Origin of the sequence: Dyella tabacisoli (genome assembly GCF_003350925.1) — a bacterium.
Classification (GTDB): Bacteria; Pseudomonadota; Gammaproteobacteria; order Xanthomonadales; family Rhodanobacteraceae; genus Dyella_C; species Dyella_C tabacisoli.
The window spans coordinates 345,691-576,376 of the sequence record NZ_KZ857173.1; the positions used below are offsets into that span (position 1 = coordinate 345,691).

Below are 230,686 nucleotides of genomic sequence, written 5' to 3' on the forward strand. Positions count from 1 at the left end.
TGGATCGCGACATTGCCCGGCAGCGCATTGCGTGCCTGGTCTACGGCATATTGCAGATCCTCGTAGTCTTCGCCGAAATGGCGATCAAGAAACGGCTGCAGAAAACGGCTTTCCAAACCAGGCGCCGGCCGCGGCCGGGTCAGCGAAAGCGCGGTATACAGCCGCATCGAGCGTGACTCGTCGCCGCAGTGGAGCCGGTACAGCGCGTTGAGCAAGCCGTGAGGTTTGCCTAACCCGAGCGGCGCGGCGATGCGTAAAGTCGACCCCAGTTGCGCCACGATGGCCAGCGCGCACAGTTCGGTATCTGTATGACGATGGATGGTCGGCATGGGGGAATCATGACATGAGTTTGGGTTGGCATTCGCCCTCTTTTCATCTCTCTCTATTCCCGCAGCGGCGAGGGGTCGAACGCTGCCCTACACTCGGCCCATGTCATCCCCATCGCCGTCCACCACCACACCGCAACGCCAGTTGGCCGAACAGGCATTAAGCCGCGCCGCCGGCGCGCCATTGCTTAACGGCAATGCCGTGGAGCTGTTGATCGACGGTGCGGCGCACTTCGAGGCCTGGCTGACGGCGATTCGCGGCGCCACCCAACGCGTGCTGCTGGAGAACTACATTATTCGCGATGACGCCGCGGGTCGTGCGTTTCGCGAGGCCTTGGTCGAACGGGCGCTGGCAGGCGTGTTCGTTGCCGTGGTCGGTGATTGGATGGGATGTCTTGGGCAGTCGCGCTCCAGTTTCTGGACCCCGCTTCGCGCTGCCGGCGGCCAGGTGCGGATTTTCAACCCACCCCAATTAGGTCGGCCATTTGGCTGGATCAGTCGCGACCATCGCAAGTTGCTGGTGGTGGATGGCCGGCTGGGCTTTCTGTCGGGCGTATGCATCAGTGCGAAGTGGCTGGGTGACCCGAGCCGCAAACTGGCGCCATGGCGCGATACCGGGGTGGCTCTGCGTGGCCCGGCCGTTATCGAACTTGAGCACGCCTTTGCCCAAAGCTGGGGCAGCATCGGCGAGCCATTGCCGACATTCCATGTCGAGCCTATGGCTGAAAACGCCGGCGCCGTGGCGCTGCGGGTCATCGCCACGCAACCGGCCACCGCCAGTATGTATCGACTCGATCAGATGATCGCCGCGATGGCGCGCAAGTCGTTATGGCTGACCGACGCTTATTTCGTTGGTGTGGCGCCTTATGTGCAAGCGTTGGCGGCAGCCTCTCGCGATGGCGTGGATGTGCGCTTGCTGGTACCTGGCAGTAGTGACATTCCGTTGGTTGCAGGCATGTCGCGCTCCGGCTATCGCCCGTTGCTCAAGGCAGGCATCCGAGTGTTCGAATGGAACGGCTCGATGCTGCATGCCAAGACGGCGGTGGCCGATGGGCAATGGGCGCGGGTGGGTTCGTCCAACCTCAATATCGCCAGTTGGTTGAACAACCGCGAAATCGACGTAGCGATAGAAGATAATGCTTTCGCCGCGAAGCTCGCCGCGCAGTACGAACAGGACTTAGGCTCGGCCACCGAAATTGTGCTGGCGCCACGGCGCCGCCGACGCGGTGAACAAGTGCGTAGCAGTCAGGGACACTCACCGCAGCCGCGCGACAAGGGCGGCAGTTCCAGCCGTGCCGCTGCCGGTGCCTTGCGCATCGCCAATACAGTGGGCGCTGCCTTGACCGATCGCCGGGTACTTGGCGACACTTCAGCCGGTCCGATGCTGATGGGTACCCTGGCGCTAACCATCGTGGCGGTGCTGGCCATAGGGTGGCCTGCCCTGATCGGCTGGCCGATCGGTATCCTCAGTGCCTGGTTCGCGCTCAATCTAGGTGTTCGGACCTGGCAATTACGTCATCGCCGCGCGAAGAACGATCCACCTGAATAAAGTAGGTTAGAGAAATCAGTCACTTGGTCGTTTCACCTGAGAAACGAGCTATGTATTACGCGGCAAGCGAATGTAATTCAACAAGATGTAATCTTTGCGAATCATGCTAGGCTCGCGCGTTCATGCGCACCCCCGACGACTCCACGCCTGATACTCGCGGCCCCGACGCTGGCGGCGCCCCGCCGCGACACGTCCTCACACCCAGCACCCTCAACCGGCTGGTGCGCGATCTGCTGGAAGATGCGCTGCCGTTGATATGGATCGAGGGTGAGCTTTCCAATGTGGCGCGGCCGGCTTCAGGGCATATCTATTTCACCTTGAAGGACAGTGGTGCGCAGGTGCGTTGCGCCATGTTCCGACCCAAGAGCGGCTGGCTGAAATTCAAGCCGAGCGACGGCATGCAAGTGCTGGTGCGCGCGCGCGTCGGACTGTACGAGCCACGCGGCGAATTCCAACTGGTCGCCGAGCATATGGAGCCGGCCGGCGAAGGCGCGCTGCAGCGCGAATTCGAGCAATTGAAAATGCGGCTGGATGCCGAAGGCCTGTTCGCGCCCGAACGCAAACGTGCAATGCCGCGCTATGCACGGCGCATCGGCGTGATTACCTCGGCTACCGGCGCGGCGATTCGCGACGTGCTAAGCGTATTCGCACGGCGCTGGCCGCTGGCCGATGTTGAAATACTGCCAGTGCCGGTACAGGGCCGCGAAGCACCACCGGCCATCGTCAACATGCTGCGCAAGGCGTCCGCCAGTGGACGCTATGACGTACTGCTGCTGACCCGTGGCGGTGGTTCGCTGGAAGATCTGTGGGCGTTCAATGACGAACAAGTGGCACGCGCCATCCATGCCAGCGCCATACCGGTGGTCTCGGCGGTAGGGCATGAGATCGATTTCAGCATTGCCGACTTTGTCGCTGACCTGCGTGCGCCGACCCCCTCGGCCGCGGCTGAATTATTGGTGCCTGACGCTCACACCAGCGCACAGCATCTGCGTCAATTGCGTCAACGACTCACTACGTTGCAACAGCGCCGCATGCAGGCCTATAGCCAGCGCGCCGACCACTTGCTGGCTCGATTGCAAGCGCAACGCCCGCAGGCACGTCTGGCGCGCGACCACGAACGCTTGTTGCATTTGCAACGCCGCCTCAGTGGCGTGCTGCGCGAACAAGGCCAATACCGTGCGAGCCGGCTCGAGCGACTGCATGCCCGTCTACTTGCCTGTCATCCGCGCCATCAACTGCCCATGCTGACACGCCGACTGGCCGAGCAGGACTCACGCCTGCGCCGCGCCATCGCGCAGATTCTCGATCGTCGCCAAGTGGGCCTGCGCCATGCCGCACGTGCCTTACACGCCGTCAGCCCGCTGGCCACACTCGAGCGCGGTTATGCCATCGTGTTCGATGCCAACGGCCAGGTGCTGCGTTCGGCACGCGATGTTCCTGTGGGTACGGCGCTGCGTGCTCGCCTCGCCGATGGCGAACTGCCGCTGATCGTGACTGAGCCCCCTGTGCGCAAAAAGCCTACTAAGCGCTGACGCCGTAAGGTCGGTGCGTTGTTACATGAGGTGTTCCGCACGATGTTTGAGCAAGCCCAGCACCACCGTATGAAAATCATCCAAGGTGTGCCGCGCCCACAGATTGCCGTAGGCATTGACGTTCGTGCTGATGCGGTAAGTGGTGGATAAAGTGAGCTCGGTGCGGCCTGGCGCCAATTCACGTAGCTGGTATTCGCCGCGCAATACGTCGAAGTAGCGGTCGCCGATCACCACATGGGTATCCAACCGGCGCAGGGCCTCGCGCGCAGGCGTTACATCCACGTCATAGGCCAAGCGCTGCCCCGGCTCCCATGCGGTGACGTGTTCGCGAAAGTGCACGCCGTCATCCCAGTACAGATCACGCACACTGCCCACGCCGCTGCCGTTGAGCAAGGCCGCACGAGGCTTGGGCAAACCAATAGCGTGCGAAAAACTCCACTGCAATTCGGTGTCGCGGATATCGGGCACATTGAGCAATGTCGCCCAGACGTGCTCTGGACTGGCCTCGACGACGATGCGGTCTTGCACCGTGTGCAACTCCACCGGCGTTTCCATATGCAGCTCGAACTGGCCCAGCAGCAAAGGCAGCACGATGAAGCAGCCCACGATGCCGCGTTGGGCATGCCGGCGGCGGCGCAGCCATGTGACCAGCAAACCCGCCAGCACACCGCCGAGGCTGGATAGCGCCAGCGTCGCCGGCAATAGCATAATCAGGCAGATCAGTGCCTCCCATTGCACTGCCGTCAGCACAGCATAGGTCAAGGCGACGGTCAGCCACGGCGCCAAAAACCAGTACTTCATACGAGCCTGCTGTGCCGGCGCACTAAGCGCCACGCAGATCGCGCCCATGACCAGAGGCAGGCTGAAAATACCGGCCACGGAAACAAAATCGAACGGCAGCCAACCCAGACGCGATGCGCCATCCATGACAAATCCATAGAGCGAACCGCCCAGCACGCCTCCTAGCGCCGCCGCCCACATCCGCCGCCGCGGGGTGAGCCGCCATGCTGTAACTACCCTATCCATCCGATAACTCCATGTTGCATACGCATCGCCCGCCGAGCGAAATCATCGGCGCATTCCAACCTAAAGCAGTGAGCCTAAAGCAATGAGAATGATGCCAATGCGCAAGCGCTTAAGAAGCGTGCAGCTTAACCGCGCGCCTGCTCGATGGCGACCAGATACTGGCACCCAACTTTCCGGGCAAATCATGGATACTCAAACACTTCCGCGGTAAGCACTTCGATTGAGTGAGCCATGACTACCTTGGTTTTCGTCCACGGCTGGAGCGTTACCAACACTTCCACCTACGGCGCCTTGCCACAGCGGCTACAGCAACAAGCGACGGCCAATGGCACGCCACTGAATCTGGCCGATATCTGGTTATCGGAATACGTCAGCTTCGACGACACCGTGACCATGGGCGACTTGGTGCGCGCCTTCGATCATGCCTTGCGTGATCTGCATCTGATCGGCAGCAGCTTTGCCTGCGTCACCCATTCCACCGGTGGCCCGGTAGTCCGCGAGTGGTTGCGCGCACGGCGCGAACGCCCAGGGGCTTACAGCACGATCCGACTCTCGCACTTGGTGATGTTGGCGCCGGCAAATTTTGGATCTGCACTGGCTCAACTCGGCCTTGGCATGCTGGGCGAGCTGAAGTCGAGCTGGAATGGCGTGGAGCCTGGCCGACGGATTCTCGATTGGCTGGAACTGGGCAGCGCCGAATCGCTGTCGCTCAATCTGGACCATATCCACGGCAGCGATCTGGCCGCGAACAACCAGTATCTGTTCGTGCTCACCGGCGATCGGCCCGATCGATCGCTGTACGACCATATCAATAGCTATACCGGCGAGGATGGCTCCGATGGTGTGGTACGCATCGCCGCCGCCAACCTCAACGCGCACCATGCGGTATTGGCCAGCCAGACCTCAGGCCCAACATCTGACGCACTGGCACTTAACCTGACGCGTGCGCCGCGCACTGCCTTCAAGCTGATTGCGGGTGCGTCGCACTCGGGCAGCACGCAAGGCATCATGGCAGCCGCGCCAGCCGCCACTGTCGAAGCCATTCTGCGCTGCCTGCGTGTAAGCGATCTGGAAACCTATGCCCGGCTATGCGATGCATTCGAGGCGGAAAACGCCATGCGCGATGCCGACAAAGTAGAACTGGAACCGGTCGGCCCCTTCTCGCCACGGGTACATATTCACGACGCTCGCAGCCTATTGATCGTCCGACTCACCGATGAAGCGGGCGAAGCACTCGGCGGTAGCCGCTTTTTGCTGGATGCGGGTTTACCGCCAAACCCTGACTGGATGCCGCAGGGCTGCTTGCTGGATCGCCAAGCTAACTCGCGCGCTCCCCATGTGTTATCGCTATTTCTCAATTACGCCTTGCTCGCCGGCGATGCCCGCGTAGCCGACCCTCGCAACAGCCGCAAGACATTGCGCGCGGCAATGAGCAACCACCGCCCCTACGGTGCCGACATTCAGCCCGCCGATCTCAATGGATTGGTTCACCACGCCCTCGCCCACACGACCGCTAGCGATGATTTGTTCGACGCGCTTGCGCCCCACCAGACCACGGTGCTGGACGTGGTCTTGCCGCGCAAAGTGCATGAGGGCGTATTCCGATTGACGCAGACATTGACGCCGGAGGATTTCAGCCACCCAGTCGCCGGCGCCGTGATTCCTTAGCGCCTGTTCAACGGCTTACCCGCAGCAACCATATGGCTTAACCTCGCGGCCTATGAATGCCGCTGCCAACAAGATCGCAACGCTGATGTGGCCCCGATGAGCGAGCTGCTGCATACCCTCGCCAATGCCTGCCAGCACAGCGAGGAGATCAAGAAAAGCCGATTTCTGGCCCAGGCCATGCCGGTGGACACCCCAGAACAGGCACTCGCCGTCGTGCGTCAGGTCAGCGACCCGGCGGCCACGCATAATTGCTGGGCTTACAAGATTGGCCAGGATTACCGCTTCAATGACGATGGCGAGCCTGGTGGCACGGCTGGCCGCCCGATCTTGCAGGCAATCGAAGGCCAGGGTATCGACCGCGCCGTAGTCGTGGTCACTCGATGGTTCGGCGGGGTGAAACTAGGCGCCGGCGGCCTGGTACGCGCTTACGGCGGTACCGCCGCCGAGTGTCTGCGCCGTGCCGCACGCATCCCCATCGTGAGCATGGCACGCCTTGGCCTGCACTGCGATTTCGCCGAGTTGGCCCTGCTCAAAGCACGCTTACGCGAGCTGGATGCGCAGATCGAACACGAAGTCTTCGCTGCGGACGGCGTTGAATTACAGTTGTATTTGCCAAACAGCCGGGTTGTTGAGGCACAAGAGCGCATCACCGACATCAGCCGTGGCCGCAGTCATGCGCGGCGGCTGGATTGAATCGAACAGCAACCCACCCCACGTATCGAACGCGCCACCAGTATCTATTGCCCTCAACAGCGAGCCCTCATGAGCGATACCGCCACCGATAAGCAAGCCCCTGCCCGTCGCGTCGGCGCGCTGCGCCAACTGTGGCCCTTTGTACGACCGCATCGTGCCTTGGCCATCGGCTGGCTGATTTTTCTCGGTCTGTCATCGGCAGCCACGCTGGCGCTACCGATGGCGGTGCGCCACATGATTGACCAGGGCTTTGGAAACTCCAGCGCAGCAGCCATCAACACGACCTTTCTTGGCTTGTTCGGCGTGGCCCTGGTACTCGCCTTCGCCACGGCTGCCCGCTATTTCTGCATCACCTTGCTCGGTGAACGCGCGCTGGCCTCGCTGCGCTCCAAGCTGTATTCACACGTGATTCGACTGGACGTAGGCTTCTTTGAACGCAGCCGCGTCGGTGAGCTGATCTCACGGCTGGGCACCGACACCGAGGTGATTCAGGCACTGATCGGCTCGGGTATTTCGGTCGCGTTGCGCAGTGTGGTGATGCTGCTCGGTGCAGCGGCCATGATGGTTTGGACCAGTCCGCGCCTGGCCGGCCTCACTGCACTGGTGATTCCGGCGGCGATGCTGCCGATTCTGGTCTTTGGCCGGCGGGTGCAAAAGCTGTCGCGCGCCAGCCAGGATCGTCTCGCCGATGCGGCAGCGATCGCCAACGAAACATTGAACGCCGCGCCAGCGGTCAAAGCCTATGCCCGCGAGGACATTGAAAGCACCCGCTACGGCAGTGCGATCACTCGCGCATTGGCCACGGCACGCAAGCGCATCGGCATGCGGGCGATTTTGACGGCGGCAGTGATCGTGCTGTTCTTTGGCGCCATTACCTTAGTGCTATGGGCCGGTGCACGCGATGTATTGGCCGGCACGCTCAATGCCGGCGTGCTGGGCCAGTTTGTGCTGTACGCGATTTTCGCCGCCGGCTCGGTGGCGGGGCTATCGGAAGTATGGGGTGATGTGCTGCGCGCGGCCGGTGCGATGGAGCGCATCAGCGAGCTATTTGCCGAGCACGCCGATATCGCCAGCCCGGCACAGCCGACGACACTGGCCAGGCCGATCAGCGGCGCACTGCGCTTTGAAAACGTGACCTTCCATTACCCGACACGGCCCGACGCACCGGCGCTGTACGACTTCGACCTGGCGATCCGGCCCGGTGAAACCGTGGCCCTGGTGGGCCCTTCCGGCGCGGGCAAAAGCACGGTGCTTGCCTTGCTGCTGCGCTTTTACGACCCACAGCACGGCAGCATTCGTCTGGACGGCGTCGATCTACGAGCGTTGGCCTTGCCCGAACTGCGTGGCGCTATTGCGCTGGTACCGCAGGAAACAGTCATCTTCGGCGGCAGTGCGGCGGACAACATCCGCTTCGGTCGCCAGGATGCGGATAACGACGAAGTACACGAGGCCGCTCGCGCCGCCGAAGCACACGAATTCATCAGCGCATTAGGCGAAGGTTACGACGCCGAGCTAGGCGAGCGCGGGGTACGTCTGTCCGGCGGACAACGCCAGCGCATCGCCATCGCCCGCGCCATTCTGCGCGACGCGCCGCTGCTCTTGCTCGACGAGGCCACCTCGGCACTCGACGCACAATCGGAAGCTTCGATTCAACAGGCACTGGAGCGACTGGAAAAAGGCCGCACCACCCTGGTCATCGCCCATCGCCTCGCCACCGTGCAGCGTGCCGATCGCATTGTGGTGCTAGATGGCGGTCGCATCGTCGCCCAGGGTACCCACGAAAGCCTGCTGGCCGAAGGCGGGTTATATGCGGAACTGGCGCGTTTGCAATTCGTTGCCTGAGTTCATCCGTGGCCTGACCTCATACGCTAAGGCGTTGCCGTAACCAATGGCCGGCAACGCCAAGCGCACGACGTGAAGACCACACCACATCGATAACACCTTGTTGCGGCCAACCCGGCAGTGACAACTCGGTGAGCTTGCCGGGCGCATAGCGTTCCACCATCCAGCGCGGCAACGCGGCCCAGCCAAAACCAAGCTCAGCCATCTCCATCAGCAGAAGAAAGCTCGGCGCGGACCAGTAGCGACCCTTCGTAGCTACCGACGCTTCATCCAGATACGTGTTGAGACGGAGCTCGCGCACATTTGCCAGGTCATCAGGCATCGGCGGCGTGAGCTTTGCCAACGGATGATCGGCCGCCACGAATAATGCCGTCTGCGATGGATGCTGCGCCGTCGCACGAACAATGTCGGACGGATACGCCGGTTGTGCCGCGACCAGACCAAGCTGGGCGCGCCCCTCTTGCACCAGGGCCAGTGCATCGGCGCCCTCACCCAGCAGGCATTCGAATTCAAGCTCGGGATAACGCTGATCGAGTTCGCTCAGTATCGACTCGTAGTCGGGTGATTGGTAACGGTCAGTGAGTACCACGGTCAAACGCGGCTCCAGGCCCGCCGCGAGTTGTCCGGCGGTGCGCATAAAACGCTCTTCGGCCTGCAGCATCAACGATGCCTGAGCCAGCAGCAGTTGCCCTTCAGGTGTGAGCTTGGGGCGACGCGTGCGGCGATCGAAAAGCTTCACACCAAGATCGATCTCCAGATTCGCGATGGCTTCACTAATCGTCGACTGGCTCTTCCCCAGCGCTCGCGCAGCCGCACTGAAGGAGCCACCGTGGGCGGCTTCGGTAAATGCCCTCACAGAATCGGCTCGCAGAGTATCGGGGGAAGGCTTCATAACGGCCTGATTCATCACATCCGTAATATCGGTATTTCCGATGATAACTAATTTCTATCATCGGCGTATATCGCGGAAAATCTGCTCATCCCGCGACTTAGGAGTCACCATGAGCCTGCCCCAGAAAACCGTACGCGAACGCGTGTTACACGCCGTTTCGTTTGAACTCATCGCCATCTTGATCGGCGTGCCATTACTGAGCTGGTTGTTGAACATATCGCTGGGCAAGATGGGCGTGCTTACCGTCACCATCTCGCTGGTCGCCATGTTCTGGAACATGGTCTACAACAGCTTGTTCGACCGCCTGCAGCGAGCACTGGCGTTCACCCGCACGCTGGCCATCCGCGTACTGCACGCGCTCGGCTTCGAGCTGGGGCTGATCGTCTTTACCCTGCCGCTAGCGGCTTGGTGGCTGGAGATTGGTCTATGGCAAGCGCTGCTATTGGAAGCCGGCGTGCTGCTGTTTTTCCTGCCCTATACGCTGGGCTTTAACTTGGCCTACGACGCATTGCGCAAGCGCTGGTACGAACAACGCCAGCCGCTCGCTGCCGGGATGCGTTAGACCCTGGTTTAGCTGCGGAGGATAGTTGGCCTAGCGGATCAATCGACCGTCTCGCCCGACAAAGGAGTAGCCCTCATCGAAGGCCTGGCCTCGAACTCGTCAAACCAGGTGGCGAGCCGAGGCCGCTTTGCACGGAAGCTCGGTAGCTCGCGAAACTCAAGCCAGCCAAGAACAGTCCCCAGTGCGATATGGCCGATATGCATCGGCGAGGCGACATCCAGCTCTCGTTCCAGCCAGTCGTAACTCGCGATCAATTTCTCGATGTAGCCGTCTCGCAACGGTGCGTAGCGCAGTGCTTCCGGCCGGCGAATCGTTTCCCAGCGAACGTTGATGCCGGCATCGGCTAGCCCTTGGGCTACCGCCTGCACGCGCAACGCCTGCCAGCGGGCTTCGCCTTCCGTGGGGATCAACTTGCGCCCGCCATGCAAGGTGTCGAAATAAGCGCAGATGACATCGGAATCGAAAATCGACGACAGTCCAGGCCGAACGAGAACCGGGACCTTGCCGAGTGGGTTCTCGGCAAAGACCTGCTTATTACGCTGTGTGGGACTGGTTTCGTGATGCACGACTTCAATCTGTTCGGCGATGCCGACTTCGTACGCGAACACCAAGGCTTTGCGGGCGTATGGCGAGTGAGTTTGGTAGAGAAGCTTCATATGGGCCCGAGTAGCGTGGGAAATGGGGTTTGAGTAAGAGTTATCTGCCTATCGACAGGTATCGTGCAATACGTGCGCTACGACCGTAGTGATCCGCTTAGCGGTGGGGAGATGAAGAAATTCGTTTGGGCCGTGGGCGTTCGATTGCGGACCCAGCACGCCCGTAACCACGAATTGCGCCTGCGGAAAGCGCTCGCCCAGCATGGCCAGGAACGGAATACCGCCGCCCCCGCCGATAAGCGCGCTCGATGATCCGAAAGCTCGTCTGGATGCCTCACCCAAGCTTGTTTCCAGCCAGGGTGCGACGGGTGGTGCATGCCAGCCCTTGGACGCGAAATCGATATGAAACGACACCTCGCATCCGTATGGCGGGTTCACCTCAAGCATCGCTTGCAGACGCTGGCCGGCGGCTTCGGGATCGAGTGTCGGCGGCAAACGTAGGCTGAGCTTCAGCGCGGTGACTGGATGCATCACGGCCGCCGCGTTCGCCACGCTAGGCAGGCCATCGATGCCGGTGATCGCAAGCTGTGGTCGCCATGATCGGTTCAGAGCAAGCTCGGTCAAATCGCTGGTGACCGGCCTCATGCCTTGTGGAAATGGAAACTCATGCAGGCCTGCCCCTAATGCGGTGGCGGCTGTTGAAGCCTGGGCACGCCGCTCAGCGGGAATATCCACCTGAAATTCCGGCACGATGATGTCGCCGCTGTCGGGATCTTCCAGGCGCGAAAGAAGCTGTCGCGCGATCCGAAAACTCGACGGAACCATGCCCGAGGCATCACCGGAGTGCACGCCTTCTCTAAGAACACGCACGGTCAAAACGCCGGCGACCTGGCCGCGAAGAGAGGTCGTCATCCATAGTTGGTCATAGTTTCCGCAGCCAGCGTCCAGAGCGATGATGAGGGCTGGATTACCTATTCTCGGTGCGAGATGTTCGATGTAAAAGGGCAGATCGGTACTGCTCGATTCCTCGCAGGCCTCAATCAAGATCATGCAGCGCGGATGATCCAGGCGCTGCTCGCGTAGCGCCAAGATGGCAGTGATCGCACTGAAGATCGCATAGCCATCATCCGCGCCGCCACGGCCATAAAGCCGGTCGCCCTCAATGACAGGAAACCAAGCGCCCCTGCCCTGCGCCCAACCGGTCATCGGAGGCTGCTTGTCGAGATGCCCGTAGATGAGTACCGGCGCACCCATGTCACCGGGCACATCGATGAAAACCAGTGGCGTGCGCCGTGGCAACCGGATGGTGTCCACCGTGGCTTCCGGCACGGCATTGAGTTTTTCGCGCGCCCACCCGGTCAGCAAATCCACCGCCCGATCCATATGCCCGTTGGCGGCCCAGTCGGGATCGAATGCCGGGGATTCGCAGGGAATCGCCATATATTGAAGAAGCGCTGGCATCACGTCGGCCTCCCAGGTGCGCTCGATGAAATCGTGCAGCTTGGTGTCGTGCAACCTGGTGTCGTTTAGCCTGATGTCGTGCAACCTGGTTTCGTTTAGCTTGGGGAAATCCATACTCACCTCGATATGAGGTGAAAATGTTAGATGCGCAGTAATGATCTTTAGCCGCGATCTCCGCCTGATCTGCGCGTTTTTTCGGTGCGCGGCGCAACTTACGATGTACGACTTAGAAAGGATGGCTTATGGAACTCGATCGATTCGACCGCCAACTGCTGAACCTCGTGCAAGAGGACGCCGCACAAACGGCAGAGCGTCTGGCCGAACGAGTCAATCTATCGCCATCAGCCATTCAACGCCGTTTGCGGCGCATGCGCGAGGAAGGGGTGATCGTGCGCGAGTCCGCGATCATCGACCCCAAGCAGGTCGGGCGGCCTACCTTTTTCATTGTTTCGCTGCAGGTCGAGCGAGAGCGTCCCGAGCTATTGGCGCAACTGCGAAAGTGGCTCGCCGCGCAGGACCATGTCCAGCAGGTGTTCTACGTAACCGGCGAGGCCGACTTCGTCCTGGTCATCACCGCCCCTGACACTGAAACCTATGACGCGTTGATGTCCCGCATGGTTGGCGAGAACCCGAACGTGCGACGGTTTACTACCAATGTGGCGCTGACCGTGGTCAAACGAGGGCTGACCATACCCGTGCCATTGGACGTCGATGCATGACTCGATACCGGCGCTTATTTTGATGCTTATTTTCTGCGGAGATTTCGGATCTTTGCGGCCAGACCGCACGATGCTCCGGCAGACTGACGGACATGACTGAAACCTTGTACACCTCTCCGGCGTCGGAAACTGCCTATCTATGGGAAAACTACCGGCCGACAGGATTGATCGAGCTTCCCGCCCTGGCTCGCCTGACCAAGGTCGGCCGGGTCTTTGTGAAAGCGGAAGGAGAGCGCCCACTCGGCAACTTCAAGGCCCTTGGCGGCATGGTCGCTGGGCTGCGAGCACTCGCTCGCGCCGCCGGCGTGGCAACGCTGCAGGACTTGAATCAGGTCGATCGGGAATCATTGCCGCGGCTGATCTGCGCGAGTGACGGCAACCATGGGCTTGCCGTCGCCGCTGCCGCAAAGCGGGCGGGAACAAGCGCCACCATTTATCTGCCGATAGGCGTGAGCCAAGTCCGCGCCAAGCGGATCGAAGCTTTTGGTGGCGACGTTGTATGGATTCCTGGAACGTACGACGACGCGGTTCATAGTGCTGCAGCCGCGGTGGCGCGTGGCGAAGGGCTTCTCATCGCCGATACAAGCACTAACCCGAACGACGTTGTCGTGCAGGATGTAATGGCTGGATACGCACTTATCACTCATGAGCTTATCGCTCAATTTCGCGATGACGTGAAGGAGCGCCCAAGCCATGTATTCGTTCAGGCCGGGGTCGGTGGCTTGGCGGCGGCGATGGCTGCCGGCCTGTGGGATCTTATGCAAGAACCCAAGCGACTCTTGATCGTTGAACCGGAGTCGGCCGCATGCGTCGCGCAAGCCTTGGCCGCAGGGCACCCTGTACGCATCGTGGGCGCTCTACAAACATCGGCTGAGATGCTGTCGTGCGGCTTGGCCTCGGCTCCAGCGCTGGAAATTCTGCAACAACACGATGCACGGTCCGTAGTGATCGACGAGAGCCAACTGCAAATGGCCGCAGGTGTGCTGCGAGAGGTTGGCGGTCCTGCAACGACGCCATCTGGAGCGGCAGGGCTCGCCGGCCTCTTGCATGTCGCCGCACACACCGAACTCCGCGTGCAGCATCGGCTCGACACGAACAGCAAGGTGCTTTTAGTGGTAACCGAGGGCCTAGTTACCGATAGTCGCTAATCACGCATCGCCGTGACCAGCGTACGCACTTGCTCGACATCGCTACGCCACTCGCCTCCCTCCATATCGCTCAAGGCGGGCCGTCGATGGCGCATACCCGAAGGCCATTGATGTTTGGCCGATGCGTGAAATTCGTGCGCACCGGTCGCTATTGCCAGTTGCGCGATATTCCGCGCGCTGACACCCGCGCCCGGCATGATCGCGATCCGTCCCGCAGCCTGCACGATCAAGTCGCGAATCAACGGCGCGCCCGCAAGCGCGGTAACTTGCGCCCCAGAGGTCAATACACGCTCGCAACCGAGTTCGATCGCATCTTCCAGTGCTTGAGCAGGATCACGACTGAGGTCGAAGGCGCGATGAAAAGTAATGCTCATATGGCCTGCTGCAGCGATCAAGCTGCGGCAGCGGGCCTTATCCAGGTTGCCATCGGCGTCCAACACACCGAGCACGACGCCATCGCAACCTAACGTGGCGCAAGCCTCGATGTCGCGCAGCATAAGTTCGCATTCCAGGTCGCTATAAAGAAAATCACCGGCACGCGGCCTGACCAGCACATACAGCGGAATATTCAAGTGTTCGCGCGCCATAGCGATCAGTGCCGACGATGGCGTCAGGCCACCTAGCTCCAAGGCGGTGCAGAGTTCGACTCGCCCCGCCCCCCCTGCTTGCGCCGCAAGCGCCGAGGCGACCGAGTTCGCCGCTACCTCGAGCAAACGGACTACAGCCGGATCCAGATCGGGCGAGTGGAGCTCACTCATCTCAATACACGCTCTTGGCCGGCAACAAACCATCCTGGCGTTGCGCATCGCAAACCGCGTAGGAAAAACCAGGCTGGATGGCCCAAGCGCCTACTTCGCCATGTCGGTTCATGGCGAGAAAGCCGACCTGTAAGTCTTTCGCGGCATGCGGACGTCGTTTGACGATACGCATCACCGCCTCATGGCAGGCTTCTTGTGGCGAACGCCCCTGGCGCATCAGCTCCACCACCAGAAAACTGCCGGCGTTGCGGATCACTTCTTCGCCCACACCAGTCGACGTGGCCGCACCGACCTCGCCATCGACATATAAGCCGGCACCGATGATCGGGCTGTCACCGACGCGACCGTGCAGCTTCCACGCCATGCCGCTGGTCGTACAAGCGCCGGCGAGACGTCCATGCGTATCGAGCGCCAGCATGCCGATCGTGTCATGGTTATCGCTGCCGCCGGGGAGCGCAGCCTTGCCATAGTCATGCACTTCACTATTGATCGATGGTTTGTAATTAGCCGTTTTCAGCCACTCGTGCCAGGCCTGCTCGGACTCCGGCGTGAGCAGATCCTCTTTCTTGAAACCTTGCTCCAACGCAAATTGCAACGCGCCGTCACCCACCAGCAATACATGTGGCGTGCGCTCCATCACCTTTCGCGCTACCGAGATCGGGTGCGCGATATGCTCCAGCGCCGCGACTGCACCGCAGTTGCCGTCGGCATCCATGATGCTGGCATCGAGCGTGAGCCGCCCGTCGCGATCCGGATAACCGCTTCGACCCACACTGTGATTTTTTAGATCGGCCTCGGGTACTTGCACACCCGTCTCCACCGCATCCAGGGCATGGCCGCCTTTATCGAGCACGGCCCAGGCAGCGTGATTGGCCGCCACGCCGAAATCCCAGGTCGAAATGACTTTCGCTGATGGAGCCTTGGCGTGCAGCCCGGTATGGGCCCTGGCGTTGTCCGCTAGTGCCAATGCGGACGCTCCCAACAAGGAGGCTTTGAGGAAATCTCTGCGATCAACCATTCACTCTCTCCATCAACCAAAAGCCCCGCGTCATTCGACGCGGGGCTTCTTTGTAGCATTCATCGGGCACTTGCAGATCAAACAATCTCTTAGATCGGTTCGACATCCGCTGCCTGCGCGCCTTTGGGGCCGTTCGTGACATTGAACTTCACCTGTTGGCCCTCCTGCAAGCTACGAAAGCCCTTGGCCGCGATCGCCGAAAAATGAACGAAGACGTCAGCCCCACCACCGTCTTGCTCGATGAAACCAAAGCCCTTGGCGTCATTGAACCACTTGACCTTACCGGTATTCATTGCATGAACCTCTGAAACATGGATTGGATGCGCCAGGCTGACGCACTGAACCACACCCCCTCCGGTCAGCCACCCCTGGCACCCCGAAAGTATCAACATGTTTGATAGGCAGACGCAATATGCGGATCCGTATGGATATCGTAAAACGAGGTGGCTTGCTCAGCTTTTGAGGAGTGCCGCAAGAATGGCCGGCACCTCGGCGGTTGCTGCCGCGAGATGGGCGAAAATTTCCTCGATACTGATTTCCGCCTCGTCGCCGCAACCGGCGGCGAAGTTCGCCACCAGCGCCAGGCAGGCGTAATCGATTTCAAGCTCACGGGCGAGGGTTGCTTCGGGCATGCCGGTCATGCCGACCAGATCGCAACCGTCGCGTTTCATGCGAGCAATCTCGGCGCGGGTCTCTAATCGCGGCCCTTGAGTCGCTCCATAGCAACCGCCATCAATCACTGCGCGGCCGGCTTGCCCCGCCGCCGTAATCAAGGCACGGCGCAGCGACTCGGTATACGGCTCGCTGAAGTCGATGTGCTTCACTTCGGCACCGTCCACATCGCAGTAACTGGTGTAGCGACCATGGGTGTAGTCAATAATCTGATCGGGCACTACCAGCACCCGCGGCCCCATATCGGTCCGGATGCCACCCACCGCATTCACGCCGATCACTCGTCGTGCGCCCAGCGAGTGCAAAGCCCATAGGTTCGCGCGATAGTTCACGCGGTGCGGCGGCAGGCTGTGGCTTTCGCCATGGCGTGCCAGAAACGCTACGCGACGGCCGGCGAAATCACCGACGACGACGTCTCCCGAGGCCGGACCGTAGGGCGTATCCAGCGCATGACGCTCGGTATGTTCCAGCCCTGGAAATTTGTAGAGGCCACTACCGCCAATCACAGCCAGATCAATAGTCACGATGTATGTCCTGCGTTGCCAAAGGAGATCAGGTACGCAACGCGGCGAGACGCGCGGCATACCCTTGTAGATGTCGCGCCAACGCATCGCGCGTGCGTTCGTCGTTCAAACGCCCGTCGACGATCTTGGTATGCGCCTGGAACACCAGCACCTCGCCTTGCGGCTCGGTCTGCGCCCCGGCACGTCGCAGCACGAGGCGTAATTGGTCTTGCGCGCGTACCGTGCCGGTAATGCCGGGACTCGCACCCATGATACAAACGAGCTTGCCGGCCAGCGGTGCCGTACTGCGGCTTTTGCCGCTACGCGAAGCCCAGTCGATCGCGTTCTTCAATACACCGCTGATGCCGCCGTTGTATTCCGGGCAGGCCAGCAATAGTCCGTCGGCATCGGCGATCGCCTGCTTGAATGCCGCTACCGGCTCGGGGTCGCCCAACTCTTCCACGTCCTGATCGAATAGCGGCAAACCGTGCAGGCGATGAATCGCGATCTCCATCTCGGCAGGCGCCAATTCCTGCGCGGCGTGCAGCAATGCGCTATTGAACGAAGCCGCGCGCAGGCTGCCCGAAATGCCGAGGATTTTCATGCGTACGGTTCCTTGCGCGATAACAAGCAGCGATTATTTCAATGCATAGATCGCCGGCAGGTTGCGCCCCTGCTCGTGGTAATCCATGCCGTAGCCGAACACATAGCGATCGGGCAGCTCCACGCCGTTGAAGTCCGAAGCGATGCCCTCGACGAGACGGTCATGGCGCTTGGTGCACAACGTAGCTACCAGCACCCGCCGCGCACCACGGCTCAAGCAATCGTCACGCACCGCCTTGAGGGTGTGGCCCTCATCAAGAATATCGTCGACTAATAAGACGGTGCGTCCTTCGAGCGACACCCCTGGCTCACGCAGCCAATGCAGCTCGCTGCCTTTGGTCTCACCGCGGTAGCGAGTGGCATGCACATAGTCAAATTCAAGGTCGGTGCGAATCGCCAACGCCAGTTGACCGGCGAAGATCAACGCGCCCTGCATGACGGTAAGAAACACCGCGCACTCGCCATCCAATACCGCATCGATCTCTCGCCCGAGATGGGCGATCGTCGACTCCAGTTCGGCATGGCTATACAACAGCTCGGCGTCAGCCAATGCAGCCGTAAGCGTTGGAGCATGTTTAGTCATACCAATCCCTCATCAATGTCTAATGCAGTGACCCGTGCGATAAATCGATCGCGCTGCGGGTTATCGGTAAGCCCTTCCCAGGTTGCCCCGATCGCGCCGCGTAAAGCAGCCAAACGCTCGGGCGCGCCGACGGAGTGATGCTTCACAGCAGCAATGGCTTCTTCGACGACATCCGGAAAGCAAGCCAGCACCAGATCGCAACCAGCCGCCAGATGGGCTTTTACACGACCATCGACACTACCGGCGGTACCCGCCGCAGCCATGCTGATGTCGTCGCTTATCACCGCGCCGCGAAAACCCAACTCGCCGCGCAAAATCTGCTCGATCCACACTTTTGAATAGCCGGCCGGTTGCGCATCGACCTCGGGATAAACCACGTGCGCCATCATCACCGCTTCGACGCTTGCTTCAATGCACTCGGCAAAGGGATGCAGATCGTTGCGGCGAATCTCATCCAACGGGCGTGGGTCAATCGCGTGCGCCTTATGCGTATCGGCTGCCACAGTGCCATGCCCGGGAAAGTGTTTGAGTACCCCAGCCATGCCGCCCAGATGCATGCCGCGCACGTAAGCTTGTGCCAATTCGGCCGCAGCGGCGGGATTGGCGTGGAACGCGCGCGAACCAATCGCGGCATTGCCACGGGCTAGATCCACCACTGGCGCGAAACTGAAATCCACTCCGATCGCACGCATTTCGCTCGCCATCACCCAGGCGTGCTCTTCGGCCAAACGCACCGCCTCGGCGGGGTCGCGATCGTAGACGGCGCCGATCTTGGCCAGCGCCGGCAGGCGGGTAAAGCCATCGCGAAAGCGCTGCACCAAGCCGCCTTCTTGATCGACAGCGATTAATATGTGCTCACCGGCCGTGTCGCGAATCGCCTCGATCAGGGTGGTCACTTGCTCGCGTGAGGCGAAGTTACGGCTGAACAGCAGCACGCCCGCGACGCCGGGGGCGACCAGCCACCGACGCTCGACATCGGCAAGCTCAAGGCCGGCAAGCCCGATCATTAACATGACTGATCCAATCGAGTCTGATCCAATAGGGCTTGATCCCATTCGGTTTGACCTGCGTCAGGCCTGACCACCGCATCGACAGCATCCCGCTCAGCCAATGTCCAGCGGACATACGGATGGTCGCTCAAATTGACGTTGTAATAACGTGGCAAAGTACTTACCTCGCGTCCTAGCCAGGCCGGTCGTGGATAGCTCATATCGGGTGCATCTAGCTCAATCTCGGCGACGATCAACCCTTGATTGTCGCCGAGAAATTCGTCGATCTCGAATAGCGCACCGTCGACCACGACATGATGGCGAATCTTTTCCAACGCCCCTTTGCACAAGCTCGACAACATAGCCTCGGCATCGGCCAGCGGCACGGGATACTCGTACTCATCGCGTTGAATGCCCAGCGTGGCCGACTTGATATTGAGCCAGGCCTGTTCGCCCGCCCGACGTACCCGTACAGAGGCGCTGGCGGTGCCATCACGCACGGCTTGGGCGCCGACCAGATAACCCTGGACCATACGCTCGCTATGTTGCACCTGCGACCGCCAGGCATCGCTTTGCAATAGGAATTTACGTTCGATCTCGATGCCCATGAGTAGTACTTATCCTCCGATCACCGTTTCAGTCACGCTCGAACAACGCGATGGATTCCACATGTGCCGTATGTGGAAACATATCCATGACCCCTGCCGTTACCAGGCGGAAACCATGGCGCTGAACCAGGATGCCGGCATCGCGTGCCAATGAACCCGGATGGCATGACACATAGACGATACGCCGAGTGCCTTTGCGCGGCAGGTATTCCAACACCTTATCGGCACCGGCACGCGGAGGATCAAGTAATAGCTTGTCCCAGGATTGCTGTGCCCACGACGCGGCACGCTGGTCTTCAAACAAGTTGGCGACCTGGAAACTGGCATTGGCAATGCCATTACGCGCGGCATTCTGTGCTGCGCGTTCGACCAGGCCATGCTCGCCCTCCACGCCCATGACCTCAGCGACGCGACGGGCGATAGGCAAAGTGAAATTACCCAGGCCGCAAAACAGATCCAGTACCCGATCGGTCGGCTGCGGATCGAGCAATGCCATGGTGCGCTCCATCATCCGCTGGTTCATGCCGGCGTTGACCTGCACAAAGTCGAGCGGAAGAAATTCCAGCTCGACATCGCTGATGGCGGCATCGGCGCTGGCAATACGAAACGCCAGTCGCGGCTGCTCAGGCCACAGCGGGTGCACACTGCTGATACCGCCCGGTTGCAAGTAGATCGCAAAATTGTGTTGCTGGCCAAAAGCAATCAACGCGGCCTGATCGGCAGCGCTCAACGGCTGCAAGTGGCGAAACACCAACGCCATGGTGTCATCGCCGGCGGCAAACTCGATTTGCGCAATATCCCCTGCCGCGTCCATACCGCTGATCAACTGTGCCAGCAGTCCGATCTTCGGCCCTAATGCCGGATGCACAATTTCGCACTGCTCGATGTCGGCGACGAAGCGCGGGTTGTCTTCTTCGCGAAAACCGACCAACACGCGCCCTTTTTTCACCACGTTGCGTACCGACAACCGACCTTTGCGGCGATAACCCCACGGCTCATCGGTAAGCGGCGGCAACCATGACTCCGGACTGACCTTGCCGATCCGGGCGAAGTTTTCCTCAAGCACGCTTTGCTTGGCGGCAATTTGCGCTTCGGCATCGAGATGCTGCAGCGAGCAGCCGCCGCATTGGCCGTAGTGCCGGCAACGCGGCTCGACCCGATGCGGTGAACGCACCAGCAACTCGACGACATCCGCTTCGTCATAGTTGCGATGGCGCCGGCGTATGCTTAATAGCGCTTGTTCGCCGGGCAACACGCCACTGACGAATACGGCTTTGCCGTCGATATGAGTAACGCCACGACCGTCATGGGTGAGGCCGGTAATAGAGGCTTCGAATGTTTTCATCGCAAAAACTGTACGCGCCTGCATCGGCAGATCCGGACGCGATCAAAGCCGTGAAAGGCAGCACGTTGAAAGAAAAGGAGACGTGACAGCAGGTTTACTTCTGCGTCCAGGCGCCCGAGGGGTTCTGATAATACCAGCCTGCGCGGGCATGCTCGATCCAGCCCTTGGCGAAGGTGGCGCGAATCTGCGCTTCCCATTCGGGGTGATTATTGGCATTGGCCACTTCACGATACAGCGCACTGCGATCACGGTTCTCGTCGGCTACCGTGGCGGTCACTTCGGCGCGCTGATTGAGCGGCACTTTAGCCGCGTCACGCACCGCGACCAGACCATCGCGCGTAAAACCGGTCGCGCCACTGTCCATGAGCGCGCTCAAACCACCTTGCATGCGCTCTCTCATACGCTGACGGATCGTTTCTGTCGTGCTGGTCTGAATGCGGATATCCGGCGTATCGGCCGCATAAGCTGCCGGAATCAACAAATCGAGCAGCATCGCCGAGGGGCGGCCACTCTTCTTTGGCGCTGCGGGCGGATTGCTCTTGGAGTTGTCGGCCGGCAAGGCTGCCCCGGCATTGTTGAGCACTGTACCAATGAACTGATCGGCGGCCTTTGCAGCCGCCGCCTCAGGAAAGTAGACATTGATGGTGACGCAACCCACTAGCGCAACGAACAGCGTAGTCAGCAACCCATAGACGAGCTTGCGCATGATCGACTCCAGTGAGCGGTCTAAATAATAGATGGTAAGTACGTGATAAGCGTAGCAGCGGATCTTAGTCCATCGCAGATTCTATTCAGCGCGGACTCCATTCAACGAATTTCCGGCGTCGCCCCTTCGATAGCTGCTTTCAAGCGGTGTAGCAGGGTCGGCCAGTCGACTTGGGTTTGATGGCCGATCACTTGCAGACGCGGTATACCGCTGCCTTCGACGATAGTGTAGCCGTCGCCCTCGCTGTCCAATCCACCCATGTGGCAAACCGTGCCTTGCAAGGTGCAGTTAAGGCCGATGCGTTTATAGCCGAATGTTTTGAACAGCTTCAGTACCGCACCTTGCAAGCCGGCCGCGATGCCGCCACCGCCCATCGAGGTCAAATTGTTCACCGCACGCTGACTGATCCGGCCACCGCCATTGGCCAGTAGTTGCGCTTTGAATGCGACCGGGTTCCAGTCGACCAGACGAAGCTGATCGACCGAACCGTCCAGGCGACCGGTGATGCTGCCGAAGTCGAACACGCTGGTCATGGCACCCAGATCGAGCTGACGCAGGCTTATGTCGCTGGTCCATACCGGGCTGGGCCCGAACGGTTGCTGCAAGGAAAGCCGGGTGATATCGACAAAGCCGTCAAACACATTGACGGACAGACCGCCCGCCAGTTCAAAACGATCATCCACCCAGCGCAAGGCCGGGATCGCGCCACCAAGCGTGCCGGGGAATTCTGGCCAGCCCACCGTGCGGCTGAAAGCCGCCATGTCGATGCCAGTCAAGGTCAACGACGTCGCCAAACGCTGCCCCTTGAGCGCGGCGGGTCGCCACTCCAGGTCGGCTACGCGCAATTTGCCATTAAGCACAGGGATTTCCAGCGCATGTTGCAGGCTCAAGTCGCCGCCACGGCTTTGCCAGTGCGATTGCACCGCCCCATTGGGAATGCGATAGACCTGCAGCGCCCGCCACCCCAACGTGGTCGCGGGCCGCTCGCCTTGTGCCGCCCAGTCCAAACCGCCGCGCAGGCCGCTTACGGCGAGTCGGCCATCGCTATCGGCCGCATCCAGGCCCTCGGTATCAAAACTAAAGCTATGCAGCCCGTCCGCGGCCATGTCGAGGTTGCCATTGAGCTGCCCGGTAATGCGCATACCACGCATACCCAGGGTGGTCAGCCAGGCTTGACCGTAGCGCTGATAGGCCGCGGGGAAATGCGCCTGCACCCGATCGAGTTTGAGTTTCTGTAGCTGACCCTTGGCGTCGAACGCCATGGCGCCGTCCAGTTGCAGGGCATCGGCGTCACTCACGCGCAAGCGGCTCAACTCGAAAACACCCCGGTGACCACTGGCATCGAGCCCGAGTTGCACGGGGTGCTCCGGTAGCTTGGCGTAGATCGGACCCAGCAGCAGTTCACCACCACGCAAATTGGCATCCAAATGGATCCGCGCCGGACCGCCGGTGGTATCAATGTTGAGACGGCCATTGCCGTTCACGCTTTGCCCGGCCAAGGTACCGGCAGGCGTATCAAAACCTGCGCCGTCAAGAGAAAACTCGCCTGAGGTCTGAATGCCGTTGTCTTGCAGATCCAGCGCCAGGACCGCATCAAGCCGACCACCGGTGACACGGCCGGACCACATCGTGCCGAGCAGGCCTTGCAACCAGCCGGCAGGCAGGCCCTTCAAACTGATCTGGGCATGGCTGGGCTGATCCAGCGGCAAGGCGGTAGTGAGCTGGGTTTTGCCCTGGTTGAGATCAACCTGCAAGGTGTTGGCAGATTCGTCCACAATCAGGCTCAATTTGGCATTGCTCAAGGCGCCACCCGGCGCCCCGGCAAGCTGCACCGTGCCATCGAATAGCCAGCGCATGCGTGGATCGCGCTGTAGCGCCCCCTGCATGTTCAGGCCAATCCGACGCCAGCCCATGGCGGTCACGTCGGCCTTGGCCGCGCGCAGACTGAGGGTGAGGCCGCCTTTACCGTCCTCGCCGATCTGTGCCTGAACATCTTGCAACCGCACTCCTGGCACACTGACCAATTTGGCGTTCAGCAAGACGTCCGCCTGTGCGGGCACGGCTAGGCCGACCCCGAACAGGAAGCAAAAACTGAGCAATAGGTGGCTTGATGTGAAACGCATGTCGCGCCATTCTGCCAAAAACCGATGAACGACATGGACACGTCATGATCGATACCCCTACCAAGCCCGTTTTGACCCGGCCTGCGGATCTCGGTTTGCCGCGCATTCTGGTCGCCGACGACGATCCAGCCAGCCGTCTTTTCCTCGCCGATGCGTTGCGCAAGCTGGGTATGGACGTCGAGGCCTGCGCGGACGGCACCGAGGCCATTGAGTACGGTCGCCGCGAATCGTTCGATATGCTTCTGCTGGACTGCCGCATGCCAGGTGCCGGCGCCGAGCAGGTGCTCACCGCGTTACGCAACGATGCTCAGGCCGGCTCTACCGATAGCATCGCCGTGGCAACCAGTGCAGAGCTCGATACCGCAACACGCCAGCGCTTGCTTGCCCACGGCTTCAGCGATGCCCTGCTTAAGCCCTGCGAGCTTGTCGATCTGCACCGCATCATCGCTCTGGCCAAGTCCGGCATGGTCGAACCTCCGCTACTCGATGACAAGCAGGCTTTGGCCAGCACCGGCGACACACAAATCATGCAGGCGTTGCGCGGCCTTCTGCACGACGAACTGGCAACGCTTCATCAAGAGCTGGACCAGCTCAGCAACGAACCAGAGCATTTAGCCGAGCGTCTACATCGACTGCGTTCGTCATGCGGCTTCTGTGGGGCCACCGCACTGGCAAGCGAAACCATCCAGCTACAACGCCATTTAAAAATGGACCAAGGCGATGCGCAGGTCTTCATGACGCGCTTCCGTACGGCACTGCTTGCCACGATAAAAGCTTTAAAAAAAGGGCATGACATTTAAGACCAGGGAAACATGTCGCTAGCTAGGGCGAGACTTCCCCTGCTCTTTGCGCCCGCTGGATGACATGGCGGCTGCCAGTACACGCCATGCACGCAACTCGGCACCGCCAAGATGAAAACGAATGACTTCACGCATGATGTTGCGCAAGGCGGCAAGGCCAGCGCCATCGGGCATATGGTCTTGCGCCAATGCCAGCAGGTCACTACCGCGTGCCGCATGCGGTGTACTGGCAGCACATGGCACAGGCCCCTGCTCTACTTGGTATCGGTAAAACTGGGTCGACACCAAGTGCTCGCCAGTCTCGGCTGCAAACTCCAACTGCAGACCGTAACCGAGTATCTCAAGCAAATCGCGCTCGAATCGCCGCAGCGTCCAGCCGAGGGACTCCCCCGATGCCAGCCTTGGCAAGGTCTGCGCATAGACGGCGAACAGCTCTGGATGCGGATCCTGACGCTCGGTAAGGCGCACCACCAGCTCATTGAGATAGAGCCCGGCCAACCCCGCATCACCGACGAGCCGTGGCGGCATCGCGATGGTCTCGGCGCTTTGCAATGTAGCCAGCTCACCGCGTAATAGCAGGTCCAACGCTAACGGTTGAAACGGCTCAAGTTGCGATCGCTGCAACCGCGACCGCTCTCGCCGCACGCCACGCGCTACCACGCCTAGCCGGCCATGTTCGCGTGTCAGACATTCCAGCAGCAGCGAAGTCTCGCGATAAGGCCGCGAATGCAGCACATAGGCAGGTTGCTGTTCGAGGCGCATGGTTTATGAGGAGCTTAGCGTCAATAGAGGGGAACGTCGCTTTAGCCGCTCGTTCCCTGCCAGGCGCTCAATCCGTATAGCCAAACTTCTTCAGCATCGACTCGTCATCGACCCAGCCTTCGCGGACTTTCACCCACAGGCGCAAGAACACTTTACGTTCGAACATGCGCTCCATATTGCGCCTGGCCGAGCTGCCGATGGCCTTGAGCTGAGCACCACCGTTGCCGATCACGATCGCTTTCTGGCCATCGCGCTCGACCCAGATCACCGCGTGAATTTCAGCGATGCCGTCATCGCGATCGGTAAATTGCTCGATCTCGACCGTCGTGGCGTAAGGCAATTCCTGATCCAGCCTCAGCATCAATTGCTCGCGCACCATCTCGGCCGCGAGGAATCGCTCGCTGCGATCGGTAACTTCGTCTTCGCCATAGACCGGGGGCTGTACCGGCAGGCGCTTGAGAATGCCCTGCTCCAGCTCCTTCAGGCCCTTTTGCTTGAGCGCGCTGACGTAGTAGATCTCGTCGAAACTATGCTTGGCCACAAGATCGGCGACAAACGGCAACATCACCGTTTTGTCCTTGGTCAGGTCAACCTTGTTGATGACCAGCAAGCGCGGTGTCTTTTGCTCGACCAAGGCGTCGTAAAGCGCCTCGTCCTCATCTGTCCAGCGACCGGACTCGATCACCTGCACGGCCAGATCCACCTCGCTGATCGCCGAACGCGCAGCACGATTGAGGCTGCGATTCATCGCCCGCTTGGCACCACGATGCAGGCCTGGCGTATCGACGTACAAAATCTGTCCCGCCTCGCTGGTGGCGATACCGAGAATGCGGTGCCTGGTGGTCTGTGGCCGCGGGCTGACAATGGACAGGCGAAAACCGATCAATGCATTGAGCAAGGTCGACTTGCCTACATTGGGCCGGCCGGCCAGCGCGACCAGGCCACAGCGGAAATCCTCGTGCGGCAATGGCAGCGAGCCGATGCCCTCCAGGCCGATTTCGTCGTTGTCGTTCATAGTTTCAATTCCTGCAATTGACGCAACACGATTTCGGCGGCGTCTTGTTCGGCGGCGCGGCGACTGCCGCCGTGGCCTTCAGCGTTGATCGGGGTAGGTTCGACGATCTCACACGAGACATCGAAGGTCTTAGCGTGATCCTCGCCACGGCTATCTTTCAGTTCGTAGAGTGGCAGCGCCAATCCACGTGCCTGCAACCATTCTTGTAAACGGGTTTTAGCGTCTTTGGACGAGCGCGGTATCGCGGCAATGCGTTGCTCGAACAGGTTTCGTACCGTCTCACGGCAGGCCGCAAAGCCACCATCCATATAGACGGCGGCAACCACCGCCTCGAAAGCGTCAGCCAGAATCGAATCGCGACGGAAACCACCGCTTTTCAATTCGCCGGGACCTAGTTTCAGTTCGTCGCCCAGCTCAAGCTCGCGCGCGATCACGGCCAATGCCTGGCCGTTGACCAACTGCGCTCGTAGCCGCGACAGCTCGCCTTCGCTGGCGTTGGGATGTACCTCATACAACAACTCGGCGACGACTACGCCAAGCAAGGCATCGCCAAGGAATTCCAGCCGCTCGTTATTGGGCTTACCGGCACTACGGTGCGTCAGTGCCAGCTGCGCCAGTGATGCATCACGAAAGCGGTATGTCAGTCTCGTCAAACTCTCGGCCTACGCTTATTGACTCAAGTTGCCCTGCAAGGTCACGCTCTTTTCGAAGTGCAACATGAAGTCGATGTTGTAAAGGAATGGCACGCGCTTGTCGTAGGACACACTGAGCTGAGCCGCATTATTTGCGCGTTTGATAGTGATGTCTTTGGGCTGGACAGCACCCTCTGCATACTGAAAATTCAACTTAATCATCAATTCTCGGCGGATATCGTCCAGCGACTTGCCTTCGACACCATTGCTTGCCACCTGAGTCATCGACTTGCTCACGCCCATGAACTCGATATACGGCGGCAGCAATTTCATCGCCATGTAGCCAAAAAAGCCGGCGATTGCCAGCACAAACAAAAAGCCGATCAACGTCATACCCGACTGCTTTGTTTTCATAGTCCCCTCGCTATGCATTTGATCGGCGTCTCCGCCCACTGTTATATGTTGCAACGATCGCCTTATCGTGTCGCTCAGCCCGCCTACACGTGTCTGGAGCGTACTCTGCCTAGCGATCGCCGGTACTGCCAGCCACTCGATCACGAATCGCAACATCCGCGACCGAGGGCCTATTTTTAATGAATGATTCTGCCCATGCGATCGAACGCAACCCCGGAGCCGTTCAAGCTCAACCAGATCAGGAACGCCTTGCCAGCAAGATTCTCTTCCGGCATGCAGCCCCACCAGCGACTGTCGGTACTGTTGTAGCGGTTATCTCCCATCACCAGATAGCAGCCCGCTGGCACCTCCGAGGGCACTCGCTGATTCGGAATCGGCGGCGGGGTGGTGTAAGCCGGCATCCGCGCAGTCAGATGATTCACCGCGCCTAAATGCTCGTTCCACACCGTCGCGCCCATCTCCAGCATCAGACGCGATTCGTCGCGTTTCGGATTGCCCACGTAGGGACCCACCTCATCGGCATTGACTGGTTCGCCATTGATAAGCAATTGGTCACCGTGCATCTCTACGCGATCGCCCGGCAAGCCGATGATTCGCTTGATCCAGTTCTGGCTCGGCACCGGCGCGTGGGGGTCGGCACAACTCTGATCGCCACTACGCACTTGCTTGCCGCCATCCGTGCAGATATAGCCCGGAAAGCGAAACACGACCACGTCACCGCGCTTGGGTTCGCCCAGCCCCACGAGTTTGTTGTTGAACGCGGGCATACGCAGACCGTAGGTAAACTTGTTCACCAGGATGAAATCGCCCACGTCCAAGGTCGGCATCATCGAACCCGATGGAATGCGAAACGGCTCCGCTACAAAGGAGCGCAACAGCAATACCGCCAGCATCACCGGAAATAGTGAACGAGCCCAATCCACCGCCACCGGCTCGCGCACTTCTTGCCCGGCCGCCACGGCCTTGGTCATGCGTGCCTTGTAAAAAAACAGGCGATCCAGCGCCCAGACCACGCCGAATACCACGGTGAGGCCGAGCAATATCGCCGAAAAATCGAAATCCATACCTGCTCCTTTGGCACGGGAAATGGAAAACCGGGAGTCGGGTTGGGTTGAGCCTAAGTAGGGCAGCTCAGTCCAACCCCATTCTCTATTTGTCCGTTACCCTGCTATTTGTCTACTTTCAACACAGCCAGGAAGGCCTCTTGTGGAATCTCCACGCGACCGACCTGCTTCATGCGCTTTTTGCCTTCTTTTTGCTTTTCTAGCAATTTCTTTTTACGGCTGATATCGCCGCCATAGCATTTGGCCAGCACGTTCTTACGCAATGCCTTTACGGTGGAGCGGGCGATAACTTGCGCGCCGATCGCAGCCTGGATGGCCACGTCGAACTGCTGACGCGGGATCAGATCCTTCATGCGCTCGACCAAGTCGCGACCGCGGCGGTCGGCATGGCTGCGATGCACGATCAGGCTCAATGCATCGACGCGGTCACCGTTGATAAGCACATCTGTACGCACGAACGGACCCGCCTCGAAACGTTCGAAGTGATAGTCCATCGAAGCGTAACCGCGCGAAACCGATTTCAGTCGGTCAAAGAAATCCAGCACGACTTCGGCCAGCGGCATCTCGTAACTGATTTGCACCTGGGTTGCCAGGTACTGAATCGAACGCTGCACGCCACGCTTCTCTTCACATAAAGTGATGATGTTGCCGATGTAATCGGGCGGCGTGAGGATGTTGGCGACAATAATCGGCTCACGGATCTCCTGCACGTGCGGCGAAGGCGGCAATTTGGCCGGGTTATCCATCATCAAGATCGTACCGTCGGTCTTCAAGACTTCGTAGACCACGGTCGGCGCGGTGGTGATGAGATCGAGATCGTACTCACGCTCCAACCGTTCCTGCACGATTTCCATATGCAGCATGCCGAGGAAGCCGCAGCGAAAGCCAAACCCCATCGCCTCGGAGCTTTCGGGCTCGAAGAACAGCGCCGCGTCGTTCAAGCGCAGCTTGTCCAGCGCCTCACGCAATGCCGGGTAATCATCCGCCGAGACGGGAAACAAGCCGGCGAACACGCGCGGCTGCATATGCTGGAAACCAGGCAGTGGCTTGTCGGCGGGCTTGTTGGCCTGGGTCAAGGTATCGCCGACCGGGGCGCCATGAACATCCTTGATCGACGCATTGATCCAGCCCACTTCACCTGGGCCAAGGCGGTCGAGCTTCTTGCGCTTAGGTGTGAATACACCAACTTCACTTACTTCATGCGCCCGTCCGGTCGACATCACCAGCAGCTTGTCGCCTGGCTTGATCTCGCCCTGCATGATTCGTACTAATGAAACCACGCCCAGGTAATTATCGAACCAGGAATCGATAATCAAGGCTTGCAAGCGGTCCGTATCACGCGGCTTCGGTGGTGGAATGCGCGCGATAATCGCTTCCAGCACCTCGATCACGTTCAGTCCGGTCTTGGCGCTGACCGAAACGGCATCCGTGGCATCAATGCCGATCACCGCCTCGATCTCACCCTTGACCTTTTCCGGGTCGGCGGTGGGTAAGTCGATCTTGTTGAGCACAGGTACGACTTCCAGGCCTTGCTCGACCGCGGTGTAGCAGTTGGCGACCGACTGGGCCTCTACGCCTTGAGCCGCATCCACCACCAGCAATGCGCCCTCGCAGGCGGCCAGCGAGCGGCTGACTTCGTAGGAAAAATCGACATGGCCGGGCGTGTCGATGAAATTCAATTGATAGGTTTTACCGTCACGCGCCGTATAGGGCAGCGATACCGATTGGGCCTTGATGGTGATGCCACGCTCGCGCTCGATCGGATTGTTGTCCAGTACCTGCGCCTCCATCTCGCGTTCAGTCAAGCCGCCACAGATCTGGATAATACGATCGGCCAACGTGGACTTGCCGTGATCGATATGGGCAATGATGGAGAAGTTACGGATCAGTTCCATGGACTACGCTGGCTGCGTTCACCGCCGTGCGGGGTGCGCAGGCAGCGTATCACCGGGATGGCGATACGAACTGAACATTATCGCATGGAAAGGCAGAAACTCGGGGATGCCGTCATCTGTGCTGCTGGTGGCCCACTCTCGAATGAGAGCGGATCACCAGCAACGTGACCCATTCAGTCGTTTTGCTTGCCGTCAGGCGCCGTCAGGCCAATAAAACTGCTCTGCTCGCCCCGCCGCACCAGCAATAGCACCGTGTCACCGGCCTTCAGATCCTTGGTTTCTTCGCGAAACGCGGCGGCACTGCCTACGGGCCTCTGGTTCACCATCTGGATCACATCGCCCGAGCGCAGACCGGCTTTTGCAGCTACCTCGCCGGTGATATTGGCAATGCCCACGCCCTCGCCGGGCTTCAGGCCCGCCTGCTGACGCGTATCGCTGTCGAGGTCTTGCACAGTTAGCCCCAAGGCGCTGGAACCGCTGCGGGCCGCCGGTTGGTTACTCCCAGCCTCGGCGAGTACGACATTCTTGTCTCGCGGCATCTCGCTGATCGTGACGCTGACATCTTGCTTCTTGCCATTTCGCAGAATCTGTACGGTCGCCTTGCTGCCCGGCGGAGTCATACCCACCAATGGCGGCAGATCGGCTGATTGATTAATGCTTTGGCCGTTGTAGGCAAGGATGATGTCACCACGCTTGATACCGGCCTTTTCTGCGGCACTGCCCTGACCTACCTCGGCCACGATGGTGCCATTGCTGTCACCTAACTTGAGCGCCTTGACCGCATCGTCGGTAAGTGGCTGCAGCCCTACTCCCAGCATGCCGCGCGAAACATAGCCCTTATCCTTGATCTGCTTGACTACGTTCATCGCCACATCGATCGGAATCGAGAAGGCCACGCCGAGATAGCCGCCGGTATTGGAGTAAATCTGCGAATTGACGCCGACCACCCTGCCCTGCAAATCGAACAAGGGACCACCGGAGTTACCGCGATTGATCGGCACGTCGGTCTGGATAAACGAGGTGTATGGCTGGTCCTGACTACCCAGGTTGCGCCCAATCGCACTGACGATGCCCTGGGTCACGGTGTAATCAAAGCCAAACGGTGAGCCGATCGCCAGTACCCATTGACCTGGCTTCAGCCCCCGTGAATCGCCAATGCTCACCGCCGGCAAATTGCCACCGGCATCCACCTTGAGCAGGGCGATGTCGTATTGCGGATCGCTACCGACCACTTTGGCAGTAAGCGTGCGCCGATCCTGCAGGCGTACGGTCACCGTATCGGCACCATCGACAACATGGGTATTGGTGAGAATGTAACCATCGCTGGAAACGATAAAGCCCGAGCCGAGCGAGGTCCGGGCCTGCTCTTCGGGCGAAGGCATCATGGGCATACCGAAGAAGCGCCGGAACATCTCCATCTGTGCATCGTCATCGGGTGCGCCCTGCATCGGCCCGGACGGTGCTGCACGCCCCTTTTTAACAGTGCGCTTGCCTGTGTACTTGGCCTCGACATGCACCACCGTCGGCGCATTTCTTTGCACGATACCGGTGAAATCCGGCAAGCCGGACATAGCCTGAGCATTCTGCGCCTGCACGCCGCCGGCAGCAGCCAGGCTGACAAGTGCGCAACAAGCCAAGGTCTGCAGCATGGGTCGACTCATGATTTTTCCTCCTCGGGTTATCGGACACACCGCACCCTGCCCACCATAAACATCGGGCGCGATGAAGTTATCAACGGGGGCCAAGGATCGAATCCCAGGCATGTTATTCAGGTGAACATTATTCAGATGAACAGGACTGTGCGGCAGGAGTACCGTAACTTTTCGCACACAACGTGTACTCCTACCCTTACGCCACAGCATCGGTGCCAAAGATCAGGTCACTGCAGCGCAGGTCATCGAGCGGCTGCTGGTACCTGCCGCGATGCATTTGGCGCCGTTTGTTGATCGGGATGGATCAACAGCAGATAGCTGCCGTCACCGTTGTTGATGGTGCGGGGCCGCTGCCCGAACTTTGGCGACAACTGGTATGGCGTCAAATGGTTAGGCGAAAAAAGCTGCGTCCCATCGTTACCGTCCAGGGTGGCCGAAGCCTGTTGACTGAGCTGGGAGGGCAAGGCCGTATAGTTACTTAGCCACGGCGGTGCCGTGGCAGGGCTATCAGCTTGAGCAGCAGCCCCTGTGGCGGTAGTCATGCCCTGCGTTGAAGCTGCCACCCGCGGCATCGCATGGCCGGCATCCGGCCCTACCGGCTGGGTGACCATCAAAGCGGCTACCGCCACGCTGGCAGCAATCGCACCGCCGGCCGACCAGCGCAGCCAATGCCGACGCTCCGCTGGCTGCGCAGCAGCAGCCTCTTGCTCGATCGCCAACATGACCCGCGCGGCAAACCCGGGCTTAGCCAGCGGTGGTAATTCGTGACGCAACCCATCACGGGCCACGTGATAACGCGACCAGGCTTGCTGGAGGGGTTCGTCGTGGTCCAACCGGCGCAACAGAAAACGCAGTTGCTCGGCGGATAACTCGCCGTCCATACCGACGGAAAGGTTTTCGCGATGGGATTCAGTCATGGTGTCCGGTCCTCGCGGTCCGACAACATCGGCCGCAGCTTCTCATCAATGGCCTCGCGTGCGCGGAAAATACGTGAGCGTACCGTGCCTATGGGGCAAGACATCGCTTCGGCTATTTCCTCGTAACTGAGTCCGTCCACTTCGCGCAGCGTAATGGCCGTTCGCAGTTCCTCAGGCAGGGCTTGGACAGTGGCAAATACAGTTTGTTCAATCTGCTGACGCATCAGTTCGCGCTCAGGTGTGGCGCTTTCATACATGCGATCGGCACCTGGTACGAAAACAGCGTCTTCGACATCGATATCGCCCGTTGGCGGGCGGCGCCCCATGGCCACCAAGTGGTTCTTGGCCGTGTTTACCGCGATCTTGTACATCCAGGTATAGAACGCGCTGTCGCCGCGAAACGAGCCAATCGCCCGCCAGGCACGTACAAAGGCCTCCTGCGCGATGTCTTCACATTCGGCATAGCTGTTCACATAGCGCGAGATCAGCGCAATGATCTTGTGCTGGTATTTCCGCACCAATAGATCAAAAGCCCGTTTATCCCCGTTTTGGACGCGCTCGACCAGCGCGCGATCCAGTTCGTTCTCGCCCATCCGGGCCGTCTCCTTCGTAACTTCTATCACTCGCTTGGATGCCGCTGGATGGGAACGATGTGCTCAGACAAGCATCTCGTCTCCAAGTTCAGCATGATGATAGCCAGCATTGACCCGGCCAAGGCTGCCTGGCGCCCTTCGGTACAGGCAACGATCGCCAGGCGGCCGCCGCCGACGGCCCTGGCCTTGGAGATATGCGGGTATTCAAAGCCCACACAAGCCAGGTTCAAGGTGCCGCCGTGGTGAGCAACCGCTGACGTTCAAACAATAGCTTCTCGAAGCTTGGCGGCGGCAGTGGTCGGCAGAATAGGTATCCCTGCAGCTCATCGCAGTGATTGGCCTGCAGAAAACGCAGATGTTGCTCGATCTCCACCCCTTCGGCCACTACCCCACGCTTGAGGCGGTGCGCCATCTCAATCGTGGTACGCACAATGGCCTCGTCGTCGGGGTCTACACCGATATTACGCACAAAGCTTTGATCTATCTTGATGCGATCGGCAGGCAGCTTGCGCAGGTAATCCAGCGAGGCCGCGCCGGTGCCGAAGTCGTCAATGGCGATGCGGCAACCCAGCCGGCGCAGTCCTTGCAGATTCTCGATCAGGTTGGGCGCGGCCTTGATGCTGATACTTTCGGTGACTTCCATTTCCAGCAAATTGGCATCCAGCCCGGTCTCGTCCAATACACCGGACACTATCTCCAGCAAGTTGGACTGCATTAGCTGCACCGCCGACAAATTCACGCCCAGACGCAACCGCAAGCCAAATTGCTGCTCCCAGGCCTGCGCTTGCCGGCAGGCGGTGCGCAATACCCATTCACCGATCGAGACGATCAGGCCGGTCTCCTCTGCCAAGGGGATGAAAAAGCCTGGGCCAATGAAGCCGAGCTCGGGATGCTCCCAGCGCACCAGCGCCTCCATGCCCACGATGTCTTCACTGATCGCATCCACCTGCGGCTGATAGAACACCCGTAGCTCACCATTGTGCTCGGCGTGGCGTAGGCGGGATTTAAGCGCAAGATTTTGCTGCTGGGCTTGTTCAGTACTGACCTCATAGATCTGAAAATTGTTGCGTCCCAGGCTCTTGGCCGCATACATCGCCTCGTCGGCGTGCTTGAGCAGAGTTTCGGCATCGGCCGCGTCATCGGGAAAGAAGCTGACGCCAATAGAGGCGGTGACCTGTAATTCGGTGCCATCGTCGATGCGTAGTGGAGCCTCCATCACTTGAACAATCTTTTCGGCAATGCGCAGCACATCTTCGCTTTTCACGATATGTCGCAGAATCACTACAAACTCGTCACCGGCATAACGGGCCACGGTGTCGGAGGCACGCACGCTTGTGCGCAAGCGCTGCGTCGTCGTCACCAGCACCTGGTCACCAATCGTGTGACCGAGCGTATCGTTGATGGTCTTGAAGCGATCCAGATCCACGAACAACATGGCGAAACACTCGCCGGTGCGATTGGCCTCGCGGATGACCATGTCCAGACGGTCATTGAACAATAAACGGTTAGGCAAGCCGGTAAGTGCGTCCAGCAATCCTTCCGCGCGCCCTTGCTCCCGTGTGCGGCGCAGTTCCAACGCGTGAGCAAAACGGGCAGCGGCGCAGCGCAAGACCGGCTCGATGATCTTCAGCTCACCGAACGGCTGACGCGTGCCAGCCAATAATGCACCGAGCACGTTGTGCCGCTCGTCCAAAAGAGGCAACCCGGCGAAACCGCTCAAGCTGAGTTGTTCCAGCAGCGGGTCCATCGTAGCCAATCGACCGGCATCGCTCTGGTGCAACATGGCCTGCCCTGCCAACACCAACCGCAACGAACTTTGCAGACTTGGACCCGGCCAGGCCAGTTCGTCGCCACGCCAAAGTTGCACGAGTTGCGCTGGCGCACCGCTATCCTCCGGCCTGGCAAACCAGACGGCGAGGTAGTCCAGGCTCAATTCCTCGTACAACAAACGAGCGGCGCTCGCGAGACCTTCGTCGTCGTTGCTGGAACTAAACGTGCGCGCAACCAAGTGCAACGCCACCTCGGCACGCATGTAAGCTTGATCGCTGCGGAATACCAACGCCACCACATCGCGGCCGCTATGCCGCACCCGTCTTGCGCTCACTTCCCCGCTGTCGAAACCGCGTACGGAACGTCGTCGACAAACATGCCAGTGACGCGTGTCGTCCACCAGGTTTTGAGTGGCCACCCCGTCTTCGAAAGACAACACTTCATGTAATGGCAGCTCAAGCAAGCCCGCTGCCGGCAGACCGCTGTGCCGAATCAGGGCAGGACTCAACTCAAGCACTCTGTCGCGAATCGGATCGGCGATCAGCCATTCGTTATCGACATCCTCGAATGCGTAGCGATAATCCCAGGCCTCCAGCTCCGATGGCACGCCCTTAGCGGCCAAAGGCTCGGTGCGTTGCAACCACCGCCAGCGCGCCACCAATTCGCTATCGATCTGGGATGCGTAAAGCCAATCGAGCACACCGGCCGGTAGCTGCGATGGCTTCAATGCTGCGTCCGCAGTCAATACGGCAATCAGGGGCGCATCGGCACACGCCGGCACATGTCGCAAAGATTCAACACAGGCAAGCGCATCACGACCATCGCCAGCAAACACCACCACGATGAGTGAAATCGGCGGCCGCCCTTCCAGCAAGGTGCTGGCGTGTGCCGCATCTCTGGCCAAATGAACCGTGAGCTGCCCTTCACGATCCAGCGTGTCAAAAAGTGCACGGCGTAGCTCGCGCTGCGCAGCCACTACGAGGATGCCGGCAGGTATCGTCATCGGGGAGTCAGAGCAGCCAGCGGCCGTCGCGTAAACGCGGCCGCAGCTCCGGCTTGATGGCACAGCTCACACGCGCAATTACATCGTTCAGGCTATCGACCAGTGCCGTCGGCGCATCAAGCAAGACAACCCGACGCACATGCCCCTTCTGCACGCGAGCCAACTGGCGCAGCAAGCTGAGATCCGTCGCCGGCAAAGGTAGCTGCACACCGCGCAGCAGATAAACGCCGAAGTGAATGCTTTGTTGCACTAGACGCAAAACCTGACTCAATCGCTGGCTGCCCGGCACCCGCGCATGCGCATCGCGCAGGCTGTCCAGCCCGATCTCAGGCTGCCAAAGGTAGACCGATTGCCCGGTATGCCTTACCAGCACCCTGAGCTGATCGATCAAGACCTCGGTATCGCCTCCTTCGAGCGCAACCAGGCTGCCGGGGGCAGCAAGAATACGTTCGAAAATTTCGGTACCCGTCTGGGTCGGAGCCGTGGTCAAGGTCATGTTCATTGCATCGTAAAGTACGCACTCTTTGAGGAATCGCAATAGCGACGAGCAAGCCTCGTGCTATTTGCCAGCCAATTCCATGCGTTAGTGCACAGGGTGGGGAGCGGCCCAATTACGCTGCCCTTTCACATAAGTCCCATCCCCAATCGCCTTGCTCAGCGCTTTTACGGAATTTTCATGACTGAGCCGCCCACCCCTGCCGTCTCGCAATCATCGCTACGGGAAGGTATGGTGCAACGATTCTCAGCCACGCTTTATATCCCTATGTTCGAAGGATTGCGCTTCAATCACTGGAAAACGAGCCTGGACGACAGCGGTGTTGTCACCTTGTCCCTCGATCGGGCTCAAAGCAGCGTGAACGCCATATCGCGCGCCGTACTCGACGAACTGGGCCAAATCATCGAACGGCTGGCGATCGAAAAGCCGGCCGGCGTACTGATTCATTCCGCCAAACCCTTTGGTTTCGCGGTCGGTGCCGATATCAAGGAATTTGTCGAGTACGCGAAACACGGCACGGTACTGGAAAATATCGAGAACGGTCAGGGTGTATACGAGGCACTGGCGCGCCTGCCCTGCCCCACTGTCGCGGCCATACACGGCGCCTGCATGGGTGGCGGTACCGAGCTGATCCTGGCCTGCCGCCAGCGCATCGCCGCAGACGACGATAAAACCCGCATCGGCCTACCTGAGGTCATGCTGGGCATACACCCAGGCTGGGGCGGTACCGCACGCTTGCCAAGGCTTATCGGCGCGACGGAAGCCCTGCCGGTGATGCTCACCGGTAAAGCGCTGTCGGCCAAGCGCGCGCTGGCCCTGGGTCTCGTCGATCGGCTGGCGCCTGCCGACGAATTGCTGGCCGAAGCCCGCAGCTTGCTGCGCCGCCCGCAATCGCGCCCATTCGCGCTACGCGCAAAGGCCTGGGCGACCAACATCTGGCCGGTGCGTCAATTGTTAGCCCCGATGGTACTCAAGCAGACCGCCGCCAAGGTACGCAAGGAGCACTACCCCGCCCCTTTCGCCATGATCGAAGTATGGCGACGCGGTAATTCCAGCATGCAGCAGAGACTGAAACTGGAAGCCCGCTCAGTCGCCAAACTGGCCGAAACCAGCACAGCGCAAAACCTGATCCGGGTGTTTTTTCTGCAAGAACGCCTGAAGGCTCAGGGTAGCGGTGTCGAACACGATATTGAGCGCGTACACGTCGTCGGTGCCGGCGTCATGGGCGGCGACATCGCAGCGTGGGCAGCCTTCAAAGGCTTTCAGGTGACCTTGCAAGACCGGGAGATGAAGTACATCCAACCCGCACTCGACCGTGCGCGGCAGTTGTACGAAAAGAAACTCAAAGCGCCAGCCAAGGTCGAGGCAGCTCTCGCCCGCCTGCGTGCCGATGTCGAGGGCAAAGGCGTAAGCACCGCAGATCTGGCGATTGAGGCGATCTACGAGAACGCCGAAGCCAAGCAAGCACTCTACGCAACCATCGAACCGCAGTTTCAGGCCGCTGAAATTCTTGCCAGCAATACCTCAAGCATTCCACTCGATGAGCTACGCCAGGGCCTGAAAGCACCTCAGCGCTTTCTTGGACTGCATTTTTTCAACCCAGTGGCGCAGATGCCGCTAGTCGAAGTGGTGCGGCACGACCAGTTAGACCCATCCATCGAAAAACGGGCGCTGGCGTTCTGCAAGGCGATCGGCAAGCTACCGGTGGCCGTCAAAGGCACGCCGGGCTTTCTGGTCAATCGCATCTTGATGCCCTATCTGCTCGAAGCCATGCGCCTGCACAGCGAGGGGGTGCCTGGCCCTGTGCTGGACAAGGAAGCAAAGAAGTTCGGCATGCCGATGGGGCCTATCGAACTGGCTGACACCGTCGGATTGGACGTTTGCGCATCCGTCGGTAAGGAGCTGGCTCCCTTTCTCGGGCTAGAGTTGCCGACGGGGCTGGAGGACAAGCTGCAAAGCGGCAAGCGCGGCAAGAAAGACGGCCAGGGCCTATACGTATGGCAGGAGGGCAAACCCATCAAGCCCGAAGTAGATCCTGATTACGTGACACCCCCTGACCTGCAAGACCGCATGATTCTGCCGATGGTAAACGAGGCCGTGGCCTGCCTCACCGAAGGCGTGGTTGATGATGCCGACTTGCTCGATGCCGGCGTCATCTTCGGTACCGGCTTCGCCCCCTTCCGTGGCGGCCCCATCCAGTATTTGCGGGCCGAAGGTGTTAGCGTCCTCAAGAGCAAATTAGAAACGTTGGCACAACGCTACGGAGAGCGTTTCTCGCCCAAGAGCGGCTGGGATCATCCCGCGCTGACGCAGAGCGAGCTCGACCTTCCTGCCCATCAGGCGGCACCATCGGACAACGATTGAAATCACCCTCCATGAAGACCAAAAGCCCGGCTTTAGGCCGGGCTTTTTCGTTATTGCCTTAACGGGTCGGACATCACCACATCAAATCGTCAGGCACTCCGTCATCACCGACCCCAGTCGCGCCCGGCTCGACCAGCAACGCCAACTGCTGTGCATCCAGGTCACGCACCTGTTCAGCCACTTCTCGACTGACCAGCAGATAGCGCCCCGCCTGCTGCACCACACCCAATTCGCCGGCATTAAGAGCCGCCAATTGAGCGGCATCGACATGCATACGGCGAATTTTCCCGCCGTACTCGAAGTGGCGAACCTGATCGGCATCGGCCTTGTTCAACACGTTCCCGCTGAGCAATTGCTGGATTTTCTGCTTACGCTCACGCTTGATCCGTGCCAGCTCGGCGGCTTCCTGTTCGGCGCGCTTGCGCTCGCCGGCTTCGGTCTGGGCACGAATCGCATAGGCCCTGGCCAGATCAATTTCGTCCTGACTCTTGCCTGGCACGTGCCCCTTATGAGGCGGTCGGGCGCCCTGCGGTTTGTTGCCGCCGCCTTGAGGCTTGCTGCCCTTATACGGCGGCTTGCCACCCTGCTGCGGTGACGGACGCTTTTGCTCGGTAACCTGTTTGACGATGCCGCTCTTTAGCAGCTGATCGCGCAGGGATTCGGCCATGATCGGAACTCGTTGGTAGTTGCGTTGAACGGATACGCGTAGAACACAGGGAGTGAAGTATGGGGAATGAAGTACAGGGTCAATAATGCGGCGGCGGCGGCTCGCTATGCGGATCGTCGCCATGCGATACGCGCATGGACGAAAGCTCGTTGCGCAAATCGCGAATCAACCGTTCCAGCATCGCGATACGCTGCGATTGCTCCGCATCGGCGCTCGCCAGCGCATTCACCGTATCGTCGATAAAGGTGAGCCGCACTTCCAGCTCGGTCAGACGTTGGTCCAATGACAGATCATTCACTATCAGGCTCTCAGACTGCGGCCGCGACCGATGCCGTAATACGCCAAGCCAGCCTCCTCGACCTGAACCGGATCGTACAGATTGCGGCCATCGAAGATCGCGGGACTGGCCAGCGCTGCGCGAATGCGATTGAAATCAGGGCTGCGAAAAGCTTTCCACTCGGTAACGATAGCCAGTACATCGGCCTTTTCCAGCGCTTGGTAAGCGCTGTCGCACAACTGCAAATTCGGCTGCTCGCCGTAAATGCGCCGAGTTTCCTCGCTCGCCTGTGGATCGAAAGCCCGTACCTTTGCCCCAGCCTTCCACAAGGCCTCCATCAGATGGCGGCTGGACGCCTCGCGCATATCGTCGGTATTGGGCTTAAACGCCAACCCCCACAGCGCGATGGTCTTGCCGGCAAGTTGGCCCTCGAAGTGACGCGAAATGAGCTCAAACAGCTTGCTCTTCTGATCGCGGTTCACTGCCTCGACGGCATTAAGCAAACGTGCGTCGTAACCCACATCGCGCGCGGTGTGTTCCAACGCCTGCACATCCTTGGGGAAGCATGAACCGCCGTAACCGGCACCCGGATAGATGAAGTGATAGCCAATGCGCGGATCCGAACCGATACCTTGCCGCACCAGCTCTACGTCGGCGCCCACTCGCTCGGCGATATTGGCGATTTCATTCATGAAACTGATCTTGGTCGCCAGCATCGCATTTGCTGCATATTTGGTCAGCTCAGCCGAACGCTCATCCATGACCACCGTGCGCTCGTGGTTGCGATTGAACGGCGCATATAACTTGCGCAGCACGCCTACCGCACGCTCGCTGGAGCTGCCGATGATGATGCGGTCGGGGCGCAGGCAATCCTCTACCGCGTCGCCCTCTTTCAGAAACTCAGGATTGGACACCACGTCGAATTCGACGGGCACGCCACGCACTATCAGTTCAGCCGCTACCGCCTTGCTCACCCGGTCAGCCGTACCCACCGGTACCGTGGACTTATTCACCACTACCGCGTAGCGGTTTAAGTGTTGACCGATGGTCCTGGCGACACCGAGCACATACTGTAAATCTGCGCTGCCATCCTCATCGGGCGGTGTGCCGACGGCAATGAAAATCACTTGTCCATGAGCGATGGCCGGCAGCGGATCGGTGGTGAAATCCAGTTGGCCGCTGGCATGGTTGCGCTTGACGATCGCCTCCAGGCCGGGTTCGTAGATCGGAATTTCACCTCGTTTCAGGCGCTCGATCTTGCCCACGTCGATATCGACGCAGACCACGTGATTGCCCATCTCAGCCATGCACGCACCGGTAACCAGCCCTACATAGCCGGTGCCAAAAACGGTGATATTCATCATCGAGGGGGAAATCTCATGAACAAGAATCGAAGATTTTAGCAGGCGATGCCGCAAAGCATCGCGCCTGTCTGTGTCGCTAATAAAACAAACGGGGCGCGAATCGCTTCGCGCCCCGTTGCTATACCGTAAAACCAGCCTGTTTTAAGTCAGTCTGGCTTATTTGCCGGCGCCAGGAGCAGCCTGATCGCCAGCCGGCGTCGGGCCGGTCTTGACCAAGGTCACGTCAAAAATGATCGTGGCATTCGGCGGGAAACCGTTCTGCGGCTGTGCGCCGTAGGCGATGTTCGACGGAATCACCAGCTTGTAGTGACCACCGGTCTGCATCAACTGCAGGCCTTCACGGAAACCCGGGATCACGCCAGCGAGCGGGATCGAAGCCGGACCACCACCTTCGTGTTTCGACGAATTGTCGAACTCTTCGCCATTGACGAAGCTACCGACGTAGTTGATCTGCACGGTGTCGTTCGGACCCGGACGTGCGCCCGAACCCTGACTGAGTACCTGGTACTGCAGACCCGAAGCGGTGGTCTTCACGCCCGACACGGACTTGTTCTTGGCCAGGAAGGCATCGCCTTCGCTCTTGTTCTTGCTGGAGACCTGGGTGTACTCAGCCTTGGCCTTGGCCTGCAACTGGGTCACGAAAGCTTCTTTGGTGGACTTGTACTCGGCCTCGCTCATGGTCGGCTTTTGACCGGAGAGCGCGGACTGCACTGCCTTACCGACAATGGCCGGATCCACTTCATCGCGCACGATCGGCGGCAACGAGCTGGCCAAGTCCCAACCAACAACGTAGCTGGCCTTGTTCTTATCAACCGTACCTGCCGCGGCGGTCTTAGCAGCCTGAGCGTGTACGCCAGCGGTCATACCCAGCGCAACAGCCAATGCGGCCGCCGTCAGCGTGGGACGCAGAAAATGCTTCATGTGAAACTCCCTCATATTGAATGTCCCGGTGCCACCGGACGGGCCTCCCCGATGGAGGCAGCACGCGCATTGTGCGGCGCCTTTCCTGTCTTAGCAACGAGCAAGCGTTACGACCACTAACTCATAGCAAAGGTTCGTGACGAAATCGAGAATCGTTGATTTTTACGATTTCCCCGCTAAATCAATGCGGGCTGTCCGGGTGCTCGACCTTTTCCAAGGTGTCTCGTAATGCTGCTTGAAGCCGTGCATGCACCTGCACCAGCACCCGCCACAGCAGCCATGTCAGCACTAATCCGATCAATACCAGCACCACCGCGACCTCTCGCGGCGGCAGGATGGTCGAGGCCAGCGCAGCCACCAGCAAGCCCAAAACCGCCATCGCCGCCAACGGAATAATCCGTGCCAGCACCCCGCGAATGCGAACGTTATGTGAACCACCGATTCGCTCGGGGATACTCAACTCGGCCAATAACATGCCCAGAGCAGCCGCTTTGCGATAAGCCGCCACGATCATCGGCAGCGAAAACAACGCAGCCAGCGACCAGGCCAAACTACGCGAAATCAGTGGGTGCCCATCCAGCACATCCCAGCGGAAGAAACCACGGCGATAGACGTAAGCCATGATAAGAAAGACCGCGACCACCAACATCATGTTGACGATGACGTGCCAGACCAGGCGGCGAATCATCTTCATGATGACTGCGCCCTGCCCCTTGAAACTGATACTGCCCATCCACTCCGTATAGGCCGTAAGCGTGCCGGTAAGCCCACTCGGCAAGCGGCGCGCCAACACACCAGCGAGCGGATCGGCGGACCGGATCAAATACGGGGTCAGGAAAGTGGTGATGGCCGACACCGCTACCGCTACGGGATAAAGAAAGCTGCTGGTTACTTTCAAGCTCAGGCCAAGCGAGGCGATCACGAAAGAGAATTCGCCGATCTGGGCCAGGCCCATCCCTGCGCGTAGCGAGGTACGCCCGTCATTACCGGCGACAAAGATGCCAAAGCTGCATGTCACCACCTTGCCCAACACGACTGCGATCGTCACTACCGTGATCGGCCAGGCGTATTGAATCAGTACGCTCGGGTCGATCAGCATGCCGATGGACACAAAAAATACGGCGCTGAACATGTCGCGGAGCGGCCCAATAATCCGCTCGATACGCTTGACGCTGGCCGACTCGCCGACGATCGCACCAATCATGAATGCGCCCAAGGCCATGCTGTAACCCATGTCGGTAACCAGCAGGCAAAAACCGAAACACAGCCCAAGCACAGCCACCAACAGCACATCGTCACGACTGACTCGGGCGATGTAGTCGACGACCCGCGGCACCAGCAATAGCCCGACCACCATCGACACCGCCATAAACAGCGTGAGCCGGCCAATCACCGTCATCGCTTCGCCAGCCTCAAGATCACCGGTGCTGGCGATGCCGGTCAGCAACGCCATCAGCACAATTGCCAGCACATCTTCGATAATCAGGATGCCGAACATGACCTGCGCAAAACGCTCTCGCTTGAGGTTCAAATCACTCAAGGCCTTGAGAATGATGGTGGTCGAAGAGATCGACAGCATCGCGCCAAGGAACAACGCATCCATGGCGCTCCAGCCAAAGAAACGGCCGATCTCGTAGCCGATCCACAGCATCAGCACGATTTCACATACGGCGGCCACCAACGCTGCCCCACCCACTTCGCGCAATTTCTTCAGGCTGAACTCCAGGCCCAGCGCGAACAACAGCAAAATCATGCCCAGTTCGGACAAGGTACGGATAGTCAGCTCGTTATGAATGAACACTACCGGCAGCGTGTACGGCCCCACCAGCACGCCGGCGATGATGTAGCCCAGGACCACCGGCTGTCGCAAACGCTGAAAAATCACCGTGGTCAGACCTGCAACCAGCATCACCGTGGCAAGGTCCTGGATAAATTGCAGCTCGTGCATAAGGCATTCCAACGTGGGTGCAATGCAAGACTAACAGTCACTTATGCGCGTAAGCAGACATTCAGATCGTCAACAGCCCGCGCACTGCACCACCTTTGTGAAAAATTTTTGTCACGAATGCTTGACGAAATAACGATCCCCTCTTATTCTTTCGGACTTCCAGCAGGCGGGGCCATAGCTCAGCTGGGAGAGCGCCTGCATGGCATGCAGGAGGTCGGCGGTTCGATCCCGCCTGGCTCCACCATTAAAATACGTCCCCATCGTCTAGAGGCCTAGGACATTACCCTTTCACGGTAGCGACCGGGGTTCGAATCCCCGTGGGGACGCCAAATTCAACTGCCGAGGCAACAAGGCAAGCGTATTTGGAATGATTCGATAGCAATAGCTGGAAAAAAATGTGGAGCGGTAGTTCAGTCGGTTAGAATGCTGGCCTGTCACGCCGGAGGTCGCGGGTTCGAGTCCCGTCCGCTCCGCCACTAACGGAAAGCCCGCCTAGCGCGGGTTTTTTGTTGTCCGCGATTTGTCATCGCGATTTCGCATGCAGGCGCGTTTTACGCCAAGGTATCGGGCTCACGCTCCAATGTACCGATGGAATGCCCCTGCTCGGCCAGATACTCCAGCCAGCGCGAAAGAAAACCGTTCATGCGCAGGCGATGCTGAAACACGGTATGCGCGGGTGGAAACGGCCCCAGCACCTGCCATAAATGCCGCCCAGGGTGGCAATGCAAGGCCTCGGCAACATGCGCATCGGTGTACATGCGCAACTGCGCCGAGGGTGACGGCTGCCCCGTCTGCGCATCGACAAAGTCGTAGGTGAGCTCAAGCTCCAGTGTGTACGGATGACGCTCCTGTACCTGGAGACGCACATTGAGGCCATCGTCCACCACGGAACGGTAGCGCCCCGGCGCCAACGTCTGCGGCGCGAATAGCTTCGCCAGCCGGTGATAATTCTCCGCATACAAGCCCATCAGAAAACCGAAGCGACTGGGCAGTAAGGCGTTACGGTTGTCCAGTACGGCGCTCATAGATGGCACAGATTCCTCGTGGCAGTGAAAACGTGGCAATCAGAACATGGTCCGCTCGATGCCGAAGCGGTCAAAGATCTTGCTGGCGATTTCCTCGATCGATACATGCGTCGTGTTGAGACATGGAATGCTCTCGCGACGCATCAGTTTCTCGGCCTGTTCCAGCTCCCAACGGCATTGCTGCAGGGTCGCATAGCGACTGTTAGCCCGTCGCTGCTCGCGAATCTGCGCCAACCGCTGCGGGTCAATAGTGAGGCCGAACAGGCGGTCTTTGTAAGGCCGCAGACGCGCCGGCAGCTCCAGCTTATCGAGATCATCGTCCGTCAGCGGGTAATTGGCGGCGCTGACCCCGTAATGCAAGGCCATATACAGGCAAGTCGGCGTTTTGCCCGAGCGCGACACACCGACGAGGATCAGGTCTGCCTTGGCGTAGTCCACATCGATGCCGTCATCGTGGGATAGCGCGTAATTAGTCGCGTTGATGCGCGCCTCATACTTTTCGAAATCGACCAGGCCGTGCGAGCGGTTCACTGCACCGGAGTGCTTAGTGCCCAGCTCGTCCTCCAAAGGGCCGATAAAGGGCGCGAATACATCGAGCATCAAAGCCCCACTGCCTGCAACAATCTCGCATAACGAGCGATCGGCCATGGTATTGACCACGATCGGACGGTCCCCGCTCTGCGCAAAACGCGTCTTGATCCGCAACGCGGCGGCCTCGGCCTTCTTCGCGTCATCGATAAAGGGTAACCGATGCTTATCGAACTGGACCCCTTCAAACTGGGCCAAAATGCTGTTGCCTATCGTCTCCGCCGTAATACCAGTGGAATCAGAGATAAAAAAAACGGTTCGCTGCATGGGGTTATCCGAAAAGGCAGTGGCGGCTTGTGCGGCACCTTAGCGCAAGCGCATAAGCCTGTCTTTGCTTGACTCTGGCCTGACTGGTATGCAGTTGGCGTGGCCGTTATCTGCAATGGTCTTCTTGTGCCGCGCACCATAGGCAGCGGACAATACCAGTCCTTTGCGGCTCGGTTTGCTTGGCCGCCACTCATCCGCCCACCCCCTATAGAGCTCTTGAGGAGACCCCCTTGAACGAACTGGTGCTTTGGCTCGACACGCTGCGCATGACTGACCTGGGTAAGGTAGGCGGTAAGAATGCGTCGCTTGGCGAGATGATTGGCAATCTGGCAAAGCTTGGCGTGTCGGTGCCTGGCGGCTTCGCCACCACCGCTGACGCGTTTGCGCAGTACCTGGACAAAAGTGGCGTAGCCAAGCGCATTCAGGCCCGCCTTGCCGATCTCAACGTAGACGATGTCGAAGCGCTGATTGCGGCCGGTAAGGAAATCCGTGAATGGGTTACCGAAACCCCGCTGCCAAGCGAACTCGATAACGCCATCCGCGACGCCTACATCAAACTGTGCAAAGACGCCGGCGCCGAGAACATCGCCGTCGCCGTGCGCTCCTCCGCCACCGCCGAAGACCTGCCTGACGCTTCTTTCGCCGGCCAGCAGGAAACCTTTCTCAACGTGGTCGGCATCGACGACGTGCTGCATAAGGTGAAGGAGGTCTTCGCCTCGCTATACAACGATCGCGCCATCGCTTATCGCGTGCACCAGGGCTTCAAGCACGAAGACGTATTCCTGTCCGCCGGCGTGCAATTGATGGTGCGCTCCGACGTGGGCGCCTCCGGCGTATTGTTTACGCTGGACACCGAGTCGGGTTTCCGCGATGTCGTGTTCGTCACCGGCAGCTATGGCCTTGGCGAGATGGTCGTGCAAGGCGCGGTCAATCCTGATGAGTTCTACGTCTTCAAGCCCACTCTCAAGCAAGGAAAGCCTGCGGTGCTGCGCCGCCAGCTTGGCGCCAAGCAACTGCGCATGACCTACTCCAGCGCACCGGGCGAACGTGTAAAAGTCGAGGACACGCCGGTCGACATGCGCAACCGCTTCTGTGTCACCGATGCGGACGTAGAAGAGCTTTCGCGCCAGGCGCTCATTATCGAGCAGCACTACGGTCGCCCGATGGACATCGAGTGGGCGAAGGACGGCAACACCGGCAAGCTCTACATCGTGCAGGCCCGTCCAGAAACTGTGAAGTCGCGTGCGCACACGACACAGCTTGAGCGCTTCCATCTTCTTGAGCGCGGCAAGGTGCTGGCCGAAGGTCGTGCCATCGGCCAGAAGATCGGCTCCGGCAAGGCACGCGTCGTGCGCAGCATGGCCGATATGAGCAAGGTGCAGCCCGGCGACGTATTGATCGCCGATATGACCGATCCCGACTGGGAGCCGGTAATGAAGCGCGCGGCGGCCATCGTTACCAACCGAGGCGGCCGTACTTGCCATGCCGCGATCATTGCACGCGAATTGGGCGTTCCCGCCGTCGTCGGCACCGGTAACGCGCTGAGCTTGATTCCCGATGGCGCCGAAATCACCGTGTCGTGCGCCGAAGGCGACACCGGCACCATTTACGAAGGTCAGCTCAAATTCGATCGCGTTACCGCGGACCTCGGCGACATGCCCGAAGCGCCGCTGAAAATCATGATGAACGTGGCCAACCCGGAGCGCGCATTCGATTTCGGCATGCTGCCCAATGCCGGTATCGGCTTGGCTCGCCTGGAAATGATTATCGCCAGCCACATCGGCGTCCATCCCAAGGCATTGCTGGAATATGGCAAACAAGATGCCGAGACCAAGGCCAAGATCGACGAGCGCATGGCCGGCTACGCCGACCCCGTGAGCTTCTACGTCGATCGCCTGGCCGAAGGCGTCGCCACTATCGCCGCCTCGGTCTACCCGAAAACGGTCATCGTGCGCCTGTCTGACTTTAAGTCGAACGAGTACGCCAACTTGATCGGCGGAGCTCGCTATGAGCCGCACGAAGAAAACCCGATGATCGGCTATCGCGGCGCAAGCCGTTATGTCGATTCGGGTTTCGCCGAAGCCTTCGCACTGGAATGCAAGGCGGTGAAGAAAGTGCGCGAAAGCATGGGCCTGGATAACGTGTGGGTGATGATCCCGTTCGTACGCACGCTAGGCGAAGGCCGCAAAGTGATCGAGGTGCTGGCCAAGAATGGCCTCGTACAAGGCGCCAGTGCGCAAGGCGAGCAAGCACTGAAGATCATCATGATGTGCGAAGTACCGTCCAATGCACTGCTTGCCGCCGAGTTCCTGGAAATCTTCGACGGTTTCTCGATTGGCTCCAACGATCTTACCCAGCTCACCCTGGGCCTGGATCGCGACTCAAGCATCGTCGCCAATTTGTTCGATGAGCGTGATCCCGCCGTGAAAAAGCTGCTGGCCATGGCGATTCAGACCGCTCGCGAAAAAGGCAAATACGTCGGCATCTGCGGCCAAGGCCCCTCCGATCATCCCGATCTGGCCGAATGGCTGATGGATCAAGGTATCGAATCGGTTTCTCTCAACCCCGATACCGTAGTCGATACCTGGCTGCGACTTGCCAAGAAAAAAGCCGGCTGAGTCATCCGGCTAGCAGGACCCCATGGGGCGGTGGCAACACCGCCCCATTTGTTTTTGTGCAACACCGAACAGGCTCTAAGCCCTGCACGCTATGCCATCGAAAACTATCACCGAGTACGCCTGTCGCTCAATCAACCAGCCCTGCGCGCGACTTTGGTCCGGTAAAAGTACCGGCAGCGCAGTATTTATTGCTCGGTGACAACCGCGACGACACCATGGCTCGCGCTATCTGGGCTTTTTCTCGCGCCGAGAAATCACCGGCCGCGCACGACACGTCGCACTCCTTCTATCCCGAGAAGCACTATTTGCCACGTGCGGATCGGTTTGGCGCGGCGCTGGATCCAAGGTAGCTCTATACCCGGCCAAACGATTCACGGCTAAACAGTTGTCAGGATCGTCTCGGCCGCGTATTATTTCCGGCTCGCGCGGACCACCGTGTGTACCCCTTTGGAGAGGTGGCAGAGTGGTCGAATGTACCTGACTCGAAATCAGGCGTACGTGTAAGCGTACCGTGGGTTCGAATCCCACCCTCTCCGCCAAATACAAAGCCCTGCAGTCATGCGGGGCTTTTGTATTTCTGGCATCCTGCGCGCACACGCTTTTCTGGCATCCCATGATCGAGTTTGGACACGGAACCCACGTCGGCTTGCGCCGTACGCGCAATGAAGACACTTACTACGCCGACGCAACGCTCGGCCTGTTTCTGGTCGCCGATGGCATGGGTGGGCATCAACATGGAGAAGTCGCCTCCGCTCTCGTGCGCGATGCAATGGCAGACCTGGTCATTCGCGGCCATAGCCTGGTCGAAGCGGTACGCGGTGCCGACGAACGACTGATTCAACAAGCCCGCCTGCAGCAGACTCGCGTTGGCAACCATGCGCTACCGATGGGTACGACGATTGCCGCCTTGCGGCTCGATGCGAACAGCTACGAAGTGGCCTGGGTGGGCGACAGCCGGGTGTACCTGTGGCAGAACGGGCTGCGGCAAATCAGCCACGACCATTCGTTGGTGCAAGAGCTGGTCAGCGCGGGCACGCTGGACCCCACTCAGGCCGCATACCATCCCCAACGCAATGTCATTACCCAGGCATTGGGTATTACGGCAACGGCGCAGTTGCATATCGGCATGGCCCGTGGCCGCCTGCAGCCCGGCATGTGCTTTCTGCTATGCAGCGACGGACTCACTGAGGAAGTGAGCGACAACGCCATTTCCCGCATCGTTGAACGTCATGACTTAGCCGCACAAGAGTGCGTCGATCATCTGCTGCTCGCCGCACTTGATGGCGGCGGCAGCGATAACATCACGGCGATTCTCGCGCGCGTCGATTAAGCCCCTTCCCTGCAAATTAAAGTGGGGCGCTTAGTTTTGACGACGCCACACGCTGCTGCCAGCAGCGCTTTTGTCCAGCGCATCCAGGCGCCGCTCATGAGCGGCCAACTCATCGCCATCGGCGTAACGCACTAGCGGGCGGCGATCCAGTACCAGCGGTATGGCAATCGTCGTCGCATTTTGTTCAATGGCACCCTCGAAACCCAGATCCAACACGACCTGACCCGAAGTCATCGATAAATAGACTTCGGCAAGCAACTGGGCGTCGATCAAACCGCCGTGTAAATCGCGCGCCGAATTGTCTACGCCCAAGCGCTTACACAGCGCATCCAGACTGTTGCGCTGCCCTGGATAACGCTCGCGCGCCATCACCAACGTATCGAGTACAGGGCAACGATCGCTGATACGGCCGTAATGCTCGCCAGCGCGAGCCAGCTCGGCATCGAGGAAGCCGACGTCGAACTTGGCGTTATGAATGATGAGTTCCGCGCCATCGATAAAGGCGAGAAACTCTTCCACGACATCGACGAAATGCGGCTTGTCGAGCAAAAACTCGTCTTCGATACCGGTGACCTGTTTGGCACCTTCATCGATTGCGCGATCGGGATTGAGATACGTCTGATAGTGACGTCCGCTCGGCCGGCGCTCGATCATCTCGACACAGGCGATCTCGATCAGGCGATGTCCCTGACGAACTTCCAAGCCAGTGGTTTCGGTATCAAGAACGATCTGCCTCACGCCGCACCTCTCAGAGCCTGGTCCCGGTAGCGTTCAGCCTGTTCGCGAGCCGCCTGGTCGACACGCTCGTTCTCGGCATGGCCGTTATGGCCCCGCACCCAATGCCATTTCACTTGATGTCCGGCAACCGCAGCGGCCAGGCGCTGCCATAGATCCTGATTCTTCACCGGCTTTTTATCCGCAGTGAGCCATCCATTGAGGCGCCACTTAGGCACCCATTGCTCAATGCCCTGCATCACGTATTTCGAGTCGGTCGTCAGCGCGACCTTGCACGGTCGTGTTAACGCTTCCAGCGCAGCAATGGCTGCCATGAGCTCCATACGGTTGTTCGTGCTATCCGGTTCGCCACCAGCAAGCATCCGTTCACTGTCCTTAGCCCGCAACAACGCCGCCCAACCACCCGGCCCCGGGTTGCCCAGGCAAGCACCATCGGTAAAAGCTTCTACATCAATCATCGTTACTCACATTCATCGGACCTGACTCATTTGATCTAATCATTCACCAACCGTGCTACGACGCGTACCCGGAGCCAGCCCCGCATGTACGCGTGTCGACACCGCCTTGGGCCGCAAACGTATCGGCATGGCCATACGGCGACGCTTACGCGCTATCAGTACATAGCCGCCGCCCAACACATGCTCGCCTTGCAAAGTGGTCTCGGCACTCGGCCAGCAGCGCCCAACCCGCTGCACTCTCTCAATATCCAACTCGGCACGACGCAACCAACGCTCGACCTTCAGCGGGGACTTTGGTGAGGATGCTTGACCGCGCCCGTGCCAGTAGACCCATGGCATCCAACCGCTTAACGGATGAATGCCCGTAATGACGAGCATGCCGCCCGGCGCCAAAACGCGAATGGCTTCCTGCAGCAAGGATTGCGCGGTAGGCGCCACCTCAAGTGCGTGGCGCAGCAGTACCAGATCGAAGGCATCGTCAATAAAAGGCAGCAGCTCGTCTGCGCGAGCGTACAGATCACCCTCGTAATGTTCCGCCGCGAGCCTCAACTGTGCCCAGCAACCGAGTAAGGGCAGCACGGGTGGCGTATCGCGCTTTACAGCGGTAAGCCATAGCGCATGGGTGCCGGCACAACGGAGCAAATCGGAAGAAAGTGCGGCCGTCTCCTCGGCCAAGAGGCCGCGCAGCGATGCACTTGCATAGATGTCATTGTCGCGCTGAGACATGCGTCGACGGCCTGTCGGTACCAGCGACACAGTGTACTGGCAGCCAGTGGCAATCGCGCCACAGAAGCTATCGCTCGCGTGGGCAAATGTTAAAAGTGATAGAGGTCTCCGATTTATCTCTGCCTGAATGGCAAGTTCGCCAATTAACATCGCCCTAACGAGCACGTGACATGACGGCTTTATAGTCGAGCGCCTTGCGCAAGCCGGATGCCTGCGCCAGTCGATACGAAACCGCAGCGGAGCCTTCCTTGCACGTCGTACCGTTACCGGCGCTCGCCGACAATTACATCTGGATGCTGTACGACGACGCCGGCCAAGCGATCGTGGTCGATCCCAGCGAAGACGCGCCCGTCGAGGCCGCGCTCACCCAGCACAAGCTAACGCTGCGGGCGATCCTGCTGACCCATCACCATAACGATCACATTGATGGCGCAACGGCTTTGCGCGCACGCCATCACGTACCCGTATTCGCACCCAACGACGAGCGCATCGCGCAGGCCACTCAGCACGTCGGTGAAGGCGATCAAATTACACTCGATGCGCCGGCCGCACATTTTCGTGTCATGGCCATACCGGGTCACACACGCAGTCATATCGCCTATGTCGGTGAAGGCCTCCTGCTCTGCGGCGACACCCTGTTCAGCCTGGGCTGCGGACGACTCTTTGAAGGCACGCCGGCTCAAATGCTGAGCGCGCTGGATCGCCTTTCCGTGCTACCGCCAGACACGCAGGTGTGTTGTGGCCATGAATACACCGCTGCCAATGGCCGCTTTGCCCGAACGATTGAACCGCATAATCGAGACTTGGCTACTCGCCTGCAACAGGTAGCCGCGTTACGCGCGCAAAACCGCCCCAGTCTGCCGGTATCTATCGCTGACGAGCGGGCCAGCAACCCTTTTCTACGCATCGACCACGACGCCGTCATCGCCTGGTGCAGGCAACACGGCGCTACCGATGACCGCGTCAGCCGCTTTGCGGCCCTGCGCGCAGCCAAGGATGTATTCCGCGAATGAAAAGCCGATATCTACGCCCCCTGCCCCTGGCTTTGTCGATGCTATTGGCTGCGTGTGCCAGCACCCCAACTCAATCGCCCCATGCACCGACCGTGCAGCCGCCGCAGTCCACCATCACGGACATTGATCACAGCGTGGGTGGCCCCGCAAAGCCGGAGCCTGCATCGGACGTCTGGGAACAACTGCGTAGCAGTTTCGCTATGAACGACTGCGATGCCGATCCAGCCATTATCGAATCGGCGCAACGCTACACCGCAAATCCAGAACGCTTCGAAACGCAGGTTCGCGAAATCTTGCCGCACCTGGCTTATGTTCAACAGATTGCGGCCAAACACGGCGTGGCCGGTGAGTTTGTGCTGCTGCCCTGGGTCGAGAGTCATTACCGCCCGATTCCGGGCAGCAAGAACAACCCTGCCGGCATGTGGCAAATCATGCCAGTCACTGCCAATGCCATGGGCATGCGCGTTGACAAGCGCTATGACGGCCGTCTGGATATGCCTGCCGCTACCGATGCCGTGATGACGTTGTTGCGTCGTTATCACGATGATCTGCAAGATTGGCGTCTGGCCGACTTTGCCTATAACGCCGGTGAGTTCGGCATACGCAAGATGGTCGAGCAACACGGTATGCCGGCCAACGAACCCGCCATACCGCGCCTGCCGGTAAAACGCATCACTCGGGAGCACCTGATCAAGCTCTTGGCAATGGCTTGCGTGGTGCGCGAACCCGATCGCTTTCACGTGACCCTGCCCTCACTGCCTTCGGAGCAGCGCCTGGTCTCGGTCGACGTCGGTCGGTCCATGCCGATCGCCCAAGCCGCCAATCACGCAGGCATGTCCGTCGATGAAATAAAAAACCTCAATGCCGGGTTCCGCAATGGCTTTGTCGATACACAAGCGGCGGCATACCTCTTGCTGCCCAACAGCAAGGCAGAGAAATTTCGCCTGGCCTCATCGCAACCATCGAGCAACAACGCTGACGAGCAGCAAACCTCGCTATTAGCCTTGTCCTCACCAGCTACGAATCAGGACGACTCGTCTTCACCGTCGACAGCCGCACACCAGGGCAAGAGCAAGAACAAAAGCAAGACTCACACCGTCAAGTCCGGTGAAAGCCTGTGGAATATCGCTCATCAGTATTCGGTAGACATCAAGCAACTGGAGCGCTGGAACAACCTTCGCAGCCAAAAGCTCAAGCTTGGGCAAGTATTGAAGGTGAGTGAATCGAGCTGAGCTGGTTTTGCGGCTGCTAAACTCGCATGGCTGCGCCGTTCAGGCGCGTTTCTGCCTTCGGAGGACGCATGGGATTCCTGCACGGTAAGCGCGCCCTTATTGTCGGCATTGCCAGCCAGCGCTCGATCGCCTGGGGCATCGCCAACGCCATGCATCGTGAAGGCGCGCAACTTGCCTTCACCTATCAGAACGATCGCCTCAAAGATCGGGTCGAGGAAGCCGCGAACAGCTTCGGCTCAAACATCGTGCTGCCATGTGATGTCGCCGAAGATGCGCAGATCGATACGATGTTTGCCGAGCTAGGTAAACACTGGGATGGCTTCGACATCCTCGTGCATTCGGTCGGTTTCGCGCCGCGCGAGGCGCTTCAGGGCCAATACCTGGATAACCTGACACGTGAGAGTTTCAGCATCGCTCACGACATCTCCAGCTACAGCCTGGCTGCACTGGCCAAAGCCGGACGGCCGCTGATGGCAGGCCGTGGCGGCGCCATCCTGACCCTCACCTATATCGGTGCAGAGCGTGCGTTGAGCAACTACAACGTGATGGGCCTGGCCAAAGCCAGCCTCGAAGCCAACGTACGTTATCTGGCCTTCAATCTTGGACCGGAGGGCACCCGCGTGAATGCGATCTCGGCCGGCCCGATCAAGACTTTGGCCGCTGCCGGTATTGCGAATTTTCGCAATATGCTCGATCACGTCGATGAAAATGCACCGCTGCGCCGCAGTGTCACCATTGACGAAGTCGGCAATGTGGGCGCCTTCCTCTGTTCTGATCTCGCCTCGGGGATCACCGGTGAAATCACCTATGTCGATGCCGGCTATAACATCCTCGGAATGACCGGTATCTGAGGCTTGAAAGAATCCCAAAAAAAAGCGGCCATTGACCGCTTTTTAATGTTGATCCAAGACCGGCTTACAAACGATCTTTTGCAATCTTGATCGTAGTATTGGCCTTCAGCGAGTTGATGTACTCATGTGTCGCCAGGGTGCCATAGGCCTGCGCCATGTCACTACGCAGCCTGTCTCGCTCGGCAGGCGTGATCTTCGACAAATCACCGTCCTGCACTTTGTCCACAGCCAATAGTGCGTAATTGCCATCGCGCGTCGCCACCACAGCGTACTGCGACTTGGCTGCCGCCGGGTGCGGCAGCAGGAAAGCCTTCTCAAGCAATTCCGCCGGCAATGCCTGCTGAATACGAGTCGCCTCGTTCACGCTTTGGACATTGGCGCCCATCGAAGCGACGACGGCTTTCATGTCCTCGCCTTTGACCAGCTTGGCCAGTAGATCATCGGCTCGCTGCTTTGCGGCGACAGCTACGCGGTCGTCGAGAATCTTCTGGCGAATCGAGTCCCGCACCTGAGCCAGCGGACGCGCTGCGGTAGGCACGTGCTTGTCGACGTGAATCACCACTGCATGATTGGAGCCAAGATCGATCAGGCTCGAATTATTGCCCTGCGCCAGCACCTCATCGGAGAACGCAGCCGCAGCTACTTTGGGGTTGGCCGCAATACCTTCCCCGCCCTGGCGGGAAAACAGCTCTGTCGACTTGATCGGCAGTTTCAATTCTTGCGCGGCGGATTCGAGCGAAGACGGATTCTGATAAGTCTTGTCAGCCAGCTTGCCGGCGACATCGTTGTACACGCGGTCATGCTCGGTAGCGGCAACCTCTTTGGCGATCTGCTCGCGTACTTCCTCAAAGGGCTTAGCCTGGCCGCTGCGCACGTCACGCAACCAGAGGATGTGATAACCCTCGTCAGGCGACAGCACGGGCTTGGATACCTGCCCCTTCTGCAACGCGAAAAGCGCCTCATCGAAAGCCTGATTGGCCACGCCCTTTTCCAGCCAACCCAGGTCACCGCCCTGACGCTTGGAACCCAGGTCGTCCGAGTCCTGTTCGGCCAGCTTGGCGAAGTTACCCTCATTCGCCTCGGCTGCGACCTTCTCGGCCTTAGTCAAGGCCGCCTTCTGCTGCTCCGGCGTAGCGTTCTTCGGCACATTGATAAGAATATGCGAAACCAGCCGCTGCTCGGGTTGCGCAAAACGCTGCTTCTCCGCCTCGTAGCGTTTCTTCAACTCGTCGTCGGCGGGCTGCGTGTCAACTTTCAGGTCGGCGCCATTCACCTCAAGATACTTCACCGCGACCTGCTCGGGACTCATGAAGTCGGCTTGGTGTTCTTTATAGAACGCATCGATCTGCGCGTCGGTAACATTGCTATCGGTAAGCGCCGGGCGCGGCAACATGGCAAAGCGCAGATCACGGCGCTGCAAGCGCAAATTAAGAAAACGATCCATGTCTGCATCGGTAACGATGGTGCTGCCGATCAATGCTTCTGGCAGCAACTGAATCGCCAGTTCGGAGCGCACGTCATTCTCAAACATCGCCGGCGTCTTGCCTTGCGTGGCAAGGGCCGCACGATACGTGTTCAAGTCGAACTGCCCACTGACCTGGAAACCAGGAATCGAGGCGATGGTGTCGCGAATAGCCAGATCGGACACCTTCATGCCCAAATCATCATTGGCCTTGAGCAGCAATTGCTGGTCGATCATCGAGTCGAGCACGCGTTGCTTCATTTCAGGGCGCTCGTAAATACTCGTATCTGCCTGCTGCTCACCGGCTTGCTGGCGTAGCTGGTTCAAACGAGCTTGAAACTGTTGCTGAGTGATCTCGTGCTTACCGACCTTGGCTACAAAAGTGTCGGTTTGCGCCATGAAATACGACTCAATGCCGAAAAAAGAAACGGCAAAGACGCAAATGCCAAGAACGACGATGGACGGCCATCCGTGTAGCTTGTTACGCAATGCCTGCAACATGGGTGTGTTCTCGCGATCGTTATCCGGCGCTCAACGCGCCAACCGAAAATAACAAGGGCGCCACACGGGCGCCCTTGCGAACTGTGGCGGAGCGGACGGGACTCGAACCCGCGACCTCCGGCGTGACAGGCCAGCATTCTAACCGACTGAACTACCGCTCCGCATTTTTTGGTGGATGCTGTAGGGATCGAACCTACGACCCTCGCCTTGTAAGGGCGACGCTCTACCGCTGAGCTAAGCATCCAAACTAAGCGTAAGCCGCTTAGTTTAGGGCATCCTTCAAGGTCTTGCCAGCCTTAAAGGCCGGAACCTTCGAAGCCTTGATCTTGATCACTTCATTGGTACGCGGATTACGACCGGTACGAGCGGCGCGCTTGCGCACAGTGAAGGTACCGAAACCAACGACCGACACATCCTCACCCTTCTTCAGGGACTTCTGCACGGTCTCGAAGAAAGCTTCGAGCGCACGACCGGCATCGGCTTTCGTGAGTTCGGCTTTTTCGGCGATGGCATTGATCAGATCGGTTTTATTCATTGAGACACTCCCTTAAACGGTTATGCGGCCCGCGCAGTCAGTTGGGACAAGACAGCGCCGCCATGGATGATGGTTACCAGTAGCACCGCCTCGCGACCCCGCATCGCTGCGCTTCTAAAAGCGGCGCTAGGATTGCGGTGCCGCCTTTATACCAGTGCCCCCGAGGGTCCGCAATACAAGCTGCACCAAGGCTTTCAGGCCCATGCAGGTTAACCTGCTCACTTGCATTAAGTAGCGTGAGCCGTTACGCAAAATGTTCACGCGCACTAAACACTCCCGACGAAACAGGAGGCATTTGCGCATGCCTCCTGCTCATTCATTCGAGTTACCTGCCGACTCAGTGCGGCCTTACATGTGCCTCAGGCGACTCCTCTGCCGGCGTGTCAACGCTAGCGACAGCTTCGCTGTCCTTCGCCTGCAATGGCTGTAACGGACGCTCCAGGGCGATACCGAGCACTTCGTCGATCCAGCGCACCGGATGAATCTCCAGCGAGTCGGTGATGTTCTTCGGAATATCCGCCAGATCTTTCTTGTTTTCGTCGGGGATAATCACCGTCGTGATACCGCCACGGTGAGCAGCCAGCAGCTTTTCCTTGAGTCCGCCGATCGGCAACACACGCCCCCGCAAAGTGATCTCGCCAGTCATCGCCACTTCGGAGCGCACCGGCACCTTAGTGAGTGCGGAGACCAAGGCGGTACACATCGCAATGCCTGCACTGGGGCCGTCTTTCGGCGTAGCGCCTTCGGGCACATGAATATGCAGATCGAGCTTTTCGTGAAAAGCGGGGTCGATGCCCAGGTGTTCGGCACGTGCGCGAACTACCGACAGGGCAGCCTGGATAGACTCTTTCATCACGTCGCCAAGCTGCCCGGTATTGACCAAGCGCCCCTTACCGGCAACCACTGAAGCCTCGATGCTGAGCAATTCGCCGCCCACCTGAGTCCAAGCCAGGCCAGTCACCAGGCCCACCTCGTTTTGCAGCTCTTTGCGGCCAAAATCGAAGCGACGCACCCCCAGATAATGCTCAAGGTTGTCGGAATCGACCATGACGCGACCAGATGCGGATTTTGACTTGGCGGACGCCGACTTCGATTTAGCCGTCTTTACGTCTGAAGCGCCAGCCTTGCTCTTGACCTTCTTCACCGCACCCAGCATCAACTCCTTGACTACCTTGCGACAGATCTTGGAAATTTCGCGCTCCAGATTACGCACGCCCGATTCGCGCGAGTAATAACGCACGATATCGCGTACGGCCTCTTCTGCCACGCTCAGCTCTTCCGGCTTCAGGCCGTTGGCTTTCAACTGCTTGGGCAACAGGTAGCGCAATGCGATCGCCAGTTTCTCGTCCTCGGTGTAACCGGGGATACGGATCACCTCCATACGATCCAGCAACGGCCCGGGGATGTTCAACGAGTTAGCCGTGGCCACCCACATAACCTCGGAAAGATCCAGGTCGACCTCAAGGTAATGATCGTTGAATGCATGGTTCTGCTCTGGATCGAGCACTTCAAGCAGCGCAGAAGACGGATCGCCACGGAAATCCATCGACATCTTGTCGATCTCATCCAGCACGAATAGCGGATTCTTGGTGCCGATCTTGTTTATGTTCTGCACGATGCGGCCAGGCATCGAACCAATGTAGGTCCGTCGATGGCCACGAATCTCCGCCTCGTCCCGCACACCGCCAAGGCTCATGCGAACGAATTTACGATTGGTCGCCTTGGCGATCGACTGCCCGAGCGAGGTCTTACCCACACCCGGCGGACCGACCAGACACAGGATGGGCCCCTTCATAACGCTCACGCGCTGCTGCACAGCAAGGTACTCAAGAATACGGTCCTTGACCTTTTCTAGACCGAAGTGATCCGCATCGAGCACCTCTTGCGCCAACTGCAGATCCTTACGCACCTTGCTGCGCTTTTTCCACGGCACGCCGATCAGCCAATCCAGATAGTTGCGCACGACAGTGGCCTCAGCCGACATCGGCGACATCTGGCGAAGCTTGCCAAACTCCTGCCGAGCCTTGGTCAGCACGGCTTTAGGCATGCCGGATGACTCGATTTTCTTTTGCAGCTCTTCGATTTCGTTCGGGCCATCCTCGCTCTCGCCGAGCTCCTTCTGGATCGCCTTCATCTGCTCGTTGAGGTAGTACTCGCGCTGGCTTTTTTCCATCTGCGACTTCACCCGGCCGCGGATACGCTTTTCTACCTGCTGCAAATCCATTTCGCCATCGACCAAACCAATAAGCAGCTCAAGGCGCTGCCCGACATCGGCGGTCTCCAGCACCTTCTGCTTATCGGCCATCCGCACCGAAAGATGCGCGGCGATGGAATCGGCCAGGCGCGACGGGTCATCGATGCCGGACAAGGTCGCCAATACTTCGGGCGGCAATTTGCGGCTCTGCTTGACCAACTGCTCGAACAACGAAATCAAGGTGCGCGAGACCACATCCAGCTCGCGCTCTTTCGTGTTGTATACCGATTCGATGACGTGCGAGTTGGCGGTGAGCATGCCGCCGTCTTCGTGATAATTCTCGATGGTGACGCGCGACTGACCTTCGACCAGCACCTTGACCGTGCCGTCCGGCAGCTTAAGTAGCTGCAGCACGCTTGCAAGCGTGCCGATCTGATGCAGATCTTTGATCTCAGGGTCGTCGATGTCCGGACTCTTCTGTGCCACCAGCAGAATCTGCCGCTCGCCTTCCATGGCACGCTCAAGCGCACGCATCGACTTATCACGGCCCACGAACAGCGGAATAACCATGTGGGGATAGACCACCACGTCACGCAAGGGCAACACAGGCAAAGCATCCAGCGTGGCGCCGGTAGCTACGGGAAGGGAGGCAATTTTTGCCATGAAGAATTTCCCTCAAGGGAGTGAATCGGGTACGCCTCGACACTGCGCCGGAGGCATTGATACGTCAAGTGGAGGCAACCACACCCGCACACAAGTGCAAGCAGCGGTCATGAAAAAAAACGGCCCCGACGCTTACGCCGGGGCCATCTTAATTCGGCAAAACTTTAACCGGAGTTCAGGCAGCGTCACCACCGTCGGCCGCGATACGCTGCTGTTGCAGGTTGCCGCGGTAGATCAGATAGGGCTCAGCCTGGCCGTCGATCACGGCATCGTCCACAACCACCTTGCTGACATGCTCCAGTGACGGCAGCTCGTACATAGTTTCAAGCAATACTTGTTCAAGAATCGTGCGCAGGCCGCGTGCACCGGTCTTGCGCTTAAGCGCTTTACGGGCAATGGCTTGCAGCGCCTCGGGGCGGAATTCCAGCTCCACTCCCTCCATCTCGAACAGCTTCTTGAACTGCTTGGTGACCGCGTTCTTCGGCTCAGTAAGAATCTTCACCAAAGCCGGCTCATCCAGCTCATCCAGCGTCGCCACCACCGGCAGGCGGCCGACAAACTCCGGAATCAACCCATAACGCACTAAATCGGACGGCTCGACATCGGCCAGTACCTTACCGAGGTTCTCGGTGCGCTCCTTACTGCGCACCTCAGCCGAGAAGCCGATGCTGGTGTTCTCGGAACGCTGCTGAATGACCTTTTCCAGCCCGGCAAACGCGCCGCCGCACATGAACAAGATGTTCTTGGTGTCCACTTGCAGGAATTCCTGCTGCGGATGCTTACGCCCGCCCTGCGGCGGCACCGAAGCCAACGTGCCCTCAATCAGCTTGAGCAGTGCCTGCTGCACACCCTCGCCAGAGACGTCGCGAGTGATCGACGGGTTTTCGCTCTTGCGGGAAATCTTGTCGATTTCGTCGATGTAGACAATGCCTGACTGCGCCTTGTCGACGTCGTAATCGCACTTCTGCAGCAGCTTCTGAATAATGTTTTCGACATCCTCGCCCACATAACCAGCTTCGGTGAGCGTGGTGGCATCGGCGATGGTGAACGGCACATTGAGCAGGCGCGCCAGCGTTTCGGCCAGCAAAGTCTTGCCTGTACCGGTCGGGCCGATCAGCAGAATGTTGGACTTGCCCAGCTCGATGTCGTCGCTTTTCTGCCGCGACTCGATGCGCTTGTAGTGGTTGTACACCGCCACCGCCAACGCTTTTTTGGCACGGGTCTGGCCGACCACGTACTGGTCGAGCGTTTCCATGATTTCTTTGGGCTTGGGTAGCTGGGTACGCCCGGAGGCGGCCTTTTCCTCAAGCTCTTCACGGATGATGTCGTTGCAAAGCTCTACGCACTCATCGCAGATGAACACGGACGGACCCGCGATCAGCTTGCGCACTTCATGCTGGCTCTTGCCGCAGAAAGAGCAGTAGAGAATCTTGCCGCTGTCGTTGGAACGGCCCTGCCGCTCGTCGCTCATGCTTTCGATCCTGCTGGTAAATCCATTGCGAGGCGAGAATAGCACAGGGTTTCGCGTCTGCATTCAAACGCGAAACCCATGGCTTTACTAGCCGAGAGAGCCCGTATCAGGCCGATTTGACCGTCTCGACGGCGCGGCGATCCAGTACTGAATCGATCAGACCGTACTCACGGGCGGCTTCAGCGCTCATGAAACGGTCACGCTCCATGTCCCGTTCGATCTTATCCAGCGGCTGGCCGGTATGGTCCACGTAAATCTGGTTCAACCGGCGACGCAGGTAAAGGATCTCCTGCGCCTGGATCTCGATATCGGTCGCCTGGCCGCGCGCACCGCCCGAAGGCTGATGAATCATGACGCGCGAGTTGGGCAGCGAGTAACGCTTGCCCTTGGCGCCCGCCATCAGCAGCAACGATGCTGCACTGCAAGCTTGACCAATGCACATCGTGCTGACGTCGGGCTTGATGAACTGCATGGTGTCGTAGATGGCCATTCCGGCGGTAACCGCACCGCCCGGGCTGTTGATATACAGATTGATGTCCTTATCCGGGTTCTCGGACTCCAGGAACAGCATCTGTGCCACCAATACGTTGGCGACCTGATCGTTCACCTCACCGACCAGAAAAATCACCCGCTCCTTCAGTAGGCGCGAGTAAATGTCATATGACCGCTCGCCGCGAGCAGTCTGCTCGACGACGATAGGCACCAAGTTGAGGTTCTGGATTTGATCCATGGCCATGCTTGCGGCTCTCCGGTTGATGGGCCTGACGTACGACCTGATGGGATCAGTTCTTGTGAACCTGGCTCAGGCGCTGATGGGGCGCATCACTTCGTCGAAACCCAGGTTTTGCGTCGTGGTTTTGGCATGCTCTGCCACCCACTCTGCCACCTGGTCTTCCATGACGCGATTTTGCAGCCCGGACATCAGTTGGGGGTCACTGTTATAGAGTTCAATGACCTTCTCTGGCTCTTCATAGGTCGAGGCAATCGCAGCCAACTGCTCGGCAATACGCTTGCGGTCGATCGTCAACGACTGCTTGCGGGCAATTTCGCCCATGAGCAAACCAGCGATAACGCGCTTACGAGCCATCGGGGTAGCCGCCTCGATCAACTGCGGCGGGGGTTGCTGTCCGCGCGGCACATTGCTGGCAGCAAGATTTTGCGCCTCGGACTGCACCATCAGGTTCGGCACATCCAACTCTAGATTGGACTCGGCCAGCTTTTCAGCCACTTCGGACTTCAGGCGAGCCATCAGGGTAGCCTTCAGCTCGCGCTCCAGATTGGAGCGGACTTCTTTGCGGAAATTCTCCAGATTGCCGTCGGCAACGCCGAACAACTGAACAAATTCAGCATCAACCGTCGGCAGCTTCGGCTCCTGCACCTTGATGATCTTGAAACTGACTTTGGCGGTTTGCCCGGCCAGCTTTTCATTGCGGAAGTCTGTCGGAAACGCGATATCCGCCTCGTAGGCATCATCGGCCTTGTGACCAGTCAGCGCTTCGTCCAGGGCCTTGAACAGGTTCCCCGAACCCAAGACGCTGCCGGCGCGCTCCATACCCTCGGCAGGGAAGCGGTAATCGCCGGCCGTAGCGGTGTATTCGAACATGACGAAGTCATTCTCGGCCGAAGCACGCTCAACGGCGTCGAAGCTGCGACGCTGCTGACGCAGGGTTTCGATCATCTTGTCGATATCGGCATCGGTCACTTCCGCCACCGGACGAGTGATCTCGAGCGCGGCAACGTCCACTTCCGGAAACTCCGGGAGCACTTCGAAAGTGGCCGTATAGGCGATCTCGCCGTTTTCCGGGCGACCCGTGGTATCGATTGACGGGTTAGCGATCGGACGCAGTTGCTCCTGCTCTACCGCTTCGCGCAATGTGCTGCCGATCAGGTCGGACAACACCTCACCACGCACTTGAGCACCGAAGCGCTGCTGGATCACCGTGACCGGCACCTTGCCCGGACGAAAGCCCTTAAGACGAACGGTACGACCCATCTCTGCGATCCGCGCGCTGACCTGCGACTCGAATCGCTCTGCGGGAAATTTCACCGTGAGCTTGCGCTCAAGCTTGCCGACGTTCTCAACCGAAACCTGCATGACGTCTCCTGGAATACCTGATAGCGCGTCCGTCACAGACGCCATGGCAGCCCCTGCCGCCGGTAAAACAAAAACAAAGGAATCAACATGGTGCGAAAGGGGGGACTCGAACCCCCACGGGATTAACCGCCAGAACCTAAATCTGGTGCGTCTACCAATTCCGCCACTCTCGCATCAACCAACAACCAAGAAGTCGCCGCAACCACCGGATTCCAAAGAAATTATTACGCAGAACCCGCACTGCAATCTCTTTTTGAATCCCGCCCTGAGGCGCCCCACCCTAAGTCGATGATTCCTTTGCACGAAAGCCGGCTATTTTACGGTTGCGCGAGGGGGCAATACAAGCGAGATACCGCATCCATGGCATGGAAATGAATGAATCCCCCTCTCCGCTTCAGCTCAAGCCTGTGCAAAGCACACAGACAAACGGCCTGCATTGCTGCAAGCCGTTTGTCTGTATTGGTGGGCCGTGTAGGATTCGAACCTACGACCAATTGATTAAGAGTCAACTGCTCTACCAACTGAGCTAACGGCCCTGGAACTAACTTTGGACTTACTGGATGAACTGGGGTGGAAGATGGGACTCGAACCCACGACCCTCGGAATCACAATCCGATGCTCTAACCAGCTGAGCTACATCCACCGTAAATCTTGAATTGGCGCGCCCGACAGGAATCGAACCTGCAACCGTCGGCTTAGAAGGCCGATGCTCTATCCGATTGAGCTACAGGCGCAGCGCACTACGTGCAGAGCACCTGCTTGGTCGGGGCAGAGGGATTCGAACCCACGACATCCAGCTCCCAAAGCTGGCGCTCTACCAGGCTGAGCTATACCCCGAATCTCGAAACCTTCGTCTGCTTACGCGAGCCGAAGCCTTGAAATGCTACGGGGGACGCATCGCCTAGTCAATCCGTATCGAAGCACACCGAACTTCACAACCACCGTTCAGCTTCGCAGGACGATGAACTGCCTTGCGGCACAAGCCGTGATGCGAACAGCACGACTTGCAAGTGTAGTGGCGCGCCCGGAGAGATTCGAACTCCCGACCACCAAGTTCGTAGCCTGGTACTCTATCCAACTGAGCTACGGGCGCGCAGAAAAACGATTTGCCTTGTTGCCAACCGCCGAAGCGGAAGGTGTCGAAGCAGAAGCGGGATTATTCAGATTCGAAGCTAAAACGTCAACACTTTTTTCAGAAAAATTTCATTTCGATGGACCGAAACTTATCTGAAGCATGTCGACTCAAGCTGTGCCCGACCTGATTTAGACATCCAAACGCCTCATCCAAACCAATCAAGGGCGCCCATGAGAGCGCCCTTACTTAGGTGAAGCCTTAGCGATCAATCACGCGACTCTGCGTCGCAGGATCGCCCACTTTGGCCGACCCCGCATCACCACGCGGTGGCGGTGGCGGTGGCGGCGAACCGGCCGGCGGAGTCTTCGACCAATCGGCAGGCGGCCCCGGTTCGCGCCCCGCCATGATGTCGTCGATCTGATGCGCATCGATGGTTTCGTACTGCAACAGCGTCTCAGCCATCACATGCAATTTATCGATATTGTCGGTGAGCAACTGCTTGGTACGCGCATATGCACGATCAAGAATATCGCGCACCTCCTCGTCGATCTTGCGCGCGGTCTCATTAGAGACATTCTTGTGTTGCGTGACCGAGCGGCCAAGGAATACCTCATCCTCGTCCTCGCCATAGGTCATCGGACCAAGCTTGTCGGACAAGCCCCATTTGGTCGCCATATTGCGCGCCATCTTGGTGGCACGCTCGATATCGTTCGAGGCACCGGTGGTGACTTTGTCTTCGCCGAAGATCAGCGCCTCGGCAACACGGCCACCGTATAGCGAGCACAACTGCGACTCGATCGCCACTCGGTTCATGCTGTATTTGTCACCCTCAGGCAAATACATGGTGACGCCCAGCGCACGACCGCGAGGAATGATCGTGACCTTGTATACCGGGTCATGCTCAGGCACCAGTCGACCGACGATGGCGTGACCGGCCTCGTGGTAAGCGGTGAGCTTTTTCTCATCTTCGCTCATCGCCATCGAGCGACGCTCGGTACCCATCAGAATCTTGTCTCGCGCTTTATCGAGGTGGCCCATACGCACTTCGCGGGCGTTCTCTCGCGCTGCAAACAAGGCAGCCTCGTTGACCAGATTGGCCAGATCGGCACCGGAAAAGCCGGGCGTGCCGCGCGCGATGGTCATCGCATTCACGTCGGCCGCCGTCGGCACCTTGCGCAGGTGCACCTTGAGAATTTGTTCACGCCCTTTCACATCCGGCAGACCGACCACGACCTGGCGATCGAAGCGGCCTGGACGCAACAAGGCAGGATCGAGCACGTCCGGGCGGTTGGTGGCGGCAATGACGATCACGCCCTCGGTGCCCTCAAAGCCATCCATCTCGACCAGCAACTGATTGAGGGTTTGCTCGCGCTCGTCGTGCCCACCGCCAAGGCCGGCACCGCGATGACGGCCTACCGCGTCGATCTCATCGATAAAGATGATGCACGGCGCATGCTTTTTGGCCTGCTCGAACATGTCGCGCACACGACTGGCGCCCACGCCGACAAACATTTCGACGAAGTCCGAGCCGGAGATAGCGAAGAACGGAACCTTGGCCTCGCCCGCAATCGCCCTGGCAAGCAAGGTCTTGCCGGTACCCGGCGGGCCGACCATCAACACGCCGCGCGGAATCTTGCCGCCAAGCTTTTGAAACTTGCCCGGGTCGCGCAGGAACTCCACCAGCTCGCTGACCTCTTCTTTGGCCTCGTCGCAGCCAGCGACATCGGTGAAATTGACCTTGATCTGGTCTTCGCCCTGCAACTTGGCTCGCGAACGGCCAAAGCTCATCGCCCCGCGACCACCCGCGCCGGCCTGCATTTGGCGCATAAACCAAATGAATACACCGACGATAAGAATGATCGGCAACCAATTGAGCAGCAACCCAAGCAATGAGAAGCCGTTATTGGACGGCTCCTGGCGTACTTCGACGCCCTTGTCCTGCATCTGCTTGACCACTGCGTTGGTGGACCAGCCCAGCCCAGGAGCAACGGTGCGGTAAGTACTGCCGTCCTTCAACTTGCCGCTGATCGATGCGGGCTGATCGGCGCTGATCGTGGCATTGGCCACGTTGCCGCTATCCACGCTCTGCACGAAGCTGCTGTAGGGCAGGTCCGATGAAGAAGCGCCATGCGGGTTGAAGCTCTGAAATACGGTGAGTAGAACCACCGCGATAATCAGCCAGAGCAGTAGGTTTTTAGCCATTTCATTCATGCACGGTTCTCGCCCGGTTGCCCGCCGGAAGTCTTTCGACCCACGGCCAGCGCGTATACCTCACGCGAACGAGCGCGCGAGGCCTTTGGTTTACGCATGGTTACGCGCGTGAACTCCACACGCAAGCTGCGCAGATAATCGTCAAAGCCGGCGCCCTGGAACAGCTTGATCAGGAACGACCCGCCCGGCTTAAGCCAGTGCCGGCTAAAATCCAGCGCCAGTTCAGCCAAATCCATTGCCCGGATCTGGTCGGCTAGCGCTACACCACTCATATTGGGGGCCATATCAGATAGCACAAGATCGAGCTGCTGTCCGCCCAAGCGAGATTCCAGCTCACGCAATACCGATTCCTCGCGAAAATCGCCCTGGATGAAGTCCACCCCGCCAATGCCCTGCATCGGCAGGATATCCAGCGCGATCAAGGTACCTTTATCGCCCAGCCGCTGGCTTACCAATTGCGACCAGCCGCCAGGTGCGGCGCCCAGATCCACGATTCGCATGCCTGGCTTGAGCAGGCGGTCACGCTCGATCAACTCCTCCAGCTTAAAGACTGCACGCGAGCGGAAGCCTTCAGCTTGCGCCTTTTTTACATAAACATCGTCGAAATGCTCCCGCAGCCAGCGGGAACTGCTTTTGCTGCGAGTCATGATCGGCAACTGTCACAGATACGGGGAGTGGTCAGCATGATACCCTTTACGGTCCATTCGCCGCGAATCCGAGACTGAACGCATGGCCCTCTCCCCCTCGCAGCGCCGCTACTTGCGCAGCCTTGCCCACGATCTGAAGCCAGTCATCCTGCTCGGCGCCAAAGGCGCTACCGATGCCGTGGTTAAGGAATTGGACCTGGCGCTGTCTCATCACGAGTTAGTCAAAGTGAAGCTATCTGGCGGCGACAAAGATGAACGCCAGGTGCAAATCGATTTCCTCGCTAACGGCACCCAGGCCGAGAGCGTGCAGCAGATCGGTCACATTGTGGTGCTGTTCCGCCGTAATGAAGACGAGCCCAAGCTGGCGTTGCCACGTTAAAGCCCGTCCAAAAGGCTAGTCAAAAAGCTTATTCAAAGCCTCCACCGAGTTTCCGATGGATCTTTCGCTCGACCGACCTGACGACTACCTCTTTGTACGCCGTGTCAGCGCACGCGGCGTCACCGTGGTCGATCGCGAATTTGAACGCAGCTTTCTGCTTGCACCCGACGGTGTCATCGAAAACTGGCCGGTCGATACGGCAAAAACACTCGACGCTGAACATGTAGAGGCGATTCTTGCGCTTAAGCCCGAGCTGGTACTGCTGGGTACCGGCGACCGCCAATGTTTTCCGGCGGCGATCTTCCTGGCCGGTTTTCTGCGCAAAAACGTCGGCATCGAGGTGATGGACAACGCCGCCGCCGCTCGCACTTACAACCTGCTCGCCGCCGAAGGGCGACGAGTGATAGCGGCGTTCATTCTCCCGACGGCTTGACCGCCCCAGCTTGCTTAATATCAGCGAGACGGCAAATAACCCAACGGATCGACGGGATTGCCGTCCTTACGGATCTGGAACTGCAATTCGTCGCGTGAAGCGCCCGTCGAGCCCATTTCGGCGATCTGCTGCCCCGCGCTAACGCGCTGCCCCTCTTTGACCAGACGCTTACGGTTGTGACCGTAGGCAGAGAGGAAGCTGTCGTTGTGCTTGATGATGACCAGTTCGCCATAGCCGACCAAGCCGTTACCGCTATAGACCACCACACCATCGGCGGCCGCGCGGATCGGATCGCCTGATTTGCCGTAAACCTCGATCCCCGGAATAGCGTCACCGCTTTGGAAACGCTTGCCCAAACCGCCGTCGGCCGGCCAGCGCCAACTCACACCGCCGGAGGCACGGGTTGCGCCAGCGGGTACCGCCGCCGATACCGCGGGGACAACAGGCGGCGGCAACGAGGCCGGACTTAGTGTAGACACGCCAGCCACCGGCACAACGGTGGTACTGCTTGCCGCGCTTGCCGGTGAAGTCGCCGCCGTACTTGCAGCACCAACCGCCGTCGAAGCCGGCTTGCTTGCCACCGTCTCTGTCGTGTTCTCGAACATGGGTGCCGCTGCCTTGGCTGGCGTCGATGGATGCGCCGAGGCGGCTGGTGCGGCCGTGGTTACCGGTCGCGGGGTTGCGGCGGCAGCAACGGCGTGCGTGCTCCCCGCCGACCCGCCCGGCGGCGATAGCCGCAAAACCTGACCCGGCCAGATCGTGTAAGGCGCGGCAATGCCGTTCCAATGCGCCAGATCGCGGAAATCCACGCTGTTGCGAAAGGCGATGGAATAGAGGGTATCGCCACGAGCCACCTGGTAGCTGCCACCGGGCGCTGATGGTGCAGGTGTGACTGTGCTGCCGTGGCCACCGGCCGGCTGGACGACCACCGATCGGTGCACACCGCTGCAAGCGGTCAGCGTGAGAGCAATGGCAGTGGCCGCAAAACAGCGAATAAGTCCGTTCATGTTCGCCAGCATACCGAGGTCTAACGAGGTTTTCATGCGAGGGTGTCCCTATTGAACCTCTGTAGGAGCCCATCCTGTGGGCAAAAATCATGGAGCGCATCGCGCCCCACCCACGATGTTTAGCGCAACCAGAACCACCACACGAGCAGTAACGCCAGCACCCCTAAAGCGGCCCAGCCGATCCACTCGATATGTTTGTGCAGAATACGTTCCGCCCGCTCACCGAAAAGTCGAATCAGCAACGCCAGCAGCCATACCCGTTTACCCCGGCCGACAGCAATGCAGACCAGAAAGGGAATGATCGGTACACCGACAATACCCGCCGCCCAGGTAACGAATTTCATCGGCACGACTGGCTGCAAGGCCGCCAATGCCAACACGAACAGCAGCCCCAACCAATGCTGATTCATCTGCAAGCGCAGGTTTTCCACCCCCTGCTCGATCGGCGCCAACAGATGTAGCGACTCAAGCACGGGATGCAATGCCTGAAACGCCCAGTGACCGAGCGCGTAGCCGACCAGTGAGCCAAGCAGTGAAAACAACAGGCTGATATTGGCGTAGAAGAAAGCTTTTTGACGCTTGCCCAGCATCATCGGCGCCAGCATCACTTCCGGCATGATCGGAAAAATGAAGGCTTCGACGAAACTCAAACCGCTGAGGTAATAAACCGCTTTAGGGTGGCGTGCCCAGGTCAATGCGCGCGCGTACATCGCTCCAAATAGGCGCATCAACAGAATCCTTGATAGTGGCGGCCTTGATAGTGGCGGTCTTGATTGAGGCGGCGCATCAACCGATGCCGCCAAGCAGCGGGACGAAACTGACTGCGCCAAGTTCTTCTTGTATGAAATCGCCCTGCCCGTCACCACGCATGCGTATCAGCATTTGATGGCTCGGCGAACCGACCGGCGCGACCAGCACACCGGTTGGGCTCAATTGATCGAGCAATTGCGTGGGAATGGTGTCACCTGCGGCGGTGAGGATGATCGCGTCGAACGGAGCTTCGTCGGGCCAACCGAGTTTGCCGTCATCGTGGCGCGAACGGATATTGCTCAAGCCAAGCTGACGAAAGCGTCGGCGTGCCTGACGCAGCAGTTCTTCGATCCGTTCCACAGTAAATAGCTGCGGCACCAAGGCGGCCAGCACCACTGCCTGGTAACCCGAGCCGGTGCCAATCTCCAGCACTTTTTGCGGCAGGCCAAACTCGATCAGCGCCTCGGTCATGCGCGCCACCACCCATGGCTGTGAAATGGTCTGACCGTGACCGATGGGTAATGCGGTGTTTTCGTAAGCGCGGGAATGCAACGCCTGATCGATGAAATGATGTCGTGGCAACTGACGAATCACTTCAAGCACGCGCGGGTCGCGAATGCCTTCGTCTTTCAGCTTGGCGGCCAAGCGATCGCGTGCGCGCTGCGAGGTCATACCCTCACCCTTGAGCACTGAAGGCGGTAGCGGATGCACATTCATCTCAAGCCACCTTACCGTCGACCGACGCATCGCCCGTCATGCCTTCGGTCAACGCATTCATCCAACTGCTGACTTTGTCCAGCGCCTGAAAGCGGGTCAAATCGACATGAATCGGCGTAACCGACACGTAGCCGCGTTGCACCGCGTTGAAGTCCGTGCCGGGCCCGGCATCATCGACGTCGCCCGCCGGGCCGATCCACCAGATCGGCTTACCGCGCGGGTCAGTCTGCTGTATGCACGGCGCGGAGCGATGCCGCTTGCCCAGTCGAGTGACTTCAAATCCGCGAATCTCTTCCCACGGCAGGTCCGGCACGTTGACGTTGAGAATGGTGTCCGCCGGCAGTGAATCGACCAACATGCGCTGCATCAGCAGCAGCACAGCCTTGGCCGCCGATTCGTAATGCTCGCCCTGATGATTGCGGCTGACCAATGACACCGCAATCGCCGGCAGGCCAAGAAAGCGCCCTTCCATCGCGGCTGACACGGTGCCCGAATAGATAACGTCATCGCCAAGGTTGGCTGAGTTATTAATGCCCGAAACCACCATGTCCGGCTCGTAATCGAGCATGCCGGCCAAGGCCAAATGCACACAGTCGGTAGGTGTCCCGGCCACGCGGTAATAGCCGTTATCCATCCGCAGCACGCGGATCGGCGCATCCAATGTGAGGGAATTACTGGCACCGGAGCGGTCGCGATCAGGCGCCACCACAGTTACCTGACTGACCGCACCAAGGCGTTCAGCAAGTACGCGGATGCCCGGTGCATCCACGCCATCGTCATTACTAACCAAAACTCGCATCGTGATCCGTGCCAGAACTTGCGGGGCGAACGCGGCCAAACCGCGCGATTGACCTGATGAGTCTACCGGAACCGCCATGCTGGAATCACTCCCGCAACGCGACAGCCCTGTCTCCAGCCCCCGTGAAATGCGGATCGGCCATCGAGACGCTAGCTGCTGAGATAAGTCGGTGTGTACCAGATACGCCAACAGACAGCGTCCTTGGTTAGGATGGCGGCATGAAACATCGCAAGCCCGACCCGATCAGCGACGACGATGCCCGCCTGTTCCGCGAGGCCATCGGCGATGTGCGCGTATTGGACCCCGTCGCCGCTCCACCCGCCGCAGCAAAGCCCGAACCCTATCCGCTCATGCTGGAAGCCGACGAGGCCGCGGTGCCGGGCGAATTGCTCGCCATGGCATTCGACCCGGGCGAGCTGGAGATTGGCGAGGAATTGAGCTACCTGCGTGACGGTTACCCGCCTAAGTTGCTACGGCAGCTCAAGCGTGGTCAGTTCAGTGTGCAGGACGATATCGACCTGCATCAAATGAACGCTGCCGCCGCACAGGCCACCATCGTCGATTTCCTCGCCGAAGCACATCACAACGGCTTGCGCTGTGTCCGCATCGTGCATGGCAAAGGCTTACGCTCGAAGGCCGCTGGGCCGGTATTGAAAGTACTTACTGATCGGATGCTGCGTCGTCGCGACGATGTGATCGCCTTCGCATCGGCACGACCGATGCAGGGGGGTACCGGCGCCGTAGTGGTCTTGCTGAAGGCTTGATCGCCCCTCCCCGACCACCAGCCAGGGAGGGTCGAATCATCAGGCTTGTGCCAGCTCGCGTACGACAACGGTAGCGTAAGCGCCCGCAGGCAATTCAAAGGCCAGCTCCAATACGGGATGCTCCAATGCATCGTCGTCTAACCAGCGCCAACGTAAGGCTTGCGGCAACAAACGCAGCGGGCGGCGCTCCTGTTCCATTCGGGCCTTGACCAACCCATCGGCCAGATCGAGATCCAGCGCGGCAATCTCACGTTCCAAAGCGCCCGCTTCAGCCTGAGTCGGCGGCTCGCCCTGCCCCCATAACGGACCGGAGGGGTGGATATCGCCACTGGCCAAGCGCTCGGCCAGCTTGTCATCGAACGGCTCCGGCCCAAACCAGGAGCGCGATCCGGCCAGGGACCAGATTTCGCCGTCCAGCGCGCTGTCCCAGGCGCCGCGCTCCACCCGCGCGGCTAATACGCCATTAAAAATGTGCGAACGGGCAGCAGACAGCAGAAACGAACGCTTGTCCCGATCCATCCGCCGCCCGGCGAACATAGCTCGTGCTTGCGCCACATTGCCGCCTTCGCGGCCGAAACGCTGCTCGCCGAAATAATTCGGCACCCCACGAGTGGCTATCTGTTGCAGCACCTGCTCGGCGGCGGCGCGATCGCCTTGCACATTGCGCAACACCAGCACGAAACGGTTGCCACGCAGCGCACCGCGCTTAAGCTTTCGCTTATGCCGGGTCGCTGCCAACACTTTGACCTCGGCATGCGGAAAGGCCGACCAATCCGGGTCCGGTTTACCGGCAAGCTGCACAGAGAAGCTCTGTCGCGTCACCGCATGACGATCCTTCAGCCCGGCATAACCTACATTCAATGGCGGGATCTCGGCGTAGCGTGCCAACTCCTTCGCTACCCAATCAGTATTCGCGCCGCGCTTTTCCACCCACAGCAGCGCATGCTCACCTTCGCCATCGGCGTCATAGCCGAGTATTTCCTCGACCTGAAAATCGTCCGGGGTGCTGCGTAGTTGCGCGATTAACGGTGGCGCGCCATACGCGTAGGGAAGTTCGGTCATACGGGAATACCTGAGCGTGAAGAGTCGTCGTTACAACAGGTGAGCGTTGCCGCCCATACATAGGCTTGATGAGATCAGGCCAGCACCAGCAGCACGCAGGCTTGCGCAGCAATACCTTCGCCGCGTCCGGTAAAGCCTAAATGTTCGGTGGTGGTGGCCTTGACGCTGACGCGATCGATATCGCAGCCGAGCACTTCGGCCAAACATTCGCGCATGGCTTGCGCGTGCGGCCCTACCTTGGGCGCCTCGCAAATCACCGTGACATCGGCATTGCCCAGCGCGTAGCCACGTTCGCGCATCAATTGAGCCGCATGATGCAGAAACAGGCGGCTCTCGGCATCTCGCCAACGCTCCTGGGTCGGTGGAAAGTGACGGCCGATATCGCCTAACGCCAGCGCGCCGAAAATCGCGTCGCATAAGGCATGAATGACGACATCGCCATCCGAATGCGCCACTACGCCACGGTTATGCGGTACGCGCACGCCGCCCAGCATGACGAAATCGCCGTCGCCAAACGTATGTACATCAAAGCCCTGACCGATACGCATCATGCGCTTAGTTCCTCTTAATGCAGTTCTTATGCTGTCTTAACCAGCAAAAACTCGGCCAGCGCAAAGTCTGCAGCGGTGGTCACTTTGATATTGTCCTCGGCGCCCTCGACCAGCAGTGGGGCATGCCCAGCATGCTCCATCGCCATCGCCTCGTCGCTTACTATCAGCTTGGCCTGTGCCACAGCTTGCAGTGCAGAGGAAAGTTCGGCACGCCGGAACAACTGCGGGGTAAATGCACGCCAACGCTGATCGCGTGGCTCTGTCATCAAGCTTCGGCTCGCGGTGTCGGCACGTTTAAGCGTGTCGCGCAAGGGTGCCCCGAGCAAGGCGCCGCCAGCAGGGATGCCCCTTTCGATCAAGGTGTCGATATCGCTCTGGCGTACGCAAGGGCGTGCCGCGTCGTGCACCAAAACGAAATCGTCATCGCGGACTTCCACCGGCAGCGCATTTAAACCGGCAAGCACCGAATCGCAACGTTCGCTGCCGCCCACTGTGGTAAGCACTGGTTTACCGCCAAGCGCGGTAATGCCCGGCCAATGCGTGTCATCCGCCGCAAGAATCACCAGCAAGCCAGCAATGCGCGGATGCGCGGCCAGCCTCGCCAGCGTGTGCTCGATCAGCATGTGACCGGCCAATGGAAGATATTGTTTCGGGCAATCTCCGCCAACGCGTAGACCACGCCCGGCAGCAGGTACGACACACCACAGCATCGGCATGTTCAACGTCCGCTGGTCGATGCGGCCGAGGCGGGAGTCGCACCCGCTGCAGCCTTACCCGGCTTTTCGACCACCTGATAAAAGGTCTCGCCGGGCTTGATAAGACCTAGCTCCGCACGTGCGCGTGCCTCGACGGCTTGCTCGCCGTTCTTGAGATCAGTCACATCCGCACCCAGCGCCTGGTTGCGCTGGAGCAGATGATCGTTGTCGTCGCCTTGCTTTTTCACCGCCGCACGCAGTACCTCAACCTCGTGCACGCCACCGTTGCCGGTCCACAGTTTCAACTGCAGACCGATCAGGACGAGCAAAAGAATCAAGGCGATCCAGCGCAGCATGTGTCTCTCAGCCCGGCAGGCGCGTCAAGCTTGGAAAGGCATCGCGTCCGGCATAGCGGGCAGCGGCACCTAGCTGCTCCTCGATACGTAATAGCTGGTTGTACTTCGCCACGCGATCGGTGCGGCAGAGTGAACCGGTCTTGATCTGCGTCGCCGTGGTAGCTACTGCGATGTCGGAAATGGTGGTGTCCTCGGTCTCGCCGGAGCGATGCGATACGACGGCCGCGTACTTGGCCGCATCGGCCATGGCAATCGCTTCGAGTGTTTCCGACAGCGTGCCGATCTGGTTCACCTTGATAAGAATCGCGTTGGCGATGTGCTTCTCGATGCCTTCACGGAAGATCGCCGGATTGGTCACAAACAAGTCATCACCGACCAGTTGCACTTGCTTGCCGATCTTGTCGGTCAGCAACTTCCAGCCGTCCCAATCGCCTTCGGCCATGCCGTCTTCGATGGTGACGATCGGATACTGCTTGGCCCAACTGGCAAGCAAGTCGACGAACTGCGCCGGGCTATAAACCTTGCCCTCGCCTTCCAGATCGTAATGGCCGTTCTTGAAGAACTCCGAGCTGGCCACGTCAAGGCCGAGCAGAATCTCGCTGCCGATCTTGTAGCCGGTCTGGTTCACCGCTTCGAGAATGGTGTCCAGCGCTTCGATATTCGAACGCAGGTTAGGCGCGAAGCCGCCCTCGTCACCGACGGCGGTGCTCAAGCCCTTGCCTTTGAGCACACTCTTCAGCGCATGAAAGATTTCGGTACCGGCGCGCAATGCTTCGGCGAAGCTCGGCAAACCGACCGGCAGCACCATGAACTCCTGCACGTCGACATTGTTATCGGCGTGTGCGCCGCCGTTGATGATATTCATCATCGGCACCGGCAAGGCGCCCGGCTTTCCTGCGCTGAGGTACTTCCACAACGGCTCGCGGCGCGAGGCCGCCACCGCATGTGCCGCTGCCATCGAAACGCCAAGCAACGCGTTCGCACCCAGACGCCCTTTGTTCGGCGTGCCGTCCAGCGCGATCAGTTTGCTGTCGAGCCCCTTTTGATCGGCGGCATCGAAACCCTTGAGCGCATCGGCGATGGCGCCATTGACGTTAGCCACCGCGTTCTTCACGCCCTTACCCAGATAACGCGACTTGTCGCCATCGCGCAGCTCAACGGCTTCACGCGAACCGGTGGAAGCACCGCTGGGCACGGCTGCACGGCCAAAGCCGCCATCAGCCAAAGTCACTTCGGCTTCCAGTGTAGGGTTGCCGCGCGAGTCGAGGATTTCACGGGCGTGGATGCGGGTGATGTCAGTGCTCATGGGTATCCGTTGTAAGTGTGTAAGCCAATCGTTTCACTGTAGCGGCGACTGCAGCGCGACAGCCAAGGTCCAGCTATCTGAAAAAGCGCTGCGACTGGAAGCCGCCCCACAGAATCTTTCGCGCACTGCGCGCGCCCCTTAAAAATTCAAGCTGCAAAATCACGACTGCTCAAGAAAACCGTGCCGCTTGGTCACCTGGTCCAACTCCAGCAAGGTTTCCAGTAACGCTTCCATCTTGTCCAACGGCCACGCATTCGGGCCATCGCTAAGCGCCTTATCGGGATCGGGGTGCGTTTCGGCAAACAGACCGGCTACACCGACAGCAACCGCTGCGCGTGCCAATACCGGCACAAACTCGCGCTGGCCACCGGAGCTGGCACCCTGCCCGCCCGGCAACTGCACCGAATGCGTCGCGTCGAACACCACCGGACAACCGGTTTCGCGCATCACGCTGAGCGAGCGCATATCCGAGACCAGGTTGTTGTAACCGAAGCTCGCGCCGCGCTCGCAGACCATGATGTCGTTGTTGCCGACCTCTTTGGCCTTGGCGACAACATGCTTCATATCCCACGGCGCAAGAAACTGGCCTTTCTTGATGTTTACCGGCTTGCCGGCGCGAGCCACGTTCTGGATGAAATCAGTCTGCCGGCACAAGAACGCCGGCGTTTGCAGTACGTCGACCACGGCGGCCACCTCGTTCATCGGCGTGTACTCATGTACGTCGGTGAGCAGCGGCACGCCGAGCTGGCGTTTGACTTCGGCAAGAATGCGCAGACCTTCTTCCAGACCCGGCCCGCGAAAGCTGGCGCTGGAGGAACGGTTAGCTTTGTCGAAACTGGATTTGAAGATGAAATGGATACCAAGCCTGCTGGTGATCTCTTTCAGCTTGCCGGCGGTATCGATCTGCAACTGCTCGGATTCGACGACACAGGGGCCGGCGATCAAAAACAACGGTTGGTTCAACCCAACGTCAAAACCACAGAGCTTCATGCAACCGACTCCTTCGCCAGTCGTTCACCTTCGCGCACCGTTTTGTACTCGCGCGCGGCATGCACGAAGCCGATAAACAGCGGATGGCCGTCACGCGGCGTGGAGGTGAATTCCGGGTGCGCCTGGCAGCCAAGAAACCACGGATGCTGCTGCGCCGGCAATTCGACAATTTCCACCAGCAGGTCGTCCATCGACTTACCGGAAACCACCAGGCCCAGATCTTCGAACGACTGGCGATAGCGGTTATTGAACTCGTAGCGATGGCGATGGCGCTCGCGCACTACCTCTTGCCCATACAGCTCGCGTGCCAGCGAGCCCGCCTTGAGACGGCACTCTTGCGAACCCAGGCGCATGGTGCCGCCAAGATCCGAACGCTCGTTGCGCTGCTCCAATTCGCCGGTGGCGGTCGTCCACTCGGTAATCAAGCCGATAACTGGATTGGCGGTATTGCGATCGTTTTCGCTGGAATCGGCGTCGGACAGACCCGCCACGTTACGGGCGAAATCCACCACGGCCGCATGCATGCCATAGCAGATACCGAAATACGGCACGCCATGCTCGCGTGCGTATTTCGCCGCCAGCACCTTGCCTTCGAAGCCGCGTTTGCCGAAGCCGCCAGGCACCAGAATCGCGTCAACCGCGCCGAGTGCATGGCCGGCGCCATCGGCTTCGATCTGTTCGGAGTCGAGCCACTGCAGGTTGACCCGTGTCTGCTCCTTGATGCCGCCATGGCGCAGCGCCTCGCCCAACGACTTGTAGGCGTCTTTGTGTTCAACATATTTGCCGACGATGGCAACCGTGATTTCGTCCTTGGGATGCTCCACCGCATCGACCGTGCGCTGCCAGGCCGACAGATCGGCCGGACCGGCATCGAGGCCCAGCCGCTTGACCACGATGTCATCCAGCCCCTGCTTGTGCAGCCACAGCGGCTGTTTGTAGATGACGTCGACATCATTGGCACTGATGACCGCATGCTCCGGCACATTGGTGAATAGTGCGATCTTGCGGCGCTCGCCTTCGGGCAGTGTCTGCTCGCAGCGGCACAGCAGCACATCGGGCTGGATACCGATCGAGCGCAGCTCTTTCACCGAATGCTGGGTCGGCTTGGTTTTGATCTCGCCGGCAGCCTTGATGTATGGCACCAAGGTAAGGTGCATGAACAGGCACTTCTCAGGGCCGTGCTCGATACGAAGCTGGCGGATCGCCTCCAGGAACGGCAGCGACTCGATATCGCCCACCGTACCGCCGATCTCGACCAAGGCCACGTCGAAACCACGGGTGGCCTCGTGGATGCAGTGCTTGATCTCGTCGGTAATATGCGGAATCACCTGCACGGTAGCGCCGAGATAATCGCCACGGCGCTCTTTGCGGATCACCGATTCGTAGATCTTGCCGGTGGTGATGGAGTTTTTGCCGGTAAGGCGGGTATGAACGAAGCGCTCGTAATGACCCAGGTCGAGGTCGGTCTCGGCGCCGTCGTCGGTCACATAGACCTCGCCGTGCTGGAAGGGGCTCATGGTGCCTGGATCCACATTGATGTAGGGATCCAGCTTCATCATGGTGACCGAAAGACCGCGTGCTTCGAGAATAGAAGCAAGCGACGCCGCAGCGATGCCCTTACCAAGAGAGGACACCACACCGCCGGTGACGAAAATCAGGGGGGTCATGGGATGCAGCCGTGCTGGAAATTAGGCATTTTAGCGGCAGTTGGTCCAGATCGCGAGACTATCGGGAAAAATTCCTTGGCCGAGTTCATTTCCATGGCCTGCGACGACCTTGCAAACGGCCTAACTCCACGGTTCTCAACTGCTAGCATGCCCCTATGAACAGCCCGATTCCCGCCCGTCTCGCTGCCTTGCGTCAGGCCATGCGGCAGCATAATGTCAGCGCCTGCCTGGTCCCCAGCGCCGACCCGCACCTCTCTGAGTATCTGCCGGAGCATTGGCAGGCACGGGTCTGGCTGTCCGGCTTCGATGGTTCAGCCGGCACCCTGATCGTTACGGCCAGGCATGCCGGCTTGTGGACCGATTCGCGCTATTTCACCCAGGCCGAGCAGCAATTGGCCGGCAGCGGCATCGCCCTGATGAAACAACGGGCGACCTATGCGCCCGAGCACCTGGACTGGCTTGAACAACACAGCCACGACGGTGATGTGCTGGCTATCGCTGGCGACAGTCTGGCGCTGGCAAGCCAAAAGAGGATCGAACAACGCCTTGCCGCCGTCGGCGTGCGCCTGCGTACCGACCTGGATTTGCCGGGCCTGACCTGGGCCGACCGCCCGGCCATCCCACACGCCCCCGTGGTCGAACACCCGCTCACCTACGCATGTACGTCGCGCGCAGACAAATTGGCTCGCCTCCGCGCCGCGATGCGCAAGCTCGGCGCCACGCATCATTTGCTGTCCAGTCTCGATGACATCGCCTGGCTGACCAACCTGCGCGGCAGCGATGTCGAATGCAACCCGGTCTTTCTGGCCCATTTGTTGATTGAGGCCGAGGGTCGCGCCACGCTCTTTGTCGACCGCGGCAAGCTGAACGACACCCTCGTCGCGGCGCTGGCCAATGACGACATAGCCATAGCCAACTATGCGGCCATAGCCGATGCGCTGACCGAACTGCGTACCGACCACCGACTATTGCTCGACAGCAGCCGCGTAGTCAGTGCCATCGCCGCAGCCATTGCGCCTGTAGTGACGCGCATCGATACGGCCAACCCCAGCACCCTGTTCAAAGCATGCAAGAGCGCAGATGAGCTCAGCCATATACGCGAGGTAATGCGTCGCGATGGCGCTGCGCTGGTGCGCGCCTTTCGGCGGCTGGAAGACCGCCTTGCCGCCGGCATGACGCAGACCGAGCTGGATGTAGACACATTGCTGCGCGAAGAGCGCTCGGCGCAGCCTAACTTCGTCGGCGAAAGTTTCGCCACCATCGCCGGCTATCAAGCCAACAGTGCGTTGCCGCACTACCGCGCCACCGCACAAGCCCACAGCAGCTTGCAGCGCCAGGGCCTGTTATTGGTGGATTCCGGCGGGCAATACCTGGGCGGCACCACGGATATCACCCGCGTACTTGCGCTCGGCCCCACCACCACCGAGCAGCGCCGCGATGCCACCCTGGTCATGAAGGGCTTGATCGCGCTTTCACGCGCCCGCTTTCCGAAAGGCGCCAGTGGCCCGCAATTGGATGCTTTAGCACGCGCGCCGTTATGGGCTAGCGGGATGGACTACGGTCACGGCACCGGCCACGGCGTGGGCTACTTTCTCAATGTGCATGAGGGTCCGCATGGGATTCGCCCACCAGTGAGCGGCGCGGCGCTGGTCGCACTGGAGCCGGGCATGGTCAGCTCGATCGAACCAGGCCTATACAAACCTGCCCGGCATGGCATCCGTCACGAAAATCTCGTGGTGGTGATCGAGGCCGAGCACAGCGAATTCGGCGAGTTCTATGCGTTCGAAACTCTTACGCTGTGCCCGTTCGACCGCCGCGTACTGGAGCCGAGCCTGCTCAATCCAGAGGAACGTGCCTGGCTAGACGACTACCACGCACGCGTGCGCGCCGCATTGAGCCCGTTGCTTGAGGAAGCCGATCACGCCTGGCTGGAATGGCATTGCTCGCCGCTGGGCGATTGACCCCCAGTTTCCCGGCCAGAAAGCGACCCAGCCGGCTGAATATCCGCTGGCCACGCTTGGCTACCTGAAGGCACGACTCACTCGCCATCGACGACCACCTCAACCCGGCGATTAGGTGCCAGGCAGGCAATCAACGCAGTACGTTCACTGTCCGCACAGTCGACTTTAGGGTTGGCCTTGCCGCGACCTTCGGCCAACACCTGTTCCTGCGATACGCCTTGCCGCACGAGATATTTCATTACCGTATAGGCGCGCTGCTCTGACAGCGTCGCATTGTGATCCTCGCTGCCGAGCCGGTCCGCATAACCCAGAATATGAACATTGGTAATGCTGTCACCGGCGGCGACGATGCGGCGCGCCAGAAAATCCAGATCATCCCGCCCCTTCGGTGTGATGTCGGTCAAAGCCGACTTATCGAAAGCAAACAAGGCATCGGTGTAGAAGGTGTAGGTTTGCTCGGTCTTTCCCGCTGCCACCATGCTCGGTTTCAGCAAGCCGGCGCAGGTCTCGGGCTTCCAGTAAAAGCTGCGTGCCTGTTTCTTTTCGTCGAACAGAATTTTGTACTGGCATACCGCCGCCTCCTTGGCTCCATCCTGGCGCAGGTTGAACAAATAATCCCATTCGCGCACCCCGAACACACCTTCGTGGAACTGCGGCGCACCGATCAGTTGCTGCACCTGCGCCTTGCTCATACCCGCTTCGATCTGACGCAAATTATTAAGATTGGGAAAGCTGCCGCCCTCGGGCCGCGCGTCTTTTGCGTCGGGAAAAACGATAGCCTGGGCGGTGTTGCCGTCCGTCGCCACATTGCGACTAATCGTTGATGTACCGCAGCCGCTCAAGGCCAATATAGCGATACCTAAAACTGCCGGATTCATCCATTTCATCATTGCCATGCGCATGATCTAAGCCTTATTCAATGTGTTCTCGCGCCCATCGGCTGGGTATCTGCAGCCGCACTGCGCAGCCGCAGATACAGACCGATTACCAGACCATCGCCGCACCCACACCCACACCCGTGTCGCCGCGAGTGTTCGACGTAGCGTTGAGTTTGTAGACCCAGCGCCCGCTCTCGGAGATGGTCGAAACGCCGATAGCGATACCGGTTTCGCCATGAAAGCTACCCACCGCCACCGCGGCAGCACTCTGATTAGGCTGGTAAGCCTGCGGCAGGCTGGACATCGCCATGGCCGAAGCGACACCGGCATTGGCCCGGTTGCCGATCGTGTTGAGGTTGCTGTTGATGGTGTTGAAGCGCTGATCGGTATAGCTCTTGGACCAATCCTTCACCGCATTGAGCTGCCCCACATTGACCGCATCGGAGGTGGCCGTACCCGGTGCCACGTTGTGAATCGTGGTCGGGCCACCGCCATTGCCCAACGTTACGCTGCTGTTGTTGACCGTGCCGTCCGCGTTGGTGTCGTACCTCACACTGCCTGTCTGCGAGGCTTTCAACTGGCTCACGTTCACGGCATCCGTGTTTTGCGAGCCGGCGGCGACATTCGTGATCTGCCGCTCGTTACCGACTGAGCCCACCGATACCGTGCTGGCACGATCCGCGACCGAGGCTTGACCGATCGCCACGGAGTTATCCGCGCTCGCTGTCGAGTTGTTACCCACCGCGGTACTGTTGCTACCCGACGCAATCGAACCGGCGCCGCCGGCCGCCGAGTCGGGGCCCGCCGCATCCGGCCCGAGACTGCGTGCGCCCTTGCTGTTGGACTTGAACTCGGTCGGGCCGGCCGTGTTTATCAGATTAGTCACCTGCTGATCGGTGTAGCTGTTCGCCTGCGTGATCGCGTTATTCACGCCGGCCTGCAACTGACTGACATTGACCGCGTCGGCCGGTGCCGAACCATCCGCCACATTAGTGATCTTGCGGGCATTGCCGGCCGAGCCCACCGAAACCTCGCCCACCGAGCTGCTGCTATTGGCTGCTTTGTAGGCGCCGGTATAGGCCGTTTCAGCCCCCGCCGACGTGGTCGAATTGGCACCCAGCGCTACCGAGTTGCCGTTAGCCGCAGCGGCGGCATTACCGATCGCCACGCTGTTGGCACCACTCGAAACCGCCTGCGGGCCTACCGCCACACTATTGCTACCTGTCGCCGACGAATCGGCCAGCGTCGAATTGGCGTGGAAATATTTGATGCCAGCGCCATTGTTGATGTTGTTGACCGTGTTACCCAGATTGGTCAGCGCCGTATTGGTAGCAAACAGTTGTGAACCATTGACACCATCGGTGCTGGTCGCGCTCAACACGCCCGATGCCACATTCTGCAATTGACGTTCCGCACCAGCCGCACCGATCGACACGACCGACGTTGCCGCGGTCGCTGCCGCCGTACCGCCAGCGATCGCATAGTTACCGGTATGCACCGCGGCGGTCACCGAGCCGGAACCCAACGCCACATCGCCTGCATTGCTGGCTACAGCACTGTCACCGAAGGCAAGCGCGCCGGCCGCCTTCGCCTGCGATGCATTGCCCAACGCTACCGAGCCCTGGCCCGTCGCAACACTGGTATTGCCCAGCGCCACGGCACCCTGCCCGTTCGCGGTGTTGTTGGCGCCCATCGCCACGGCACCGGTACCGATTGCCGTATTCGGGTCGCCGATCGCTACCGCGCCATCGCCCGTCGCCGTGTTGCCCGAGCCGATCGAAACCGACTTGCCGCCATTCGCTGTCGCGTTGTGGCCGATAGCTACGGCATCGTCAGTAGATGCGGTAGCCGCATCACCTACAGCCACCGAGCTATTTCCCGAAGCCGTCGCACTCTTGCCATAGGCCGAAGCGCTAGTCGCCGAAGCCACCGCCAGCGCCCCTGAGGCCGTCGCATCCGTGCCGGTTGCCGAGGCATCGGCCAGGCTCGAATTGGCGTGGAAGTATTTGATACCCGCGCCGTTATTGATGTTATTGACCGTCGTACCCAAGCTGTTAACTGCGCTATTGGTTGCAAACAACTGACTGCCATTCACCGCATCGGTGCTGGCGGCGCTGACGCGGCCCGCTGCGACATGGGTAATGGTGCGCTCGTTGCCCGCACTGCCCACGCTGACGGTCGAAGTCGGCGCGCTGCCGGCATAGCTGTAGCTCGTGCCGTTGATGGTATCGCCAGCGGTAGCTACGGCTGCCGCAGTAATCGAACCCGCACCCAAAGCTACATCGTTGGCGTTGCTGGCCGTTGCCGCCGTACCGATCGCCACGCTGTCGACGCCAACCGGGCTGCTGTCAGTGCCGGTGCTGTTGGCGTGAAAATACTTGGTGCCCTTGGCATCGATATTGTTGACGGTGTTGGTCACGTTAGTGACGTTGGTGTTGGTGGTATTGAGCTGCGAACCGTTCACCGCATCCGTGCTGGTAGCGCTCAAGGTACCCGCCGCTACATTGGTGATCTTGTTCGGGCCGCTCCCCTTGTGGTTGGCATTCCACGCACCCGCACCGCCGTTAGCCGCCGGATCCCAATTCAACGCATCAATCGAGCCCACCTGATTGTTCAAGTTGGTGATGCTGGTCGAGTTGGCCGTTACTTGCTGGTTGGTGGCAAACAACTGCGAGCCATTGACCGCATCGGTGCTGGTGCCACTCAACTGACCCGCCGCCACGTTCTGGATCTGACGGCCGCCCACGCTCAACGCTGCCGTCGGCGTCGCACCGGCGAACGTGTAAGCGGTGCCGCCAATCGTTGCGCCACTGACTACGGTCGTTGCCGTCGTGGTGCTGTTTGAACCCAATGCCACGTCGTTCGCGTTCGTCGCTACCGCACTCTGGCCGATCGCCACGCTGTCTGCGCCGGTCGCGGTCGAATCCGCGCCAGTCGAATTGGCATGGAAATACTTGGTGCCGGTGGCATAGATGTTGTTTACCTGGTTGCCCAGGTTAGTGATCGACGTCGTGTTGCCAGCGATCGCCGCCGTGTTGTTGGTGACGTTGGTGTTGGTGGTATTGAGCTGCGAACCGTTCACCGCATCCGTGCTGGTAGCGCTCAAGGTACCCGCCGCTACATTGGTGATCTTGTTCGGGCCGCTGCCCTTGTGGTTCGCGTTCCACGCACCCGCGCCGCTATTAGCTGCCGGATCCCAATTCAACGCATCAATCGAGCCCACCTGATTGTTCAAGTTGGTGATGCTGGTTGAGTTGGCCGTCACTTGCTGATTGGTGGCAAACAACTGCGAACCGTTGACCGCATCGGTGCTGGTACCACTCAACTGACCCGCCGCCACGTTCTGGATCTGACGGCCGCCCACGCTCAACGCTGCCGTCGGCGTCGCACCGGCGAACGTGTAAGCGGTACCGCCAATCGTTGCGCCGCTGACGGCGGTCGTTGCTGTCGTGGCGCTGTTCGAACCCAGTGCTACGTCGTTGGCGTTCGTCGCCACCGCACTCTGGCCGATCGCCACGCTGTTCGCACCGGTCGCCGTGCTGTCCGTGCCAGTGGAGTTGGCATGGAAGTATTTGGTGCCAGTCGCATAGACATTGTTCACCTGGTTGCCCAGGTTGGTGATCGACGTGGTATTGCCCGCGATTGCAGTTGTGTTGTTGGTAATCGCCGTCGTGTTGCTCGTGACCTGCTGGTTGGTCGCATACAACTGCGAGCCGTTCACCGCATCGGTGCTGGTGCCGCTCAACTGACCGGCTGCCACGTTCTGGATCTGACGCCCACCCACGCTCAACGCTGCTGTTGGAGTCGCACCGGCGAACGTGTAAGCGGTACCGCCAATTGTCGCGCCGCCGACAGCGGTCGTGGCGGTCGTTGCGCTGTTCGCACCTAGTGCAACATCGTTGGCGTTCGTCGCCACCGCGCTCTGGCCGATCGCCACGCTATTCGCACCGGTGGCGGTTGAATCCGCACCGGTCGAATTGGCATGAAAATATTTGATGCCGGCACCGTTGTTGATGTTGTTGACTGTGGTACCCAGGCTGGTGACCGCACTGTTGGTCGCAAACAACTGGCTGCCGTTCACCGCGTCGGTGCTGATCGCGCTCAAGCGCCCTGCCGCTACGTTGGTGATCGTGCGCTCATTGCCCGCATTACCCACGCTCACTGTCGACGTCGGTGCGGTGCCGGCAAAGTTGTACGTCGCGCCATTAATGCTGGCGCTGGCCGTGCCTACCGCTGTTGCCGTAGTCGAGCCTGCGCCCAAGGCTACGTCGTTCGCGTTGCCAGCGGTGGCGCCCTGACCGAGTGCGACCGCATTGGCCTGCGAGGCTGAGCTCATCGCACCCAGGGCGATAGCACTCGCCCCCGTGGCTTGAGCGCCGGTATTGATATTGCCGCCGATAGCGATCGCATCGGCGCCGCTTGCGAGCGTCTTCTTGCCGATCGCGACCGCGTCGTCGACCGCCGCCGTCACCGCACTCGCGCCAATGGCGATGCCGTTGGCGCCATTGGCCGCAGCCCCATCGCCCGCGGCGAAGCTGCTTACGCCCAGCGCACGAGTGTTGGCGCCCACCGCGGTAGCATTGGCCGCGGTGGCCTGCGCGCTATCGCCCGCCGCGAACGAACTGGTCGCAGTGGCTTGGGTATTGGCGCCGATAGCCACGCTGTTGACGCCGTTGGTCTTCGATGAATCGCCGATGGCGACACTGCTGGTACCGGTGGTTTGCGTATTGATACCGAGCGCGATGCTGTTCGCATCGTTGCTCACGCTGTTGTTGCCCATGGCCATCGACGATGCGCCGTTGGCCACCGATTTCGGTCCCACCGCCACGGATTCGGCACCTATTGCCTGGCTGTCTGCCGCCGCCGAATTGGCATGAAAATACTTCACGCCACCGCCACCGGAGATGTTGCTGATCGCCTGATTGGTCGCGAACAACTGCGAGCCGTTAATCGCGTCTGTGCTGGTGCCGCTGACCCGGCCCGCCGCCACGTTGGTAACCTGCCGTTCGCTGCCCGCCGCACCGACACTCACCACGCTACTGGGCGCGGTGCCGGCATAGTTGTACGTGGTGCCATTGATGGTGCCCGAGGCCGTCGGATTGGCCGCCGCCACGGTGCTGGCATTACCAAGCGCCACCGAGCCGTCCAGGCCGGTACCGATGGTCACGCCACTGCCTAATACGAAGGCGTTGTTCGCCTTGATGGTGTTGTTATTGCCGAACGAATACGAACCCGCTCCGGTCACCGTGCTCGGATCGCCGAAGGCACCGGAGTTGGCGCCGCTGACTACGTTGCCGCTGCCTACGGAAATACTGCTGGCACCGGTCGCCTGGGCCGCATTGCCGATGGCGATGCTGTTTGCCGTCGCCGGCGTACCGCTGACACCCGCTACGGCATTGGCGCCCTGTGCGATCGAGTTGTTGCCGTAAGCTTTCGCCGCCGGACCTACTGCCACGCTATCGGTACCGCCGGCCGACGAATCGGCCAACGCAGAGTTGGTGTGGAAGTACTTGATGCCACCGCCGTTATTGATGTTGTTGACGGTGTTGCCCAGGTTGGTCACGTTGGTGTTGGTCGCAAACAACTGCGAGCCGTTCACCGCGTCGGTACTGGTTGCGGTGAGCGCGCCGGCTGTGACGTTAGTCAGCGTGCGCGTGCCGCCGCCGGCATTGGCGAAACTCACCGCAGTGCCACCGGTATTCGCACCCACCGTGATCGGATTGGTATTGCTCGAGCTGATCCCGCCCGCCTGCTGCACCAGGCCTGCCGTGCCGTTATTGAGATTGTTGATCGACGTCGTGTTACCGGCGATTGCCGTGGTGTTGCCGGCTATTGCGGTCGTATTGTTGGTGACGTTGGTGTTGGTCGCGTTGAGCTGCGAGCCGTTCACTGCGTCCGTGCTGGTAGCACTCAAGGTGCCCGCTGCCACATTGGTGATCTTGTTCGGGCCGCTGCCCTTGTGGTTCGCGTTCCACGCACCCGCGCCGCCGTTAGCGGCCGGGTCCCAGTTCAGCGCATCGATCGAAGCAACCTGGTTATTCAAGTTGGTGATGCTGGTCGAGTTGGTCGTTACTTGCTGGTTGGTGGCAAACAACTGCGAGCCGTTGACCGCATCGGTACTGGTTCCGCTCAATTGACCCGCCGCCACGTTCTGGATCTGACGTCCGCCCACGCTCAACGCTGCCGTCGGCGTCGCACCGGCGAACGTGTAAGCGGTGCCGCCAATCGTTGCACCGCTGACCGCGGTCGTTGCCGTCGTGGTGCTGTTCGAGCCCAATGCTACGTCGTTGGCGTTCGTCGCTACCGCACTCTGGCCGATCGCCACGCTGTTCGCACCGGTCGCCGAGCTGTCCGTGCCAGTGGAGTTGGCATGGAAGTACTTGGTGCCGGTCGCGTAGACATTATTCACCTGGTTGCCCAGGTTGGTAATCGCGGTGGTGTTGCCGGCGATATTGGTGGTGTTGGTCGCGACCTGCTGGTTGGTCGCATACAACTGCGAACCGTTCACCGCATCGGTGCTGGCTGCACTCAACGTACCCGCAGTCAGGTTGGTGATCTTCACGCCACCTGCCGGCGCACCGGCACCACCCGTGGCACCCAGGGTGATGGTGTTGCCACCGACAGCATCGTATTTCACCGCGATCGCAGCCGTATTCACGGCATCGGTATTCAATGCCGTGAGCGCCGCGCCCACATTGCTGTTGGCGGTCGTGCCCGTGTTCGCACCAGTCGCGCTGATGGTGTTGATGGCATAAGACGGCGCGGTATACACGCCGGTCACTGCATTCAGCGTAGCGCCACCGCCTAGCGAAGTCGCCGCATTCTGGCCGACCTGGTTGAGTTGGCTGACGTTGACCGCATCCGTGGCGTCACGGCCTGCGGCGACACCGGTGATCTGGCGACCGACGCCATTGTTGGCGATATTCAACTCGCCGCCCGAGTTGCTGCTGCCGACGGCATAACCGGTATAGCCGCTCAACGCACCGCGCGTTGCGGCGGAATAGCTGCCCAAGGCGATGCTGTCAGCCGTGCTGGCATTGGCCTGGCGGCCAAGCGCAATGCCCTGCGCCGCGGAGGACGCCGAGCCGTCGCCGAAGGCCAGGCCATAGCCTCCGGCCGCAGTGGTGCTGGCGGCCGAACCGAACGCGATCGACGAGGTGCCAAGAGCAGACGTACCGTTGCCGATGCCGATCGCATCGGTGCCGGAAACCGTCGAACTGGCCGCGAATGACCCGACGTTGCTGATCGAGATCGCACCGATACCGCTGGCATTGGCGATGTTACCGATCGCCACCGAACCGCCATTCGCGCCACTGGATTTCGCACCATTACCGATGGCGACGCTGCTGTTGGTGCTGGCGATCGCACCGGTGCCCTGGGCGATCGAGTTACCACCGGTGGCTTTGGCGCCATTGCCCAAGGCGATGTCGTTGGCCGTCACCGGCGTGCCATTCACACCAGCTACCGCATTCAGACCTTGCGCGATCGAATTGTTGCCATAGGCGTTGGCGACCGGACCTACCGCGACGCTGTCCGTGCCGGCCGCGTTGCTATCGGCCTTGGCCGAATTGGTGTGGAAATACTTGATGCCCGCGCCGTTATTGATGTTGTTGACGGTGTTGGTGACGTTGGTGACATTCGTGTTCGTGGCGAATAGCTGCGAACCATTGACCGCATCCGTGCTGGCTGCGCTCAACGTGCCGGCGGTCAGATTGGTGATTTTCACGCCGCCCGCTGGTGCGCCGGCACCGCCCGTGGCACCCAGGGTGATGGTGTTGCCGCCCGCCGCGTCGTATTTCACTGCGATATTGGCGGTGTTATTGATGTTGTTATTGAGCGCGCCCAGCGCACCGGCTACGGTGGTCTGCGCCGTCGGAGCAGTTACTGCACCGGTGGTGCTAACACCGTTGATCGGCTGGCTGAAGCCCGTGATGTTGCCGGTCGCGGCGCTATAGCTGGCGCCGCCGCCCAGCGTGCCGGCCGTCGAGGCGCCGAGGTTGTTGACGCCGGTAACCACCGAGTTCAACTGTGAACCATTGATCGCATCGGTGCTGGCGGCCGAGATCACACCCGCCGCCACGTTCTGCAACTGACGCTCCTTGCCGGCGGCACCTATCGATACCACGCCGTTCGCTGCGCTGGCAGGTCCGGCCGCCGTGGCTCCGTACAACGCGGTAGTCCCCGCATGAGGTGCCGCCGTAACGCTGCCGGCGCCCAAAGCCACGCTATTGGCATTACTGGCCGTGGCGCCGGCACCTTGCGCAATGGAATTGCCGCCAGTCGCCTGGGCGCCATTGCCCAGCGCGATATCGTTAGCCGTGGCCGGAGTGCCATTCACGCCAGCCACGGCATTCAAGCCTTGTGCGATGGAATTATTGCCGTAGGCATTTGCCGTCGTCCCCAGCGCCATGGCGTTGGTAGCCGAAGCCTTGGCACTCGCACCCAAGGCCATGCCGGCGTCGATGACCGCCGTCGCGTTATCGACTGTTGCCCCGACACCGAGCGCGATTGCGCGCGTCGTATTGTTCGTGGTGTTAGCCAACGCGCCAATCGCCACACCGCTGCCTTGCTGGGTAAAGCCACTTTGATCTGCATTTGCCCCGGTGCCGAGCGCGAAGCTCTGCCCGTAGCTGGTCGCTCCGGTACCGATCGCGATGGAGTTGATATCCGCCGCGCCGCCGGCGGTCCTCGCGCCGTTACCGATCGCGATGGAAGAGACGCCTACGGTTGTGGCCTTGGTACCCAACGCGATGCTATTGGAGGAACCAGCGACGGCGGTATCGCCAAACGCCAGAGAGCCGGCTGCATTTGCCTGGCTGGTATTGCCCATCGCCACCGAACCCTGCCCGGTAGCTACATTGGTGTTACCGATCGCGGCAGCACCCTGGCCATTGGCCGTATTGTTCGCACCCAAGGCCACCGCACCGACGCCAGTCGCCACGTTGGGGTCACCGATAGCCACTGCGCCGTCACCGTTGGCGGTATTGCCAACGCCGATCGACACGGCTTTGCCGCCCGTGGCAGTGGCTGTCTGACCGATCGCCACCGCGCCTGCCGCATTGGCGGTCGCGCCCGTACCTTGGGCAATCGAGTTGCCGCCAGTCGCCTGCGCACCATTGCCCAGCGCGATATCGTTGGCCGTGGCCGGTGTGCCGTTGACGCCCGCCACCGCACTGGCCCCTAGCGCGATCGAACCATTGCCATACGCGCTGGCTTTGAATCCACCGGCAAACGAGGAGTCGCCAGTCGCCAGCGAGTCGGTCCCATAAGCCGAGGCTCGCAGACCTGCCGATGCACCGAAACCGGTAGCGGTGCCACCCGAGCCCGTTACCGTGGCAAATGCGCCCCAGATGGTCGCAGCCAAATTATTGTTGGCATTGGCCGAGCAGCCGCCCACCATTGAATAGGTACCGCTGCCGTCCTTCGCATCCGTTTCAGCGGCCCGAGCAATGCCGTCGAGGCCTGCCATGGATGCGGCCGAACTCGCACCCGTCGTGCAACTGGTGAAGTTTCCTGTGGGATTCCAGGCCACGGTATTGGCGGTGCTGACGGATGGAATGAGCACACCTGCCGCCATCAATGCGATGGCATAAGCCAATGCGGTCAGTTTCGGAAACGTACGTGACGATGCTGCATGATGGGTGCTGTCACCTTGGTTGCTGGCAAGCTCTGAAGCCACTACCAGTTGCCCTAGCGCCTTGTTCCACACCTTACTGAAGATCTTATTCATGTTCGCTACCTCTCATCACCTGGACATGGAGCAGGGGATGGAGAGAAATTCAGGCACGCACCTACCGATCCGCCCCCAAAAGGGGGCGGCTGGCGTTGCTCAGTAGCGATATGCATCCGGTGCAGTGGCTGTGCGCCACACGCTTCAAGCTAGGTGGTCCCTGCTCGGTCTCTATGCCCGTGCTTTACATTTAAATCCCCAGCAGACGACAGCTCAGGGGGAGGCGTCGCCTGCCGTTGGCGTCAATTCGCCAACACACCCCACTCCCTTGGTGTGTGGAAAAACTTCAACGTGTGCCATCTCGGTGGTTCTGCGACTAGAAGCCCGCATTAGTGAGATGCACATCACGTTTTGTTGGGTGAATTGTGTGCGACCGCCCAGCCGAGGGGCATCAGACGATTCCTAAAAATCAGCGCGCCGTTATCTGAGCGCGCAAGGCGAATCGCCCCGGCTCTTAGCAGAGCCGGGGTCGGGAAACCCTTACAAATCAGGAAATAAAGCCTGGTAAATCAGGCCTGGTAAATCGGGCCCGGCAAATCGGGCGTAGGAAACCAGACCTAGGAAACCAGGCCGTAGTTGCGCGCGTATTCGTAGAGCTGGCTGTTGCTCTTGAGGCCCAGCTTGCGCATGGCGTCGTTTTTTTGCTGACTGACCGTCTTGACGCTGCGATGCAGTTGTTCGGCAATCTGGGTGACCGAGTGGCCGCTGGCGTAAAGACGCACCACTTCGGCCTCGCGTTTGGACAAACCACCGCCATCGGCCAGGGCCACATGCGTGTCGGCGTCACCATGAGAGGCGCGTAGATCCGCTATTTCGGCGCGCATCTGCTCGCTCAAATGAGTACGGCCGCTGAGCACGGTTTGAATAGCCTGCAGCAGCTCCCTGGTCATCGATGCCTTGTCCACGACACCGCGTGCGCCCGCGGCAAGCATGCCGCTAATCAGGCTCGGGTTATGCACCATGGTCAAAATGATGATCGGCAGCTCGGGATAGTCGCGACGCAGCCGCTTGAGCAGTGGCAGGCCATCGCTGGAGCCTTGCTCGTCCGGCATCGAGAAATCGGTAATGAGCAAATCGCAGGGCTGCGCGGCGAGCAACGCCAATAAGTCGCGACCGTTGTGCGCTTCGCCGACAAACTCATAGGTGTTACCAAAACTCGCAAATAGAGCTTTGATCCCCATCAAGATCACCGGATGGTCATCGGCAACAATGATCCGCATCGGTTTTAGGTGTCCCCGTTGTCTCACTGATCTGATCGCTAGCGCATCCAGCACTCACGTCCAGAATCGCCCTGCTCCATGACATAAGTTTGTGATTTGCCTGGATGGCTCAACCCTACACCGAAGCCATCGGTCGGGCGCAAGCATACCATTGGGGTTGCTGACGCCTGGCGTAACCGCTGAACGCGGCCGTACTGGACCAGCTTACTTTCCGATGGCTTTGGCAAATCGGGCTTTTGCAAATCGGCCCACAGTCCTGCGTCGTCAACCGGCCGTATATCGACATACACTCTCTCGCCCTTCATGGTCTGGCCTGCGATCAGATCCAGCCCCGCACCACTCCAAAAGCTATTGAACAGGCTCTATGGCCATTAATGTGATGATCGGAACCCTGCTGGCGCGAATCGACCTTGGAGCGCTGCCGACCTCGCTGGCCGTGATTACCCTGGCGGCCCTGCTTACCGTAACGGCCTCGCTTGCGCTGCTGGTGCTATGGCTGGCCTATCGGGAACGGAGCAAAGCAACCCGCGCCAGCCTGCATCTGCTCGCCCAGGAGGCCACGCTTCGCGCTTGGCTCGATGCCTTGCCCATGCCGATCATCATCAAGGATCAGGATGGCGCCTACCTACGGGTAAACCACGCCTGTCAACGCGAATTGGGCATAGGCGCCGCGACAGCCATCGGCAAGACCAGCCTGGAACTACCCGACCATCGGCTGTCCGGCCCCGATGGCGCGCCGCTCACCCATCAGCAGTTGCACGAATTCAGCCTCGAAGCGGTACGTGCCGATCGCGAGTACCGCACCGAACTGGCCTATCTGGATGACGAGGGTCAGCCGAAGTTCGGGCTCTGGATTGACCGCCCGGTCCATCGCGCGGATGGCAGCGTCAGCGGTTCGATAAGCAGCCTGCTCGATATCACCACTTATCGCGAAATCGCCCAGCATGCCCGCGCCAGCGAACAGAACCTGCGCGAGGTCACGCAACACATTCCGGTAGTGATTTTTATTGTTAATCGAGGCTTGGATCGGCTGCGCCGGCTGACCTTTCTTGCCGGCGACTTGCGCGCACTGTTCGGCCTGGACCAGCGCGATCTTGTAGAAACCGACAATGTCTTGCATGACTGGCCGTTCCAGGACCGGATCCATCCCGAAGACAGGGATCAACTCAAGCAAGTGATTCGTGGCGCCAGGCAGCGCCCGCAAGCCCAGTCGCTGGATTTTCGCGCCTACGGTGAAGAGGGATTGCGCTGGATTCACCTTGCCATGGCGCCGCAGGCCTTGGCCGACGGTAGTGTGCAATGGACCGGTTATTTCATCGACACCACCCGCATCAACACACATAACGATGCCTTGCGCGCCGCCCGCGATGCCGCCGAACGAGCGTCCAAGGCGAAGGCTGACTTCCTCGCCACGATGAGTCACGAAATCCGCACACCGATGAATGGCGTCATCGGCATGCTCGAATTGTTGAGCCACACCGAGCTGAACGATGAGCAGCACGAACTGCTGCATGCGGTTGAAGATTCCGCCGGCGTGCTGTTGCAAGTACTCAACGATGTCCTGGATTTTTCCAAGATCGAAGCGGGCGATCTACGCCTGGACAACGAGCCGTTCAATGCCCGTACGCTGATCGACAACGTCGTCAGCATGATGGCGGCGCATATGCATAAGAAAGGGCTGCGCATTCAGGTCGCCGTCGACGCCGCACTTGCTGACCGTTTGAATGGCGATAGCGTGAGGATTCGGCAGATTCTGCTGAACCTGCTCAACAACGCGGGCAAGTTCACCGAACACGGTGGCGTCACCGTAAAACTGCGCGTACTCGGAGACAACGGCACCCATCAGCGACTGCGGCTGAGCGTGACCGACACCGGCATCGGCATCGCCGAGGATAAGCAAGCGCGATTATTCACTCCCTTCGTCCAGGCGGAATCCTGGACCACCCGGCGCCACGGCGGCACCGGCCTGGGCTTGGCGATTTGCCGCCATCTGGTTCAATTGATGGGTGGCTCGATCGAGCTGACCAGCCAGCTTGGCGTGGGTACCACCGTTACAGTCGAGTTGCGGCTGCCGGTCGATCGTCGCGAAGTGGACGCCCCGCCCGGCCTGGCCGGGCGCCATGTCATCGTGCGCCTGAGTTCGACCGAAACCGCGATGGCGCTGACCGCTTACTTGACCGCGCTGGGCCTGACGACCGAACAGATCCCGCCATCGCAAACCCTGCGCACAGGCATCTCCGCCAACATCTTGTTTCTCGATGAGGACGACGATGTCAGCCAGTCCCAGGTCGCGGCCCAGGCCGTGCTAGTAAGCGAGCGCGCGGGAACGCCGACCTCGACCGAATCAGCCGGTGGAAACGGTCGTTTGATACTTAACGCCAATCCGTTGAAGTGGCAGGCAGTGATGCGCACCTGCATGCTCGCACTGGAGCCGCTGCATCAACCGGTGCGCCAGGTCATGCCCAATTATCCAGACGCAGACGTACTGGAAGGGGATCACCTTCGGCACCTGCCTACCCATGGCCGCATTTTGATCGCCGAAGATCATCACATCAGCCAGCAACTGATACGTCGCCAATTGATGCTGCTCGGCTGGTCCTGCGACGTCGTCGGTACCGGCAAGGCGGCCTACGAGGCACTGCAGAAAGACGACTACGCCATGTTGATAACCGATTGCCAGATGCCCGTGATGAACGGCTATGAGCTGGCTATCGCCTGGCGGCAATACGAGGACGAAGACGGCAAACAGACACGTATGCCCATTCTCGCGATGACGGCCAATGCCTTGAGCGGCGAGATGGAGCGCTGCCGCGAAGCAGGCATGGATGACTACATCAGCAAGCCCGTGCAATTACGAGTGCTTGAGGAAAAGCTTGCGCTATGGATGCCCCGGCCCTCAGCCGGCGACGCCCTGCCCGACCTTGCCGATACTGCCGCAACGGACTTCTGGTCGCCCGAATCGGACCTGCTCGGCCTGCGTGACGACATGCTGCCGGTACTGATTGAGAGCACACAGACCGACCTGGATCATCTACAGCAGGCCGTGTCTGCCGATGACACGCACGAGGCCATACAGCGACTGCACCGCATACTGGGCGCACTGCAGTTGTTCAGTGACGACCCGATGCTCAACGAGGGGCGGCAGTGGCTGGGCCGATTGCACGGCGAGCAGGGCAAAGCGTATTTGCAACAGTTACCGCCCTATATTGAGGCCTTGCATCGGCTGCTAGACACGCTCAAACCCTAGCACGTGACGAGACGTTCACACGGTTTTGCTACAACAGTAGCCAGCAAGAGGGCCTGACAGGGCTGCTCACAAGTGCTTGTTTCACCGTTTCACTCATACGCGGCTGGCAATGCCAGCCGCACTGCAGCAAAATTGGCAAGCTATCCAACAGCTCCACATGTGTTGATCCCCGGACCAAGGTCAATGACTTGCGGCTGTCCATGAAGCGACCAGGGGCGTTTCATCTCAGAGAAAGAAGACGCAAGTCTGAAGGAGTTGATGATGCAACTGTCACGGAGCACGATGCTCACACGGTGGTCGATCATCGTGCTGTGGGCCGCAGGCATGATGCCGTTGGCGGCGCAAGCGACCGATTGGAACTACCGTGTACGGCCTAACGACAATATCTGGGATCTTTCCAGTCGTTACCTGAAACCCAGCATCCCCTGGCAAAAGCTGCAGGAATACAACCAGGTTGCCGACCCGCTCCACCTGCCGCCTGGCATGAGCCTGCATATCCCGATCGACTGGCTGCGCGTGCAACCGGCACATGCCAGTGTCGTGGCCGTGATGGGCGACGCGCATGCCCTGCTGCCGGGCCAGCCCCAAGCGATTGCCGTGAAGCCGGCGATGTCGTTCGGTTATGGCGCCCATTTGACGACAGGCCCGGATGCCAGTCTTACGCTGGAGTTTGCCGATCGTTCGCGCGTGCTGATGCACGGTGACAGCGAACTCGATCTGGACCAGATGAGCGCCTACGGCCAGACCGGCATGGTCGACACCCGGCTGCGTTTGCAACATGGCCGCGTATCCAACGATGTCACTCCACTCAGCGGCCCCGCCGCACATTTCAGCGTGGAGACACCCGGTACGATTTCCAGCGTGCGCGGCACCCATTTCCGTATCGCCGCCGATGCCGGCACCAAGCAATCACAGGCCGAGGTGTTGACGGGCCGGGTCGATGTGGCCGGTGGCAAGGGACACCTGTTGGTGAATAAAGGCCATGGCGTTGCAGTTGCGGACGGCAGCCGCCCCGGCAAGGATCACCTGCTGCTACCCGCGCCGAACTTGCATTGCCCAGAGCAGCCCTTGCGCCAGCAACCCTATGCTTTTGCATGGCCAGCGCAGCAAGGCGCGCAACACTACCGCGCACAGTTGGCACCCACTGCGCGCTTTGAAGTACTCATCCAAGACCGGCGAATCGACGAGCCCAAGATCTTCTTGCCCGATCTGCCGGACGGTGACTACGCCTTGCGCATACACGGTATCGACGAAGATCAGCTTGAAGGTCTGGATGCCGTCTGCACGATCCGCATCGACGGTCATCCGCAACCACCGCTGGTGCTGGAGCCGCAATCAGACAGCAAGGTCCGCGATACACGGCCATCGTTCCGCTGGACCGAAAGCCAGGAGATCGCCTCGTACGCCTGGCAATTGGCCTCCGATGCAGATTTCTCTCAACTGCTGAGCGACCAGCCGCAGATCAAGAGCGGCAACGTACGCGCGCCACAAAACCTGGCTTATGGCCACTACTACTGGCGCATCGCCAGCCGGGATAACAGCGGCAAGCTGGGTCCGTATAGCGCACCGCTGCCATTCGAGCTGATCGCCGAACCGCCCGCCCCGGCCCTTGATGCACCCAAGCATTCGAGCCACGAACTCAGCCTCGGCTGGCAGCCGGGGGCTCCCGGTCAGCACTACCGCGTACAGTTGGCACGCACAGCCGATTTCGCCAAACCTGCGGTAGATCAAACCGTGGACGAGCCCAAACTGCAGATTCCCAGGCCCGGCTCAGGCAAATGGCTGGTACGCGTGCAGACCATCGACACCGACGGCTACGCCGGCCCGTGGAGTTCGACTCAAACCGTCAAATTGCCATGTGCCGCCTGTCGCATAGCTGCGGCCGGTGGCGGTACCGTGCTGCTCTGGCTATTGCTGTGATCGTGCAATGACGTATTTGCGCCGACGACCCGATTCACTAAAGCATCGACATGGCCGTCGATGCTTGCTCGTCGGCACAGGACGTGAAGCGGCTGACATCAACTGATGCCATTCGATGTCTTTCCTCTACTGACGCGCTGCCTGATCTGGCTGGTAGGCATCGGCATGCTCACGATGCTGCTCGCCAGTGGTATCAGCACGCCGGTAGACAATGCCCTGTACGACCGCAATCTGCGCCATTGGCAATACCTGCCTAGCGATGACGTAGTGATCGTAGCGATCGACGCCAAGAGCCTGACTGAGCTGGGTCGCTGGCCATGGCCGCGTTCGCTGCACGCGCGTTTGATCGACCGCCTCACCGCTGCCGGGGCGCGCGGCGTGGGTATGGACGTAACCATCGCCGAACCCGACGCCACGCATCCCGAGAACGATCAGGCGCTGGCTCAGGCGATCAAGCGCAACGGTCATGTCGTGATGCCGCTCTTTGCCGAGCCCACCGCACTGGGCGGGCCGCTGGAAGAGATGATGCCGGTGCCCGCCATCACCCAAGCGGCTGCCGCATTGGGTCATGTCGATGTAGCCGCGGATGCCGATGGCCTGGTCCGCAGCGCTTATCTGAAAGCGGGCCTGGGCCGACCCTACTGGCCTTCATTTGCGCTGGCGCTGTATCAGCTTGGCTCCCCGGAGCTATCGGACAGATTGCCGGGGTTGCGCAACGACAGACCTAGCGAGTCGCCCTATCTGTGGATGCGCGACAACTATGTGCTGCTGCGCTATGCCGGCCCCGGAGGCCGTTTTGGCCGGGTTTCCTACACCGATGTGCTGAACGACCGCGTGCCGGCAGCGCTGTTGAAAGGGCGCTGGGTGCTGATCGGCGCCACCTCCGAAGGCCTCGGCGACGCCATCAACACACCGGCATCTCGCAACACGCCGTTGATGCCGGGGGTCGAGTATCAGGCGAACGTCCTCGAATCGCTGCTGCGCGGCTTCGCCATCACCCCACTGAGTTTTGCCAGCCAACTGCTGTTAGGTGGCCTCATGCTGGCCCTGCCCCTGCTGCTGCATGGCGTCCGTGGGCTGCGACGCCCCTGGCTGGCCGCGCTGATCTGCGGATGGCTCGTGCTGCTGCTGAGTTTGCTGCTGCTGCGCGGCCCTGCACGCTGGTGGCCGCCCAGTGCCTGCCTGCTGTTGCTTATCGTCGGCTATGGCATCCTCGGCCTGTTCGCGTCGTGGCGGCGACTATCCGCCGATGCGCTTGACCCTTCCCTCGTGCACCGCCATGCTGCGGCGCCTCGTACCACTGATATCCCCAGAGCATGAGCAGTCGTTACAACGCCGCCGATATCGAAGTCCTGTCCGGCCTGGACCCCGTCAAACGCCGTCCAGGCATGTATACCGACACCACCCGCCCGAACCATCTGGCGCAAGAGGTGGTGGACAACTCGGTAGACGAAGCTCTGGCCGGCCACGCCAAGAGCATCGAGGTGATCGTGCATAGCGACGGCTCGGTCGAAGTCAGCGACGACGGCCGCGGCATGCCGGTAGATATTCACCCCGAGGAAGGCATCCCCGGTGTCGAACTGATTCTGACCCGGCTGCATGCCGGCGGTAAGTTCAACGGCAAGAACTACAACTTCTCCGGCGGTTTGCACGGCGTCGGCGTGTCGGTAGTGAATGCGCTGTCCACCCGCGTCGAAGTCACTATTCGCCGCGATGGCAACGAATACCGCATGGTGTTTGCCAACGGCGACCGCATCAGCGAACTCGAAGTGATCGGCAGCGTGCCGAAGAAACGCACCGGCACCACCGTGCACTTCTGGTCCGACCCAAAATACTTCGATTCACCGAAAATCTCGCTATCCAAACTGAAGCATCTGTTGCGCGCCAAGGCCGTACTCTGCGCCGGCCTCAATGTGAAGCTCACCGATGAAGCCAGCGGCGAAGTTTGCGAGTGGTTTTACGAAGACGGCCTGCGCGACTACTTGCGCGGCGAACTGGATGGCGCCGAAGCGCTACCGAACGACTTGTTCGTGTATCACATGGCACGCGACGTCGAAGGCTTGGAAGTCGCCCTGGCCTGGCTGCCTGAAGGTGACCTGGTACAAGAAAGCTACGTCAACCTGATCCCTACGGCGCAGGGCGGCACCCATGTCAACGGTTTACGCACCGGCCTGACCACCGCGATCCGCGAATTTTGCGACATCCGCAATCTGCTGCCGCGCGGCGTGAAGCTGGCGCCGGAAGACGTCTGGGAGCGGCTCGCCTTTGTGCTCTCGGCCAAGTTGCAAGATCCACAGTTCGCCGGCCAGACCAAAGAGCGATTGTCTTCGCGCAATGCCGCCGGCATGGTCGAGAACGTTATCCATGACGCTTTCAGCCTGTGGCTGAATCAACATGTCGATCTTGGCGAGCGCATCGCCCAACTGGCGATCGAGCGCGCCAGCGCGCGGCTCAAGGCCGCCAAGCAAGTCATCCGTAAAAAGATCACCCAGGGCCCGGCCCTGCCCGGCAAGCTCGCCGACTGCACCGCCACGGACCTGACCCGCACCGAACTGTTCCTGGTCGAGGGCGACTCCGCCGGTGGCAGCGCCAAGCAAGCGCGCGACAAAGAGTTTCAGGCGATCCTGCCGCTGCGCGGCAAGATCCTCAACACCTGGGAGGTTGAATCGACCTCGGTGCTGGCTTCGGAAGAAGTACATAACCTCGCCATCGCGATCGGCTGCGATCCAGGCAAGGACGACCTCAGCAGCCTGCGCTACGGCAAGGTGATTATCCTTGCCGACGCCGACTCCGACGGCCTGCATATCGCCACCTTGCTCTGCGCGCTGTTCCTGCGCCACTTTCCCTCTCTCGTGCGCGAAGGCCACGTATTCGTCGCCATGCCACCGCTATTCCGCGTCGATGTAGGCAAGCAAGTGTTCTACTGCCTCGACGAAAACGAAAAAGCAGCGATGCTGCAGCGGATCGAACGCGAGAAAATGAAAGGCCAGATCAGCACCACTCGCTTTAAAGGCCTGGGCGAGATGAACCCGCCGCAGCTACGCGAATCGACCATCCATCCCGATACGCGCCGGCTGGTTCAACTCACCGTCGACGATGGCGACAGCACCGCCAAGCTGATGGATATGCTGTTGGCGAAGAAGCGCGCCAGCGATCGCAAAGCCTGGCTGGAAGAAAAAGGCGATCTGGCCACGCTAGAGGTCTAAACGTACCCGGAGTACTCATGGCTCTGACCGCACCACTTAACCTGCAACGCTGGATCGACGAACACCGTCATTTGCTCAAGCCCCCGGTGGGCAACAAATGCATCGTCGACGGCGATTTCATCGTGATGATTGTCGGTGGCCCCAACGCCCGCACCGACTACCATTTCGACGAAGGCCCCGAGTATTTCTACCAACTCGAAGGCGAAATGGTGCTGAAGGTGCAAGACGATGGTCAGGCTCGCGATATTCCGATCCGCGCCGGCGAAATGTTTTACTTGCCGCCACGCGTACCGCACTCGCCGCAGCGCATGCCCGAGTCGATCGGCCTGGTGATCGAGCGCCGCCGCCTGCCGCATGAAAAGGATGGGCTGCTGTGGTTCTGCGAGCACTGCAACCATAAGCTGTACGAGGAATACTTTATCCTCGACAGCATCGAGCGTGATTTTCCGCCCGTGTTCGAACGTTTTTACCGCTCGCGCGAAGCGCGCACCTGCACCGCTTGCGGGCATTTGAATCCCGCGCCCGAGCGATATACCGCGCTTACGCAAACACCCTGAGAACCTCTTTAAATTACGCGCTACGCATCAGCCACTTGCCTGCCATTCGCCGCAATGAGTCGTCGGTGTGCGGGTCGTCGGCCAACTGGCGAATCGGCTTCCATGCCAAAGCCAGCGACTCTTCGCTGATCGCAAACGCCTCACTGCCGGTAGCGCGTACCACATAACGCACATCGTAATGCCAGTGACCAGGCTCATTGCCACGCTCGGGAATCCAGTGCCGATCCAGATCGAACACCTTCTGCTCGACCTGCAGATCCGTAAGACCCGATTCCTCCTCAGCCTCGCGCAACGCGACCTGCGCGAGATCGGCATCGCCATCGGCATGTCCGCCCAATTGCAGCCAACGCTGCAATTTACGGTGATGCGTCAGTAGCACGCGCTCACCATCGGCGCTGACCAACCAGGCCGAACCGGTGAAATGCGCGGCGAGATGCGTGCGCTCGAACGCGCGCGGCGTCTCATCCAGAAAACGAAAAAACGCCGCAGTATCAGCCTCGTTCGGCCAGCGCACCGCGTAATGATGAAGCTCTGCATGCAAGGTCATGGGTCTTGGAATCGGATTAGACATAGAGCACAGCTCTGGCGGCGTCATTATCTTTTTGTATTTGCCATGTCGCAAATCACAGCAGGCGTTATTTTCCAAAAATGCACGCAGAACGAGTGCGTCGAAACTTCCTTCAGACCGCGCCGGCAGCCCGTATTACCCGCAGTGCAGCTTGTACGGCCGCGCTCCGCTGGGATAAGGTGCGTCGTTACGTCTAGAAGCACCGGCCACACCGGGCATGGCGTGCGTTACTGTCTTCACTTGCAAGTGCGACATTTCGGGGGTAAGGGACCAACATGTTGAAGAACTTGTTTGCAACACATTCGATTGATGCCATGCCACAACCTGGCGGCGGGGAGCCGGCTCAGGGTCCGCATGGCGAAGCGACTCTCAAACGCGCATTGAGCGCTCGCCACCTGGTATTGCTCGGTGTCGGCGCGATCATCGGCGCCGGCATTTTCGTTATCACCGGACAAGCCGCCGCGCAGCATGCGGGTCCGGCCATCGTGCTCAGCTTCGTGCTGGCCGGCATTGCCTGCGCACTGGCCGCACTGTGTTACGCCGAATTCGCCGCGATGATTCCGGTGTCCGGCAGCGCGTACTCGTACTCCTACGCGACCCTGGGCGAATACGTCGCCTGGTTCGTCGGCTGGAGTCTGGTGCTGGAATATTTGTTTACCGTAGCCACCGTGGCGGCTGGCTGGTCCGGCTATTTCAACAAACTGCTTTTGTTGATAAGCGGATGGATCGGTCACGATGTCTCGCTACCGGCGGCATTGGCGGCAGCGCCTTTCGAAGTCGTTGAAGGCCACATCCGCGCTACCGGCATGCTCATCAATCTACCGGCGGTGGCGATCATCGCGGCCATCACCGGCTTGTGCTATGTCGGCATTACGCAATCGGCCTTCGTCAACTCGATCATCGTGGCGATCAAGGTCACGGTGATTTTGTTGTTCATCGCATTCGCGGCGAAATACGTCAACCCGGATAATTGGCACCCCTTCATCCCGGTCAACGAAGGCGGCTCCAAATACGGCTGGGGCGGCGTAGGCCGCGCGGCGGCCATCGTGTTCTTCTCGTATATCGGCTTCGATGCGGTATCCACTGCAGCGGCAGAGGCCAAGAATCCGCAGCGCGATATGCCTATCGGCATCATGGGCTCGCTGATCTTCTGCACGATTCTGTACATCATCGTGGCCGCTATTCTTACCGGCATCGCCGACTTCCGTTTGCTCAACACCCCTGAGCCGGTCGCGACGGCACTGGACAGCTACCCGCAACTCCGCTGGCTGCAGGCCATCGTGGTGGTCGGTGCGGTTACCGGCTTGAGTTCGGTGATTCTGGTGATGATGATGGGCCAGCCGCGCATCTTCTATTCGATGGCGCGTGACGGTCTGATTCCTGCCGTGTTCGGCAGGATCCACAAAAAGTTCCGCACCCCGCACGTCGGCACCGTCGTCGTCGGCGTCCTGGCGGCCGTGCTCGGTGGCATGTTCAACATCGGCGTGCTGGGCGAAATGGTCGCTATGGGTACCCTGCTCGCCTTCGCCACGGTCTGCATCGGCGTACTGGTCTTGCGCTATACCCGCCCTGAGTTGCCGCGTGCATTCCGCGTGCGCCTGCCGTGGCTGGTCTGCCCGCTGGGTGCGCTGGCCTGCATGGCGCTGTTCCTGATGTCCTTCATCGAGCATTGGCGCTGGATGCTGGCCTGGATCGCGATCGGCCAGGTGATCTATTTCGGCTACGGCTATACGCATAGCAAGTTGCGCAAGCAAACCACCTAACCATCGTCGCTGTCAGGGCCGGCCTTGTGCCGGCCCTGACGCTCCGGTTGTACGGCGACGCTCCATCGCCCTGTCGACGCAATACCCAGGTTTAAACATGCTTAAGCAGCTCTTTGCCCGCAAGACCGATTTCAGCGACGCCGACGACAGCCACGGCCCCGCCCTGCGTCGCACGCTCGGCCCATGGGGCGTCACTGCCCTGGGGATCGGCGCGGTGATCGGCACCGGCATCTTCGTGGTCACCGGCCAGGCCGCGGCGGAACACGCCGGCCCCGCGGTGCTTATCTCGTTCATGCTGGCGGCCATCTGCAGCGGCTTCACGGCACTGTGCTATGCCGAGTTCGCTACCTTGATACCGATCTCCGGCAGCTCGTACTCCTACGCTTATGCCACTTTGGGCGAAGTAGTCGCCTGGTTTATCGGCTGGAACATGGTGCTGGAATACGGCATCTCCGCCTCGGCAGTGGCGGCGAGCTGGACCGGCTACTTCACCAGCCTGCTAGATCACGTAGGCATCCACCTACCGGCCTCCTTAACTGCCGCGCCACTGGCTTATACCGATGGTCACCTTGTAACTACCGGGCATTTGATGAACCTGCCGGCGGTCGCCATCGTGATGGCACTGACCTGGTTGTGCTACGTCGGTATCCGCGAGTCGGCCGGTATCAACGTATTGATGGTGATACTCAAAGTCGGCCTGATCGTGGTGGTAGTGGTTGCCGGCTATCGTTATATAGACCCGGCTAACTGGCACCCCTTCGTGCCGCCGTCGGACGGCCCCGGCAAGTACGGCTGGTCTGGTGTCATGCGCGGTGCCGCCATGGTGTTCTTTGCCTATATCGGCTTTGAAGCCACGTCTACCGCAGCACAAGAATGCAAGAACCCGCAGAAGGACTTGCCATTCGGCACGCTGGTTTCACTGGTGATCTGCACGGTGCTGTACCTGGCTATGGCCGCCGTATTGACCGGCCTGATTCCCTATACCGAGCTAGGCACCAACGAGCCTGTCGTGACAGCGATAAGAGCGCATCCCGAACTGGGTTGGCTGCGACTGGTCGTGGAGGTCGGCGCGCTGATCGGCCTGTCTTCGGTGATCCTAGTGATGATCATCGCTCAGCCACGCATTTTTATGATTATGTCGCGCGATGGCTTGCTGCCGCCCGTGTTCAATCGCATCCATCCGCGCTACCGCACGCCACATCTCAATACTTTAATTACCGGTGCCGGCATCGGTGTACTCGCAGCGATTTTCCCGCTCGACTTGCTCGCCGACCTCACTTCCATGGGCACCCTGATCGCCTTCGTAGCCGTCTGCGCCGGCGTGCTGATTCTGCGCTACACCGCGCCGGAGCTGCCGCGACTGTTTCGCGTACCGGCCGCCTGGTTTGTCTGCAGCGCAGGCGTACTCAGTTGTCTTGCCCTGCTATCGACCATGGCCTGGTTCAATTGGGCGCTGATGATCGGCTGGACGGTCGTGGGCCTGTTTATCTATTTCGGCTACGGTCGGCGGCATAGCCGGTTACGACTCCGACAGGCGCCCCCGACGGCACGCTCTTAATCAGCTTCGCCGAAAAGCACGAAACAGCGCCTAACTTCGTCGAAAATCGATATGTGACTTTTGGCTTCATTTCGCCTTAAACCAAAGTCGAAGACTCATGATATTGTTATAACTACATGATTTATAACAATTTTAACAAATAATTATTTTAAAATTTCGCCGCTGTCATGGTCCCCGCCGACCCAACCAGAGTATGATCTTCAGTCCGTGGGTAGATCACTTGGCAGTGGGCCCCGGATTGCCGCCCGGCGCGTCAGACCACCGTTCCTCAGTCTGACGCGCCTGGGCAGCATCTTTTCCCGCCTCTTCTTTGCACTCCCTCCTCTCGCGCATATCGACATCACTCGGCATCGGATCGCCGACGAAAGCGTGCCTCTTATCGCGACAGCTTTGCTCTTGCTATCGGAGATGCGCCGCGACTCAAAGGCTTCCGGCAAAAAATTTTCCGCGCCATCAGCAACCAGGCCACGCCCACAAAAAAGGCCGGCACAAGGCCGACCTTCGCAACACTGCATAACGTTATAAGTGCGCCGACTTAAGCTTTCTTTGCCGCGTGCGACACACACCAGCCCTTCGCGTTTACCGACTTACCCGGAAACAACTGGCAAGGGCCATAGCCGCTTGGACCGCCGGTGTAAAACTGACAATTGCTGCAGACGTCGCCGGCTTTACGCTTGGCACCGCCCCTGCCGGCATCCTCGACATAACCAAGCGCCTTGGCGGTCGGGTCGGATTCGGCCACATGCGGCAGATCAGCGGCGCGCGCAAAACGCGGCAGCCCACCGATAGCGACAACCGCGGCCGTCGTGCCGACCGCTACCTTGAGAAAGCGGCGACGCGATTCAATATTTTCGTCATGCGACATTGGCAAAACCTCCGTCATGGATCTGCTCACCGCACCCTGCGGCGAACCTGGCCGCATGGTACGCCCGCTGCGCCAGCCCCGGCGAGAATGGCTCGCATTCCATAGACATACTGTTCAGCCCGGATTTTACGGCGTGTTATAGTCGCCCATCATTTGGACGTCCATTTGCACATGTGCAACCCATCATGAATCAGATTATTCCCCCAACAATTCCCCCCGCGCTGTTCGCCGAACGTGCCGATGCCATTGCACAAGCCGCCGCTGAGCTGGCGGCGTCCGGCTGGACACCGGCAACCAGCAGCAATTTCTCGATGCGGCTGGATGCCGAGCATGCGGCGATTACCATTTCCGGCCGCGACAAAGGCCATCTGGGCCGCGACGACATCATGCTGGTAGACATGCAGGGCCATGCAGTGGGCACATCGGCCCGCCCTAGTGCCGAGACCGAGCTGCATACGCAGATCTATCGCCGCTGGCCGGCAATGAATGTGGTGCTGCACACTCACTCACGTACACAAAGCGTCGCCTCTCGCCTGTTCGCCAAAGAAGGCGCCGTTCGGCTGCAAGGCTGGGAGCTGCAGAAAGCCATCGCCGGGCAAACCACCCATGACAGCGAATTGCTGATACCGGTATTTCCCAACACCCAGCACATGCCCGAGCTGGTCGCCCAGGTGGATGCATGGCTGGATGCCGGCAAACCCTTGCATGCTTATCTGATCGATGGTCACGGCATCTATACCTGGGGCCGCGACATGGCCGAAACCCGCCGACATCTGGAAGCCCTGGAATTTCTGCTGGGCTGCGAATTGGACCTGAGGAGATTATCCGCATGAGCCGTCTACGTATTTACAAAGACACTCACCCCGAAGCGCCATTATCGGTACATACCGCGCATGCCGACATCGCCAGCGAGCTGGGCAAGGCAGGCATCCGTTTCGAGCAATGGGAAGCCAGCCAACCGGTGGCGCCAGGCGCCAGCCAGGACGAAGTCATCGCGGCCTATCGGGCTGACATCGACCGGCTGATGGCCGCGGAGGGCTACCAGACTGTCGACGTCATCAGCCTGAAGCCCGATCATCCCGATCGCGCCACGCTGCGTCAGAAATTCCTCAATGAGCACGTTCACAGCGAAGACGAGGTGCGCTTCTTCGTGGCCGGTGCCGGCCAGTTCACCCTGCACATCGAAGGCAAGGTCTACGAAGTGCTGTGCGAGCAAGGTGACCTGATTGGCGTACCCGATGGCACCCGTCACTGGTTCGACATGAGCGAGGCCCCCTATTTCGTGGCGATTCGGCTGTTTACCAACAAAGAAGGCTGGGTGGCGCAATTCACCGGCGAGGACATCGCCCAGCATTTTCCGCGCATGACGCCACGGCTGTCGGCGCCGCTCGACGCCTGACTTGCGCCATTTGGCGCGGCGGGTAAGCTTGCCGTATTCGTCTCACGGCAAAACCCATGACTGTCATCCGCGCCATCGTCACCGATATCGAGGGCACCACCAGCTCGATCAGTTTCGTCAAAGACGTGCTGTTTCCATACGCGCGCAAGCGCTTGCCCGCCTATGTCGAGACCCATGCCGATCAACCCGATATGCAGCATTGGTTGCACGAAGCGGCAAAAGAGGCGGGTATTGTCGAAGCCAGCCGGCAAGAAATCATTGAACTACTGCTGCGCTGGATCGACGAAGACCGCAAATCCACCGCGCTCAAGGCCTTGCAGGGCATGATCTGGAAGGTCGGCTATGAAAACGGCGACTACCGCGCGCATATGTACCCCGAAGTCGCCGCTCGCCTGCACGCCTGGCGAGCGGACGGCCTGCATCTTTATGTGTACTCCTCCGGCTCGGTGCCCGCGCAGAAGCTGTTCTTCCATTACAGCGAAGCGGGCGATCTGAGCCCCATGTTTGCCGGCTATTTCGATACCGAAACTGGCCCCAAGCGCGAACGCCGGTCATATGAGCAGATTGCCGAGGCCATCGGCGAACAGCCTGGGCATATCCTGTTCCTGTCCGACATCGTGGAAGAACTCGATGCCGCACGAGCGGCCGGCTTCCGTACCGGCTGGCTGTTACGCCCGCCATTGGCGATCCCGGCACAACCGACGCACCCGGCCTATGCCGACTTCGACGCCATCGAACTCTGACTCGGGCAAGCCCACGCATGCGTACCGCACTGACCGCCCTACTCGCCTTTGCCGCCGGTATCTTGCTGATGCTGGTGCTGTCGCACTACGCGCCGCCTGGCGAGCTTGCCGGGACAGGTCCCACCGGCACGAAAATCACCGCGCGCTCGAATCCGGCCAGCGCTGCATCCGTGGCCGATGCGGCTCATGGCGATGTCGACGGCGATGCCATGGGCAGCGACTGGCCACTGCAAGGGCTGTCACCCGAGCAGGTGATCTACGCTCAACCGCAGCTATTGCACCATGCCATCGAGCAACTTAGCCCGCGCGTGCTCAATAAGCCCAACCTCTATGTGGTGGCCTTCGCCGGCGACGGTGGCGAGGATGTGTTTCACAACGAAGCCGAATACACGTCGAAGTTGTTTGCCGGCCGCTTCGGTGCCACTGCGCATACCTTGGTGCTGGAAAATCACCCGACCACCCTCAGCACGCGCCCGCTGGCGACCTGGAGCAACCTGGAAAACGCACTCGACAGCCTGAGCAGCGTGATGAAGCCGGATGAAGACATCTTGATGCTTTATCTCACCACCCACGGCGACGAAGAACACAACCTGTTGATCGATATGGATCCCCTGCCCCTCGATCAGATAGGTGCCGCGGACCTTGCCGAGATTTTTAAGAAACACCCTTTCCGATGGAAAGTCGTGGTGGTCAACGCCTGCTATTCCGGCGGTTTTGTACCCACATTGCGCGGCCCGAACACCTTGGTGATGACGGCCGCGCGCACTGATCGCAGCTCATTTGGTTGCGGCAGTGACTCGGACATTACCTATTTCGGCAAAGCCTGGCTGACCTATGCGCTGAACCGCACCCCGGACTTTATCGAGGCCTTCAAACAAGCCAGCGGTCAAATCGCACAGTGGGAACAAAAAGATCAGCTCGTCCCCTCCGAGCCACAAATTGACGTCGGCACCGGCATTGCCGAGCAGCTAGCGCAATGGCGCAAAAGCATCACACCCGGACCAGCGGTGCCGTTTACGCCGGCAAAGCCGATGCAACATCCAGGCGCAAATACCCCTTAAGCGCCTTGCGCACGGTTTTTGCAGCGGACGTACGCTGCTGGGGAGAGAGGCAAACGCCCCACGCCTTCAGGGGCGCTCAGCGTGCCGTTCTGCCAGCACTGCGGCAACATCCGCCAGTCCTAAACCACGAGCCCGCAGCAGCACCGTAAGGTGAAAAACCAGATCGGCAGCCTCGCCAAGCAGCTCCGCATCCTCTTGAGTTACCGCAGCCAGCGCTGTTTCCACACCTTCCTCACCCACCTTTTGCGCCATGCGACGGATACCGCCGTCGAACAGGCTGGTGGTGTAGCTGCCGGCGGGTCGCTCGCTATAGCGGTGTGCAACTAAGGCATCGAGCTCGGCCAGAAAACCCAACGGCGGACGCACCGTTGCGCTCTCGCCAAAGCAACTCGATGTACCTCGATGACAGGTCGGTCCGTGCGGCTCGGCTTGAATCAGCAAGGTGTCGGCATCGCAATCCATGCGAACGGATTTCAGCACGAGCGTGTGGCCTGAACTTTCGCCCTTGGTCCACAAGCGCTGTTTGCTGCGGCTGTAAAACGTGACATGACCGCTGCTCTGCGTTTGCGTCAGCGCTTGGGCGTTCATATAGCCAAGCATCAGCACTTCGCCGCTTAGCCAATGCTGCACGATCGCCGGCAACAAGCCATCGCCTTTCGCCCAATCCAGATCTAATTTGGTCTGGTCTAATTTGGTCAGATCAGACTCGGCGAGCTGTGGGGGGGGGGTATGTACGTCGCTCATCGCTGAAGTCCTGACCTGGTCTTATCCGCTGTGTACACACTCATAAACGCACCTCGATACCTTGCTTGCGTAGATAGCTCTTGAGCGCCGGAATCGCGATGGCGCCGGAATGGAACACGCTGGCGGCCAGCGCGCCGTCCACATCGGCGTCGGCAAAGGCATCGCGAAAATGCTCCGGTAATCCAGCGCCGCCAGAGGCGATCAACGGAACCTGACAGACCGCGCGGGCCACTTCGAGCTGCTCCAGATCGTACCCTTGGCGCACGCCATCGCTCCCCATGCAATTGAGCACGATCTCGCCGGCGCCGCGCTGCTGTACTTCGCACATCCAATCGAGCGTGCTGCGCGCCAGTGCCTGAGTACGCGAAGGGTCACCGGTGTACTGACGCACCCGCCATATCCCATCGTCGTCACGCAGGCTATCGATGCCGACGACCACGCATTGCACACCAAACGCGGCCGCCAGTTCATCGATCAATCCGGGCCGCTCAAGCGCTGGCGAATTCACTGAAATCTTGTCGGCACCGGCATGTAACACGCTACGCGCCTGCTCTACATTGCGAATACCACCGGCAACACAAAACGGGATATCGATAACGCGCGCCACGCGTTCCACCCAGGCACGATCCACGCTGCGTTCCTGCGGACTGGCGGTGATGTCGTAGAACACCAGCTCATCGGCGCCTTCATCGCGATAGCGCATCGCCAGGTCGACGATTTCGCCCATCACCACGTGATCGCGAAAACGCACGCCCTTGACCACCTTGCCGTCACGGACGTCTAAACAAGGGATGATGCGTCGGCTCAACATATCAATGCATCCTGCAAGGTGAAACGACCTTCCAGCAGCGCACGCCCAAGAATCACCGCTCGAGCGCCGGCCTCCCGCGCAGCACGAATATCGTCCAGCGAACGCACCCCACCGGACGCCTGCACTGCCATGTGCGGAACCGTGGCAGACAAATGGCGATAAAGATCGAGATTGAACCCGGCCAGCATGCCATCGCGGTCGATGTCGGTGCACAGCAAATGGCCTGCGCCTCGACTGGCATACCAAGGCGCCAGCTCGTCCAGGGTGCGCGCTTCCAGCTCGGTCCAGCCGGCGCTGGGCAAAGCCCAGCGACCATCGATACGACGAGTATCGAGTGCGATAGTCAAACGCTCTGTTCCGTACGTCGCCAGCCATCCCGCTACCAGCTCAGGCTCACGAATAGCCACACTACCCAGCACCACTCGGCTTACGCCGGCATTGAACAAGCGCTGCACATCATCCTCGCCACGCACACCGCCACCTGCCTGAATCTGCATGCCGCTTGAGGCGATCGACTCGATCACCGCAAGGTTGTCGAGACTACCCGAGCGAGCGCCATCCAGATCAACCAGATGCAGCCAACGCGCACCGGCATCGGCATAGCTTTGCGCCAACTCGCGCGGGTCGGTCGCATAAATCGTTTGCTGCGCGTAATCGCCTTGCTTCAACCGCACTACGCGGCCATTGCGCAGGTCAATCGCGGGGATCACCACAAATGTCATCGCTGAAGATGTCATAGCACTAGAAAATTCTTGAGGAGTTTGGCGCCGACTTCGGCCGAACGCTCGGGGTGAAACTGCATGCCATAAAAATTATCGTGCGCGATCACGGCAGAGAACTCGCCACCATAGTCGGCCGTGACCAGGGTGTAGTCACCCACAGGCACCGCATAGCTGTGCACAAAGTAGGCCCAATCCTTTTCGCTCAACCCGCTCAGCAATGGATGAGGTTTCCGCACGCGCAGTTGGTTCCAGCCCATATGCGGCACGCGCATGCCCGGCGCTTCGACAAAGCGTTGCACATGGGCGGGAATCAGCCCGAGGCAATCGACTTCAGCTTCTTCCGAACGCCTGCATAGCAACTGCATACCCAGACAGACACCGAGTACCGGCTGCGTCAACGAGCGCATCAGCTCGACCAGACCCAGTTCGTGCAAACGCGCCATACCGGGGCCGGCAGCACCGACACCGGGCAAGATCACTTTGTCGGCCGCACGAATCAGTGCGGCATCCGCCGTCAGTTCGGCATCCACCCCAAGCCGTTGCAGTGCATAGCGCACCGAGCCGATATTGGTGCCGCCGGCATCCACTAAGACCACGGCCATTACAGCGCGCCCTTCGTACTGGGAAGCTCGCTCCCTTCGCGACGGAACGCCTGGCGCAATGTACGCGCGACCACTTTGAAACAGGCCTCCACCATGTGATGCGCATTCTCTCCGCGCACGGCCAAATGCAGATTGGCGCCCAAGGTCTCGCATAACGAACGGAAAAAATGCGGCACCAGCTCGGTGGGTACTTCACCTACGCGCTCGCGCGGAAAGCTGCCCTCGAACACGAAGTACGGCCGACCGGACAAATCCAATGCAGCACTGGCTTGCGCCTCGTCCATCGGCAAGGTGAATCCATAGCGACCAATGCCACGTTTGTCGCCCAGCGCTTGTTTCAATGCCTGACCGAGAGCCAGTGCGCAGTCTTCGATCGTGTGGTGCTCGTCGATATGAGTGTCGCCGTCGCAGTTCAACTCCAAGGCAAAACCGCCGTGCTTGCCGATCTGTTCCAGCATATGGTCGAAGAAACCGATGCCGGTATGCGCTTTGGGCTCGGCGATTCGATCCAGATCCACGTTGACGGTGATACGGGTTTCCTTGGTGTTGCGCACGATGGTCGCAGTACGTGGCGCATCGAGCATACGGTGCGCGATCTCGCTCCAGCCGATGCCTGGCAGCCCTACACCCGGCAAACCTACGCGAAAGCCGCGCACGCCCATATTGGCGGCAAACTGCAAGTCGGTATCGCGGTCGCCGACCATCGCCGATGCCGTGCGGCTCCAACCATCGTCGGCAAGATAGTGGCGCAGCATGCCCACGCCAGGTTTGCGCGTATCCAGGCCATCCTGCGGAAAACTGCGGTCGATCAACACCTCGTGAAAACGAACACCCTGCGACGCAAAAATACGCATGAGCAAGGCATGCGGACCGGCGAAATGCGCCTCTGGAAAACGGTCCGTACCGAGACCGTCCTGATTGGTCACCATCACCAGTTCATAGCCGCTGCTGACAAAGCGCTGCAATGCGGCGACGACATCGGGTAGCAACGCCAGCTTTTCATAGCTGTCGATCTGTTCGTCCGCCGGCTCTTCGATCAGGCAACCGTCGCGATCGACAAAAAGTATCTTGCGACTCATATCGCATCTCCTTGTAGAGCCTGCTCGTGTAAAACCGGCTCTTGCAATACCTGCAATACGCGCGCGTTTTCCTCCGCCGTGCCCATGGTGATGCGCAACGCATCGCCGAGATTGGGATAACGCTGCACATTGCGCACGACGATGCCGGCCGCAAGCAGACGCTGGTACACCGCCGCAGCCTGCTCAAAACGAACGGCGAGAAAATTCGCCTGCGAAGGCAATACTTCGCGCACACCGGGTAGGTCGCGCAATGCCTCGGTCATCCGCATGCGCTGCTCGCGCACGATGCGCACATGTTCGTGAGCACGGTCTTTACCAACAGGCGATAACGCCTCTAGCGCCGCCGCCACGCATGGCAGAGGCAGCGGATACGGTGGAATGATTCGCCGCAACAAAGCGATCACCTCGGCATTCGCCAGCAGGCAGCCAATGCGTGCACCGGCCAAGGCCCACGCCTTGGACAAGGTACGCAGCACAGCGAGGTGCTCATAACGCTCGATCAGATCCGATACGCTGCCGTCCTCGCCCGCATCGACAAATTCGATATAGGCCTCGTCCACTACCAGCAGGGCCTTGCCGGTCAGGGCTGCAGCCAATCGCTCGATGCTTGCCCGTGGTATCGGCCGTCCACTCGGATTGTTCGGTGTGCAAACGAAAACCAGCTTGACGGACGGGGTCAGTGCCGCCAGCACAGCATCCACATCAAGTGTGAAATCGGCCGTCAACGCCACTTCGACCACGGCGGCGTTCTGGATCCGCGCACAGACCGCATACATGCCAAAGGTCGGCGGCTGAATCAGGATCGCGTCCTCGCCGGCGCGGCAAAACGCGCGGACTAAAAGATCGATGGCTTCGTCGCTGCCGCGACCGATCAATAGCTGCTCGTGACGCACGCCATAAAGACTTGCCAATGCCTCGACCAAGGCCGCCGGCTGCGGCTCGGGATAGCGATTACAACCCTGCCCTGCTTCGCCTGACGGTGCCCAGGCCGATTCATTCGCATTGAGAAAAACCTGCCCACCGCTGGCCTCCATCCGTGCGGAGGAATACGGCTGCATGGCGCGGATCTCCGGCCGTGCAAGATCAAGCACACTCATGTCAGCCGCTCCGATACAGTCCGATCTAATACAGATTGATTCAATACCATTTGATCCAATGCTTCCAAGCGCAAGGTCACCGCGCGGCGATGCGCCTCCAACTGCTCCGCAGCAGCCAAGATAGCGGCGCATGGGCCAATCGCGCGCAAACCTTCTGCGCTCAGCTCTTGCACCGTGATCTGCTTTTGAAAACTGGCCACCGACACACCGCTATAGCTGCGGGCGTAGCCGTAAGTCGGCAGCACATGATTGCTGCCGCTGCAGTAGTCCCCCACCGACTCAGGCGTCCAGGCACCCAAAAAAATCGAGCCGGCACTGTCAATGCCGTCAAGCAATGCGCGCGGTTCGGCCACCTGCAGAATCAAGTGCTCGGGCGCATAGCGGTTACTCACCTCGACCGCCTGTTCCAGCGAATCGACCGCGATCAATCGGCTCTGCGCCAACGCCTGCAACGCGATCGCACAACGGGGCAATTCGGCGCACTGGCGTTCGACTTCGCCGGCGACCCGATCGAGCATGGCGTACGAAGGGCTGAGCAAGATCACCTGCGAATCCGGCCCGTGCTCGGCCTGGGAGAGCAGATCGGCGGCGACGAAGACCGGATTCGCCGCCTCATCGGCGATCACCAATACCTCGGATGGGCCTGCCGGCATATCAATCGCGGCGCCCTCGGGGTCGGCCGACACTTGTAGCTTGGCCTCGGTGACCCAGGCGTTGCCGGGGCCGAACAATTTGTCGCACTTGGGCACCGAAGCCGTGCCATAGGCCATCGCCGCGATCGCCTGCGCGCCACCAAGCTTGAACACCTTATGCACGCCGGTGATGCGCGCGACATACAGCACGGCTTCATCGCAGCGGCCATCGGCACGCGCCGGCGAACACAACACCACCTCACGACAACCAGCGATAAGCGCCGGCACGCCGAGCATCAGCGCAGTCGACGGTAACGGCGCACTGCCTGCCGGCACGTATAAGCCGACTCGCGCAACAGCGCGCAGTACACGCTCCACTCTTACGCCACCGGCCGTTTCGACGGCGACCGGCTGCGGCGCCGTCGCGCGGTGAAATATCTCGATACGCGCGGCTGCTTCATGGATCGCGGCCTTCAGAGCCGGATCGAGCGCCGCCTCGGCAGCCGCAAATTCAGCCTCGGTAACCTCGATGGCTTCCAGTACGCAACGATCATATTTCGCACTGAACTCGAACAAGGCTTCATCACCACGCTCGCGTACGGTGGCAATAATCTGCTCGACGCTTTGACGCAACGCATCGGCACGCAATTGTGCGGGCCGTGCCAGCGCCGTGCGTCGCGCCTGCTCATCCAATACATTCCAATCCAGCCGCTTCATACCAACCCGCCTTTCATCTCATGCCATCTGCTTTAAACCAGCCTGCCTTAAGCCGACCTGCTTTTACGCGAGCCCGCTCTAAGCCAGCATTTTCTCCACCGGCAACACAAACATTTCGCGCGCACCGGCCTTCTTGATCTCTTCCAATTGCCGCCAGCTCACTTCACCTGCGCACAGCGCCTGCAACATGAGTTGATCGGGCTGACCCGCTACCGATAGCAAGGTCGGCTGCGGGCCGCCGGGCAACAAGCGGGTTACCGCCTCCAAGGTGCTACGCGAGGTTTGCAACAGCAGCAGGCGTGACTCGCGCACCTGAATCACCCCGTCCAGCCGCTTCAACAGCAGCTCGATCATGTCGCCGCGTTCATCGGTCGGCAGCACCTGCGGACCGGCCAGCACCGCTTCGCTCTCCAACAGCACCTCAGCCTCGCGGAGCTGATTGGCCACCAGGGTGCCACCGCTCTGGACCAGGTCGCAGATCGCATCGGCCGTACCCAGCCGTGGCGCGATCTCGACCGAACCAGCCAGCGTCACCACCCCGGCTTCGATACCGTGTCCACGTAGCCACTGTCCGAGCAAGCCGGGATATGACGTAGCGATACGGGTTCCAGCCAATTGCTTCGGCTGCTGGTAGTCCAGCTCCTGCGGCACGGCGATAGACAACCGGCAGCGGCCAAATCCAAGCGGTCGCCATTCGCTCAGCGGCGCCGCGTCCAGACCCGCCGTAAGCTGGTACTCGTTCAGCACATTGCGGCCGACGATGCCCAGATCGCATACGCCTTGAGCAATCAGCCCTGGAATGTCGTCATCGCGCACCAGCAGTAAATCGACCGGCTCGCCCTCACCGAAGCAAAACAACTTGTCACGACTCTGCCGAAAACTGAGGCCGCAACGGTTCAGCAATTCCAGCGCCGGCTCGGTGAGTCGGCCGGACTTCTGCATGGCAATACGCAAACGATCGCGGGGCTTCATGCCAACACCTTCTTCGCTTTGGTTTTCTTGCTGCGCGAGGCATGCGCAGCCGCAGCCAGATAGCCGCCACTGCCCTGATTGAGATAACGCGCGACGCGGCCGATGGTGGTGATGCTCACCGCCGTGCGCTCGTGAATCTCGCGATAAGACACACCATCGAGCAGATACGGCACCACCCGCCAGCGGTCTATCAGCACTTCTAGCTCAGCGGGAGTGCACAAATCGTGCAAGAAGGCCGCCATCTCATCGGCATTTTTCAGCGACAGCAACGCCTCGCAAAGGCTTAGCTCGGCGGACTCGGTGGGGGTCTCGGGGTCTAGCGATCGACGCTTCATAATGTGTTAACGCATTAATACAGTGGATCGCATCATACGCAGGTCATCGCGCCGCAGCAAGCGGCAATCCGCGCCCTCTCAGGCCATGTTTAGCGGCCGGCTACCGGCCCGGCCGCTTGCCGCGCGCGTGGATCGCCCCGGATGAACAGGCTCGATTCACGTCGTTATGCGCGCCACGCGGCTATCAAAGGCGTTGGCTACTTGATGCTGGCTCGCGAAGCCGTCGAGGTAACGCGCAGCATTTGGCACGCAGCCCAACCCAGCCATAGCAGGATCAGCACAATCAGCAGCTTCTGCACCAGCCCACGTGGCAGGCGGTGGTCCAGTATCTGTAGCCACAACGCCGCTGTCGCCAGCCAGGCCAGCACGACACCCAGGGGACCTCCCTGATGCAAGCGCGGATCACGCCGCCAACGCGCCGACAACAGCAACATACCGAAGCTAAGGCAGAGGAAGGTCGTCTGCGCGGCCAGCCCATGAATCAACCTGGCGAGATTCTCATGCGGGGTCCCCGCAAAAGATACGGTTGCCGCCACCGGCGACAGCGACACCCCGGCCACCACGAACAACACCGCGGCGAGCGCGCTGCGCTTTTCGATTGAAGTGACCTGATACCCCGCCCACGCAAAACCGATCAATACAGGGGTCATCAGGTAATACACCGAACGGACATATACGCCGCCAGGCCCGTCGAGATAAGCACTCAACGGGATCGCGATCGGATCGAGGTCATATCGTATGAACTGTGCGGCACCACAGACCAAGGCGAAGGCGATAACTGCCAATACCTGCAGCCACGCTATCGATCGAACCGTCTGAGCAGGGTGATTCATCAGCATCGATCTAGACCTACTTCACGTTAGCGACCGGCATCAGTGTGCCGGAAAAACGTGAAGGCTTGTCGCAAGAACAGACCCCCTCCCAGCCTCCCCCTACGAGTAGGGGGAGGGGCAAAAGTGCAGCGCTCGCTGTTTTTGACAGGGCGACGCACTGGGGTGGCTTTCTCCGTTGGTTACAGCATCAAGAGAAAGTGACTCGGACCCCGGCAGGGGCTCGAAAGCGCGCTACAGGCGAACCAGCCCCTCTTACAAAACCCGATCCCGCACCAACTCACAAACCCTACGCACATCACCGTCCATCGCACGATCACGCGACATAAAACCAATATGCTCCCGCAACACCGCATGCGCCGTCCGCACCGAAGCACCGGCATGGAAATCACCCACATGTGCGAGCGCGGCCATAAGCTGCTTCACCTCATCGGCAAACTGCGCATAGTGCGGGTGATCCTCACGCGGTGCATTGGCGATCTTGCCGGCCAGCGCCCGCCAATCGCCACGTGCGGCAAGCCGGCGTGCGGTATTGAGCATGGCCTGGCGGAAATCCAGCGCCTGCGCCGCGGTGTAAAGCTCCAGCGCAAGCACGTGGCTCAGGTCTTCCATCATTTCCAGCACATGACGCGCTTCGTTCGCACCCATCGACACATGGTCTTCGGCATTCGCGCTGGTCGGCACCGAATAGACGCTGGCCGGGTGAGCACGGGTGGCGAGGTCGTTGACCAGGGCCGCGGCGGTGTACTGCACAATCATGAAACCGGAGTCAGTGCCATCCTCATTGCCGGTGAGGAAACCCGGCAAGCCGTCATTGGTCGCCGGATCGACCAGCTTGTTCAAACGACGCTCAGAGATCGAAGCCAGCACCGGGATCGCAGCCTTGACGTAGCTCATCGCCAGGGCCAACGGCATGCCATGGAAATGACCCGCCGAAATCACCTGCTCTTCAATAAATTGCGCGCCCTCGGCATTCGGGAAAATCAGCGGATTATCAGTAACTGCATTCAACTCGATATCGAACACTCGGCACGCTTGCGCCCAGGCATCACGTACCGCGCCATGCACTTGCGGCATGCAGCGCAGGCAATACGCATCCTGCGGCTGATGCTTCTTGCCGCCACGGAATGGCAGAAAACGCGCATAAAACGCTTCGCGGCCGTGACGCTGATTGGCCGGCACCCAATCCCAGCCGATGTCGAAGGTCAGCGCCTGATCTTCCGGCGTGGCCCAGGCTTCGGCCGTCCATGACTTGAAACGCGGGACCAGGTGGTAAGGAATGTCGACAAGAGTGCTGTCCACGAGTAACTCGCGCACATGCGCCGCTGTTTCGACCTGCCCAGGATGGGGACGCAACGCATGCACTTCAGGGCGTAATGCACCACTGCGGCCAGCGAACGCATCGAGTGTCATCGAGGCGGCGAGATCGGCCGTATCCAGCAAATGCTCAAGCATATCCAGCGCTAATACACCGGTGGCCAGCATTTGCGCCGTACCGTTGTTGAGCGCAAGGCCTTCTTTGAAAGACAAGCGGATCGGCGCAAGACCCGCCCGCTGCAACGCTTCGCCACCGGGCAAACGCTCGCCCTTATAAAACGCTTCGCCGCCACCGAGCAGCACGATAGCCAGATGCGAGAGCGGCGCCAGATCGCCGCTGGCGCCGACCGAGCCTTTCTCCGGCACCACCGGCACCACGCCGCTGTTGAGCATGGCGGTGAGTGCCTGCAAAGTCTCGACCCGGATACCGGAATGGCCGCGCATCAAGGTATTGATGCGGATGACCAACATCGCTCGCACCACTTCGGCGGAGAACGGCTTGCCTACGCATACCGCGTGCGTGGTAATCAGATTGTGCTGCAACTCCTCCAGCAGCGAACCTTCCGACTTGACGTTGTTGCCGCCCGGCAGCTCATCGCGCAGGCGGTGCGCGCCCAGCAATTTGTCGGCGTTGCTGCCGAAGCCGGTGGTGACGCCATACGTCGGCTCGCCGCAACTCACCTTCTCGGCCAGAAAATCGGCAGCGCGCTGTACGTGCGTTAGCTGCGCCTGATCCAGCTCCACGCTAGCACCCAACCGAGCTACGGCAACGAGCTGCTCACGCGTAAGGCTATTGCCATCCAAAAGCACCTTAGACATACATTACCTCTTCAAGATTGGCAGGTCAGTTCAATGCTGGAAACCGTCCCCATGCAGTCACCGATGACTTCACGGTGCGTGTCTGGCTGGGTGTCGAAGCGATAACCCGCCGGACAGAGCTTTTCAGCCCGGCGGGTCAATTCATGCATTACTAATCGATCAGGATCGCCACTGCGACAAGCGGAAAAGTCGATGCGATAGCGCTCACCATCAAGCTTGCTGGACGTCACGTGGACGAAAGAAGCACAGCCACTGGTCAGTGCCAACACGGCGGTTGCAACGACATAACCCACGCTACGCATGAGTTATCCGATCAACCCATGGCCTGCTGCTGCTCAAGCTCCACCCGCAAGGCCTTGATAAGCTCGCTACGCGCGACTTCAAACTGATCTTCGCGGCGCAGATCCTTCACTGTGACCATGCCCTTGGCGATTTCGTTTTCGCCCAGCACGATCACAAAGCGGATGCCGGCGCGGTCGGCGTACTTGAATTGCTTGCCCAGCTTGCTGCCTTCGAGCACGACCTCAGTGGCAATACCTGCGCCACGCAACTCATTGGCCAACTCCAGATAGGCCGGGATATGTGCCGAGTCCATCTGCGTCACCAGCACATCCACCGTGCTATTTGCCGTGCTCACCAAACCCGCGTCGCGGAGCTGCCAGTACAAGCGCGTCAGACCGATTGAAATACCTACGCCGGGCAAATGCGATTTGGTGTACTGACCCGCGAGATTTTCGTAGCGACCGCCCGAGCAGATCGAGCCGATCTGCGGGTGATCGTTGAGGGTAGTCTCGTAGACCGTACCCGTGTAGTAGTCGAGACCGCGGGCGATCGACAAGTTCAGCGCGTAATACGCCTCCGGCACACCAAAGGCATGGATCAAGCCCAAGACCTCTTTCAATTCGGCCCGACCCTGCTCCATCGACTCCGGGCCTGCGCCCAGCGCATCGAGCTTGTCATAGGCGTCTTGCAGCGAGGTGGAGCGCACCTGCACGAAACCGAGAATCTTCTCGACCACGTCGACACTCAGGCCAAAGGCGGCGCCGGTAAGCACCTCGCGCACACTGTCCGCGCCGCGCTTATCGAGCTTATCCACTTCGCGCAGCACCAGGGTCTGCTGCTCGCCGTCGACCACACCGAGGCTTTCGAAGAACCCGCGCAACAGCTTGCGGTTGTTGAGCTGGATCGTGAAGGCACCGATATTCAGCTCGCGGAACACGCTATAGATCACCGCCGGCACTTCGGCGTCGTAGCGCACCGACAGGCTGTCTTTGCCGATCACGTCGATATCGCACTGGTAGAACTCGCGGAAACGACCGCGCTGGGCGCGCTCGCCGCGATAGACACGCTGCATCTGATAACGGCGGAACGGGAACGAGAGATCATGCTCATGCTCGGCGACATAGCGCGCCAGCGGCACCGTGAGATCGAAGCGCAGCGCCAGGTCAGGCTTCTCACCCTGCTCCAGCGAGCCGGTGGACTGCACGAAATACACCTGCCGCTCGGTCTCGCCGCCGGTCTTGGTCAGCAACACATCGGAAAATTCGATTACCGGCGTCTCCACCGGCAGAAACCCGAAGCGCTCGTAATTACGACGAATCACGTCGAGCATGCGCTGAAACGCGATCTGGTCCAGGGGTAGCAATTCGAGTACACCGGGCATGGTGCGGGCCGGGGTGAGCGCCATGAAATCCTCTCAAACGGATGGGGATGAGCGTCGCGCGACAAGCCGCGGACAGCAGCCGCATAGGTTAACAGAAGGCCAGACCGGCCTTGGAGCGTTCACAGAACAAGAATTCATCGCCAGCAGTTGCCAAGGCCGCCAACCGCCATTAAGATACGCGGCTCCCACGGGGTGTAGCTCAGCCTGGTAGAGCGCTACGTTCGGGACGTAGAAGTCGCAGGTTCGAATCCTGTCTCCCCGACCAAAATTCGATGAAAAAGCCGGCCACGCGCCGGCTTTTTTGTATCCGCCAGATTTGTATCCGCTAGAAATACGCGCCAGAGACGCGCTAGAGCGCCAGCATGGTCAGCCGGTCAAGCTCTTCTTCGTCGAAGCCCGCCTCGATACGCGCAGGCCGATTGAACGGACCGCGCAGGGTGCGCCCCATATAGTCGCGCAGCAGGTCGAGAAAGGTTTCGCGCGGATCGAGACCATCACGCTCGCAGCACCAGCGAAACCATCGCGTACCGGCGGCTACGTGAGCCACTTCTTCGCGCAGAATCACTTCGAGTATGGCGATGGTGCCTTCGTCGCCGACGCAACGCAGGCGCTCGATCATCCCCGGCGTGACATCCAGGCCTCGCGCCTCCAGCACTCGCGGCACCAGCGCCATGCGCGCAGTGTCGTAGAGCGCGGTTTTCTCGGCCATCTCCCACAAACCGTTATGCGCGTCGAAGTCACCGTAGACATGGCCCAATTCGGCGAGACGCCCGGTCAGCAAGGCGAAATGCCGTGCCTCGTCATGCGCACAGCCGGCCCAGTCGCGGTAATAGGCGCCGGGCTTGTCGCGGAAACGATAAACCGCATCCCAGGCCAGGTTGATCGCGTTGAACTCGATATGCGCTACCGCATGCACCAAGCCCGCCCGGCCCTCTGCCGAGCCAAGACCACGATGCGGCACCTGCCGCTGTGGCACCAGATGCGGGCGCTCCGGCCGACCGGGCGAACCGATGGGTTCGGGTGGCGGTGAATTCGGGTCGGGCTGAAGCTCACCGGCTTGCAAGGCTTGCCAGGTGGCATGCGTCAAACGCAGCTTTTCGGCCGGGTCGGTGGCATCCAGGCAGCGTTTAGCCGCGGCGTGAAGGTCTTGCGTGCTCAAACGTCCTCTCCTGTTTGCAGGGAGGACGCCCAACCATCCCCTGCGTACAGGGGATGGAACGGATCAAACAGTACGCCGGGCTGCTTTGGCATCGTCGGAGCGCAGCATTTCAATCTGCTGCAAATAGGTTTGATCCAGGCCCGTGACGTACTCGCCGGAGAAGCACGAGGTATCGAAGTGCTTAAGCTCGTCGTTGCCATCCTGCACAGCCCAGATCAGATCCTGCAGATCCTGGTAAATCAGCCAATCGGCGCCGAGTATTTTTTCCACTTCGGCAATGCTGTGGCCAGAAGCGACCAGCTCGGAGGCGGCAGGCATGTCGATGCCGTAGACGTTCGGATAGCGCACCGGCGGCGCGGCAGAAGCGAAGTACACGTTTTTGGCACCGGCATCGCGCGCCATCTGGATGATTTGCCGCGAAGTGGTGCCGCGCACGATCGAGTCGTCGACCAGCAATACGTTTTTGTTGCGGAATTCCAGATCGATCGCGTTGAGTTTGCGACGCACCGATTTCACCCGCTCGCCCTGCCCCGGCATGATGAAGGTGCGGCCGATGTAATGATTCTTGACGAAGCCTTCGCGGAACGGTACACCCAATGCCTCGGCCAACGCGCTTGCGGCGGTACGCGAAGTGTCGGGAATAGGCATCACCGCATCGATGCCGTGGTCGGGCCGCTCGCGCAGAATTTTCTCGGCCAGCTTATAGCCCATGCGCAGACGGGCCTTGTAGACCGAAACGTTTTCGATCATCGAGTCGGGCCGGGCCAGGTACACGTATTCGAAAATGCACGGTGCATGCACGGCACTTTCGGCACACATCCGGGTGTGCAGTTGGCCGTCCATCGTGATGTATACCGCCTCACCCGGCGCGACATCGCGCAGGCGCTTGAAGCCGAGTACATCCAACGCCACCGACTCGGACGCCACCGCATACTCGCGCCCCTCGGCGGAAACGCGCTCGCCGAGCACCAGCGGACGGATGCCATTCGGGTCGCGGAAGGCCAGCAGGCCATAGCCGAGCAGCAAAGACAGGCAGGCATAACCACCACGCGCGCGCGCATGCACGCCGGCGACGGCTTTGAAGATGTGGTCCGGGGTCAGCGCCATCCGGTCCTGAATCTGCAGCTCGTGCGCCAGCACGTTGAGCAACACTTCGGAGTCGGAATCGGTATTGATGTGGCGGCGATCGTCCTCGAACATCTCGCGGCGCAGCATCTCGGTGTTGACCAGATTGCCGTTATGCGCAAACGCGATGCCATAAGGCGAGTTCACGTAGAACGGCTGCGCTTCGGCGGAGCCTTCCGAGCCGGCGGTGGGATAACGGCAATGACCGATGCCGATACGTCCGCGCAACCCGCTCATCGCGCTTTGCCCGAACACATCGCGCACGAGGCCGTTGCCTTTGTGCAAGCGCAGCCGGGCGCCTTCGACGGTAGCGATGCCGGCAGCGTCCTGGCCGCGATGCTGCAACACGGTCAAGCCGTCATAAAGCGCCGATGCCACCTCAGTGGTACCGACAATGCCGATGATTCCGCACATGGTTATAGCCTGTATTAAAAACGGAGGTATTAAAACTGACGTAGAGGAAACTGTTTAGCTGTGCTTTTGATGGTTTGCCGGGTCGTCTACATTGGCCCTGTCCACTGCCGGAGCGCTATGCGCCCGTGCAGGCTCTGCCATCGGCAGCATTCCAGGCAAAGTTGCCGGCAAGGCCGCCGGAAACGTAGGCAAAACGGGCATCGCAGGCATATCGGGCATATGATCGAGCAAGGCCGGCGGCGACTGCAGGTAATGACGCACGCTCTCGGGCATGCTGTCTCCCAACCACGCCACCACGCCTTTGAACTGCGGCAACAACGCCGATTCGCGCCACCACGGGTCGCGCGTCAATGGGGTAAGGCCAACCAGAAACACCACCAGCGTGACCAGCAACACGCCACGCGCAAAACCAAATACCGTGCCGAACAAACGATCGGTACCGGATAAACCCGTACCTGCGATCAATCGCTTGACCAGAAATCGCAACATCGCACCGGCCAGCAAGACGGTCAGAAAACAAATGCCGTAGCCGACGAAGATCCGCGCCGACGGCAGCGAGATGCTATGCGCGAAGTACATGGAGACGCTCGGCCCGAAAGTCCAGGCCACCCAGAACGACGCCGACCAGATCACCAGCGCGAGCAGCTCGGAAATAAGCCCCCGCCAAAGCCCGATCAATACCGACAGGCCGAGTATGCCGATGATGATGTAATCGGCCCAGTTCATGTATTCATCGACTCATTGGGCTCGGTTTGAAATCCAAGGTGTGCCGGATCAAGGAGCAGCGACAACGTTGCCATCAATACTGAGCTTGGTCTTGATCTGCTCACGAATGCGCACGGCGTCGTCGCGCTGCGTCTGTGGGCCGGCACGCACCCGCCAAAGCTGCTTGCCGTTGGCGTTAACCGTATCCACATAACCGTCGAAACCATTGGCGCGCAGCTTGTCGCGCAAGGCATTGGCATCGGCCTGGCTACCCATGGCCGCCACTTGCACGGCCCAGCCGCCGGCACGGGCCGCCGCCGGCGCTTTCGCCGCCGCGACCGGCGCGGCATCTTGCGTCGGTGTCGTCGCGCCGGCCTCCAGCCGGGCCGGTGCGCCAGGGATCGCCTGGGTGATCTTCAGGCGTGCCGCCTCGGCGGCCGCGCGTGATTCAAACGGACCGGCGGTCACCAGAGTAAGTTGCTTGCCCGCCTGATTGATCGACCGGCTCGCTACCGGATAGCCCAGACCTTGCACGCGCTGCATCAAGTTCTGCGCACTGGTGGTAGAGGCGTAGGCGCTCAGATTGAGATTGAAATGGCCGCGCGCCGCCGTGGCCGCTGGCAGCGCGGGAGCCGGGGGCGGGCTTGCCGGCGTGCTTGGCGGCGTAGTGGCGACCGGTGTCACTCCGGGGCGTTCGGTCCTGACCGCTCGCTCAGCGGGCTTGGTCTGCGCCGGAATCAACGGCTGCATCGCGCTCGGCTGGGCGGCAGCCGGCTGCGTTACCGTGGTCGGCGCCGGTTTTTGACTGGCGCCGGGGTCAGTCTCCACATCGCGCGGACGGTTAGACGCAATATTGACGGTGGCGAGTTTATCGCCGCCGGCTGCAGGACGGACGCTGGCCGCGGCGGCCGGCGCTGGCGCACCCGCAGGTGTCGGCGAGACGCCAGGGGTCAGGCTCATGGTCTTGGTTTGCAGGTCGCTATCGGGCGCCGGCGGTATCGCCAGACTCACCGTTTGATCCCCACCGGTAGCCGGTGGCTTGCTGGAGAAGAACATCGGCACAAACAGGACCGCCAGCGCAATCAGGACGGCGGCTCCCAGCAGACGTGTTTTCAAGACTGACTCCAATAGCGACAAGCGCGGCACGAACCGGCGCGATTATACCCGGACATACCCCGTCGCCGAGCCTTACTGATGGATCCGATCTTAGTGTCTGTTCAACCAGCACGTTCAGCCAGCACGGCGGCCGCGACGAAAAACGAGCCGAACGCAAGTACACGCTCGCCCGGCCGGGCGATTGTCCGCGCGGCACGCAAGGCGGCAGCCACATCGGGATACACATCAAAACGAGCCTGCGGCAGCACTTGCGCAAGCTGCTCGGCCAGCGCCGCCGCCGTAAGCCCACGCGGCGTATCGTGCTCCAGCCCGGCCAAATGCCAATGCCCGATCCGATCGCCCAGAGCAGCGACTATTCCGCCCACGTCCTTATCCGCCAAGGCGCCATAGACGGCGTGGACGCGAGCGGCGGGCTGCGCATCCAGCCATTCAGCCAGGGCACGCGCAGCCTGGGGGTTATGTCCCACATCGACGATCAAGGCTGGATCGCCCCCCAGTAACTGCAGACGGGCCGGTACGCGGGCCGCAAGCAGTCCGGCCGTGACGGATGCGGAAAAGTCCTGCGCCGGAATCAGCGCATCCATCCCGCATAACGCATGCAAAGCAGCAATCGCCGCCGCCGCGTTGGCGTGCTGCACCGGCGCGGCCAGCGCAGGGTTTGGCAGGCTCAACAGCAAGCCATCCCGATGCCGCCAATGCCAGCTATCCGATTGACGCTCGACCAGAAAATCCACCCCGGCGCGCTGGATGCGTGCCTTCGCCGCCGTCAACGCATCCAGCAATCCATGTGGAGGATCCAGCTCACCCACGATCACCGGCCGGCCGGCACGCGCAATGCCCGCTTTTTCGCGGCCGATCTGGTCGCGATCGGCCCCCAGCCAATCCATATGGTCGAGATCGACGGTAGTGACGACGGCCACATCGGCGTCAATGATATTCACCGCGTCCAATCGGCCGCCCAGGCCCACTTCCAGCACCGCCACATCCAATTCGGCGCGAGCAAAAAGATCCAGCGCGGCCAGCGTGCCAAACTCAAAATAAGTCAGCGGAATCTCGCCGCGCGCCACTTCGATGCGCTCGAAACTGGCGATCAATGCGGCATCGTCGGCATCGTGTCCATCGATTCGCACCCGCTCGTTGTAGCGCAGCAAGTGAGGCGAGGTGTAGCAGCCAACGCGCAAGTCGGCGGCTTGCAGCATCGCCTCCAGCAAGGCCACGGTAGAGCCCTTGCCATTAGTGCCTCCCACGGTAATCACCCGCCGAGCCAGCGCGGGCGCTCCCATGCGCTGCCATACCGCGCGCACGCGATCGAGGCCCAATTCAATGCTACGTACATTGACCTGTTCTTGATAAACCAACCATGCGGCAAGCGTTCGCGTCATCGGATGACCTCAAAAGCAAAAACAATTAGCTACGGCGCAAGAGCTTGTCCAATCGCACTCCGCTCACCGCGATCAAGCCCAGCAGCACAAAGGCGATACCAAGCGCCTCCATCCTCGTGGGCTGTTCGTGCAGGATCGCCCAGGCCAACAGCACACCCACTATCGGTACCCCCAGGCTGGACAAGCTCGCCACGGCCGTGGGCAGTTGCCGTAGCACCACCAGCCATAAACCCCAGGCCACGCTGGATGCCATCACCACGCTATACACCAGCCCCGTGATGAAGGCCGGACTCCAGTCGATCGGACGTTGCGGCACCAGCATAGTGACGGCGCACAGCCCCAGCGCGCCAAACAGCATCTGCCATGCCGTGAGATTGAGCGGTGTCGGTGCATGGCGCTGAAACATCCGCTTGCTCAACACCGTGCCCATGGCCCAGGCGCTACCGGCGCCTATCGCCAACAACGTACTCCGCACACTGCCCAAACCTCGCCACGGCTCGATAATGCAAAGCAGGCCAATAGCTGCAAGCCCCAGCCCGAACCAGTGCCGGGAGCTGGGTTTCTCGCGCAGGATCACCCAGGCCAGCAGCACTGCCCAGAACGGCATCGTGTAAGCGAGCAAGGCGACATGGCCAGCGCCACCGTCGACCAGCGCCCATTGCCCCAGCCCCTGAAAAGCGGCGGTCTGACACAGGCCAATCAGCACAGTCGGCAACAAAGGCGGTGGCCGCAGCGATTGCCCCGACACCAGTAGAACGACGAACAACAACAGCGCGCCAAGCATGTAGCGATATGCGGCGAACTCAAATGGCCCCGCATGCTGCAACACCTGCTTCATCACGATCCAGCTATAAGCCCAGATCAGAATGACCGCAAACAGAGCAAGCACGGCACCGCGCTGCGAATTCGAAGAATGGGACATGGCGACGGCTTGGCGAATGAACCGTGCAGTCTAATGGCGCGCGTCAATCGGTAACACTACGCCGTCATACGGCAGCAGCGCCTTTATACGGCTGACTCGTCGGCCACCAAGGCACGCAAGATCGGACACTGCTCGGGCGAACCGTGCCCCGGACAAGACTCGATCATTTGCGCCAAGCCATCACGCACACGCGTCAGCTCGGCAATGCGCTCCTCGATCACCGCCAACCGCTGCTGCGCTCGCTGCTTTACCGCTTTCACGCCACGATGGCGATCAGCCGACAAAGCGAGCAGATCGCGAATCTCCTCCAAGGTGAAACCGAGATCCTTGGCACGGCGGATAAACCGCAATTGGCGCACCGCGCCCTCGTCGTAACTACGGTAGCCCGAGGCACGCCGCAATGGCTCGGGCAGCAAGCCCTCGCGCTCGTAGTAACGGATAGTGTCAATCGCCACACCGACGCGCTTGGCGACGGCACCGATGGTCAGAGAAGCTTGGGCTGTGTTCATGCATGCAAGCATAAACCTTAGACCTTGATCTAGAGTCAAGTACCACGATCACTTATGGGCAATGAATCGGTGTCGGGATTGCTTAACCCTGTCAGTAACACCCATACGAATATCGACATCGATGTCGATGGCCCGATGACGCTTGGCAATACGAATCTCATGGTCGATGCGGCGCTGGCTGGCATCGGCATCGCCTGGGTCCCGAACTATCACATCGCAGAACATCTGGCCTCGGGCCGTCTAGTTCACCGGCAGCCCGTCCATGCCTGGCGCGTACCTCTACTATCCGGCCAATCGGCCCCCTCCGACCGCACTTCGACTCTTTACGCAGACCGTTCGCGAGTGGGCGAACCGTCAATCGATATCGCGACGAAGATGGCGCTCATCCTTAGGACGTGTCCTGATATTTCCGCGACCGGTCCAGGCCGATACAGACATAAAATACGATGCGATAAGTCACGAAAAACTTAGATGTCTTCTCAACTTCAAGAGCACCGCTTCATGCATCTCAGGCTTCCACTAATCACCCTTGCCGCCTGTCTCTTCACTGGAGCCCTCGCCGCTCGCGACCTGCACGTATCACCTGTGATAGGTGAGGATCTGGAAAACGTAACGAGCTACTACGACAACGGCGGCCATTTACTGAAAGCCTTGGCATATCGTGATGCATACGGCAATTACCGCATTCTGGCCTTCGGTGGCAACGTTCACGGACCCAAGCGTGACAGTGAAAGTTATGTCTCTCTACATGCCTATGGCTTTCTACAGGATCATGGGGGTTATCTGGCCCGATGGGAGATCAAAGATGCCAATGGAGGCCCCCTCTGCGGCTTAAAGATGTTGACGCCGCTGGTCGACATTATCGACGCAGGGGATGGTCAATCACTCGTCATGGTTCCGTATTGGATCGATTGCGATGGATTAGATCCGACTGAGGTGAAGCTAATCATGGTCTATAAGGATCGTAAGTACGCGATCCGCGGCAACTTGCCGAATCAGGAAGGTGACGAGATAACCCGTACACCGGGAGAGACCTTCAAGGAGCTTCCGGCGGTGGTGCAAAAAACGGCGCTGGCTTATTGGGAAAGAGTGGAGGCTGCAGCGAAGAAGGCTGCCGACCGAAGCAATCCGAACGTGGCGAATTGATGGCTTAAGGTGTTGTCGCTATCGAACTACAGCGATTGTCGATATCCAGTCGAATAAATCAGGGGCTCCTTAAGGAAACGCAGCAGTCGATGGTGTCAGATACCCTTGGACGCTAGATCGGTCACGCGCCACAGAAATACGTAAGGGACGAGTGACTGGCACTCATCCCTTTATTTACTCCCGATTATTCCGCTACTGGCCTCTGGACCTGCCATTGGCATTTGATGCGCGACTGTTCCAGCCAAGGCGTGACGCCCTTTCGACCGCATTCGAATCCAGATCAGGATTCCGAAGAAGCATGACATCCATCATTGGAAATCTCCTTATAAAAGCCATCCTAGGCCTGTTCCACTAACGGTAGCTTTCCAGACTACAGTTATGCCGGCCACGAAACAGCCTGTAGTGATTTGTAACCTAGCTCGCCAGGCCATGCCTTCGTCAAGTGACCGTGCGCCGGATGTGAACCAAGAACACATCTGATCGCAACGTACTCGACAAAATGGAAGATGCGGCAAGCTAAGTATGGCTTTAAGCCAATGCATCCTCCGCTGCCACGAAACCGCCCGTCTGATGCTGCCAAAGCCGCGCATACAGACCGCCATGTGCAATCAGCTCGCCATGGGTGCCGCTTTCGACGATAAGACCTTTATCCATCACCACGAGCCGATCCATCCGCGCGATGGTGGAGAGTCGATGGGCAATGGCGATTACGGTCTTGCCGCGCATCAACACTTCCAAACTTTCTTGAATCGCCGCCTCAGCCTCCGAGTCGAGTGCCGAAGTAGCCTCATCGAGAATCAGGATCGGCGCATCTTTCAGCAGCACCCTGGCGATTGCCACGCGCTGACGCTGGCCGCCGCTCAACTTCACGCCACGCTCGCCGACAAGGGCCTCATAGCCGTGACGGCCTTCGCCATCGACCAGCGCTGGAATGAATTCGTCGGCGCGCGCTTTGCGCACAGCGTCGAGAATCTGCGCATCGGTGGCGTCAGGGCGGCCATACAGCAAATTGTCGCGAATCGAGCGATGCAGCAGTGACGTGTCTTGAGTCACCACACCAATCTGCGAACGCAGGCTCTCCTGCGTCACCGTGGCGATGTCCTGGCCGTCGATAAGAATGCGGCCGTCTTCCAGGTCGTATAGCCGCAGCAGTACATTGACCAGGGTGGATTTGCCGGCGCCGGAGGGGCCGACCACGCCGATTTTCTCGCCCGGCCGTACACTCAGTTCCAGCCCGCTAATCACCCCGGTTTCTTTGCCGTAGTGGAAATGGATGTCGTCAAAATGCACCGCACCGCGGCTCACCACCAACGGCTTGGCGTCGGCACGATCCTGTACTGCGCGCGGTTGCGCAATGGTCTGTAAACCATCTTGCACCGTGCCGACATTTTCAAAAATGCCGTTGACCACCCACATGATCCAGCCAGACATATTGTTGATACGAATCACCAAGCCGGTGGAGAGCGCAATCGCACCCACAGTCACCTTGCCCTGACTCCACAACCAGATCGCCAGCGCCGAGGTGCCAACGATCAGAAAGCCATTCAGCACGGTAATGCTGCTATCCATCAGCGTGGTAAGCCGGGTCATCCGGCGCAGCTTTTCCATCTGCTCACCCATCGCCTCGGCAACATAGGCTTCTTCGCGATGTGTATGCGCGAATAGTTTCAGCGTGAGGATGTTGCTGTAGCCATCGACAATGCGGCCCATCAGCTTGGAACGCGCCTCCGATGCGCGCCACGAGCGCTCCTTGGTACGCGGCACGAAGTAGCTCAAGGTGCCGATATAGGCAAACAGCCATAACACCAGCGGCAGCGCCAGCCAGAAGTCGGCTTTGGCGAACATCACGATGGCGCTGCCGGTATAGATGGCGACGTACCAGATGGCATCGACAATCTGCACTGCCGACTCGCGCAGCGAGGCACTGGTCTGCATGATGCGGTTGGCGATGCGCCCGGCATAATCGTTCTGGAAAAACCCCAGGCTCTGGCGAATCACATAGCGATGGTTCTGCCAACGAATACGGCTGGTCAGGCTCGGCACAATGGCTTGATTGACGATCAAATCGTGCAGACCGATCAGCACCGGCCGCGCGATCAAGGCGACAAAGCCCATCCATAGCAGCTCATTGCCGTGTTGCTTGAAGAAATCCGCCCCCGGCACCCCTTTCGCCATATCGACAATGCTGCCGATAAAACCAAACAGCGAGACCTCCACCATGGCCACGCCAAAACCCACCACGATGGCGCCGGCAAACACTGGCCAGACCTGGCGCAGGTAGAACCAATAGAACCGCCATACCGATGACGGCGGCATCTCGTCGACAGGCTCTTTGAAGGCGTCGATCAGTGATTCGAACCAGCGAAAGATCATCGGCTATGCCCAGCGACATGAAGAGGCGCATTGTAGGCGAGGTTGAGAGTCCCGATACCTGCTGCTGAACCAATGACCGCATACAGCCATACTTTCGATTGACCCCGTACACGGGTGCCCGGATCATTCCCGCATGACTATTCTGCTGCGCTACGCTCTGATTCTGCTATTGGCCACGGGCAGCACCTCGCTGCTTGCGCGCCCCCTTGCCGCCCAGGATGTGCAGGGCCCGCTGTTACCGGCCGCTTCCGCTCAACAGCCTCTCACTATCGATCAACTGAACAGCGCGCTGGAAAGCATCAAGCAATCCCTTGCCAGCAAGAACCCGCCAGACGACAGCGGACTCGCCGCACTACGCACCAAGGCACTCAGCATCCAGCAGCAAGCCGATCAGCTTGGCAGCAACCTTGCGCCACAGAATGAAAGCCTCAACGAGAAACTCGCCGTACTCGGCCCGGCTCCAGACAAAACCGCACCGCCCGAAGCACCCGAGGTCATCGCGCAGCGCAAACAGCTCAACAAGGCCAGCGCCGACCTCGATGCGCAGGTAAAGCAGACGAAAACCCTTAGCGTGGAAGCCACGCAATTAGTCAACCAGATCGCCGGCATGCGGCGCGATCTATTCGAAGCCCAACTAAGCCAGCGTACCGCTTCGCCACTCAGTGAAAGCTTCTGGACGCAGCTCACCCAGGACCTCTCCGACGATAAAGCCGCACTCACCCTGCTCGGCACAGACAGCAGCAACGCAGCCAAACAGGCCTGGCAGCCGCCCAATCGCACGCCCTTTATCGTCTGCCTGATCGTCACCCTTTTGTTATTAGCCGGCGGCAAGTTGATTGAACGCGGCGGATTGCAACTGACCAGCCGCCATGTACATGCCGGCCGCTTGCGCCGCAGTGCCATGGCGATGCTGGTAGCGCTGGTTACCGCGCTCGTCTTCGGCTTTGCGGCACACATGCTGTACCTCGCCTTCGACTGGAACGAAACGCTGGGTGCCGACCTGAATGCCATGGCACGGTCACTGGTAAGGCAAACCTTCTTCGCTGCTTATATGGCGGGTCTTGGACGTGCCTTGCTCTGTGCGACCAGGCCCTCATGGCGGCTGCCGCCGTTATCCGACGATGCGGCACGACGACTGCGTCCGTTTCCGTGGCTGCTGGCCGGTTGTGTCCTGTTGATCGGCATCGTCGAGCAGATCAACAACAATATCGGCGCCAGCCTGACCGCCATCATGGCCGTTACAGGCCTGCTCTCATTGCTGATAAGCGGCTTGATTGCCGCCATGCTGTTTCGCCTCGGCCGCGCACGGCGCGCTTTGCTGGCAGCAGGCGAAGTGCCGGCCAAACGGCCGCTTTGGGTCGGCCTGCTGATTGCCGGGGCCTTTATCGGCGTCGGCTTGTCATGGCTTTGTGTAGCCACCGGCTACATCGCATTGGCGTTCTATATCGCCAAACAAATGATGCGTGTGGGCTTGATTGTCGCCACGCTATATCTGCTGATGAATCTGGTTCACGACGTGTTCGAGACCCTGTTCTCGCCACGCGGATATACCGGAAAACGTATTCAGGACACCTTTGGCGTTACGGCGAACCGACTGGAGCAAACCTCCACCGTGCTATCCGGCGTCTGCCGCGCGATCTTGTTTCTGCTGGCGGTCGCACTCGCCATAACCACGCCCTACAACGCCGGCCCCGAGGAGTTGGTCAATCGCACCAGCCAGTTATTCGCCGATCGGGCGTTCGGCGCGCTGAAGATCGTGCCGGGCGACATCTTAACCGCGCTCCTGGTCTGCCTTATTGGGCTGCAAGTCGTACATATCATCAAATACTGGCTAAGCCATCAGCTATTGCCCAAGACCTCGCTTGACCATGGCTTGCAGAACTCCATCGTCACCCTGCTCGGCTATGTCGGCGGGGTATTGGTATTTGTGCTGGTCTTGGTCGCGTTGCAGGTCAATGTGCAAAGCATTGCCTGGATCGCCAGTGCGCTATCGGTAGGTATCGGCTTTGGCTTGCAGGCCATCGTGCAAAACTTTGTCTCCGGGCTGATTCTGTTGGCCGAGCGTCCGGTGAAGGTCGGCGACTGGGTCAGTCTGAGCGGTGTCGAAGGCGATATTCGCCGCATCAACGTGCGCGCCACCGAAATCCAGATGAGCGATCGTTCCACGGTCATCGTGCCGAACTCGCAGTTGATTACCCAGAACGTGCGCAACGTGACCCTGGCCAGTGCGCAGGGCCGGGTGCAGGTCAAACTGCCGATGCCGCTGAGCACCGATGCCGGCAAGGTACGCCAGATCATTCTGGACGTTTTCAGCAAACACCCCGCCACCCTCGATACGCCAACGGCCTACGTGCAACTGGAAAACATCGATGCTGCCGCGATGACCTTCAACTGCGTGGCCTACGTGAAGAGCCCGCGCGACTCCAGCAACGTCAAAAGCGACTTGTTATTCGAACTGATCGAACGGCTGCGCGCGGCGAAAATACCCATGAGCAGTCCGCAGAACATGGTGGTGCGTACGCTGCGCGATACACCTGACGATGGTTGAGCAAGGTCGCGGCGGCTCATCACACGCCGTACACTGACCCCGACCTGCCGGAGTCGCCCCATGGGTTTTTGCCACCGCCTGCCCGCCGCCCCGCTGGATGGCTTAATCGAAGCCATTTGGGATTGGGACATGGCACCGCTCGCGCATCATTACGAGCGCGTACTGCCATCCTTGGGCGCCGGCTTAATCATCAATCTGCATGAGGACGAGACGCGCGTTTATAGCGACGACGCCGCCCGTACCTGCAGCAAGATGAGTGGCGCGGTTATCGGCGGGCCCGGCCTACATAGCCAGATCATCGACACCGCCGAGCAGATCCGCGTGATGGGCGTGGTGTTTCGCCCTGGCGGAGCCCATGCGTTATGCGGTGAAGATCATCGCGTATTGGTCGCCGGCGATATCAACCTCGACGATATGTTCGGCAGCCGCGCACATGCCTTGCGCCAGCGGCTGTTGCATACGCCGCAGCCGGCACAGCGGCTCGACTTGCTGGAGCAGTGGCTGCACCGCCAACTGCACATGCCTGCGCTGAATCCGATCGTCAGCCATGCTCTCGCGGTGCTGCGCCGAGAGCCGCAATGGATGCGCATTGCCCCCCTGGTCCTGGAAACCGGGCTATCCGAATACCGTTTCGGCCGACTGTTCCGCCAGCAGGTTGGCATGGGGCCGAAGCAGTTCGCACGGCTGACCCGCTTTCGCGCCGTAGTGGATCAGGTACAGCGACAACAGCAAGTGGACTGGAGCCGCGTTGCCGCGGACGGCGGTTACAGCGATCAAGCCCATTTGACCCACGAATTTCGCGCCTTTGCCGGAATGACACCTACTGTGTTCGTGGCCTCGCATGGGGCTTACGCCAATCACATACCACTTGATTAATCCGACGCAGCGGATCTGAAGCACTTCGGAAATCTACAAGACGGGAGCTTGGGAACCGCTAGGCTTGCCATGTCTCGCCACCCTGGTTCGCCTAAGGAGTTTCGATCATGAGCAAATCCAACGTATCCGGTAGCACCATCATTCCCTGCCTGCGCTATCGCGATGCGCATGCCGCCATCGCATGGCTATGCAAGGCCTTCGGCTTTGAGAAACATTCGGTCTATAACGACGAGCAAGGTGCGGTAATGCACGCCCAACTGACTTACGGCAATGGCATGCTCATGCTCGGCCAAGTGCGTGACAACGACTTCGGCAAGCACATCGTGCAACCGGACCAGCTCGAACAGCGCGAGACCCAATGCCCCTGTGTGACCGTGCGCGACTGCAAGGCGCACTACGAGCAGGCCAAGGCCAACGGCGCGAACATCGTCGACGACTATGCCGAAAAAGAATATGGCGGTGCGGGGTATAGCTGCCGCGATCTGGAAGGCCATTTGTGGTATTTCGGCAGTTACGACCCATGGCAGGTCGAATGAAATTCAGCGCTCGTCGCGACACCTCACCATAACGCCTCACCAAAACGCCTGTTTTCGTCTGGAGTGCCTGCGATGATCGTGGAATATATCCGTTACAAACTGCCGGCCGGTGCTGGTGCCACCTTTGAAAGCGACTACGCGCGCGCCGCGCAAAGTCTGGCGGCCAGTCCCTATTGCCATGGCTATGAACTGAGCCGCTGCAGCGAAGAGCCGGACGTCTACGTGCTGCGCATCCGCTGGAGTTCGGCCGAAGATCATATGCAGGGCTTTCGCCGCAGCCCGGAATTCGGCCCTTTTCTCGCCGCCATTCGCAGCTACGTGCCGCAGATTGAAGAAATGCGCCATTACGAGCTTACGGCTGTGGTCGGCGGCAAGACTGATTGAAACAACACCCATCAGAAACGCGCAAATAAAGCGCAAAACAAAGAGCCGGCATAAGCCGGCTCTTTGTCATATCAGGTAACCCGATCACCTAAAGCGAATTACGGCGTGCACGTTTTGCCGTGGTCGCCGTGATAGCCCTTGGCCTTGGCATCGGCCTCACTCATGTACTCGCCTTTCTTGGTGGTGCCGTACCACTTGTCGCCCTGGCAGTGATAAACCTTGCTGCTGGCATTGACCCACACTTTGCCCGCGCCGCCGCCCGGTGCAACCGCACCTGGTGTGTAGGCTCCCGTCTTGGCTGCCGCTGCCGGTGTGGCAGCAGGCGCTGCCGTTTTCGGCACCATGGCTGCCGGTGCTGCTGCCGGCGCCGCCGGAGTCGGCGTAGCTGCCGCCGGTGTCGCAGCCGGAGCTGCGGCCGGAGCTGCAGTAGCGGCGCTGTACCACTCTTTCACGCCCTTATGCCCGGCGCAGGCGCCCTTCTTGCCGTCGTGCGTGGTGTAACTACCGTCTTTGCATTGGCCGGTGGAACCAGCCGGCGCGGCCGCCTCTTGTGCGAATGCTGCAGGGCCTGCCAATAGACAGGCAGCCATCACTGCGATCAAACCGAATGATTTCATCTCAACTTCCTCCAGCGCGAATTCGTTTGCCGTATGGAAACTGACGCCCAACGGGACGCCACCTCCGCCTCATCGCCGCAATCAACTGCAGCATCCCCTCAAGCACGACAGCCGCTGTGCCTGCGGCGGGACTATGCCTCAAAAATGTTAAGCCGCAACGTAGGTCCTCGCGCCTCGTTTATCTTTCAGGGGGTCTGTCGCAAATTCATGCGGCAGACCCTCGTCAGCATCGATTTACTCGGCGACCACCGCAGGCCGCAGCTTTGCGTCAGGCCGCGCTACTGCATACATCTCCCAGGCGATCTGCTTGAGCAAGGCAATACGATCATCGCCTTTCTCGTATAGATCCATATGCGTCTTGCCTGGCACGAAACGGAAATCGGACTTCGCATGCAACCCATCCAACACGGCCTGCAGTTTGTGCGCGGCACCGTCGAGATAGAAGGTATCGGCGGTGCCGATGATGAGATGAATCTTGCCGTCCAGGTCCGGTTTCAATTCCGGCCAATGGGTCTGCAACCGATGCGCGATGTCGTAGTGATCGCGCCAATAGGCAACGACATCGGCATCGACCGCACCGGTATCGCGATTGAACATCGGCTGCGGCCGACCATCCATGCCGCGCGGCGAAAACACCCAATCGAATGAACTGAGCTGTCCGCCATACGCACCGATTACACGTTCAAGTTTGGCGAACTGTTCAAACGTGGCCAGCACCTTGCCTTTGTCGCGCACCAGCGGATAAGCCGAGCCATCGCCCTTGCGATAGACGTTGGCCTGCGCCGCATACAGATCAGGGCCGGTGAAGTCGTGAAAGTCGCTGGGATCGGGCGAAGTGGACCAGGTGCCGCCGAACAACTTGGGATAACGCGTCTGCAGCCACAGCGTGGCCCAACCGCCCGATGAGTGGCCGTTAAGAAAACGCCCGCCTGTTTGGCCGTCCATACGGTATTTCGCTTCGAGCGCCGGGATCAATTCTTCCGTCAGTGCCAGCCCCCAGGGGCCATTGTTCACCGAGTCAGCGAACTCATGCGTACCGGTGGCGCTGGATTGATCGAGAAACACCCAGATCATCGGCGGCATCTCGCCCTTGGCCATCGCGCTGTAAATGTTTGCCATGCGCCCAATGAAATGGTCATTGCTGCCGCCAAAACCATGGGTGAAATACACCGTGGGATAACGCGCGGCGGCCTTGGCATCGTAGCCCGGCGGCAACAACACACGACCGTGCATATGGATAGGCCGCCCCCAGAAGGTGGACAACGCAGGGCTGACGCTATCGATCACTTCGGCATGCTTACGCATTTCCAGCACGGCCTTGCGCTCCGGCTCGGACGCCGATGCGGGCAACACCCACGGATCGCGTGCCGGTACAACGTGGGTCAGCGCTAACGTTGGCGGCGTGGTCGCCGGCAAATGTACGGTCACCACTTCGCTGACTAGATCGCCCGCACTACGACCGGTGTAGTTGTAACTGTGACCGACATCGAGCACGGCCTGCACCATATAGTCGCCCGGCGGAAGCTGGGAGAACCCGGCAGGAAAGGCCATGTCGTCAGCATCCAGAGCCACACCCTTCCCCGGCTCCAGATGGTGCACTTCACGCGCGGCTATCGACGTCTGGACTGCCTGGAACGGATTGGCATCGACCTCTTCGACCTTGCCGTTCTTTGCCACGGCCTTGGCGGTCTTCGCGTCGATAGCGAAGAGCAATAAGCGGCCCGATACCGGTTGAGTGGAGGCGGCGCCAAGACCCACTTGAAACACGCTATGCGCCAACGGCGCATCGGTACGCGCGTAAGCGCTACCGGCAGCCAGGCTCCAACACAGCAGCATGACGATACTACGGCGGAACAAGTGCATGACATGATCCTTAGATGGTGAGGTTGAACCTGGCGGCAGGAGTTCACCCATGCGGGCGCCTGCCGCGTGCGCAGAAAACGATTCAATCGGCCTTGTCGTTCGTCAGCGGCGTCAATCGCAGATCCTGGAAATCAAAACTGAAGTCGGTCAACGGCGAAATCGGCTGCATGCGTACTTCGCGTACCGCGCCATCGGCGTCCAGGGCATAGCTGACGAAGGCGTCCGCATTGAGCGCGCGGTCGTCCCAGCGCACGATGAAGGTGTCGTGCTGCCACGACTCCATCGTGCCGATCAGTTGAGCGGTTTTGCTGAAGCGCAAACGCAGCTTGCCGGCCTCGTTGCTGACGATGACATCGCCGTACCACGGGTCACGATAGGTGCCGGCATATTTGCTCAGCGGCAACGATGGCTTGCTGTTTTTATCGCGCGCGTCGGCATGCTTCTTCCAACTGTCATCCGCCTTTGCCTCGGACTTCTTTACCGCCCGGTCGTAAACCGCCACCCAATCCGTCATTTCCTTGGCTGTCATTTCCTTGGCTGTCATTTCCTTGGCTGTCATTTCCTTGGCCGTCATCTGCTTGGCGGCGACCTCCTTGGCGAGATAGGCATCGAGTACGCGATAGGTCACCGCGTTGAAAGCCGCACCGGATTCCTGATTGGTCAATACCACCACGCCCAGCTTCAGCTCCGGCACCAGCGTCACCCGCGAAACCATGCCGGGCCAGCCGCCGGTATGCCAAACCAGCCGCTGTCCACGGTAGTCGGTCAAGAACCAACCCTCACCGTAACCGGCAAAGTTCGGCTTGATCGCCGCCAGCTCGGGCAGCGGTGGCTCGCCGATCTTCATCGGCGTCAGCATCGACCACATCTGCTTTTGGCTGTCCTGCTTGAATAAGCGACGCTCCTTGCCATCGCCATCCGCCGGCAAGGCACCACCGGCCAGTTGCACATTCATCCACTTGGCCAGATCGTGCACGTTGGCATAGATGCCGCCGGCACCCGGATTATTCGACCAGGCCATCGGCGGCACCGGCTTGAGATCTTTAAAGTCGAACTTTGCGTGACCGGTTGCCGTATCCATGCCCGGCTTGAGATAGCTCATGTCGATCAAGGCCTGGTCCATGCCGACCGGCTTGAAGATCTGCTCGCGGATGAAGTCCGCATAGCTCTGCCCCGAAACCTGCTCAATCACCAGGGTCGCCACGGCGAACAAGATGTTGTCGTAGGCGTAGGCGCTGCGAAAACTGGTTGCCAGCGGTACATGGCGCAGACGCTCCACGACTTGTTTAGTCGTGTACGACGTCGGCGGCCAATAGAGCAGATCGCCCGCCCCCAACCCCAGCCCGCTGCGATGCGCAAGCAAGTCGCGGATACGCATCTCGCTAGTCACATAGGGGTCGGACATCTGGAACCAGGGCAGATGATCGATCACCCGGTCGTCCATATTCAGCTTGCCCTGCTCGGCCAGCATTTGCAGGGCGGCGGCCGTAAATGCCTTGGTGTTGGATGCGATCGCAAACAGCGTGTGCGCATCTACCGGCTCGGGCTTGCCTTGCTCACGCAGGCCAAAACCCTGCTCCATGACGATCTGACCGTCTTTGACGATGGCCACGGCGATACCGGGTACGTCGAAGGTATGCCGGGCGCTGTCCACATAGGCGGGAAAATCCTGCAACGATTCCGGCAACGCCGGTTGCGTGCGGGCCGCGGCGACCGCTGTCGGCACGGCTGGCGCTTGCGCCCAGGCCCCCGTCGCGAATACGAACAAAACACAATAACCCGCTAAGCGCAGGGACCGGGCTCGCTGGGACATCGTCGGCTCCATCAGTGTCAAGACGGCCAACTATCGCGGCAAAGCCCGCATGAAGCCAGCCCTGGAAGTCACCCCTTAGTGCCTGTTCAAAGGCTCGACTTATCCCTTGCCAGCCCCGACCATACGGCCTCCTCAAACAGAACACCTCGGAGTGCGCGGGCGAATGGAACTAACCACCGAATGGACGAGCATGGATGCGCTGGCCTTATGGGCAAGCACTCACGCGTTGATGTTGTGGGCAAGCTGGCTGGTTTTCGCCCTGCTCTGCGGTGACTTGCTGTGGCGTTGCATCCGGCAACAACGCCAACAAACCTTGCCTGGTCAACAGACGCCTATCGCCCTGCTGCCGAAGACCTGCTTCGCGCTGGCGCTGATCCCGCTGTTGTCGTTTGCTTGCGTGGCCTACGCCGTGCAAACGCAAAGCGCGCTGACCCACTTCGATACCGCGTTTGCCGAGCAACTGCGTCAGCACTTGCCCGTGCCGCTGCTTCGCGGCATCGCCGAACTGACTCAACTAGGTAATTTCATTCCGCTGGCGATCGCCGGCGGCGTGACCTGCGTACTGATGTTGTTCCGGCGCCAATGGCGGCTAGCCATCACCTGGGCTGCCGCCCTGCTCGGCAATGTCGCGATCTACAGCAGCCTTAAAGGCTACTTTCAGCGCCCGCGGCCATTGGATGGGCACGGCTTTATCAGCGAACCGACCTGGAGCTTTCCCAGCGGCCACGCTTCCGGCTCCATGGTGTTCTACGGTGCCCTCACCTATGTGCTGATGTGCCTGCTTCCGGCACGCTGGCATCGCGCCATCATCGCCGCGGCGATAGCCTTTATCACCGTCATCGGCATCAGCCGCATCATGCTGCAAGTGCATTACTTCAGTGACGTGATGGCCGGCTATGCGATTGGCCTGACCTGGTTGCTGGTGTGTGTCGGCAGCTCCGAATACGCCCGCTCGCGCTCAGCGATTCACCGCTGAGCGCATTCCCAGAACCAGACTCAGCGGTGCGCATCCAGCCATGGCGCCAGTGAGATCGACCAGAGGTGGTCGTTACCGTTGTCCCAGCTCTCCATGCGCGCACGATCCAGTTCGGCCTGCTCGTGCGTGCGTGGATACGTCACCTTGCCCGTACGCGCACTGCTGAAGTACAGGCTGCGATGGTCCGGCCCAAGATGCGCGCCCCACGGGCCGCCTCGATTGACCTGATTACCCAGATCGATCGGGGTGCTCCAGTGATCGCCTTCGCGGAACGCGATGTAAAGATGATCCGGCCCTTGTTTGTCCGCATAGTTCGCGTCGAACACGATGAATGATTCGTCCGGGGCAATCGCCGGATCCAGCTCGTGCGAATCGGGCGTACCTAGCTTGAGTGCCACGGGCGCGAGATAGCTACCGTGGCGATAGGCCGAGCGATACAAGTGGAACTCGGCGGTAGCACCGGGACGCGTGTCAGGCCGCTGAAAATACACACTGCCGTCGGCGGCAATACTAGGCGAGTAGGTGCGCGTGCTGCTGTTGACCGTATCGGGCAGCCGCACCGGCACGCCCCAGCCATCGCCCTTGCGATCGACTCGCCACAGGTGACCGCCCCAGCCGGCTGAAATCGTACCGTCCGGCCGCACGGCATCCAGGGCTTTGCCATCGGGCGTATCAGGGCGATTGGAGGTGAAGACAAGAAACGATCCATCGGGCGACATGGCCGGATCATGGTCCAGCCATTGACCGGAGAACGGTGCGATCTGCGGCGTAGACCAAGCGCCGTTGACCTTATGCGACACCAGAATCATCTGGTTCTGCCCGGTGCTTCGGTCGAAGTACACGGTGTTGCCGTCGGGTGCGAACGCTGCTGAATCCACGCCGGCCTGACCGGAGATAACCCCCGGCGCAAAAATCTCCGGTGCAGCGGGTGACTCCGAAGTTTCGCCGGCATGAATCGTTGTGCCGCACAGCAACATCCCAACCAATAACGCACAGGTCACAGCTTTCATGCAGTCAGCCTTTAACGAAAGGGTTGTAGAGCGTGTCTGAAGTCTCTTATGGATACGCTAATGCCAGCCAAGCAGCGCGTGCCTGAAGTCATTGCGGCGCGTAGCATGACGACCATCGCTCCTAGTGAATCGCCCCATGTCTGCATCTACACCAAACGGCGACTTGTTCGCCCCTGCAACGCCCTCCACGACGCGTATCCGCGCCGGCATCGGTGGCTGGACTTTCGCCCCATGGCGCAAAAACTTTTATCCCGATGGCCTGCCGCAACGGCGCGAACTGGAATACGCCAGCCGGCAATTGCGCGCGATTGAAATCAACGGCACCTATTACGGCGCGCAAAAGCCGGACACCTATGCGCGCTGGGCTGGTGAAACGCCAGCAGGCTTCGTGTTCTCGCTAAAGGCCCCGCGCTATATCAGCGAGGGCAAGCCACTGCGAGATACCGGCAAAGGTATTTATGGCTTTGTGCATGGCGGGCTTGCCGAAATGGGTGACCGGCTCGGCCCCATTTTGTGGCAGTTGCCGCCGTCACGGCCGTTCGACGCCGATGATCTGGCCGCGTTTATGGATCTGCTTCCACGTCAATTGAATGGCACCACCTTGCGTCATGTGTTGGAGGTTCGCCATCCGGGCTTTCTCACCGAGCGCTATGTAACGTTGGCGCGCGCCCATGCGATACCGACGGTATTTACCGACTCGCCGGACTATCCCTCGCTGGCCGATCAAACCGGGGATTTCACCTATGCCCGATTGATGCGCAGCGAAGCGAATGTCGATACCGGCTACAGCGCCGCGGCGCTGGACGATTGGGCCGCCCGCGCGCAGCGCTGGGCGGCTGGCAAGGATGTCGCCGAGTTGCCGCATGTAACCGCAGCGCCAGCCATCGGCCAGGCGCGTGATGTCTTTGTGTTTTTCATCAGCAGCGCCAAGCATCGCAATCCTGCGGCGGCGATGGCACTGCAGTCACGGATTGATACGGCGGCTTAGCCGACCCGGTAGTAATCCACCTCGCGATAACGCCGCGCATACAGGCCAAAGGCCAGCGCGGCCAGCAGGGCAAACCCGGCAAAAAAGAACATCTGAAACGCGTTGACGCTGAGCCCGGTCGTAGCGATGGAACCCGTCACTACCGGGTTGCGTACCGCCGCATTGGCCAATAACACCCATAGATTGCCGATCGTCGTAGTGAGGTTCCAGAAACTCATCACCACGCCTTTCATCGAAGCCGGTGCCTGGCTATAGGCAAACTCCAACCCCGTTGCCGACACCAAGACCTCACCGAAAGTCAGCAAGGCATAGGGCAAGATCTGCCATGCGATCGACAGCGCATCGCCACCGTCCATTACCACTTGATAGCCGCCCACCACGATCCACGCCAGACCGCTGAACGCAATGCCCGCCGTCATCCGGCGCAATGCGCTGGGCTCAAAACCGAAGCGGCGCAAGGCTGGATAAAGCACCAGGTTATTGAACGGAATAAGCAACATCACCAGCAGCGGGTTCAGCGCCTGCATTTGCGCGGGATGCAGCCAGTCGGGCGCGATCATTTCGTTGCCCTGCAAGATCCAGGTCGAGGTCTTCTGATCGAACAGCGAGAAGAAAGGCGTGGTCAAGGCGAAGATCACCAGCACCCGCAGTACATTGCGCGCACCATCGACGGCCGTATCGGGGTGTATGCCTCGCGCCCGCTCCATCTGCAGCCAGGCGCCGCCGCCGATACCACCGACCAGAGCGACCAGCGCCAGACACGCCGCGATCACAAAACCGAACGTGGGCGCCATGGCGAACGCCGCCAACGCCGACAGCCCGCCGGTAACGGCCAGCCACAAACCGGGTCGCATCTGCCCTGCTTGCCTGGTCATTAAAGCGGTTCGCAATACCCGTGAAAACGCATGGGCATCGGCCGGCGCCGGCGCAATAAACACGTATTGCTTACGTCCGAGCCAAAGCACAAAGGTAGCGATAAACATCAACACACCAGGTATGCCGAATGCGACCGCCGCACCAAAATCGCGCAGCAAGATCGGCATTAAGAGTGAGGCGAAGAACGAACCGAAATTGATGATCCAATAAAACGCGTCGAAGACGAGCTTGGCCAGATGCTTGTTACTCTGGTCGAACTGGTCGCCGACAAAAGAAGCCACCAGCGGCTTGATGCCACCGGCCCCCAGCGCGATCAAGCCAAGGCCGATAAAAAAGCCGATGCGATGATGTTCGAACAGCGCCAGGCAGGCGTGACCAAGGCAGTAAATCAGGCTCATCCACAACACGGTGTTGTACTTGCCGAAAAAGCGATCCGCGAGCCAGCCGCCGAGCAGCGGGAAAAAATACACGCCGATCACAAAGGTATGAAATACATCCTTCGCCTCCAGCACCCGCTCTGCCTCAGGCATGTTCAGCAGCAAGGTGGAGATCAGGAAGGGCGTCAGAATGTTGCGCATCCCATAAAACGAGAAGCGCTCGCAACCTTCATTGCCAATGATGTAAGGAAGCTGCCTCGGTAATCGGCCCGCTGTATGCGGATCGGGCCCGGCGGTTTTATCCATGGCGGTATTCATGCGCGCTCCTGCGAGAGTTCCGGTAAAGAACCCCGCAGTGTGCGTAATTTCTTGCGATACGGAAACCCCAAACCTGGCATCCATTCGCAATGAGACAGGCTAAGCTCTCCGCCTTAACCGCCTAGGGATACCGTATGCGCGCCATCCGCCCCGTCCTATTGCTTATTGTGTTGATCGGCGCCGGATGGCTATGGCGCCATCACGGGACCGAACCGATGCCTCGCACGGCCGGCTCCAGTCCATCCTCAACCGCATCGCTCAGCCAGCCGGTTTCAGCCGCTGCCGCCGACAAGAGCCTACCCGGCTTTTTACCGCCCGAGGCTCGCGACACGCTGGCGCTGATCGCTCGCGGCGGTCCGTTTGCTCATCGCCAGGATGGCGGCGTATTCGGCAACCGCGAAGGCCGCTTGCCGCAACAGCCCAACGGCTATTACCACGAATACACGGTGGAAACGCCAAGCCTCGACTATCGCGGCGCGCGGCGCATCATCACCGGCGGCACGCCACCGACGGTCTACTACTATACGGACGATCACTACCGCAGCTTCCACAGTTTTCAGGTGCCACGATGAGTACCAACGATCTCCATATCGACCTCGGCGACCCGGCGCGTGGCGGCGTGTTTTTTGTCACTGCCGAAGACCTCGACGCGCTCGCGGCGGCGGCATCAAAACACTGGCTGCATATCAGCCGCATCCAGTTACAGGGTTGCCGCGATAAGACCGAGCTACTCAAGCGCCTGGCCAAAGAGCTGCCGCTACCGGCCGACTTCGGCCATAACTGGGATGCGCTCGCCGACTGCATGCGCGACCTCGCCTGGCTCAACGCCCCCGGCTATCTGCTGCTGTTCGAGCATGCCGAAGATCTGCGCGACGCCAGCGAGGACGATTTCGATACCTTGCTGGACATTCTCGACGAGGCCGCCGAGAGCTGGCTCGATGCCAAGCAACCTTATTTCGTCTTCTTCGCACTGCCGGAAAGTGCGTTTGAAGACAACGAAAATGGATAAGCACGGATATTTATGCAAGAACTCGATTTTGAACTCGATCGCGACCATGTCGAACTCAACCAACTGCTGAAATTGAGTGGCCTATGCGATAGCGGCGGCGCCGGCAAAGCGATTGTCGCCAGCGGCGCGGTGTCGGTGGACGGGCAGCGTGAGCTACGCAAGACCTGCAAGATTCACGCGGGACAAACGGTAACCCTTGGCGATGTGATTATTCGGGTGGTTGCGGTTTAGAGGCGGGGAGCGGGGAGCGGGGAACGGGGAACGGGGAACGGGGAACGGGGAACGGCAACAGCGTCGCAGTGCCTGGCCCCGGCTCACCCTCTGCCGATGTAACCCCAGTGCATACACCGGCGAAGCAGGAGTAGCGGTCCATCCCTATTCGTGACCATGCCAGCACCGGAGTATTCACTATGTCGCGTCGAACTTTATTCTCGCTCAGCTCGCTAACCGTCACGCTGGCGCTTGCGGTCTTGAGCGCTTGTAGCGCACCGGCCATAGGCCGCGATGTTGTCGCCTTGCCTGATCCGAAAGTCGATGCGGCGGCCCCCGCGAGCCACACCGATCAAGTAGCGGTGCTTGCCGGCGGCTGTTTCTGGGGCGTGGATGCGGTGTTCAAGCACGTCAAGGGGGTGAAGCAGGTCTGGTCGGGCTATGCCGGCGGCAATGCCGGCACCGCCACCTACAGCCAGGTAAGCGACGGCGATACCGGCCATGCCGAATCGGTGAAGATTTTGTACGACCCCGCGCAGATCAGCTACGGCCAGCTACTGAGAGTGTTCTTTTCAGTGGCGACGGATCCGACTCAGCTCAATCGGCAAGGGCCCGATACGGGCACGCAATATCGCTCGGCGATTTTCTATGGCAGCGACGAGCAGCAACGAATCGCTACCGCCTACATCGCCCAACTGACCGCCGCGAAAGCCTTTGATGCACCGATCGTTACTCAAGTCGTGCCACTCAAAGGCTTCTATACCGCCGAGGCATATCACCAGGACTACTTTCGGCTTAACCCGAACAACCCTTACATCATCATCAACGATGCGCCGAAGGTGGCCCACCTCAAGCAGGTATTTCCTGAGCTCTATCGTTCAGCGGAAACCGTGGTGAGTGTGCAGTTGCACTAAGGAGCTAACCAAAGCGCTTACTCCGGTGGCACCAGCCGCAGTCTGGTGGCGCCCGGCCGGGCATTCGGCGTGAGCAGCATGCGCTCGATCTCGCTGGCGGCCAGCGGGCGGGCGTAAAGATAGCCCTGCCCTTCACCGCAGCCGGCGCGCAGCAAGAAGTCATGCTGCGCCTTGGTTTCGATACCTTCGGCGATCGTGCCGATGCCTAAGCTCTTGGCGATCGCCAGCATCGCTTCGACAATCGCCACGTCGTTGCCTTCCCCAGGTAATCCAGAAACGAAAGAGCGATCGATCTTGAAGTAATCGACCGCGGATAATTTCAGATACGCCAGCGAGGAATAACCCGTACCGAAATCGTCGATGGCCACGCCGATACCCAAGGCATGCAACGCATGCATGGTGCGCTCGGTGTCTTCTCCCAGGCGAAGAATCGCGCTTTCGGTGATCTCGATCAGCAGTTGCTTCGCAGGAAGCCCGTTCGTTTGCACGGCTTGCTTCACATCATCCACGAAGGATGGGTGGCCAAACGTACTGGCGGATACATTCATCGCGACGCGCAGCGGTGGCAGCCTGGCCAGATCCCAGCGCCGGATCTGCTCACGCACGTTCTGCATGGTCCAGCTATCGATCCGGCGAATCAGCCCCAGGCTTTCCGCCAACGGAATAAACTCGTCGGGCAGCAACTCCCCACGCGTGGGGTGGCGCCAGCGCAGCAAGGCTTCAACCGCTACGACGCGCCCGCTGCGCAGCTCGATGCTCGGTTGATAAACAAGGTAAAACTCATCTCTGGCAAGTGCCTGCCGCAGATCGGCGCCGAGCAGCAAGCGCTTGCGCGCATCGGCGTGCATCATCGGCGTATAGAAGCGAAATGTATTGCGCTCCTCGGTCTTTGCCGCATACATCGCGGCATCGGCATTGGCGATCAGGGCAATCGGATCATTGCCATCCAACGGATAGCCCGCAATACCGATACTTGCGCTGAGGGTGATTTCGTAATCACTCAGGCGCAACGGCTCGGCCACGCTGGCGAGCAGGCGATTAGCGAAGTAACCGGCCTCCTCCCGCGTACGCAACCCACTGAGCAGTACGGTGAACTCGTCGCCGCCAATGCGGCCGGCAACGTCGTTTTCGCGTAACTCACGGCTGATTCGTTCGGCCACTTCGACCAGCAGGCGGTCACCGATCGCATGGCTATAGCTGTCGTTGACGACTTTGAAGGCATCCAGATCGACAAACAATACGGCCACCGCGCCATGCGCCTTGGCCGCAGCCTCGATCGCGCGAGTGCATTGGCGCTGGAATTCTGCGCGATTGCTGAGCCCGGTCAATGCATCGTGTGTCGCCAGATATTCGAGTCGCTGCCGGTCCGTCTTGGTGGCAGTGATGTCGGTAAACACCGCCACGTAATACAGCACTTCGCCTTCGCTGTTACGAATGGCGCTGATACTCAGCCACTCAGGATAGGTACTGCCATCGATGCGCCGGCTTTGCACTTCGCCGAACCAATTGCCGCCTTCCGCGATGGCGCTCCATACCGACTCCGGCAAGGGCCTGCCGTCAGGCAATCGGCGCATATCGTCAATACGCTGATACTGCAGTGCCTGCAGGGTGTAGCCGGTAAGCCGCGTATAGGCCGCATTGACCGTAATCGCCTTGCGCTCGGCATCGGCGATAACCACGCCTTCGGCGACGCTGGCCAGGGCTTCGGCCGCGATGCGGCGCTCCTGCTCTATGACGATGCGTTCGGAAATATCGCGGATAATCGCCTGCCGCACCGATTGCGCGCCCCAGGTCGCCAAGCTGCTATGCGTCTCGACCGGCTTGGTCTGCCCATGCAGGCCCTGCAAGGTACTGACCACCGAGGTACCCACCAGCCGTGCACTTCCGCGCGCAAACAGGTCGGCAAAACTTTGGCCGACCAGCTCATGGGATTCGCGACCAGTCCACGTGGCTGCGGTTCGGTTGGCATCGAGAATGCGCCCGCTGTTCTCGTCCACCATCACGATCGCATCGGCGGCGCTGTCGAACAACAGACGATAGCGCTCCTCCGTGCCGCGAATGCTGGTCAGAATGCGCCGGGCCATGCGAAGCCACAGCAAAGAGGCCAGGCACGCGGTAGCCAGCACACCGCCGAACAATACGCGGCCAAGCCACGCCGCACCTTGGGCAATCTGTACCGAAAAACTGTTGGCTCGTGGCTCGATAAAATTATTGAGCGCCTGAATGCGCTCTCGCCAATGGATACTCTCCTGCGTGGAGACCTGGCCATGGGCATGGGCATATTGGAGTTTGGTAGCGATGGCATCCAACTCGACCAGCGCATCGTCGACCGAGCGCCACGCACTCATCGCTTCACCCATATAAGGGGCATCGGGAAAGTACTGCAGCATGAAGATCATGCCGGGGATCGCCGATGGGATCACATCGCCACGACGAAACGCCTGGGTCACTTCACCTTTGTCGAAATGGCCGCCGGCGATGGCGTCGCGCGCCCAGCGATCCGATTGAAGCACGGTGTAGTTGCGTCTGAAACTAGCCAGATGACTGGCATCACCGTCAAAAGCATACGCATCCAGATCAATCACGGCCTGCTTTTGCGCTTTGGACCAAACGCTCTCGCCGTTGAGAAAACCGGCGAGAGCAACCTGAAGCTGCAAGGCGCCCCAGGTCAAGGCAAGGATTAATCCAATCACTGCCGCAAGCGCGTAAGCCAGCGGCATCAGGCGCCGTGATAGCGGTCGTTGCAAGGCGGCACGAACAATACGCATCGCGATCTCATTCCGTCGTCATTGCTGCCCGAATGAGCCGATGCCTATCGCCCCCCTTTCGGTGAGGCCCTTCAGGCAGCAGCTTCTTCGCCCAATGCCCACGAGGCACGGCGAGCATCCAGACACCGATCGAGAGTGATCTGCATGCTGATGTAACTACGCCGCACACACTCGCCCAGATAAGCCACTTCAGCCGTACTTGGAGCCGTTCCCAGTAATGTACAGACTATTTCCAATGCCTCCCAGGGGTGAGTATCGTCGTAGGCCGCGTGAAGTTGAAGCCAACGCAGGCTGGCGGTCCTGTTCGATACCGGAAAGCTTTCCTTGTAGGTAACGCTGTCGTAGATCAATTGCGACCATTCGCCGGTGGCTCCTTCCACGGCGTAATTAGTAGCGATAATGCCTGCGGCCAGTGGTGCGTTACCGCTAACTTCCTCACACCAATTGGCCAAAGTCCCGGTTCCCAGCGGCGCGGGCCCGTGCAATACCTCGTCGCGGGTCACCCCGGCGCCTTCCGCCCAATGCAGCCAATAATCGGCATGGTTCTGTTCGACCCGGATATTACGTACCAACCAGCGTCGGGCCATATTATCCCCAGGGCTGCGGCCATAGCGGGTTTTCAGCAGATTGTGTGCCATATAGGCCGGGAAACGCTCTATTACAGGCCACACTCCGGCCATGAAATGTCGCGTTGAAGTGGCATCGAGTGTGCCTTCACTCATCACTGACCACAGTTCGTGCCCTACAACCCCCTGCTTGGCGTCCTCACATTCGGCGACCATGTTCTGCGCCCATTGCGGGTAGCTGGTCAGTTCAGTGAGTGCACCAGTGCGTTCAAATCGAGCGTTCATGCGAGTCTCCTTCAGAGTCATATTCAGCACGCAAGAATGCGTGCCGCTTCGGTATCCCGGCCATGGGGACATCCCACGACCGGTCGTACTCCGGTATCACAAGTGGTACCGGAAAACACCTTGACTCGTACCCGACGGTGAAAGCTGAGCGATCTTCGCGCCATATGAACAGCGCGCGCACGAGCCTGCCGTAACCTATCTAAGGATCACCGGCAGGCTCTTACCATTTGCCCATCAAAGCATAGGCAATTTGAGCCCCTGTTCTTTAGCGCACTGTGCGGCAAGCTCATAGCCCGCATCGGCATGGCGCATGACGCCGGTGCCCGGATCGTTCCACAGCACTCGTGCAAGACGCTTGTCAGCGGCCTCGGTGCCATCGCAAACGATCACCACGCCCGAATGTTGCGAGTAGCCCATGCCCACGCCGCCACCGTGGTGCAGGCTGACCCAGGTCGCACCACCGGCGGTGTTGAGCATGGCGTTCAACAGCGGCCAGTCGCTCACCGCATCGCTGCCGTCTTTCATCGCTTCGGTTTCACGGTTGGGGCTGGCCACCGAGCCCGAATCGAGATGGTCGCGACCGATCACCACCGGCGCTTTCAATTCGCCATTGCGCACCATTTCGTTAAAGGCCAGGCCCAGCTTGTGACGCTGCCCCAGGCCAACCCAGCAAATGCGTGCCGGCAGGCCCTGGAAGCTGATCCGCTCGCGCGCCATATCCAGCCAGTTATGCAGATGCGCATCGTCGGGAATCAGCTCTTTGACCTTGGCATCGGTCTTGTAGATATCCTCGGGATCGCCCGATAGCGCGACCCAGCGGAACGGCCCCACGCCACGGCAAAACAACGGGCGGACGAACGCCGGCACAAAGCCGGGAAACGCGAACGCTTCGGCGCAGCCTTCGTCTTTGGCCATCTGACGGATGTTGTTGCCGTAATCGAAAGTAACAACGCCTTGTTTGTGGAACGCCAGCATGGCCTCCACATGGATACGCATGGATTGCTTGGCCGCTTTGGCGGTACCGACCGGATCGCTCTTGCGACGCTCGAACCACTGCGGCACCGTCCAGCCCTGCGGCAGATAACCGTTGACCGGGTCGTGCGCACTGGTCTGGTCGGTCACCGCATCGGGCCGCACGCCACGGCGCACCAGCTCCGGCAGCAGGTCGGCGGCATTGCCGAGCAAGGCGATCGATACGGCGCGGCCTTCGGCGGTGTACTTGGCGATGCGCGCGAGCGCGTCGTCCAGATCCGTGGCTTGCTCATCGACGTAACGGGTCTTGAGGCGGAAATCGATGCTGCTCTGCTGGCATTCGATATTCAGCGAGCAAGCGCCGGCAAGGCTGGCGGCCAATGGCTGCGCACCGCCCATGCCGCCCAGGCCCGACGTAAGAATCCATTTACCCTTGAGGCTGCCACCGAAATGCTGGCGGCCCATTTCGACAAAGGTCTCATAAGTGCCCTGCACGATGCCTTGCGAACCGATATAGATCCATGAGCCGGCCGTCATCTGGCCGTACATCATCAAACCCTTCTTATCCAATTCGTTGAAGTGCTCCCAGTTCGCCCAGGCCGGCACCAGATTGGAATTGGCGATCAGTACACGCGGCGCATCGGCATGCGTAGGAAACACACCGACCGGCTTGCCCGACTGCACCAGCAAAGTCTCGTCATCATTCAACTCACGCAATGCACGCAGGATCGCGTCGAAGCACTCCCAGTTGCGTGCCGCGCGACCGATGCCGCCATATACCACCAACTCAGCGGGATTTTCCGCCACGTCCGGATCGAGATTGTTTTGCAACATGCGAAACGGCGCTTCGCTAAGCCAGCTCTTACAGGTCAACTCACTGCCGCGCGGGGCGCGGATGGTACGGGTGGTATCAATGCGTGTCGGTGCGTTCATGCGACTAACCTGAACAAGGGAGGGCGAACCCCGATTATAGACGTCTGTGACCACGCGGCGGCTTAAGTATTGATGTCCGAAAACGACGAGTTTGCTGCCGACGACAGTGCTAGCCTGCGCCCATGTCGATCTCGCCAGCCCCTGCCCTGCCAACCGTCCATGTCTGTGAACAGGCCCGGCTAAGCCGCGATGCGCGCTTTGACGGTCTGTTCTTCACCGCGGTCACCAGTACCGGCATCTATTGTCGACCGGTGTGCCCCGCACCCAGTCCGAAACCGCAAAACGTGCGCTACTACCCGAGCGCGGCGGCAGCCGAAACCGCCGGCTTTAGACCCTGCCTGCGCTGCCGGCCGGAGTTGTCGCCAGGTAACGACAACTGGCGCCATGGCGATCACGTGGTGAGCCGTGCGCTGAAGCTTATCGAACACGGTTCGCTCGGCGAGCTGTCGTTGGAACAACTGGCCGAGCGTGTCGGCGTTGGCGCCCGTCAACTTCGCCGCTTGTTTGTCGAGCGCCTCGGCGCACCGCCGATCAGCGTCCACACCACGCACCGGCTGCTGTTTGCAAAGCAACTGTTGACCGAGACCGCGTTGCCGGTGACCGAGGTCGCGCTGGCGTCGGGCTTTGGCAGCCTGCGGCGCTTCAATGCGGCCTTCTTGCAGGCCAACCGAATTCCACCGCGCGAGTTGCGTCGTCATCCGCGCGCGACCGTGGACGATGCGCTGGTATTGCGCATGGGCTATCGCCCACCCTACGATTTTGAAGCGCTGTTGTCGTTCTTGCGTACCCGCGCTTTACCGGGCGTAGAGCAAGTTGACGAACACAGTTATGCGCGAGTATTCGGCCCTGCCGATGCGCCAGGCTGGCTGCGCCTGAGCGCCTGGCCTGGCGCAGAACACGCGCTGCAACTGCAATTGCACTGTCCACGCCCGGAGCAGTTGCTTGGCATCGTCGGCAAGCTGCGGCGCATGTTCGATCTGGACGCCGATCCGCAGATGATCGGCGACACGTTGCGCGACGATCGCGTGTTGAAGCCTCTACTGCAACGCCGACCGGGCCTGCGCCTGCCGGGCGGCTGGGACGGCTTTGAAATCGCGGTACGCGCCATTCTCGGCCAGCAGATCAGTGTCGCAGCGGCGCGTACGCTGGCAACGCGTATCGTGCAGCGCTATGGCACCCCGCTGACAACACCTGCCGTTGCCGGATTAGAGCGCCTGTTTCCCGGACCTGAAGCGCTTGCCGACGCCGACCTGGGCGCACTCGGCCTGACCACCGCTCGCGCCAATACCGTGCGCGGAGTTGCCCAGGCTTTGCTTGATGGACGCGTCGATTTTCGCAGCGAACAACCACTGGACGAGTTTGTCGCGCGCTGGATAGGCTTGGCCGGTATCGGCGAATGGACTGCGCATTACATGGCCATGCGCGCACTCAGCCACCCTGATGCCTTTCCCGCCGCCGACCTGATTCTGCGTCGCGTCGCCGCGGGCGACGGCCCGGAACTGAGCACCAAGGCGCTTACCGCGAAAGCCGAGGCCTGGCGTCCATGGCGGGCCTACACGGTGATGCATCTGTGGCGCAGTGCCAGTGATGCAGCCCCGCTGCCGCGCAGCCGCCCCACGAAAACGACAACATGAATACATCGGCATGAATACATCAGCTCACAAAAGCGCGATCCATCGCGTCGAGATCGATGACGACCGCATCTATTTCTGCGATATGCCGGCCCCGATCGGTCGGCTGCGCCTGGTTGCCGATCGGCATGGCCTGCGCGAGGTCTGGTTTGAAAAAAACCGCTATCCCAAAGCAGCTTCGAGTACCTGGATACAAGCGCGCGAACCACTGGAGTTCGCGCGGCGCCAGCTTGAAGAATACTTTGCCGGTGAACGGCAAGTCTTCGACCTGCCGTTGCACCCACTGGGCACCCCGTTCCAAACCCAGGTATGGCAGGAGTTAGGCCGCATCCCCTACGGCGTAACCATCAGCTACGCCGAACTGGCCCGGCGCATCAGTCAGCCACTGGCCGTGCGCGCGGTGGGTGCGGCGAACGGGCGCAACCCTCTGCCGATCGTGCTGCCTTGCCACCGGGTTATCGGCAGCAATGGCAGCCTGACCGGTTTCGGCGGCGGCTTGCCGACAAAACAATGGTTGCTGTCGATGGAAGACCGCATAGCGCGTGGCGATCTATTTGCGGCGCAGTAACTGACACCTTATTGCAGACGCCTTATTGTTCTTGAACCGGCGGCGGATTGGCTGGCTGCGGCAGGGGTGGGGCAACCCGTGGGGCTACCGCATTCTTGTAGCGATCAAGCAAATCCTGCTGCCCCGCCCGATAACGCTGCTCGCGCGCACGGTCGGCATCGTCAAACTGCTGCCTCAGCAAAGGGTTTTTTGCGCTCGGCGCAAGCGCCGTATTCTGCGAGTGCTGCTGCAACTGATTTTCCAGGTGGTTCTTCTGTAGCTGGTCGTTCAACTGCTGCTGCTTTACGGCTTGCTTATAACGCTCACTGGCATCGTTTGCCGCCGTGTTTGCCGCCGTGGACTGCGACGGCTGGGTGGCCGGCTTCTGCTGCCAGGCCCAGGCGCTACCCACACTACCGAGCGCCATCGCGCCTGCCAGCGTCAAAACGATAAAGCGGGTTGCTTTTATAGATGCCGGACTTATCCGTACCCATCTCATGGAAATCAAACGTGAAATAGTCATGTGACTAGGCGATCATGGCCGATTGTCTGGTTATCGTACGAGCCTGCATATGAAATTCTCGTTTCGCCTGTTGTTTTGCGTGCTGGCGGCATTCAGCGCCGGTTGCGCCACCCAGCACAGCAGCCCCCCGGCGCCAATCACTGTCATCGCCCCAGCGCCGACGCCGTTGCTGCTGATCTCCATCGATGGCTACCGCGCGGACTACATCGAACGCGGCCTCAGCCCCACCCTGGCGATGCTGGCAAAAAACGGCGTGCAGGCAGCTTCGATGCAGCCCTCGTTTCCGTCGCTGACCTTCCCGAACCACTACAGCATCGTTACCGGCTTACGCCCGGACCATCATGGCATTGTCAATAACACCATGATCGACGCCGAGCTCGGCAAGTTTTCACTGAGTAACCGCGCGGCCGTGAGCGATGGCCATTGGTGGTCCGAAGGCACGCCGCTGTGGGAAACCGTGAGCCGGCACGGCCTGAAAAGCGCCACCATGTTCTGGCCGGGTTCCGAAGCCGATATTCACGGCATGCATCCCGATTACTGGAAACCCTACGACGGCAAGGTGACTGCGGCACAACGAGTGGATCAAGTGTTGGCCTGGCTCGACCTGCCGGCCGGTGAGCGCCCTACTTTTCTGACTTTGTACTTCGACGCCGTCGATCACGCCGGCCACGATTTCGCCCCTGATACACCGCAGGTCGATCAGGCGCTGCGCGAAACCGACGCCGCACTCGCCCTGCTCGTGCAAGGCCTCCAACAACGCCAACTGTTCGACCGCATCAATATGATCGTACTGGCCGACCACGGCATGGCATCGGTCCCGGCAAAGAACAGCATCCGGCTCGACAAACTCGTCCCGCTCAACCAAGTTGAATCCGTCAGCATGGGTGTACTCGCCGGCTTCAATCCGAAATCGAACGATGCGCTTTCACTGCAGCATTTCGCCAAGATCACCGCGAAACTGGAAAAGCCGCAAAAGCACATGCAGTGCTGGGACAAATCACGGGTACCGGCCCGGCTGGTCTATGGCAGCAACCCGCGCGTGCCGCAGTTGCTGTGCCTTGCAGACGTCGGCTGGCGTATCAGCACCACCGACTACCTGGCCACGCACAAAGGCAAGCTAAGCCTGGGTGAACATGGTTACGACAATGCCGACCCGAGGATGCAAGCCGTGTTCATAGCGCACGGCCCGGCGTTTCTCGAAGGCATCCACGTCGATGCGTTTCCGAATGTAGACGTCTATCCATTGATGACCCACCTGCTGGGCTTACCGGCCGCCAGCAACGATGGCGATTACGAGGCCGTGAAGGGCATGCTCAAATAGCCGCCTGTTCATGGATGTGCATCCAGCCACGGCGCCAGGGATATATGCCAGATATTGTAGTTGCCGTTATCCCAGGCGTTCTGGCGCACCGCATCGGCCTGCGCCTGCGCAAAGCCGCGCGGAAACCGCACCGGCATGGTGCGCTCGCTGCTGAAATAAAGCGTACGGTGATCCGGCCCTAGCCGGGCCTCGGCATCGGACCCCATGCTGTTGACGGTTGCACCTAGCCAGATAGGCGCATGCCACTGGCCGTGATCGCGAAAAGCGATAAACAGATCCATGCTGCGCTCGGGCATACGAGCCGAGCTGAATACGATAAAAGATTCATCCGGCGCCACCGCTGGATCGACATCGCCTATACGCCCATCGCTGAAAGGTAACGGTTGTCCGGCCTCCCAGGTGCCCTCTCGGTACTGCGAACGGAACAGGCGGAATTTGCCGGTCTCCGCTTGTGGATGCATGTAATACACGCTGCCGTCCGCGACGATGCTTGGCGCAAAAGTCGCCGTACTGCTGTTGACCGTGTCCGGCAAACGCTCCGGCGTACTCCACCCCGTGCCCTGGCGGCGTACCAGCCACAAGTTGCCGCCGTTTTGCTTGCCGCCCTGGTACGTACCTTCGATCGGTACACCACCTGCATGCGCCGGGCGATTCGACACAAACACCATATAAGAGCCATCAGGCGCCATGGTCGGCTCAAGGTCGTTCCACGCGCCTGAAAACGCCGCTACCACCGGCTGTGACCAGGTATCGCCGCTACGCCGTGAAACCAGAATGATCGACTGCGCGCCGCTGCTGCGGCTGAAGTAAACCGTGTTGCCATCAGGCATGAATGCAGGCGCCGAATCATGCGCCGGACCTGAGATCACACCCGGCGCGAATATTTCCGGTACGGGTTCATTCGCCACCTCGGCAAAAGCCGTGGATGAACCGATCAGCATCGTGACCAGGCACAGCAAGCGAAATCCAAGCGAGGGATACATCATTTCGTGGCTCCATGCGTTGCTTGCCGCGCCTCAAGCCAAGGCAGCAATGAAATGCGCCATATATGCCGAGTCCCGTTGTCCCAATTTTGCATGCTCGCCACAAAGGTATCGGCCTGCGCGGGACTGCGTGGATAGCTCACCGGCGCGCTACGCGAGCTGCTGAAATAGAGCGTATGCCCATCGATACCCAGGCGCGACTCGATATTGCCGCCCGCGCCATTGACCGCATCGCCCAGATCCAGCGGCGCGCTCCAGCCATCGCCTTGACGAAACACGATCTGTAGGCGGTTGCGATCCTTCTTCAATGGATGACGCTGGCTGAACACCATGAAGGACTGATCCGGTGCTATCGCCGGGTCCACCTCTTCACTATCGGCATCACCTGGCGATAGCGCTTGCGCGGCCAGATAACGGCCATGCGCATAAGTCGAATGCCAAATATGAAAATTGCCGCTGACTGGATCCGGCTGCATGAAATACAGACTGCCGTCTGCGGCGACGCTGGGCGAAAACACGCCGGTGTTGCCATTGATGATCGCCGGCAGATGCTGTGGCGCACCCCAGCCATCGCCGTGCCGATCCACCCGCCACAAATTGCCGCCAGCGCCCGGCCAGGTCTTGCCGTTGAATACGCCATCCAACGGCTGCCCCCCGGCGGTTGCAGGACGGCTTGAGGCGAACAGCAGAAACGAACCATCCGGTGCCATCGCCGGCTCAAGATCGCCCCATTGACCAGAGAACGATGCCACCTGCGGTGCGGACCAGGCCTCGCCTTGGCGATGCGAGACCATGATGGTCGACGCCTGCGCCGTGGCACTGGTGAAATACACGTCGCGGCCATCCGGGCTGAAGGCTGGCGCGAATACGTTGGTGCCGGCCGAAATCACTCCGGGTGCAAAGACCTCCGGTGTGATCCCGGAGGGTGACGCGGCATTCGCAGCAAGCGCCAGAACAGCCAACAGACAGCCTGCAATCGGTCGTGACATTACGTCATTCCTGTGAGTGGTGTGCCGGCGGTCATACCGGCCTGATGACAATGACAACGTTGCGCCAACGTTGGGCATCACTTCGTTCAGCCCAACCTACGTGCCGGCGCGAATGCGTTGGGTGCAGAGACTTCCGACGTAATCCCGGAGGGTGACGCGGCATTCGCAGCACGTAGGTTGGGGTGAGCAAAGCGAACCCAAACATTTGCGCCTAACATTTGCGCCTAACATTGCGCCCAACGTTGGGCATCACTTCGTTCAGCCCAACCTACTCGGAGCGCTTACTCAAGTATCAACAACCAGCCTTTACCGGGTTCGAGCGGAATCGCGTCACCGGGTCGAAACGTCGCGGCCGGTTGGAAATTTTCTACCGCCGGCGCTGTCAGCTTCAGCTTGCCTGGCTGCAAGCCCAGTGCCTTCCAATCGATCTTCAAGCTCACCGTGGTTTGCTGCGGCGCCCATGAGGCCAGGGCGATCATGGTTTTGCCCTTGCGCACATAGCTGGTAGCGAGCACGTCGTCGCGCCCGGTCTGCACGGGTGCGTCGTGTACCCACCAGCCGATCATGTCCGCCTGCTCGATACCGAAGCTGTCCCACAACTTCCATAGCGGACGAGGATCGCTACCGGCGGACCAACCCAGCCGGCTGGTCATGCCGAACAACATGCCGCGCCATGGATTGCCGTCGTGCTGCAGCATCTCGCCCATCAGGCCATAGGGGATACCGGACATTTCGGTAAGCCAGTAGCTAGGCGAAGTTTTCTCGTAATCGAACTCCTCGCCAAACCACAGCCGGTCGATATAAGGGAACAACTCCATATACAACAAGGCGCTGTTGATATGGCCGTCGCGCGGGTTGTATTGACTGGCCGAATGCAGGTCGATCAACGGCTGTTCGCGATGTCGCTGCAACACTTTGCGCACGCGTTTCATGGTGGTGCGGTCGTAAGCCACATCGTCCAGATACAGGCCATCGATGCCGACGTTGCGGGCAAGCCAATCCAAGCCTTCGATGTAGTAGTTATGCCAACGACTCTGGCCGGCGTTGATGATCGCCGCATCGCGATTTTCCGGTACGTGCCAGGCTGCGATGTAGTCGCCGTTGAGATGCTCTTGCAACCAGGAGAAGCCACCGCCCTTGCCTGCGCTGATAACCTCATGACCAAGGCTTTCAAGCATCGGCAGCTCGGGCGCGCGATCGGATACTTCGCGAATCGTGTCGTAGATCTTCACCTTCATGCCGCGTTGATGCGCCGCGTCGATGTAGGCGCGCATCTTGTCGGCTTCCAGGAACGGGTAGTTGATCCATGGATTGATCGGCGTGGCGTGATGAATATTCACCACATCCGCACCATCGCGCTTGATCTCATCGAGATCACTGTACTTGTGGAAATAGCGAGCGGCGAAATGCTCCGCCGGCTTGATCGTCTTGAATGGCGTTACCCGCATCACGATGTCGTAGCGCAAAGTCTGCCCGGCCGCCATCGTGCGCCCGCCGCTGAACGCAGTGACCATATAACGTGCGCCATCGCGCTTGAGCCTGACTCCGCCCTGCCCGCCGTTGTCCCACGAGGTGGGCATCAACAAGGGCTTCTGATGATAGAAATTGGTATTGAGCGGACGCTGGTAATGCTCGTCGCGCAGATGAAACTCCAGGCCGGCATTGGTCGTACCGATCCAGGCACCGTCCTGATTGTTTTCGACGTTCCAGATCCAACTGAAATCGACCGGTGCGCGATCGCCTTGCCGCCCGAGGCCAAGTTGATACTGCGCCACCTCGCCGCGTAGCGGAATCTCCAACCGAATATCGCTCAACGTGATCGGCTTGTCCGCGGTCAAGGCAATCGCGTAACTCAACGTGCCATCCGCCTCCAGGCTGGCTTGTACCTCGCCCTGCAAGGGGCCTGCGTTACCGTTGATCTGCCAATGCACCCTGCCCGGCCCGTCCTGTTGCACAGCAGGCCGATGCGCAGCGCTCAATGCATGCACGCCGGCGGCGTCCTGCACCAATAACCGCATCGGTGCCGCCAGCATCGCCTGTGGCTGTTTGGCGAAGCCGGTCATGCGCTGATCGAAATGGCTGTCGATCTGTGCCGGCAATCCGCTGGCATCCAGCTTTACGTCGCGGCCCAAAATGCCCAGCGTCGAACCTTTCACGCTGACCGCAGTGAATGGTTTCACCAGCGTATCGTCTTGCGCCAGGGTCGAGTTCATCCAGCGCAGGCGGCTGAGCTTGAAGGGCTGATCGTCGCCATGCGCGACGGCGGCAGCCGCGCCCACCGTAATCGCCAGTGGCACACGCTGCGCAGGTACGCCATCGGCGCTGATCGTCAATTCGCCGCGATATACACCGGGCTTCGCATCGGTGGGAATGTCCAGGCCCATCCACAATGGCTGCACTCGCCCTTGCGCCACATTCACGCGGGTGCTGAATGGCTGGCCTGCGTAGTCGATGCCACCGAGGTTGAAACAGGTCAGCGCCCTGGCCGGAATGATGGCGTCAGCGGGGCCCTGCAAGTCGGCAAAGCTGACCTGCACATTAGCCACCATAGCCTGCGGCGCCCATAGACCGACCTGAAAGCTCAGGTACTCGCCGCGTAGTGCTTCGTCGCTGAATTCACCACCCGCACCCCGCTGCGCCCAACGCTCGGGAATGGTATCGAGCATGCGTATGGGATTGGCGCGCGTTTCTGGAAACAGCAGCAACGTTGCGGCAGCGTTCGACGCCAGTAGCGCCTGCAACTCAACCGGTGTCGCGGTGCGCTCCATGGCGGTATAGGCGTCGAAATCATCGACGGCTTCGTAGCCAAGTACGCTCGCCTGCGGCAGCCGTTTCCACGCTTGGGCATCTTTGCCGACCTTACGCACCCATGCGGAATCAGCACTGTCTTTGGGCGCCGGATAAGTCACGGTGGGATAGTTGCTGCGACCGTTGCTGAGATACGATTGGTAGTAAATCGCATAGACGCCAGCCTGCGCCGCCTGAAATACCAGTTCGCCGCTGGCGCGATCGATGCTGCCGCGCAGCACATTAGCAATCACCTTGCCGTCCGGCCCGGTCACGATCACCGCGACTTGTTCGGGATGAGCATCGCGACGACGCCAAGGCAAGATAACGTGCACGGCGTCGGCAGCCTTCTCCACCCGTGCTGTATAGCGGTGATTGCCATAGCTTTGCGCGTCCCAGCGCAATACAGGTTGCTCGGCCTGTGTTGCCATGGCCATGGTTGCACCGCTCAGTGCAGCCATCGCGAACATGCACCGCGTCATATGGCCTTGAAGGCGCCGTTTGCTCACTCTATTCCCCTCTGCCTTGATGCCATTCGCAACTTATGAATCTCAAGGTTTAACGCGGCATATGCCAATCAGCAAGAGCAAGAAGTCATGCACTGCGATCACTGCGCAAGACGCGAACCGCTTCAGTGTCGCCAGCGGCATCGCGACCGGTGATCCATCCAAAGGCAGCGATGCCGACGATGATCGCCAGCGCGCCCAGTGCTGCGTAGCCGTGCGGCCAGGCCTCGTGCAGAAAGAGCGCACCGAGCATCGTGGCGAAAAGCAGCTCGGCCGCCTGCATCGCTTCCACGGCGGCCAATGCACCGGGCTCGCGCCGCACCATATCGGTGGCGCGGAAAAACAGCACCGTGGCAATCGTCCCCGATGACAGCGCCACACCACCGGCCAGCAGCATTTCGCGCGGCCCCGGCGGCCCGACGGTAAACCATGCGATCACGGCGAACAGCAGCCACAGCGGCCAGCTACACAAAGTCATGCCAAAGACCCGCTGCACCGCATTCAACTGTGTTTCGCCATGCTCCAGATGCAAGAGCAACATACGATTGCCCAGTGGATAAGCAAACGCCGACAAAACCACGGCCGCTATCGCCAGCCAGTCGCCAAGACCAAGCCGCCCTTGCGCATGCCCCAACTGCATCGCAAATACACCCCCGACAATCAAAACGCCGATGGCCAGGCTGCGCCAGGCAAGCCGGCGACGCTCATCGCGATAAATCAACGGCGCCAGCAACGGCCCAGCCAGCACGGTGGTTTGGAAACTGCCGGCGACCAGCCATGACGGCCCACTGCTCGCCGCCCAGGTCAACGGCACGCCAAACAATACAAAACCTACGCTGCTCCATAGCCACCATGTTCGTGGGTACTGACGCAGCTCCTTGGGCAGTTGCCCGAGCCCGCCCTGCCAGGGCAAGACCAGCGCCAACATCGGCAAAGTGAACAAGTAACGCAGAATGACCGCCCATGCCCAATGCCCGCCGCCTGCCACCAGACTGCGGTTAAGCACGTAGGTCAAGGTAAAAAACAAGGCAGCGCAAAGCGCCAACCCCACAGCGGCGAGAGCGTTCGAGCGCATCGGCATCCGGCAGGCAAAGATGAAGAAGTGCAGTGTGGCAAATCGAAGCGCCCTTGCGTACGGCGCGGCGATAACCCGACTAGACCGGCATCCGAAATTGCACCTCAAGCCCGCCGCCCTCGGCATTCTTCGCGCCCATGTCGCCTCCATGGACCTGCGCCACGCGTTGCGCGATCGCCAGACCCAGACCATGGCCATCGGCACGCGCCGCATTGCTGCCGCGAAAGAATGGCCGAAACAACAGAGTCAACTCGTCAGGCGGAACACCGGGACCATGGTCGCGTATCGACACCGTGGCCTGGCCGTGTGCCGCCTGCAACCGGACTTCGACGACACCATGCTCGGGACTGAACTTGATCGCATTCGCAATCAGATTATCCAACGCACGCTCAAGCAACATGGCATTGCCGGTTACGGTCACGGAGGCCACGTCGGACATCTGCATTTGGATGCCTCGTGCGCCGGCTTCGACTTGGGCTGCGTGCAAACGCTCGGCCACCAGTTCGCCGAGGTTAAGCCGCTCGCGTTCGATACCGGGCAAGCCGCCCTCAAGGCGCGATAAGGCGAGCATCTCCGCCGTCAATCGATCCAGCCGGCCGATTTCACGCTCGGCATGTTGAAAATGCGCCGCCGCTTCGCTGGCATGCGTGCTGTGCTGGGCAAGATCAAGAATCAACTGCAGCCGTGCCAGTGGCGAGCGCAGCTCGTGCGAAAGATCCTGCAATACACCGCGGTCGTGGGTAATCAGCGTCTCGGTACGTTCCGCCATCGCATTGAAGTCGCGCGCAAGCTGACCAAGTTCGTCGTGCTTGGCGCTCCATCGCCGGCTGACCCGCGCGGAGAACTCACCGGCGGTCATTCGCTGTGTCGCATCGCGCAAGGCTTTGACAGGGCGAGCCACGCTGCGCGCGATCCACCAACCGGCGGCACCGATCAACAGCAACGAGAGCCCCAATTGCACGGCCAGCAGAACCTGCTGCCGGGCATGCGGCGGCAGTCTTGCACGCGCACTGCTTGAGGCGACCAATTGACGGTGGCCATCGCTGCCGCTCACTTGCTGTACGACCACTTCGTAGCCCGGCCAGGGCTTAAGTACGATATCGCGCTGCTCGCCAAGCCATACCGGCAGCGATCGCCGAATCGATGGCAATAGACGAATCTCGCGCAGCGCCCGGCCATCCTCATACAGGGTCGCCTCGATGCCGTCTTGGCGCTGTTGTCGCGCCCAGTCATCAAGCGCGATTGCACCACCACTTTCATAGGCTTGATTCGCCGCTTGCGCCAACTCGGTCCAGTTCACTTCCTGAATCGTGGAATATTCAATAAAGCGACGGGTCAGGAAACCGCCCAGTAGCAGCACCAACAGATTGACCGTGCAGAAGCCGATCAGCAGACGCCAAAACAACGGACTCTTGAAGGAGTTCATGGCCGCGAACCCGCGCCGGTTACCAGCACATAACCGGAACCACGCACCGAATCGATGCGCGGCGCTTGCGCCGAAGCCTGAGTCAATTTCTGCCGTAACCGGCTCACATGCACGTCGATGCTGCGATCGAAACGCTCCAACTCGCGCCCCAGCGCCGCACGCGTCAGCGTGGCCTTGTCGATCACTTCACCGCTGCGTTGGGCAAGCGTAAGCAGCAATAGAAATTCGGCACCCGTGAGTATCAACTCCTGCTCGTTGACATAGGCACGGCGCTCGCCCGGCAATAGCCGTAGATTGCCCACGCTCAACGCAGCCGCGCCTTCCACCGTATGCCGCCGTAACTGGGCGCGCACGCGCGCCAGCAATTCACGCGGCAAACAGGGCTTGGATAGATAATCATCGGCACCCAGTTCCAGCCCGACCACACGATCCACCGGCTCGCCCCGCGCGGACAGCATAATCACCGGCAAGCGGTACTGCAGGCGCAGTTCGCGCAGCGTATCGAGCCCATTGCGGCCCGGCATCATCACATCGAGTATCAGCAGATCGGGGCGCAAGGCCGGGTCGCGTAATTGCTCCAAGGCCCCCGCGCTGTCGTGTACCGCCTCTACCTGCATACCTTCGCGACGCAGGTATTCGGCCAGTAAGGCGCATAGCTCGCGGTCATCGTCGACGATCAGGATTCGGGACATAGCTGGGTTTTGGACAACAAGGGGAGCCGAGTTGGCGCAAACCTAAGCCACATAGGCCCATGCATGGCTCGTCTTTACGCATCTTTACCTACGCGCAATGATCTTATACGCGTTAATGTCATCCAATGTGGTGCAAGTTGATCCCACCCCACAGGAGCACTTCACATGCGCAAGATCATCCCGCTTTCCATTCTTCTGACCACCGCCCTTGCCTGCTCGGCGCTGGCGTTCGCCGCACCCGATGGCGAGCATTTCGGCGGCCAGGGGCACGGTCATGGCCATGGCGGCGAGGGTTTCCGCGAGTTGCAGAAACTCAACCTCAGCGACGCTCAACGCGCCAGCATCAAAGACATCGTCAAGCAGGGCTTCGCCCAACTCAAGCCGCAAATGCAGGCCGTGCGACAGCAGCGCAGCGCGTTCGAGGCATTGACCCCGGATTCGCCGAACTATCAATCGGCCGCAGCCAGCCTGGCGCAGGCCGAGGGGCAACTGACCGTTGCTCGCCTGACCCAGCGCGCGGCGCTGAAAGCGCAGATCTACGCGGTGCTGAACAGCTCGCAGAAATCGCAGTTGGCCACACTCAAGGCTGCGCATGAAGCACGCAAGCAGCAGTGGCAGCAATTCAAGACGCAGAACCCGCTGCCTTCGACCAACCAGCCGGCGCAGTAATACGGCAGCCCTCCCCCTGCTCATGCGGGGGGAGGGGTTTTACCTCGACTTCAAGCTTTATGCGCAAGCTCTGGGGTCGGCACCGCATCCACCCATACTTTCGGCGCATAGCCGCTTGGCTTACTGCCTACCGCCACACCGCCGTGGATACGTGTCTGCTGCTTATCGGCGTACATGTAATACGGAAACGGCGTTGCAGGTGCGCTGGCGGCATCGAGCTTGACGCGCAGCTCATACGGCAACTCGAAATCCAGCGCGGCAAGGTTGTCATCCAACTGGGCCAGCTTGGTCGCACCGATGATGACCGAGCCAATACCCGGCTGGGTTGCCACCCAATTCAAAGCCACTTGCGCCATCGGCCGACCGATCTCCATGGCGACCGAGTCCAGCGCGGCAACGATCCGCCAGTTGCGCTCGGTAAAGCGATCAAAACCGGGCGCGCCGCTTATTTTGGCGAGACGCCCATCGCCCGTGCCACCCGCTTCGCTGGGTCGATATTTACCAGACAGCAGCCCCATGCCCATAGGGCTCCAGGCGGTAATACCCATGCCCAGCTCGGTCGCCAACGGCACGAACTCATGCTCGATATGCCGCTCGATCAGCGAGTATTCCAACTGCAGGTTGACCAGTGGCGTCAACGCATGCGCCTCGGCCCAGGTCTGTGCGCGCGCCGCATACCATGCCGGCACATCGGACAAGCCGGCATAACGGATTTTGCCGGCGCGCACCAAGTCATCCAGCGTGCGCACGACTTCTTCGGCCGGGGTGATGCGATCCCAGGTATGCAACAGATAAAGGTCGATGTAGTCGGTGCGCAAACGGCGTAACGACCCCTCTACCGCACGCATGATGTTCTTGCGGCCATTGCCGCCCGCGTTCGGGTTGCCGGGTTGGGCGTTGTAGCTGAACTTGGTCGATACCACCACGCGATCGCGCACACCGCTGTCGGCGATGAACTTGCCCAGCAGGCTCTCGCTGCTGCCTTCGGTGTACAGGTCGGCAGTGTCGATGAAATTGCCGCCGGCTTCGAGATAGCGATCGAACATGCTGCGGGCGGTGTCTTCCGCCGCGCCCCAGCCCCAATCGTCACCAAAAGTCATGGTACCGAGGGCGAGGCGGCTGATGCGCAGGCCGGAACGGCCAAGGGTGTAGTACTGATGCAAAGACATGCTGGGCTCCTGTCGAATGTCGATATGCGGCGCGTGCCAATTACTGAGCGAGGTATCCGCCGTCCATCACCAGACCTTGTCCACTGAAGAAACTGGCTTTGTCCGACGCGAGAAACAGCACGGCCTCAGCCACTTCTTCACTGGTGCCGATGCGGCCCGCCACGGTGTTGTTGGCGAAACCGTATTTGCTGTCATCGTTACCCCACAGGCGATCCTGTAGCGACGTGTCGATGATGCCGGGGTTCACCGCATTGATCCGAATGCCTTGCGGGAAATACTCCAACGCCGCCGTCCTGGTCAGACCCATCACGGCATGTTTGCTGGCGATATAGACCGCGGCATTCTGAAATCCGATGTAAGCGCCGACCGACGAATTGTTGATGATCGCGCCGCCACCGGTTTTCAACATCGCGGCGATCTGATGCTTGAGGCCCCAGAACACACTGCGCACATTGGTGTTCATGACCTGCTCGAAGTTGTCGTTGCTCTGCTCCAGCAGCGGAGCGATCTGCCCTTCGATGCCGGCATTGTTGAAAGCGATGTCGAGCCGTCCGTATGTGCTGATCGCCGTGTCGATCAGCCGCTGCATGTCTTGCTCTTGCGTTACATCGGCCTGCACGAAAATCGCCGTGCCGCCGGCTGCGCGGATCGAAGCGGCGACCGCCTCCCCTTCGGCGTCCCGGCGCGCCGCCAGCACCACCTTGGCGCCCTCACGGGCAAAGGCCCGTGCCGTGGCTGCGCCGATACCTGACGATGCACCAGTAACGACGACGACTTTATTACCTAAATTGAATCCCGAGATGGTCATGAGTCCTGCCCTATGTGGTTGATGGGGCGTAGCTTGGTACTTGCCATTTCAAAGAAAAATATGGATCTTGTGCATGCTTTATTAAGAAATACTAACTAATAGGCAAACCCGGCCATGTCCGATGATTTCAGCCCCGCCTTACGCGCGTTCCGTCTGATAGCGCGCTATGGCAGCTTCACCCGAGCCGCGGCCGAGCTGGAAGTAACCGCCTCGGCCCTGAGCCAGACCTTGCGCCAGCTCGAACAACGCGTAGGCGTGCGCCTGCTACAGCGAACGACACGCAAAGTGGGCCTGACTGAAGCCGGTCAAATCTTTTTGCAGCGAATCACCCCGGCGCTGGGCGAGATCGACGCGGCGATCGACGAGTTGCGCCAGCATGGCGGCCGCCCCACCGGCACGCTGCGTATCACGGTGCCGCAAGGCATTCTCGATTGGCTGATAACGCCGGTACTGTCCGAGTTTCTGCGCGCCTGGCCGGATTTGAAGCTGGAGATTCACTCCGACAATCGCCTCGTCGATCTGATCGCCGAGGGCTTCGATGCCGGCATTCGCCTGGGCGAGCGGTTGGCGCGCGATATGGTCGCGGTGCCCTTGGGCGGCCAGCAACGTTCAGTGGTCGTCGGCTCGCCCGCCTACTTTGCCGAGCACGGCCGACCGCAGCATCCGCATGATTTACAGCAGCACGCCTGCGTGCGTTTTCGCTACGCCAGCAGCGGTGCGATCTATCGCTGGGAGTTTGCCCACCCTAACGGCCCCACGAAGGGGCAATGGTTTGAAATGGATGTCGACGGCCCGCTCACCACTAATGAGCCAGGCATGGCATTACGCGCCGCAGTCGACGGCGTGGCCTTGATGCACGCCACCGAACCGATGGCGCATGAACTGATCGCCAGCGGCCAGCTCGAAACCGTACTGGATAACTGGCTACCGCCCTTCGACGGCTTTTATCTGTATTACCCAAGCCGCCTTCAGGTACCGCCCAAGCTGCGTGTATTTGCCGATTTTCTGCGTCAACGCATTGCAGCCGTAGGCTGACTCGGCACCGCACGATTACTTTGTGAATGTCGTACTTGCAGTCATGTTTGGTAAACACCGTAAGCAGCGTGGTGTAACAACCAGCCCGATCATGGATGAGAACCTATAGGACATCGAAGAACGTCGCCTTCTATCTAGGCACTCTTCGCACGCTCAATGGCATGCGTAACTCGATGAATCAAACGCGCGGCAACGCGAGCCGTGCTGTTGTCACGATCAAAAGGCGGCGAAAGCTCGGCGACGTCCATCACCGCAATTTTTCCGGTGGCCGCGATCGCCGCCAACAACGGCTCGATGACCTCCATCGGCATGCCACGTGCGCTAGGTGCGCTGACGCCGGGAGCCATCGCGGCGGGCAGTACATCCAGGCAGATGCTCAGATGAATAACGTCTACCGATTTCAACCGCGACTGCAACGCTTCGATCTGTTGCGACAGGCTGAGCAAGGTCAGTTCATCGTCGTGCCGGTAGTACACCGCATGCTCGTCGGCGGTGCTGAACAGTTGCCGCGTATTGGCCGATGCACTGACACCCAGGCAGAAATACTCCAGCGCCAGACCGTGCTGTGCGGCGTGTTCGATCGCCTGCAGAAACGGCGTCCCCGAACTGCCCTGCTCCTGCTTGCGCAGGTCGAAGTGAGCATCCAGATTGATGATCGCCACTCGCGGCTTGGAATACCTCTGCTTGCCATTGACCAGGAGATGTCGGGCCAGACCCTGATAGGTGGCAAACGCGATTTCATGCCCGCCACCTAAACCGACCGGCACGTGACCGGCATCCAGTGCTTGCGCTATCCGCTCGGCAAAGCGCCATTGCGCCCCCTCCAGATCGCCGTCGCCGCAGGCCACATCACCGGCGTCATACAGCGGACTTTCGTTCAGCACGGGGAGATTGGACAGCATCGAGCGCAACGCGACAGGCCCGGCAGCGGCCCCCACTCTGCCGCCATTGCGGCGGATACCCTCGTCACAGGCAAAGCCCAGCATGACAACACCGGGTGGCGCGCTCGTTTCGACAGCACGCACGACCTGATGCCAGCGCCGCGCATCGCCGCTCACGGAGGGATCGACTCGCCCGCTCCAACCCTCCATTACAGGGTCACCGGGCGCTGCGGCACGTTCAGGCCGCTTACTGAGGTGATGGCGTGGTGAAAAAGGCGGCTGGTCTCGCTCATATAAGGCTCCCGTGCGTAGGCCACGCAGTGTAGCCGGCTGCATTTATCTCGACACCTTTCCTGGCCCATGGCTGCTGCATAATGCCCACATGGCCAAGAAGACGAACGAGCACACCCCAAAGCTGTTGGTGCGCCAGGCGACTCCCGCCGACGTGCCAGCCCTGGTCGAACTGACCGGCCGCGTCTATACCCCGGAATGGGGCCATTCGGCGGAAATGCTGCGATCTCAGCAAACGCATTTCCCCGAGGGGCAGTTCGTCGTCGAGTATGAAGGCCGATTGGCCGGCTATTGCGCCACCTTTCGCATCGACGAAGCCACCGCGTTGGCGCCGCATACCTGGATGCAGATCACCGGCGGCGGCATGGCCTCGCGGCATAAACCCGATGGCAACTGGCTCTACGGCATGGAGGTCGTAGTACACCCCGATTTTCGCGGCATGCGCATCGGCCAGCGCCTGTATCAGGCGCGTAAACGCTTATGCACCGATCTCAAGCTGCGCGGCATCGTGTTCGGTGGGCGCATCCCCGGACTGGCGAAAAACTTCTCTCGCTACGGCAGTGCCGAGGCGTATGTGCAAGCGGTGGTGGAAGGCAAGCGCCGCGACCAAACCTTGAGCTTTCAGCTCGGCAACGAATTTGAGCTGATCGGCTTGTTGCGCGGCTATGTGCAGGGGGATTACGAGTCGCTCGGCTATGCCGCGCATCTGGTGTGGCGTAATCCGCGCCTGCTCAATCAACCGGATATTCCGTCGATCCCGTCACCGCAGCATCTGCCCGACTCGGTACGCGTCGCGTCGGTGCAATACCTGCAACGCCGCATCAGCTCGTTCGAAGAGTTCGCCACCCAGGTGGAGTACTTCACCAATATCGCCGCCGACTACAGCGCCGACTTCGTCACTTTTCCCGAACTGATAACGCTGCAGTTGCTGTCGATCGAGAACGAAGAACTGTCGCCGGTCGATTCGATCCGCACGCTCAGCCAATACACGCCGCAGGTGAAAGAGCTATTCAGCCGATTGGCGGTGCACTACAACATCAACATCATCGCCGGCTCGCATCCCACCGAGATGGATGCCGGCGAAATCCACAATGTCTGCTATGTGTGTCTGCGCGACGGCTCGATCCACGAACGCGCAAAAATTCACCCGACGCCGAGCGAGCGCACCGTGTGGAACATCATCGGCGGCAACAGTGCCGCTACCGTGCAAACCGATTGCGGCCCGATCGGTGTGATGATTTGCTACGACGCGGAATTTCCCGAGGTGGCGCGGCATCTCACCGACCAGGGCGCGCTGATTCTGTTTGTACCGTTCTGCACCGATGTCCGCGAGGGTTATCTGCGCGTGCGCTATTGCTCGCAGGCACGCGCTATCGAAAACCAGTGCTACGTGGTGCTCTCTGGCAATGTCGGCAATTTGCCTGGGGTAAACAATTTCGACATTCAGTACGGTCAGAGCTGCATCCTCACGCCAAGTGATTTTCCTTTCGCGCGCGACGGTATTGCAGCCGACTCCACCCCCAATATCGAAACCGTACTGTTCGCCGACTTACGCCTGGAAAACCTGGCTCGCGCGCGCAACTCCGGTGCCGTGCAGAACTTGAAAGATCGCCGCTTCGATCTGTACGAAACACGCTGGGCCCGTAAACCGGATAGCGGCGCATGACCCGCAATATCACGACGACAACCATCGCAAGCCCACATAACTGCATCCCCAATGACAGCACCCCACATGACTTCAATACCAGCACGCTGGGACTACCTGCTGCTCGACGCCACCCTGGCCACCTTCGCCAACCATGCCCCCTATGGCTTGATTTCCGATGGCGCAATCGCGCTGCAGGACGGACACATCGCCTGGGTCGGCCGCCGCGACGAACTGCCCGCCGACGCATCGTCGCTGGCTCACCATGTCCAGCATCTGGACGGCGCCCTGGTAACCCCCGGCCTGATCGACTGCCATACCCATCTGGTGTTCGGCGGCGATCGTGCACACGAATTTGACCTGCGCCTCAACGGCGCCAGCTACGAAGAGATCGCCCGCGCCGGCGGCGGCATCGTCTCCACCGTCAAGGCCACCCGCGCTGCCGACGAGGATGCGCTATACACGCAATCGCTGCCGCGTGCACAAGCACTGCTTGCCGATGGCGTCACCACCATCGAGATCAAGTCCGGTTACGGCCTCGATCTCGACAGCGAACGCCGCATGCTGCGCGTGGCGCGACGCATCGGCGCCTCGCTGGGTATCACGGTGCGTACGACCTTTCTCGGCCTGCATGCCTTGCCGCCCGAATACAAGGAACGCCGCGCGGACTATGTCGCCCTGGCCTGCGACCACATGTTGCCTGCGTTGGCCGCTGAGGGCTTGGTCGATGCGGTGGATGCTTTCTGCGAAAACATCGGCTTCAGTCGCGAAGAAACCCAGCGCATGTTCGAATGTGCCAAGGCGCTGGGCTTACCGGTAAAGCTGCATGCCGAGCAATTGTCTGATCTCGACGGCGCCGCGCTGGTGGCTCAATACCATGGCCTGTCCGCCGATCACCTGGAGTATCTGAGCGAATCGGGGGCACAAGCCATGGCCGCTGCCGGCACTGTAGCCGTACTGCTGCCCGGCGCGTTCTATGCGCTGCGCGAAACCAAGCTGCCGCCGATCGACCTTTTGCGCAAGCACGGCGTTGCCATGGCCGTCGCCACGGATTGCAATCCCGGCACCTCGCCCTTGCTATCGCTGCGACTGGCCGTAGGCATGGCTTGCACACTATTTCGACTGACCCCGGAAGAAGCTCTGCGCGGCGCTACCGTGCATGCAGCCAGGGCGCTCGGCCTCGACGATCGCGGCACGCTGGAGGTGGGCAAGCGCGCGGACCTGGCGATCTGGCAAGTCCGCCATCCGGCTGAAATGTGTTACTGGATCGGTGGGCCGCTGCTGCGACACACCTTGCTGGCAACTCATGAGCAAGCTGCTTGAATAACGCCAGGGCCGCGCTCCGCAATCGACTATGAGGTATGGGCATGGAATATGACTTCATCGTCGTCGGCGCCGGCTCGGGTGGCTGCGCCGTCGCTGGACGACTAGCGCGGCTACGCCCACAGGCCCGTATCGCCTTGCTCGAAACCGGACCTGGTGACGACAGCTTTCTGATTCGCATCCCCAGCGCAATCGCACTCGTTGGACCACGCCGCAATGCGCGCAACTACGGCTACGAAACGGTGCCGCAGCCGGGCTTGAACGGCCGTCGAGGTTACCAGCCGCGCGGGCGCGGACTCGGTGGATCAAGCTCGATCAACGCCATGATCTATATCCGCGGCCAGCACGATGACTATAACGACTGGGTGCGGCAAGGTTGTAACGGCTGGAGCTGGGATGAGGTGCTTCCCTACTTCAAGCGCAGCGAGGACAACCAGCGCGGCGCGGATGCCTGGCACTGTAGCGGCGGTCCGCTGCATGTAAGCGACTCGCCCGATCCGAGCCCGTTTTCCACATGGTTTGTCGAGGCCGCACAGCAAGCCGGATTCCCGCGGAACGATGATTTCAACGGTGCAACACAGGAAGGCGCCGGCCTTTATCAAAGGACGATCAAGGATGGTGAACGCTGGAACGCAGCGCGTGCTTATCTGTATAGCGCGCCATTGCCGAATCTGGATGTACTGAAAAACACCCAGGCGTTGCGCATCCTGTTCGAGGGCAAGCGTGCGGTCGGCGTCGAGATCGAGCGCGACGGCCAACGCAGCAATCTACGGGCGCGCGCCGAGGTGGTATTGGCCGGCGGCGCATTCGGCACGCCGCAATTGCTGATGTGCTCTGGCGTCGGGCCGGCCAAGGAGCTCAAGACGCTCGGCATTCCCGTGCTGCACGACGCACCCGAAGTCGGCTTGAATCTGCACGACCATCTCGACTTCACCACCTGCCACCGTGTACGCAACTCCGACTTGATCGGCTTCTCCGCCAGCGAGCCGCTGCGCATGATTCGTGAAATGATCCGCTATCGCCGCGAGCGCCGCGGCATGATCGCGAGCAATTTCGCCGAAGCCGGTGGTTTCTTCAAATCGGACCCATCGTTGCAACGTCCAGACCTTCAACTGCATTTCATTGTCGCCATCGTCGATGACCATGCCCGTAAGCTTCATCTGGGTACCGGCATCACCGGCCACATCTGTCCGCTGCAACCGAAGAGCCGTGGCAGCGTCGCGCTCGTCAGTTCAGATACTCGTGTTGCGCCGTTAATTGATCCCGGCTTTCTGAGTGCGCCAGAAGATCTCGACGTGCTGGTGCGTGGCGCTCGCCTCATGCACAAGATCATGCACGCGCCGGCACTGGCTGCGGCCAAGCCCGAAGACATGTATCCGATGAAGACAACGGACGACGAGCTGCGTGCGGAAATTCGCCAACGCGCCGACACCGTTTATCACCCCGTCGGGAGCTGCCGGATGGGCAGCGATTCCAACAGCGTCGTCGACCCCGAGCTACGCGTGCGCGGTGTCGAGGGTCTACGCATCGCCGACGCCTCGATCATGCCGAGCATTGTCAGCGGCAATACCAACGCGCCAACGATCATGATCGGCGAGCGCGCTGCTGATTGGCTGGCGGCAACGGGCCACTGAAATTTGCCGGCCCTGCCGATCCGGCCTGGGTTCGGCAAGCAGCCACCCACAAAAAACCCCGCCAGGCGGGGTTTTTGTCGTGCCATAAAACCAGCCGGCAGTTAAGCCGACTTTTTCTTCGGCGCGGCTTTCTTGGCGGCGGCTGGCTTGGTCACCGTTTCCTTGGCGCCAACGACAGCAGGCTGCGCGCCATGCACACGGCTGTTGCCATAGCTGCCACGGTAAGTTTTGCCGCGACGGGTCTTGCGATCGCCCTTGCCCATGGGAGTTTCCTTAGATTCGTGAGATGAACGGCCGATCATCGTAGCAGCGCCGGCCTAAAGCGCCAAATCCGGCTACTTAATGACTATGGCCCTTACAGCCCTGCACGGGGTCAGGACAGGCGCCAGGGTCGATCTGCACGGTAACGTGCTGGATGCCAAAACGGTCATTCAGCATCTGCTGGATCGCCTGTAGAGCCCGCGCGCTATCGCCCTCCTCATGCAGCTCGGCATGCAGGGTGGCCATGCGCAAGCCAGAGGCGAGCTGCCATACGTGCAAATGGTGTACATCGCGAATCGACGCATCGGCCGTGCGCAATGCCATGGTCACCTCGGCGGTATCCATGCCCTCGGGCACCCCTTCCAGCAGGATATGCGCCGAGCGGCGCAGCAATCGCCACGCGCTGTTCAGTATCAGCAACGAAACCAGCAACGAAAGCACCGGATCAGCCCATAGCCAGCCCATCCAGCGCACCGCCAGCGCCGCCAGCACGGCTGCCACCGAACCCAGCAGGTCGCCCAGCACATGCAGGCTCGCACCGGCCACATTGACGTCGTCATGCGCGTGGCCGTGCAAGGTTCGCAGTACCACCAGATTCACCAGCAAGCCGATCACCGCCACGATCAGCATCACCCCGGAAAGAATCGGGCTGGGATTGAACAATCGCGCGATCGCTTCGTAGGCAATAAAAGCCACCAGGGCAAACTGGGTCAGCGCATTGACGAAGCCAGCCAATACCTCCATGCGGCCATAACCGTAACTGCGCCGCGCATCGGCGGGACGCTTCGCAAACCACGCGCCGATCACAGCCAATAACAGGGCCAGTGAATCGACCATCATGTGGCCCGCATCGGCCAGCAAGGCCAGTGAGCCAGACCAGAAGCCGCCGAAAACTTCGGCGATCATCATGACCGTGGTCAATACAAAGGCGAATAACAATTTGCGCTCGCGGCCCTCGAATCCGCCGCCCGCGGCGTGCGCATGCGAGTGATCGTGATGGTCGTGCGAGTGTGAGTGCGATCCGTGGCTATGCGGCACGGAGGTATGCGGTGTGTTCATCGGAACATGCTAGAAAGCGTGCGCGCCGTTACACAATCACCAGCCCGTGGCCCATTCATCGGCCCATTCATCGGCATGTCCATCAATGGGCGCAGTGCGGGCCGTGCACGTGAGTGTGCTGGCGATCGGTACGCAGATTGATGAAATGCGCCGATGCCAACAGCAGGCCTCCACAGGTGACCAACACGCTGTGCAGGCCGATCGAGTAGCGCTCGGCATAGGTCACGCCAAGCACCAGCAGGGTCAACCCAGGCAACGCAAAGAACAAGGGCAGCGGTCGATGGTGGCGGCGATAGCCGCTGATGAGGCTGACCAAGGCAAGCACGCAGGCGAAGAACACAAAACCGCGTTCAAAGCGATGATCGGCAAGAAACTCCAGGCCCAGAATCGGCAACAACGCCAACACGAACGGCAGCGCGGCACAGTGCACCGCACACAGGAACGAAGCCATCGCACCTATGCGATCGGCGATGTACCACCCACGGGATTTCTGCACTTGCTCGGAGTCCATCGGTCGGCCTAAGTCGTTAAGCGTGACGGGTTGCTTCATCACAGGCAAGCGATGTTACATTATAACGTAACGAACGTCAGCAAGGAGATTCACCCGTGCGTAGAACCGTCATTGCCCTCGCCCTGACCGCCGGCCTCAGCGGCGGCGCCTTACCGCTATACGCAGCGGATAACGATGCCGACACTGAAATACCCGCCGACAAGCAAGGCCGCAAAGCCAAGGATCTTGGCACCATCACGGTAACGGCCGTACCGCTCGGCCAACAGGCGGACCAGATCGTGGCGCCGATCGCCGTACTGGCCGGCGCGCCATTGGACGAGGCCAAGGCCGGCACGCTGGGTGAGACGGTATCGACCATTCCCGGCGTACAAACCACCGGCCTGGGCAAAGCCGTCGGCCGCCCGGTCATCCGTGGCCTGGACGGCCCACGCATCGCCGTGCTCGAAAACGGCCTGGGCGCGCAAGACGTCTCCAGCATCAGCCAGGACCACGCCACCGCGGTCGAGCCCTTTCTGGCCGACCAGATCGAAGTACTCAAAGGCCCCTCCACCCTGCTCTACGGCTCCGGCGCCATTGGCGGGGTAGTGAACGTTGTCGATGGCCGTATCCCGATGACCGCGCCGGCGAACGGATTCAGTGGCCGCGCCGAAGGGCGCTACGACAGCGGCACCCAGGGCAAGACCGGCGTGTTCCGCGCCGATGCCGGCAACCAGCAGTTTGCAATGCACGTGGATGGCATGCGCCGCGACGACGGCAATTACGACATCCCCGGCGGCAGCCAGGCCAATAGCCAGGTAAAAACCACCTCCGGCGCGCTTGGCGCGTCGCTGCTGGGCGACTGGGGTTATGCCGGCCTGTCGATCTCGCGTTATCTAAACCAATACGGCAGCCCGGCCGAACCGGGGCATGCGGCCCACCCAGGGCATGAGCATGACGAAGCGCCGGTGCACATCAAGCTGGCGCAGACCCGCTATGACATCAAAGGCGGATTCAACCGGCCACTACCCGGTATCGCCAAAGCGGAAGTGAGCTTCGGCCATACCGACTATCAGCACGTGGAGTTCGAAGGCAGCACACCCAGCACCACTTTCACCAACAAGGCCAATGAGGGCCGCTTGGTGCTTACCCATCAACCCATCGCCGGCTGGGAAGGCGCCTTCGGCGCGCAGTATGTCCAACGCAACTTCGCCGCTGTCGGTGCGGAAACCTTTGTGCCGGCCACCACGACACGCGGCTGGGGAGTATTTATCACCGAGCAACGTGAGTTCGGCCCGATCAAACTGGAACTCGGCGCGCGCACCGATCGCCAAACCGCTACGCCGGAAAACAGCCCGCGCCGCACGTTCACCCCATCGAGCTTCTCCAGTGGATTAGCCTGGCGCTTCGCCGAGTCGTGGCATGCAAGCATCAATCTGGATCATGCCGAACGCGCGCCGGCCGAAGAAGAGTTGTTCTCGCACGGCCCGCATGCGGCCTCCAACTCGTTCGAGATAGGCAACCCCGAGTTGAAGAAAGAGCGCGCCAACCAGGCGGAACTGGCCCTGCACTATCACGGCGATGTCGTCGAAGGCAAAGTCGGCACCTATTACAACCGCTACCACGACTTCATCTATCTGGCCGACACCGGTGAAGCAGAAGATGGCATGCCGGTGCGCCAATGGTCGCAACGCAATGCCACCTTCCGTGGCTGGGAGGCCGAAGCCACCGTGCATCTGACCAAAGCATGGAATCTGCGTATTTACGGCGATACCGTGCGCGCCACGCTTGCTCGCGGCGGCGGCAACCTGCCGCGTATCCCGGCAGGCCGTCTCGGCGCGCAACTCAACTGGAGCCGCAACGACCTTCGCGCCAGCATCGGAGCCGTGCAGTACTTCGCGCAAAACAACACCGCCGCCTTTGAAACCCGCACCGCCGGCTACACCCTCGTCAACGCGCATGCCGCATGGACTTTCTACAACGGCCAACACAGTCAATGGGAAGCATTTCTGGACGGCAACAACCTGACCAACCGCAAAGCGCGGCTGGCTACATCGCTATTCAAGGATCAGGTGCTACAGCCAGGCCGCAATGTCTCGGTCGGCGTGCGGGCGTTCTTTTGAGTTAGAACGGGGAACGGGGAACGGGGAACGGGGAACGGGGAACGGGGAACGGGGAACGGGGAACGGGGAACGGGGAAGAGCCTAAAAAGCAGAAGCAAAAAAGCAAGAGCAAAAACAAAGAAAAATCAAAAAAGAACGCAACATCACAGCCACCACTCAAGCTGCATGTTCCCCGTTCCCTATTCCCCGTTCCCTGCTCTACCTCCGTTCCCTGCTCCCTACCCTACCCCTCCCCTCAATCCTTACGACATTGCTTGCATATGCCGTGTACTTCCAGCGTCTGCGCCTGCGGGCGAAAACCCAGCGCCTTGGCCTGTGCCTCGATCAACTCAGCCACGCGCTCGTCACAAACCTCTTGCGCGCTGGAGCAGACATCGCAGATCAAAAACGGCACCTGATGCGCCTCGGCCGGGTGATGGCAGGAGACGAAGGCATTGATGGATTCGAGCTTGTGGATAAAGCCATGCTCAAGCAGAAAGTCGAGCGCGCGATAAACCGTCGGCGGGGCCGCATTGCCATGTCGATCACGTAGCTGATCGAGCAAGTCATAGGCCTTCACCGGCTTGCCGGCCGCAGCGACGAGTTCTAGCACTTCTTTGCGCAGCGGGGTCAGACGCAGGCCGCGCGCTTCGCTGGCATGCTCCACCGCCTGCACGAAGCCCTTGGCGTCGTCGTGGTGGTGATGATGGGAATGCGGTTTACTGGTTGCGTTCTGGCTCAATGCTTTCACCTCGCGCGACATACTACACCGGTCGCTTGGAGCTAGTCTTTGGAGGTAACGGCGGCGGGCCAGCCCCCGGCTTTGTCCGTGGTCGCGCCAGCACCACAAACCAGCCGATCGGCCCCAGCAGCGCGGCCCAAACCACACCTTCGAGCAAACGCCCGCGCCACCAGCCCAGCGCGGCGCCTACCACCACAAAGCCGACGCTCCACCAGAACAGCGCGCCCCAAGGCACGATGCCCATAAGATTGAGAAACACTTGCCAGAAAGCTCCCGGCGCGTCGGGATCGACACCGTTCATCGCCTTGTTCAACAACTCGTCCACGCAAGCCCTACTGTCGTTACGATGGCGGCCATGATGCACCCAAGAGCCTATTCAGCGTTGCCGGATCTTTTTTTTCAGGAGTACCCGTGCGCTGCCTGCTGATTGAAGACGACAAACCCACCGCGCAGCTCATCCACGATGGCCTGCAACAGTCGGGCTGCGCGGTAACCATGTGTCATGACGGTAAAACCGGTTTGGGCCATGCGAGCGAAGGCTCGTGGGATGTCATCGTGCTGGATCGCATGCTTCCGGGCGATATCGACGGCCTCGATATTCTCGCGGCCTTGCGGTCGCGCGATGACCGCACCCCGGTACTTATCTTGAGTGCGCTGAGCAGCCTCGACGAACGCATCCGCGGCCTGCGTGCCGGCGGCGATGATTACCTGACCAAGCCCTTTGCCTTCGACGAATTGATGGTTCGGATCGAAGCACTGATCCGGCGTGCCAGCCAGCGCGACGAACCTGCGCTGATGTCGGTGGCGGATTTGCGCCTCGATCCACGCACTCGCCGGGTATTTCGCGACAACAAGCCGATCGTGCTGCAGCCACGGGAATACCTGTTGCTGGAATATCTGGTTCGCCATCAAGGCGAAGTGGTCTCGCGCAAAATGTTGCTGTCGGCGGTGTGGGGCTACCATTTCGATCCAGAAACCAATGTGATCGACGTGCAGATGAGTCGCCTGCGCAACAAGATCGACAAAGATTTCTCGGTCGCGCTGATCCACACCGTGCGCGGCGTTGGCTACACCATTCAGGCGCCGGCCGATCATGGCTAGCTTCCGTCATTCCGTCGTATTTCGCATGACCGCCGGTTACGGCCTGCTGCTGTTGATTTCGGTCGCGCTGATTTCCACCGTTTTTTATGTCGGCACCGCCGGCTTGCTGGCCCGCAATATCGACAAACAGCTAACCTCGATATCGCGCCACCTCATCCAGGTTCGTCAGCAGGAGGGGCCCCAAGCGCTTGAACGCGATATCCATGCCTTGCTGACCGACAATCAGGATGTCGATACCGAGGTTTACCTGCTGATCGACCCCAGCGGACGCAAGATCGCCGGCAACCTCACCGCCTGGCCAACGCTCCCCACCGCCAACGACCAATTGGTCAAGCAGCAAGTCAAACGATTGGGACGCGACTCGATCAGCCGCTTGCTCAGCTATCGCTTTCAAGATGGCACCACCCTGGTCGTCGGGCGCGACTTGCAAGACCAACACGACCTGGAACGCATGGTGCTGGTTGCGCTGAGTCTGGGCGGTGTGATGGCCTTGGTACTGGCCGCCGCCGGCGCATGGCTGTTTCGTGCGCAATTGCAGAAGCAGCTCATGGCGATCCATCGCACGACTACCGAAATCGCCGCCGGCCACCTCGACCGGCGTATCGAAGTAGGCAAGTCGCAAGACGAATTCGCCATCGTCGCCCACGACGTCAACATCATGCTTGAAGAGATCGAGCGGCTGATGGATACCGCGCGCGATGTCTCCAATGCCATTGCGCACGACCTGCGCACGCCGTTGGGGCGTATCCGTGGCTCGCTGGAGGACGCACTGCGCCCGCATCATCCGGCGGACAAACTGCCGTATAGCGCGCAATACGCCATCGACGAGATCGACGCGCTGATCGTGGTGTTCGACAAACTGCTGCAAATCGCCGAAGCCGAATCCGGTGTGCGCCGGCAGCCTTTCGACCAATTGCCGCTGCGCGAGGTGGCCAGTGACCTCGTCGAGCTTTACCAGCCCGCCGCCGAAAACCAGGGTGTGGCACTCAGTCTGCTGGTGGAGGGCGAGCCAGTGGTCAATGCCGATCGCGACCTGATCGCCGGGGTGCTGGCCAACCTGCTCGACAACGCCTTGAAATATGCCGGCCATGGCGCACAGGTGCAGGTGCGGATCGAGTGCGACCCGGCGCAAGGCAGACCGCCTGAAGCCCGCATCGTGGTACGCGACTATGGCCCCGGCATACCGGCCGATGCGCTCGAACGCGCCACCGAACGCTTCTTTCGCGCCGATACCAGCCGCAGCCTGCGCGGCAACGGCCTGGGCCTATCGATCGTGGCAGCCTCGGTGGCGTTGCATCGCGGCCGCCTGACCCTGGAAAACGCACACCCCGGACTCCGCGTCACCATCGCATTACCGGCATGTAGGTTGGGGTGAGCAAAGCGAACCCCAACGCGGCGAATATTGGGGTTCGCATACGCTCACGTAGGTTGGGTTGAACGCAGTGATACCCAACGTTGCGCAACGTTGGGGTTCGCTTTGCTCACCCCAACCTACGCGTTACGCGCTATGCGCAGACACTACCTTTCCAAACCGTAACTATGGCTCGGCCACCACGCTGGTTAAGGTGGCCGCCGTAGGCGTGTGCGTATGGTCAGCAGCGATAGCCCATCGATCTGCGACGCACCGTTCGAGCAGAGAAAGCGCATGCGAGCTTCACGCAAATCGACTACCCAACGATGGAAGATCGGCGCAATCGTGCTGGTCGTCGCGCTAGGTAGCTACGTCGGCTATACCTCGCTCGCTCACCATAATGTCGATGCGTCGACTGACGCCAAGGCAGACACAGGCCCCGCGCAAGACACGGTAACCATCACCGACCAGCAGGCCAAGCACGTCAGCGTCGTTCCCGCGCGCATGCACGACTTCGATTCACGCCGTGACGCGGTCGGCTATATCGACTTCAATCAAGATCGACTGACCCAGGTGTTTTCGCCGTACCAGGGGCGCGTGCGGCAGGTACTTGCCAAGACAGGCGATAACGTCGCCAAAGGCCAATTGCTGTTCACGGTCGATAGCCCGGACCTGGTCCAGGCCGAGTCGACTTTGATCGCCACCGCCGCGACCCGCGCATTGACCAGCAAGACGCTGGACCGCGCCCGCAAAATGCTGGAGATCCAGGCCAGCGCGCAGAAGGACGTGGATCAGGCCAGCTCCGATCAGCAAAGCGCCGAGGCCGGCTATAAGGCCGCGCGCGATGCCTTGCGCATCTTTGGCAAGTCCGATGTCGAGATGGATCACATCGCCGCCAGCCGCAAGATCGACGGCGAGCTGCACATCGTCAGCCCCTATGCCGGCTTGGTCACCGCGCGCAATGTGGCGCCAGGCGTACTCGTGCAGCCGGGCAATGCACCCGCACCGTTCACCGTGGCCGATGTATCCACGCTATGGATGATTGCGAACGTGGCCGAAACGGATGTCGCCTTATTACAGACCGGCCAGCAAGTATCGGTGACGGTCGATGCGCTACCTGGGCGCAAACTGCAAGGGGTCGTCGGCACCATTGGCAGCGCGATCGACCCCAGCACCCATCACATCGCCGTGCGATCGGAGATCCGCGACCCGCACCACGAACTGCGCCCGCAGATGCTCGCCAGCTTTCAGATTCGCACCGGCGAGCCCACGCATTCGGTCGCCGTGCCGGTCGATGCGGTAGTGCGCGAAGGCGATGGCACGATGACCGTATTCACCACCCAGGACGGTCGCCATTTCATGCGCCGCCCGATCAAGCTGGGTCAGCAGCAGGACGGACTCAACCAGATTCTGGAGGGGCTATCGGCCAATGAGCGCGTGGCCGGCGACGGTGCGCTGTTTCTCAGCAACGCACTGGCCTTGCAGTCGAAATAGCGCCGCGCTCCACAGCTCGCCCCCACCAGCTCCGCACCTTATAAGAAAGAAGGCCAGACCGTGCTCCGAGGCATTATTGCGTTCGCACTGACCCGGCGCGCCATCGTCATCATGGCCTTGGCGGCCTTTGTCGTTGCCGGGCTGGTGGCCTATGCCAAGCTCAATATCGAGGCGTATCCCAACCCGGCGCCGGTGATTCTGGAAATCACCGCACAAGCGCCCGGCCTTTCCGCCGAGGAAATGGAACGCAGCTATACCCGTCCGATGGAATTGGCGCTGGCGACCACGCCCGGCGTCGAGAACATTCGCTCGACCTCGTTCTATGGCTTGTCGTTTGTCCGAGTCACCTTCAAGTACGGCACCGACTACTACTTCGCCTACACCCAGGCGGCGCTCAATCTGCAGCAGAACGCCAGCCTGCCGAACAGCGTCCAGCCACAGATTCAGGCGTCCAGCCTGGTCGGCGAAATCTACCGCTACCAATTAGTCGGACCACCGCACTATGGGTTGACTGGATTGCGCACCCTGCAGGACTGGGTCGTCACACGTCGCTTGTTGTCGGTGCCCGGCATCAGCCAGGTCGTGACCTGGGGCGGCACGACCAAGGCGTACAACGTCGATGCCGACCTGCATAAGCTGGAAGGCTATAACGTGACCCTGCCCCAACTGATTAATGCGCTGGGCAATGCCAACAGCAACGTTGGCGGACGCACGATCAATATCGGCCAGCAGTCAGTCAACATCCGCGGCATAGGCTTGATTAAAGGCACCGATGACATCGGCCATATCGTGCTGTCGCAATCCAACGGCACGCCGGTGCTGGTCAGCGATGTCGCGAAAGTATCGGTCGGCTCGGTGCCGCGTTTGGGCAAGGCAGGCCGCGACGATCAAGACGATGTCGTGACCGGCATCGTGGTGATGAACCGCACCATGCAGACCAACGAGGTGGTCACCCGCGTCAAGGCCGAAATCGACAAACTGAGCTCCGACGGCACCCTGCCCCCAGGCGTAAAAGTCGCGCCGATCTACGACCGCTCCAGCCTGGTCGAAGTCACCACGCACACCGTGCTGCATAACCTGATTTTCGGTTGTCTGCTGGTGTTTCTTATTCAGTGGATTTTTCTAGGCGACCTGCGCAGCGCGATCATCGTCAGCGCGAATATTCCGGTGGCGCTGTTCTTCAGCATCATCATCCTGGTCATGCTTGGCGACTCGGCCAACCTGCTTTCGGTCGGCGCGGTGGACTTCGGCATCATCGTCGACTCGGCGGTGATCCTGATCGAAAACATCTTTCGCAATTTCCAGAAAAACGCCGCCGAACGACAAGAGCTGCTACACGAACAAGCGCAAAGCAATTTCGCCATGTATACGCGCGGACACGCCGGGCATGGCTGGACCGAACGGTTGCGCTTGCTGTTTATCAGCGCTATCCAGGTCGATCGCGCGGTGCTGTTTTCATCGGCGATTACCGTCGCCGCCTTTATCCCGCTGTTCACCATGCAAGGCGTCGAAGGGCAGATCTTCAATCCGATGGCGCGCACCTACGCCTATGCGCTGACCGGTGCCTTGATCGCCACCTTCACCGTCACCCCGGTACTGGCCTCGCTACTGCTGCCCAAGCACGTCAAGGAAACCGAAACGCTATTCGTGCGCGCGATTCGCCGTGTCTATTCGCCGGTGCTGCATTGGGCTTTAAGCAGGCGCAAGACCACCGTGATGCTGGGCCTGGGCTTTCTATTGCTGGCCGGCTTGTTGCTACCGCGCATCGGCACCGAGTTTCTGCCGGCGCTGGAGGAAGGCAATCTATGGATTCGCGCCACCATGCCCACCACCATCTCGCTGGAAGCGGGCATGGACAAGGTCAACCGCATGCGCCAGATCGTCAAGGCGCACCCGGAAGTCATCACCGTGGTATCCCAGCATGGCCGCCCCGACGATGGCAGCGATGCCTCGGGCTTTTATAACGTCGAGCTGTTTGTGCCGCTGAAATCGCAAAGCGACTGGCCTAGCGGGCACACCAAGGAGCAACTGGTCAGCGGCCTGCAACAGGAATTCGCCAACGAATTCCCCGGCGTTGAATTCAACTTTTCGCAATACATTCAGGACAACATCGAAGAAGGCTTGTCCGGTGTGAAAGGCGCCAACTCGGTCAAGATCATCGGCCCCGAACTGCCGGTGCTGGAAAAACTGGCCGACCAGGTGCTGCACGAGATGCGGCAAGTAAAAGGCGTGGAAGACCTCGGTGTGTTCCGCGTGCTCGGCCAGCCCAATCTCAATATCACCATCGACCGCGCCAAGGCCGCGCGATACGGGCTCAATACCGGCGATATCAACAGCGTGGTGCAAGCGGCGGCAGGCGGTACCACCGCGACCACCGTGCTCGAAGGCGACAAACAGTTTTCACTCGTCGTACGACTCGCGCCGGAATATCGCTCCAGCCTGGAGTCGATCGGCCGCATCAAGGTCGGTTTCGCCACACCCAGCGGCGCCACTGCTTATATCCCGCTGCGCGAACTGGCAACCATCTCGCTCGATACCGGCGCCTCGTATATTTATCACGAGCGCAACGAGCGCTTTATCCCGGTGAAGTTCAGCGTGCGCGGCCGCGACCTGGGCGGCACGGTAGCAGAAGCACAGCAACGCATTACCGAACACGTCAACCTGCCCACCGGTTACCACATTGTCTGGGCCGGCGAGTTCGAGGATCTGGAACAGGCCAAACATCGCCTGATGGTCGTGCTGCCGATTGCGGTCGGCTTGATCCTCGCCCTGCTCTTCACCTTGTTCAACTCGTTCCGCGACAGTTTGCTGACCTTGGCGGCGATTCCGTTCTCCATCGCCGGCGGCATCATCGCCCTGTACCTGTCCGGCTTGAATATGAGCGTCTCGGCGGCCATCGGCTTTGTGTCGCTATTCGGCGTCTCGGTAATGAACGGCATCCTGGTCATCACTTACTTCAACCACCTGGTATTCGAAGGCAAGACACCGCTGGAGGCGATGTATCACGCCGCCGAGCAACGCATGCGACCGATGCTGATGACCGCGCTATCGGCCTGCATCGGCCTGCTGCCGGCAGCGCTATCCACCGGCATCGGCAGTCAGGTGCAACGACCGCTGGCGACTGTCGTCGTTGGCGGCATGTTGCTTGGTCCGATCATGCTGCTCGTCGTCGCTCCTGCTCTACAGGTGCTGGTGGTCGAGTGGTCGCAAGGCCGCAAGCAACGGCGAGCGAAAAAGCCAGCCGAAACGGGAGGCCTGTAATGACCAACCTACGCGTTATCAGCGCAGCCCTGATCGCCGCGCTATGCACCGGCTGTGCGGTAGGCCCGGACTATCACCGGCCCGAGTTGGCGCAGCCCGATCGCTATACCCGCGCGCCGCTGCCAACCACCATCGGCCATGCCACTGGCACGCATGACGAGCAGCACCTCGACCCCAACGCCAAGATCAGCCGCACCTGGTGGAGCGTCTTCGGCTCACCTGCCTTGAATGCCCTGGTGCAACGCGCCTTTGAACACAATCCGAATATTCAGAGTGCGCAGGCCGCGCTGCGCCAAGCGCAGGAAAACGTCATCGCTCAACATGGCGCCTATCTGCCGTCCGTACAGCTCGGTTATTCACCAAGCCGGCAAAAGAATGCGGTAGACACCATTTCACCCACGCTGACCTCCGGCGCGGCGATGTATACGCTGCACACAGCCCAGCTCAATATCGCTTACGCGCCTGACGTGTTCGGGCTGAATCGACGCACTGTCGAATCATTGCAAGCGCAGGCCGACACGCAGCGGTTTCAACTCGAAGCGGCTTATCTGACGCTGGCCTCCAATGTGGTTGCGGCGGCTATTCAAGAGTCGGCGCTACGCGCGCAGATCGACGCCACGCAAGACATCATCGCCACCAATACGCGTTCACTGGTGATCCTGCATCAGCAAGCCGCGCTCGGCGGCGCCTCCGGGCTCGACGTAGCAGCGCAAGAGACCGCACTGGCACAAGCACAACAAAACCTGCCTGCACTGCAGAAGCAACTCGAACAAACCCGCAACTTGCTCGCTGTGCTCGCGGGCAATCCACCCGCACAAGGCAGCAACGACGACTTCGATCTGACCAGCTTCACCTTGCCGCAAGCCTTGCCGCTAAGCCTGCCCTCGCAACTGGTAGAGCAACGCCCCGACGTGCGCGCCGCCGAGGCACAAGTGCACGCAGCAAGCGCGCAAGTCGGCATCGCCCTGGCCAATCGATTGCCGCAATTCTCGATCTCCGGCAACTACGGCGGCAGCTCGACCCGCTTCAGCAAAATGTTCGAAGAAGGCAATACGTTCTGGGGCCTCACCGGCAACCTCACACAAACCCTGTTCGACTTCGGCACCCTCAAACATCGTCAACGCGCCGCTGAGGCAGCACTGGAACAATCCGCTGCGCAATATCGAGGCGTCGTGCTGACCGCATTTCAAAATGTCGCCGACACGCTATACGCCCTCGACGCCGACGCCCGCACCCTGACCGCCGCCACGCAGGCAGAAACATCGGCAAAGAAAACCTGGGAGCTGACTCGGCAACAGCTCGACCTCGGTTTCGTCAACGGCCTCTCGCTGTTGACCGCCGAACAGGCCTACCAGCAGGCGCGGATAGCTCGCATTCAAGCGCAGGCCGCGCGTTATAGCGATACGGCGGCGTTGATTCAGGCGCTGGGTGGGGGGTGGCAGGCGGGTGATGCGGCGGCATCCAGCCCGTAGTACGGCCGATACACCTTTCATGGTGTAAGTAGCAGGGCTTGCACTTCCGCGTGATGAAGAATCACTTGGCTGGTGGACACGCGTCTCTGCTATAAAGCGGCTCATCAGGGGCTCGCGGTTTTGGTGAGCGCATTCAATGGACGCTATGCGCGGGTTGCGCACTTCGGGGATATGCATGGAAATCGTTGGACACACGCTGCCGGCTCGGCAGAGTGGTAGTGGCGCGTACGTGACCAAAGGCAGTACGACGAGTCTCATACGTCAGTGGATGCAATGTGGACTGTTATTTGCGCTGTTTCTCTGTTCGGCGCTGCATGCCACGTTTGCGATGGCAGATAGCGGTTGGTGTCAGAGTGGTAGTCCTACCTACGCTGAGGCTTGGACTGCGTGTCACGATCCGGTGAACGAAGCGTTCTACAGGAAGAATTACAAGGTAGTGCAAGGCTGCCACGATACGAGTATCAGCACTTGGATTCATGTGCCTTACGTCCAGGGTTATGTTGCTTGGACGCTGCTCAACGGCACCACTCTGATGGACCCCTATGGGGAAGTCATGTTCGCCTGCCGTGTGGGCGGCACGACACCGTCGCCGGCCAAGGGCAACGGTTGCCCCAGCTGCAATAGCGGCGTCGCTGATCCCATCAATGCTGGCAACGGCAATGTGTTTCGTCGCGAGGAGGACATCACCGCCGGTCAATTGCTGACCTTTACGCGCTATTACAACAGCAGCGCCAGCGCCTACGCCGGCAACGGCGTGCTCGGTCTGCATTGGTTGCATACGTATGCCCGGTCTTTGGCCTATGCCCCAGGCGGCTCGCCGGGGACGGCCGTGGTGGCGGTCACCCGCGAAGACGGCCGTGTCAATATCTATACCTTGATGAACGGTGTGTGGGCGGGTGAGATCGATGTACACGACGCGCTGACCGAACAGGTCGACGCCAACGGTCAACCGACCGGTTGGAGCCTTTCGCGGGTCGCCACCCGTAGCACTGAACTCTATGACGGCAGCGGACATCTGGTGGGCATCCAGGGACCGGATGGGTTCAACCTCACCCTCAGCTACAGCACCACGTCCAGCAGCCAGGCGCCAGGCGCCGGCTACCTGCTCACCGTCAGCGACCCGTTCAACCGCACTCTCCAGTTCGCCTACGACAACACGGGCCGGATAACCCAGGTCCAGGCGCCGGACGGACAGCTTTATCGCTATGCCTACGATACGCTCGGCAACCTGCAAACCGTGACCTTCCCCGACGGTAAGGCGCGCACTTATTTGTATAACGAACCGGCCAACAGCGGCGGCGCCACCGTGCCGGCGTTGCTGACCGGCCTGCTGGACGAAACCGGCACACGCTATGTCAGCTACCGCTATAACGCTGCCGGGCAAGCCATCAGCAATCAGTTGGCCGGAGGTGTGGCCGCTTACACGCTGAGCTACAACGGCGACGGCTCGGCCGATGTGGTGGACCCGCTCGGTGCTTCGATCCATCACGGGTTCACCACCGTGGCCGGAGTCACACATGCCACCTCGATGGGCGGCACGTGTCAGTCGTGCGGCAAGGAAAGCGCCTGGACCGTGGATTTCAGGGGGCAGATAACGCAGGCCACCGACTTCAACGGCAACGTCAGCCGCTATGAATATGATTTGGATGGCATGCTGGTCAGTCGTATTGATGGCTACGGCGGTGCTACCCCACGGGCGGTGCATACCGACTGGAATGATACGTTTCATGTCCCAACAGAGCGCCGTGTTCTCAACTACAACTACGATCTCGTCAGCAAAACAGACTGGACGTACAACGCACGCGGCCAAATCCTGGCGAAGTGCGACTACGACGCAGCCAATACTGGCGCACTTAGCTACATCTGCGGCAGTAGCACACCGCCCACCGGTGTGCGCCGCTGGACCTATACCTATTGCGACACCGTCGATACCACCGTCTGTCCGGTGGTAGGCTTGCGGCTATCGGTGGACGGTCCGCGCACCGATGTGTCGGACATCACCACCTACAGCTATTACTTGACCGACGGCGCCACGGCGCAGCACGGCGATCTGAAATCGGTCACCGACGCCCTCGGGCACACCACCACCTATACGGCCTACGACGGCGCCGGTCGTGTCACTGGCATGACCGATGCCAATGGCGTCAGCACCGTGCTCACCTACACCCCACGCGGCTGGCTCAAGACCCGTAGTACCGATGGTGCGACGACCACCCTTGATTACGATGCCACCGGCAACGTCACCAAGGTCACCGACCCCGATGGCGTCTTCGTCAGCTACACCTACGACCCCGCCCATCGCCTCACCGACATCACCGATGCCTTGGGCAACCGCATCCACTACACGCTGGATGCCGCCGGCAACAAAACCAAGGAAGACACCTACGACAGCACCGGCACCGTACGTCGCACACTGTCGCGTAGCTATAACACCCTGGGTCAGCTCACCACGATCACCGATGCCCTCAACCGCACCATCTTCAACGCCGGCTACAACGACAGCTACGATGCCAACGGCAACCTCGTGCATACCGCCGATGCTTTAGGTGTGCAGCGCAAGCAAAGCTACGATGGGCTGAGTCGTCTGGTCAGCGCCCTCGACAACTACAACGGCACCGACACAGCGACACAGAACACCAGCAGCACCTTCGCTTACGATGCACGGGATCAACTCACCGGCGTTACCGATCCCAGCAGCCTCACCACGACCTATACCTACGATGGCCTGGGTAATCGCACGGCGCTGCAAAGCCCGGATACCGGCAGCAGCAGCGACACCTACGACGCTGCCGGAAACCGCCTTACGCACACCGATGCACGCGGCATCGTAAGCGCATCCAGCTACGACGCCATCAATCGTTTGATCGGCACCGTCTACGCCAGTACCCCAGCCCTCAACGTGAGCTACAGCTATGACGATGCCAACAGCGTCACCGGCTGTACTGCCTCCCGTCCGCTCGGTCGACTCACCCGCGTCGTCGAGAGCAGCGTCACCACCGTGTTCTGCTACGACACACGCGGCAACGTCACCCAGAAACAGCAAATCATCGGCAACGTCACCGACACCACCCAGTACACCTACACCTTGGCGGGTCGTCTGAGTACCCTGCTCACCCCGAGCAACACCGGCATCAGTGACACCTACAACGCCAATGGTCAGCTCACCAATGTTCAGGTCATCCCCAATGGCAGCAGCACCGCCAGTGCGGTAGTCAGTGCGATCACTTATCTACCGTTTGGCCCGGTCAACAGTTACACCCTGGGCAACGGTCAGATGGTTACGCGCAGTTACGATACGAACTACGCGTTGACCGATCTCACCAGCCCGGCACTGAATCTGCATTTTGCTCGCGATGCGATGGGCAACATCACGGCCGAAGGCAATACCCAGGGTGCCAGCCCGGCGGCAGAGACCTACAGCTACGATCCGCTGTATCGCCTCACCAGCCTTAATGTGGCAGGCACACCGGTCGAGAGCTTCACCTATAACCCCACTGGTGATCGCCTGAGTAAAGCCGGCGGCAGTCTGGCGACGGGCAACTATGTCTACGCCGCCGGCACTCATCAACTGAGCAGCATCGGCAATGCTGCGCGGACCTACGACGCCAATGGCAACACCACGGCCAGCGTGAGTGGTGGGCAGGTTTATGGGTTTGGCTATAACGACCGCAACCGCATGACAGTGGTGCAGGCCAGCGGTGCTACGGTCGGCACTTATACCTACAACGCCTTTGGTCAGCGTGTGCAGAAAGTTGCCGCGGTGCCGACGTCGATCATCCAGCGTTACGCTTATGACGAAGCCAGTCACCTGATTGGCGAATACGCTGGTGCCGGTAGCCGTGACACGATCTGGATGGGGGATATCCCCGTCGCTACGGTGGATGCCGCAGGCACCACCAGCACGGTGAACTACATTCACGCCGATGGATTGGGTACACCGCGTGCGGTGACCAGCGGTGCTGGCACGACGATATGGTCATGGCCGTATGCGGGTAATGCGTTTGGAGAATTAGCACCGACATCGACCAATGGTTACATGCTTAATCTGCGCTTCCCCGGCCAGTACTACGACGCCGAGAGCGCGCTGAACTACAACGTCAATCGTGACTACGAGGCAGCCACTGGGCGCTATATCCAGAGTGACCCGATGGGATTGGTAGCGGGCCCAAGCACGTACGCCTATACGGGTGGAGTCCCACTGAGCGCGACCGATCCGCTGGGCCTCTCTACTATGGTCGTTTGCAGGCCAATTAATGACTGGCGCGTGAAATGGGCCGGCCCTGTTCACTGCGGCGTTTTTGTGTGGCACATGGACTGCAACGGAAACCGTATCATCGATCGCCAATATAGTTTGGCGGGCAATAGAACTCCTTTCCCACAGGGGAGTAATGCCCCTACTGCCGTTGATGATCGTAATGCTTTCTTTAGTGGTGGGGATGGTGTGTCCAACTGGTACATACCACCACCCTCGGGCATGACGAGCCCACAATTTGATGCCGCAATAACACAGGCAGGAGACTCTTATAACTCGGGCCAGGACTACGATGCGAAAAATGGTCCAAACTCGAATACCGCCGCAAATACAATCATTCATAACGCAGGAGGAACATTGCCAGATGTTCCCGGCGCTTGGCAGCAGCACTATCACGACGGCAACTAGCCGGCTAGCGTAAGAGGACTGAATATAGGTATGGCTATGAAAGCAATAAATGCTAAGCCCTTTAGATGGCTAGCTGTTTGTTTGCTAGTTACAGCTATCGCGTGGGCTCTAACGTCGATAATTGGCTATGGCATGACCTTCAGCCGAACGGAGTTTGATGGGCTTAAGAAGGGAATGTCTCGGGCGGATGCCATGGCCGAGTTGAAAAAGATTGGGGTCGTCGAGTTGGAGGCGATTCCAGACAATGCGCCGAACGTGTCGAAAGATGCGGATACCCAAGAGGGACTTTGGGTCAGGCTCAATGAGAAAGACTACGTATCAAAGATATATCGGTATGACACTTGGCGTTACCAGGTCCCAAATTCGTACTCGAATGTTGACATCACGTTTAGGCAGGATGGCCTAGTTTCGATCAAGTATCGTTGGCGCCCTTTTGAGGGGTAACGTGCATGCCAATGACTATGCCGGATGTTGATCGCGTCATCGCTCTTATCCAATCGATCTCCGGTGATCGGGCCAAAGCAGTTTGGTGGCTAAGCCAACCACTCGCCACGTTTGGTGGAAAAACTGCGCTTCAGCTGAAGCGCCGAAGGCCGCACCGACGACGTGATCAGCTACGTTGAATCCTTAGAGTCCGGTCTCCTCGGAGATGCGGCAAGAAGAAGCTCGCAGCCAACCTGACGTGCGACGCCTGGCCGACATGCAGTTAATGCTGTCCCAGTTGCATGGGCTTTTAGCGACGCCAGCAACGATCGGAAACCGGCCTTTGCGTTCGCTCCAGTATTTGATGGCGATGGTTGGGCAGTGGCAGGATCTTTCGGCACGCTGTTTCCTACCCGACGCTCCCATATCCACCGAGACCAAATGTTCTTGGCTCGCCACCACGCGACCAGTCTAGTAGGAATAATAATGAATATCGAAGTACGTGGACCAAAGTTTCAAGGCGGAAGCCTTCAGGACTGTGAAATTCAAGGGGCCACCCTGCACAACGCTTTGTTTGAAGGCGTCGCTATGTTTGGTGCTGACTTTTTGAATTCAGATTTGACCGATAGCGAATTCTACCTAGTACTTGCCATGGGGGCCTCTTTTTGCGGGGCAATATTAAAAAATGTCAAATTTCTTGGTGGCAATTATCAGGATGTCGACTTTAGCAATGCGGATTTGAGTGGCGCCATTTTCTCCAAAGACAACATGGGTGGTGCCGTTGACTTGAGTGGAGCGAATTTCTCAAATGCGAAAATTAATGGGGTGGTTTTTGAGTCAGCACTTTACGATGACTCAACAAAGTTTCCCGTTGGATTTTCGACAAATGACAAGGGTTTGAGCCTGAAGGCTTCGTAGCCATACTTGCAGCAAGTAGGCTGGGCTGAACGAAGTGATGCCCAGCAGCACGGATGGCGCGACGTTGGGGTTCGCTTGCGCTCACCCCAACCTACGACGCCGTGCCGTGAATGCATCAAGCCAGATAGCGACAGCCCGTATCTGCCACGGGCTTACATAAAAAGTCTGTAGGCCATTGGCACAAATTTCTTCATCGCCTCGCAGCTTTTTATCTGCCACGCATCGAGTGGACACGCGATGTCAGCAGTGCCGATTAGAGATAGTGGATTGGTCTTGTACACGGAGGATGAAGCTCGCCGCGAGAGCTTACCCCTCCCCAACCCTCCCCTGCTCGCAGGGGAGGGGGTAATAATCAGGCTTGCGCTTTGAGGATGGCGGCGTCGATGCGCTTGAGTGCTTCGGTGCGGCCGGCGAGATACACGGTGTGTTCGATCGATGGCGACACTTGGGTGCCGGTCATGGCCACGCGCAGTGGCTGGGCGATCTTGCCTAAGCCAAGCTCCAATTGTGCAGCGACGTGTTCGATCACTTGATGCACTGCATCGGGTGTCCATGCCGTCGCGCCTTCAAGACCGGCACGGGCTGCTTGCAGTACCGGCACGGCGCTGTCGTTTTGCAGATGTTTGGCGACGGCTTTGTCGTCCCATTCGGCGATCGGTGCGTACCAGATCTTGGCGCGCTCGGCCATTTCCTTCAGCGTGTGCACGCGATCGCGCAAGGCGACGATGACATCGGCCGGGGCCGGGCCATGGCTGGTGTCGATACCGGCGCGAGCGAGGTGCCAGGTGAACTCGGGCACCATCGACTGCGGCTCGTTGCTCTTCAAGTAATGCTGGTTGAGCCAGGATAGTTTCTCGGTGTCGAAACGCGAGGCGGCCTTGTTCACGTCGCCGATGTCGAACAGCGCGATCATTTCCTCGCGCGAGAAAATCTCTTGATCGCCGTGTGACCAGCCCAGGCGTACCAGATAATTAAGCAGTGCATGCGGCAGAAAACCGTCGTCGCGGTATTCCATGACACTGACGGAGTTGGTGCGCTTGGAGAGCTTTTTGCCCTCTTTGTCGAGAATCATCGGCAGGTGCGCGAACTCAGGCACCTTGGCGCCGAGTGCGAGATAGATATTGATTTGCCGTGGCGTGTTGTTGACATGGTCATCGCCGCGAATCACCTCGGTGATGCCCATATCGATGTCGTCCACTACGACGGCGAAGTTATACGTCGGCCAACCGTCGGAGCGGAAGATCACCAGATCGTCCAGCTCGGCATTAGCCCACTCCACCCGCCCTTTTACCTTGTCGTCGAACACCACCGAACCTGCCGCCGGATTCTTGAAACGGATCACCCGGTTCGGGTCGTCACGATAGGGCTCGTTGCGATCGCGGTAATAACCGTTGTAGCGCGGCTTTTCACCCTTGGCCATCGCGGCCTCGCGCATCGCCTCGATCTCGTCCTTGCTCTCATAGGCGTAATAGGCTTTGCCGGCGGCCAGTAGCTCATTAGCTACTTGCTGGTAACGTGCCAGCCGATGGGTTTGATAGATCGGCGGCTCGTCCGCGCTCAGGCCCAGCCACTCCATCGCGTCGAGAATGGCCTGTACCGCCTCGTCCGTGGAGCGCTCGCGATCGGTATCCTCTATGCGCAACACAAACTCGCCGCCGCGACGGCGTGCTTCCAGCCAGCAATAAAGCGCGGTGCGTGCGCCGCCGATGTGCAGGAAGCCGGTAGGACTTGGGGCAAAGCGAGTGCGTACGGTCATCAGGTTTTCTTAAGAGGGGCGCAGGGCGAAAACATGGATTTTAACGGATATGGCCGGCGTCACCGCAGATTTCGTGCGTTGTGTGCGATATCGCTGGCGCTGGCCGCTTGCTGCCACCCCGCCGACAGCTTGGCCGACGATGCCCCCAGCTACGATCGGCCAGGTTTTGGCTTTGCGCCCAACGTATTGAAACGCGGCGGCTTCGCCTATGAGCAGGGTTTGCCCAGTTGGAGCCTCAGTCACGATGCGGGTGTACGCAGCAGCCAGTACATGACCGACAGCCTGTTGCGCCTGGGCCTGGGCTCAGGGCTGGAGCTGCAACTGGGCGGCGCACCGTATGTGCGGCAGCGGCAAAGCGGTGACGGCGGCGACCAGGTCAGCGAGGGTCGTGGCGACAGCACGCTTGGCTTCAAGCTGGCACTGCCCTCGCATAGCCAGGACTGGAGTTGGGGCGCGCTTGGCACGGTCGAATTCACCGACGGCGCGCGCGGTATCCGCAACCCGCAGCGGCAATACACGCTGGGCCTGGATATCGAACAGCAATGGGATGAGCGGCATGCGGTCAACTATGTCGCGCAATGGCAGCGCAGCGGCAATAGCAACAGCTATCAGTTAGCCGGCAACTACGGCTATGCCCTGACTCGACGCTGGGGGGTATACGGCGAAGCCGTCGTGCAACATGCCCAGGGCGGCAATAGCAGCCGCCTCGGCGCCGGCCTGACCTGGCTACCCAATGAGCGACTGCAATGGGATACCTGGTGCCGCCACCGCATCAGCGGACGCACCCCCGATTGGGAGGCCGGCGTAGGGGTGGCGATGTATTTCGGCCCCTGACTTCAATACCGGCCCCGGCATCGCCGGGGCCGGTGAAGCTCGTTCTCGAACTTATTTCACGTGCACCGTGATCTTTTTGGAAACCAGCGCCGGGTCAAACGGGACATGGTTCTCGTCCGCCAGCTCCAATTGCAAGGTGTGGGTGCCGGGCTTGAGCTTGACCGTGGTCTCGGTCTGACCGTTGCCGAAATGGACGTGGTTATCGTCTTTCGGAATGGGTTGGCCCGCTACCGGCTGATCTTGCACGTCGATCAGCAGATGGTGATGGCCGGTACCGTCTTTTTTAATGCCGGCCGGGGCCACGCCCATGCCTTTGAGGCCAAACTCGACGGTGAACTCCTGCTTCACCGTGGCGCCGTCCTTGGGCGAGATGATGTAGACCTCGGCACCGGCAGGGGCCTTGGTTACCGGCAATACCGGCGCATCGGCGGCCACCGCCGCATGGGTCAACGTGGTCAGGGCCAGAGCAAGCAGCATGCGTTTCATCAGCAATCTCCATGGTCGATAACATCGCAAGCGTAAGATCCTAGCTCAATGACCGTCATGTTGCCGTCACGCTGACGCCACGCATCCGCAACGCCGTGCGCCGATCCTAAGCCGGGCCAGCATAGAGATCGTCATGCGCATCGGCATTGTCAGCGAAACGTATTCCCCTGAAATCAACGGCGTCGCACTTACCGTGCATAGCCTCGCCGCCGGCCTCGCCGCACACGGCCACCGCATTGATCTGATACGACCGCGCCAGGCGCAGCCACACCAGGACGAAACCGGCATCGAGGCACTCGAAGTGCGCGGCATGGCGCTACCGCGCTACCCCGGCCTGCGCTTTGGCCTGCCCGCCGGCCGCCTGCTGCGGCAGCGCTGGACCAAGCAACGCCCGGATGCGGTCTATGTCGCCACCGAGGGCCCGCTAGGCTGGTCGGCGGTACGCGCGGCCAAGCACCTGGGCATACCCGTAGCAACCGGCTTTCACACTCGTTTCGACGCCTATGCCAACCACTATGGCGTCGGCTTTGTCACCCCATGGGTGCGTAGTTATCTGCGCCGCTTCCATTGCCGTGCCGCGGCGACCCTGGTGCCCACCGAGGCATTGGCCGACGAATTGCGCGCACTCGGCGTATCCACCGCGCGCCTGCTGCGCCGCGCGGTGGATACCAAATTGTTTCATCCGGGTTACCGCGACGACGCGCTGCGCGACCACTGGCATGCGGACGCGTCCACACCGGTGGTGCTCTATGTCGGGCGTATCGCCGCGGAAAAGAATCTCGATCTGGCGGTGCGCAGTTTTCGCGCCATCCAGCAGCGTATACCGAATGCACGCTATGTATGGGTAGGCGACGGCCCGGCCCGTGCGGCGCTGCAAGAAGCGAATCCCGATTTCATCTTTGCCGGCATGCAACGCGGCGAAGCACTGGCGCGGTATTACGCCAGTGCCGATTTGTTTCTGTTTCCCAGCCTCAGTGAAACCTTTGGCAATGTGATTCTCGAAGCACTCGCCGCCGGCCTGCCTGTCGTCGCATATGAAGAAGGCGCAGCGCGCGAGCATCTTTTTCACGGCAGTAATGGCTATCGCCTCAAACCGAATGACGAAGCGGCTTTTATCGCCGCCGCTGTCGAGCTTGCCACGCACCCGCATGCGCTCCATCAGATGGGCCGCACCGCTCACGCCGGTGTGGCCAGCCTTTCGCCCGAAGCCGTGATTCGCGAATTCGAGACTCTGTTGCGACAACTGAGCGAGGAGAACCCGCATGAGCGCCATACCGCCACTGCGCACGCCTGATTTTCATGGGCCTACCGGGCCGCGCTTTGGGATGGATCGCCGTATCTGCCTCGCCGCCAATCACTGGGGCGCACGGCGCGCCGTAGGGATGTTCTTCGGCCTGGTCAGCCGACTCGGCGATGGTGTGTTCTGGTACGCCCTGATGGCCGCGCTGGCCTTGTTCGATGGCCGCCGCGGCCTGCTCGCCTCCGCGCAGATGGCCGCGACCGGGCTCACCGCGCTACTGCTTTATCGCCTGCTCAAGCGCTGGACACGACGGCCGCGGCCGTTTCGTACCTGCCCTGGGGTGATCGCGCACGTGCCGCCGCTGGATGAGTTCAGTTTCCCTTCCGGCCATACCTTGCAGGCGGTGAGCTTCACGGTCGTCGCGTTAGCGTGGTATCCGATACTGACGCCGCTGTTGGCGAGCTTCACCGCGCTGGTGGCAGCTTCGCGCGTGATTCTCGGGCTGCATTATCCGAGCGATGTATTGGCGGCGATCATGATCGGCAGTGGGCTCGGCGCGCTGTCGCTGTGGCTGTCTTCGTTGATGCTGTGAGAGCGGTTGAACCGGTGCTTTGAGTCCGCTGCGCAAACTCTGCTCACGGTGTAGTAGATGCCTTATCGCTCAGATAGATAGACCACCTATCCACAGGCTTTACCCACAGCCTTCCACAATCGCTGTGGAAAACTCACGCCATCATCACGCGCGCTGTGGTGACAAATTCATCACGCCGTAGCAAGTGCTTGTTGGCAAAGGTGCAAATCGGGCTTGTCCACAGGCTTACCCAAGCCTCGTCCACAATCGCTGTGGAAAACTTTTCAGTAGGAGCGCATCGGCTGCGCCCCTACTGGATGCCGCATCAAGCCGCGCGTTGCGCCTTGCTCAACAGACCGAGCACATCGGCAAGCTTGTCGCGTAGCTCGCGACGGTCGACGATCATGTCGACTGCGCCGTGCTCAAGCAGAAACTCGGAACGCTGGAAGCCTTCCGGCAAGGTCTCGCGCACGGTCTGCTCGATCACGCGCGGGCCGGCAAAACCGATCAGCGCTTTGGGCTCGGCCACATTGATGTCGCCCAGCATGCCCAGACTGGCCGAAACACCGCCGGTGGTCGGATGCGTGAGCACGCTGATGTAAGGCACTCCGGCATCGCGCATGCGCGCCAATGCAGCCGAGGTCTTGGCCATCTGCATCAACGAGAACAACGCCTCTTGCATGCGCGCGCCGCCAGTAGCGGAGAAGCACACCAGACCACTGCGTTCGGCCAGGGCACGTTCGGCGGCACGGGTGAATTTTTCACCGACGACCGAGCCCATCGAGCCGCCCATGTAGGCAAATTCAAATGCCACCGCCATCAGCGGGCGACCTTTGAGCTTGCCGCTCATCGCGATCATCGCGTCTTTTTCGCCAGTGGACTTCTGCGCCGCCGTGATGCGGTCACGGTATTTCTTGGAGTCGCGGAACTTCAGCGGATCGGTCGGCTCAAGGCTGGCCCATTGCTCCTGCGTCGAGCCTTCATCGAGAAAGGTATTGAGGCGCATGCGCGCCTCGATGTAATGGTGATGCCCGCACTTGGGGCAGACCATCAAATTGCGCTCCAGCTCCGGCCGATACAACACCGCCGCGCAGCCGCCGCACTTTTCCCAGACACCTTCGGGCACCTTGCCCTTGCCGATGTTGTTCTGCGCGCGAGCGCGCGGCGTCATGATTTTTTGCAGCCAATTCATTTGAACACCTCAAAGCTACATCTAACTCAATCTGCATCTAATGCGGCACGTATGGGCGCCAGAAAATCCGTCGCTCGTGCCGCTATGTCGTTTGCCGCCGTGGCGCCTGCCAACCGCTCCACCAACGCACTGCCGATAACCACGGCGTCGGCGAACCCGGCAATGGCCTTGGCGCTTTGCGCATCGCGGACACCAAAGCCGACCGCCACCGGTGCCTTGGCGCGGGAACGGATATCGGCCACGCGTGCGGCGATATCCGCGGTACTCAAATGCCCTGCCCCGGTAATGCCGGCAAACGATACATAGTACAAGAAACCCTCTGCCGACCCGCATAGCTGCGCCATACGCGAGGGTGCGGTGGTTGGCGCGGCGAGCAAAATCTGCTGCAGCCCGGCATCGCGCAACGGCTGTAATACGGCCGATTCCTCCAACGGGCAATCGACCAGCAGCACGCCGTCCACCCCGGCGGCCACGGCCTCTTGCGCGAAATGCGCATAGCCACGGATCTCGACTGGATTGAGATACCCCATCAGCACCACCGGTGTATCGGCATCGCGCCGGCGAAACTCGGCGACCCAGCCCAATACATCGGTCAGACCCACGCCCTTGGCGATCGCCCGCTCGCTGGCGTGCTGGATCACCGGGCCATCGGCCATCGGATCGGAGAACGGCACGCCCAGTTCGATCACGTCGGCACCGGCAGCGACCAGCGCATGCATCAAGGCCACCGTATGCTCTGGCGCCGGATCGCCTGCGGTAACAAAGGGAATCAGGCCGGTGCGGCCAGCGCTCTTGAGTGCGGCAAAGCGGCGATCGATGCGGCTCATACCGTTACCCCTTCGCGTGCGGCGATGGTGTGCACGTCTTTGTCGCCGCGCCCGGAAAGATTGCACAGCACCAACTGGTCCTTAGGCATCTCTCGCGCCAATTTGATCGCCTGCGCCACGGCATGGCTGGATTCCAGCGCGGCGAGGATGCCCTCGGTACGCGCCAGCAAATGAAAGGCCGCCAGGGCTTCGTCGTCAGTGATGCCGACATACTCGGCACGGCCGGCGTCTTTAAGAAAAGCATGCTCTGGGCCGACACCGGGGTAATCGAGGCCGGCCGAGACCGAGTGCGTCTCGGTGATCTGGCCGTTGTCGTCGCACAGCACATACGTGCGATTGCCGTGCAATACGCCTGGGCGGCCGGCCGCCAGCGAAGCGGCGTGATGCCCGGTGGCGATGCCCTCGCCGGCCGCTTCTGCGCCAACAATGCGCACATTGGCATCGTTCAAGAACGCATGAAACAGGCCAATCGCGTTGGAGCCGCCACCCACGCAAGCGGTTATCGCGTCAGGCAGCCGGCCGTACTGTTCAAGCATCTGCTCGCGCGCCTCGCGGCCGACGATGGCGTTGAAATCACGCACCATCAGCGGATACGGATGCGGGCCGGCCACGGTGCCGATGATGTAGAAGGTATCGGCGACGTTGGTCACCCAATCGCGCATCGCTTCGTTGAGCGCGTCTTTGAGCGTTTTCGATCCCGATGTCACCGGCACCACTTCGGCGCCCAGCAGCTTCATGCGGTAAACGTTGATTTTCTGCCGCTCGATATCCACCGCACCCATATAGACCACGCACTTCAAGCCGAAGCGCGCCGCGACGGTAGCGCTGGCCACGCCGTGTTGGCCGGCGCCGGTTTCCGCGATGATGCGCGGCTTGCCCATGCGCTTGGCGACCAAGGCCTGGCCGATGGTGTTGTTGATCTTGTGCGCGCCAGTGTGGTTCAGATCCTCGCGCTTGAGCAGAATCTTGGCGCCGCCGACATGTTGCGACAGACGTTCGGCGTGATAAATCGGGCTGGGACGACCGACGTAGTACTTCAGGTCGCGATCCAGCTCGGCGATAAATTCAGGGTCTTGGCGCAGGCGCAGATAGGCTTCAGTCAACTCAGCCAGCGGGGCCATCAATGTCTCGGCGACATAGCTGCCGCCGTAATGGCCGAAACGACCGTGCTCGTCGGGGTAAGCGTTGAAATCCACAATCTTGCTCATCTCAATCCAAACCGTTGAGGTTGTTTATGGGAGAGGTACCGCCGCGATGCTTCACTCAGGGCGACTTATGCCGCCCCTACCGAAGCTTGCCGCGCTGCGGCAATGAAGTTTGCCATCTTAGCCGGATCCTTGATTCCGAACGCCGACTCGATCCCGCTGGACACATCCACCGCCCACGGCCGTGCGATACGGATGGCCGTGGCGACATTGTCCGGTGTCAATCCGCCGGCCAGGATCAGCGGCTGGGTCAGATCCTTGGGCATCAGCGACCAGTCAAACGCCCGCCCAGCTCCGCCAGCCTCGCCCAGGCCATGGCCATCGAGCAATAAAGCGGCAGCGCCGGGATAGTCGCGCAAATGCGGCAACGCCGCCGCACCCTCGCCCATCGCAATGGCTTTCAGATAACGGCGCCCGAACTGCGCGCACCAGGTATCGCGCTCATGGCCATGAAACTGCAACAGATCCGGCTGCAAGCCCGTAATCACTTGATCGACAAAGGCCGCTTCGTCGTCCATGAACAACGCCACCGTGCTGACAAACGGCGGCAATGCATGACGAATCGCCTGCGCCTGCGCCAATGACACCTGGCGTTTGCTGCGCGCGGTAAAGATCAGACCAATCGCATCGGCGCCCAGGGTGGCGGCGAGTACGGCATCTTCGACACGGGTCATACCGCAGCATTTGATCCGCAGCGTCATGTTGCAAGAACCCCTGACTGACTGACCTCGGCGGGCAAACCCCAATGCGCCTCGTAGCGCGGCCCCAGAAAAGTCAGCCCGAAGGCCGGCGCGGTGGGACCGGCGACATCCCGGTTACGACCGGCCAGTAGCTCAGCCATCCAGGCCACGGGTTGCTCGCCGCGGCCGATAGGCAGCAGCGAGCCCACGATATTGCGCACCATGTGATGCAAAAAAGCATTCGCCTCGATATCCACGACGACCTGCTCGTCCTCGCGCCGAACGCTTATCGCCAGCACTTCGCGCCGTGCGTGTGCCGCCTCGCAGGAGATCGCCCGAAATGCGCTGAAATCATGTTCGCCAAGCAACGCTTGCGCGGCTTCGTGCATGCGCTTGGCATCCAATGGCTGGCGCTCCCAGGTCACGTAACGTGCATCCAACGCCGCACGTACTGGCCGATTGAGAATGCGATAACGGTATCGTCGGCTACGCGCCGAGAAGCGCGCGTGAAAACCATCCGCCACGGGCTGCGCCCACCGTACCGCCACACTGTTTGGCAAGTTGGAACAGCCGCCCAGAATCCAGCTACGCGGCTCGCGCTGCACTTCGGTATCGAAATGCACTACCTGGCAACGGCCGTGCACCCCGGCATCGGTGCGCCCGGCGCAGCTAATCTCCACCGGATGCGCGGCCACGAACGACAACGCCTTCTCCACCGCCCCCTGCACGCTGGCGCCGTGGGTCAGCCGCTGCCAACCGAAGAAATCGGTGCCGTCATATTCGATGCCTAGGGCGATGCGCATGGGGATAAAGCTGAGTTATCTGGCGGAAGACGCGCAGATTAGCAGTTGTGGCGACAACTGCCGCCGCAGGGGCCGCCCAAGTCCGCTACGCGGTAGCATGGCGCCCTCCCGTTTGGTTTGGCCGGAACAAGCAATGATTAACAACGACGTACTGCGCAGCATCCGCTACATGCTCGATCTCAGCGATATCAAGGTGGTCGAGATCACCAAGCTGGCCGATGCGGCCTTTCCAATCGAGAAAACCGACGTACAGGCGTTTCTGAAAAAGGACGAAGAGGAAGGCTACGCCGAGTGCAGCAACCTCGTTCTCGCGCATTTCCTCAACGGACTGGTATTCCATTACCGCGGCAAGGACGAAAGCCTGCCGCCGCGACCACTGGAAAAGCGCATCACCAATAATGTGGTGCTGAAGAAATTGCGGGTCGCGTTTCAGCTCAAAGACGTGGACATGCACCAGGTCTTCGAAGACGCCGGCTTTCCGATCTCCAAGCCGGAGTTGACCGCGCTGTTTCGCCAGCCCGACCACAAGAATTTCCGTCTCTGCGGCGATCAACTACTGCGCAACTTCCTCAAAGGGTTGACGCTGCGCGTGCGGGACAACGGCTGAAGGTAGCTGCTGGGCGCCTTACGGTTCGGTTTGTCGATACTAATAACGGTACGATCGGCCCACACTTCAGCGCTTAGCCCGCCTCGGTTGAAAGGAGATCTTTCGCCCCTGGCGGGAAACCCTTTTTCAATACGGTTCAATAAGAAGGTATTTCCGTCACATGCAGTACTGATATCCGCGTATCACTCATACAAATCCAGGGGGACAAAGTATGGATAGATCGACTCGACTAAGCCTCATGCAGTTCGCAATGGCGGCGCCCTATACGGACAGCCTGCCCGCATCCGCTCCGCGAAACACCACCCGCATAGGTGCGGCGCACGTGCTGTTTGCGCTTGTGATGATCGGCCTCGGCATCATCGGCCTCATCTACGGTGACTTCGCCCTGGTCTGGCAACGTATTCCTATTGAGCATCTGCCGGGGCAGCAGTTCTTCGCCTATGCCTGCGCAACCATCGAGTTGGCGACCGGCATTGGCCTGCTGATGAGACCCACGCTCAGGCTCGCTGCCTACATCCTGTTCGTCTATCTAGTGCTTTGGCTGATCTTGCTCAAGCTCCCGGCCGTCGTGGCGATGCCGCAGATGGAAGCGACCTGGCTGGGCTTCGGCGAGATTGCGGTCGTCCTGGCGGGGGGATGGATTGTGTTTGCCTTGCATGCCGGTGCATTGGAGCGGCGTTATTTGAATTTCGCCGTCGGTGCGAGCGGGGTGCGCAAGGCCAGAATATTGTTTGCGCTGTCGCTGCCGATGATCGGGCTTTCGCATTTCTTCTACAGTGAACAGACAGTCGCTTTTGTGCCGAGCTGGCTTCCCCTCCCGCTGTACTGGGCGTATCTAACGGGTGCCGGCAGCATCGTCGCCAGCATCGGCCTGCTATTTGCCATCTATCCGCGCCTGGCCGCCACCCTTGAGGCGGCGATGTTGAGCATTATCACGCTGCTCGTCTGGGGGCCCGGACTGATAACCACGCCGACCGATCGAACCCAATGGACGGCATTCGTCATCTCCTGGGCTATCGCCGGCGGCGCCTGGATTGTGGCCGACTCGTATCGCGGGGTGCCCTGGTTTGCGATGGGCGGTTCCGCGCGGAAACTGCCGATCAACTAACCCCTAACCGAGACAATCGCCCGCCGCACGATCTCCAGCCCGGATCGTGCGGCGGCACGTGACGCACCCGCGAATCCGAAGACGAGCCCGCTGCGCTCGGTGGCGCCGTATTTGGACAGCGGATGAACATCGATGCCGGCACGGGCGCATGCCGCCGCCACCGCCCGGTCATCGACGCGGGGCGGACCGTGTTTGAACATGCCAGTGACATGCATGCCGGCGGTAGCCGGCCCGAAATCCAGCACGTCGGCAAGCACTTTCGCCTCCTCCAGAAAGGCCAGCCGCCGCTCATCGTAAATCGCACGGGTTTTGCGCAAGTGACGCGCCAACTGCCCCTCGTGAATGAATGCCGCAAGCACGCCTTGCGTGAGCAGGGCCGTATGGCCGTCCGCGACGTGCTTGGCATCGACGAAGGCGGCCACCAGCGGCTCCGGCACGATGACGTAGGCGATCCGCAACGCCGGAAACAGAATCTTGTTGAAGCTGCCGACATAGATGACGCGCCCTCTTCCATCCATCCCTTGCAGGGAGGCGATCGGACGGCCCTCATAACAATAGTCGCCGTCGTAGTCGTCTTCGACGACGTAGGCGTCTGCTTCGTGCGCCCAATCAAGCAGCGCCCTTCTGCGCTCAAGCGACATCTCGTAACCCATCGGATATTGATGCGATGGAGTGACGTAGGCGAGGCGCGCATGCGGCGCCAGCAATCGGCCAGCCCCTACGTCGAGGCCTTGTTCATCGACCGGCACATGCACCACGTGCAACCCGGCCGCACGCAAGCAGTGCTGCACCGGCTGGTACCCCGGCATCTCGACCCAGGCGCGATCGCCCGGATCGGCGAGCACTTTGCCGGCAAGCTCGACGGCCTGCTGCGTGCTTGTCACCACGATGACCTGCTCGGGCGAGCAATGGGTCGCCCGCATGGCCGATGCGTGCGCTGCGATGGCTTCGCGCAGAGCCGGCAAGCCGTTGCTCGCGCCGTACTCCCAATAGTCGTTGCCAGGCCGGCCGGCCTCGCGGATCAGCAGGCGATTCCAGACTTTGCGCGGAAACAGATCACCCGGTGGCAGTGAAGGCGTAAAGGGAATCGCAGTGGCGGCCTGGTAGTGACCAGGGTAGCTTCGCAATGCCTGCGCACGCTCAGACAAGCGCGGTTGCGCATCGGCTGATTGGGATAAGGCGATGCGCTTGGGCGTCACCGGATGCGCATCGCGCTCGGGCAGGCTTGCGGCCACGAAACTGCCGGCGCCGCGGCGCCGGACGATGTATCCGTCGGCCACCAGTTGGCCGAGCGCCCAGTCGACGGTGTTTCTGGCTACGCCGAGATCTTTCGCCAGTGTTCGGCTCGACGGCAGGCGCGCATTCGGCGCCAGCGCGCCGCTGGTGATCGCCATGCGTATCCGGTCGTCTATGCGCGCGTAAGCAGGCTGGCCTGGTCTCGTATCAAGACCGGCGACATCAACGGAAAATACCGAACCTGCATGCTTGACCATCCATGCAGATTAACTCTTCGAGCGGGTGTGCTCCATGGTCCAGTTCGTCTCCCACTGCTTGCCGTCGAGAGAAAACGCTTGCTCCCAGTGCGCCTTATCGGGGCCGAGGCGGGCCCAGCGAAACCGCACCTTGATCGGCCGGCCGTCGTCGGTATCGTCGCCGAAAAACTCGCCATGGTCGCCGGTAAACCCGCCCACCACAGGCGGAAATAGCTCGCCGGTGGTGCTGTTGATCCAGTAGAGAGACCATTGGCGCTTCTTGAGATTGAAAACGCGCACGGTCATCCCGGACCAGCCCTTGGTCGGGAAAACACCATCATCGATGTTGACCACGCCGCCAAGGCGGCTTTCGCAACGCAGCGAGGCCGGAAAGACGTCCCAATCGTCGCTGCCGACCCAACGTTTTTTCAGCCGCCGGTTGACGAAGTTCCAGTTGCCGACAAAGAAATCGAAGTCGTGGATGTCGCCGGTCGGCAGCGCAATGTCATTACCGGAGAGAGTCTTGCCACCGACGGGGGCCGTAGCGCTGGCGATAGGTAAAAAGCTCAGCGCCGCAGCGCCCGCGAGTGTGTCAATCAGGATTTGCCGGCGCTTGATAGAAACGGGACGGGTCATGCGGCACGCTCACTTGAAGGGAGATACAAACAGCAAGATGCGCGCAATTCAAAGCAGCGTGAAGAGCCATTTACTCACGGCGCACAAGGCCACTGCTCAACCCGGCCCGGTTGTCGAAATCGTGCTGCGCCTTGGTGATGTCCTGCAAATGCCCCTCTACCCAGTGATCGAGCATGGTGATGGGGCCACTTAAGGAGGCGCCGAGCGGCGTCAACGAATATTCGACTCGCGGCGGCACCTCTGCATAGGCCAGGCGGGTCACAAAGCCACTACGCTCAAGTCGCCGCAATGTCTGGATCAGCATCTTCTCGGAAATGCCGCCGATCTGCCGGCGCAGCTCCGAGGTGCGTGCCGGGCCTGCGACCAGTCGATGCACCACAAGCAACGCCCATTTCTCGGCCAGTATTTCCAGCACGGCACGCGCCGGGCAGCTTGGATTGAAGACATCCGCATCGGGGCAGGATAGGTCGGCGGTTTTGTTCATCGGTAAAACTTACCAAAAGGTAAGTACTTGTTCAATGGAAAGTATGATGCAAAGCTTTGCGGGTCACGGCGATCTTTGCGGGAGCCATCCCCGATACATCGCCTGCCATCAACGCCCCATAACCCAAGGACGCACCCATGAAGCTCTTCTACACGCCTGGCGCCTGCTCGCTTTCACCGCACATCGCTTTGCTTGAAGCCGGCTTACCGTTCTCGCTGCACAAAGTGGATCTGAAAGAAAAGAAGTTCGACTCGGACCACGACTTCTATGACGTCAATGGCAAAGGCTATGTACCGGCGCTAGAGCTCGACAATGGCCAGGTGCTGACGGAAGGACCGGCCATCGTGCAATACATCGCCGACCAGAACCCCGCTGCCGATCTCGCCCCCGCCGCCGGCACGATGAACCGTTACAGACTGCAGGAGTGGCTGAACTTCATTACCTCCGAGCTGCATAAGCCGATGGGTTCGATGTTCAACCCAGCGCAGACGCCGGAATGGAAGGAGGCGGTCAAAGCCATGCTGTCGAGGCGTCTGGACTGGCTTTCCAAGCAGCTCGAAGGCAAATCGCACCTACAGGACGAGAAGTTCAGCATTGCCGACGGCTATCTGTTCACGGTGCTGGGCTGGGCCAAAATGGTCGGGTTCGACCTGAGTAAATGGCCGGTCATTGAGCAATATGCCGCGCGCATCGGCCAGCGTCCGAAAGTAATCGAGGCGATGACCGCCGAAGGGCTGCTGAAATAATCGATTCTGAAGTAATCGATTTTGAAGTAACGGATTTTTGGGTGACGCCTGGCCGAAGCACCATCATCGCTTCGGCCAGGCTGAGAACGGCTTAGTAACACTCATCGATCAGCAAGGCCGATGCCCGCCGATGCGCGGGCATCGGCCTGTTAACGAAGATTCACTGCTCATTTCAATTTTTGGACCCGGAAACGTCTTAGAGAGGTCGCATCCACACGGGTCAAGTGTTTTGAACGAGCTGAACCATCAACTTGGGGTTGAGCAGCCAGGGAATCGGCATGGGCATCGACCTGCAGGCCAGCCCGCGCAGGCCATCGTGTGAGCAAAAAATTCATCCTGACCTTATGGACGAGTCTGGGACTGATTCTTGCCACCGCCTGGTCGTGGGCACTTTATGTCGGACCGGCATGCAAGCGCGTACCCAGCCCTATCGTGACCCTCCATGGCAAGGCGTGCCGTGTCGATATACCGGCAAGCAAGTAGCGCGGTTGATCGCTTATCCGCCACTGCTTGATCGCGACCTCCCCCATTCGCGAAGCTGACCTTGCGCATGCGTGTTGGCAGGATTGCGTTCTAGTGAACGCCGGTAGTTGAACATAGCCCGTTCGACATCTCCGGCCGCCTGGTATGCCTCGGCAAGGCTGTCGCCGCCCCAAACGACGTCGGGCCGGCATAAAGCCGGCCCGACGAATAACCATGCATCGGCTGCGATTAGTGCAGGTCGGCCAGCAGGCGCTTCGCGGTGTCTTTCTGCATCTGGCTACCTTCATGCAGCACCTCTTCCAGCATCGAACGGGCGCCATCGGGGTCGCCCATATCGAGGTAGGCACGTGCCAGATCGAGCTTGGTATCGGCCGGGTCATCGCTGAAATGACCGAACTCGTGCGGCTCCTTGCTCGCCGCGCTGCTGGCCGCATGCGGTGCATCCGCCGGCTCATCGGCGAACTGCCAGCTTGTGCGCTCGTGTTGTGGCGCTGGAGCGATCGGCTCAACAGGTTCGTGCTGAACCGGCTTAGTAGCGACCGGCAACTCCGGTGGAGTCGGCGTGAGATTGAAACCAAAGTGATATTCGCTGACCGTCGCGGGGGCGTCATGCGCAGGAAGCGGCGCCGGCTTGACCGGCGGCATCCCCAGGCCCTGGTCAGTCGAGTAACTATCCAGATCGAAATGATGCAGCGCTGCGTGCTCGTCGGCACTTTGCGGCGGCTGCGGGGCGGTGTTCGTGAACAGCGGGTGCCCCGGCACCAGGTCCTCGCCCATGCTCACGACGTCTTGCCATTCCAACTGTTGTGGATTGGAGATATGTGCGTGCATGGCTTCGGCGGCGGCTTCGAAATGCTCAATGTCGCGACGGCCGTAGTAGAGACTGACCAGCTCCAGGTGCAGACCGATGTCATCGGGATGTTCGGCCAATTGGTCGAGCAACTCGTCTTGATCGGGATCGGCGCCGCCCACCGGCATCGCGCCAAAGCGGTCGGCCAAAGAAGAGCCATTCGCCGCTGGAGCCACGACCGCAGGCTTGCGGCGGCGGCCCAGCAAGGCAAGCAAGGCCAGTACGACGACAGCACCGGCACCGGCAGCCCAGGCCCAGGTCTGCATATACCAGGGCTCTTCCGCGACAGGTGCTGGCGCTGGCTTGCTCGGCGCCGGCTTGGCCGCGGCTGCCGCCACAGGCTTGGGTGGTGCGGCTGCGGTACTGGCTACGGCGGTGGCAGCCGTTGTGGTGGTTGCATGTGCCGGGGTGTCGGCGAGCGGGGCAGTCACTGCGGCATGGCTGCTTGCGGCCACCGCAGGTTGCGCGGCAGCGGCGACGCTGGCTGGCTTTGCTTCGGACAAGGCGGTGGCCACTACCGGTTTGTCTTCCACATGTGCCGGTGTACCCGCCGATTTACGCGCTTCGGCCAGCTTGTGCTGCAACTCGGCGATTTCGTTGTCTTTCAACGACAACAGGCGCTCATTCTTGCCGTTGATGTCTTCCAAATCTTTAAGCCGCGACTTCAGCTCGTCGCCCTGCTGTTGCAGCGCGGTCAGCGTCTCTTGGCTACGCAGCAAATCTTGATGCAGCGCAGCCGAGTCGGCTTTGCCGCCATTGCTACCCTTGCCGGCGGCGGTCGCGCCACCGTCTTTTGCCGGCACCAGGGCCAGGCGATCGGAGGTATTGGCGCTCTTGGTCGGCGCCGAGGAAGCGGATGGACGGGTACCGGCGTCGGCCACCGTGGTCGGCACCTTGGCCGCACCGGCACGCCAGTCGCTGTTTTGACGGCTTACTTCGGCCATGGCTGCGGCAGTGGCCAGCGCCTGGGCATCCTCTTTACTGGGCACGCGTAGTACGGCGCCGGTTTTCAGCGCATTGATATTGTCGCGATAGAAGGCATCCGGGTTGGCTTGCTTCAGCGCGACCAGCATCTGATTGACATCGACCCCGGCCGGCGCGACGCGGCGGGCGATGCCGGACAAGGTCTGGCCACGCTCGACCGGACCCAGCTTGCCATCGCCAGCGCTCTCGGCGGGTGCGGTGGCGGATTTCGCTGCCGCAGGTGCTTTGCGACTGCGGGTAACGGTCGTGTCGGCATCCGCTGCCGGCGCAGCCTGGCGCGGTGTACGCGTATGCGTCGGGGCGGCTGTGGGCGCACGGGCGATCGGGGCCTGTGCTGGCGTAGACGGCGGATCGAGCAAGACGGTGAATTCACGCACGCTCTTGTTGGCGCCGCTATTCACTTCAACCAATAAATCCAGATAAGGGTCGTTGATCGGTGCGCTACTGGTAACCCGGATCACTTTCTTGCCGTTGGCGCCATCGACCACACTGAATTGCAACAGGACCGTGGGCGCGGCGATGTTGGCCTGGGCAAAGGCGTCACTGGAAGCCAGCTTGGCCGTGAGATTCTGCAGCTCAGCCGGATTCTCGGGATTGAGCGGAATCTCGGCCAGCAAAGGCTGACCCAGTGCGGATTTGATCTGGATCTGGCCCAATTCCAGCGCTACTGCCTGACTGCTACCCAATGCAAGCGCCAGCAGCACCGACAGCTTCAACGAACGATTCATCGCTTGCTCCCCCGAACGACCCCATGACGTTTCTTGTAGATCGCCGCCAATAGCGGCGGCGACCCGGAACGAGGCGTCACTTTAGTTAGATAAAAGCCAATCAACAATAGCCGTGGCCGATGTTTACACTACATTGCTGCAGCGCATTCTCCCTTCAGTGGCGTCCTTGGCCTGCATCGGGGGCGGCGTTCAACGCACTTAGCTGTTTTCGTAAATCGGCCATAGTGCGGTCCTGCTGCTGCAACCGCTGGTCGGTCTCCCGACTCTTCGCTTCTTGTACTTTCACGTCCTGGCGCAGTTGCTCGATCTCGGCGTTGCGCTGGGCCAACTGCTGTTCGATCTTCGCCTGCTTGGCGCTGGATACGGGCTTGGATGCCCCATCCGCCCAGGCGGCACCCACCACGCACAAGCCAAACACCAAGCCGGCAAGCTTCATTACGGTGAATCTCATGTAAAGATCATCCTCATTAAAGGTAGGCTTCAATCAAGTGCTCTGCGATCTGCACGGCGTTCAACGCGGCGCCTTTGCGGATATTGTCGGCAACCACCCATAGGTTCAGGCCGTGTTCGTGCGAAATATCCTCGCGGATACGGCCGACGAATACCGGATCGTGGCCGGCCGCGTCGCCCACCGGGGTCGGGTAGCCGCCGGCCTTGCGCTCGTCCTGTACCACGACACCCTCGGCGCGCTCCAACAGCTCGCGCGCCTGTTCGGCGGTGATCTTGTCGCGGGTTTCGATGTGTACGGCCTCGGCATGGCCGTAGAACACCGGCACGCGCACCGCCGTCGGGTTCACCTGGATGGAGTCGTCCTCCAAGATCTTGCGCGTCTCCCACACCATCTTCATTTCTTCCTTGGTGTAGCCGTTGGGCTGGAAGTCGTCGATGTGCGGGATCACGTTGAAAGCGATCTGTTTGGGGAATTTCTTGGTTTCCACTTCCTGGAAACCGAGCAGCGCGGCGGTCTGTTTGCCTAGCTCTTCCATGCCTGAACGGCCAGCGCCCGACACCGATTGATAAGTGGCGACATTGATTCGCTCGATGCCCACGGCGCGATGAATCGGCGCCAGCGCCACCAGCATCTGCATGGTCGAGCAATTGGGGTTGGCAATGATGCCGCGTGCCGTGTACTGCGCGATGGCATGCGGGTTCACCTCGCTGATGACCAGCGGGATGTCGTCCTGGTAGCGAAACTCCGAGGTGTTATCGATCACCACCGCACCGGCTGCGGCGGCGCGCGGCGCGTGCTCGCGGCTGACCGAACCACCGGCCGAGAAGAATGCGATGTCCACGCCTTTGAAATCGCAATCGGCCAAGTTCTGCACGGTGATCGATTTATCGCCGAAATCGATCTTTTCGCCGGCCGAACGCTCGCTGGCCAGCAGCACCAGCTCGCTGATCGGAAACTCGCGCTCGGCGAGAATCGCCAGCAGGGTTTCGCCCACGGCGCCTGTCGCGCCAACAATCGCCACCTTGTAACTGCTCTTCTTGCTCATGATCCGGCTTCGGTAAGTAGATATTCAGTAGAGGAAACCGCTATCACCGCACCGATATCCGCAACAGCGGAAATCTAGCCGGGAAAGCAGGCAAAACAATACGTAATCCGTGCTGCTGTGAGTCACATCACGCTTTGTGGCACACGGCCAGGCAGTATGCCGCATGAACTCAGGTGCCGGTATGTCCGGGGATGCCTGATCTATTCAACGGCGTTGGCGGCTGTCCGGCCTGGGACCATGCCCCAGCGTGGCGATGAGATTATCGGCGGCCAGATGGGCCATCGCGTGGCGAGTGTCTTCGCTGGCGCTGGCAAGATGCGGGCTAAGCAAGGCATTGCTCAAGCCCAGCAGATCGGGATGCACCGCCGGCTCGCCCTCGAAGACATCCAAGGCCGCCGCGCACAGGCGTCCTTCGCGTAAGAGCCTGTTCAAAGGCTCCCCGTGGGCTACTCGGAGACCGTAAACAGGCTCTTAGAGCGCAACACCCAGACTTTCTGCCTCACACTCATTGCCGTTCTGCGGGGATTCTTGGGGTGATCTGGCCGACATCGCCACATTGCGCGCGATGGCGCAGCGCATGATCCATCAGCACCAGCGCCATCATCGCCTCGGCAATCGGCGTGGCACGAATGCCGACGCAAGGATCATGGCGCCCCTTGGTCACCACCTCGGCCGGCTCGCCGGCCAGGTTCACGCTATGGCCCGGAATCAAAATGCTCGATGTCGGCTTGAGTACGATCGAGGCGGTAACCGCCTGTCCCGTGCTGATTCCACCAAGGATGCCGCCGGCGTGATTGGAAGCAAAGCCGTCCATCGACATTTCATCGCGATGCTCGCTGCCATGCTGGGTGACCGCGGCAAAACCATCGCCAATCTCCACGCCCTTGACCGCGTTGATCGACATCAGCGCACTGGCCAGATCGCCATCGAGCTTGCCGTAAATAGGCTCGCCCCAACCCGGCGGCACGCCATCGGCGACAACGTTGACACGCGCCCCTACAGAGTCGCCGGACTTGCGCAGCGCGTCCATCGTTTTTTCAAGCACCGGCACTTGCGCCGCGTCGGGCCAAAAGAATGGGTTCTGCTCCACCGCCGCCCAGTCGAAGGTGCTTGCCGCGATATCGCCGAGCTGCGCCAGGTAGCCACGCACACGCACGCCATAACGCGCGGCCAGCCACTTCTTGGCAATCACCGCGGCGGCCACCCGCATCGTCGTTTCGCGCGCGGACGAACGCCCGCCACCGCGCGGATCGCGGATACCGTACTTTTGCCAATAGCTGTAATCGGCGTGACCGGGACGGAAAGTGTTGACGATGTCGCCGTAGTCCTTGCTGCGCTGATCGGTATTGCGAATCAACAGCGCGATCGGCGTGCCGGTGGTCTTGCCTTCGTAAACACCGGAGAGAATTTCCACCTCGTCGGCCTCGCGCCGTTGCGAGGTGTGGCGGCTTTTACCGGTGGCGCGGCGATCGAGATCGGAGCGGAATTCCTCCTCACTGATCGGTAACCCTGGCGGGCAACCGTCGACGACGCAGCCGATGGCCGGACCATGGCTTTCGCCGAATGTGGTGACAGTGAACAGTTTGCCGAAGGAGTTGCTGGACACGGGGAGTCATCGCCTGGAGGAGATCGGGCACAGATTAACGCGATGATGCCCTGCCGGTCTGCGTCAATCGCGCTTCAAATGCCATTCGTCCGCCAGCATGACAAAGATGACGTCATCGACCCATTCACCGTGCAACTGAAAAGCTTTCACATAGTGGGCCTCCTGCCGCATACCTATGGCCCGCAACAAGGTGATGCTCGCGTGATTGCGCGGATCGACCGAGGCATGCACGCGCCGCCGGCCTAACTCGCCAAAACTCCACGCGAGCACCGCGCGCAACGCTTCGCTCGCATACCCTTTGCCTTGGTGGAGCGGCGCGAGGCTGATCCCGAATTCAATCGAATCGTCGGCATCCGCCGGAAAGTGCAGGCCGAGATCGCCGACCAATACATTCCCTTCACGCAAACGAATCGCCCGCTGCAACCAGCTATCGGGCGTGTTCGGCACGATGCTGGCTTGAGTCTCGATGAAGTCGCGCGCGTCGTTGATCGACGCCGGTCGCCAACCCTGAAAGCGAGCTACCGCCGGATCGGCGCGATAACTAAATAGCGCGTCGGCATCGCTTTCTTTTAGTGCATCGAGCAGCAGGCGCGAGGTGGTGAATTCCATGTGAACTCAATCAGCCTCGCTGGAGATATTCAGATCAAGCGCTGCGCGCCTGGGCCGCTGCCCGAATGACCTCGGCATGCTCCAACAGATCGCGCCGCTCCAGCGCGAACACACCCATCGCGCCGACCTTGAATTCGATCCACACGAACGGCACCCGCGGCAGCAAGGCCGCCAGCGCGTGCTCGCTCTCGCCCACCTCGACGATAAGCAGGCCGTCATCGGTGAGGTATTCAGCCGCCTCGTCGAGCATGCGCAGGCAGATATCCAGGCCATCCGTGCCCGAGGTAAGGCCGAGCTTGGGCTCATGGCTGTACTCGCCCGGCAGTGCGGCGTATTCGTCTTCGGTGACATAAGGCGGATTGGAGACGATCAAATCGTAGCGACGCCCCTTAAGCCCGTCGAACAGGTCGGACTTGATCGCCTCGACCCGTCCCTCGACGTGCTGGAATACGATGTTTTCGCGCGCCAGCGACAAGGCCTCGTCGCTGATGTCGACGATATCGACCTGCCATTCCGGGTTGTATTCGGCGATCGCGATACCGATGCAGCCCGAACCGGTGCATAGATCCAAAGCGCGCTCTACATGGCGATGGTCCATCCACGGCGCAAAGCCCGACTCGATCAGCTCGGCAATCGGCGAGCGCGGTACCAGGGCGCGGCGGTCGCTCTTGAATTTCAAACCGGCGAACCAGGTCTCGCCCACCAGATAAGCCACCGGCAGGCGTTCGTTGACGCGGCGCTCGATCAGCGCCAACACGCGCTCGCGCTCTGCCGTGGTCAGCTTGCCGGCACCGTAGGCCGGCGGGATGTCCGGCGGCAGATGCAGGCTGGCCAGCACCAGATGCGTCGCCTCGTCGATCGGGTTGTCGTGGCTATGCCCAAAAGTGAGCCCGGCAGCCGAGAAGCGGCTGGCGCCATAGCGGATGAAGTCGATGATGGAGGCGAGTTCGGCAGTCACGGCGGCACAGTTCGGCTAGGGGGTTGCGAAGTATAGCGGCCGATGCCGCATGGCGAATCGGATTAATCGCGGCCGCGCTCTATACTGGGGAGATGACTTTTAACGTATTCCTCCAATACATCCTGCCGCACCGCGCCTTGTCCCGTGTCGTTTACTGGGCTACCCGCTGGACCTTCGTGCCGTGGAAAAACTTTCTGATCGGCAAGATCGTGCATAGCTATCAGGTCAATATGGCCGAGGCCGCACAACCTGATCCGCTGACCTATCAACACTTCAATGCGTTCTTTACCCGCAAGCTGCGGGCCGATGCGCGCCGGGTCGATGCCGATCCGAACACCCTGCTCTGCCCGGCCGATGGCCGGATCAGCCAGTCGGGCGCGATTGTCGAGGGACGCATTTTTCAGGCCAAGGGCCAGGACTACACCGCCGCCGAATTGCTTGGCGATGAAGCTTCGGCCGCGCCTTATCGCAACGGCCGCTTCGCCACCGTGTACCTGTCGCCGCGTGATTACCACCGGGTCCACATGCCGCTGGCCGGTCGCTTGAAAGAAACCGTGCATGTGCCGGGGCGCATTTTCAGCGTGGCACCGTTCGCGGTGGCGGCGATTCCACGACTGTTTGCCCGCAACGAACGCCTGGTCTGCCATTTCGAGGGCGAACATGGCCCCTTCGTCGTGGTGATGGTCGGCGCGATCCTGGTTTCCAGCGTCGCCACCGTATGGGACGGCCTGGTGATCCCACCCTACGCCAGCGGCATTCGGCGCAAATCGTTCGAAGGCCAGAACATCAACCTGGAGCGGTTCGCCGAGATGGCCCGATTCAATATGGGCTCCACCGTGATCTTGCTGTTGCCCGAAAGCCTGGGCGAACTCGATGCCCTGCAACCGCAGCAACCGGTGCAGGTCGGGCAGCGACTAGGGAGTCTGCGCACAATCGCCTAGTCAATGTGACGCATTTTGTCGTTTTGTGACCTTCTTGGCGCTCTCTTGCGCAAAGCATGGCTAAGCTGTTCGCTAGCAATGCGCTCGACTCCCCTTAAGTCACGCCGAGAAAATACATGGGCCTCCTCAGCCAACTCATTGCGATGAATCGCGCACGTCAACTCAGCAAACAGTTTCGCGACATCGAGCGCACTATCAACGCATTACCCAAGCGCGGCCGGTCACGGCTGGGTGCACTGGCGCTGCGCGAAATCGGTCAAGCCTCGCGCAGTGATTTCCCGCATATGTACGGCACGCCCCCGGATGAACGCTACGGCGCCTGGGGTCAAGGCACCACGATCGGCTTCGCTCGCGCCCGCTCGGAAAACCCCGAAGTTGCCTTGCGCGGCATCGCCTTATGGCTGGCCGTGGCCTATCACGAGACCAAAGACTCGCCTTACACCAGCCTGCAGCCGCACTATCGCCAATTGACGCGAGTGCTGCGAGAGCTGAAAGAAGCACACAGCAACGACAGCAGTGACAGCACCGACGCCTGGATGAACTCGCCCGCTGCGGCTTGAATCCCAGCCTTGAACGCGATGGGGGATCACCCCCACCGCGTCAGCGTCTCAACGGCAAGCCGGTACGCGCAGACTCTGCCCGATGCTGATGTTGTGGTGCCTCAAGCTATTCATCTTGGCCACCTCCTCCACATCCGAGCAGCCCAGCTTATTGACGATGCTGGTCAAGGTGTCGCCGCGCCTGACGGTATAGCTGCGGGGCTTGGCCGGCGCTGACGTTTTAACCACGGTTGCCGGCATGACGGGTGCCGAGGCTACCGTCGGAAGCACTGCCGTATGCAAGTCGTTGGCAAGAATCGGCCAGGGGCCGTCGGTGCAACGCACGGCATAAACCTTCTCCAGCATTTTGGGCACTTCCAACCGTGTACCGGCCGGCTGCGCCATCTGTGGATCGAGCCGTGGATTGAGATTGCGCAAAATGCGAAACCAGCCGTTGCTCATGCCGCCAGCCGAACCCAGGCATACGGTGAGTTCGGACACCGAAGCCGGCCGCTTCAAAGTGATATTGCCCGGCGAAACATCGAGCTTGGGGAAACGCAGGTTATAGCTGTCGGGATGCAAGAACAGCCACGCCGCCGCCAACACTGCCGGTACATAGGCCCGCGTTTCCGGCGAAAGCTGGCTATAGATCTTCGGGTCATAGAAGCTCACCGCCGTGTTGTCGCCGACCATCCGGCGCATGCGGCCCTCGCCGCCGTTATAGGCCGCCAGGGTGAGTTCGAGATTGTTGTTGAAGATCTTGAGCTGCTCGTCCAGGTACTCCGCGTTCGCGCGCGCGGCGGCGGCCGGGTCGTAGCGCAAATCAAAGCCATCGTCATTGACCAGGCCAAAGCGCATGCCGGTGGCATACATGAACTGCAACGGCCCGGCCGCGCCGGAACGCGACACTGCATGCACCTTGCCACCGGACTCCTTAGCCATGATGCCGAACAGCACCGCCTCGGGAAGATCCTGCTTTTGGTATTCCGGCCACATCTGGTAACGCATGTATTGATAGTTGACGTAGGCCTCCATCAAATTCGGACGCCACTGGGTCAGCCACATTTCCAGCGCCGCCTTGACTGGGCCGTTCATTGCGATCAGCTCCGACAACTGCTGCCCACGCAGCAAGGTCACACTGCGCTGCGCCTCGGACAAACTGGCCGCCCCGGTCTTTCCGCCAGCGCTGCCTTCGGCTGTCCGCTCGATCGGCACGGCGCTATCGTCATCGGCAAAGAAACCACCATTCTTCAAGCGCAATAAGCGATCGAACACGGAGAAAAATCGCTGCGGGTCGCAGCCAGGCGTATTGCCGCAATGCGCGGCGGCTCCTTTCAATTGATCCAGCGCTGCCGTCAAGGTTTGCTGCGAGGCTTGGTTATCGCCCTCGCGGGCTTGCTGCAAGGCTGTCTCATAACCTTTGCTCGCCTGATCGAGCTGACCATAGAGCGCATCCACCGGAGGGGATACTTTGCCCGCGCCGGTGCCCGTGCTGGCGCAAGCACCGAGCAAGACCAACGCTGCGGCGAGTGGAAGCAGGCGAAGACGTATAGCTGGCATGGAAGCATCCCTGTCTAGAAAACGACCACCATACCCGGCGTTCCCTGCCGACTCAACGAGAATACCGAACAGAGTCTAAGAACAGGCTCTTCGCTACAATCGCTCAATCACCCTCGGATAAACGCGATGACGGACATCCTGATCGGCCGCAATCAAAGCACGAGTGTCAGCCTTGATCCTCGCTACGGCAACCGCCACGGCATGATCGCCGGCGCCACCGGCACCGGTAAGTCGGTATCGCTGATGGTGCTGGCCGAGGGCTTCTCGAAACTTGGCGTGCCTTGCTTTCTTGCCGACGCCAAGGGTGATCTGGCGGGTTTGGCCATGGCCGCAGGCGAGCCGGGCGACAAGCTGAAAGCGCGCCTGACCAGCCTCGGCCTGAGCGATTGGAAGCCGCAAGCGAATCCGGTGATCTTCTGGGACATCTACGGCAAGCTCGGCCACCCGGTGCGCGCCACCATCAGCGAGATGGGTCCCACCCTGCTTGGTCGCATTCTCGAACTCAACGACACTCAGGAAGGCGTGCTGGAGGTGATCTTCAAGGTCGCCGACGACCAGGGCTGGCTACTGCTGGATCTACCCGACCTGCGCGCGATGCTCAGCTTCGCCGCTGAAAACGCCAAGGACATCTCGACCCAGTACGGCCTTATCAGCACGCAAAGCATCGCGGCGATTCAGCGCAATCTGCTCAAGCTCGAACAGGACGGCGCCGACCAGTTCTTTGGCGAACCGGCGCTGGAATTAAGCGACTTGATGCGGCAGGACATGAGCGGCCGTGGTGTCATCAATATTCTGGCAGCCGATCAATTGATCTTGAAGCCACGTCTGTATTCCACCTTTCTGCTGTGGCTGCTATCGGAGTTGTTCGAGCAACTGCCGGAAGTCGGCGATCTGGAACAACCCAAGCTGGTGTTTTTCTTCGACGAGGCACACTTGCTATTCAACGACGCACCCGCGGCCCTGCAGCAACGGGTGGAGCAGGTGGTTCGGCTGATCCGCTCCAAAGGTGTCGGCGTGTACTTCTGCTCGCAAAACCCGGACGACGTACCCGACAATATCCTCGGCCAGCTCGGCAACCGCATCCAACACGCCTTGCGCGCCTTTACACCACGCGATCAAAAAGCCGTAAAGGCAGCGGCAGAAACCTTTGTCGCCAATCCCAAAATCAAAGTGGGCGAGGTCATCGGCCAACTGGCTGTCGGCGAGGCGCTGGCCTCTACGCTGCGCGATGGCGGCGTACCGACGCCGGTGGAGCAAGTGCTGGTGAGTTCGCCCACCGGACGTATCGGCGCCATCTCGGAAACCGAACGCGCCACGGCGCGGCAACGCTCTCCGGTCGGCGGTAAATACGATACGGCGATCAATCGCGAGTCGGCGGCTGAAATTCTCGCTAAACGCGCGGAAAACAAAGCTGCCGATCTATCTGCCGACAAAGAAGCCACCGCCGCTAGCGCAACATCAGGCTGGGGTGGTGCGATCAAAGACGCTCTGCTCGGTACCAGCCGCCGCCAAGGCATGATCGAGGCCATGGCCAAATCCGCCAGCCGCACTGTCGGCACGCGCCTAGGTCAACAGATCGTGCGCGGCGTGCTCGGCGGCATCTTCGGCGGAAAACGGTGATGCGAAGGGTCGAAACCGTTGCGGCAGACACCCCGTTCTCCGAGCGCCTGGGCAACGGCTTCAGTTACCCGTTGCGCGGCGCCGCACTAGCCACCTGCGTTGCGCTGGCGATATCGCATTACGTCGTGCTGTTGCCGGGCTTCATCGGCTCACTCGCCAGCATCCTGGTATGGGCCGCCACCTGGCGCTACGCCGCCGACTGCATGCTGCATACCGCGCACGGCTATGCCGACCCGCCGGACGTCAGCATCCACGGCAACGACTCCAGCGGCCGCGGACTCACCTTCATCCATATTCTGGCCGTCCTGCTGTGTGCGTTCACCGCGCTGTTTCATCTACACCTGCTATGGGTGCTGCTGGTTCTGTTGGCCTTGACCTTTCCTGCTATCGACATGTCGATGGCATTCGACGGCAATGTGCTGCTGGCGCTCAACCCGCTGAACTGGTGGCGGATCATCAGCAGCTTCGGCATGGCTTACCTGATTCCGGTCGCCATCAATCTACTGCTGGTCGTCTTGATCGTGATCGCGTCCGTTCTCACGGCGATGCTGCCCAAGCTGCTGGCCATACCGTTGTTTGCCTTCGCCTATACCTATCTCATCGTGCTCGGCTTTCATTTGATGGGCGCGATGATTCATCAACGTCACGAGCAATTCGGCCTTATCCCAGAGGCCCAGATCCTGGTCGAAGAGAATAAACAAGATGCCGACCAGCAATTGCTCGCCGAAGTGGACGAACTAGCTCCGCAGCATCCGCAACAGGCGATCGGTCTGCTGGTGACAAGGCTGCAAAACCGCAGTGCCCCCGCATCGATACACCTGGCTTACCGCAAGCTGCTGCAACGCCAAGGCCTGCGCGACGGGCTGCTGGTGCATGGCCAGATCTGGATTGCCGCCTTGATGGTGAGCGGCGAATCGCGCCGCGCACTGGGCTTGGTACAAGAGTGCGGCGAGATCGACCCGGCCTTTCTGCCCGACGATCCCCGCAACGCAGGTGAGCTGGCCGACCTCGCCGCACGCCTGGGCATGAGCCGGCTGGCGCTGAAACTTTGCCGGGGCTATCTCGCCACCTGGCCCCGCGACGGCAAGGCACCGCACTATGGCTTGCTCGCCGCACAACAGCTCGGCGAACGCCTCGATCAACCTACCGAAGCTATCGTGCTGCTCGGCAAGTTGCGCACGGCATGGCCCGATCATCCGCTACGTGGCGAGATCGATGCGCTGGCGCGGCAACTGCAAGCGCAGCATTCATAAGAGCCGGTTCAAAATCTCTGAGCGGCCCGCGACGACACATCTCAAACACATCGAACCCGCCTCAACATACTCACAGGCGCCGGCTGCACGGTGGCGTGATCGGGAATCTCCAGCGAAGTCAGGCCCTCGCGCAAGGCGTAGCGAGTCAACTCGGCGATACCGCGCAGGTTGAGCTTCTGCATGATGTGTTCGCGGTGGGTGCCGACGGTTTTTTCGCTGACGTGCAAACGTATCGCGACATCCTTGGTCGAATGGCCTTCGGAAAGCATCTGGGTAATTTCACGCTCGCGCGGCGTCAGCAGGACAAAGGCCGTCGCCTGACCCACGCCACCGGTTTGAACCGCGCGATAGTCATTGACCAGCACATGCGCAATGCCTGGACTGAGATAGACCTGCTGCAGGCATACCGCATGAATGGCATCGAGCAACTCTCTGAAACTGCAACTATCGGACAAATAGCCCGATACCCCGGCATTGAAAGCGGCACGAATGCGTGCAATCGAACGATCCGCCGCGATGCAGATAGTTCGAGTGCGCGTACTGCGCGCCAAAATGCGCCGGGTCGCCTCGATGCCATTGAGCAAGGGCAAGGCAATGTCCATCAGCACCACATCGGGCTCATGCTCAACCGCCAAGCGGACACTATCTAGGCCATTGTCGGCCTGCCCGATCACCAGCATCTCTGCATGGCCCGCAAACAGCGATGTCAGACCCTCGCGGGCAAGGCCGCGACTATCGGCTACGACAATGCGTATCACGGATTCCCCCCGAAATCTTCCCTAAGAGCCTGTTCACGACCGCCGCCCGGCGCTTATCGTGAACGGCCAAGAATCGACCGATGCATCCTCATGAGTCCTTGCATCGAACTCGCGGCCCTGACAAAACCCGCCTCAATGCCATAGCACTGCTGCGTTTGTTGATCGCCGTGACGGCCTCTGTGGCCAGATTGCTGATTACCGCCATAGGCACGGTTCGATTCAAGGAATCCGCTTCGACGCCTATATGGAGAAAAGGCCGGCGACAACATGCATTCACCGACCTGAGGCCACGCGTGCCTAGGGCACGCCGCGCTCACGCCTCAAAACCCCGGCCTCGCGACCGCCGGAATGTCGCTTGTTCAGCAGAAAACAGAAGATCAGCAGCGCCGGTCCGGCATGCAGAAAAAGCCGGCTTGGCCACACGACCTCTTCACCGATGGCAACCCATAGATAGTGGTCATTGAGCATGGCGAATGTATCAAGCAGCGCACCGGCGGCAATCACACTGCAACTCAAGCGAATCGCACGTGAAAGCGATGGGTCAGCAATGCCCCACATGGAAAAGATACTTGCCAGGCCGGCAAGAATGAAATCAAGCACGATCATCACGCCCTCTCCCAGGATCAAAGAAACGACCGAACAGACGAGCTATCAACGCCTCTCCATTGCTATCCATCCAACGCTGCGTAAGCACTGCAAAATTAGGGCCGAAGCACCCGATAAGAAAAGTAAGCGCCGACTGCACCGACGGTGTCGCCTGCGGAAAGAAGTAGGTAATGACGGCTGGCGCCAAAAACGCAGCGGTCAAAACGCCGCAAAGAATCTGTACCAGCGCATCACTGAAATGCGTTTGCCGGCGTAACGCTACCGGCAACACCGCCCCACCCACACCCGCAAGAAGCACCCACACATCGATTAATTTGAAGTCGTCCATATAGCCACCTCGTCGCCATCAATGCGCCGTCGCTTCAATACCCGGCGCGACGCAACACCCCGCTCTCCAGAAGACCGTTGCCGTCTGAAAACAGGCTGTAGCCAAGCGTTCCATCGTCGCCCACCGTCAGCCGGGCGTAGCCATCCAGAAATTGATTGCATAGCCCGCCATTGGACCGGCGAAAGGCGAGGTACTCGCTATCGCCGTATGACCCGGCATACTCCAAGGCCAGGTTGCACCTACGTACACCGGCATAGCTCCATGTGCCGGCATCGCCACCTGGGCGCGAGGCATCCAGAGACACCGTCAATGCGATGGCGGGGCCATCCGTGGATGTTCGCTCCCAGGTCGCGTCGATAGGGAGCTTGGCGTATTGCTCCGCTCGCATCAGTGAGACATCCCCTTGATCGCCAAGACTTAGCGTGGCAGTGGCCTCACTCGCCGCCCCCTGCATAGCGATTTGCCTGGTCAATAAAGCGTTGCAAAAGCTGCCGCCGTTGCTGTCATCGGCGCTGAACAGAGCGAGATCCTCGGTTCTTGATATCTGCTTGATGCGCAGCTCGCAATTGCGCGGCGAACCAAAATGCAATTTGCCGGCCAACTTATTCGACGTTTCCGTCAAGAGCAGCGTCACAGCGACAGGCCGCTGCCCCGTATAGGCCTGGCCGGCCCAAGCACCCGACCGGCTATGCAGCACCGCGTCGGCAGCTATCGATGTCATCGGTATAGCTAACCATGCCAACGCCATGCTCAGTGCCGCATAGAGGTTCGTACAGGTCCGAATCATTTTCATGCTCCACTCCTAAGAACGATCAGTAAGCCAAGCAGCAGCGCGATCGCCAGCACGACGGCCACGCATGTTCGATACCGCCACGAGGGCTTTCTCAGCGAGTCGCCCATCAATTGCACCAGGCGCTGCGAATCCTGCGGCGACATCACGAATTCGATCTTTCTAGCCATTACGCCTCCTCGCTCACCGGCAAGGTTCGTAACAGCAGGCCATTCACGCGCACCTCTCCATCAACAGCGTCCACTCCAGAAAAGCGAATACACAACTGATGTGGTGCACGGCGGCGGCGACCTCGCCAGACGCGTACAACGACACGCTCATCACCGGCTCGGGTGCGCCGGCGATACATCTGGCAATCCATACTTATTTCCAGACTTGCGATCTGCGCTATACGGTGCGGCCGAAACTGAGCAAGAGGAATGACCAGCGGTGACATCGCATCGTTGGTGTCGAGCGGCTCGACCCGAAATGGCGGAGCGTTGTCGAACATCGCACTCATCGCCCGCGCATGACCGCGTCTTATGGCTTCTTGCGCATCGCATACGGCGCGTTGAACCGTCTGCAGCCATTCATCGAAACCATATTCGGCCACCCAAGTTCTCCCATTCAAGGCGACGGGGTGCATCAGCGTGAGCGCCAGTGAGCCTGGTATCCGCGATGCTTTTGCGTACATGAGCATCTTGCAGACATTGACCCTAGGTTCCGGTCAACCACGCTGGCTTGCGCGGAAAGCCAACGTGATAGCAAAGCCACTGCAATACGACCTGGTGCTCGCCGAGTTGCAGGATCGTGAAACCTTTCTCGATGCCGACAATCGAGCCTTTCGGACTTTCCGACAGACAGCGATTGAGCAATTCACGGGCTTCTTCGATCTGAGCCTCCGAACGCAACTGATTGGGATTGTCATTACCTACCACGATGCGCTTGATGAACTTGACTTCGGTCAGGTCGAACATCGCGACGATCTCCACGGCGGCGTATGGGATGGCCCTACATTTGAATCTTTACAACAAGCGGATAACGAACCCATCAAACCCTGCTGATCGACGTCGTCACGCTCAGGTGCCTGAGGGCGCGGGCGCCGGCGCCGGTGCAGGCGTTGCAGCTACCGCTACGGGCGCACTGATCTTGCGCGGTGCGCAAGCGGTCTGCAGGATGTCGAGCACACGTGCCAGACCCTCGGGCATGCCACCGTCTTCGGCATGCACGGCCACGGTGTACTTGGCGGAATTATCCGAGGTACGCGCATTTTCTTTATGCGTAGCCACGGAGCCCTGCACATGCACCTTGGCCGAAAAAATACCCCAATTGATGGACGCGTCCAGCGAGGCCGAGGCCGACATATCCGACGACGACTTTTCGGTGTAAGACGACTTCACTTCCATCTCGAAATTCACATCGACCTTGGTAATGCTCAAGTTCGGCACCTTTACGATCGCCAGCAACGGAACCTCCAACTCGACCTCTTCCTCAGCGATGGGCGAGCCGTTGGGACCGGGTTGCGGGTTGTCTACCGGGCGCTTGAAACGAAACAATGCAGTGCGGGTGGCGCCGACCGCGTTCGGGTCCTTACCGCCGGCCGCCGGCGGCAAAAAGCCGATGAGCTTGATGAAGTCGGCGGTAGCATTGGCCAGCTTGATCTGCGCTTCGCAAGCCGCGCTCAACGGACCACCGATCAAGTCTTGCATCGGCAGCCCTTTGAACTGGCTCGACATGTTGACGAGTTCGTCAGCCATGATGTTTCTCCTTCGGTGAATGTCGAACTACAAACAGTGCTCGTGGCTCTAACCACCGCACTGGCGCGAGCCACCATGGCCCACTACGACCTACGGCTTGCCAAACACCGAGGCCGCGCTTGCCGAATGCGCAGACCGCATTCGACTCACCGGAAAGATGCCAAAAGCATCTCGCCCATGTCCTTTGACGATACTCAACTGACCTTGATCGTCTTGAATACGCCCTGGCTCTGCGCGAGGTGATTGATAAGCCGTGCCGCCCCATCCGTCGGCTCGGCTCCCTCCACGCGCATCACCACGTGGACCGAGCCCTGCCTGCGTCCGGCGGTTGCCGCCTGGGTGTCGATGCCGACGATCGTGCGCGGCGACGAAGGATGCGCGGTCCAATTCGCCGCAGGCGCCGCACCGTTATCGCCTGGTGGCGGCGCCTGCTCCGTCATCTCGCCAAGATCGGCATCGAAACTGATTTCGACATCCTTGATGTGCAACACATTGGTCGAGACCAGGGAAAGCAACGGCACGCGATACAGATCCTCATCGTTCTCGTCCGCCTGCGGATGCGCCGAGGGCAAGCGAATCGTGACGCTGTGCGGCCGATTATCGGCATCGAAATAATCACGCAGCAGCGCCGTCTGATGCTGGGTAACGCGGTCTTGCGCTTCGATCACCGCACCGGCCAGGGCTTTGATGAGATCGTTGAGCGAGGTAGCCATAGAAAATCCTTGAGAGCCTGTTCAGCCGCACAAACCCATCGCAAACCGTTACCGCACGGCGACGATTTGCATAGCGCTACGGTCAGAGGGTGGGAAAGGCATTGACGCGGGCCAGCCAGCCCTTGAGAAATTTGCCCATCACAGGCCGACGCTCGACCAACTGGTTGTAGTAGTCCACGCGGCCTTGCTTGTAACGCCGATACACTTCGGTTTGATCCAGCTCGGCCAAGCGCGCCAGCGTGGCCGGCCCGATCCCGCCATCGACGGCGAGCGGCGGTTTATCGCTGAGTTGATTGAGTACGCGCTGCAGCAGGCTGCCCGCATTGGCGCCGGCATTCACATTGAAATCGAAAACGATCTCGGCGAGCGGCTGCAAGGCGATCGTATCGCCACCGATGCGATCCCAGTACATCGCCTTATAGATGACCCCCGCCTGCGCAGGGGTCAGTGCACGCAGGTTGTCCAGGGTCGGGGCAATCTTGAGCAATGAGTTCGCACAACGGTTGAAGGTTTCCATCGTGATGCCAAGATTGGTCGCACCACCCGGATCATCGGGATCATTGACAAAGCCACCCTCGAACTTGAGCAGGGTCGGAAAAAACATATCGAAATTAGCCATGCGTCTCTCCCCTTGGCGATTGACGGCACACCCATGCCATCGGTCGTAGGCCAGCATGACCATCTCGCCATGCCGGGGGGATCGGTAAATGACTGATATAAGACTTCCGAAAATCCTGGCACGCCGAGGCATCGAAGATGGGCCTGGGCAATTTCCGCTGGGTTGGTCCAGCAGAAGCGCACAGAGTGCATGGCTGGATTAAGATCATCCCCTCACTCGCCGGACACGGACTTTCGTGCCATACCTGCAACTGCAATCGATAACCGTATGAGCCGCTGGCGCCCGCCCTCTCCCACCTCCACCGCGATCATCACGCGCGAAGGCTTTGAGAAGCTCAAAGCCGAAGTGGATTACCTATGGCATACCTTGCGCCCGGAAGTGGTAAAGGCGCTGGCCGCCGCCGCGGCTGAAGGTGATCGCTCGGAGAATGCCGAGTACATCTATCGCAAAAAGCAGCTCGGCGAAATCGATCGCCGCGCGCGCTTTCTGAGCAAGCGCATCCCCGCGCTGAAGGTGGCCGAGGGCGCACCGACCAACCGCGACGCGGTCTTTTTCGGCGCACGCATAACGCTGGAAAACATCGACAGCGGCGAGACCCTGCACTATCGCATCGTCGGCCCGGACGAGACCGACGCCAAGCTCGGCTGGATCAGTATCGACTCGCCGATGGCGCGAGCCATGCTGAAAAAACGCATCGACGACGAGTTCGAGGCCGAGTTGCCCGGCGGCCGCAGCCGTTTCGCCATCGTCGAAGTGAATTACTAAACCAGACGGGCGTAAACCAGTGCGGTTTACTCCCGTCGGTGCGCCTGCCTGGACTACTTGCTCGAACTACTTACCTTGCGGCGACGGCGGCGCTTGCTGCATCAACGCATTGAGCTGCGCCTGATGCGACTCAAAGAAAGCGACGTTGGCCTGATTGACCTTGCTCTGATCGAGCTGACTCGCCGCTTGCGGATCGCTTTTCGCCTGCGAAGCAATCGCCGCATTCATCAAGGCCAAATTGGCCAGCATAAATTCGCGCGGGGTAAAGCCATGGGTCTTAATCAGCGGCTTGATGCGCGGATCGCCCGAAACCGCCCGTTCGGCTAAGTCGTCCAGGTTCTTCACCTGCCCCGGCCCTGGACCTGCCTGCGGCTTGATGCCAAGAGTACGGGCTTCTTTGGTGGTGGCGATCAGCCGATTGAAAATATCGTCGTTGAGGTTGTAGCTCTTGATCGCCTGCATATCGGCGTCCGGCA

General features: G+C 60.2%; 203 protein-coding genes, 13 tRNA genes and 2 pseudogenes (2 of these 218 running past the window's edge). 74 read left to right on the forward strand and 144 right to left on the reverse strand.

Translation table 11 applies throughout. The annotated features are described in order from the left end of the window. On the reverse strand, positions 1 to 329 hold the start of the coding sequence (locus DVJ77_RS01245) for an acetyl-CoA hydrolase/transferase C-terminal domain-containing protein (protein WP_114843647.1). The gene continues 1,642 nt to the left of window position 1, outside the view; only the first 329 of its 1,971 coding nucleotides appear in the window; it begins with the start codon at positions 327 to 329; its stop codon lies off the left edge, out of view. A gap of 100 nt (positions 330 to 429) precedes the next feature. Here DVJ77_RS01245 and DVJ77_RS01250 point away from each other — a divergent pair, with 100 nt between their 5' ends. Both DVJ77_RS01250 and xseA read left to right on the forward strand, forming a co-directional pair. Next, complete coding sequence (locus DVJ77_RS01250; RefSeq protein ID WP_114843648.1) at positions 430 to 1,875, forward strand: phospholipase D-like domain-containing protein; 1,446 nt, start codon at positions 430 to 432, stop codon at positions 1,873 to 1,875. A 122-nt stretch (positions 1,876 to 1,997) separates the two neighbouring features. Further along, on the forward strand, positions 1,998 to 3,407 hold the full coding sequence (gene xseA / locus DVJ77_RS01255) for an exodeoxyribonuclease VII large subunit (RefSeq protein ID WP_114843649.1): 1,410 nt from the start codon (positions 1,998 to 2,000) through the stop codon (positions 3,405 to 3,407). 21 nt (positions 3,408 to 3,428) lie between these two features. Here the strand turns inward: xseA and DVJ77_RS01260 are convergent, their stop codons facing one another. Then, a complete protein-coding gene (locus tag DVJ77_RS01260) occupies positions 3,429 to 4,433 on the reverse strand; it encodes an SRPBCC family protein (RefSeq protein ID WP_114843650.1) in 1,005 nt (334 codons plus the stop codon). Between the two features lie 231 nt (positions 4,434 to 4,664). Between DVJ77_RS01260 and DVJ77_RS01265 the strand changes: the two genes are divergently transcribed. From DVJ77_RS01265 to DVJ77_RS01275, 3 genes are all read left to right on the forward strand, one after another. After that, entirely contained in the window at positions 4,665 to 6,101 is a 1,437-nt protein-coding gene (locus DVJ77_RS01265; RefSeq protein ID WP_114843651.1) for an esterase/lipase family protein, read from the forward strand. Positions 6,102 to 6,197: 96 nt separating this feature from the next. Then, positions 6,198 to 6,794 (forward strand): IMPACT family protein, encoded by a 597-nt coding sequence (locus DVJ77_RS01270; RefSeq protein ID WP_114843652.1) that lies wholly within the window; start codon positions 6,198 to 6,200, stop codon positions 6,792 to 6,794. Between the two features lie 69 nt (positions 6,795 to 6,863). Continuing rightward, positions 6,864 to 8,636: an ABC transporter transmembrane domain-containing protein gene (locus DVJ77_RS01275; RefSeq protein ID WP_114843653.1), complete on the forward strand. Its 1,773-nt coding sequence runs from the start codon at positions 6,864 to 6,866 to the stop codon at positions 8,634 to 8,636. Positions 8,637 to 8,655: 19 nt separating this feature from the next. On the opposite strand, the gene DVJ77_RS01280 is transcribed toward DVJ77_RS01275, so the two are convergent. Then, positions 8,656 to 9,492: a LysR family transcriptional regulator gene (locus DVJ77_RS01280; protein ID WP_263853800.1), complete on the reverse strand. Its 837-nt coding sequence runs from the start codon at positions 9,490 to 9,492 to the stop codon at positions 8,656 to 8,658. 145 nt (positions 9,493 to 9,637) lie between these two features. Between DVJ77_RS01280 and DVJ77_RS01285 the strand changes: the two genes are divergently transcribed. Further along, positions 9,638 to 10,090 carry a multidrug/biocide efflux PACE transporter gene (locus tag DVJ77_RS01285; protein ID WP_114843655.1) on the forward strand — a complete coding sequence of 151 codons (453 nt, stop codon included), beginning with the start codon at positions 9,638 to 9,640 and terminating at the stop codon, positions 10,088 to 10,090. Positions 10,091 to 10,128: 38 nt separating this feature from the next. Here DVJ77_RS01285 and DVJ77_RS01290 read toward each other — a convergent pair whose 3' ends face one another. Both DVJ77_RS01290 and DVJ77_RS01295 read right to left on the reverse strand, forming a co-directional pair. Then, on the reverse strand, positions 10,129 to 10,746 hold the full coding sequence (locus DVJ77_RS01290) for a glutathione S-transferase family protein (protein ID WP_114843656.1): 618 nt from the start codon (positions 10,744 to 10,746) through the stop codon (positions 10,129 to 10,131). A gap of 48 nt (positions 10,747 to 10,794) precedes the next feature. Continuing rightward, complete coding sequence (locus DVJ77_RS01295; protein ID WP_114843657.1) at positions 10,795 to 12,261, reverse strand: M20/M25/M40 family metallo-hydrolase; 1,467 nt, start codon at positions 12,259 to 12,261, stop codon at positions 10,795 to 10,797. 128 nt (positions 12,262 to 12,389) lie between these two features. Between DVJ77_RS01295 and DVJ77_RS01300 the strand changes: the two genes are divergently transcribed. Further along, positions 12,390 to 12,866: an Lrp/AsnC family transcriptional regulator gene (locus DVJ77_RS01300; protein ID WP_114843658.1), complete on the forward strand. Its 477-nt coding sequence runs from the start codon at positions 12,390 to 12,392 to the stop codon at positions 12,864 to 12,866. Between the two features lie 92 nt (positions 12,867 to 12,958). Next, a complete protein-coding gene (locus tag DVJ77_RS01305) occupies positions 12,959 to 14,014 on the forward strand; it encodes a pyridoxal-phosphate dependent enzyme (protein WP_114843659.1) in 1,056 nt (351 codons plus the stop codon). On the opposite strand, the gene DVJ77_RS01310 is transcribed toward DVJ77_RS01305, so the two are convergent. From DVJ77_RS01310 to DVJ77_RS01360, 11 genes are all read right to left on the reverse strand, one after another. Further along, a complete protein-coding gene (locus tag DVJ77_RS01310; protein ID WP_114843660.1) occupies positions 14,011 to 14,772 on the reverse strand; it encodes a copper homeostasis protein CutC in 762 nt (253 codons plus the stop codon). The genes DVJ77_RS01305 and DVJ77_RS01310 overlap by 4 nt on opposite strands. Before the next feature lies 1 nt (position 14,773). Beyond that, positions 14,774 to 15,790, reverse strand: coding sequence for a glycosylasparaginase (locus DVJ77_RS01315; RefSeq protein WP_114843661.1), 1,017 nt, complete (start codon positions 15,788 to 15,790; stop codon positions 14,774 to 14,776). Positions 15,791 to 15,879: 89 nt separating this feature from the next. Beyond that, the gene (locus tag DVJ77_RS01320; protein ID WP_114843662.1) at positions 15,880 to 16,083 is read right to left on the reverse strand and encodes a cold-shock protein; all 204 of its coding nucleotides are present in this window, start codon (positions 16,081 to 16,083) and stop codon (positions 15,880 to 15,882) included. A gap of 159 nt (positions 16,084 to 16,242) precedes the next feature. After that, positions 16,243 to 16,986 (reverse strand): S-methyl-5'-thioinosine phosphorylase, encoded by a 744-nt coding sequence (locus tag DVJ77_RS01325; RefSeq protein ID WP_225427712.1) that lies wholly within the window; start codon positions 16,984 to 16,986, stop codon positions 16,243 to 16,245. Positions 16,987 to 17,014: 28 nt separating this feature from the next. Next, the gene (locus tag DVJ77_RS01330) at positions 17,015 to 17,569 is read right to left on the reverse strand and encodes an NADPH-dependent FMN reductase (protein ID WP_114843664.1); all 555 of its coding nucleotides are present in this window, start codon (positions 17,567 to 17,569) and stop codon (positions 17,015 to 17,017) included. A gap of 33 nt (positions 17,570 to 17,602) precedes the next feature. Beyond that, on the reverse strand, positions 17,603 to 18,151 hold the full coding sequence (locus DVJ77_RS01335; protein WP_114843665.1) for a hypoxanthine-guanine phosphoribosyltransferase: 549 nt from the start codon (positions 18,149 to 18,151) through the stop codon (positions 17,603 to 17,605). Continuing rightward, positions 18,148 to 19,164 carry a beta-N-acetylhexosaminidase gene (gene nagZ, locus DVJ77_RS01340; protein WP_114843666.1) on the reverse strand — a complete coding sequence of 339 codons (1,017 nt, stop codon included), beginning with the start codon at positions 19,162 to 19,164 and terminating at the stop codon, positions 18,148 to 18,150. Before nagZ ends, DVJ77_RS01335 begins: the two co-directional genes overlap by 4 nt. Beyond that, on the reverse strand, positions 19,158 to 19,748 hold the full coding sequence (locus DVJ77_RS01345; protein ID WP_114843667.1) for a CYTH domain-containing protein: 591 nt from the start codon (positions 19,746 to 19,748) through the stop codon (positions 19,158 to 19,160). The genes nagZ and DVJ77_RS01345 overlap by 7 nt, the downstream gene beginning before the upstream one ends. A gap of 28 nt (positions 19,749 to 19,776) precedes the next feature. Next, positions 19,777 to 21,117 carry a 23S rRNA (uracil(1939)-C(5))-methyltransferase RlmD gene (gene rlmD / locus DVJ77_RS01350; protein WP_380037757.1) on the reverse strand — a complete coding sequence of 447 codons (1,341 nt, stop codon included), beginning with the start codon at positions 21,115 to 21,117 and terminating at the stop codon, positions 19,777 to 19,779. Positions 21,118 to 21,187: 70 nt separating this feature from the next. Further along, on the reverse strand, positions 21,188 to 21,799 hold the full coding sequence (locus DVJ77_RS01355; RefSeq protein WP_114843668.1) for a YdbL family probable chaperone protein: 612 nt from the start codon (positions 21,797 to 21,799) through the stop codon (positions 21,188 to 21,190). A 101-nt stretch (positions 21,800 to 21,900) separates the two neighbouring features. Then, entirely contained in the window at positions 21,901 to 23,922 is a 2,022-nt protein-coding gene (locus DVJ77_RS01360; protein ID WP_114843669.1) for a translocation/assembly module TamB domain-containing protein, read from the reverse strand. A 44-nt stretch (positions 23,923 to 23,966) separates the two neighbouring features. Here DVJ77_RS01360 and DVJ77_RS01365 point away from each other — a divergent pair, with 44 nt between their 5' ends. Continuing rightward, on the forward strand, positions 23,967 to 24,722 hold the full coding sequence (locus DVJ77_RS01365; RefSeq protein ID WP_114843670.1) for a response regulator: 756 nt from the start codon (positions 23,967 to 23,969) through the stop codon (positions 24,720 to 24,722). A gap of 18 nt (positions 24,723 to 24,740) precedes the next feature. Here the strand turns inward: DVJ77_RS01365 and recO are convergent, their stop codons facing one another. The 11 genes from recO to DVJ77_RS01425 form a co-directional block, all read right to left on the reverse strand. Continuing rightward, complete coding sequence (gene recO / locus DVJ77_RS01370; protein WP_114843671.1) at positions 24,741 to 25,484, reverse strand: DNA repair protein RecO; 744 nt, start codon at positions 25,482 to 25,484, stop codon at positions 24,741 to 24,743. 67 nt (positions 25,485 to 25,551) lie between these two features. After that, positions 25,552 to 26,499, reverse strand: a complete 948-nt coding sequence (era, locus tag DVJ77_RS01375) for a GTPase Era (protein WP_114843672.1) — start codon at positions 26,497 to 26,499, stop codon at positions 25,552 to 25,554. Further along, the gene (gene rnc / locus DVJ77_RS01380) at positions 26,496 to 27,152 is read right to left on the reverse strand and encodes a ribonuclease III (RefSeq protein ID WP_114843673.1); all 657 of its coding nucleotides are present in this window, start codon (positions 27,150 to 27,152) and stop codon (positions 26,496 to 26,498) included. The genes era and rnc overlap by 4 nt, the downstream gene beginning before the upstream one ends. Before the next feature lie 15 nt (positions 27,153 to 27,167). Beyond that, entirely contained in the window at positions 27,168 to 27,545 is a 378-nt protein-coding gene (locus DVJ77_RS01385) for a DUF4845 domain-containing protein (protein ID WP_114843674.1), read from the reverse strand. Positions 27,546 to 27,721: 176 nt separating this feature from the next. Further along, complete coding sequence (lepB, locus tag DVJ77_RS01390) at positions 27,722 to 28,609, reverse strand: signal peptidase I (protein ID WP_114843675.1); 888 nt, start codon at positions 28,607 to 28,609, stop codon at positions 27,722 to 27,724. Between the two features lie 104 nt (positions 28,610 to 28,713). After that, positions 28,714 to 30,504 carry a translation elongation factor 4 gene (gene lepA, locus DVJ77_RS01395; RefSeq protein ID WP_114843676.1) on the reverse strand — a complete coding sequence of 597 codons (1,791 nt, stop codon included), beginning with the start codon at positions 30,502 to 30,504 and terminating at the stop codon, positions 28,714 to 28,716. A 173-nt stretch (positions 30,505 to 30,677) separates the two neighbouring features. Continuing rightward, the gene (locus DVJ77_RS01400) at positions 30,678 to 32,165 is read right to left on the reverse strand and encodes a Do family serine endopeptidase (RefSeq protein ID WP_114843677.1); all 1,488 of its coding nucleotides are present in this window, start codon (positions 32,163 to 32,165) and stop codon (positions 30,678 to 30,680) included. Positions 32,166 to 32,398: 233 nt separating this feature from the next. After that, positions 32,399 to 33,073: a sigma-E factor negative regulatory protein gene (locus DVJ77_RS01405; protein WP_114843678.1), complete on the reverse strand. Its 675-nt coding sequence runs from the start codon at positions 33,071 to 33,073 to the stop codon at positions 32,399 to 32,401. Beyond that, entirely contained in the window at positions 33,070 to 33,666 is a 597-nt protein-coding gene (rpoE, locus tag DVJ77_RS01410; protein WP_114843679.1) for an RNA polymerase sigma factor RpoE, read from the reverse strand. The genes DVJ77_RS01405 and rpoE overlap by 4 nt, the downstream gene beginning before the upstream one ends. Before the next feature lie 226 nt (positions 33,667 to 33,892). Continuing rightward, positions 33,893 to 36,439, reverse strand: coding sequence for a putative bifunctional diguanylate cyclase/phosphodiesterase (locus tag DVJ77_RS01420; protein ID WP_225427713.1), 2,547 nt, complete (start codon positions 36,437 to 36,439; stop codon positions 33,893 to 33,895). A 7-nt stretch (positions 36,440 to 36,446) separates the two neighbouring features. After that, positions 36,447 to 36,935 carry a hypothetical protein gene (locus DVJ77_RS01425; RefSeq protein ID WP_225427715.1) on the reverse strand — a complete coding sequence of 163 codons (489 nt, stop codon included), beginning with the start codon at positions 36,933 to 36,935 and terminating at the stop codon, positions 36,447 to 36,449. A 267-nt stretch (positions 36,936 to 37,202) separates the two neighbouring features. On the opposite strand from DVJ77_RS01425, the gene DVJ77_RS01430 reads away from it, so the two are divergent. Next, positions 37,203 to 39,299 (forward strand): 3-hydroxyacyl-CoA dehydrogenase NAD-binding domain-containing protein, encoded by a 2,097-nt coding sequence (locus DVJ77_RS01430; protein ID WP_114843682.1) that lies wholly within the window; start codon positions 37,203 to 37,205, stop codon positions 39,297 to 39,299. Between the two features lie 73 nt (positions 39,300 to 39,372). Here DVJ77_RS01430 and DVJ77_RS01435 read toward each other — a convergent pair whose 3' ends face one another. From DVJ77_RS01435 to DVJ77_RS01455, 5 genes are all read right to left on the reverse strand, one after another. Then, on the reverse strand, positions 39,373 to 39,966 hold the full coding sequence (locus tag DVJ77_RS01435; RefSeq protein WP_114843683.1) for a DUF2058 domain-containing protein: 594 nt from the start codon (positions 39,964 to 39,966) through the stop codon (positions 39,373 to 39,375). 79 nt (positions 39,967 to 40,045) lie between these two features. After that, complete coding sequence (locus DVJ77_RS01440; protein WP_380037745.1) at positions 40,046 to 40,249, reverse strand: SlyX family protein; 204 nt, start codon at positions 40,247 to 40,249, stop codon at positions 40,046 to 40,048. A gap of 17 nt (positions 40,250 to 40,266) precedes the next feature. Next, positions 40,267 to 41,604, reverse strand: a complete 1,338-nt coding sequence (locus tag DVJ77_RS01445) for a UDP-glucose dehydrogenase family protein (protein WP_114844188.1) — start codon at positions 41,602 to 41,604, stop codon at positions 40,267 to 40,269. Positions 41,605 to 41,763: 159 nt separating this feature from the next. Then, positions 41,764 to 42,528, reverse strand: coding sequence for an FKBP-type peptidyl-prolyl cis-trans isomerase (locus DVJ77_RS01450; protein WP_114843685.1), 765 nt, complete (start codon positions 42,526 to 42,528; stop codon positions 41,764 to 41,766). Between the two features lie 181 nt (positions 42,529 to 42,709). Beyond that, complete coding sequence (locus tag DVJ77_RS01455) at positions 42,710 to 44,476, reverse strand: cation:proton antiporter (RefSeq protein WP_114843686.1); 1,767 nt, start codon at positions 44,474 to 44,476, stop codon at positions 42,710 to 42,712. A gap of 168 nt (positions 44,477 to 44,644) precedes the next feature. On the opposite strand from DVJ77_RS01455, the gene DVJ77_RS01460 reads away from it, so the two are divergent. The 3 genes from DVJ77_RS01460 (at position 44,645) to DVJ77_RS01470 (ending at position 44,952) form a co-directional block, all read left to right on the forward strand. Then, positions 44,645 to 44,720, forward strand: a tRNA-Ala gene (locus DVJ77_RS01460). Positions 44,721 to 44,729: 9 nt separating this feature from the next. Further along, positions 44,730 to 44,805 (forward strand) — tRNA-Glu (locus DVJ77_RS01465). Positions 44,806 to 44,875: 70 nt separating this feature from the next. Beyond that, positions 44,876 to 44,952, forward strand: a tRNA-Asp gene (locus DVJ77_RS01470). A gap of 75 nt (positions 44,953 to 45,027) precedes the next feature. Here the strand turns inward: DVJ77_RS01470 and DVJ77_RS01475 are convergent. Beyond that, on the reverse strand, positions 45,028 to 45,501 hold the full coding sequence (locus DVJ77_RS01475; RefSeq protein WP_114843687.1) for a DUF1249 domain-containing protein: 474 nt from the start codon (positions 45,499 to 45,501) through the stop codon (positions 45,028 to 45,030). A gap of 39 nt (positions 45,502 to 45,540) precedes the next feature. After that, entirely contained in the window at positions 45,541 to 46,356 is an 816-nt protein-coding gene (ppsR, locus tag DVJ77_RS01480) for a posphoenolpyruvate synthetase regulatory kinase/phosphorylase PpsR (protein WP_114843688.1), read from the reverse strand. 230 nt (positions 46,357 to 46,586) lie between these two features. Between ppsR and ppsA the strand changes: the two genes are divergently transcribed. The 3 genes from ppsA (at position 46,587) to DVJ77_RS01495 (ending at position 50,304) form a co-directional block, all read left to right on the forward strand. Next, the gene (gene ppsA / locus DVJ77_RS01485; RefSeq protein ID WP_114843689.1) at positions 46,587 to 48,974 is read left to right on the forward strand and encodes a phosphoenolpyruvate synthase; all 2,388 of its coding nucleotides are present in this window, start codon (positions 46,587 to 46,589) and stop codon (positions 48,972 to 48,974) included. A 449-nt stretch (positions 48,975 to 49,423) separates the two neighbouring features. Next, a tRNA-Ser gene (locus tag DVJ77_RS01490) sits at positions 49,424 to 49,513 on the forward strand. Positions 49,514 to 49,587: 74 nt separating this feature from the next. Next, the gene (locus DVJ77_RS01495) at positions 49,588 to 50,304 is read left to right on the forward strand and encodes a PP2C family protein-serine/threonine phosphatase (protein WP_114843690.1); all 717 of its coding nucleotides are present in this window, start codon (positions 49,588 to 49,590) and stop codon (positions 50,302 to 50,304) included. 30 nt (positions 50,305 to 50,334) lie between these two features. Here the strand turns inward: DVJ77_RS01495 and dnaQ are convergent, their stop codons facing one another. Genes dnaQ through DVJ77_RS01510 form a run of 3 tightly spaced genes read right to left on the reverse strand, consistent with a single transcriptional unit; the run spans position 50,335 to position 52,223 of the window. Then, positions 50,335 to 51,042, reverse strand: coding sequence for a DNA polymerase III subunit epsilon (gene dnaQ / locus DVJ77_RS01500; RefSeq protein WP_114843691.1), 708 nt, complete (start codon positions 51,040 to 51,042; stop codon positions 50,335 to 50,337). Beyond that, the gene (gene rnhA, locus DVJ77_RS01505; protein WP_114843692.1) at positions 51,039 to 51,497 is read right to left on the reverse strand and encodes a ribonuclease HI; all 459 of its coding nucleotides are present in this window, start codon (positions 51,495 to 51,497) and stop codon (positions 51,039 to 51,041) included. The genes dnaQ and rnhA overlap by 4 nt, the downstream gene beginning before the upstream one ends. A 39-nt stretch (positions 51,498 to 51,536) precedes the next feature. Then, complete coding sequence (locus DVJ77_RS01510) at positions 51,537 to 52,223, reverse strand: class I SAM-dependent methyltransferase (RefSeq protein ID WP_114843693.1); 687 nt, start codon at positions 52,221 to 52,223, stop codon at positions 51,537 to 51,539. A 248-nt stretch (positions 52,224 to 52,471) separates the two neighbouring features. On the opposite strand from DVJ77_RS01510, the gene gloB reads away from it, so the two are divergent. The 3 genes from gloB (at position 52,472) to DVJ77_RS01525 (ending at position 55,319) form a co-directional block, all read left to right on the forward strand. Beyond that, on the forward strand, positions 52,472 to 53,236 hold the full coding sequence (gene gloB / locus DVJ77_RS01515) for a hydroxyacylglutathione hydrolase (RefSeq protein ID WP_114844189.1): 765 nt from the start codon (positions 52,472 to 52,474) through the stop codon (positions 53,234 to 53,236). Beyond that, positions 53,233 to 54,468 carry a LysM peptidoglycan-binding domain-containing protein gene (locus tag DVJ77_RS01520; protein ID WP_318530893.1) on the forward strand — a complete coding sequence of 412 codons (1,236 nt, stop codon included), beginning with the start codon at positions 53,233 to 53,235 and terminating at the stop codon, positions 54,466 to 54,468. Before gloB ends, DVJ77_RS01520 begins: the two co-directional genes overlap by 4 nt. 68 nt (positions 54,469 to 54,536) lie before the next feature. Beyond that, positions 54,537 to 55,319, forward strand: a complete 783-nt coding sequence (locus tag DVJ77_RS01525) for an enoyl-ACP reductase FabI (RefSeq protein ID WP_114843694.1) — start codon at positions 54,537 to 54,539, stop codon at positions 55,317 to 55,319. 64 nt (positions 55,320 to 55,383) lie between these two features. Here DVJ77_RS01525 and DVJ77_RS01530 read toward each other — a convergent pair whose 3' ends face one another. From DVJ77_RS01530 to rlmE, 16 genes are all read right to left on the reverse strand, one after another. Next, positions 55,384 to 57,282 carry a SurA N-terminal domain-containing protein gene (locus tag DVJ77_RS01530; protein WP_114843695.1) on the reverse strand — a complete coding sequence of 633 codons (1,899 nt, stop codon included), beginning with the start codon at positions 57,280 to 57,282 and terminating at the stop codon, positions 55,384 to 55,386. An 84-nt stretch (positions 57,283 to 57,366) separates the two neighbouring features. After that, a tRNA-Asp gene (locus DVJ77_RS01535) sits at positions 57,367 to 57,443 on the reverse strand. Positions 57,444 to 57,451: 8 nt separating this feature from the next. Continuing rightward, positions 57,452 to 57,526 (reverse strand) — tRNA-Val (locus tag DVJ77_RS01540). An 18-nt stretch (positions 57,527 to 57,544) separates the two neighbouring features. Next, positions 57,545 to 57,817 carry an HU family DNA-binding protein gene (locus DVJ77_RS01545; protein WP_114843696.1) on the reverse strand — a complete coding sequence of 91 codons (273 nt, stop codon included), beginning with the start codon at positions 57,815 to 57,817 and terminating at the stop codon, positions 57,545 to 57,547. A 337-nt stretch (positions 57,818 to 58,154) separates the two neighbouring features. Beyond that, positions 58,155 to 60,674, reverse strand: coding sequence for an endopeptidase La (gene lon / locus DVJ77_RS01550; protein ID WP_114843697.1), 2,520 nt, complete (start codon positions 60,672 to 60,674; stop codon positions 58,155 to 58,157). Positions 60,675 to 60,849: 175 nt separating this feature from the next. Further along, positions 60,850 to 62,145: an ATP-dependent Clp protease ATP-binding subunit ClpX gene (clpX, locus tag DVJ77_RS01555; protein ID WP_114843698.1), complete on the reverse strand. Its 1,296-nt coding sequence runs from the start codon at positions 62,143 to 62,145 to the stop codon at positions 60,850 to 60,852. Between the two features lie 106 nt (positions 62,146 to 62,251). Further along, positions 62,252 to 62,881: an ATP-dependent Clp endopeptidase proteolytic subunit ClpP gene (gene clpP, locus DVJ77_RS01560; protein WP_114843699.1), complete on the reverse strand. Its 630-nt coding sequence runs from the start codon at positions 62,879 to 62,881 to the stop codon at positions 62,252 to 62,254. A gap of 66 nt (positions 62,882 to 62,947) precedes the next feature. Further along, positions 62,948 to 64,240, reverse strand: a complete 1,293-nt coding sequence (gene tig, locus DVJ77_RS01565; RefSeq protein ID WP_114843700.1) for a trigger factor — start codon at positions 64,238 to 64,240, stop codon at positions 62,948 to 62,950. Between the two features lie 88 nt (positions 64,241 to 64,328). Next, positions 64,329 to 64,413, reverse strand: a tRNA-Leu gene (locus DVJ77_RS01570). A 287-nt stretch (positions 64,414 to 64,700) separates the two neighbouring features. Then, a tRNA-Lys gene (locus DVJ77_RS01575) sits at positions 64,701 to 64,776 on the reverse strand. A gap of 30 nt (positions 64,777 to 64,806) precedes the next feature. Next, positions 64,807 to 64,883, reverse strand: a tRNA-His gene (locus DVJ77_RS01580). A 14-nt stretch (positions 64,884 to 64,897) separates the two neighbouring features. Continuing rightward, positions 64,898 to 64,974 (reverse strand) — tRNA-Arg (locus tag DVJ77_RS01585). Between the two features lie 26 nt (positions 64,975 to 65,000). Next, positions 65,001 to 65,077, reverse strand: a tRNA-Pro gene (locus DVJ77_RS01590). A gap of 179 nt (positions 65,078 to 65,256) precedes the next feature. Beyond that, positions 65,257 to 65,333: transfer RNA gene (locus tag DVJ77_RS01595), tRNA-Arg, on the reverse strand. Positions 65,334 to 65,573: 240 nt separating this feature from the next. Beyond that, entirely contained in the window at positions 65,574 to 67,526 is a 1,953-nt protein-coding gene (gene ftsH, locus DVJ77_RS01600) for an ATP-dependent zinc metalloprotease FtsH (RefSeq protein ID WP_191983648.1), read from the reverse strand. After that, the gene (gene rlmE / locus DVJ77_RS01605; RefSeq protein ID WP_114843701.1) at positions 67,523 to 68,173 is read right to left on the reverse strand and encodes a 23S rRNA (uridine(2552)-2'-O)-methyltransferase RlmE; all 651 of its coding nucleotides are present in this window, start codon (positions 68,171 to 68,173) and stop codon (positions 67,523 to 67,525) included. The genes ftsH and rlmE overlap by 4 nt, the downstream gene beginning before the upstream one ends. A gap of 82 nt (positions 68,174 to 68,255) precedes the next feature. Here rlmE and yhbY point away from each other — a divergent pair, with 82 nt between their 5' ends. After that, positions 68,256 to 68,552, forward strand: a complete 297-nt coding sequence (yhbY, locus tag DVJ77_RS01610; RefSeq protein ID WP_114843702.1) for a ribosome assembly RNA-binding protein YhbY — start codon at positions 68,256 to 68,258, stop codon at positions 68,550 to 68,552. A 55-nt stretch (positions 68,553 to 68,607) separates the two neighbouring features. After that, complete coding sequence (locus tag DVJ77_RS01615; protein ID WP_114843703.1) at positions 68,608 to 68,985, forward strand: Mth938-like domain-containing protein; 378 nt, start codon at positions 68,608 to 68,610, stop codon at positions 68,983 to 68,985. Between the two features lie 20 nt (positions 68,986 to 69,005). Here DVJ77_RS01615 and DVJ77_RS01620 read toward each other — a convergent pair whose 3' ends face one another. The 4 genes from DVJ77_RS01620 to surE form a co-directional block, all read right to left on the reverse strand. Beyond that, a complete protein-coding gene (locus tag DVJ77_RS01620) occupies positions 69,006 to 70,028 on the reverse strand; it encodes a peptidoglycan DD-metalloendopeptidase family protein (RefSeq protein WP_225427716.1) in 1,023 nt (340 codons plus the stop codon). Between the two features lie 83 nt (positions 70,029 to 70,111). Beyond that, positions 70,112 to 70,720, reverse strand: coding sequence for a YqaA family protein (locus DVJ77_RS01625; RefSeq protein ID WP_114843704.1), 609 nt, complete (start codon positions 70,718 to 70,720; stop codon positions 70,112 to 70,114). A 58-nt stretch (positions 70,721 to 70,778) separates the two neighbouring features. Beyond that, complete coding sequence (locus DVJ77_RS01630) at positions 70,779 to 71,459, reverse strand: protein-L-isoaspartate(D-aspartate) O-methyltransferase (protein WP_114843705.1); 681 nt, start codon at positions 71,457 to 71,459, stop codon at positions 70,779 to 70,781. A gap of 1 nt (position 71,460) precedes the next feature. Next, the gene (surE, locus tag DVJ77_RS01635; protein ID WP_114844193.1) at positions 71,461 to 72,258 is read right to left on the reverse strand and encodes a 5'/3'-nucleotidase SurE; all 798 of its coding nucleotides are present in this window, start codon (positions 72,256 to 72,258) and stop codon (positions 71,461 to 71,463) included. Between the two features lie 218 nt (positions 72,259 to 72,476). On the opposite strand from surE, the gene DVJ77_RS01640 reads away from it, so the two are divergent. Next, complete coding sequence (locus tag DVJ77_RS01640; RefSeq protein ID WP_114843706.1) at positions 72,477 to 73,022, forward strand: Smr/MutS family protein; 546 nt, start codon at positions 72,477 to 72,479, stop codon at positions 73,020 to 73,022. Positions 73,023 to 73,061: 39 nt separating this feature from the next. Here the strand turns inward: DVJ77_RS01640 and truD are convergent, their stop codons facing one another. From truD to pyrG, 7 genes are all read right to left on the reverse strand, one after another. Then, a complete protein-coding gene (gene truD / locus DVJ77_RS01645) occupies positions 73,062 to 74,084 on the reverse strand; it encodes a tRNA pseudouridine(13) synthase TruD (protein WP_114843707.1) in 1,023 nt (340 codons plus the stop codon). 74 nt (positions 74,085 to 74,158) lie between these two features. Continuing rightward, positions 74,159 to 74,632 (reverse strand): 2-C-methyl-D-erythritol 2,4-cyclodiphosphate synthase, encoded by a 474-nt coding sequence (gene ispF, locus DVJ77_RS01650; protein ID WP_114844194.1) that lies wholly within the window; start codon positions 74,630 to 74,632, stop codon positions 74,159 to 74,161. Between the two features lie 29 nt (positions 74,633 to 74,661). Then, entirely contained in the window at positions 74,662 to 75,351 is a 690-nt protein-coding gene (gene ispD / locus DVJ77_RS01655) for a 2-C-methyl-D-erythritol 4-phosphate cytidylyltransferase (RefSeq protein WP_191983650.1), read from the reverse strand. A 2-nt stretch (positions 75,352 to 75,353) separates the two neighbouring features. Further along, entirely contained in the window at positions 75,354 to 75,686 is a 333-nt protein-coding gene (gene ftsB / locus DVJ77_RS01660; RefSeq protein WP_114843709.1) for a cell division protein FtsB, read from the reverse strand. 7 nt (positions 75,687 to 75,693) lie between these two features. Further along, positions 75,694 to 76,992 (reverse strand): phosphopyruvate hydratase, encoded by a 1,299-nt coding sequence (gene eno / locus DVJ77_RS01665; RefSeq protein ID WP_114843710.1) that lies wholly within the window; start codon positions 76,990 to 76,992, stop codon positions 75,694 to 75,696. A gap of 159 nt (positions 76,993 to 77,151) precedes the next feature. Further along, a complete protein-coding gene (gene kdsA, locus DVJ77_RS01670) occupies positions 77,152 to 77,982 on the reverse strand; it encodes a 3-deoxy-8-phosphooctulonate synthase (RefSeq protein ID WP_114843711.1) in 831 nt (276 codons plus the stop codon). Further along, a complete protein-coding gene (gene pyrG, locus DVJ77_RS01675; protein ID WP_114843712.1) occupies positions 77,979 to 79,649 on the reverse strand; it encodes a CTP synthase in 1,671 nt (556 codons plus the stop codon). The genes kdsA and pyrG overlap by 4 nt, the downstream gene beginning before the upstream one ends. A 155-nt stretch (positions 79,650 to 79,804) precedes the next feature. On the opposite strand from pyrG, the gene DVJ77_RS01680 reads away from it, so the two are divergent. Further along, on the forward strand, positions 79,805 to 81,610 hold the full coding sequence (locus tag DVJ77_RS01680) for an aminopeptidase P family protein (protein ID WP_114843713.1): 1,806 nt from the start codon (positions 79,805 to 79,807) through the stop codon (positions 81,608 to 81,610). 77 nt (positions 81,611 to 81,687) lie between these two features. Here the strand turns inward: DVJ77_RS01680 and DVJ77_RS01685 are convergent, their stop codons facing one another. The 5 genes and pseudogenes from DVJ77_RS01685 to DVJ77_RS01695 form a co-directional block, all read right to left on the reverse strand. After that, on the reverse strand, positions 81,688 to 82,488 hold the full coding sequence (locus DVJ77_RS01685) for an OmpA family protein (protein WP_162791321.1): 801 nt from the start codon (positions 82,486 to 82,488) through the stop codon (positions 81,688 to 81,690). A 106-nt stretch (positions 82,489 to 82,594) separates the two neighbouring features. Next, the gene (locus DVJ77_RS21660) at positions 82,595 to 86,089 is read right to left on the reverse strand and encodes a YadA family autotransporter adhesin (RefSeq protein WP_425480310.1); all 3,495 of its coding nucleotides are present in this window, start codon (positions 86,087 to 86,089) and stop codon (positions 82,595 to 82,597) included. 6 nt (positions 86,090 to 86,095) lie between these two features. Next, positions 86,096 to 86,260: pseudogene (locus DVJ77_RS21665) on the reverse strand (hypothetical protein); the annotation flags it as partial. Between the two features lie 114 nt (positions 86,261 to 86,374). Beyond that, a pseudogene (locus DVJ77_RS21670) lies at positions 86,375 to 92,218 on the reverse strand (beta strand repeat-containing protein); the annotation flags it as partial. Between the two features lie 557 nt (positions 92,219 to 92,775). Then, positions 92,776 to 93,438 (reverse strand): response regulator, encoded by a 663-nt coding sequence (locus tag DVJ77_RS01695; protein ID WP_114843716.1) that lies wholly within the window; start codon positions 93,436 to 93,438, stop codon positions 92,776 to 92,778. A 364-nt stretch (positions 93,439 to 93,802) separates the two neighbouring features. Here DVJ77_RS01695 and DVJ77_RS01700 point away from each other — a divergent pair, with 364 nt between their 5' ends. The 5 genes from DVJ77_RS01700 to DVJ77_RS01720 all read left to right on the forward strand — a co-directional run bounded on the left by DVJ77_RS01700 (position 93,803) and on the right by DVJ77_RS01720 (position 102,368). After that, the gene (locus DVJ77_RS01700) at positions 93,803 to 96,685 is read left to right on the forward strand and encodes an ATP-binding protein (protein WP_114843717.1); all 2,883 of its coding nucleotides are present in this window, start codon (positions 93,803 to 93,805) and stop codon (positions 96,683 to 96,685) included. 261 nt (positions 96,686 to 96,946) lie between these two features. Beyond that, positions 96,947 to 98,605 (forward strand): FecR domain-containing protein, encoded by a 1,659-nt coding sequence (locus tag DVJ77_RS01705; RefSeq protein WP_162791322.1) that lies wholly within the window; start codon positions 96,947 to 96,949, stop codon positions 98,603 to 98,605. Between the two features lie 105 nt (positions 98,606 to 98,710). Further along, positions 98,711 to 99,925: a CHASE2 domain-containing protein gene (locus tag DVJ77_RS01710; RefSeq protein WP_225427718.1), complete on the forward strand. Its 1,215-nt coding sequence runs from the start codon at positions 98,711 to 98,713 to the stop codon at positions 99,923 to 99,925. After that, the gene (parE, locus tag DVJ77_RS01715) at positions 99,922 to 101,811 is read left to right on the forward strand and encodes a DNA topoisomerase IV subunit B (protein WP_114843719.1); all 1,890 of its coding nucleotides are present in this window, start codon (positions 99,922 to 99,924) and stop codon (positions 101,809 to 101,811) included. Before DVJ77_RS01710 ends, parE begins: the two co-directional genes overlap by 4 nt. Before the next feature lie 17 nt (positions 101,812 to 101,828). Next, on the forward strand, positions 101,829 to 102,368 hold the full coding sequence (locus DVJ77_RS01720) for a 3-hydroxyanthranilate 3,4-dioxygenase (RefSeq protein WP_114843720.1): 540 nt from the start codon (positions 101,829 to 101,831) through the stop codon (positions 102,366 to 102,368). 13 nt (positions 102,369 to 102,381) lie between these two features. Here the strand turns inward: DVJ77_RS01720 and DVJ77_RS01725 are convergent, their stop codons facing one another. Then, positions 102,382 to 102,915, reverse strand: a complete 534-nt coding sequence (locus tag DVJ77_RS01725; RefSeq protein ID WP_191983651.1) for an NUDIX hydrolase — start codon at positions 102,913 to 102,915, stop codon at positions 102,382 to 102,384. Between the two features lie 296 nt (positions 102,916 to 103,211). Here DVJ77_RS01725 and DVJ77_RS01730 point away from each other — a divergent pair, with 296 nt between their 5' ends. Further along, positions 103,212 to 104,699, forward strand: coding sequence for an amino acid permease (locus DVJ77_RS01730; RefSeq protein WP_114843721.1), 1,488 nt, complete (start codon positions 103,212 to 103,214; stop codon positions 104,697 to 104,699). Positions 104,700 to 104,796: 97 nt separating this feature from the next. Next, on the forward strand, positions 104,797 to 106,257 hold the full coding sequence (locus tag DVJ77_RS01735; RefSeq protein ID WP_114843722.1) for an amino acid permease: 1,461 nt from the start codon (positions 104,797 to 104,799) through the stop codon (positions 106,255 to 106,257). 535 nt (positions 106,258 to 106,792) lie between these two features. On the opposite strand, the gene DVJ77_RS01740 is transcribed toward DVJ77_RS01735, so the two are convergent. After that, on the reverse strand, positions 106,793 to 107,122 hold the full coding sequence (locus DVJ77_RS01740) for a high-potential iron-sulfur protein (protein ID WP_114843723.1): 330 nt from the start codon (positions 107,120 to 107,122) through the stop codon (positions 106,793 to 106,795). A gap of 185 nt (positions 107,123 to 107,307) precedes the next feature. Here DVJ77_RS01740 and DVJ77_RS01745 point away from each other — a divergent pair, with 185 nt between their 5' ends. The 4 genes from DVJ77_RS01745 to DVJ77_RS01760 are packed head-to-tail and all read left to right on the forward strand — an operon-like array spanning position 107,308 to position 110,325. After that, the gene (locus tag DVJ77_RS01745; RefSeq protein WP_114843724.1) at positions 107,308 to 107,955 is read left to right on the forward strand and encodes a methylthioribulose 1-phosphate dehydratase; all 648 of its coding nucleotides are present in this window, start codon (positions 107,308 to 107,310) and stop codon (positions 107,953 to 107,955) included. Continuing rightward, positions 107,952 to 108,521, forward strand: coding sequence for a 1,2-dihydroxy-3-keto-5-methylthiopentene dioxygenase (locus DVJ77_RS01750; RefSeq protein ID WP_114843725.1), 570 nt, complete (start codon positions 107,952 to 107,954; stop codon positions 108,519 to 108,521). The genes DVJ77_RS01745 and DVJ77_RS01750 overlap by 4 nt, the downstream gene beginning before the upstream one ends. Before the next feature lie 56 nt (positions 108,522 to 108,577). After that, positions 108,578 to 109,264, forward strand: a complete 687-nt coding sequence (gene mtnC, locus DVJ77_RS01755; protein ID WP_114843726.1) for an acireductone synthase — start codon at positions 108,578 to 108,580, stop codon at positions 109,262 to 109,264. A gap of 17 nt (positions 109,265 to 109,281) precedes the next feature. Next, complete coding sequence (locus DVJ77_RS01760) at positions 109,282 to 110,325, forward strand: C13 family peptidase (RefSeq protein ID WP_114843727.1); 1,044 nt, start codon at positions 109,282 to 109,284, stop codon at positions 110,323 to 110,325. A gap of 66 nt (positions 110,326 to 110,391) precedes the next feature. On the opposite strand, the gene hisIE is transcribed toward DVJ77_RS01760, so the two are convergent. The 13 genes from hisIE to hisS all read right to left on the reverse strand — a co-directional run bounded on the left by hisIE (position 110,392) and on the right by hisS (position 122,689). Then, complete coding sequence (gene hisIE, locus DVJ77_RS01765) at positions 110,392 to 111,069, reverse strand: bifunctional phosphoribosyl-AMP cyclohydrolase/phosphoribosyl-ATP diphosphatase HisIE (protein ID WP_114843728.1); 678 nt, start codon at positions 111,067 to 111,069, stop codon at positions 110,392 to 110,394. Positions 111,070 to 111,109: 40 nt separating this feature from the next. Beyond that, the gene (hisF, locus tag DVJ77_RS01770; RefSeq protein WP_114843729.1) at positions 111,110 to 111,880 is read right to left on the reverse strand and encodes an imidazole glycerol phosphate synthase subunit HisF; all 771 of its coding nucleotides are present in this window, start codon (positions 111,878 to 111,880) and stop codon (positions 111,110 to 111,112) included. After that, positions 111,874 to 112,602, reverse strand: a complete 729-nt coding sequence (gene hisA / locus DVJ77_RS01775; protein ID WP_114843730.1) for a 1-(5-phosphoribosyl)-5-[(5-phosphoribosylamino)methylideneamino]imidazole-4-carboxamide isomerase — start codon at positions 112,600 to 112,602, stop codon at positions 111,874 to 111,876. The genes hisF and hisA overlap by 7 nt, the downstream gene beginning before the upstream one ends. 11 nt (positions 112,603 to 112,613) lie before the next feature. Beyond that, complete coding sequence (hisH, locus tag DVJ77_RS01780) at positions 112,614 to 113,204, reverse strand: imidazole glycerol phosphate synthase subunit HisH (RefSeq protein ID WP_114843731.1); 591 nt, start codon at positions 113,202 to 113,204, stop codon at positions 112,614 to 112,616. Further along, entirely contained in the window at positions 113,204 to 114,283 is a 1,080-nt protein-coding gene (gene hisB, locus DVJ77_RS01785) for a bifunctional histidinol-phosphatase/imidazoleglycerol-phosphate dehydratase HisB (RefSeq protein ID WP_114843732.1), read from the reverse strand. The genes hisH and hisB overlap by 1 nt, the downstream gene beginning before the upstream one ends. Then, positions 114,280 to 115,380: a histidinol-phosphate transaminase gene (hisC, locus tag DVJ77_RS01790; protein ID WP_114843733.1), complete on the reverse strand. Its 1,101-nt coding sequence runs from the start codon at positions 115,378 to 115,380 to the stop codon at positions 114,280 to 114,282. Before hisC ends, hisB begins: the two co-directional genes overlap by 4 nt. Then, entirely contained in the window at positions 115,377 to 116,729 is a 1,353-nt protein-coding gene (gene hisD / locus DVJ77_RS01795) for a histidinol dehydrogenase (RefSeq protein ID WP_114843734.1), read from the reverse strand. Before hisD ends, hisC begins: the two co-directional genes overlap by 4 nt. Positions 116,730 to 116,807: 78 nt before the next feature. Next, positions 116,808 to 117,701: an ATP phosphoribosyltransferase gene (gene hisG / locus DVJ77_RS01800; protein ID WP_114843735.1), complete on the reverse strand. Its 894-nt coding sequence runs from the start codon at positions 117,699 to 117,701 to the stop codon at positions 116,808 to 116,810. Beyond that, positions 117,698 to 118,036, reverse strand: coding sequence for a YerC/YecD family TrpR-related protein (locus DVJ77_RS01805; RefSeq protein ID WP_114843736.1), 339 nt, complete (start codon positions 118,034 to 118,036; stop codon positions 117,698 to 117,700). The genes hisG and DVJ77_RS01805 overlap by 4 nt, the downstream gene beginning before the upstream one ends. Positions 118,037 to 118,233: 197 nt before the next feature. After that, positions 118,234 to 118,869 carry a DUF998 domain-containing protein gene (locus DVJ77_RS01810; RefSeq protein ID WP_162791323.1) on the reverse strand — a complete coding sequence of 212 codons (636 nt, stop codon included), beginning with the start codon at positions 118,867 to 118,869 and terminating at the stop codon, positions 118,234 to 118,236. 252 nt (positions 118,870 to 119,121) lie between these two features. Beyond that, positions 119,122 to 121,002 carry an HAL/PAL/TAL family ammonia-lyase gene (locus DVJ77_RS01815; protein ID WP_114843738.1) on the reverse strand — a complete coding sequence of 627 codons (1,881 nt, stop codon included), beginning with the start codon at positions 121,000 to 121,002 and terminating at the stop codon, positions 119,122 to 119,124. Positions 121,003 to 121,013: 11 nt separating this feature from the next. After that, entirely contained in the window at positions 121,014 to 121,304 is a 291-nt protein-coding gene (locus DVJ77_RS20990; RefSeq protein WP_162791324.1) for a hypothetical protein, read from the reverse strand. Between the two features lie 11 nt (positions 121,305 to 121,315). Continuing rightward, positions 121,316 to 122,689: a histidine--tRNA ligase gene (gene hisS, locus DVJ77_RS01820; protein WP_114843739.1), complete on the reverse strand. Its 1,374-nt coding sequence runs from the start codon at positions 122,687 to 122,689 to the stop codon at positions 121,316 to 121,318. A 164-nt stretch (positions 122,690 to 122,853) separates the two neighbouring features. On the opposite strand from hisS, the gene DVJ77_RS01825 reads away from it, so the two are divergent. Next, positions 122,854 to 122,930 (forward strand) — tRNA-Pro (locus tag DVJ77_RS01825). A gap of 84 nt (positions 122,931 to 123,014) precedes the next feature. On the opposite strand, the gene DVJ77_RS01830 is transcribed toward DVJ77_RS01825, so the two are convergent. The 7 genes from DVJ77_RS01830 to DVJ77_RS01860 all read right to left on the reverse strand — a co-directional run bounded on the left by DVJ77_RS01830 (position 123,015) and on the right by DVJ77_RS01860 (position 129,997). Next, positions 123,015 to 123,824 (reverse strand): ferritin-like domain-containing protein, encoded by an 810-nt coding sequence (locus tag DVJ77_RS01830; RefSeq protein ID WP_114843740.1) that lies wholly within the window; start codon positions 123,822 to 123,824, stop codon positions 123,015 to 123,017. A 63-nt stretch (positions 123,825 to 123,887) separates the two neighbouring features. After that, positions 123,888 to 125,363, reverse strand: a complete 1,476-nt coding sequence (gene purF / locus DVJ77_RS01835) for an amidophosphoribosyltransferase (RefSeq protein ID WP_114843741.1) — start codon at positions 125,361 to 125,363, stop codon at positions 123,888 to 123,890. A 54-nt stretch (positions 125,364 to 125,417) separates the two neighbouring features. Further along, positions 125,418 to 126,089, reverse strand: a complete 672-nt coding sequence (locus DVJ77_RS01840; RefSeq protein WP_114843742.1) for a CvpA family protein — start codon at positions 126,087 to 126,089, stop codon at positions 125,418 to 125,420. A 48-nt stretch (positions 126,090 to 126,137) separates the two neighbouring features. Continuing rightward, positions 126,138 to 127,184: an SPOR domain-containing protein gene (locus DVJ77_RS01845; protein ID WP_114843743.1), complete on the reverse strand. Its 1,047-nt coding sequence runs from the start codon at positions 127,182 to 127,184 to the stop codon at positions 126,138 to 126,140. Positions 127,185 to 127,285: 101 nt separating this feature from the next. Next, on the reverse strand, positions 127,286 to 128,566 hold the full coding sequence (gene folC / locus DVJ77_RS01850; protein WP_114843744.1) for a bifunctional tetrahydrofolate synthase/dihydrofolate synthase: 1,281 nt from the start codon (positions 128,564 to 128,566) through the stop codon (positions 127,286 to 127,288). A 25-nt stretch (positions 128,567 to 128,591) separates the two neighbouring features. Continuing rightward, positions 128,592 to 129,488: a DMT family transporter gene (locus tag DVJ77_RS01855; RefSeq protein WP_114843745.1), complete on the reverse strand. Its 897-nt coding sequence runs from the start codon at positions 129,486 to 129,488 to the stop codon at positions 128,592 to 128,594. A gap of 83 nt (positions 129,489 to 129,571) precedes the next feature. After that, positions 129,572 to 129,997 carry a MerR family DNA-binding protein gene (locus DVJ77_RS01860; protein WP_114843746.1) on the reverse strand — a complete coding sequence of 142 codons (426 nt, stop codon included), beginning with the start codon at positions 129,995 to 129,997 and terminating at the stop codon, positions 129,572 to 129,574. 54 nt (positions 129,998 to 130,051) lie between these two features. On the opposite strand from DVJ77_RS01860, the gene DVJ77_RS21675 reads away from it, so the two are divergent. Both DVJ77_RS21675 and DVJ77_RS01870 read left to right on the forward strand, forming a co-directional pair. Then, the gene (locus DVJ77_RS21675) at positions 130,052 to 130,468 is read left to right on the forward strand and encodes a LysR substrate-binding domain-containing protein (RefSeq protein ID WP_225427720.1); all 417 of its coding nucleotides are present in this window, start codon (positions 130,052 to 130,054) and stop codon (positions 130,466 to 130,468) included. After that, positions 130,469 to 131,143 (forward strand): M949_RS01915 family surface polysaccharide biosynthesis protein, encoded by a 675-nt coding sequence (locus tag DVJ77_RS01870; RefSeq protein ID WP_162791325.1) that lies wholly within the window; start codon positions 130,469 to 130,471, stop codon positions 131,141 to 131,143. A 528-nt stretch (positions 131,144 to 131,671) separates the two neighbouring features. On the opposite strand, the gene DVJ77_RS01875 is transcribed toward DVJ77_RS01870, so the two are convergent. Next, on the reverse strand, positions 131,672 to 133,513 hold the full coding sequence (locus tag DVJ77_RS01875; protein WP_191983659.1) for an ABC transporter ATP-binding protein: 1,842 nt from the start codon (positions 133,511 to 133,513) through the stop codon (positions 131,672 to 131,674). Between the two features lie 136 nt (positions 133,514 to 133,649). Here DVJ77_RS01875 and DVJ77_RS01880 point away from each other — a divergent pair, with 136 nt between their 5' ends. From DVJ77_RS01880 to DVJ77_RS01895, 4 genes are all read left to right on the forward strand, one after another. After that, positions 133,650 to 136,064 carry a DUF3772 domain-containing protein gene (locus DVJ77_RS01880; RefSeq protein ID WP_114843749.1) on the forward strand — a complete coding sequence of 805 codons (2,415 nt, stop codon included), beginning with the start codon at positions 133,650 to 133,652 and terminating at the stop codon, positions 136,062 to 136,064. 60 nt (positions 136,065 to 136,124) lie between these two features. Continuing rightward, positions 136,125 to 136,940 carry a helix-turn-helix domain-containing protein gene (locus DVJ77_RS01885; RefSeq protein WP_114843750.1) on the forward strand — a complete coding sequence of 272 codons (816 nt, stop codon included), beginning with the start codon at positions 136,125 to 136,127 and terminating at the stop codon, positions 136,938 to 136,940. Between the two features lie 107 nt (positions 136,941 to 137,047). Next, complete coding sequence (locus DVJ77_RS01890; protein ID WP_114843751.1) at positions 137,048 to 137,476, forward strand: VOC family protein; 429 nt, start codon at positions 137,048 to 137,050, stop codon at positions 137,474 to 137,476. 72 nt (positions 137,477 to 137,548) lie between these two features. Beyond that, the gene (locus tag DVJ77_RS01895; protein WP_114843752.1) at positions 137,549 to 137,860 is read left to right on the forward strand and encodes an antibiotic biosynthesis monooxygenase family protein; all 312 of its coding nucleotides are present in this window, start codon (positions 137,549 to 137,551) and stop codon (positions 137,858 to 137,860) included. Positions 137,861 to 137,958: 98 nt separating this feature from the next. Here DVJ77_RS01895 and DVJ77_RS01900 read toward each other — a convergent pair whose 3' ends face one another. The 3 genes from DVJ77_RS01900 to DVJ77_RS01910 all read right to left on the reverse strand — a co-directional run bounded on the left by DVJ77_RS01900 (position 137,959) and on the right by DVJ77_RS01910 (position 142,153). Further along, entirely contained in the window at positions 137,959 to 138,477 is a 519-nt protein-coding gene (locus tag DVJ77_RS01900) for a DUF3761 domain-containing protein (RefSeq protein ID WP_114843753.1), read from the reverse strand. A 234-nt stretch (positions 138,478 to 138,711) separates the two neighbouring features. Then, complete coding sequence (locus DVJ77_RS01905) at positions 138,712 to 140,340, reverse strand: alpha/beta hydrolase (protein ID WP_114843754.1); 1,629 nt, start codon at positions 140,338 to 140,340, stop codon at positions 138,712 to 138,714. Positions 140,341 to 140,422: 82 nt separating this feature from the next. Then, entirely contained in the window at positions 140,423 to 142,153 is a 1,731-nt protein-coding gene (locus DVJ77_RS01910) for a serine hydrolase (protein WP_114843755.1), read from the reverse strand. Between the two features lie 163 nt (positions 142,154 to 142,316). On the opposite strand from DVJ77_RS01910, the gene DVJ77_RS01915 reads away from it, so the two are divergent. Next, positions 142,317 to 143,129 (forward strand): phosphatase PAP2 family protein, encoded by an 813-nt coding sequence (locus DVJ77_RS01915; protein WP_225427722.1) that lies wholly within the window; start codon positions 142,317 to 142,319, stop codon positions 143,127 to 143,129. 20 nt (positions 143,130 to 143,149) lie between these two features. On the opposite strand, the gene DVJ77_RS01920 is transcribed toward DVJ77_RS01915, so the two are convergent. Further along, positions 143,150 to 144,139 carry a TolB family protein gene (locus DVJ77_RS01920; RefSeq protein WP_114843756.1) on the reverse strand — a complete coding sequence of 330 codons (990 nt, stop codon included), beginning with the start codon at positions 144,137 to 144,139 and terminating at the stop codon, positions 143,150 to 143,152. Between the two features lie 136 nt (positions 144,140 to 144,275). On the opposite strand from DVJ77_RS01920, the gene DVJ77_RS01925 reads away from it, so the two are divergent. Next, entirely contained in the window at positions 144,276 to 145,127 is an 852-nt protein-coding gene (locus DVJ77_RS01925; protein WP_114843757.1) for a DUF72 domain-containing protein, read from the forward strand. Here the strand turns inward: DVJ77_RS01925 and DVJ77_RS01930 are convergent. Beyond that, on the reverse strand, positions 145,124 to 146,698 hold the full coding sequence (locus DVJ77_RS01930; RefSeq protein WP_225427724.1) for a POT-type proton-dependent oligopeptide transporter: 1,575 nt from the start codon (positions 146,696 to 146,698) through the stop codon (positions 145,124 to 145,126). The two genes, DVJ77_RS01925 and DVJ77_RS01930, sit on opposite strands and share 4 nt — an antisense overlap. Before the next feature lie 134 nt (positions 146,699 to 146,832). On the opposite strand from DVJ77_RS01930, the gene DVJ77_RS01935 reads away from it, so the two are divergent. The 4 genes from DVJ77_RS01935 to msrA all read left to right on the forward strand — a co-directional run bounded on the left by DVJ77_RS01935 (position 146,833) and on the right by msrA (position 148,831). Then, entirely contained in the window at positions 146,833 to 147,270 is a 438-nt protein-coding gene (locus tag DVJ77_RS01935) for a guanyl-specific ribonuclease (RefSeq protein ID WP_114843758.1), read from the forward strand. Beyond that, complete coding sequence (locus tag DVJ77_RS01940; RefSeq protein WP_114843759.1) at positions 147,267 to 147,707, forward strand: barstar family protein; 441 nt, start codon at positions 147,267 to 147,269, stop codon at positions 147,705 to 147,707. Before DVJ77_RS01935 ends, DVJ77_RS01940 begins: the two co-directional genes overlap by 4 nt. 12 nt (positions 147,708 to 147,719) lie before the next feature. Then, the gene (locus DVJ77_RS01945) at positions 147,720 to 147,938 is read left to right on the forward strand and encodes an RNA-binding S4 domain-containing protein (protein WP_114843760.1); all 219 of its coding nucleotides are present in this window, start codon (positions 147,720 to 147,722) and stop codon (positions 147,936 to 147,938) included. A 179-nt stretch (positions 147,939 to 148,117) separates the two neighbouring features. Then, the gene (gene msrA, locus DVJ77_RS01950) at positions 148,118 to 148,831 is read left to right on the forward strand and encodes a peptide-methionine (S)-S-oxide reductase MsrA (protein WP_114843761.1); all 714 of its coding nucleotides are present in this window, start codon (positions 148,118 to 148,120) and stop codon (positions 148,829 to 148,831) included. 17 nt (positions 148,832 to 148,848) lie between these two features. Here msrA and DVJ77_RS01955 read toward each other — a convergent pair whose 3' ends face one another. The 3 genes from DVJ77_RS01955 to hutU all read right to left on the reverse strand — a co-directional run bounded on the left by DVJ77_RS01955 (position 148,849) and on the right by hutU (position 154,355). After that, on the reverse strand, positions 148,849 to 151,599 hold the full coding sequence (locus DVJ77_RS01955) for a putative bifunctional diguanylate cyclase/phosphodiesterase (protein ID WP_225427725.1): 2,751 nt from the start codon (positions 151,597 to 151,599) through the stop codon (positions 148,849 to 148,851). Positions 151,600 to 151,670: 71 nt separating this feature from the next. Then, on the reverse strand, positions 151,671 to 152,450 hold the full coding sequence (locus tag DVJ77_RS01960; RefSeq protein ID WP_114843762.1) for an iron-containing redox enzyme family protein: 780 nt from the start codon (positions 152,448 to 152,450) through the stop codon (positions 151,671 to 151,673). 234 nt (positions 152,451 to 152,684) lie between these two features. Then, the gene (gene hutU / locus DVJ77_RS01965) at positions 152,685 to 154,355 is read right to left on the reverse strand and encodes a urocanate hydratase (RefSeq protein ID WP_114843763.1); all 1,671 of its coding nucleotides are present in this window, start codon (positions 154,353 to 154,355) and stop codon (positions 152,685 to 152,687) included. A 122-nt stretch (positions 154,356 to 154,477) separates the two neighbouring features. On the opposite strand from hutU, the gene DVJ77_RS01970 reads away from it, so the two are divergent. Together DVJ77_RS01970 and DVJ77_RS01975 are read left to right on the forward strand one after the other, a co-directional pair. Then, positions 154,478 to 155,989, forward strand: coding sequence for a DNA-3-methyladenine glycosylase 2 (locus DVJ77_RS01970; RefSeq protein ID WP_191983652.1), 1,512 nt, complete (start codon positions 154,478 to 154,480; stop codon positions 155,987 to 155,989). Between the two features lie 82 nt (positions 155,990 to 156,071). Then, the gene (locus DVJ77_RS01975; RefSeq protein ID WP_380037960.1) at positions 156,072 to 156,554 is read left to right on the forward strand and encodes a methylated-DNA--[protein]-cysteine S-methyltransferase; all 483 of its coding nucleotides are present in this window, start codon (positions 156,072 to 156,074) and stop codon (positions 156,552 to 156,554) included. Positions 156,555 to 156,576: 22 nt separating this feature from the next. Here DVJ77_RS01975 and DVJ77_RS01980 read toward each other — a convergent pair whose 3' ends face one another. Beyond that, the gene (locus DVJ77_RS01980) at positions 156,577 to 157,056 is read right to left on the reverse strand and encodes a hypothetical protein (protein ID WP_162791326.1); all 480 of its coding nucleotides are present in this window, start codon (positions 157,054 to 157,056) and stop codon (positions 156,577 to 156,579) included. A gap of 49 nt (positions 157,057 to 157,105) precedes the next feature. Between DVJ77_RS01980 and DVJ77_RS01985 the strand changes: the two genes are divergently transcribed. Further along, positions 157,106 to 158,377 (forward strand): alkaline phosphatase family protein, encoded by a 1,272-nt coding sequence (locus DVJ77_RS01985; RefSeq protein WP_114843766.1) that lies wholly within the window; start codon positions 157,106 to 157,108, stop codon positions 158,375 to 158,377. 8 nt (positions 158,378 to 158,385) lie between these two features. Here the strand turns inward: DVJ77_RS01985 and DVJ77_RS01990 are convergent, their stop codons facing one another. The 6 genes from DVJ77_RS01990 to DVJ77_RS02015 form a co-directional block, all read right to left on the reverse strand. Then, a complete protein-coding gene (locus DVJ77_RS01990; RefSeq protein ID WP_114843767.1) occupies positions 158,386 to 159,363 on the reverse strand; it encodes a TolB-like translocation protein in 978 nt (325 codons plus the stop codon). Beyond that, positions 159,360 to 160,349 (reverse strand): TolB family protein, encoded by a 990-nt coding sequence (locus DVJ77_RS01995; RefSeq protein WP_114843768.1) that lies wholly within the window; start codon positions 160,347 to 160,349, stop codon positions 159,360 to 159,362. Before DVJ77_RS01995 ends, DVJ77_RS01990 begins: the two co-directional genes overlap by 4 nt. 281 nt (positions 160,350 to 160,630) lie before the next feature. After that, the gene (locus DVJ77_RS02000) at positions 160,631 to 163,606 is read right to left on the reverse strand and encodes a glycoside hydrolase domain-containing protein (protein ID WP_114843769.1); all 2,976 of its coding nucleotides are present in this window, start codon (positions 163,604 to 163,606) and stop codon (positions 160,631 to 160,633) included. A gap of 124 nt (positions 163,607 to 163,730) precedes the next feature. Then, complete coding sequence (locus DVJ77_RS02005) at positions 163,731 to 164,717, reverse strand: DMT family transporter (RefSeq protein ID WP_114843770.1); 987 nt, start codon at positions 164,715 to 164,717, stop codon at positions 163,731 to 163,733. 79 nt (positions 164,718 to 164,796) lie between these two features. Further along, the gene (locus tag DVJ77_RS02010; protein ID WP_114843771.1) at positions 164,797 to 166,143 is read right to left on the reverse strand and encodes a HAMP domain-containing sensor histidine kinase; all 1,347 of its coding nucleotides are present in this window, start codon (positions 166,141 to 166,143) and stop codon (positions 164,797 to 164,799) included. Then, on the reverse strand, positions 166,140 to 166,835 hold the full coding sequence (locus DVJ77_RS02015; protein WP_114843772.1) for a response regulator: 696 nt from the start codon (positions 166,833 to 166,835) through the stop codon (positions 166,140 to 166,142). The genes DVJ77_RS02010 and DVJ77_RS02015 overlap by 4 nt, the downstream gene beginning before the upstream one ends. A gap of 165 nt (positions 166,836 to 167,000) precedes the next feature. Here DVJ77_RS02015 and DVJ77_RS02020 point away from each other — a divergent pair, with 165 nt between their 5' ends. Next, complete coding sequence (locus DVJ77_RS02020; protein ID WP_114843773.1) at positions 167,001 to 167,504, forward strand: Spy/CpxP family protein refolding chaperone; 504 nt, start codon at positions 167,001 to 167,003, stop codon at positions 167,502 to 167,504. A gap of 50 nt (positions 167,505 to 167,554) precedes the next feature. Here the strand turns inward: DVJ77_RS02020 and DVJ77_RS02025 are convergent, their stop codons facing one another. Both DVJ77_RS02025 and DVJ77_RS02030 read right to left on the reverse strand, forming a co-directional pair. Then, on the reverse strand, positions 167,555 to 168,673 hold the full coding sequence (locus DVJ77_RS02025; RefSeq protein WP_114843774.1) for an aldo/keto reductase: 1,119 nt from the start codon (positions 168,671 to 168,673) through the stop codon (positions 167,555 to 167,557). A 40-nt stretch (positions 168,674 to 168,713) separates the two neighbouring features. Continuing rightward, positions 168,714 to 169,481, reverse strand: a complete 768-nt coding sequence (locus DVJ77_RS02030; protein ID WP_114843775.1) for a glucose 1-dehydrogenase — start codon at positions 169,479 to 169,481, stop codon at positions 168,714 to 168,716. Between the two features lie 114 nt (positions 169,482 to 169,595). On the opposite strand from DVJ77_RS02030, the gene DVJ77_RS02035 reads away from it, so the two are divergent. Beyond that, the gene (locus DVJ77_RS02035) at positions 169,596 to 170,516 is read left to right on the forward strand and encodes a LysR family transcriptional regulator (protein WP_114843776.1); all 921 of its coding nucleotides are present in this window, start codon (positions 169,596 to 169,598) and stop codon (positions 170,514 to 170,516) included. A 134-nt stretch (positions 170,517 to 170,650) separates the two neighbouring features. Here the strand turns inward: DVJ77_RS02035 and hutG are convergent, their stop codons facing one another. Next, positions 170,651 to 171,733 (reverse strand): formimidoylglutamase, encoded by a 1,083-nt coding sequence (hutG, locus tag DVJ77_RS02040; protein WP_318530895.1) that lies wholly within the window; start codon positions 171,731 to 171,733, stop codon positions 170,651 to 170,653. A gap of 46 nt (positions 171,734 to 171,779) precedes the next feature. Here hutG and DVJ77_RS02045 point away from each other — a divergent pair, with 46 nt between their 5' ends. The 3 genes from DVJ77_RS02045 (at position 171,780) to DVJ77_RS02055 (ending at position 176,290) form a co-directional block, all read left to right on the forward strand. Further along, complete coding sequence (locus DVJ77_RS02045) at positions 171,780 to 173,354, forward strand: bifunctional GNAT family N-acetyltransferase/carbon-nitrogen hydrolase family protein (protein ID WP_114843778.1); 1,575 nt, start codon at positions 171,780 to 171,782, stop codon at positions 173,352 to 173,354. A gap of 66 nt (positions 173,355 to 173,420) precedes the next feature. Further along, positions 173,421 to 174,656: an imidazolonepropionase gene (gene hutI, locus DVJ77_RS02050; RefSeq protein WP_114843779.1), complete on the forward strand. Its 1,236-nt coding sequence runs from the start codon at positions 173,421 to 173,423 to the stop codon at positions 174,654 to 174,656. Positions 174,657 to 174,700: 44 nt separating this feature from the next. After that, positions 174,701 to 176,290, forward strand: coding sequence for a GMC family oxidoreductase (locus DVJ77_RS02055; RefSeq protein WP_114843780.1), 1,590 nt, complete (start codon positions 174,701 to 174,703; stop codon positions 176,288 to 176,290). Between the two features lie 101 nt (positions 176,291 to 176,391). Here the strand turns inward: DVJ77_RS02055 and DVJ77_RS02060 are convergent, their stop codons facing one another. From DVJ77_RS02060 to DVJ77_RS02070, 3 genes are all read right to left on the reverse strand, one after another. After that, entirely contained in the window at positions 176,392 to 176,553 is a 162-nt protein-coding gene (locus tag DVJ77_RS02060; protein ID WP_114843781.1) for a 30S ribosomal protein THX, read from the reverse strand. 76 nt (positions 176,554 to 176,629) lie between these two features. Continuing rightward, positions 176,630 to 177,610, reverse strand: a complete 981-nt coding sequence (locus DVJ77_RS02065; RefSeq protein ID WP_114843782.1) for a cation diffusion facilitator family transporter — start codon at positions 177,608 to 177,610, stop codon at positions 176,630 to 176,632. An 82-nt stretch (positions 177,611 to 177,692) separates the two neighbouring features. Beyond that, positions 177,693 to 178,121: a MerC domain-containing protein gene (locus tag DVJ77_RS02070; protein WP_114843783.1), complete on the reverse strand. Its 429-nt coding sequence runs from the start codon at positions 178,119 to 178,121 to the stop codon at positions 177,693 to 177,695. Positions 178,122 to 178,216: 95 nt separating this feature from the next. On the opposite strand from DVJ77_RS02070, the gene DVJ77_RS02075 reads away from it, so the two are divergent. After that, a complete protein-coding gene (locus DVJ77_RS02075; RefSeq protein WP_114843784.1) occupies positions 178,217 to 180,220 on the forward strand; it encodes a TonB-dependent receptor domain-containing protein in 2,004 nt (667 codons plus the stop codon). A gap of 235 nt (positions 180,221 to 180,455) precedes the next feature. Here the strand turns inward: DVJ77_RS02075 and DVJ77_RS02080 are convergent, their stop codons facing one another. After that, positions 180,456 to 180,962 carry a transcriptional repressor gene (locus DVJ77_RS02080; protein WP_114843785.1) on the reverse strand — a complete coding sequence of 169 codons (507 nt, stop codon included), beginning with the start codon at positions 180,960 to 180,962 and terminating at the stop codon, positions 180,456 to 180,458. Between the two features lies 1 nt (position 180,963). Beyond that, positions 180,964 to 181,266: a hypothetical protein gene (locus tag DVJ77_RS02085; protein ID WP_114843786.1), complete on the reverse strand. Its 303-nt coding sequence runs from the start codon at positions 181,264 to 181,266 to the stop codon at positions 180,964 to 180,966. An 86-nt stretch (positions 181,267 to 181,352) separates the two neighbouring features. On the opposite strand from DVJ77_RS02085, the gene DVJ77_RS02090 reads away from it, so the two are divergent. The 7 genes from DVJ77_RS02090 to DVJ77_RS02130 all read left to right on the forward strand — a co-directional run bounded on the left by DVJ77_RS02090 (position 181,353) and on the right by DVJ77_RS02130 (position 195,621). Continuing rightward, complete coding sequence (locus tag DVJ77_RS02090; protein WP_114843787.1) at positions 181,353 to 182,042, forward strand: winged helix-turn-helix domain-containing protein; 690 nt, start codon at positions 181,353 to 181,355, stop codon at positions 182,040 to 182,042. Further along, the gene (locus DVJ77_RS02095; RefSeq protein WP_114843788.1) at positions 182,035 to 183,417 is read left to right on the forward strand and encodes a sensor histidine kinase; all 1,383 of its coding nucleotides are present in this window, start codon (positions 182,035 to 182,037) and stop codon (positions 183,415 to 183,417) included. Before DVJ77_RS02090 ends, DVJ77_RS02095 begins: the two co-directional genes overlap by 8 nt. Positions 183,418 to 183,687: 270 nt before the next feature. Further along, entirely contained in the window at positions 183,688 to 184,887 is a 1,200-nt protein-coding gene (locus tag DVJ77_RS02100; protein ID WP_114844201.1) for an efflux RND transporter periplasmic adaptor subunit, read from the forward strand. A gap of 60 nt (positions 184,888 to 184,947) precedes the next feature. Beyond that, on the forward strand, positions 184,948 to 188,148 hold the full coding sequence (locus tag DVJ77_RS02105; protein ID WP_114843789.1) for an efflux RND transporter permease subunit: 3,201 nt from the start codon (positions 184,948 to 184,950) through the stop codon (positions 188,146 to 188,148). Then, the gene (locus DVJ77_RS02110; RefSeq protein WP_114843790.1) at positions 188,148 to 189,620 is read left to right on the forward strand and encodes an efflux transporter outer membrane subunit; all 1,473 of its coding nucleotides are present in this window, start codon (positions 188,148 to 188,150) and stop codon (positions 189,618 to 189,620) included. The genes DVJ77_RS02105 and DVJ77_RS02110 overlap by 1 nt, the downstream gene beginning before the upstream one ends. Before the next feature lie 478 nt (positions 189,621 to 190,098). Further along, on the forward strand, positions 190,099 to 194,280 hold the full coding sequence (locus DVJ77_RS02115; protein WP_162791328.1) for an RHS repeat-associated core domain-containing protein: 4,182 nt from the start codon (positions 190,099 to 190,101) through the stop codon (positions 194,278 to 194,280). 909 nt (positions 194,281 to 195,189) lie between these two features. Then, entirely contained in the window at positions 195,190 to 195,621 is a 432-nt protein-coding gene (locus DVJ77_RS02130; protein WP_162791329.1) for a pentapeptide repeat-containing protein, read from the forward strand. 352 nt (positions 195,622 to 195,973) lie between these two features. On the opposite strand, the gene gltX is transcribed toward DVJ77_RS02130, so the two are convergent. Further along, entirely contained in the window at positions 195,974 to 197,377 is a 1,404-nt protein-coding gene (gltX, locus tag DVJ77_RS02135) for a glutamate--tRNA ligase (protein WP_114843795.1), read from the reverse strand. A gap of 33 nt (positions 197,378 to 197,410) precedes the next feature. On the opposite strand from gltX, the gene DVJ77_RS02140 reads away from it, so the two are divergent. Beyond that, a complete protein-coding gene (locus DVJ77_RS02140) occupies positions 197,411 to 198,211 on the forward strand; it encodes a transporter (RefSeq protein ID WP_114843796.1) in 801 nt (266 codons plus the stop codon). 51 nt (positions 198,212 to 198,262) lie between these two features. On the opposite strand, the gene DVJ77_RS02145 is transcribed toward DVJ77_RS02140, so the two are convergent. Next, complete coding sequence (locus DVJ77_RS02145) at positions 198,263 to 198,697, reverse strand: DUF4399 domain-containing protein (RefSeq protein WP_114843797.1); 435 nt, start codon at positions 198,695 to 198,697, stop codon at positions 198,263 to 198,265. Positions 198,698 to 198,830: 133 nt separating this feature from the next. Between DVJ77_RS02145 and DVJ77_RS02150 the strand changes: the two genes are divergently transcribed. Together DVJ77_RS02150 and DVJ77_RS02155 are read left to right on the forward strand one after the other, a co-directional pair. Then, the gene (locus DVJ77_RS02150; RefSeq protein ID WP_114843798.1) at positions 198,831 to 199,991 is read left to right on the forward strand and encodes a glycosyltransferase family 4 protein; all 1,161 of its coding nucleotides are present in this window, start codon (positions 198,831 to 198,833) and stop codon (positions 199,989 to 199,991) included. Further along, positions 199,960 to 200,529, forward strand: a complete 570-nt coding sequence (locus DVJ77_RS02155; protein ID WP_114843799.1) for a phosphatase PAP2 family protein — start codon at positions 199,960 to 199,962, stop codon at positions 200,527 to 200,529. The genes DVJ77_RS02150 and DVJ77_RS02155 overlap by 32 nt, the downstream gene beginning before the upstream one ends. A 304-nt stretch (positions 200,530 to 200,833) precedes the next feature. Here the strand turns inward: DVJ77_RS02155 and accD are convergent, their stop codons facing one another. From accD to truA, 5 genes are all read right to left on the reverse strand, one after another. Next, complete coding sequence (gene accD / locus DVJ77_RS02160; RefSeq protein ID WP_114843800.1) at positions 200,834 to 201,700, reverse strand: acetyl-CoA carboxylase, carboxyltransferase subunit beta; 867 nt, start codon at positions 201,698 to 201,700, stop codon at positions 200,834 to 200,836. Between the two features lie 26 nt (positions 201,701 to 201,726). After that, complete coding sequence (trpA, locus tag DVJ77_RS02165; protein WP_114843801.1) at positions 201,727 to 202,527, reverse strand: tryptophan synthase subunit alpha; 801 nt, start codon at positions 202,525 to 202,527, stop codon at positions 201,727 to 201,729. Beyond that, complete coding sequence (gene trpB / locus DVJ77_RS02170; protein WP_114843802.1) at positions 202,524 to 203,735, reverse strand: tryptophan synthase subunit beta; 1,212 nt, start codon at positions 203,733 to 203,735, stop codon at positions 202,524 to 202,526. Before trpB ends, trpA begins: the two co-directional genes overlap by 4 nt. Positions 203,736 to 203,800: 65 nt before the next feature. After that, complete coding sequence (locus DVJ77_RS02175; protein ID WP_114843803.1) at positions 203,801 to 204,433, reverse strand: phosphoribosylanthranilate isomerase; 633 nt, start codon at positions 204,431 to 204,433, stop codon at positions 203,801 to 203,803. Next, positions 204,430 to 205,215: a tRNA pseudouridine(38-40) synthase TruA gene (truA, locus tag DVJ77_RS02180; protein WP_114843804.1), complete on the reverse strand. Its 786-nt coding sequence runs from the start codon at positions 205,213 to 205,215 to the stop codon at positions 204,430 to 204,432. The genes DVJ77_RS02175 and truA overlap by 4 nt, the downstream gene beginning before the upstream one ends. 133 nt (positions 205,216 to 205,348) lie before the next feature. Between truA and DVJ77_RS02185 the strand changes: the two genes are divergently transcribed. Then, complete coding sequence (locus DVJ77_RS02185; RefSeq protein ID WP_114843805.1) at positions 205,349 to 205,822, forward strand: YehS family protein; 474 nt, start codon at positions 205,349 to 205,351, stop codon at positions 205,820 to 205,822. Positions 205,823 to 206,033: 211 nt separating this feature from the next. Next, entirely contained in the window at positions 206,034 to 206,930 is an 897-nt protein-coding gene (locus tag DVJ77_RS02190; protein WP_225427727.1) for a DoxX family membrane protein, read from the forward strand. On the opposite strand, the gene pdxR is transcribed toward DVJ77_RS02190, so the two are convergent. From pdxR to DVJ77_RS02205, 3 genes are all read right to left on the reverse strand, one after another. Then, positions 206,927 to 208,423, reverse strand: coding sequence for a MocR-like pyridoxine biosynthesis transcription factor PdxR (gene pdxR, locus DVJ77_RS02195; protein ID WP_114843806.1), 1,497 nt, complete (start codon positions 208,421 to 208,423; stop codon positions 206,927 to 206,929). The two genes, DVJ77_RS02190 and pdxR, sit on opposite strands and share 4 nt — an antisense overlap. Before the next feature lie 9 nt (positions 208,424 to 208,432). Continuing rightward, positions 208,433 to 209,038, reverse strand: a complete 606-nt coding sequence (locus DVJ77_RS02200; protein ID WP_225427729.1) for a hypothetical protein — start codon at positions 209,036 to 209,038, stop codon at positions 208,433 to 208,435. A 70-nt stretch (positions 209,039 to 209,108) separates the two neighbouring features. Beyond that, entirely contained in the window at positions 209,109 to 209,522 is a 414-nt protein-coding gene (locus tag DVJ77_RS02205) for a winged helix-turn-helix transcriptional regulator (RefSeq protein ID WP_114843807.1), read from the reverse strand. A gap of 137 nt (positions 209,523 to 209,659) precedes the next feature. Between DVJ77_RS02205 and gstA the strand changes: the two genes are divergently transcribed. Further along, positions 209,660 to 210,268 carry a glutathione transferase GstA gene (gene gstA / locus DVJ77_RS02210; protein ID WP_114843808.1) on the forward strand — a complete coding sequence of 203 codons (609 nt, stop codon included), beginning with the start codon at positions 209,660 to 209,662 and terminating at the stop codon, positions 210,266 to 210,268. A gap of 711 nt (positions 210,269 to 210,979) precedes the next feature. Here gstA and DVJ77_RS02215 read toward each other — a convergent pair. From DVJ77_RS02215 to prmB, 7 genes are all read right to left on the reverse strand, one after another. Further along, a complete protein-coding gene (locus DVJ77_RS02215) occupies positions 210,980 to 213,313 on the reverse strand; it encodes a motility hub landmark protein FimV (RefSeq protein ID WP_114843809.1) in 2,334 nt (777 codons plus the stop codon). Positions 213,314 to 213,467: 154 nt separating this feature from the next. Beyond that, on the reverse strand, positions 213,468 to 213,764 hold the full coding sequence (locus DVJ77_RS02220) for a hypothetical protein (protein WP_162791331.1): 297 nt from the start codon (positions 213,762 to 213,764) through the stop codon (positions 213,468 to 213,470). A 16-nt stretch (positions 213,765 to 213,780) separates the two neighbouring features. Continuing rightward, on the reverse strand, positions 213,781 to 214,809 hold the full coding sequence (locus tag DVJ77_RS02225; RefSeq protein ID WP_114843811.1) for an aspartate-semialdehyde dehydrogenase: 1,029 nt from the start codon (positions 214,807 to 214,809) through the stop codon (positions 213,781 to 213,783). 204 nt (positions 214,810 to 215,013) lie between these two features. Continuing rightward, the gene (locus tag DVJ77_RS02230) at positions 215,014 to 215,241 is read right to left on the reverse strand and encodes an NAD(P)-dependent oxidoreductase (protein ID WP_318530896.1); all 228 of its coding nucleotides are present in this window, start codon (positions 215,239 to 215,241) and stop codon (positions 215,014 to 215,016) included. A 73-nt stretch (positions 215,242 to 215,314) separates the two neighbouring features. Next, positions 215,315 to 216,415 carry a chorismate synthase gene (gene aroC, locus DVJ77_RS02235; RefSeq protein WP_114843812.1) on the reverse strand — a complete coding sequence of 367 codons (1,101 nt, stop codon included), beginning with the start codon at positions 216,413 to 216,415 and terminating at the stop codon, positions 215,315 to 215,317. Between the two features lie 63 nt (positions 216,416 to 216,478). Continuing rightward, positions 216,479 to 217,024, reverse strand: coding sequence for a GNAT family N-acetyltransferase (locus tag DVJ77_RS02240; RefSeq protein WP_114843813.1), 546 nt, complete (start codon positions 217,022 to 217,024; stop codon positions 216,479 to 216,481). 34 nt (positions 217,025 to 217,058) lie between these two features. Next, complete coding sequence (gene prmB / locus DVJ77_RS02245) at positions 217,059 to 217,982, reverse strand: 50S ribosomal protein L3 N(5)-glutamine methyltransferase (protein ID WP_114843814.1); 924 nt, start codon at positions 217,980 to 217,982, stop codon at positions 217,059 to 217,061. A 92-nt stretch (positions 217,983 to 218,074) separates the two neighbouring features. On the opposite strand from prmB, the gene asd reads away from it, so the two are divergent. Further along, positions 218,075 to 218,923: an archaetidylserine decarboxylase gene (gene asd / locus DVJ77_RS02250; RefSeq protein ID WP_114843815.1), complete on the forward strand. Its 849-nt coding sequence runs from the start codon at positions 218,075 to 218,077 to the stop codon at positions 218,921 to 218,923. Positions 218,924 to 219,039: 116 nt separating this feature from the next. Next, complete coding sequence (locus DVJ77_RS02255) at positions 219,040 to 219,483, forward strand: hypothetical protein (RefSeq protein ID WP_114843816.1); 444 nt, start codon at positions 219,040 to 219,042, stop codon at positions 219,481 to 219,483. Positions 219,484 to 219,531: 48 nt separating this feature from the next. Here the strand turns inward: DVJ77_RS02255 and DVJ77_RS02260 are convergent, their stop codons facing one another. Further along, positions 219,532 to 221,022 carry a transglycosylase SLT domain-containing protein gene (locus DVJ77_RS02260; RefSeq protein ID WP_114843817.1) on the reverse strand — a complete coding sequence of 497 codons (1,491 nt, stop codon included), beginning with the start codon at positions 221,020 to 221,022 and terminating at the stop codon, positions 219,532 to 219,534. Positions 221,023 to 221,148: 126 nt separating this feature from the next. Here DVJ77_RS02260 and DVJ77_RS02265 point away from each other — a divergent pair, with 126 nt between their 5' ends. Beyond that, positions 221,149 to 222,642 (forward strand): helicase HerA-like domain-containing protein, encoded by a 1,494-nt coding sequence (locus DVJ77_RS02265; protein WP_114843818.1) that lies wholly within the window; start codon positions 221,149 to 221,151, stop codon positions 222,640 to 222,642. Further along, positions 222,642 to 223,895: a tetratricopeptide repeat protein gene (locus DVJ77_RS02270; protein ID WP_114843819.1), complete on the forward strand. Its 1,254-nt coding sequence runs from the start codon at positions 222,642 to 222,644 to the stop codon at positions 223,893 to 223,895. Before DVJ77_RS02265 ends, DVJ77_RS02270 begins: the two co-directional genes overlap by 1 nt. A 41-nt stretch (positions 223,896 to 223,936) precedes the next feature. Here DVJ77_RS02270 and DVJ77_RS02275 read toward each other — a convergent pair whose 3' ends face one another. The 10 genes from DVJ77_RS02275 to DVJ77_RS02315 all read right to left on the reverse strand — a co-directional run bounded on the left by DVJ77_RS02275 (position 223,937) and on the right by DVJ77_RS02315 (position 229,445). After that, positions 223,937 to 224,653 carry a LuxR C-terminal-related transcriptional regulator gene (locus tag DVJ77_RS02275; RefSeq protein ID WP_114843820.1) on the reverse strand — a complete coding sequence of 239 codons (717 nt, stop codon included), beginning with the start codon at positions 224,651 to 224,653 and terminating at the stop codon, positions 223,937 to 223,939. A 297-nt stretch (positions 224,654 to 224,950) separates the two neighbouring features. After that, positions 224,951 to 225,259 (reverse strand): hypothetical protein, encoded by a 309-nt coding sequence (locus DVJ77_RS02280; RefSeq protein WP_114843821.1) that lies wholly within the window; start codon positions 225,257 to 225,259, stop codon positions 224,951 to 224,953. Further along, a complete protein-coding gene (locus tag DVJ77_RS02285) occupies positions 225,246 to 225,587 on the reverse strand; it encodes a hypothetical protein (RefSeq protein WP_114843822.1) in 342 nt (113 codons plus the stop codon). Before DVJ77_RS02285 ends, DVJ77_RS02280 begins: the two co-directional genes overlap by 14 nt. A gap of 34 nt (positions 225,588 to 225,621) precedes the next feature. After that, entirely contained in the window at positions 225,622 to 226,380 is a 759-nt protein-coding gene (locus DVJ77_RS02290; protein ID WP_114843823.1) for a hypothetical protein, read from the reverse strand. Then, positions 226,377 to 226,547, reverse strand: a complete 171-nt coding sequence (locus DVJ77_RS20995; RefSeq protein WP_162791332.1) for a hypothetical protein — start codon at positions 226,545 to 226,547, stop codon at positions 226,377 to 226,379. The genes DVJ77_RS02290 and DVJ77_RS20995 overlap by 4 nt, the downstream gene beginning before the upstream one ends. Continuing rightward, complete coding sequence (locus tag DVJ77_RS02295; protein ID WP_162791333.1) at positions 226,547 to 227,050, reverse strand: hypothetical protein; 504 nt, start codon at positions 227,048 to 227,050, stop codon at positions 226,547 to 226,549. The genes DVJ77_RS20995 and DVJ77_RS02295 overlap by 1 nt, the downstream gene beginning before the upstream one ends. Positions 227,051 to 227,072: 22 nt before the next feature. Then, positions 227,073 to 227,333: a hypothetical protein gene (locus DVJ77_RS02300; RefSeq protein ID WP_114843825.1), complete on the reverse strand. Its 261-nt coding sequence runs from the start codon at positions 227,331 to 227,333 to the stop codon at positions 227,073 to 227,075. Positions 227,334 to 227,435: 102 nt separating this feature from the next. Beyond that, the gene (locus DVJ77_RS02305; RefSeq protein WP_114843826.1) at positions 227,436 to 228,113 is read right to left on the reverse strand and encodes a DUF2589 domain-containing protein; all 678 of its coding nucleotides are present in this window, start codon (positions 228,111 to 228,113) and stop codon (positions 227,436 to 227,438) included. 194 nt (positions 228,114 to 228,307) lie between these two features. Beyond that, positions 228,308 to 228,826: a DUF2589 domain-containing protein gene (locus DVJ77_RS02310; RefSeq protein WP_114843827.1), complete on the reverse strand. Its 519-nt coding sequence runs from the start codon at positions 228,824 to 228,826 to the stop codon at positions 228,308 to 228,310. A gap of 82 nt (positions 228,827 to 228,908) precedes the next feature. Then, the gene (locus DVJ77_RS02315) at positions 228,909 to 229,445 is read right to left on the reverse strand and encodes a glycoside hydrolase family 108 protein (RefSeq protein WP_114843828.1); all 537 of its coding nucleotides are present in this window, start codon (positions 229,443 to 229,445) and stop codon (positions 228,909 to 228,911) included. A gap of 267 nt (positions 229,446 to 229,712) precedes the next feature. Between DVJ77_RS02315 and greB the strand changes: the two genes are divergently transcribed. Continuing rightward, complete coding sequence (greB, locus tag DVJ77_RS02320; protein ID WP_114843829.1) at positions 229,713 to 230,210, forward strand: transcription elongation factor GreB; 498 nt, start codon at positions 229,713 to 229,715, stop codon at positions 230,208 to 230,210. A gap of 66 nt (positions 230,211 to 230,276) precedes the next feature. Here greB and DVJ77_RS02325 read toward each other — a convergent pair whose 3' ends face one another. Then, positions 230,277 to 230,686 carry the 3' portion of a hypothetical protein gene (locus DVJ77_RS02325; RefSeq protein ID WP_114843830.1) on the reverse strand. The gene runs 193 nt beyond the window's last position, so 410 of the gene's 603 nt are visible here — the last part of the coding sequence; its start codon lies beyond the right edge, outside the window — the gene reads right to left on this strand; its stop codon occupies positions 230,277 to 230,279.

Bases quoted from the DNA above. Each gene is read 5' to 3' on its own strand.
- DVJ77_RS01295 (WP_114843657.1), bottom strand. From the start codon at position 12,261: ATGGATTTCCCCAAGCTAAACGAAACCAGGTTGCACGACATCAGGCTA.
- DVJ77_RS02080 (WP_114843785.1), bottom strand. From the start codon at position 180,962: ATGTCGCGCGAGGTGAAAGCATTGAGCCAGAACGCAACCAGTAAACCG.
- xseA (WP_114843649.1), top strand. From the start codon at position 1,998: ATGCGCACCCCCGACGACTCCACGCCTGATACTCGCGGCCCCGACGCT.
- ppsR (WP_114843688.1), bottom strand. From the start codon at position 46,356: ATGCAGCGAACCGTTTTTTTTATCTCTGATTCCACTGGTATTACGGCG.
- DVJ77_RS01405 (WP_114843678.1), bottom strand. From the start codon at position 33,073: ATGACTGAATCCCATCGCGAAAACCTTTCCGTCGGTATGGACGGCGAG.
- hisG (WP_114843735.1), bottom strand. From the start codon at position 117,701: ATGAAGCCCCGCGATCGTTTGCGTATTGCCATGCAGAAGTCCGGCCGA.
- DVJ77_RS20995 (WP_162791332.1), bottom strand. From the start codon at position 226,547: ATGGCTAGAAAGATCGAATTCGTGATGTCGCCGCAGGATTCGCAGCGC.
- DVJ77_RS01290 (WP_114843656.1), bottom strand. From the start codon at position 10,746: ATGAAGCTTCTCTACCAAACTCACTCGCCATACGCCCGCAAAGCCTTG.
- ispF (WP_114844194.1), bottom strand. From the start codon at position 74,632: ATGCGTATCGGTCAGGGCTTTGATGTACATACGTTTGGCGACGGCGAT.
- lon (WP_114843697.1), bottom strand. From the start codon at position 60,674: ATGGCAAAAATTGCCTCCCTTCCCGTAGCTACCGGCGCCACGCTGGAT.
- DVJ77_RS01750 (WP_114843725.1), top strand. From the start codon at position 107,952: ATGAGCCGTCTACGTATTTACAAAGACACTCACCCCGAAGCGCCATTA.
- DVJ77_RS01840 (WP_114843742.1), bottom strand. From the start codon at position 126,089: ATGAACTGGGCCGATTACATCATCATCGGCATACTCGGCCTGTCGGTA.
- DVJ77_RS02055 (WP_114843780.1), top strand. From the start codon at position 174,701: ATGGAATATGACTTCATCGTCGTCGGCGCCGGCTCGGGTGGCTGCGCC.
- DVJ77_RS01975 (WP_380037960.1), top strand. From the start codon at position 156,072: ATGCCGGCCCCGATCGGTCGGCTGCGCCTGGTTGCCGATCGGCATGGC.
- DVJ77_RS01260 (WP_114843650.1), bottom strand. From the start codon at position 4,433: ATGGATAGGGTAGTTACAGCATGGCGGCTCACCCCGCGGCGGCGGATG.
- hisD (WP_114843734.1), bottom strand. From the start codon at position 116,729: ATGAAGCGGCTGGATTGGAATGTATTGGATGAGCAGGCGCGACGCACG.
- DVJ77_RS01990 (WP_114843767.1), bottom strand. From the start codon at position 159,363: ATGATGTATCCCTCGCTTGGATTTCGCTTGCTGTGCCTGGTCACGATG.
- DVJ77_RS01285 (WP_114843655.1), top strand. From the start codon at position 9,638: ATGAGCCTGCCCCAGAAAACCGTACGCGAACGCGTGTTACACGCCGTT.
- DVJ77_RS01860 (WP_114843746.1), bottom strand. From the start codon at position 129,997: ATGAACACAGCCCAAGCTTCTCTGACCATCGGTGCCGTCGCCAAGCGC.
- truA (WP_114843804.1), bottom strand. From the start codon at position 205,215: ATGCGCATCGCCCTAGGCATCGAATATGACGGCACCGATTTCTTCGGT.
- DVJ77_RS02065 (WP_114843782.1), bottom strand. From the start codon at position 177,610: ATGAACACACCGCATACCTCCGTGCCGCATAGCCACGGATCGCACTCA.
- DVJ77_RS01930 (WP_225427724.1), bottom strand. From the start codon at position 146,698: ATGAATACCGCCATGGATAAAACCGCCGGGCCCGATCCGCATACAGCG.
- DVJ77_RS01955 (WP_225427725.1), bottom strand. From the start codon at position 151,599: ATGCGTATTGTTCGTGCCGCCTTGCAACGACCGCTATCACGGCGCCTG.
- DVJ77_RS02285 (WP_114843822.1), bottom strand. From the start codon at position 225,587: ATGGACGACTTCAAATTAATCGATGTGTGGGTGCTTCTTGCGGGTGTG.
- DVJ77_RS01720 (WP_114843720.1), top strand. From the start codon at position 101,829: ATGGCTCTGACCGCACCACTTAACCTGCAACGCTGGATCGACGAACAC.
- trpB (WP_114843802.1), bottom strand. From the start codon at position 203,735: ATGAGCAAGATTGTGGATTTCAACGCTTACCCCGACGAGCACGGTCGT.
- DVJ77_RS02000 (WP_114843769.1), bottom strand. From the start codon at position 163,606: ATGTTCGCGATGGCTGCACTGAGCGGTGCAACCATGGCCATGGCAACA.
- pdxR (WP_114843806.1), bottom strand. From the start codon at position 208,423: ATGGTCAAGCATGCAGGTTCGGTATTTTCCGTTGATGTCGCCGGTCTT.
- DVJ77_RS01740 (WP_114843723.1), bottom strand. From the start codon at position 107,122: ATGTCGCATGACGAAAATATTGAATCGCGTCGCCGCTTTCTCAAGGTA.
- DVJ77_RS01710 (WP_225427718.1), top strand. From the start codon at position 98,711: ATGCCATTCGATGTCTTTCCTCTACTGACGCGCTGCCTGATCTGGCTG.
- DVJ77_RS01730 (WP_114843721.1), top strand. From the start codon at position 103,212: ATGTTGAAGAACTTGTTTGCAACACATTCGATTGATGCCATGCCACAA.
- kdsA (WP_114843711.1), bottom strand. From the start codon at position 77,982: ATGAAGCTCTGTGGTTTTGACGTTGGGTTGAACCAACCGTTGTTTTTG.
- DVJ77_RS01970 (WP_191983652.1), top strand. From the start codon at position 154,478: ATGTCGATCTCGCCAGCCCCTGCCCTGCCAACCGTCCATGTCTGTGAA.
- hutG (WP_318530895.1), bottom strand. From the start codon at position 171,733: ATGCAGCCGGCTACACTGCGTGGCCTACGCACGGGAGCCTTATATGAG.
- DVJ77_RS01530 (WP_114843695.1), bottom strand. From the start codon at position 57,282: ATGTTGCAGGCATTGCGTAACAAGCTACACGGATGGCCGTCCATCGTC.
- DVJ77_RS02175 (WP_114843803.1), bottom strand. From the start codon at position 204,433: ATGACGCTGCGGATCAAATGCTGCGGTATGACCCGTGTCGAAGATGCC.
- DVJ77_RS02015 (WP_114843772.1), bottom strand. From the start codon at position 166,835: ATGTCCCGAATCCTGATCGTCGACGATGACCGCGAGCTATGCGCCTTA.
- DVJ77_RS01705 (WP_162791322.1), top strand. From the start codon at position 96,947: ATGCAACTGTCACGGAGCACGATGCTCACACGGTGGTCGATCATCGTG.
- DVJ77_RS02010 (WP_114843771.1), bottom strand. From the start codon at position 166,143: ATGAACTCCTTCAAGAGTCCGTTGTTTTGGCGTCTGCTGATCGGCTTC.
- DVJ77_RS01615 (WP_114843703.1), top strand. From the start codon at position 68,608: ATGGATCTTTCGCTCGACCGACCTGACGACTACCTCTTTGTACGCCGT.
- yhbY (WP_114843702.1), top strand. From the start codon at position 68,256: ATGGCCCTCTCCCCCTCGCAGCGCCGCTACTTGCGCAGCCTTGCCCAC.
- DVJ77_RS01995 (WP_114843768.1), bottom strand. From the start codon at position 160,349: ATGTCACGACCGATTGCAGGCTGTCTGTTGGCTGTTCTGGCGCTTGCT.
- purF (WP_114843741.1), bottom strand. From the start codon at position 125,363: ATGTGCGGAATCATCGGCATTGTCGGTACCACTGAGGTGGCATCGGCG.
- DVJ77_RS01525 (WP_114843694.1), top strand. From the start codon at position 54,537: ATGGGATTCCTGCACGGTAAGCGCGCCCTTATTGTCGGCATTGCCAGC.
- hisIE (WP_114843728.1), bottom strand. From the start codon at position 111,069: ATGAGCGACGTACATACCCCCCCCCCACAGCTCGCCGAGTCTGATCTG.
- DVJ77_RS01495 (WP_114843690.1), top strand. From the start codon at position 49,588: ATGATCGAGTTTGGACACGGAACCCACGTCGGCTTGCGCCGTACGCGC.
- DVJ77_RS01430 (WP_114843682.1), top strand. From the start codon at position 37,203: ATGTTCGAAGGATTGCGCTTCAATCACTGGAAAACGAGCCTGGACGAC.
- DVJ77_RS02155 (WP_114843799.1), top strand. From the start codon at position 199,960: ATGAGCGCCATACCGCCACTGCGCACGCCTGATTTTCATGGGCCTACC.
- DVJ77_RS02045 (WP_114843778.1), top strand. From the start codon at position 171,780: ATGGCCAAGAAGACGAACGAGCACACCCCAAAGCTGTTGGTGCGCCAG.
- DVJ77_RS02310 (WP_114843827.1), bottom strand. From the start codon at position 228,826: ATGGCTACCTCGCTCAACGATCTCATCAAAGCCCTGGCCGGTGCGGTG.
- recO (WP_114843671.1), bottom strand. From the start codon at position 25,484: ATGCGCCTCGAACAGCAACCTGCCTATGTGCTGCATTCGCGGCCTTAT.
- hisS (WP_114843739.1), bottom strand. From the start codon at position 122,689: ATGGCGCTCACCCCGGCCCGCACCATGCCCGGTGTACTCGAATTGCTA.
- DVJ77_RS01870 (WP_162791325.1), top strand. From the start codon at position 130,469: ATGTCTTCTCAACTTCAAGAGCACCGCTTCATGCATCTCAGGCTTCCA.
- DVJ77_RS02060 (WP_114843781.1), bottom strand. From the start codon at position 176,553: ATGGGCAAGGGCGATCGCAAGACCCGTCGCGGCAAAACTTACCGTGGC.
- DVJ77_RS01985 (WP_114843766.1), top strand. From the start codon at position 157,106: ATGAAATTCTCGTTTCGCCTGTTGTTTTGCGTGCTGGCGGCATTCAGC.
- DVJ77_RS01925 (WP_114843757.1), top strand. From the start codon at position 144,276: ATGTCTGCATCTACACCAAACGGCGACTTGTTCGCCCCTGCAACGCCC.
- DVJ77_RS01810 (WP_162791323.1), bottom strand. From the start codon at position 118,869: ATGAATCACCCTGCTCAGACGGTTCGATCGATAGCGTGGCTGCAGGTA.
- DVJ77_RS02020 (WP_114843773.1), top strand. From the start codon at position 167,001: ATGCGCAAGATCATCCCGCTTTCCATTCTTCTGACCACCGCCCTTGCC.
- hisF (WP_114843729.1), bottom strand. From the start codon at position 111,880: ATGTTGAGCCGACGCATCATCCCTTGTTTAGACGTCCGTGACGGCAAG.
- DVJ77_RS02300 (WP_114843825.1), bottom strand. From the start codon at position 227,333: ATGTTCGACCTGACCGAAGTCAAGTTCATCAAGCGCATCGTGGTAGGT.
- DVJ77_RS02205 (WP_114843807.1), bottom strand. From the start codon at position 209,522: ATGAACAAAACCGCCGACCTATCCTGCCCCGATGCGGATGTCTTCAAT.
- DVJ77_RS01510 (WP_114843693.1), bottom strand. From the start codon at position 52,223: ATGTCTCAGCGCGACAATGACATCTATGCAAGTGCATCGCTGCGCGGC.
- DVJ77_RS01360 (WP_114843669.1), bottom strand. From the start codon at position 23,922: ATGCGTTTCACATCAAGCCACCTATTGCTCAGTTTTTGCTTCCTGTTC.
- DVJ77_RS01355 (WP_114843668.1), bottom strand. From the start codon at position 21,799: ATGCGCAAGCTCGTCTATGGGTTGCTGACTACGCTGTTCGTTGCGCTA.
- DVJ77_RS01880 (WP_114843749.1), top strand. From the start codon at position 133,650: ATGACTATTCTGCTGCGCTACGCTCTGATTCTGCTATTGGCCACGGGC.
- DVJ77_RS02030 (WP_114843775.1), bottom strand. From the start codon at position 169,481: ATGACCATCTCGGGATTCAATTTAGGTAATAAAGTCGTCGTCGTTACT.
- DVJ77_RS01855 (WP_114843745.1), bottom strand. From the start codon at position 129,488: ATGTCCCATTCTTCGAATTCGCAGCGCGGTGCCGTGCTTGCTCTGTTT.
- hutI (WP_114843779.1), top strand. From the start codon at position 173,421: ATGACTTCAATACCAGCACGCTGGGACTACCTGCTGCTCGACGCCACC.
- surE (WP_114844193.1), bottom strand. From the start codon at position 72,258: ATGCGAGTTTTGGTTAGTAATGACGATGGCGTGGATGCACCGGGCATC.
- nagZ (WP_114843666.1), bottom strand. From the start codon at position 19,164: ATGTTAATGATCGGGCTTGCCGGCCTTGAGCTTGCCGATGTCGAGCGT.
- DVJ77_RS01735 (WP_114843722.1), top strand. From the start codon at position 104,797: ATGCTTAAGCAGCTCTTTGCCCGCAAGACCGATTTCAGCGACGCCGAC.
- rnhA (WP_114843692.1), bottom strand. From the start codon at position 51,497: ATGATTGATGTAGAAGCTTTTACCGATGGTGCTTGCCTGGGCAACCCG.
- rlmD (WP_380037757.1), bottom strand. From the start codon at position 21,117: ATGCAGGCGCGTACAGTTTTTGCGATGAAAACATTCGAAGCCTCTATT.
- DVJ77_RS02005 (WP_114843770.1), bottom strand. From the start codon at position 164,717: ATGCGCTCGAACGCTCTCGCCGCTGTGGGGTTGGCGCTTTGCGCTGCC.
- DVJ77_RS01920 (WP_114843756.1), bottom strand. From the start codon at position 144,139: ATGAAAGCTGTGACCTGTGCGTTATTGGTTGGGATGTTGCTGTGCGGC.
- DVJ77_RS01345 (WP_114843667.1), bottom strand. From the start codon at position 19,748: ATGGGCATCGAGATCGAACGTAAATTCCTATTGCAAAGCGATGCCTGG.
- DVJ77_RS01455 (WP_114843686.1), bottom strand. From the start codon at position 44,476: ATGCACGAGCTGCAATTTATCCAGGACCTTGCCACGGTGATGCTGGTT.
- gstA (WP_114843808.1), top strand. From the start codon at position 209,660: ATGAAGCTCTTCTACACGCCTGGCGCCTGCTCGCTTTCACCGCACATC.
- folC (WP_114843744.1), bottom strand. From the start codon at position 128,566: ATGACGCGAACGCTTGCCGCATGGTTGGTTTATCAAGAACAGGTCAAT.
- tig (WP_114843700.1), bottom strand. From the start codon at position 64,240: ATGCAGGTTTCGGTTGAGAACGTCGGCAAGCTTGAGCGCAAGCTCACG.
- DVJ77_RS01945 (WP_114843760.1), top strand. From the start codon at position 147,720: ATGCAAGAACTCGATTTTGAACTCGATCGCGACCATGTCGAACTCAAC.
- DVJ77_RS01915 (WP_225427722.1), top strand. From the start codon at position 142,317: ATGGAACTAACCACCGAATGGACGAGCATGGATGCGCTGGCCTTATGG.
- msrA (WP_114843761.1), top strand. From the start codon at position 148,118: ATGTCGCGTCGAACTTTATTCTCGCTCAGCTCGCTAACCGTCACGCTG.
- DVJ77_RS02260 (WP_114843817.1), bottom strand. From the start codon at position 221,022: ATGCCAGCTATACGTCTTCGCCTGCTTCCACTCGCCGCAGCGTTGGTC.
- DVJ77_RS02025 (WP_114843774.1), bottom strand. From the start codon at position 168,673: ATGTCTTTGCATCAGTACTACACCCTTGGCCGTTCCGGCCTGCGCATC.
- DVJ77_RS01445 (WP_114844188.1), bottom strand. From the start codon at position 41,604: ATGAATATCACCGTTTTTGGCACCGGCTATGTAGGGCTGGTTACCGGT.
- DVJ77_RS02095 (WP_114843788.1), top strand. From the start codon at position 182,035: ATGGCTAGCTTCCGTCATTCCGTCGTATTTCGCATGACCGCCGGTTAC.
- DVJ77_RS01885 (WP_114843750.1), top strand. From the start codon at position 136,125: ATGGGTTTTTGCCACCGCCTGCCCGCCGCCCCGCTGGATGGCTTAATC.
- hutU (WP_114843763.1), bottom strand. From the start codon at position 154,355: ATGAACGCACCGACACGCATTGATACCACCCGTACCATCCGCGCCCCG.
- DVJ77_RS01815 (WP_114843738.1), bottom strand. From the start codon at position 121,002: ATGTCTAAGGTGCTTTTGGATGGCAATAGCCTTACGCGTGAGCAGCTC.
- DVJ77_RS01335 (WP_114843665.1), bottom strand. From the start codon at position 18,151: ATGACTAAACATGCTCCAACGCTTACGGCTGCATTGGCTGACGCCGAG.
- DVJ77_RS02110 (WP_114843790.1), top strand. From the start codon at position 188,148: ATGACCAACCTACGCGTTATCAGCGCAGCCCTGATCGCCGCGCTATGC.
- DVJ77_RS01805 (WP_114843736.1), bottom strand. From the start codon at position 118,036: ATGAAGCGTCGATCGCTAGACCCCGAGACCCCCACCGAGTCCGCCGAG.
- ispD (WP_191983650.1), bottom strand. From the start codon at position 75,351: ATGCCGATGCTGTGGTGTGTCGTACCTGCTGCCGGGCGTGGTCTACGC.
- DVJ77_RS01275 (WP_114843653.1), top strand. From the start codon at position 6,864: ATGAGCGATACCGCCACCGATAAGCAAGCCCCTGCCCGTCGCGTCGGC.
- DVJ77_RS02070 (WP_114843783.1), bottom strand. From the start codon at position 178,121: ATGGACTCCGAGCAAGTGCAGAAATCCCGTGGGTGGTACATCGCCGAT.
- DVJ77_RS02295 (WP_162791333.1), bottom strand. From the start codon at position 227,050: ATGTACGCAAAAGCATCGCGGATACCAGGCTCACTGGCGCTCACGCTG.
- DVJ77_RS01700 (WP_114843717.1), top strand. From the start codon at position 93,803: ATGGCCATTAATGTGATGATCGGAACCCTGCTGGCGCGAATCGACCTT.
- DVJ77_RS02145 (WP_114843797.1), bottom strand. From the start codon at position 198,697: ATGAAACGCATGCTGCTTGCTCTGGCCCTGACCACGTTGACCCATGCG.
- DVJ77_RS21675 (WP_225427720.1), top strand. From the start codon at position 130,052: ATGGGCAATGAATCGGTGTCGGGATTGCTTAACCCTGTCAGTAACACC.
- DVJ77_RS01940 (WP_114843759.1), top strand. From the start codon at position 147,267: ATGAGTACCAACGATCTCCATATCGACCTCGGCGACCCGGCGCGTGGC.
- eno (WP_114843710.1), bottom strand. From the start codon at position 76,992: ATGAGCACTGACATCACCCGCATCCACGCCCGTGAAATCCTCGACTCG.
- hisA (WP_114843730.1), bottom strand. From the start codon at position 112,602: ATGACATTTGTGGTGATCCCCGCGATTGACCTGCGCAATGGCCGCGTA.
- DVJ77_RS01545 (WP_114843696.1), bottom strand. From the start codon at position 57,817: ATGAATAAAACCGATCTGATCAATGCCATCGCCGAAAAAGCCGAACTC.
- era (WP_114843672.1), bottom strand. From the start codon at position 26,499: ATGAACGACAACGACGAAATCGGCCTGGAGGGCATCGGCTCGCTGCCA.
- lepB (WP_114843675.1), bottom strand. From the start codon at position 28,609: ATGGATTTCGATTTTTCGGCGATATTGCTCGGCCTCACCGTGGTATTC.
- DVJ77_RS01305 (WP_114843659.1), top strand. From the start codon at position 12,959: ATGACTGAAACCTTGTACACCTCTCCGGCGTCGGAAACTGCCTATCTA.
- DVJ77_RS01960 (WP_114843762.1), bottom strand. From the start codon at position 152,450: ATGAACGCTCGATTTGAACGCACTGGTGCACTCACTGAACTGACCAGC.
- clpP (WP_114843699.1), bottom strand. From the start codon at position 62,881: ATGGCCATGGATCAAATCCAGAACCTCAACTTGGTGCCTATCGTCGTC.
- clpX (WP_114843698.1), bottom strand. From the start codon at position 62,145: ATGAGCGACGAGCGGCAGGGCCGTTCCAACGACAGCGGCAAGATTCTC.
- DVJ77_RS02100 (WP_114844201.1), top strand. From the start codon at position 183,688: ATGCGAGCTTCACGCAAATCGACTACCCAACGATGGAAGATCGGCGCA.
- DVJ77_RS01320 (WP_114843662.1), bottom strand. From the start codon at position 16,083: ATGAATACCGGTAAGGTCAAGTGGTTCAATGACGCCAAGGGCTTTGGT.
- pyrG (WP_114843712.1), bottom strand. From the start codon at position 79,649: ATGACCCCCCTGATTTTCGTCACCGGCGGTGTGGTGTCCTCTCTTGGT.
- DVJ77_RS01910 (WP_114843755.1), bottom strand. From the start codon at position 142,153: ATGTCCCAGCGAGCCCGGTCCCTGCGCTTAGCGGGTTATTGTGTTTTG.
- DVJ77_RS01685 (WP_162791321.1), bottom strand. From the start codon at position 82,488: ATGAATCCGGCAGTTTTAGGTATCGCTATATTGGCCTTGAGCGGCTGC.
- parE (WP_114843719.1), top strand. From the start codon at position 99,922: ATGAGCAGTCGTTACAACGCCGCCGATATCGAAGTCCTGTCCGGCCTG.
- DVJ77_RS01625 (WP_114843704.1), bottom strand. From the start codon at position 70,720: ATGCGCCTATTTGGAGCGATGTACGCGCGCGCATTGACCTGGGCACGC.
- DVJ77_RS02150 (WP_114843798.1), top strand. From the start codon at position 198,831: ATGCGCATCGGCATTGTCAGCGAAACGTATTCCCCTGAAATCAACGGC.
- DVJ77_RS01265 (WP_114843651.1), top strand. From the start codon at position 4,665: ATGACTACCTTGGTTTTCGTCCACGGCTGGAGCGTTACCAACACTTCC.
- DVJ77_RS02220 (WP_162791331.1), bottom strand. From the start codon at position 213,764: ATGAGATTCACCGTAATGAAGCTTGCCGGCTTGGTGTTTGGCTTGTGC.
- DVJ77_RS02225 (WP_114843811.1), bottom strand. From the start codon at position 214,809: ATGAGCAAGAAGAGCAGTTACAAGGTGGCGATTGTTGGCGCGACAGGC.
- ftsB (WP_114843709.1), bottom strand. From the start codon at position 75,686: ATGCTGCGCTGGATCGCCTTGATTCTTTTGCTCGTCCTGATCGGTCTG.
- trpA (WP_114843801.1), bottom strand. From the start codon at position 202,527: ATGAGCCGCATCGATCGCCGCTTTGCCGCACTCAAGAGCGCTGGCCGC.
- DVJ77_RS02185 (WP_114843805.1), top strand. From the start codon at position 205,349: ATGATTAACAACGACGTACTGCGCAGCATCCGCTACATGCTCGATCTC.
- DVJ77_RS01980 (WP_162791326.1), bottom strand. From the start codon at position 157,056: ATGACTATTTCACGTTTGATTTCCATGAGATGGGTACGGATAAGTCCG.
- DVJ77_RS01365 (WP_114843670.1), top strand. From the start codon at position 23,967: ATGATCGATACCCCTACCAAGCCCGTTTTGACCCGGCCTGCGGATCTC.
- DVJ77_RS01270 (WP_114843652.1), top strand. From the start codon at position 6,198: ATGAGCGAGCTGCTGCATACCCTCGCCAATGCCTGCCAGCACAGCGAG.
- truD (WP_114843707.1), bottom strand. From the start codon at position 74,084: ATGACCGAACTTCCCTACGCGTATGGCGCGCCACCGTTAATCGCGCAA.
- hisC (WP_114843733.1), bottom strand. From the start codon at position 115,380: ATGAGTGTGCTTGATCTTGCACGGCCGGAGATCCGCGCCATGCAGCCG.
- DVJ77_RS01620 (WP_225427716.1), bottom strand. From the start codon at position 70,028: ATGAAAACCTCGTTAGACCTCGGTATGCTGGCGAACATGAACGGACTT.
- DVJ77_RS02290 (WP_114843823.1), bottom strand. From the start codon at position 226,380: ATGAAAATGATTCGGACCTGTACGAACCTCTATGCGGCACTGAGCATG.
- greB (WP_114843829.1), top strand. From the start codon at position 229,713: ATGAGCCGCTGGCGCCCGCCCTCTCCCACCTCCACCGCGATCATCACG.
- DVJ77_RS01400 (WP_114843677.1), bottom strand. From the start codon at position 32,165: ATGAGTCGACCCATGCTGCAGACCTTGGCTTGTTGCGCACTTGTCAGC.
- DVJ77_RS01900 (WP_114843753.1), bottom strand. From the start codon at position 138,477: ATGAAATCATTCGGTTTGATCGCAGTGATGGCTGCCTGTCTATTGGCA.
- DVJ77_RS01310 (WP_114843660.1), bottom strand. From the start codon at position 14,772: ATGAGTGAGCTCCACTCGCCCGATCTGGATCCGGCTGTAGTCCGTTTG.
- DVJ77_RS01315 (WP_114843661.1), bottom strand. From the start codon at position 15,790: ATGGTTGATCGCAGAGATTTCCTCAAAGCCTCCTTGTTGGGAGCGTCC.
- DVJ77_RS02200 (WP_225427729.1), bottom strand. From the start codon at position 209,038: ATGACCCGTCCCGTTTCTATCAAGCGCCGGCAAATCCTGATTGACACA.
- DVJ77_RS02255 (WP_114843816.1), top strand. From the start codon at position 219,040: ATGGGCCTCCTCAGCCAACTCATTGCGATGAATCGCGCACGTCAACTC.
- DVJ77_RS02265 (WP_114843818.1), top strand. From the start codon at position 221,149: ATGACGGACATCCTGATCGGCCGCAATCAAAGCACGAGTGTCAGCCTT.
- mtnC (WP_114843726.1), top strand. From the start codon at position 108,578: ATGACTGTCATCCGCGCCATCGTCACCGATATCGAGGGCACCACCAGC.
- DVJ77_RS02035 (WP_114843776.1), top strand. From the start codon at position 169,596: ATGTCCGATGATTTCAGCCCCGCCTTACGCGCGTTCCGTCTGATAGCG.
- DVJ77_RS01450 (WP_114843685.1), bottom strand. From the start codon at position 42,528: ATGAAGCATTTTCTGCGTCCCACGCTGACGGCGGCCGCATTGGCTGTT.
- DVJ77_RS01385 (WP_114843674.1), bottom strand. From the start codon at position 27,545: ATGAAAACAAAGCAGTCGGGTATGACGTTGATCGGCTTTTTGTTTGTG.
- DVJ77_RS01745 (WP_114843724.1), top strand. From the start codon at position 107,308: ATGAATCAGATTATTCCCCCAACAATTCCCCCCGCGCTGTTCGCCGAA.
- DVJ77_RS01630 (WP_114843705.1), bottom strand. From the start codon at position 71,459: ATGAATGTGCATCCGCTACCGCCTTCAGTGCTCAAGGGTGAGGGTATG.
- DVJ77_RS02140 (WP_114843796.1), top strand. From the start codon at position 197,411: ATGGATTTTAACGGATATGGCCGGCGTCACCGCAGATTTCGTGCGTTG.
- DVJ77_RS01420 (WP_225427713.1), bottom strand. From the start codon at position 36,439: ATGACGATACCTGCCGGCATCCTCGTAGTGGCTGCGCAGCGCGAGCTA.
- DVJ77_RS02280 (WP_114843821.1), bottom strand. From the start codon at position 225,259: ATGATCGTGCTTGATTTCATTCTTGCCGGCCTGGCAAGTATCTTTTCC.
- hisB (WP_114843732.1), bottom strand. From the start codon at position 114,283: ATGAGTCGCAAGATACTTTTTGTCGATCGCGACGGTTGCCTGATCGAA.
- asd (WP_114843815.1), top strand. From the start codon at position 218,075: ATGACTTTTAACGTATTCCTCCAATACATCCTGCCGCACCGCGCCTTG.
- DVJ77_RS02270 (WP_114843819.1), top strand. From the start codon at position 222,642: ATGCGAAGGGTCGAAACCGTTGCGGCAGACACCCCGTTCTCCGAGCGC.
- hisH (WP_114843731.1), bottom strand. From the start codon at position 113,204: ATGGCCGTGGTCTTAGTGGATGCCGGCGGCACCAATATCGGCTCGGTG.
- DVJ77_RS02215 (WP_114843809.1), bottom strand. From the start codon at position 213,313: ATGAATCGTTCGTTGAAGCTGTCGGTGCTGCTGGCGCTTGCATTGGGT.
- DVJ77_RS01250 (WP_114843648.1), top strand. From the start codon at position 430: ATGTCATCCCCATCGCCGTCCACCACCACACCGCAACGCCAGTTGGCC.
- DVJ77_RS01640 (WP_114843706.1), top strand. From the start codon at position 72,477: ATGAAACATCGCAAGCCCGACCCGATCAGCGACGACGATGCCCGCCTG.
- lepA (WP_114843676.1), bottom strand. From the start codon at position 30,504: ATGGAACTGATCCGTAACTTCTCCATCATTGCCCATATCGATCACGGC.
- DVJ77_RS01905 (WP_114843754.1), bottom strand. From the start codon at position 140,340: ATGCACTTGTTCCGCCGTAGTATCGTCATGCTGCTGTGTTGGAGCCTG.
- DVJ77_RS01680 (WP_114843713.1), top strand. From the start codon at position 79,805: ATGAACAGCCCGATTCCCGCCCGTCTCGCTGCCTTGCGTCAGGCCATG.
- DVJ77_RS01425 (WP_225427715.1), bottom strand. From the start codon at position 36,935: ATGACCTTGACCACGGCTCCGACCCAGACGGGTACCGAAATTTTCGAA.
- DVJ77_RS01935 (WP_114843758.1), top strand. From the start codon at position 146,833: ATGCGCGCCATCCGCCCCGTCCTATTGCTTATTGTGTTGATCGGCGCC.
- DVJ77_RS01300 (WP_114843658.1), top strand. From the start codon at position 12,390: ATGGAACTCGATCGATTCGACCGCCAACTGCTGAACCTCGTGCAAGAG.
- ftsH (WP_191983648.1), bottom strand. From the start codon at position 67,526: ATGAATGAAATGGCTAAAAACCTACTGCTCTGGCTGATTATCGCGGTG.
- gltX (WP_114843795.1), bottom strand. From the start codon at position 197,377: ATGACCGTACGCACTCGCTTTGCCCCAAGTCCTACCGGCTTCCTGCAC.
- accD (WP_114843800.1), bottom strand. From the start codon at position 201,700: ATGAATTGGCTGCAAAAAATCATGACGCCGCGCGCTCGCGCGCAGAAC.
- DVJ77_RS01695 (WP_114843716.1), bottom strand. From the start codon at position 93,438: ATGCGGATCATTGTTGCCGATGACCATCCGGTGATCTTGATGGGGATC.
- DVJ77_RS02240 (WP_114843813.1), bottom strand. From the start codon at position 217,024: ATGGAATTCACCACCTCGCGCCTGCTGCTCGATGCACTAAAAGAAAGC.
- DVJ77_RS01890 (WP_114843751.1), top strand. From the start codon at position 137,048: ATGAGCAAATCCAACGTATCCGGTAGCACCATCATTCCCTGCCTGCGC.
- DVJ77_RS01725 (WP_191983651.1), bottom strand. From the start codon at position 102,915: ATGACCTTGCATGCAGAGCTTCATCATTACGCGGTGCGCTGGCCGAAC.
- DVJ77_RS02315 (WP_114843828.1), bottom strand. From the start codon at position 229,445: ATGGCTAATTTCGATATGTTTTTTCCGACCCTGCTCAAGTTCGAGGGT.
- DVJ77_RS02130 (WP_162791329.1), top strand. From the start codon at position 195,190: ATGAATATCGAAGTACGTGGACCAAAGTTTCAAGGCGGAAGCCTTCAG.
- DVJ77_RS01475 (WP_114843687.1), bottom strand. From the start codon at position 45,501: ATGAGCGCCGTACTGGACAACCGTAACGCCTTACTGCCCAGTCGCTTC.
- DVJ77_RS01760 (WP_114843727.1), top strand. From the start codon at position 109,282: ATGCGTACCGCACTGACCGCCCTACTCGCCTTTGCCGCCGGTATCTTG.
- DVJ77_RS02190 (WP_225427727.1), top strand. From the start codon at position 206,034: ATGGATAGATCGACTCGACTAAGCCTCATGCAGTTCGCAATGGCGGCG.
- DVJ77_RS01435 (WP_114843683.1), bottom strand. From the start codon at position 39,966: ATGGCCGAATCCCTGCGCGATCAGCTGCTAAAGAGCGGCATCGTCAAA.
- rpoE (WP_114843679.1), bottom strand. From the start codon at position 33,666: ATGGGCGAGAACGAACTGGATCGCGCGCTGGTCGAGCGCGTCCAAAAC.
- DVJ77_RS01520 (WP_318530893.1), top strand. From the start codon at position 53,233: ATGAAAAGCCGATATCTACGCCCCCTGCCCCTGGCTTTGTCGATGCTA.
- DVJ77_RS01330 (WP_114843664.1), bottom strand. From the start codon at position 17,569: ATGAAAATCCTCGGCATTTCGGGCAGCCTGCGCGCGGCTTCGTTCAAT.
- DVJ77_RS01895 (WP_114843752.1), top strand. From the start codon at position 137,549: ATGATCGTGGAATATATCCGTTACAAACTGCCGGCCGGTGCTGGTGCC.
- DVJ77_RS02305 (WP_114843826.1), bottom strand. From the start codon at position 228,113: ATGGCTGACGAACTCGTCAACATGTCGAGCCAGTTCAAAGGGCTGCCG.
- DVJ77_RS20990 (WP_162791324.1), bottom strand. From the start codon at position 121,304: ATGCGTAGCGTGGGTTATGTCGTTGCAACCGCCGTGTTGGCACTGACC.
- rlmE (WP_114843701.1), bottom strand. From the start codon at position 68,173: ATGACTCGCAGCAAAAGCAGTTCCCGCTGGCTGCGGGAGCATTTCGAC.